Origin of the sequence: Flavobacterium sp. MEB061 (assembly GCF_000834715.1) — a bacterium.
Classification (GTDB): Bacteria; Bacteroidota; Bacteroidia; order Flavobacteriales; family Flavobacteriaceae; genus Flavobacterium; species Flavobacterium pectinovorum.
On the sequence record NZ_JXQR01000040.1, the window covers coordinates 115,343 to 346,028 of the forward strand.

Annotated in this window: 232 protein-coding genes, 2 tRNA genes and 1 pseudogene (2 of these 235 cut by a window edge); 177 read left to right on the forward strand and 58 right to left on the reverse strand. The window is 32.4% G+C overall.

Annotated elements, in window-relative coordinates; genetic code table 11:
* Together RT99_RS16165 and RT99_RS16170 are read left to right on the forward strand one after the other, a co-directional pair.
* Nucleotides 1–709, forward strand: partial view of a DUF5694 domain-containing protein gene (locus tag RT99_RS16165; RefSeq protein ID WP_042565796.1) — the 3' portion only. The gene continues 110 nt to the left of window position 1, outside the view; 709 of the gene's 819 nt are visible here — the last part of the coding sequence; its start codon lies beyond the left edge, outside the window; it ends in the stop codon at nt 707–709.
* Between the two features lie 41 nt (nt 710–750).
* Complete coding sequence (locus RT99_RS16170) at nt 751–1,458, forward strand: DUF6090 family protein (RefSeq protein WP_042565797.1); 708 nt, start codon at nt 751–753, stop codon at nt 1,456–1,458.
* A 168-nt stretch (nt 1,459–1,626) separates the two neighbouring features.
* On the opposite strand, the gene RT99_RS16175 is transcribed toward RT99_RS16170, so the two are convergent.
* The 3 genes from RT99_RS16175 to RT99_RS16190 all read right to left on the reverse strand — a co-directional run bounded on the left by RT99_RS16175 (nt 1,627) and on the right by RT99_RS16190 (nt 4,304).
* Complete coding sequence (locus RT99_RS16175) at nt 1,627–2,541, reverse strand: AraC family transcriptional regulator (protein WP_042565798.1); 915 nt, start codon at nt 2,539–2,541, stop codon at nt 1,627–1,629.
* 43 nt (nt 2,542–2,584) lie between these two features.
* Nucleotides 2,585–3,484 (reverse strand): SDR family oxidoreductase, encoded by a 900-nt coding sequence (locus RT99_RS16180; protein ID WP_042565799.1) that lies wholly within the window; start codon nt 3,482–3,484, stop codon nt 2,585–2,587.
* A gap of 412 nt (nt 3,485–3,896) precedes the next feature.
* Nucleotides 3,897–4,304, reverse strand: coding sequence for a helix-turn-helix domain-containing protein (locus tag RT99_RS16190; protein ID WP_042565801.1), 408 nt, complete (start codon nt 4,302–4,304; stop codon nt 3,897–3,899).
* Nucleotides 4,305–4,639: 335 nt separating this feature from the next.
* Between RT99_RS16190 and RT99_RS16195 the strand changes: the two genes are divergently transcribed.
* Nucleotides 4,640–5,257, forward strand: coding sequence for a hypothetical protein (locus tag RT99_RS16195; RefSeq protein WP_042565802.1), 618 nt, complete (start codon nt 4,640–4,642; stop codon nt 5,255–5,257).
* Nucleotides 5,258–5,422: 165 nt separating this feature from the next.
* A complete protein-coding gene (locus RT99_RS16200) occupies nt 5,423–6,187 on the forward strand; it encodes a hypothetical protein (RefSeq protein WP_042565803.1) in 765 nt (254 codons plus the stop codon).
* 242 nt (nt 6,188–6,429) lie between these two features.
* Here the strand turns inward: RT99_RS16200 and RT99_RS16205 are convergent.
* Both RT99_RS16205 and RT99_RS16210 read right to left on the reverse strand, forming a co-directional pair.
* Nucleotides 6,430–6,507, reverse strand: a tRNA-Val gene (locus tag RT99_RS16205).
* Nucleotides 6,508–6,685: 178 nt separating this feature from the next.
* Nucleotides 6,686–7,912 (reverse strand): folylpolyglutamate synthase/dihydrofolate synthase family protein, encoded by a 1,227-nt coding sequence (locus RT99_RS16210; protein ID WP_042565804.1) that lies wholly within the window; start codon nt 7,910–7,912, stop codon nt 6,686–6,688.
* A gap of 130 nt (nt 7,913–8,042) precedes the next feature.
* Here RT99_RS16210 and RT99_RS16215 point away from each other — a divergent pair, with 130 nt between their 5' ends.
* Genes RT99_RS16215 through RT99_RS24765 form a run of 3 tightly spaced genes read left to right on the forward strand, consistent with a single transcriptional unit; the run spans nt 8,043 to nt 9,911 of the window.
* A complete protein-coding gene (locus tag RT99_RS16215; RefSeq protein WP_042565805.1) occupies nt 8,043–8,738 on the forward strand; it encodes a MotA/TolQ/ExbB proton channel family protein in 696 nt (231 codons plus the stop codon).
* Nucleotides 8,739–8,741: 3 nt separating this feature from the next.
* Nucleotides 8,742–9,137 (forward strand): biopolymer transporter ExbD, encoded by a 396-nt coding sequence (locus tag RT99_RS16220; RefSeq protein ID WP_042565806.1) that lies wholly within the window; start codon nt 8,742–8,744, stop codon nt 9,135–9,137.
* 45 nt (nt 9,138–9,182) lie between these two features.
* Nucleotides 9,183–9,911: a hypothetical protein gene (locus RT99_RS24765; protein ID WP_052483704.1), complete on the forward strand. Its 729-nt coding sequence runs from the start codon at nt 9,183–9,185 to the stop codon at nt 9,909–9,911.
* A 106-nt stretch (nt 9,912–10,017) separates the two neighbouring features.
* Here the strand turns inward: RT99_RS24765 and RT99_RS16230 are convergent, their stop codons facing one another.
* The 3 genes from RT99_RS16230 to RT99_RS16240 form a co-directional block, all read right to left on the reverse strand.
* Nucleotides 10,018–10,920, reverse strand: coding sequence for a hypothetical protein (locus tag RT99_RS16230; RefSeq protein ID WP_042565807.1), 903 nt, complete (start codon nt 10,918–10,920; stop codon nt 10,018–10,020).
* A gap of 424 nt (nt 10,921–11,344) precedes the next feature.
* Nucleotides 11,345–12,571 carry a Glu/Leu/Phe/Val dehydrogenase dimerization domain-containing protein gene (locus RT99_RS16235; RefSeq protein ID WP_042565808.1) on the reverse strand — a complete coding sequence of 409 codons (1,227 nt, stop codon included), beginning with the start codon at nt 12,569–12,571 and terminating at the stop codon, nt 11,345–11,347.
* A 146-nt stretch (nt 12,572–12,717) separates the two neighbouring features.
* Complete coding sequence (locus tag RT99_RS16240) at nt 12,718–13,293, reverse strand: chalcone isomerase family protein (RefSeq protein ID WP_042565809.1); 576 nt, start codon at nt 13,291–13,293, stop codon at nt 12,718–12,720.
* Nucleotides 13,294–13,757: 464 nt separating this feature from the next.
* On the opposite strand from RT99_RS16240, the gene RT99_RS16245 reads away from it, so the two are divergent.
* The 13 genes from RT99_RS16245 (at nt 13,758) to RT99_RS16305 (ending at nt 22,854) form a co-directional block, all read left to right on the forward strand.
* A complete protein-coding gene (locus tag RT99_RS16245; protein ID WP_042565810.1) occupies nt 13,758–14,900 on the forward strand; it encodes an acyl-CoA dehydrogenase family protein in 1,143 nt (380 codons plus the stop codon).
* A 98-nt stretch (nt 14,901–14,998) separates the two neighbouring features.
* Nucleotides 14,999–15,676 carry a Crp/Fnr family transcriptional regulator gene (locus tag RT99_RS16250; protein ID WP_042565811.1) on the forward strand — a complete coding sequence of 226 codons (678 nt, stop codon included), beginning with the start codon at nt 14,999–15,001 and terminating at the stop codon, nt 15,674–15,676.
* An 88-nt stretch (nt 15,677–15,764) separates the two neighbouring features.
* Nucleotides 15,765–16,361 carry a peroxiredoxin-like family protein gene (locus RT99_RS16255; RefSeq protein ID WP_042565812.1) on the forward strand — a complete coding sequence of 199 codons (597 nt, stop codon included), beginning with the start codon at nt 15,765–15,767 and terminating at the stop codon, nt 16,359–16,361.
* A gap of 6 nt (nt 16,362–16,367) precedes the next feature.
* A complete protein-coding gene (locus RT99_RS16260) occupies nt 16,368–16,829 on the forward strand; it encodes a YHS domain-containing (seleno)protein (RefSeq protein WP_042565813.1) in 462 nt (153 codons plus the stop codon).
* A gap of 5 nt (nt 16,830–16,834) precedes the next feature.
* Nucleotides 16,835–17,221, forward strand: a complete 387-nt coding sequence (locus RT99_RS16265) for a DoxX family membrane protein (RefSeq protein WP_042565814.1) — start codon at nt 16,835–16,837, stop codon at nt 17,219–17,221.
* Between the two features lie 2 nt (nt 17,222–17,223).
* On the forward strand, nt 17,224–17,712 hold the full coding sequence (locus tag RT99_RS16270; protein WP_042565815.1) for a hypothetical protein: 489 nt from the start codon (nt 17,224–17,226) through the stop codon (nt 17,710–17,712).
* Nucleotides 17,700–18,410, forward strand: a complete 711-nt coding sequence (locus tag RT99_RS16275; protein ID WP_042565816.1) for an NRDE family protein — start codon at nt 17,700–17,702, stop codon at nt 18,408–18,410. Before RT99_RS16270 ends, RT99_RS16275 begins: the two co-directional genes overlap by 13 nt.
* Nucleotides 18,411–18,419: 9 nt before the next feature.
* Entirely contained in the window at nt 18,420–19,454 is a 1,035-nt protein-coding gene (locus RT99_RS16280) for a D-alanine--D-alanine ligase (RefSeq protein WP_042565817.1), read from the forward strand.
* Between the two features lie 3 nt (nt 19,455–19,457).
* A complete protein-coding gene (locus RT99_RS16285; RefSeq protein WP_042565818.1) occupies nt 19,458–20,114 on the forward strand; it encodes a hypothetical protein in 657 nt (218 codons plus the stop codon).
* Nucleotides 20,115–20,139: 25 nt separating this feature from the next.
* Complete coding sequence (locus RT99_RS16290) at nt 20,140–21,111, forward strand: M20/M25/M40 family metallo-hydrolase (protein ID WP_042565819.1); 972 nt, start codon at nt 20,140–20,142, stop codon at nt 21,109–21,111.
* A gap of 37 nt (nt 21,112–21,148) precedes the next feature.
* On the forward strand, nt 21,149–21,826 hold the full coding sequence (locus RT99_RS16295) for an SDR family oxidoreductase (protein WP_042565820.1): 678 nt from the start codon (nt 21,149–21,151) through the stop codon (nt 21,824–21,826).
* 27 nt (nt 21,827–21,853) lie between these two features.
* Entirely contained in the window at nt 21,854–22,222 is a 369-nt protein-coding gene (locus tag RT99_RS16300) for a four helix bundle protein (protein WP_042565821.1), read from the forward strand.
* A 26-nt stretch (nt 22,223–22,248) separates the two neighbouring features.
* Complete coding sequence (locus tag RT99_RS16305; protein WP_042565822.1) at nt 22,249–22,854, forward strand: SprT-like domain-containing protein; 606 nt, start codon at nt 22,249–22,251, stop codon at nt 22,852–22,854.
* A 118-nt stretch (nt 22,855–22,972) separates the two neighbouring features.
* Here the strand turns inward: RT99_RS16305 and RT99_RS16310 are convergent, their stop codons facing one another.
* From RT99_RS16310 to gcvP, 6 genes are all read right to left on the reverse strand, one after another.
* On the reverse strand, nt 22,973–23,737 hold the full coding sequence (locus RT99_RS16310) for an ABC transporter ATP-binding protein (RefSeq protein ID WP_042565823.1): 765 nt from the start codon (nt 23,735–23,737) through the stop codon (nt 22,973–22,975).
* Complete coding sequence (locus tag RT99_RS16315; RefSeq protein WP_042565824.1) at nt 23,734–24,483, reverse strand: ABC transporter permease; 750 nt, start codon at nt 24,481–24,483, stop codon at nt 23,734–23,736. Before RT99_RS16315 ends, RT99_RS16310 begins: the two co-directional genes overlap by 4 nt.
* An 81-nt stretch (nt 24,484–24,564) precedes the next feature.
* Entirely contained in the window at nt 24,565–25,413 is an 849-nt protein-coding gene (locus RT99_RS16320) for a glycosyltransferase family 2 protein (RefSeq protein WP_042565825.1), read from the reverse strand.
* A gap of 148 nt (nt 25,414–25,561) precedes the next feature.
* The gene (locus tag RT99_RS16325) at nt 25,562–26,089 is read right to left on the reverse strand and encodes a methyltransferase (RefSeq protein WP_042565826.1); all 528 of its coding nucleotides are present in this window, start codon (nt 26,087–26,089) and stop codon (nt 25,562–25,564) included.
* Between the two features lie 315 nt (nt 26,090–26,404).
* Nucleotides 26,405–27,466 (reverse strand): 3-oxoacyl-ACP synthase III family protein, encoded by a 1,062-nt coding sequence (locus RT99_RS16330; RefSeq protein WP_042565827.1) that lies wholly within the window; start codon nt 27,464–27,466, stop codon nt 26,405–26,407.
* 406 nt (nt 27,467–27,872) lie between these two features.
* Complete coding sequence (gene gcvP / locus RT99_RS16335; protein WP_042565828.1) at nt 27,873–30,722, reverse strand: aminomethyl-transferring glycine dehydrogenase; 2,850 nt, start codon at nt 30,720–30,722, stop codon at nt 27,873–27,875.
* A gap of 217 nt (nt 30,723–30,939) precedes the next feature.
* On the opposite strand from gcvP, the gene RT99_RS16340 reads away from it, so the two are divergent.
* Nucleotides 30,940–31,746 (forward strand): hypothetical protein, encoded by an 807-nt coding sequence (locus RT99_RS16340; protein WP_042565829.1) that lies wholly within the window; start codon nt 30,940–30,942, stop codon nt 31,744–31,746.
* Nucleotides 31,747–32,021: 275 nt separating this feature from the next.
* Here RT99_RS16340 and RT99_RS16345 read toward each other — a convergent pair whose 3' ends face one another.
* The 7 genes and pseudogenes from RT99_RS16345 to RT99_RS16375 form a co-directional block, all read right to left on the reverse strand.
* The gene (locus RT99_RS16345; RefSeq protein ID WP_042565830.1) at nt 32,022–32,471 is read right to left on the reverse strand and encodes an SRPBCC family protein; all 450 of its coding nucleotides are present in this window, start codon (nt 32,469–32,471) and stop codon (nt 32,022–32,024) included.
* Nucleotides 32,472–32,672: 201 nt separating this feature from the next.
* Nucleotides 32,673–33,584, reverse strand: coding sequence for a TIGR01777 family oxidoreductase (locus tag RT99_RS16350; RefSeq protein ID WP_042566041.1), 912 nt, complete (start codon nt 33,582–33,584; stop codon nt 32,673–32,675).
* Nucleotides 33,585–33,706: 122 nt separating this feature from the next.
* A complete protein-coding gene (locus RT99_RS16355) occupies nt 33,707–34,093 on the reverse strand; it encodes a hypothetical protein (protein ID WP_042565831.1) in 387 nt (128 codons plus the stop codon).
* 19 nt (nt 34,094–34,112) lie between these two features.
* The gene (locus RT99_RS16360; RefSeq protein WP_042565832.1) at nt 34,113–34,460 is read right to left on the reverse strand and encodes a hypothetical protein; all 348 of its coding nucleotides are present in this window, start codon (nt 34,458–34,460) and stop codon (nt 34,113–34,115) included.
* An 18-nt stretch (nt 34,461–34,478) separates the two neighbouring features.
* Nucleotides 34,479–35,594 (reverse strand): annotated as a pseudogene (locus RT99_RS16365) (YqjF family protein).
* The gene (locus tag RT99_RS16370) at nt 35,591–35,929 is read right to left on the reverse strand and encodes a hypothetical protein (RefSeq protein WP_042565833.1); all 339 of its coding nucleotides are present in this window, start codon (nt 35,927–35,929) and stop codon (nt 35,591–35,593) included. Before RT99_RS16370 ends, RT99_RS16365 begins: the two are co-directional and overlap by 4 nt.
* Nucleotides 35,930–35,984: 55 nt before the next feature.
* Nucleotides 35,985–36,491, reverse strand: coding sequence for a GbsR/MarR family transcriptional regulator (locus RT99_RS16375; protein ID WP_042565834.1), 507 nt, complete (start codon nt 36,489–36,491; stop codon nt 35,985–35,987).
* A gap of 332 nt (nt 36,492–36,823) precedes the next feature.
* Here RT99_RS16375 and RT99_RS16380 point away from each other — a divergent pair, with 332 nt between their 5' ends.
* The 14 genes from RT99_RS16380 (at nt 36,824) to RT99_RS16430 (ending at nt 50,051) form a co-directional block, all read left to right on the forward strand.
* The gene (locus RT99_RS16380; RefSeq protein WP_052483705.1) at nt 36,824–38,686 is read left to right on the forward strand and encodes a tyrosinase family protein; all 1,863 of its coding nucleotides are present in this window, start codon (nt 36,824–36,826) and stop codon (nt 38,684–38,686) included.
* A 14-nt stretch (nt 38,687–38,700) separates the two neighbouring features.
* Nucleotides 38,701–39,450 carry a DUF2182 domain-containing protein gene (locus RT99_RS24770; protein ID WP_052483706.1) on the forward strand — a complete coding sequence of 250 codons (750 nt, stop codon included), beginning with the start codon at nt 38,701–38,703 and terminating at the stop codon, nt 39,448–39,450.
* Nucleotides 39,451–39,966: 516 nt separating this feature from the next.
* Nucleotides 39,967–40,623, forward strand: a complete 657-nt coding sequence (locus tag RT99_RS16390) for a hypothetical protein (RefSeq protein ID WP_042565835.1) — start codon at nt 39,967–39,969, stop codon at nt 40,621–40,623.
* A gap of 36 nt (nt 40,624–40,659) precedes the next feature.
* A complete protein-coding gene (locus RT99_RS25025) occupies nt 40,660–40,836 on the forward strand; it encodes a DUF1843 domain-containing protein (protein ID WP_073395694.1) in 177 nt (58 codons plus the stop codon).
* A 74-nt stretch (nt 40,837–40,910) separates the two neighbouring features.
* Nucleotides 40,911–41,087 (forward strand): DUF1843 domain-containing protein, encoded by a 177-nt coding sequence (locus tag RT99_RS25030; RefSeq protein WP_073395697.1) that lies wholly within the window; start codon nt 40,911–40,913, stop codon nt 41,085–41,087.
* 83 nt (nt 41,088–41,170) lie between these two features.
* Nucleotides 41,171–41,341 carry a DUF1843 domain-containing protein gene (locus RT99_RS25035; protein ID WP_073395700.1) on the forward strand — a complete coding sequence of 57 codons (171 nt, stop codon included), beginning with the start codon at nt 41,171–41,173 and terminating at the stop codon, nt 41,339–41,341.
* 78 nt (nt 41,342–41,419) lie between these two features.
* On the forward strand, nt 41,420–42,850 hold the full coding sequence (locus tag RT99_RS16395; protein WP_042565836.1) for a radical SAM/SPASM domain-containing protein: 1,431 nt from the start codon (nt 41,420–41,422) through the stop codon (nt 42,848–42,850).
* Nucleotides 42,851–42,852: 2 nt separating this feature from the next.
* On the forward strand, nt 42,853–43,425 hold the full coding sequence (locus tag RT99_RS24775) for a hypothetical protein (RefSeq protein WP_052483707.1): 573 nt from the start codon (nt 42,853–42,855) through the stop codon (nt 43,423–43,425).
* A 63-nt stretch (nt 43,426–43,488) separates the two neighbouring features.
* Complete coding sequence (locus tag RT99_RS16405) at nt 43,489–44,301, forward strand: hypothetical protein (protein WP_042565837.1); 813 nt, start codon at nt 43,489–43,491, stop codon at nt 44,299–44,301.
* 38 nt (nt 44,302–44,339) lie between these two features.
* Complete coding sequence (locus RT99_RS16410; RefSeq protein ID WP_042565838.1) at nt 44,340–45,557, forward strand: hypothetical protein; 1,218 nt, start codon at nt 44,340–44,342, stop codon at nt 45,555–45,557.
* 6 nt (nt 45,558–45,563) lie between these two features.
* Nucleotides 45,564–46,475 carry a glycosyltransferase family 2 protein gene (locus RT99_RS16415; RefSeq protein WP_042565839.1) on the forward strand — a complete coding sequence of 304 codons (912 nt, stop codon included), beginning with the start codon at nt 45,564–45,566 and terminating at the stop codon, nt 46,473–46,475.
* 11 nt (nt 46,476–46,486) lie between these two features.
* Nucleotides 46,487–47,683, forward strand: coding sequence for a hypothetical protein (locus tag RT99_RS16420; RefSeq protein ID WP_042565840.1), 1,197 nt, complete (start codon nt 46,487–46,489; stop codon nt 47,681–47,683).
* Nucleotides 47,684–48,002: 319 nt separating this feature from the next.
* A complete protein-coding gene (locus RT99_RS16425) occupies nt 48,003–48,416 on the forward strand; it encodes a DUF1842 domain-containing protein (RefSeq protein ID WP_042565841.1) in 414 nt (137 codons plus the stop codon).
* A gap of 153 nt (nt 48,417–48,569) precedes the next feature.
* A complete protein-coding gene (locus RT99_RS16430; RefSeq protein WP_052483708.1) occupies nt 48,570–50,051 on the forward strand; it encodes a hypothetical protein in 1,482 nt (493 codons plus the stop codon).
* Nucleotides 50,052–50,105: 54 nt separating this feature from the next.
* Here the strand turns inward: RT99_RS16430 and RT99_RS16435 are convergent, their stop codons facing one another.
* The gene (locus tag RT99_RS16435; RefSeq protein WP_042565842.1) at nt 50,106–50,765 is read right to left on the reverse strand and encodes a vancomycin high temperature exclusion protein; all 660 of its coding nucleotides are present in this window, start codon (nt 50,763–50,765) and stop codon (nt 50,106–50,108) included.
* Between the two features lie 144 nt (nt 50,766–50,909).
* Nucleotides 50,910–52,937, reverse strand: coding sequence for a M3 family metallopeptidase (locus tag RT99_RS16440; RefSeq protein ID WP_042565843.1), 2,028 nt, complete (start codon nt 52,935–52,937; stop codon nt 50,910–50,912).
* A gap of 220 nt (nt 52,938–53,157) precedes the next feature.
* Here RT99_RS16440 and RT99_RS16445 point away from each other — a divergent pair, with 220 nt between their 5' ends.
* Nucleotides 53,158–53,826, forward strand: a complete 669-nt coding sequence (locus tag RT99_RS16445; protein ID WP_042565844.1) for a hypothetical protein — start codon at nt 53,158–53,160, stop codon at nt 53,824–53,826.
* 179 nt (nt 53,827–54,005) lie between these two features.
* Here RT99_RS16445 and purE read toward each other — a convergent pair whose 3' ends face one another.
* From purE to RT99_RS16465, 4 genes are all read right to left on the reverse strand, one after another.
* Nucleotides 54,006–54,491, reverse strand: a complete 486-nt coding sequence (gene purE, locus RT99_RS16450; protein WP_039117314.1) for a 5-(carboxyamino)imidazole ribonucleotide mutase — start codon at nt 54,489–54,491, stop codon at nt 54,006–54,008.
* 79 nt (nt 54,492–54,570) lie between these two features.
* Nucleotides 54,571–55,161 carry a hypothetical protein gene (locus RT99_RS16455; RefSeq protein ID WP_042565845.1) on the reverse strand — a complete coding sequence of 197 codons (591 nt, stop codon included), beginning with the start codon at nt 55,159–55,161 and terminating at the stop codon, nt 54,571–54,573.
* 3 nt (nt 55,162–55,164) lie between these two features.
* On the reverse strand, nt 55,165–56,487 hold the full coding sequence (locus RT99_RS16460) for an ATP-binding protein (RefSeq protein WP_042565846.1): 1,323 nt from the start codon (nt 56,485–56,487) through the stop codon (nt 55,165–55,167).
* 73 nt (nt 56,488–56,560) lie between these two features.
* Nucleotides 56,561–57,715 (reverse strand): 5-(carboxyamino)imidazole ribonucleotide synthase, encoded by a 1,155-nt coding sequence (locus RT99_RS16465; RefSeq protein WP_042565847.1) that lies wholly within the window; start codon nt 57,713–57,715, stop codon nt 56,561–56,563.
* A 210-nt stretch (nt 57,716–57,925) separates the two neighbouring features.
* Here RT99_RS16465 and RT99_RS16470 point away from each other — a divergent pair, with 210 nt between their 5' ends.
* The 4 genes from RT99_RS16470 (at nt 57,926) to RT99_RS16485 (ending at nt 65,111) form a co-directional block, all read left to right on the forward strand.
* A complete protein-coding gene (locus RT99_RS16470) occupies nt 57,926–58,984 on the forward strand; it encodes an AraC family transcriptional regulator (protein ID WP_042565848.1) in 1,059 nt (352 codons plus the stop codon).
* A 16-nt stretch (nt 58,985–59,000) separates the two neighbouring features.
* Nucleotides 59,001–60,062: an AraC family transcriptional regulator gene (locus RT99_RS16475; protein ID WP_042565849.1), complete on the forward strand. Its 1,062-nt coding sequence runs from the start codon at nt 59,001–59,003 to the stop codon at nt 60,060–60,062.
* Between the two features lie 508 nt (nt 60,063–60,570).
* Nucleotides 60,571–64,170 carry a T9SS C-terminal target domain-containing protein gene (locus tag RT99_RS16480; protein WP_042565850.1) on the forward strand — a complete coding sequence of 1,200 codons (3,600 nt, stop codon included), beginning with the start codon at nt 60,571–60,573 and terminating at the stop codon, nt 64,168–64,170.
* Nucleotides 64,171–64,193: 23 nt separating this feature from the next.
* Nucleotides 64,194–65,111, forward strand: coding sequence for a type IX secretion system membrane protein PorP/SprF (locus RT99_RS16485; RefSeq protein WP_082036975.1), 918 nt, complete (start codon nt 64,194–64,196; stop codon nt 65,109–65,111).
* A 62-nt stretch (nt 65,112–65,173) separates the two neighbouring features.
* On the opposite strand, the gene RT99_RS16490 is transcribed toward RT99_RS16485, so the two are convergent.
* The 3 genes from RT99_RS16490 to RT99_RS16500 all read right to left on the reverse strand — a co-directional run bounded on the left by RT99_RS16490 (nt 65,174) and on the right by RT99_RS16500 (nt 69,295).
* Nucleotides 65,174–65,725, reverse strand: coding sequence for a hypothetical protein (locus tag RT99_RS16490; RefSeq protein ID WP_042566046.1), 552 nt, complete (start codon nt 65,723–65,725; stop codon nt 65,174–65,176).
* Nucleotides 65,726–65,755: 30 nt separating this feature from the next.
* Entirely contained in the window at nt 65,756–67,843 is a 2,088-nt protein-coding gene (locus tag RT99_RS16495) for a TonB-dependent receptor (protein ID WP_042565852.1), read from the reverse strand.
* A gap of 180 nt (nt 67,844–68,023) precedes the next feature.
* Nucleotides 68,024–69,295, reverse strand: a complete 1,272-nt coding sequence (locus RT99_RS16500) for a sorbosone dehydrogenase family protein (RefSeq protein WP_042565853.1) — start codon at nt 69,293–69,295, stop codon at nt 68,024–68,026.
* Between the two features lie 186 nt (nt 69,296–69,481).
* On the opposite strand from RT99_RS16500, the gene hpt reads away from it, so the two are divergent.
* From hpt to obgE, 4 genes are all read left to right on the forward strand, one after another.
* Nucleotides 69,482–70,012, forward strand: coding sequence for a hypoxanthine phosphoribosyltransferase (gene hpt, locus RT99_RS16505; protein WP_042565854.1), 531 nt, complete (start codon nt 69,482–69,484; stop codon nt 70,010–70,012).
* A 76-nt stretch (nt 70,013–70,088) separates the two neighbouring features.
* On the forward strand, nt 70,089–70,661 hold the full coding sequence (locus RT99_RS16510; protein ID WP_042565855.1) for an adenylate kinase: 573 nt from the start codon (nt 70,089–70,091) through the stop codon (nt 70,659–70,661).
* Nucleotides 70,662–70,886: 225 nt separating this feature from the next.
* Nucleotides 70,887–72,161: a hemolysin family protein gene (locus RT99_RS16515; protein ID WP_073395744.1), complete on the forward strand. Its 1,275-nt coding sequence runs from the start codon at nt 70,887–70,889 to the stop codon at nt 72,159–72,161.
* A 96-nt stretch (nt 72,162–72,257) separates the two neighbouring features.
* Nucleotides 72,258–73,259, forward strand: coding sequence for a GTPase ObgE (obgE, locus tag RT99_RS16520; protein WP_042565857.1), 1,002 nt, complete (start codon nt 72,258–72,260; stop codon nt 73,257–73,259).
* Nucleotides 73,260–73,366: 107 nt separating this feature from the next.
* On the opposite strand, the gene RT99_RS16525 is transcribed toward obgE, so the two are convergent.
* Complete coding sequence (locus RT99_RS16525; RefSeq protein WP_042565858.1) at nt 73,367–73,897, reverse strand: outer membrane beta-barrel protein; 531 nt, start codon at nt 73,895–73,897, stop codon at nt 73,367–73,369.
* A 312-nt stretch (nt 73,898–74,209) separates the two neighbouring features.
* On the opposite strand from RT99_RS16525, the gene RT99_RS16530 reads away from it, so the two are divergent.
* From RT99_RS16530 to RT99_RS16560, 7 genes are all read left to right on the forward strand, one after another.
* The gene (locus tag RT99_RS16530; RefSeq protein WP_042565859.1) at nt 74,210–76,354 is read left to right on the forward strand and encodes a S46 family peptidase; all 2,145 of its coding nucleotides are present in this window, start codon (nt 74,210–74,212) and stop codon (nt 76,352–76,354) included.
* A 115-nt stretch (nt 76,355–76,469) separates the two neighbouring features.
* On the forward strand, nt 76,470–77,156 hold the full coding sequence (locus RT99_RS16535) for a lipopolysaccharide assembly protein LapB (protein ID WP_042565860.1): 687 nt from the start codon (nt 76,470–76,472) through the stop codon (nt 77,154–77,156).
* A gap of 79 nt (nt 77,157–77,235) precedes the next feature.
* The gene (murC, locus tag RT99_RS16540) at nt 77,236–78,591 is read left to right on the forward strand and encodes a UDP-N-acetylmuramate--L-alanine ligase (protein WP_042565861.1); all 1,356 of its coding nucleotides are present in this window, start codon (nt 77,236–77,238) and stop codon (nt 78,589–78,591) included.
* A gap of 131 nt (nt 78,592–78,722) precedes the next feature.
* Complete coding sequence (locus RT99_RS16545; RefSeq protein ID WP_042565862.1) at nt 78,723–79,184, forward strand: GNAT family N-acetyltransferase; 462 nt, start codon at nt 78,723–78,725, stop codon at nt 79,182–79,184.
* A gap of 4 nt (nt 79,185–79,188) precedes the next feature.
* Nucleotides 79,189–79,881 carry a DNA repair protein RadC gene (gene radC / locus RT99_RS16550; RefSeq protein WP_042565863.1) on the forward strand — a complete coding sequence of 231 codons (693 nt, stop codon included), beginning with the start codon at nt 79,189–79,191 and terminating at the stop codon, nt 79,879–79,881.
* 3 nt (nt 79,882–79,884) lie between these two features.
* Nucleotides 79,885–80,571, forward strand: coding sequence for a YjjG family noncanonical pyrimidine nucleotidase (locus RT99_RS16555; RefSeq protein ID WP_042565864.1), 687 nt, complete (start codon nt 79,885–79,887; stop codon nt 80,569–80,571).
* Between the two features lie 2 nt (nt 80,572–80,573).
* Nucleotides 80,574–81,314, forward strand: a complete 741-nt coding sequence (locus tag RT99_RS16560; protein ID WP_042565865.1) for a hypothetical protein — start codon at nt 80,574–80,576, stop codon at nt 81,312–81,314.
* 15 nt (nt 81,315–81,329) lie between these two features.
* On the opposite strand, the gene RT99_RS16565 is transcribed toward RT99_RS16560, so the two are convergent.
* Nucleotides 81,330–82,607 (reverse strand): replication-associated recombination protein A, encoded by a 1,278-nt coding sequence (locus RT99_RS16565; RefSeq protein WP_042565866.1) that lies wholly within the window; start codon nt 82,605–82,607, stop codon nt 81,330–81,332.
* 142 nt (nt 82,608–82,749) lie between these two features.
* On the opposite strand from RT99_RS16565, the gene RT99_RS16570 reads away from it, so the two are divergent.
* On the forward strand, nt 82,750–83,514 hold the full coding sequence (locus RT99_RS16570) for a rhomboid family intramembrane serine protease (protein WP_042565867.1): 765 nt from the start codon (nt 82,750–82,752) through the stop codon (nt 83,512–83,514).
* Nucleotides 83,515–83,582: 68 nt separating this feature from the next.
* Nucleotides 83,583–84,092, forward strand: a complete 510-nt coding sequence (locus RT99_RS16575) for a hypothetical protein (RefSeq protein WP_042565868.1) — start codon at nt 83,583–83,585, stop codon at nt 84,090–84,092.
* 2 nt (nt 84,093–84,094) lie between these two features.
* Here the strand turns inward: RT99_RS16575 and RT99_RS16580 are convergent, their stop codons facing one another.
* The 6 genes from RT99_RS16580 to RT99_RS16605 form a co-directional block, all read right to left on the reverse strand.
* A complete protein-coding gene (locus RT99_RS16580) occupies nt 84,095–84,898 on the reverse strand; it encodes a DUF2490 domain-containing protein (protein WP_042565869.1) in 804 nt (267 codons plus the stop codon).
* 52 nt (nt 84,899–84,950) lie between these two features.
* On the reverse strand, nt 84,951–85,685 hold the full coding sequence (gene rlmB / locus RT99_RS16585; protein ID WP_042565870.1) for a 23S rRNA (guanosine(2251)-2'-O)-methyltransferase RlmB: 735 nt from the start codon (nt 85,683–85,685) through the stop codon (nt 84,951–84,953).
* An 86-nt stretch (nt 85,686–85,771) separates the two neighbouring features.
* The gene (locus tag RT99_RS16590) at nt 85,772–86,974 is read right to left on the reverse strand and encodes a hypothetical protein (protein ID WP_042565871.1); all 1,203 of its coding nucleotides are present in this window, start codon (nt 86,972–86,974) and stop codon (nt 85,772–85,774) included.
* Between the two features lie 17 nt (nt 86,975–86,991).
* Nucleotides 86,992–88,449, reverse strand: coding sequence for a SusD/RagB family nutrient-binding outer membrane lipoprotein (locus tag RT99_RS16595; RefSeq protein WP_042565872.1), 1,458 nt, complete (start codon nt 88,447–88,449; stop codon nt 86,992–86,994).
* Nucleotides 88,450–88,452: 3 nt separating this feature from the next.
* Nucleotides 88,453–91,707, reverse strand: coding sequence for a SusC/RagA family TonB-linked outer membrane protein (locus RT99_RS16600; RefSeq protein ID WP_042565873.1), 3,255 nt, complete (start codon nt 91,705–91,707; stop codon nt 88,453–88,455).
* An 84-nt stretch (nt 91,708–91,791) separates the two neighbouring features.
* Complete coding sequence (locus tag RT99_RS16605) at nt 91,792–93,510, reverse strand: membrane protein (protein ID WP_042565874.1); 1,719 nt, start codon at nt 93,508–93,510, stop codon at nt 91,792–91,794.
* A 168-nt stretch (nt 93,511–93,678) separates the two neighbouring features.
* Here RT99_RS16605 and rpsL point away from each other — a divergent pair, with 168 nt between their 5' ends.
* From rpsL to ctlX, 37 genes are all read left to right on the forward strand, one after another.
* Nucleotides 93,679–94,062, forward strand: a complete 384-nt coding sequence (gene rpsL / locus RT99_RS16610) for a 30S ribosomal protein S12 (protein ID WP_007136570.1) — start codon at nt 93,679–93,681, stop codon at nt 94,060–94,062.
* Between the two features lie 22 nt (nt 94,063–94,084).
* Complete coding sequence (rpsG, locus tag RT99_RS16615) at nt 94,085–94,561, forward strand: 30S ribosomal protein S7 (RefSeq protein WP_007803600.1); 477 nt, start codon at nt 94,085–94,087, stop codon at nt 94,559–94,561.
* 10 nt (nt 94,562–94,571) lie between these two features.
* On the forward strand, nt 94,572–96,728 hold the full coding sequence (gene fusA, locus RT99_RS16620; RefSeq protein WP_042565875.1) for an elongation factor G: 2,157 nt from the start codon (nt 94,572–94,574) through the stop codon (nt 96,726–96,728).
* 11 nt (nt 96,729–96,739) lie between these two features.
* Nucleotides 96,740–97,045 carry a 30S ribosomal protein S10 gene (gene rpsJ, locus RT99_RS16625; protein WP_007803605.1) on the forward strand — a complete coding sequence of 102 codons (306 nt, stop codon included), beginning with the start codon at nt 96,740–96,742 and terminating at the stop codon, nt 97,043–97,045.
* A 403-nt stretch (nt 97,046–97,448) separates the two neighbouring features.
* A complete protein-coding gene (gene rplC / locus RT99_RS16630) occupies nt 97,449–98,066 on the forward strand; it encodes a 50S ribosomal protein L3 (protein WP_007803612.1) in 618 nt (205 codons plus the stop codon).
* Nucleotides 98,066–98,695 carry a 50S ribosomal protein L4 gene (gene rplD / locus RT99_RS16635; protein ID WP_042565876.1) on the forward strand — a complete coding sequence of 210 codons (630 nt, stop codon included), beginning with the start codon at nt 98,066–98,068 and terminating at the stop codon, nt 98,693–98,695. The genes rplC and rplD overlap by 1 nt, the downstream gene beginning before the upstream one ends.
* Nucleotides 98,696–98,702: 7 nt before the next feature.
* Nucleotides 98,703–98,993, forward strand: coding sequence for a 50S ribosomal protein L23 (gene rplW, locus RT99_RS16640; protein ID WP_007803621.1), 291 nt, complete (start codon nt 98,703–98,705; stop codon nt 98,991–98,993).
* Nucleotides 98,994–99,002: 9 nt separating this feature from the next.
* Nucleotides 99,003–99,827 (forward strand): 50S ribosomal protein L2, encoded by an 825-nt coding sequence (gene rplB, locus RT99_RS16645; protein WP_007803623.1) that lies wholly within the window; start codon nt 99,003–99,005, stop codon nt 99,825–99,827.
* Between the two features lie 6 nt (nt 99,828–99,833).
* Nucleotides 99,834–100,112, forward strand: a complete 279-nt coding sequence (rpsS, locus tag RT99_RS16650; RefSeq protein ID WP_012022488.1) for a 30S ribosomal protein S19 — start codon at nt 99,834–99,836, stop codon at nt 100,110–100,112.
* Nucleotides 100,113–100,118: 6 nt separating this feature from the next.
* On the forward strand, nt 100,119–100,532 hold the full coding sequence (gene rplV, locus RT99_RS16655) for a 50S ribosomal protein L22 (RefSeq protein WP_007803631.1): 414 nt from the start codon (nt 100,119–100,121) through the stop codon (nt 100,530–100,532).
* Nucleotides 100,533–100,537: 5 nt separating this feature from the next.
* Nucleotides 100,538–101,299, forward strand: a complete 762-nt coding sequence (gene rpsC / locus RT99_RS16660; protein WP_007803635.1) for a 30S ribosomal protein S3 — start codon at nt 100,538–100,540, stop codon at nt 101,297–101,299.
* A gap of 19 nt (nt 101,300–101,318) precedes the next feature.
* Nucleotides 101,319–101,744: a 50S ribosomal protein L16 gene (rplP, locus tag RT99_RS16665; RefSeq protein WP_007803637.1), complete on the forward strand. Its 426-nt coding sequence runs from the start codon at nt 101,319–101,321 to the stop codon at nt 101,742–101,744.
* Nucleotides 101,745–101,757: 13 nt separating this feature from the next.
* Nucleotides 101,758–101,949 (forward strand): 50S ribosomal protein L29, encoded by a 192-nt coding sequence (gene rpmC, locus RT99_RS16670; protein ID WP_007803639.1) that lies wholly within the window; start codon nt 101,758–101,760, stop codon nt 101,947–101,949.
* 17 nt (nt 101,950–101,966) lie between these two features.
* Entirely contained in the window at nt 101,967–102,227 is a 261-nt protein-coding gene (gene rpsQ, locus RT99_RS16675) for a 30S ribosomal protein S17 (protein WP_007803646.1), read from the forward strand.
* A gap of 2 nt (nt 102,228–102,229) precedes the next feature.
* The gene (gene rplN, locus RT99_RS16680) at nt 102,230–102,598 is read left to right on the forward strand and encodes a 50S ribosomal protein L14 (protein ID WP_007803649.1); all 369 of its coding nucleotides are present in this window, start codon (nt 102,230–102,232) and stop codon (nt 102,596–102,598) included.
* 11 nt (nt 102,599–102,609) lie between these two features.
* A complete protein-coding gene (gene rplX, locus RT99_RS16685; protein WP_007803650.1) occupies nt 102,610–102,924 on the forward strand; it encodes a 50S ribosomal protein L24 in 315 nt (104 codons plus the stop codon).
* A 2-nt stretch (nt 102,925–102,926) separates the two neighbouring features.
* On the forward strand, nt 102,927–103,478 hold the full coding sequence (gene rplE / locus RT99_RS16690; RefSeq protein WP_007803652.1) for a 50S ribosomal protein L5: 552 nt from the start codon (nt 102,927–102,929) through the stop codon (nt 103,476–103,478).
* A gap of 3 nt (nt 103,479–103,481) precedes the next feature.
* Nucleotides 103,482–103,751 carry a 30S ribosomal protein S14 gene (gene rpsN / locus RT99_RS16695; protein WP_007803655.1) on the forward strand — a complete coding sequence of 90 codons (270 nt, stop codon included), beginning with the start codon at nt 103,482–103,484 and terminating at the stop codon, nt 103,749–103,751.
* A gap of 104 nt (nt 103,752–103,855) precedes the next feature.
* The gene (rpsH, locus tag RT99_RS16700; RefSeq protein WP_007803657.1) at nt 103,856–104,254 is read left to right on the forward strand and encodes a 30S ribosomal protein S8; all 399 of its coding nucleotides are present in this window, start codon (nt 103,856–103,858) and stop codon (nt 104,252–104,254) included.
* Nucleotides 104,255–104,272: 18 nt separating this feature from the next.
* The gene (rplF, locus tag RT99_RS16705; protein ID WP_042565877.1) at nt 104,273–104,815 is read left to right on the forward strand and encodes a 50S ribosomal protein L6; all 543 of its coding nucleotides are present in this window, start codon (nt 104,273–104,275) and stop codon (nt 104,813–104,815) included.
* A gap of 11 nt (nt 104,816–104,826) precedes the next feature.
* Nucleotides 104,827–105,177, forward strand: coding sequence for a 50S ribosomal protein L18 (gene rplR, locus RT99_RS16710; RefSeq protein ID WP_042565878.1), 351 nt, complete (start codon nt 104,827–104,829; stop codon nt 105,175–105,177).
* A gap of 3 nt (nt 105,178–105,180) precedes the next feature.
* Complete coding sequence (gene rpsE, locus RT99_RS16715) at nt 105,181–105,705, forward strand: 30S ribosomal protein S5 (protein WP_085950926.1); 525 nt, start codon at nt 105,181–105,183, stop codon at nt 105,703–105,705.
* Nucleotides 105,706–105,717: 12 nt separating this feature from the next.
* Nucleotides 105,718–105,900, forward strand: coding sequence for a 50S ribosomal protein L30 (rpmD, locus tag RT99_RS16720; protein ID WP_017495010.1), 183 nt, complete (start codon nt 105,718–105,720; stop codon nt 105,898–105,900).
* Nucleotides 105,901–105,911: 11 nt separating this feature from the next.
* Entirely contained in the window at nt 105,912–106,364 is a 453-nt protein-coding gene (rplO, locus tag RT99_RS16725; RefSeq protein WP_017495009.1) for a 50S ribosomal protein L15, read from the forward strand.
* Between the two features lie 13 nt (nt 106,365–106,377).
* Nucleotides 106,378–107,724, forward strand: coding sequence for a preprotein translocase subunit SecY (gene secY, locus RT99_RS16730; RefSeq protein ID WP_042565879.1), 1,347 nt, complete (start codon nt 106,378–106,380; stop codon nt 107,722–107,724).
* Nucleotides 107,725–107,731: 7 nt separating this feature from the next.
* Nucleotides 107,732–107,947, forward strand: a complete 216-nt coding sequence (gene infA, locus RT99_RS16735) for a translation initiation factor IF-1 (RefSeq protein ID WP_007136545.1) — start codon at nt 107,732–107,734, stop codon at nt 107,945–107,947.
* Nucleotides 107,948–107,959: 12 nt separating this feature from the next.
* On the forward strand, nt 107,960–108,076 hold the full coding sequence (gene ykgO, locus RT99_RS25040) for a type B 50S ribosomal protein L36 (protein WP_072945378.1): 117 nt from the start codon (nt 107,960–107,962) through the stop codon (nt 108,074–108,076).
* Nucleotides 108,077–108,078: 2 nt separating this feature from the next.
* Complete coding sequence (gene rpsM, locus RT99_RS16740; protein ID WP_007803675.1) at nt 108,079–108,453, forward strand: 30S ribosomal protein S13; 375 nt, start codon at nt 108,079–108,081, stop codon at nt 108,451–108,453.
* An 8-nt stretch (nt 108,454–108,461) separates the two neighbouring features.
* Nucleotides 108,462–108,845 carry a 30S ribosomal protein S11 gene (rpsK, locus tag RT99_RS16745; protein ID WP_007803677.1) on the forward strand — a complete coding sequence of 128 codons (384 nt, stop codon included), beginning with the start codon at nt 108,462–108,464 and terminating at the stop codon, nt 108,843–108,845.
* Nucleotides 108,846–108,940: 95 nt separating this feature from the next.
* Nucleotides 108,941–109,546 (forward strand): 30S ribosomal protein S4, encoded by a 606-nt coding sequence (gene rpsD / locus RT99_RS16750; RefSeq protein WP_026982953.1) that lies wholly within the window; start codon nt 108,941–108,943, stop codon nt 109,544–109,546.
* A gap of 21 nt (nt 109,547–109,567) precedes the next feature.
* A complete protein-coding gene (locus RT99_RS16755; protein ID WP_026109818.1) occupies nt 109,568–110,560 on the forward strand; it encodes a DNA-directed RNA polymerase subunit alpha in 993 nt (330 codons plus the stop codon).
* A gap of 36 nt (nt 110,561–110,596) precedes the next feature.
* On the forward strand, nt 110,597–111,088 hold the full coding sequence (gene rplQ, locus RT99_RS16760) for a 50S ribosomal protein L17 (RefSeq protein ID WP_042565880.1): 492 nt from the start codon (nt 110,597–110,599) through the stop codon (nt 111,086–111,088).
* Nucleotides 111,089–111,335: 247 nt separating this feature from the next.
* Entirely contained in the window at nt 111,336–112,454 is a 1,119-nt protein-coding gene (carA, locus tag RT99_RS16765) for a glutamine-hydrolyzing carbamoyl-phosphate synthase small subunit (RefSeq protein ID WP_042565881.1), read from the forward strand.
* A 103-nt stretch (nt 112,455–112,557) separates the two neighbouring features.
* Entirely contained in the window at nt 112,558–113,850 is a 1,293-nt protein-coding gene (gene eno, locus RT99_RS16770; RefSeq protein WP_042565882.1) for a phosphopyruvate hydratase, read from the forward strand.
* A 155-nt stretch (nt 113,851–114,005) separates the two neighbouring features.
* Nucleotides 114,006–115,283 carry a citrate synthase gene (locus RT99_RS16775; protein ID WP_042565883.1) on the forward strand — a complete coding sequence of 426 codons (1,278 nt, stop codon included), beginning with the start codon at nt 114,006–114,008 and terminating at the stop codon, nt 115,281–115,283.
* A 64-nt stretch (nt 115,284–115,347) separates the two neighbouring features.
* Complete coding sequence (locus tag RT99_RS16780; RefSeq protein WP_042565884.1) at nt 115,348–116,262, forward strand: dimethylarginine dimethylaminohydrolase family protein; 915 nt, start codon at nt 115,348–115,350, stop codon at nt 116,260–116,262.
* A 75-nt stretch (nt 116,263–116,337) separates the two neighbouring features.
* Entirely contained in the window at nt 116,338–117,273 is a 936-nt protein-coding gene (ctlX, locus tag RT99_RS16785) for a citrulline utilization hydrolase CtlX (RefSeq protein ID WP_042565885.1), read from the forward strand.
* 81 nt (nt 117,274–117,354) lie between these two features.
* Here the strand turns inward: ctlX and RT99_RS16790 are convergent, their stop codons facing one another.
* Nucleotides 117,355–117,984 carry a MarC family NAAT transporter gene (locus RT99_RS16790; protein ID WP_042565886.1) on the reverse strand — a complete coding sequence of 210 codons (630 nt, stop codon included), beginning with the start codon at nt 117,982–117,984 and terminating at the stop codon, nt 117,355–117,357.
* Between the two features lie 153 nt (nt 117,985–118,137).
* On the opposite strand from RT99_RS16790, the gene RT99_RS16795 reads away from it, so the two are divergent.
* From RT99_RS16795 to RT99_RS17120, 65 genes are all read left to right on the forward strand, one after another.
* A complete protein-coding gene (locus tag RT99_RS16795; RefSeq protein WP_042565887.1) occupies nt 118,138–118,503 on the forward strand; it encodes a CoA-binding protein in 366 nt (121 codons plus the stop codon).
* Between the two features lie 176 nt (nt 118,504–118,679).
* Nucleotides 118,680–119,300 (forward strand): recombination mediator RecR, encoded by a 621-nt coding sequence (recR, locus tag RT99_RS16800; RefSeq protein ID WP_042565888.1) that lies wholly within the window; start codon nt 118,680–118,682, stop codon nt 119,298–119,300.
* A gap of 71 nt (nt 119,301–119,371) precedes the next feature.
* A complete protein-coding gene (locus RT99_RS16805; RefSeq protein ID WP_042565889.1) occupies nt 119,372–120,166 on the forward strand; it encodes a polysaccharide biosynthesis/export family protein in 795 nt (264 codons plus the stop codon).
* A gap of 14 nt (nt 120,167–120,180) precedes the next feature.
* A complete protein-coding gene (locus RT99_RS16810) occupies nt 120,181–122,622 on the forward strand; it encodes a polysaccharide biosynthesis tyrosine autokinase (RefSeq protein WP_042565890.1) in 2,442 nt (813 codons plus the stop codon).
* Between the two features lie 9 nt (nt 122,623–122,631).
* Complete coding sequence (locus RT99_RS16815) at nt 122,632–123,615, forward strand: SDR family oxidoreductase (protein ID WP_042565891.1); 984 nt, start codon at nt 122,632–122,634, stop codon at nt 123,613–123,615.
* 26 nt (nt 123,616–123,641) lie between these two features.
* Nucleotides 123,642–125,033, forward strand: coding sequence for a UDP-glucose 6-dehydrogenase (locus RT99_RS16820; protein ID WP_042565892.1), 1,392 nt, complete (start codon nt 123,642–123,644; stop codon nt 125,031–125,033).
* Nucleotides 125,034–125,106: 73 nt separating this feature from the next.
* On the forward strand, nt 125,107–125,571 hold the full coding sequence (locus tag RT99_RS16825; RefSeq protein WP_042565893.1) for a UpxY family transcription antiterminator: 465 nt from the start codon (nt 125,107–125,109) through the stop codon (nt 125,569–125,571).
* Nucleotides 125,572–125,873: 302 nt separating this feature from the next.
* The gene (locus tag RT99_RS16835; protein WP_042565895.1) at nt 125,874–127,157 is read left to right on the forward strand and encodes a nucleotide sugar dehydrogenase; all 1,284 of its coding nucleotides are present in this window, start codon (nt 125,874–125,876) and stop codon (nt 127,155–127,157) included.
* Nucleotides 127,158–127,188: 31 nt separating this feature from the next.
* Entirely contained in the window at nt 127,189–128,196 is a 1,008-nt protein-coding gene (locus RT99_RS16840) for a mannose-1-phosphate guanylyltransferase (protein ID WP_042565896.1), read from the forward strand.
* A gap of 13 nt (nt 128,197–128,209) precedes the next feature.
* Nucleotides 128,210–129,256: a dTDP-glucose 4,6-dehydratase gene (gene rfbB, locus RT99_RS16845; RefSeq protein WP_042565897.1), complete on the forward strand. Its 1,047-nt coding sequence runs from the start codon at nt 128,210–128,212 to the stop codon at nt 129,254–129,256.
* A gap of 51 nt (nt 129,257–129,307) precedes the next feature.
* A complete protein-coding gene (locus RT99_RS16850) occupies nt 129,308–131,827 on the forward strand; it encodes an SLBB domain-containing protein (protein ID WP_042565898.1) in 2,520 nt (839 codons plus the stop codon).
* An 8-nt stretch (nt 131,828–131,835) separates the two neighbouring features.
* Nucleotides 131,836–132,909, forward strand: a complete 1,074-nt coding sequence (locus tag RT99_RS16855) for a Wzz/FepE/Etk N-terminal domain-containing protein (RefSeq protein ID WP_042565899.1) — start codon at nt 131,836–131,838, stop codon at nt 132,907–132,909.
* Nucleotides 132,910–132,985: 76 nt separating this feature from the next.
* Nucleotides 132,986–134,416 (forward strand): lipopolysaccharide biosynthesis protein, encoded by a 1,431-nt coding sequence (locus tag RT99_RS16860; protein ID WP_042565900.1) that lies wholly within the window; start codon nt 132,986–132,988, stop codon nt 134,414–134,416.
* Complete coding sequence (locus tag RT99_RS16865) at nt 134,416–135,498, forward strand: DegT/DnrJ/EryC1/StrS aminotransferase family protein (RefSeq protein ID WP_042565901.1); 1,083 nt, start codon at nt 134,416–134,418, stop codon at nt 135,496–135,498. The genes RT99_RS16860 and RT99_RS16865 overlap by 1 nt, the downstream gene beginning before the upstream one ends.
* Nucleotides 135,499–135,501: 3 nt before the next feature.
* Nucleotides 135,502–136,134: an acetyltransferase gene (locus tag RT99_RS16870; protein WP_042565902.1), complete on the forward strand. Its 633-nt coding sequence runs from the start codon at nt 135,502–135,504 to the stop codon at nt 136,132–136,134.
* Between the two features lie 18 nt (nt 136,135–136,152).
* Complete coding sequence (locus tag RT99_RS24780) at nt 136,153–137,145, forward strand: glycosyltransferase (RefSeq protein ID WP_165587211.1); 993 nt, start codon at nt 136,153–136,155, stop codon at nt 137,143–137,145.
* 2 nt (nt 137,146–137,147) lie between these two features.
* Nucleotides 137,148–137,729 (forward strand): DapH/DapD/GlmU-related protein, encoded by a 582-nt coding sequence (locus tag RT99_RS25860; protein WP_052483710.1) that lies wholly within the window; start codon nt 137,148–137,150, stop codon nt 137,727–137,729.
* A 15-nt stretch (nt 137,730–137,744) separates the two neighbouring features.
* Nucleotides 137,745–138,695: a glycosyltransferase family 8 protein gene (locus RT99_RS16885; RefSeq protein ID WP_042565903.1), complete on the forward strand. Its 951-nt coding sequence runs from the start codon at nt 137,745–137,747 to the stop codon at nt 138,693–138,695.
* A 215-nt stretch (nt 138,696–138,910) separates the two neighbouring features.
* Nucleotides 138,911–139,510 (forward strand): DapH/DapD/GlmU-related protein, encoded by a 600-nt coding sequence (locus RT99_RS16890; protein WP_052483711.1) that lies wholly within the window; start codon nt 138,911–138,913, stop codon nt 139,508–139,510.
* Between the two features lie 19 nt (nt 139,511–139,529).
* Nucleotides 139,530–140,321, forward strand: a complete 792-nt coding sequence (locus tag RT99_RS16895; RefSeq protein WP_052483712.1) for a glycosyltransferase family 2 protein — start codon at nt 139,530–139,532, stop codon at nt 140,319–140,321.
* A 2-nt stretch (nt 140,322–140,323) separates the two neighbouring features.
* Entirely contained in the window at nt 140,324–141,532 is a 1,209-nt protein-coding gene (locus RT99_RS16900; protein WP_042565904.1) for an EpsG family protein, read from the forward strand.
* Nucleotides 141,516–142,604: a glycosyltransferase family 4 protein gene (locus RT99_RS16905; RefSeq protein ID WP_042565905.1), complete on the forward strand. Its 1,089-nt coding sequence runs from the start codon at nt 141,516–141,518 to the stop codon at nt 142,602–142,604. Before RT99_RS16900 ends, RT99_RS16905 begins: the two co-directional genes overlap by 17 nt.
* A 14-nt stretch (nt 142,605–142,618) precedes the next feature.
* The gene (locus RT99_RS16910) at nt 142,619–143,329 is read left to right on the forward strand and encodes a glycosyltransferase family 2 protein (protein WP_207384897.1); all 711 of its coding nucleotides are present in this window, start codon (nt 142,619–142,621) and stop codon (nt 143,327–143,329) included.
* Entirely contained in the window at nt 143,314–144,072 is a 759-nt protein-coding gene (locus tag RT99_RS16915) for a glycosyltransferase family 2 protein (RefSeq protein ID WP_042565907.1), read from the forward strand. Before RT99_RS16910 ends, RT99_RS16915 begins: the two co-directional genes overlap by 16 nt.
* On the forward strand, nt 144,069–145,196 hold the full coding sequence (gene glf / locus RT99_RS16920; protein WP_042565908.1) for a UDP-galactopyranose mutase: 1,128 nt from the start codon (nt 144,069–144,071) through the stop codon (nt 145,194–145,196). The genes RT99_RS16915 and glf overlap by 4 nt, the downstream gene beginning before the upstream one ends.
* The gene (locus tag RT99_RS16925; protein ID WP_207384898.1) at nt 145,196–146,089 is read left to right on the forward strand and encodes an NAD-dependent epimerase/dehydratase family protein; all 894 of its coding nucleotides are present in this window, start codon (nt 145,196–145,198) and stop codon (nt 146,087–146,089) included. Before glf ends, RT99_RS16925 begins: the two co-directional genes overlap by 1 nt.
* A 6-nt stretch (nt 146,090–146,095) precedes the next feature.
* A complete protein-coding gene (gene gmd / locus RT99_RS16930) occupies nt 146,096–147,214 on the forward strand; it encodes a GDP-mannose 4,6-dehydratase (RefSeq protein WP_042565910.1) in 1,119 nt (372 codons plus the stop codon).
* Between the two features lie 46 nt (nt 147,215–147,260).
* On the forward strand, nt 147,261–148,193 hold the full coding sequence (locus RT99_RS16935) for a GDP-L-fucose synthase (RefSeq protein ID WP_042565911.1): 933 nt from the start codon (nt 147,261–147,263) through the stop codon (nt 148,191–148,193).
* 10 nt (nt 148,194–148,203) lie between these two features.
* A complete protein-coding gene (locus tag RT99_RS16940; RefSeq protein WP_042565912.1) occupies nt 148,204–149,169 on the forward strand; it encodes a glycosyltransferase family 4 protein in 966 nt (321 codons plus the stop codon).
* Nucleotides 149,166–149,594, forward strand: coding sequence for a WxcM-like domain-containing protein (locus RT99_RS16945; protein ID WP_042565913.1), 429 nt, complete (start codon nt 149,166–149,168; stop codon nt 149,592–149,594). The genes RT99_RS16940 and RT99_RS16945 overlap by 4 nt, the downstream gene beginning before the upstream one ends.
* On the forward strand, nt 149,584–150,726 hold the full coding sequence (locus RT99_RS16950; protein WP_042565914.1) for a DegT/DnrJ/EryC1/StrS aminotransferase family protein: 1,143 nt from the start codon (nt 149,584–149,586) through the stop codon (nt 150,724–150,726). The genes RT99_RS16945 and RT99_RS16950 overlap by 11 nt, the downstream gene beginning before the upstream one ends.
* Nucleotides 150,727–150,752: 26 nt before the next feature.
* Nucleotides 150,753–151,301 (forward strand): dTDP-4-dehydrorhamnose 3,5-epimerase, encoded by a 549-nt coding sequence (gene rfbC, locus RT99_RS16955; protein ID WP_042565915.1) that lies wholly within the window; start codon nt 150,753–150,755, stop codon nt 151,299–151,301.
* On the forward strand, nt 151,301–152,146 hold the full coding sequence (gene rfbD, locus RT99_RS16960; RefSeq protein ID WP_042565916.1) for a dTDP-4-dehydrorhamnose reductase: 846 nt from the start codon (nt 151,301–151,303) through the stop codon (nt 152,144–152,146). The genes rfbC and rfbD overlap by 1 nt, the downstream gene beginning before the upstream one ends.
* Before the next feature lie 71 nt (nt 152,147–152,217).
* A complete protein-coding gene (gene rfbA, locus RT99_RS16965; protein ID WP_042565917.1) occupies nt 152,218–153,102 on the forward strand; it encodes a glucose-1-phosphate thymidylyltransferase RfbA in 885 nt (294 codons plus the stop codon).
* 86 nt (nt 153,103–153,188) lie between these two features.
* On the forward strand, nt 153,189–155,156 hold the full coding sequence (locus RT99_RS16970) for a nucleoside-diphosphate sugar epimerase/dehydratase (RefSeq protein WP_042565918.1): 1,968 nt from the start codon (nt 153,189–153,191) through the stop codon (nt 155,154–155,156).
* A 218-nt stretch (nt 155,157–155,374) separates the two neighbouring features.
* Nucleotides 155,375–156,241: an ABC transporter permease gene (locus tag RT99_RS16975; RefSeq protein WP_042565919.1), complete on the forward strand. Its 867-nt coding sequence runs from the start codon at nt 155,375–155,377 to the stop codon at nt 156,239–156,241.
* A 57-nt stretch (nt 156,242–156,298) separates the two neighbouring features.
* Nucleotides 156,299–157,582 (forward strand): ABC transporter ATP-binding protein, encoded by a 1,284-nt coding sequence (locus tag RT99_RS16980; protein WP_042565920.1) that lies wholly within the window; start codon nt 156,299–156,301, stop codon nt 157,580–157,582.
* Nucleotides 157,583–157,587: 5 nt separating this feature from the next.
* The gene (locus RT99_RS16985; protein WP_042565921.1) at nt 157,588–159,012 is read left to right on the forward strand and encodes a hypothetical protein; all 1,425 of its coding nucleotides are present in this window, start codon (nt 157,588–157,590) and stop codon (nt 159,010–159,012) included.
* A 6-nt stretch (nt 159,013–159,018) separates the two neighbouring features.
* Nucleotides 159,019–159,711 (forward strand): CatB-related O-acetyltransferase, encoded by a 693-nt coding sequence (locus RT99_RS25865; RefSeq protein WP_052483713.1) that lies wholly within the window; start codon nt 159,019–159,021, stop codon nt 159,709–159,711.
* Nucleotide 159,712: 1 nt separating this feature from the next.
* Nucleotides 159,713–160,498 (forward strand): glycosyltransferase family 2 protein, encoded by a 786-nt coding sequence (locus tag RT99_RS16995; RefSeq protein WP_042565922.1) that lies wholly within the window; start codon nt 159,713–159,715, stop codon nt 160,496–160,498.
* On the forward strand, nt 160,488–161,423 hold the full coding sequence (locus RT99_RS17000; RefSeq protein WP_052483714.1) for a glycosyltransferase family 2 protein: 936 nt from the start codon (nt 160,488–160,490) through the stop codon (nt 161,421–161,423). The genes RT99_RS16995 and RT99_RS17000 overlap by 11 nt, the downstream gene beginning before the upstream one ends.
* Nucleotides 161,416–162,255 carry a glycosyltransferase family A protein gene (locus RT99_RS17005; RefSeq protein ID WP_042565923.1) on the forward strand — a complete coding sequence of 280 codons (840 nt, stop codon included), beginning with the start codon at nt 161,416–161,418 and terminating at the stop codon, nt 162,253–162,255. Before RT99_RS17000 ends, RT99_RS17005 begins: the two co-directional genes overlap by 8 nt.
* A 3-nt stretch (nt 162,256–162,258) precedes the next feature.
* A complete protein-coding gene (locus RT99_RS17010; protein ID WP_042565924.1) occupies nt 162,259–163,149 on the forward strand; it encodes a glycosyltransferase family A protein in 891 nt (296 codons plus the stop codon).
* A gap of 6 nt (nt 163,150–163,155) precedes the next feature.
* On the forward strand, nt 163,156–164,310 hold the full coding sequence (locus tag RT99_RS17015; protein WP_042565925.1) for a glycosyltransferase family 4 protein: 1,155 nt from the start codon (nt 163,156–163,158) through the stop codon (nt 164,308–164,310).
* Complete coding sequence (locus tag RT99_RS17020; RefSeq protein ID WP_052483715.1) at nt 164,310–165,338, forward strand: glycosyltransferase family A protein; 1,029 nt, start codon at nt 164,310–164,312, stop codon at nt 165,336–165,338. The genes RT99_RS17015 and RT99_RS17020 overlap by 1 nt, the downstream gene beginning before the upstream one ends.
* Complete coding sequence (locus tag RT99_RS17025; RefSeq protein WP_042565926.1) at nt 165,335–166,408, forward strand: glycosyltransferase family 2 protein; 1,074 nt, start codon at nt 165,335–165,337, stop codon at nt 166,406–166,408. Before RT99_RS17020 ends, RT99_RS17025 begins: the two co-directional genes overlap by 4 nt.
* Entirely contained in the window at nt 166,408–167,553 is a 1,146-nt protein-coding gene (locus tag RT99_RS17030) for a glycosyltransferase family 4 protein (RefSeq protein ID WP_042565927.1), read from the forward strand. The genes RT99_RS17025 and RT99_RS17030 overlap by 1 nt, the downstream gene beginning before the upstream one ends.
* A 5-nt stretch (nt 167,554–167,558) precedes the next feature.
* Complete coding sequence (locus RT99_RS17035; protein ID WP_042565928.1) at nt 167,559–169,046, forward strand: hypothetical protein; 1,488 nt, start codon at nt 167,559–167,561, stop codon at nt 169,044–169,046.
* 34 nt (nt 169,047–169,080) lie between these two features.
* Nucleotides 169,081–170,121 carry an acyltransferase gene (locus RT99_RS17040; RefSeq protein WP_042565929.1) on the forward strand — a complete coding sequence of 347 codons (1,041 nt, stop codon included), beginning with the start codon at nt 169,081–169,083 and terminating at the stop codon, nt 170,119–170,121.
* Between the two features lie 107 nt (nt 170,122–170,228).
* Nucleotides 170,229–171,395, forward strand: a complete 1,167-nt coding sequence (locus RT99_RS17045) for an acylneuraminate cytidylyltransferase (RefSeq protein ID WP_042565930.1) — start codon at nt 170,229–170,231, stop codon at nt 171,393–171,395.
* Nucleotides 171,382–172,257: an N-acetylneuraminate synthase family protein gene (locus RT99_RS17050; protein WP_042565931.1), complete on the forward strand. Its 876-nt coding sequence runs from the start codon at nt 171,382–171,384 to the stop codon at nt 172,255–172,257. Before RT99_RS17045 ends, RT99_RS17050 begins: the two co-directional genes overlap by 14 nt.
* Nucleotides 172,258–172,262: 5 nt before the next feature.
* Nucleotides 172,263–173,084 (forward strand): polysaccharide pyruvyl transferase family protein, encoded by an 822-nt coding sequence (locus RT99_RS17055; RefSeq protein WP_042565932.1) that lies wholly within the window; start codon nt 172,263–172,265, stop codon nt 173,082–173,084.
* A 48-nt stretch (nt 173,085–173,132) separates the two neighbouring features.
* Nucleotides 173,133–174,530, forward strand: a complete 1,398-nt coding sequence (locus RT99_RS17060) for a UDP-glycosyltransferase (protein WP_042565933.1) — start codon at nt 173,133–173,135, stop codon at nt 174,528–174,530.
* A gap of 1 nt (nt 174,531) precedes the next feature.
* Nucleotides 174,532–175,965, forward strand: a complete 1,434-nt coding sequence (locus RT99_RS17065) for an MBOAT family protein (RefSeq protein ID WP_042565934.1) — start codon at nt 174,532–174,534, stop codon at nt 175,963–175,965.
* On the forward strand, nt 175,965–176,846 hold the full coding sequence (locus tag RT99_RS17070; protein ID WP_042565935.1) for a hypothetical protein: 882 nt from the start codon (nt 175,965–175,967) through the stop codon (nt 176,844–176,846). The genes RT99_RS17065 and RT99_RS17070 overlap by 1 nt, the downstream gene beginning before the upstream one ends.
* A gap of 6 nt (nt 176,847–176,852) precedes the next feature.
* Nucleotides 176,853–177,734: a hypothetical protein gene (locus tag RT99_RS17075; RefSeq protein ID WP_042565936.1), complete on the forward strand. Its 882-nt coding sequence runs from the start codon at nt 176,853–176,855 to the stop codon at nt 177,732–177,734.
* A gap of 24 nt (nt 177,735–177,758) precedes the next feature.
* Entirely contained in the window at nt 177,759–179,069 is a 1,311-nt protein-coding gene (locus RT99_RS17080; RefSeq protein WP_042565937.1) for an alpha-1,2-fucosyltransferase, read from the forward strand.
* Nucleotide 179,070: 1 nt separating this feature from the next.
* A complete protein-coding gene (locus RT99_RS17085) occupies nt 179,071–180,243 on the forward strand; it encodes a glycosyltransferase family 4 protein (protein ID WP_042565938.1) in 1,173 nt (390 codons plus the stop codon).
* Nucleotides 180,243–181,787: a glycosyltransferase family 2 protein gene (locus tag RT99_RS17090; RefSeq protein ID WP_042565939.1), complete on the forward strand. Its 1,545-nt coding sequence runs from the start codon at nt 180,243–180,245 to the stop codon at nt 181,785–181,787. Before RT99_RS17085 ends, RT99_RS17090 begins: the two co-directional genes overlap by 1 nt.
* Nucleotides 181,784–182,785, forward strand: coding sequence for a glycosyltransferase family 2 protein (locus RT99_RS17095; protein ID WP_042565940.1), 1,002 nt, complete (start codon nt 181,784–181,786; stop codon nt 182,783–182,785). The genes RT99_RS17090 and RT99_RS17095 overlap by 4 nt, the downstream gene beginning before the upstream one ends.
* On the forward strand, nt 182,782–183,765 hold the full coding sequence (locus RT99_RS17100) for a glycosyltransferase (protein ID WP_042565941.1): 984 nt from the start codon (nt 182,782–182,784) through the stop codon (nt 183,763–183,765). Before RT99_RS17095 ends, RT99_RS17100 begins: the two co-directional genes overlap by 4 nt.
* Nucleotides 183,766–183,767: 2 nt before the next feature.
* Nucleotides 183,768–184,886 (forward strand): glycosyltransferase family 4 protein, encoded by a 1,119-nt coding sequence (locus RT99_RS17105; RefSeq protein WP_042565942.1) that lies wholly within the window; start codon nt 183,768–183,770, stop codon nt 184,884–184,886.
* A complete protein-coding gene (locus RT99_RS17110; RefSeq protein ID WP_042565943.1) occupies nt 184,883–185,971 on the forward strand; it encodes a glycosyltransferase in 1,089 nt (362 codons plus the stop codon). Before RT99_RS17105 ends, RT99_RS17110 begins: the two co-directional genes overlap by 4 nt.
* Nucleotides 185,972–185,989: 18 nt before the next feature.
* A complete protein-coding gene (locus tag RT99_RS17115) occupies nt 185,990–187,330 on the forward strand; it encodes an O-antigen ligase (RefSeq protein ID WP_042565944.1) in 1,341 nt (446 codons plus the stop codon).
* Between the two features lie 71 nt (nt 187,331–187,401).
* Nucleotides 187,402–188,796: an exopolysaccharide biosynthesis polyprenyl glycosylphosphotransferase gene (locus RT99_RS17120; protein ID WP_042565945.1), complete on the forward strand. Its 1,395-nt coding sequence runs from the start codon at nt 187,402–187,404 to the stop codon at nt 188,794–188,796.
* Here RT99_RS17120 and RT99_RS17125 read toward each other — a convergent pair whose 3' ends face one another.
* Together RT99_RS17125 and RT99_RS17130 are read right to left on the reverse strand one after the other, a co-directional pair.
* Nucleotides 188,797–189,933, reverse strand: coding sequence for a DUF4105 domain-containing protein (locus RT99_RS17125; RefSeq protein WP_042565946.1), 1,137 nt, complete (start codon nt 189,931–189,933; stop codon nt 188,797–188,799).
* Between the two features lie 36 nt (nt 189,934–189,969).
* Nucleotides 189,970–191,034 carry a PorV/PorQ family protein gene (locus RT99_RS17130; protein WP_256365476.1) on the reverse strand — a complete coding sequence of 355 codons (1,065 nt, stop codon included), beginning with the start codon at nt 191,032–191,034 and terminating at the stop codon, nt 189,970–189,972.
* Nucleotides 191,035–191,291: 257 nt separating this feature from the next.
* Here RT99_RS17130 and RT99_RS17135 point away from each other — a divergent pair, with 257 nt between their 5' ends.
* Together RT99_RS17135 and RT99_RS17140 are read left to right on the forward strand one after the other, a co-directional pair.
* A complete protein-coding gene (locus RT99_RS17135; RefSeq protein ID WP_042565947.1) occupies nt 191,292–192,002 on the forward strand; it encodes a phosphatidylcholine/phosphatidylserine synthase in 711 nt (236 codons plus the stop codon).
* 9 nt (nt 192,003–192,011) lie between these two features.
* Nucleotides 192,012–192,869 carry a glycoside hydrolase family 25 protein gene (locus RT99_RS17140; protein WP_042565948.1) on the forward strand — a complete coding sequence of 286 codons (858 nt, stop codon included), beginning with the start codon at nt 192,012–192,014 and terminating at the stop codon, nt 192,867–192,869.
* A gap of 45 nt (nt 192,870–192,914) precedes the next feature.
* Here the strand turns inward: RT99_RS17140 and RT99_RS17145 are convergent, their stop codons facing one another.
* From RT99_RS17145 to RT99_RS17165, 5 genes are all read right to left on the reverse strand, one after another.
* Complete coding sequence (locus tag RT99_RS17145; RefSeq protein ID WP_042565949.1) at nt 192,915–193,136, reverse strand: DUF5808 domain-containing protein; 222 nt, start codon at nt 193,134–193,136, stop codon at nt 192,915–192,917.
* Nucleotides 193,137–193,215: 79 nt separating this feature from the next.
* Nucleotides 193,216–193,956 (reverse strand): LPS export ABC transporter ATP-binding protein, encoded by a 741-nt coding sequence (gene lptB / locus RT99_RS17150; protein ID WP_029272155.1) that lies wholly within the window; start codon nt 193,954–193,956, stop codon nt 193,216–193,218.
* Between the two features lie 197 nt (nt 193,957–194,153).
* A complete protein-coding gene (locus RT99_RS17155; protein ID WP_007803834.1) occupies nt 194,154–194,507 on the reverse strand; it encodes a carboxymuconolactone decarboxylase family protein in 354 nt (117 codons plus the stop codon).
* Nucleotides 194,500–195,315 carry a twin-arginine translocase subunit TatC gene (gene tatC / locus RT99_RS17160; RefSeq protein WP_042565950.1) on the reverse strand — a complete coding sequence of 272 codons (816 nt, stop codon included), beginning with the start codon at nt 195,313–195,315 and terminating at the stop codon, nt 194,500–194,502. The genes RT99_RS17155 and tatC overlap by 8 nt, the downstream gene beginning before the upstream one ends.
* Nucleotides 195,315–196,280: an SIS domain-containing protein gene (locus tag RT99_RS17165; RefSeq protein WP_042565951.1), complete on the reverse strand. Its 966-nt coding sequence runs from the start codon at nt 196,278–196,280 to the stop codon at nt 195,315–195,317. The genes tatC and RT99_RS17165 overlap by 1 nt, the downstream gene beginning before the upstream one ends.
* Before the next feature lie 87 nt (nt 196,281–196,367).
* Between RT99_RS17165 and recQ the strand changes: the two genes are divergently transcribed.
* Complete coding sequence (gene recQ / locus RT99_RS17170; protein WP_042565952.1) at nt 196,368–198,563, forward strand: DNA helicase RecQ; 2,196 nt, start codon at nt 196,368–196,370, stop codon at nt 198,561–198,563.
* Between the two features lie 138 nt (nt 198,564–198,701).
* Here recQ and RT99_RS17175 read toward each other — a convergent pair whose 3' ends face one another.
* Nucleotides 198,702–198,941: a hypothetical protein gene (locus RT99_RS17175; protein WP_042565953.1), complete on the reverse strand. Its 240-nt coding sequence runs from the start codon at nt 198,939–198,941 to the stop codon at nt 198,702–198,704.
* Between the two features lie 120 nt (nt 198,942–199,061).
* On the opposite strand from RT99_RS17175, the gene RT99_RS17180 reads away from it, so the two are divergent.
* The 4 genes from RT99_RS17180 to RT99_RS17195 are packed head-to-tail and all read left to right on the forward strand — an operon-like array spanning nt 199,062 to nt 202,257.
* Entirely contained in the window at nt 199,062–199,313 is a 252-nt protein-coding gene (locus tag RT99_RS17180; RefSeq protein WP_042565954.1) for a hypothetical protein, read from the forward strand.
* Nucleotides 199,310–199,576: a type II toxin-antitoxin system RelE/ParE family toxin gene (locus RT99_RS17185; RefSeq protein ID WP_042565955.1), complete on the forward strand. Its 267-nt coding sequence runs from the start codon at nt 199,310–199,312 to the stop codon at nt 199,574–199,576. The genes RT99_RS17180 and RT99_RS17185 overlap by 4 nt, the downstream gene beginning before the upstream one ends.
* 20 nt (nt 199,577–199,596) lie before the next feature.
* The gene (locus tag RT99_RS17190) at nt 199,597–201,156 is read left to right on the forward strand and encodes an NAD(P)/FAD-dependent oxidoreductase (protein WP_042565956.1); all 1,560 of its coding nucleotides are present in this window, start codon (nt 199,597–199,599) and stop codon (nt 201,154–201,156) included.
* Nucleotides 201,157–201,165: 9 nt separating this feature from the next.
* Nucleotides 201,166–202,257, forward strand: a complete 1,092-nt coding sequence (locus RT99_RS17195; protein WP_042565957.1) for a hypothetical protein — start codon at nt 201,166–201,168, stop codon at nt 202,255–202,257.
* A 96-nt stretch (nt 202,258–202,353) separates the two neighbouring features.
* Here the strand turns inward: RT99_RS17195 and RT99_RS17200 are convergent, their stop codons facing one another.
* Both RT99_RS17200 and RT99_RS17205 read right to left on the reverse strand, forming a co-directional pair.
* Nucleotides 202,354–203,313, reverse strand: a complete 960-nt coding sequence (locus tag RT99_RS17200) for a quinone oxidoreductase (RefSeq protein WP_042565958.1) — start codon at nt 203,311–203,313, stop codon at nt 202,354–202,356.
* Between the two features lie 261 nt (nt 203,314–203,574).
* A complete protein-coding gene (locus RT99_RS17205; protein ID WP_042566055.1) occupies nt 203,575–204,981 on the reverse strand; it encodes an aminopeptidase P N-terminal domain-containing protein in 1,407 nt (468 codons plus the stop codon).
* Nucleotides 204,982–205,244: 263 nt separating this feature from the next.
* Between RT99_RS17205 and RT99_RS17210 the strand changes: the two genes are divergently transcribed.
* Complete coding sequence (locus RT99_RS17210; protein ID WP_042566056.1) at nt 205,245–205,679, forward strand: META domain-containing protein; 435 nt, start codon at nt 205,245–205,247, stop codon at nt 205,677–205,679.
* A gap of 62 nt (nt 205,680–205,741) precedes the next feature.
* Here RT99_RS17210 and msrA read toward each other — a convergent pair whose 3' ends face one another.
* Together msrA and msrB are read right to left on the reverse strand one after the other, a co-directional pair.
* A complete protein-coding gene (gene msrA, locus RT99_RS17215; protein WP_042565959.1) occupies nt 205,742–206,356 on the reverse strand; it encodes a peptide-methionine (S)-S-oxide reductase MsrA in 615 nt (204 codons plus the stop codon).
* An 8-nt stretch (nt 206,357–206,364) separates the two neighbouring features.
* Nucleotides 206,365–206,925 (reverse strand): peptide-methionine (R)-S-oxide reductase MsrB, encoded by a 561-nt coding sequence (gene msrB, locus RT99_RS17220; protein ID WP_042565960.1) that lies wholly within the window; start codon nt 206,923–206,925, stop codon nt 206,365–206,367.
* A 295-nt stretch (nt 206,926–207,220) separates the two neighbouring features.
* Between msrB and idi the strand changes: the two genes are divergently transcribed.
* From idi to RT99_RS17255, 7 genes are all read left to right on the forward strand, one after another.
* Nucleotides 207,221–207,748, forward strand: coding sequence for an isopentenyl-diphosphate Delta-isomerase (idi, locus tag RT99_RS17225; RefSeq protein ID WP_042565961.1), 528 nt, complete (start codon nt 207,221–207,223; stop codon nt 207,746–207,748).
* Between the two features lie 19 nt (nt 207,749–207,767).
* On the forward strand, nt 207,768–208,178 hold the full coding sequence (locus RT99_RS17230; protein ID WP_042565962.1) for a 6-carboxytetrahydropterin synthase: 411 nt from the start codon (nt 207,768–207,770) through the stop codon (nt 208,176–208,178).
* Nucleotides 208,179–208,181: 3 nt separating this feature from the next.
* Nucleotides 208,182–208,640: a peroxiredoxin gene (locus RT99_RS17235; RefSeq protein ID WP_042565963.1), complete on the forward strand. Its 459-nt coding sequence runs from the start codon at nt 208,182–208,184 to the stop codon at nt 208,638–208,640.
* Nucleotides 208,641–208,696: 56 nt separating this feature from the next.
* On the forward strand, nt 208,697–209,665 hold the full coding sequence (locus RT99_RS17240; RefSeq protein ID WP_042565964.1) for a type I phosphomannose isomerase catalytic subunit: 969 nt from the start codon (nt 208,697–208,699) through the stop codon (nt 209,663–209,665).
* A 57-nt stretch (nt 209,666–209,722) separates the two neighbouring features.
* Complete coding sequence (locus tag RT99_RS17245) at nt 209,723–209,989, forward strand: hypothetical protein (protein ID WP_026982865.1); 267 nt, start codon at nt 209,723–209,725, stop codon at nt 209,987–209,989.
* Between the two features lie 78 nt (nt 209,990–210,067).
* Nucleotides 210,068–210,141, forward strand: a tRNA-Thr gene (locus RT99_RS17250).
* A gap of 112 nt (nt 210,142–210,253) precedes the next feature.
* Nucleotides 210,254–210,604 (forward strand): hypothetical protein, encoded by a 351-nt coding sequence (locus RT99_RS17255; RefSeq protein WP_131494925.1) that lies wholly within the window; start codon nt 210,254–210,256, stop codon nt 210,602–210,604.
* A gap of 31 nt (nt 210,605–210,635) precedes the next feature.
* Here RT99_RS17255 and RT99_RS17260 read toward each other — a convergent pair whose 3' ends face one another.
* The 6 genes from RT99_RS17260 to htpG form a co-directional block, all read right to left on the reverse strand.
* Nucleotides 210,636–211,895: a hydroxymethylglutaryl-CoA reductase gene (locus RT99_RS17260; protein WP_042565966.1), complete on the reverse strand. Its 1,260-nt coding sequence runs from the start codon at nt 211,893–211,895 to the stop codon at nt 210,636–210,638.
* Between the two features lie 229 nt (nt 211,896–212,124).
* Nucleotides 212,125–212,841, reverse strand: coding sequence for a DUF4369 domain-containing protein (locus RT99_RS17265; protein WP_042565967.1), 717 nt, complete (start codon nt 212,839–212,841; stop codon nt 212,125–212,127).
* 133 nt (nt 212,842–212,974) lie between these two features.
* Nucleotides 212,975–213,796: a hypothetical protein gene (locus tag RT99_RS17270; RefSeq protein WP_042565968.1), complete on the reverse strand. Its 822-nt coding sequence runs from the start codon at nt 213,794–213,796 to the stop codon at nt 212,975–212,977.
* Between the two features lie 119 nt (nt 213,797–213,915).
* On the reverse strand, nt 213,916–215,166 hold the full coding sequence (locus tag RT99_RS17275; protein WP_042565969.1) for a hypothetical protein: 1,251 nt from the start codon (nt 215,164–215,166) through the stop codon (nt 213,916–213,918).
* An 86-nt stretch (nt 215,167–215,252) separates the two neighbouring features.
* Nucleotides 215,253–216,518, reverse strand: coding sequence for a patatin-like phospholipase family protein (locus tag RT99_RS17280; RefSeq protein ID WP_042565970.1), 1,266 nt, complete (start codon nt 216,516–216,518; stop codon nt 215,253–215,255).
* A gap of 210 nt (nt 216,519–216,728) precedes the next feature.
* Entirely contained in the window at nt 216,729–218,612 is a 1,884-nt protein-coding gene (gene htpG / locus RT99_RS17285; protein ID WP_042565971.1) for a molecular chaperone HtpG, read from the reverse strand.
* 201 nt (nt 218,613–218,813) lie between these two features.
* Here htpG and RT99_RS17290 point away from each other — a divergent pair, with 201 nt between their 5' ends.
* From RT99_RS17290 to RT99_RS17310, 5 genes are all read left to right on the forward strand, one after another.
* Nucleotides 218,814–219,314: a lipocalin family protein gene (locus tag RT99_RS17290; RefSeq protein ID WP_042566057.1), complete on the forward strand. Its 501-nt coding sequence runs from the start codon at nt 218,814–218,816 to the stop codon at nt 219,312–219,314.
* Between the two features lie 18 nt (nt 219,315–219,332).
* A complete protein-coding gene (locus tag RT99_RS17295) occupies nt 219,333–220,028 on the forward strand; it encodes an OmpA family protein (protein ID WP_042565972.1) in 696 nt (231 codons plus the stop codon).
* A 102-nt stretch (nt 220,029–220,130) separates the two neighbouring features.
* Nucleotides 220,131–221,081 carry an ABC transporter ATP-binding protein gene (locus RT99_RS17300; protein ID WP_042565973.1) on the forward strand — a complete coding sequence of 317 codons (951 nt, stop codon included), beginning with the start codon at nt 220,131–220,133 and terminating at the stop codon, nt 221,079–221,081.
* Nucleotides 221,082–221,299: 218 nt separating this feature from the next.
* Complete coding sequence (locus tag RT99_RS17305) at nt 221,300–222,307, forward strand: 3-oxoacyl-ACP synthase III family protein (RefSeq protein WP_042565974.1); 1,008 nt, start codon at nt 221,300–221,302, stop codon at nt 222,305–222,307.
* 121 nt (nt 222,308–222,428) lie between these two features.
* On the forward strand, nt 222,429–223,100 hold the full coding sequence (locus RT99_RS17310; protein WP_042565975.1) for a copper homeostasis protein CutC: 672 nt from the start codon (nt 222,429–222,431) through the stop codon (nt 223,098–223,100).
* Nucleotides 223,101–223,193: 93 nt separating this feature from the next.
* Here the strand turns inward: RT99_RS17310 and RT99_RS17315 are convergent, their stop codons facing one another.
* Nucleotides 223,194–225,608 carry a TonB-dependent receptor domain-containing protein gene (locus RT99_RS17315; protein ID WP_042565976.1) on the reverse strand — a complete coding sequence of 805 codons (2,415 nt, stop codon included), beginning with the start codon at nt 225,606–225,608 and terminating at the stop codon, nt 223,194–223,196.
* Between the two features lie 313 nt (nt 225,609–225,921).
* Here RT99_RS17315 and argS point away from each other — a divergent pair, with 313 nt between their 5' ends.
* Both argS and RT99_RS17325 read left to right on the forward strand, forming a co-directional pair.
* The gene (gene argS, locus RT99_RS17320) at nt 225,922–227,700 is read left to right on the forward strand and encodes an arginine--tRNA ligase (RefSeq protein WP_042565977.1); all 1,779 of its coding nucleotides are present in this window, start codon (nt 225,922–225,924) and stop codon (nt 227,698–227,700) included.
* Between the two features lie 439 nt (nt 227,701–228,139).
* Nucleotides 228,140–230,686, forward strand: the 5' portion of a protein-coding gene (locus RT99_RS17325; RefSeq protein ID WP_052483716.1) for a SusC/RagA family TonB-linked outer membrane protein. It continues 639 nt past the right edge of the window; only the first 2,547 of its 3,186 coding nucleotides appear in the window; it begins with the start codon at nt 228,140–228,142; its stop codon lies beyond the right edge, outside the window.

Consider the following 230,686-nt stretch of genomic DNA (forward strand, 5'->3'; position numbering starts at 1 on the left):
TCACTTCGAAACGCCTCATTTAGATGCACATGAATTAAAAACAGATGATTTTTTAGCTCCTAAAAGACAGCAGGAACTGGAAGAATTGACTGGAATTTTAAAACAAACAAATGCTGATAAAGTGATGATAGAAAAGCCACTTAAGGAGCAAAAACAAATTGATAGTTTGTATAAGGCGTATTTACAAAATAAGTATAAGTTAACCGTTTCTGAGCGAGAGCAAATAGGTTTTCGATTAGCTAAAAAATTAAATTTAAAAGAGATAAATTGTGTAGATATTTTTTATGGAATGAAACATGACAGTTTACTTTCTGTAACTGCTAAAGAAAAAAATCAGTTGTATTTATTAAAAGAATTAGGTACAACTGCAAATAACTTAAAACTTGAATTCGATAATATAGTAAAACGAAATTCAATAACCGAAGTACTAAAATATATAAACAAAAAAGAGCTTTTGCAGAAAAATTTATCATTGTACTTAAAATATATTGCAAAAGTAGGAGCGGGAGAAAATTATATTGGTGCAGAAGCAGTTTCTGATTGGTATTTGAGAAATTTAGCGGTTTATGCTAATGTAATAACTCAAATAAATGCAAATGATAAATACGTTATACTAATATTTGGACAAGGACATATTCCTATATTAAAACACTTACTACAAAATAATGACGACTTTGAAGTTATTGAAGTAAATAGCGTACTAAAATAAACTGCCACGAATAGATAGAGTTAAAATTACAAAACCAAAATATGCAAGAAGAAATAACCAAACATTCAGAAAAAATTTATAAAACTGTGAAAAATTCAGAACACACATTGGGAGAGAAAGTAAAAGAAATCATTATAGAAATATGCATAATCGTTTTTGCAGTAACACTTTCAATAGGGTTGCACAGCTGGAGTGAACACAGGCATCAACAAGAAGAGGTATGTGTGTTTCTAGTTAATTTAAAGAATGATTTAAAGATTGACATACAAAACATCGACAATGAAAAGAAAGCCTACCAAAAGTCAAACATAGCCTATGAAAAAATTTTAGCATTAACACCTCTTCAACTTGACAGTATTTACAAGTCTAAAAATAAGGTTAATTTTCCAATTCATTCACATGGTCATACAATGAATATTGGTAATTATGAAGGTTTTAAATCAAGTGGTAAAATTGGCTACATTGAAGACGAAAAATTAAAACAGAAAATGTTAACTTATTACCAAATATTTGTACCGGCACAAGACGAAGTTGATAAAATGTACAATGATTTTCTGTTTAAGTGTTTTGATAAAATGATAGAAAATGCAGATAAACCAGAAGAAAAATTATATTCTGACCCAAAATTTAAAAAGACAATCGAATTTCTTGTCAAACTAGGTAAGAATAACATAAGGGTTTATAATGAAAACACAAAACCACTAGCAGTTGAACTTATTAAAGATATTGAAAAAGAGTTGAATAAATAAAAACGGCACACACCGTCCGTGGTTTTGCCTGCTGGCGCGAGCGTACCCCCTCGTGAACACGAAGAGAATTTACAAGAACAAAAAACTCCTTAATTTCTTAAGGAGTTTTTTGTTCTTGTAAATAAAACTTACTGAAATAAAGAAGACTTAAAAATAACTTTCGAAATTTTAATTAAACGACTTCCTGAATTCCAAGGGCGAAATATCAGTTTTAGCCTTAAATAATTTACTGAAAGACTGAGAATGTTCAAATCCCAATTCATAAGCAATTTCACTTACAGAAAGTTCTGTTGTGGAAAGTTTTTCCTTGGCTTTTTCAATCAGCTTTTCGTGGATGTGTTGCTGAGTTGTTTTTCCGGTCAAAGTTTTCAAAAGACCTCGCATATAATGAGGCGACATATTGAATTCATCAGCGAGATATTGAACGCTAGGCAATCCTTTTGTTTTGAAATCATCTCTTTCGTAATAATCATTAAGCAGGATTTCTAATTTTTCTAAAAATTGATAATGCGCTTTGTGGCGAGTAATAAACTGTCGCTGATAAAATCTTTCAGAATAATTCAAAAGCGTTTCCAGCTGAGAAATAATAATGTTCTGACTGAATTTGTCAATGTTGGTTTGATATTCCTGCTTGATATTATCAGTGATTTGCTGGATTTTTATTTCCTCATCTTCAGATAAAAATAATGCTTCATTAACAGAATAATCAAAGAATTCATATTTCTTGATTGCGCTTGCCATTGGCGTATTCCAAAGAAAATCCGGATGAATCATCATCATCCAACCAGACGGATTTTTGCCGTGTTCTTCCCGGACGATGCTCAGAATCTGATTTGGAGCCATACAAAACATCACGCCTTCATCAAAATCATAATCCTGCTGCCCGTATCTATATTTATGATTCATATCTCTTTTGACAGAAATCATATAAAAATCAAATATCAAACTCTGCTTTCCACTTTCCAAAGCCACCGCCATATCTTCAAAATTTATCACACTAATGAGCGGATGTTTCGGCTTTGGCAAACCACGCAAAGTATGGAATTGAGAGATTGTTTTTATTCTTATCGGCGAATCATACATCGTTTTAGTATTTAATCAAATTTAGTGAATATAAAGGTACAGACTATTCTATCTCAGAGAAATAAACATTTTGCAAATCTTCCATCAAAGTTGGGTGTTGAGGATTCCAGCCTAATGCCGCCTTAGTTTCTTCGCTTGAAGTAGGATTATTAAGCTTTGCAAAATGTGCAAACCAGCCGAAATGTTCTGCTGCTTCATCGTTTGTTAGCGAAACAACCTGAATCTGCAATTTTTCAGCAATAAAAGCTGCAATGTCTTTAAACGGAATTCCCTGTTCTGCAACTGCGTGATATCTTGTTCCGCTTACGAAAGGTTTTTCCAAAGCTAATCGGTACAATTTTGCTGCATCTAATCTGTGAACAGCAGGCCATAAATTACTGCCACCATTAATAATCGCAGCTTTTCTTTTTTCTTTTGCAATATTAATCGAGGTTGGAACAAAACCAATTATATCTCCCTTACCGTGAACAGATGGAGAGAGTCTTACAACGGCAACTTTCACGCCTTTTGCGGCTGCGGCATCAGCTGCATTTTCTGTTGCAATTCTGGGATGTGGATTGTTTGCGGAAAGATCTTTTTCAGTTGTGATTCCGTCTTTTGAAAAAAGTGCCGTTCCTGAAGTAATGAGAAAAGGTTTGTCTGTTCCCAATAAAGCTTCACCTATTGTTTCAATCACTTTTCCATCAAGTGTACACATTTCCTCAAATCTTGTAAAATCGTGAACAAATCCTAAGTGAACCACTGCATCTGAAGCGATAGTTCCTGATTTCAAACTTTCAAAATCGTTTAAATCTCCGCGGTGTGCTTCTGCACCGGCTGCAATCAATTTGTTTGCTGATTCTTCCGAACGAGCCAATCCCAAAACCTGGTGTCCATTGGCTAATAATTCCTGTACTACGGCAGTTCCTATAAAACCTGTAGCGCCTGTAACAAATACTTTCATTTTGATATAATTTAATGAAGCAAAGTTCAGGTTTCGTTTATGTACTCTTGTAGCCGAAAAGTATTTTCTTGTAGCCGAAAAATTTAATTAAATGACTTCTTGGATTCCAAAGGCGAAATGTTGGTTTTGGTTTTAATATATAAGATTAGATGTTTTGCAAAAAAAACGCTTGTAAACATGGTATTCAATGGCAACTTATGCTGTCAAGAAAGTATTATCGAACGCCTACATTGATGGAGATTTTCTCATAATGCCAGAAAATGGAGGAAAAAGGATATCTTATATATCAAAAAAGATGGATAATCTTTCGCCTGCTGGTGTGAGTGTCTCGCTCGTTAACGCAAAATCTACAAAAAACAAGACATAACAAAAACTCCTTAATTTCTTAAGGAGTTTTTGTTTTTTGAAAAGTTTATTTTCCTTTTATTATTTTTTCGAGATATTCAACTTTATCTTTTTCTGCCTGAACCAAACGTTCGTAAAGTTTAATTTGCTCTTCATGAGCTTGTATTAATTTATCTAAAGGATTAAAAGTACAACCATAGTTAATGGCAGAAGAATTGTCTACATTATAAGTATTGCCAATAATATTTAAAACAGCTTCTTCTGAAAAATTTTTAATCGCTTCTACAGTTACACCTAGTGCTTTTGCAATTTCTGCAAGTTTTCCATCATCTATTGTTTCGCTATTTTCAATAGCAGATATAGTCTGTTGATTTGTTCCTAAAGCTTGTGCCAAAGCTTCTTGTTTCATGTCTCGAAGTTCACGAATACGGCTAATTTTTCGCCCTATGTGATTTGGTTTTATTGCTGTGCTCATAGTTCAAAGATATTTAAAATTTCTCAGAAATTTCCTCTTTGGTAAAAAACAGGTTTGAAATTGTTCGATACAATATTATAAAAGGCTCCTCAATTTCTTAAGGAGTTTTGTGGTGAACATTACGAACCTTTTTACTAATCATTTTTGCAAGATTTGCAGAAATTCAATAAGAAGATAATGATTTTATTTGTCTTAAAAAGTTGATAAATTGTAGATAAAATATTTCTTATATTAGCCTAAAAAAAAGCATAGATAGCTCAAAGCCAAGTTTAAAAGTTGTGTTAACGTTATTTTGATGTTTTACTAACATTTATAAAAAAACCAAAAAAATCATTATGAAATACTACTTGCAATTAGAAACGGATAACAAATACTTTCGCTTGCAAAAAGATGAAACTTGGAGACTTTTAGAAAATATTAAAATAGAAGAATCTGATTTTCTTACTTCGGAAGAAAATGATATTATTAAAATTCAAAAAGTGAATTCAACAATAAATTTAGATGGGAACGACTGGAAGTTAAATCCAACTTCTTCAACTCTTTTTGCTGATGATTCAGTTGATTATGAAGTTTATACAAAACGGGAAATAAAACCATCAATTCCAACAAAAGAGCAACTTATTGATGTAATTGCAAATGGAGATGATAAAAAAAATAACACTATAATTTTAAAAACAAATGGAATTTATGAGATTCGTGAAATTCAAAATATAGATTTGACAATTAAATATCCAACAATAGTCGTTAGAAATGAAACTTTTATAGCGGGTAATGGTTATGTTGGAAAAGAAGCATCGCAAGACGAAAGCTTTGTAAATGATATTTATACTGAAAGTTTAGAATACTGGCTTATTCATTTAGAAAAAGGAAAAACTAATATGTTTTCTGATGGTATGATGCTGCATAGAAAGTTGGATGAAGTTATAGCTGAAATAAGGACTTTAAATATATAAATTGCTGGTAACAGCTGCTACAACGGATTTTGGCAATTTGATTAATGGAAAAAGTTGGTTTTTTATTTGGGATGACTTGTCAAATATAAATATAGGATTTAGTTTAGTCCCAATCCCGTTCTTAGTAGTAGGACGTTAATAAACATTGCAAAGAACAGACAACTAATGGAAAAAATTACGGCATTTTATGAATCAACGCTTGGTATAGATTTAAAAAATTTAACGCATCCTATTTCCCAGTTAATATCTTTAACGAAAAAGACAACTGGAATTGAGGAAAAACAAATTAAGCAGAAGTTAAGAATGATTGGCTTAGCTTTACTGGACATTAAAGATTATGACCAAAATATTTATAATTTTTATATAAAGAAAACAGTAAAAAACGCAGATTTTTCCCTTAACGGTTGGCTTTTTGAAATTATACAATGTGCGAATTTAATTAAAACATCTAACGAGAATGAAATGCAATTTAAATTTGGAGATTCTAATGAAAAGGAGCCAGATTTTATAATTGATGGTTGTGGAATTGAATCAACATCAATAAGATTCCCAGAAGAATCTCAAAAGAATAACGCAGACTCTAAACTTCTTAGCAAATTCCGAGAAAAAAATGGAAAAGATTATGCAAACGGTAATTCTGTGCTTTTAATTGAAATTACCCAGACCGTTCATTTTGCCAATCAGGGTAATCATCAACCTAACACGAATTTCAATAATATTCTAAAAATTATTAGTGACGAAAGTAAATTTGGAATTGTTTTATGCTATGTTGAATATACGGTTCCACATGAAGGAAATTTACATTTTAAAGGCACTGTCTATCCTGCTTATGGTAAAGATTGTACAGAAAATGTAAAAACTTTATTTCAGAAAATTACCAAGGGAGAGTTTAATACTTTCGATGGAACGCAAAGAATATCAAAGTACTAGCGACGTTTATTAACATCTGTTTGAGAAGACTTACTCGAAAAAAAAGAAATGTATTTTGAAGATATGAAGAACTTCCAGTTCCACTAATAACTGATGATGAAAATAAAGAATTATTATTAATAAAGAATTATAATTATTAGAATTTATAATGTTACATATGCTGGCGCGATCGCCCCGCCCGTGAATAAGAAAATCTATAATAAAACCATAAAAAAAACTCCTTAATTTCTTAAGGAGTTTCTTGGTGGGCGATGAGGGGTTCGAACCCCCGACCCCCTCGGTGTAAACGAGGTGCTCTGAACCAGCTGAGCTAATCGCCCTATTTTACTAGGTTGCTATCGTTTGTGATTGCGAGTGCAAATATACGCTAGTTTTTGAGTTCTGCAAAGAAAATAGAATAAAAAAGAAAACTTTTTTTTAAATTCATTATATCTTGCTGTTTATGAATTTGTTATTAAAATGATTTTTTTAAACTTTTTTCTGCAAATTTCCTTTTCCTTAGTTCAAAGGCAATTCAGCAACAACAAAAGTGCTTCCTCCAACATAAATAAAATCATTTTCCGAGGCATTTTTCTTTGCTTCCGCGAAAGCGAGCTCAACCGATTCGTATTTTTCTCCAAACAAATTATACTTTTTGGCTGCATCCTGGAGAATTTCAGTACTTAATCCTCTAGACGAATTGGGTCTGCAGAAATAATATTGCGCTTTCTGAGGAAAAAGCGGTAAGATAGAATCAAGGTCCTTATCATTTACAACTCCCAAAACAATATGCAGGTTCTCAAAAGTTTCTTTCTGAATCTGATTCATTACAACCGCCAAACCATGTTTATTGTGCGCCGTATCGCAGATTATTTTTGGGTTTTCTCCCAACTGCTGCCATCTTCCTTGTAAACCGGTATTTTTTACGGTATTTAACAAACCGCTTTTTAGATTATCAATCGAAACTTTAAAATCGGTTTGTGAGTTTAAAACAACAACAACCTGCTGAACCGTTTTTTTATTGTGAAACTGATAATCGCCCAATAAATCAGAAGGAAAAACTCCTGAAATTAAATCAGCAGCAAAATAAATTGGCGCATCGTTTTCTTTTGCTTTGGCTAAAAATACAGCTTCCGTTTCCTCTGTATATTCTCCAATTACAACAGGAACATTCGGTTTAATAATTCCAGCCTTTTCTCCGGCAATTTCCGTAGTGGTATTTCCCAAAAACTGCATATGATCCAGATCGATATTGGTAATAACCGAAACTAATGGCGTAATAATATTTGTAGCGTCCAGTCTTCCGCCCAGACCAACTTCTATAATCGCAATATCTGTTTTTTCTGCAGCAAAATAATCAAATGCCAAACCAACAGACATTTCGAAAAAACTCATATCATTTGCTTCAAAAAAGTCTTTGTGTTTGGCTACGAATTCAATAACAAAATCTTCTGAAATATCGTTTCCGTTGATTTTTATTCTTTCTCTAAAATCTTTTAAATGTGGTGAAGTGTACAATCCAACTTTATATCCCGCTTCCTGCAAAACCGAAGCCAGCATGTGCGACGTAGAACCTTTACCGTTTGTTCCGGCAACATGAATACACTTTAATTGATTTTGTGGATTATCAAGATGCGCCGCAAGCAACTTAATGTTGGTTAAATCTTCTTTGTACGCCGAAGCACCCTGAAGTTGATACATGGGCAATTGGTTAAACATCCAATTTGTTGTTTCCTGATAGTTCATTATATTTGGATAAAATAGTTGTCGATTGAAATAATTTCCGGTTTTTTTAGTTTAATATTACAGTGAAATTATCTTTAATGCAAAATTGAAATATTTTTTAGAATTAATTATTAAAAACAAGAATTAAAATATGTTTAGCTTCATTCAATTACAAGCAGATACTATTGCAAACGCTGCATCTAACGTAGTTATCGAAAAAATTGCACCAAATACCGAAATCTCTGTTTTAGGATTTATCTTAAAAGGAGGTTTTTTCTTAATACCAATTGCCATTTTACTTTTTTACACGATTTATGTCATTTTTGAACGTTATATGTATATCAGCAAAGCATCGAAAATTGATGCAAGATTAATGCAGGATGTTGCCGATAAATTAAATGCAGGAAACATAGAATTAGCGAGAACAATTGTAGAAAGAAGCAATACAGCTGCAGGAAATATTTTAAAAGAAGGAGTTTTAGTAATTGGAAGACCAATTGCCGAAATCGAATCAAACATGGACCGTGCAGCCGATATCGAAATTGGTGAAATGGAAAGACATTTAGGTCACTTGGGACTTATCGCCGGTATTGCACCAACGCTAGGTTTCATCGGAACTATTTCTGGGGTTATCAAGATTTTCTACAGTATTTCTGTAACTGAAAATATTAGTATCGGAAACATTTCCGGAGGTTTATACGAAAAAATGATCAGTTCAGGTTCCGGATTAATTGTGGGTATTATTGCTTATAGCGCTTACCACTTATTGAACGGAAAAATTGATGATTTTGCCCTAAAAATTCAGAAACAAATATTAGAATTTGTCAATATAATTCAAAGAGCATAAAGTATGTCTATTAAAAGAAAAAGAAGATTTCATGCCGAAGTGGCGACTTCCTCACTTAGTGATATTATGTTTTTCTTGCTGTTGTTTTTCTTAATTATATCAACGCTTGCAAATCCTAATGTTATTAAAATGACATTGCCAAAAGCGAAATCAAATGAAAAAACCAATAAACAATTAATCAGTTTATCGGTTACAGAAGATAAAAAATTCTACATCGACAAACAGCCAGTTGCATTCGAAGAACTGGAAACGAGTTTGATGGCAAAAATAGGAGCAGACAAACAACAAACCGTTGTAGTAAGAATTCCGTTTAATTTGCAAGTTCAGGATTTAGTAGATGTATTGCAAATAGGAGTGAAGAACAATTTGAAGTTTGTAATTGCTACGAGTCCAAAGTAAGTCTGGTTTATAAAATAATTTTTAAGTTAAAAATTTAATATTAAAATGAAGAAATTAGGATTCTTAATCGCAATACTTTTAGTAGGTTGTTCAACGAGTATTTCAACTAAAATAACAAATAAAAATTTTCAGAAATTAGAAGAAAACAATCAAGTAATTGTACTTGATAAAGAGGATGAATTGCCGAATGACTCTGAATTAATTGGAGATGTAAAAATTGGAGATTCAGGATTTACTACCGATTGTGGATATGATAAAGTTATAGCAGATGTAACAAAAGAAGCTAAAAGTGCCGGCGCCAATATTGTAAAAATTATTGAACTAAAAAAACCTAGCATATTTGGCAGTACCTGCTATAGAATTAAGGCAAAATTATATCGAAATTTAAATGCTGAATCATTATCTACAGTTGCCCAAAACAGAAATCTAAAAAATAAGTCAAGACTTCCGGAAAATAGTGATTATGCTATGATTTATTTTTATCGACCTACAGGAGGAACAGGTGCAATGCTAGGTTATAAAATTAAAGATGCCAATGATTCTATTGTTGGAAGGTTGAGAAATGGAGAAAAATTTGCATTTAAAACAAAGAAATTTGGAGAACAGACTTTTTATGGAGCTCTAGAAACTAAAGAAGAGGTAAAAATAAATGTTGAGAAAGGCAAGGAATATTTTATAAGATGCGCTGTTACTATGGGTGTTGCTCTAGGAAGACCGGAAATTACCCGTATTGAAAATTATGTAGCTATGAAAGAATATGACTCAATGAAATAAAAAGATTATTTTAGATATTAATATAAAAAAGGCTTTATGATAAAATTTCATAAAGCCTTTTTTTTTATGTTAACTATAATTCGTGAAAATTAGTGCAATTCGTGTTTTAATTTAAGCTAAAATTATAAACAATCTTACCAACCTGTTTTGCTGCTGCGTTATCATCAGGCGACCATTTTGTATTCATTGCAGCAATTTTAGCTTGTTCTAATAAACAGCTTGCTGTATTGGTTGTTCCTTTTATTCCTGCCGTTGCACTTATTGTTTTTCCGTTTTGATCGACTGTAACTTCAACCACCACTTTTCCTTCTTCGTTACACGTATATTTTGGTGCAGGTTTAGATAATGCTTTTCTAGTTCCTAATTGATATCCAGAACCACCACCAGAACCTCCGCCGCTTCCGGCTCCGTAACCGCTTCCGGTACCAATACCATTTCCGGTTCCGTTTCCTCCGCCGGTTCCGCCACCAGAACCTCCAGTGCCGTAGTAGCCGTTAGAACCCAAACTTCCGTTTGCTTTTCCTTTATTTCCTGCTGCTTTATCGTCTCCGTCTCCGCCTTTGTTTGATCCTTTTAAAATACTTGATAAAGCATCGTTTGTAGAATTAGAAACTTTTGGTTTTTGAGGTACAGGTTTTGTTTCCGGTTTTTCAACAGGAACAGGTTTTTTAGGTTTTTCCTTTACGGGAATAACGACATCATTATCGTCATCTGCTGTGTTTTCCTGAGTAATAATGGCTTCTTCAGGAGTTGCTTTTGCAGGCGTTGCTTTCGCTTCATTTTTAACGTCAAGAACTTCACTTTTATAATTGGCTCCTGATCCTACATCGCTGTCTCCAAAGTTTATAGTCACGCCGCCACCGCCACCGCCTTCTGCAAGCGCTGCGTTGTTCTCCGGATTGTATGGAGGCCAAAAACGTATAAAAAACAGCAATAGTATTATTACCGCATATATCGCCGTGGTGAGTAATAATGATTTCTTTTTATCTGAAGAATCTGTGGAACTCATTTTGATTCTGAATTTTTGTAATGTATTTAATAAAAACGTTTAAAAGTACTAAAAATTGTTTACAATCAGAGGCTGAGCCGGATTTTATGGGCTGAGGTTTTTTTGCACGCAGATTTGGCAGATTTGAGCAGATTTTAAATTATTGTTGATTGAAAAATAAATATAGATCTGTGTAAATCTGCTTTAAATCTGCTTTAAATCTGCTTTAAATCTGCTTGAAATCTTTGAGCTAAATTTTACCGCAGAGTTTGCAAAGTTTTTTCGCAAAGTTCATGAAGTTTAGTTTAAGTTGATTCTCAAGGGAAGTTCGCAAAGCTTTAACGTTTTTCTTAGCGTTCCTTGCGTAAACCTTCGTGCTTTGCCGTTAAATAAAAAAAGCGAGCTAAAAACAAATTTAGCCCGCTTAGAAATAAAGTATAAAAAATTATACTAATTGTTTCAATGCAATCTCAAAAGCCGTTGCACTAATATTTGTTTTTGAAGGATTTAAAGCATGAGCCTTAACAATCGCATTTTTTATAATTTCCGAAGTATCATTAAAGATAGCCTCATCTGTCATTTGCACTTTTTTCTCCATGAAATAAGCAAAAACCCTTGCCATTCCGCAGTTTGAAATGAAATCAGGAATCAAGCTTACTTTACGGTCTACGTCTTCCATAATTGAACCGAAGAAAATTTCTTTGTCGGCAAAAGGAACATTCGCTCCACATGAAATAACTTCTAATCCGTTTGCCATTAAACTATCAATTTGAGATTGAGCGACTAATCTTGAAGCAGCACAAGGTGTGAAAATTTCAGCACCAATAGTCCATATTTTTGAGTTGATTTCCTCAAACGGAATCATATTGTCGGCAACTAATTTGTTTCCGTCTTTGTTTAAAAATAAAGTTCTGATTTCTTCAAAAGAAAAACCTTCTTCTTTAATTAATCCTCCGTCGCGATCAATAATTCCGATAACTTTTGCGCCCATTTCGGCTAAATAAAAAGCTGCTGCAGAACCTACATTTCCAAAGCCCTGAACAATTGCTTTTTTACCTTTAATTTCTCCGCCATAAGTAGCGTAGAAATGACGAACAGCTTCGGCAACACCGTAACCTGTAATCATATCTGCAACCGTATATTTTCGGGTTACATCCGGTGAAAATTTAGGATTTTCGATTACCTTAATTACCCCTTGACGTAATTGACCAATTCTATTAATTTTATCAGCTTCTGTTGGTTTAAAATGTCCGTTAAAAACACCTTCCTGCGGATGCCAAACACCACATTCTTCTGTCATCGGGATTACTTCGTGAATTTCATCCACGTTCAAATCTCCACCAGTTCCGTAGTAACTTTTTAATAAAGGCGAAACCGCTTTGTACCAACGTTGTAAAACACCTTTTTTACGAGGATCGTTCGGGTCAAAATTAATTCCGGATTTAGCACCGCCAATTGCAGGACCTGAAACCGAGAATTTTACTTCCATGGTTTTGGCCAGTGATAAAACTTCGTTCATATCCAGGCCTTTTCTCATTCTTGTTCCACCTCCCGCGGCTCCTCCACGAAGTGAATTAATTACTGTCCAACCTTCGGCTTCTGTTTCAGAATCTTTCCAGTTAAAAACAATTTCAGGTTCCTTATTTTCAAATTGCTGTAATAAATCTTTCATTTTGTTAAGATATGTTTATTTTGCGTAAAAGTATAAAATAGAATAATGCGAATAATGTATTTCAAGGCAATTTTATTCAACAAAATGAAAAAGCCGAAAACGTAATAGTTTTCGGCTTTGAAATTTATATAATTCAGGTAATTAAATTATTGCCCCAATAAATGTTTTTTTAATGTATCGTCAACCGGTTTGTCAGATAACCAGATTCCGAATAATGCTTTTTTGAAATCAAACCCAGGAATTTTTCCTTTTACAACATCATTTTTAATTACGTTGATCGTTTGATCAAAAGGATTGTATGCCAAAACAAAAACATCTTTTTCTGTAATTACATCACTTAATAATTTTTTAAAATCTTCAATTCTCGGTTTTAATTCCTCAAAATTGCTTCCGGCAGATTTTTCAAAACCTGCATTCATTGCTTTTGTTAGTTTGTTTGAAGAAACCATTGATGAGGTAATTTCAATTCGAATCGCCATTTCAGTATCGCTGTCAATAATAAATTTTGGATCCTGGCTTAATTGAGATAAATACAAAGCCTGAACATAAACTTCTAACCACATTTTAGATCTTCCGCCCGCGCCATTAAGCTGTAAAGTTTTGTTTTGAAATTCAATTTTTCTAGGTACAGTAACACCGTTTACCTCAAGGTGCGTTTGTGCAGAAACTGTTGAAAACTGAAGGCTTAAAATGAATGCAAATAATAGTAAAATCTTTTTCATACTCTATCGATAGTTTATTTTTTTTAGGCAAAATTAATGTTAATTTTCCGATTTTTTAACATATTGAAATTATTTTTTTTGATCTAGTTTATTCATAATCAAATTAGTAAGACTTGTTTTACGTACATATACGTGGTTTTATGGCTTTTGGTTTTTTTGCGTCCTGAATTATTTAAACCTTTATAAATAGTACTTTTTTATCGATAACTTAATTCTTAAATTTTGAAGAAAATGTTGCAAATTTCACGTTATAGAGACTAAAATTCAATATAATCACGAAAACGTTATCGTGATTCTTGCTAATATCTTAAAATTATATGCACGCATTGTTAATTCGACTTTAAAAATTATCTTTGGAAGCCTTTATTCAGGTGAAGAAAAAGCAATTCAAAAACACAAAAAAACCACTAGCCGAACTACTATTTTTAATTTTGGTTTAGCAAAAACAAAAAATAAACGACACTATGGATTTCAATCTTACCGAAGAACATTTAATGATTCAACAAGCTGCGAGAGATTTTGCCCAAAACGAATTGTTGGCGGGAGTTATCGAACGCGATGAAAAACAAATTTTTCCAACAGAACAAGTAAAAAAAATGGGACAACTGGGATTCATGGGAATGATGGTTGATCCTAAATACGGCGGAAGCGGTTTAGATACAATTTCGTACGTAATTGCAATGGAAGAAATTTCAAAAGTTGATGCTTCGGCTTCTGTAGTAATGTCTGTTAATAACTCATTAGTTTGCTGGGGTTTACAAGAATTTGGAACCGAAGAACAAAAACAAAAATATTTACCGGGATTAGCTTCAGGTGAAATACACGGAGCTTTCTGTTTAAGCGAGCCGGAAGCGGGTAGTGATGCCACTTCGCAAAAAACAACTGCTATTGATATGGGCGACCATTATTTGGTAAACGGAACAAAAAACTGGATTACGAACGGTAACACGGCATCTGTTTATTTAGTAATTGCCCAAACACATGCTGAGAAAAAACACAAAGGAATCAATGCGTTGATTATGACCAAAGATATGCCCGGTTTTTCTGTTGGTCCAAAAGAACAAAAAATGGGAATTCGTGGTTCTGATACACACTCTTTAATGTTTAATGATGTAAAAGTTCCAAAAGAAAATAGAATTGGCGAAGATGGTTTCGGATTTAAATTTGCAATGAAAACCCTTGCCGGAGGACGTATCGGAATTGCTTCTCAGGCTCTAGGGATTGCTTCTGGAGCTTATGAATTGGCTTTGAAATATTCAAAAGAAAGAAAAGCTTTTGGAACAGAAATTTGCAACCATCAGGCAATTGCTTTTAAATTGGCAGACATGGCGGTAAATATCGAAGCGGCGCGTCATTTATGTATGAAAGCGGCCTGGGATAAAGACCAGCACAAAAACTATGATGTAAGTGGTGCGATGGCAAAATTATTTGCTTCGCAGGTTGCAATGGATACGGCTGTTGAGGCTGTTCAGATTCATGGTGGGAATGGCTATGTAAAAGAATATCACGTTGAACGTTTTATGCGTGACGCAAAAATTACACAGATTTACGAAGGAACTTCTGAAATTCAGAAAATTGTAATTTCAAGATCGGTTATTGCGGGATAAATTTCCTTCAAAATATATTATAAACCCTTTCAGGCTTTGGCTTCGAAAGGGTTTTTTGTTTGCTTTTTAATTTTGCTACATTTACAAAAAGTATTTTTATGTACGAAGATTTAAAATATTGGTATTTGCGTGATCACAAATTGTTTAGAACTTTAAGTTTTTCTCAAATCAAACAATTGTGCATTATTACAGGTTTTAAAAAAGCATCAAAAGGCGAGATTATTTATTTTTCCTCTTCGGATGTTCCGCGCATATTTTTATTGAAAAAAGGAAATATAAAAATTGTGGCTATTGACGAAGATGGCAATGAAACCATCAAAGATATTATCCAAAAAGGCGATTTGTTTGGCGAATTGACTCTGGAAACGGATGATAAAGTCGAAGAATATGCCAAAGTACTTTCTGACGACGTTTCTATTTGCAGTTTTTTGATGTCAGACTTTGAAGATTTATTGCTTCGAAATCCCTCATTGGCACTTTCATATACCAAATTTGTTGGTTTAAAAATGAAGCGTATCAAAAATAGCTATGCTAATTTAATTTCTAAAGATGCCAAAACCAGAATGTACCAATTTCTAAAAGACTGGGCCGAGAAAGAAGGCGTTCGAAAAGGAAATATGGTGGCCATCGAAAATTATCTAACCCAAACAGATATCGCGCAAATTATTTGTACTTCAAGACAAACGGCGACTCAATTATTAAATGAAATGGAAAATAATCAGCTTTTGCATTATAGCAGAAGCGAGATTGTGATTCAGGATATTACCAAATTATAATTATTTTAGGCTAACTGTAAATTAGCCGACATTTTGTTTTTTCATAGTAAAGTAGTTTTACATCATCAATAATGATAAATGTAAAACTATGAAAAAACTACTCTTTATGCTTTTGGCAACAATAAGTTTCGTTGCTAATGCTCAAACCGCAGTGCCTAAAACTGCGAATGATATTGCTCCGCTGTTAATAGGAGAGAAAATTCCGGATATTACTTTAAAGACAGCTAAAAATGCAGCTGTTCAGCTTTCGGATTTATTTAAAAACAAAAAGACCGTTTTAGTTTTTTATCGCGGCGGTTGGTGTCCGTATTGCAATATGCATCTTTCTGCTTTGGCTGAAGCCGAAAAACAAATTCTTGATTTAGGATATCAAATTATTGCAATAAGTCCTGATACTCCCGAAAACTTAAAAATTACAGCAGAAAAAGATAAAGTAAAATATACGTTGCTTTCTGACTCAAAAGGAGATTTGATAAAAACGGCAGGAATTGCTTTTGAAGCTCCTGAAAACTATAAATCAACAATTAACGTATATTCTAATGGAGTGAATACGAGTTTTTTACCTGTTCCTTCTGTTTTTGTTGTAAATACTGATAGTGACATTTTATTCGAATATATTTCACCAGATTTTAAACATCGGATTTCATCTGAATTATTGATTTCTGTATTAAAAAACTTAAAATAAATAAAGATGAAAAAGTTAGTATTATTCGTATTACTATTTGTTTCGGTTTTTTCATTTGCTCAAAACGATTCGAAACGTACAGCTCAATATAATGTAGAAAATAAAGTTGCAATTCAGGGTTATGATCCGGTTGCTTATTTTAATCAGGGAAAAGCGGTGAAAGGCAAAAAAGAAATTTTAGCATCATATCAGGGAGTGATTTATAAATTTTCATCAAACGAAAACAAAGATGCTTTTTTAAAAAGTCCTTCAAAATATGAACCTCAATATGGCGGTTGGTGTGCTTATGCAATGGGAAGTTCCGGAGAAAAAGTCGAAATAAATCCGGAAACTTTTAAGATTATAGACGGAAAACTCTATTTATTTTATAACGCTTATTTTAATAATACATTGAAAAGCTGGAATAAAGACGAGAGTGATTTAAAATCGAAAGCTGATAATAACTGGAAGAAGTTTTATAAAGGATAGAAATCATGAAAAGAAAAAAAATAGTTTGGCTTTTAAGAATTGTGTCAGCTAGTATCTTATTACAGACATTGTTTTTTAAATTCAGCGGAGCTCAGGAAAGTATTTATATTTTCTCAAAATTAGGAATGGAACCTTACGGCAGAATTGGTTCCGGAATTGTCGAACTGGTTGCTGCTACTTTAATATTAATTCCCAAAACAACCTGGATGGGCGCTTTATTAGCCTGCGGAATTATGAGTGGTGCTATTCTTTCGCATTTATTTGTTTTAGGAATAGCGGTTGAAAACGATGGAGGATTACTTTTTGTATTGGCATTGATCGTTTTATTGAGTTGCATAGAATTAATTAATCTGAGTAGAAATAATTTTTTTAACCTTTTAAAAGCGAAATAATTATGTTGATAAAATCGATACATCGCAGTTTAGATGAGCTAATTAATTTATTAGGTCAGCTATCAGATCATGATTATTCAAAACCATGTGAAGCTTTAAGTAATTCAAGTATTGGAGAGCACACCAGACATATTCTTGAGATGTTTCAATGTCTTGATAAAAGCTATGATTCAGGAGTTTTAAATTATGATCAAAGAGAAAGAAATATACAAATTCAAACCGAGACAGATTACGCAAAACAATGCATTTTTGAAATAAAAAGAAGTTTGAAAAGCGAAAATAAAATACTTTATCTGGAGCAGTTTATTGATGGACTTACCATGCGAATTCAGACCAATTATTATAGGGAATTATTATACAATCTGGAACATTGCATTCACCATCAGGCTTTGATAAAAGTGGCGGTTTTGCAATATAAAAATGTTATGGTACACGAAAATTTTGGAGTTGCACGCTCTACAATAGAATATAGAAAACAATGTGTACAGTAAGTTTTGTAAATAATAATGGAGTTGTAATGATTACTTCGAACCGTGATGAACAAGTTGTTCGGCCAGGTGCAATCGCACCAAAAAATTACAATCAAAACGGTAAGAATGTTATATATCCCAAAGACCCAAAAGCGGGAGGAACCTGGTTTGCTGTCGATGCGGATAAGACGGTTTTAGTGCTTTTAAATGGAGGTTTGGAAAAACATGAAGCGGCTTTCTCCTATAGAAAAAGCCGCGGATTAATTGCTTTGGATATGATGTACAGTAAGTCTCCCAAAGATTTTTGGACTCAGATTAACCTTGAAAATATCGAACCATTTACATTGGTTTTGTATCAGGAAGAAAAATTATATGAACTTATCTGGAACGGTTTTGGAAAAAGGATGACGAAGTTAGACCAAAATAAAAATCATATTTGGTCGTCGGTTACTTTGTATTCAGGTGAAATCAGGAAAAAACGATTTGATTGGTTCGCGCAGTTTTTAAAAGATAAAAGTGAAATTTCGGCTCAGGATATGTTCGATTTTCATCGAAATACACAAGATGATGATGCCGAAAATGGTTTAGTAATCAACAGACAGAATGTTTTAAAAACATTGAGTATTACACAAGTTACAATAGAACAAAACAAAGGGATTATGAGGCATTATGATTTGATTAATGCAGAAGATTTTTCAACAACATTTATTAGTATTTAATAAAGTATCATGAAGCTATTTTTTCATAAAATCACCAATTGGGAATATTGGCCATTTCAGGTTTTGTACATTCCTATTTATTTTCTTTGGGCTTATTATGCCATCAAAGCAAGATCTATTTTTTTCTTTAATGCCTCAAATCCGAAAATTAAAAATGGAGGATTTATGATGGAAAGCAAAAAACAGATTTACGATTTATTGCCCAAAAAATATTATCCTAAAACTATATTGATTAAGGAAAATACAGATTTGAAAAAGATAATAGAAACCGTTGTCGAGAAAGGAATCTATTTTCCATTAATCGCAAAACCGGATATTGGTTTGCGAGGTTCTGGTGTAAAAAAAATAAAAACAGTTTCTGAATTAAAAAACTACGCAGAAAAAGCAAATTTCGATTTTTTATTACAGGATTTGATTCCGTTTAAAAATGAAGTTGGTGTTTTTTACGTGCGCCATCCACATCAAAAGAAAGGGAAAATTACGGGAATAGTTTCAAAAGAATTCTTAATTGTAAAAGGCGACGGCGTTTCATCAATTGAAGATTTAATTCATAAAACACCACGGTTTAAATTTCAGTTTGAAACTTTAAAAGAACAATATGGAGATCAATTGAAACGAGTTTTAAGAAAGGATGAAAGTATAAACTTAGTTCCGTTTGGTAATCATGCGCGTGGCGCTAAATTTTTGGATGGAAGTGATTTAATTACGCCAAAATTAACCGCAATGATAGATCATATTGCGACTCAAATTCCGGAATTTTATTTCGGGCGTTTTGATATTATGTACAACACTTTTGAAGAATTAGAAAGAGGAGAAAACTTTTTAATTGTAGAACTTAATGGCGCCGCGAGCGAACCAACACATATTTACGATCCTAAACATTCGGTTTGGTTTGCCTGGAAAGAACTCGCCAGACATATTACCTATATGTATGAAATAAGCGTTGTGAATCATAAAATGGGCGTTCCGTATTTAGATTATAAAGTAGGTATGCGGGAATATAAACTGCATCTTGCCCAGAATAATAAGATCATAAATTTTTAAAAAATGAAAAGATTAAAAAATATCTGTGTTGGTTTTCTGGTGAGTTTCATCGGTTCAATTCCGCTTGGATATTTAAATCTCGCCGGATTAGAGATTTACTCAAAATCGGGACTTCATAATTTAGTTTTATTTTTATTCGGAGTTGTTTTCGTTGAAACTTTTGTGATTTATTTTACGCTGCTTTTTGCCAGACAATTGGTTAACAATAAAAAATTAATAAAAATTATTGATTTTTTTGCTGTTGGATTTATGTTTGTTCTGGCTTACTTATTTTATTCAAATTCCAATCAAACAACATCTGCAAATAATCATATAAATCAATTTTTGATGTATTCACCATTTGTAATTGGCGTAATTTTAAATTGTTTTAATTTTCTACAACTGCCATTCTGGACGAGTTGGAATCTATATTTAATTAATGGAAAGTATATTGCAACCGAAAAACAGCTAAAATATTATTATATTGCAGGAACTTTAATTGGTGTTTTTTTAGGAATGTTGAGTTTGATAGTAACATTACAAACCTTATTTCAACAAGCAAACCAATTTTCAAAGTATGTAATGCCTGTTTTTATTCCGTTGTTTTTCATTCTATTGGGGAGTATTCAGGTATTTAAAGTGTATAAAAAATATTTTAAATCATCTGCTTTAGGGATTTAGGCTCTAAAGCTAAAACTCTTCATCCATGAAAAAACTATACTTTCTTCTTCCATTTGTTTTGTTGGCATGTAAATCGAATACAACAGTAGGCGATAAATCTTCAAAAGAAGCATCCAAACCAATTGAAATAACATACAAGGTTCAGGAAACTGAGGTTTCGGATTTCTTAAGATATCTTTCTTCAGATGAATTAGAAGGCCGCGAAACCGGAACCAGAGGAATAGAAAAAGCAGCAGTATTTTTGGAAGATTTCTTAAAAAAGAATAACGTAAAACCTTATTTTAAAACCTATCGCGATACACTTACCAATTTTAAATCGCCGGCTTTTAATATCGTTGGGGTTATTGAAGGAACAGATCCTGAACTTAAAAAGGAATTTGTGGTTTTAAGTGCACACTACGATCACATTGGTTTAGAGAAAAAGAAACAAGATGATGTTGTAAATAATGGAGCAAATGATGATGCTTCGGGCGTAACGGCTGTGGCTCAAATGGCAAAATATTTTACAGAAACAAAATCGAATAAGCGAAGTATTTTGGTTGTGTTTTTTGCCGGAGAAGAAAAAGGATTGCTTGGGTCTAAAAGTTTGGTTCAGAAATTAAAGGCTCAGGATTTTAATTTATATGCACAATTGAATATCGAAATGATTGGTGTACCTATGAAACGAGATTATTTGGCATACATAACTGGTTTTGATAAGTCAAACATGGCAGAGAAAATAAACCAATATACAGGAAAAAATACAATTGGTTTTTTACCAAAAGAAGCAGAGTATAAATTGTTTTACAGATCCGACAATTTCTCTTTTTATGAAGCATTTAAAAAACCATGTCAGTCGATAAGTACTTTTGATTTTGAAAATTTCGAATTCTATCATCATGTTTCAGATGAATTTAAACTAATGGATATTCCACATATGACCGCTTTTATTCAGGAATTTTTACCCGCTGTAACGAAAATGGCAGATACTCCAACAGAGGAAATTACAATGAAATAATAATTACTCTTTTTGTTGGATTGCTTATTTTTGCCACATGAAAAATATTATTGTTACCGGAACGAGTAGGGGAATTGGTTATGAACTTGCTTTGCAGTTTGCCAATGCAGGCCATCAGGTTTTGGCTATCTCGAGAAATACACCTCAGGCACTTTTACAACATCAAAATATAACTTGTCTTTCGGTTGATTTGGCAAACGAATTGGCTTTGGCTGTTGTTGAAGATTTTCTTTCTTCAACATGGAAAAAAGTTGATGCCGTTGTACATAACGCAGGAGCGTTGTTATTGAAGCCTTTCGCAGAAACGACTCAGGCTGATTTTGAAAGCATTTACAAAGTGAATGTTTTTGGAGTGGCAAATCTTACCAGAATTTGCTTGCCTTATCTTCAAAGCGGAAGCCACGTTGTAACCATAAGTTCAATTGGCGGCGTTAGAGGAAGTCTTAAATTTGCCGGATTGGCAGCTTATAGTTCAAGCAAAGGGGCCGTAATTACTTTAACCGAATTATTAGCAGAAGAATATAAAGAAAAAGGAATTTCGTTTAATGTTCTGGCTTTAGGTTCAGTTCAGACAGAAATGTTAAATGAAGCTTTCCCAGGTTATCAGGCGCCAATTTCGGCCGAAGGAATGGCCACTTATATTTATGATTTTACCTTAAATGGAAATAAATATTTTAATGGGAAGGTTTTGGAGGTTTCTTCGACGAATCCTTAATTAATTATGAGTTATAAGTTATGAATTATGAGTGAGAGTATTGTGAAGGTTAAGAGTTTTGAATTAGCTATTAGAGGAGTTAATTTTTACAAATGGTTAGTTGCGGAGAAGAAGGAGTTTGTGATGAGTAAACAATTTTTACGTTCAATTACATCAGTTGGGGCAAATGTTCGGGAAGCCATTAATGCACAAAGTAAAGCTGATTTTATTCATAAATTATCAATTTCTCAAAAAGAGTGTGATGAATCAATGTATTGGTTAGAAATATTAATTGGTACAAATTATATTTCTCAAATAGAATTTGAGTCAATGCATAATCAATGTGGCGAAGTGCTAAAAATCATCAAAAGCATAATAATTACATCAAAGAAAAATAACAAGTTAGTAAACTCATAACTCATACTTTATAATTCATAATTATTTTGAACGAAACCTTAGCTAAATACATTCCGGAGCATGCTGTAAAGCCTGCATTTGATTTGATTGTTGCCAATCAGGTTCATCTGAAAATCGTAAATGAGCGACAAACGCGTCATGGTGATTACAGGCGCGGTCATACGGGCAAGCATGAAATTACGGTAAATGCAAGTTTAAATAAATATCGTTTTTTAATAACGTTAATTCACGAGATTGCACATTTGGTTGCTTTTGAAAAGTTTGGAAGAAATATTAAACCGCACGGGGATGAATGGAAATTTACTTTTCAAAGATTAATGGTTCCCTTTATTCGTCCGGAGATTTTCCCGGGGCAATTATTGCCGTTGTTAGCGCGTCATTTTAAGAATCCTACAGCAAGTAGTGATACAGATACGACTTTGTCTCTGGCTTTAAAACAATACGACAAGGAAAACGATAAAAACTATGTTTTTGAGATTCCGTATGGAAGTGTTTTCAGAATTAAAAACGGAAAAATATTCAAGAAACTTGCCGTGAGAACAAAACGTTTTGAATGCATCGAAATAAGCTCAGGAAGAACCTATCTTTTTAATCCAAATGCTGAGGTTGAACTTTTACCAGGAAATCATTAACTGAAAGTAAATTCCAATAAAAAAAACCAAAAAAATAAATCCCAAATTCCAACGTGCTTAGTTTTGGAATTTGGGATTTTTTTTTTGGAATTTCCTGTATATTGGAATTTGAAAAAGTTTATCCTTCTCTTAAATACGCTTCTCTTACTTTTTTAAACAGGTTTGAAGAGTAAACAAACTTCACAATATCTTTATTGTCTGTTCTAAAGATTTCTTCTTTGGTTCCCTGCCACGCTTTTAAACCTTTTTTAAGGAATACGATGTTCTCACCAATTTCCATAACCGAGTTCATATCGTGCGTATTAATTACGGTCGTAATGTTATATTCTTTAGTGATTTCCTGAATCAGATTATCAATCAAAGTTGAAGTATTTGGATCTAAACCAGAGTTTGGTTCATCACAAAACAAATATTTCGGATTGTTTACAATAGCTCGGGCAATAGCCACACGTTTTTGCATTCCTCCGGAAATCTCTGAAGGTAATTTTCTATGAGCATCAACTAGATTAACTCTTTCCAAAACAAAATCAACACGCTCTTTGATTTTTGCTCTATTATCGTTGGTAAACATTTTTAGAGGAAAAGCAACATTCTCTTCAACAGTCATCGAATCAAATAAGGCACTTCCCTGAAAAACCATTCCAATTTCAGTTCTTAATTCTCTTTTTTCATCCGGATCTAAATCAGCATAAACTCGTCCGTCAAACTCAATAGTTCCAGAATCAGGAGTATGAATTCCTAATAAACTTTTTAATAATACTGTTTTTCCGGATCCACTTTGTCCAATAATTAAGTTGGTTTTTCCAGTTTCAAAAACTGTCGAAACCCCTTTTAGAACTTTGCTATCTCCAAATGATTTTTCTAAATTTTTTACTTCTATCATGATCCTAGTAACAATTGTGTTAGTATATAATTAAAAAGAATGATACAAACCGACGTCCAAACGAATGAAACTGTACTGGCTTTACCAACTTCTAGTGCTCCACCTTTCATATAATAACCATGAAAAGATGGGATTGTTGCCAATAACATTGCGAAAATTAGCGTTTTGATAAAGGCATAAACAATATGAAACGGAATAAATTCCATTTGTGCACCATCAATAAAAGCGGCACTTGTTGTAAAACCTCCGTAAACTCCGGCAAGCCATCCTCCAAAAATTCCCAAAAACATACTGATACCAATAACAAATGGATACAATAGCAAAGCAATAATTTTAGGGAAAACTAAATAGTTTAATGAATTTACACCCATTACTTCTAAAGCATCGATTTGCTCTGTAACGCGCATTGTACCAATACTCGAGGTGATGAATGAACCCATTTTTCCGGCCATAATAACCGAAATAAAAGTAGGGGCAAACTCTAAAATTACAGATTGACGTGTAGCAAAACCAATTAAATATTTTGGAATTAACGGATTTGTTAAGTTTAGTGCGGTCTGAATGGCAACAACTCCTCCTACGAAGAAAGAGATAAAACAAACGATACCTAGTGAGTCGATAATCAAATCATCGATTTCTTTGAAAATTAAATTTCTCATAACAGACCATTTTGTCTGTTTATTAAAAATTTCTTTTAGCATTAAAAAATATCTTCCTATCTGAGATAAGTAACGAATTAGCATCATAAGTTTTACAAATATTGGCTAAGGTAAAAATAAGTTATGAGTTTTGGGTTATGAGTTACCGATTTTCGGTTGTTTTTCGAATCAAATTAACTTTTGTTTCATTTTCTCAAAACGATATTTTCTTATAAATTTAGCCTGTTCGGGTGTAACTAATAAAGGTGTTTTTGCTTTTTTTGCTTTCCAGAATCCTGTGATATAATCGAAAAACAAGAATGGTTTTTTCTTCATCATCGCCAGTTTTGCCGAAGCAATTGCGGTAATCCAAAAACCGTATCCTAAGGTGTAAAAAGCTTCGCCTTGTTTATAACGTGCTGTTTTATTGTAGTTTGCGCCAGTAGGTTTTAAATGTTTTACATGTAAAGAAGCATCTGTAACTATTTTCCAATTATAGTATTTACATAGTAATTCGTCTACTGTGTCCCAGCCCATAGCGGGTTTTAAACCTCCAATTTGCTGGAAAGTTTCTTTTCTGTAGGCTTTTAATGCGCCGCGAATATGATCTTTATCTGTCAGGTTTTCTAAAGCCCAATCGCCATTTTTTTCAATATAACAGAATCCGCCCACCATTCCGATTTTTGGATCAGATTGAAAATGATTGATAATTGTCTCGAAATAATTGGAAGGAAAAATTAAATCGCCGTCTATTTTTACAATAATATCATATTCTGAATCCAATGTTTCAAAACCTTTCTGAAAAGCCTGAATCACTTTGCTTCCCGGCATGTGAATCGCATCCGAAGTTTTATTAACCACAGAAATAAACGGATTTTCTTTTGAAAAACCCAACACGATTTCTTCTGTTTTATCTGTTGAATTGTCGTTTACAACCACAATTTTGGAAGGCAAAACAGTTTGCGAAACCAAAGATTGTAAGGTCAGACCAATTAAATCCTGTTCGTTGTGCGCGGGAATAACGATGTAATACTTCATTTTAAATTCCAATTTTTTTTATCCCGAAGCCTCGGGACCAAATTCCAACAATTAAAAATAAATTCCAATCTTTTTTAAATTCCAAATTCCAACTTTTACCGCTACGGTCTAAATTGGAATTTGGAATTTATTTTTTGGGATTTAAATATTACGATTTTACTTTCTCGGCAACAACAATATAATATCTCGGAGTGAAATATCTTAAAAGTGGTCTAAAACCAAACTTTTTTACCGGATGTGTAAATTTTTGTCGATCGGTTATTTTCCAGCCAGTTTTTTCTAAAAGCCAGTCTAATTGCCAGTCTTCAAATTCATGATAATGTCTGTCCCACATGTCTGTTTTTGAACGATATGCCGGTGAAAACCATAAACGTAACGGAATCGAAATTAGCAATTTGTCACATTTTACGTTTTCTAAAATCGTGTACGGATTTAATAAATGTTCGAAAATTTCAAATGCCGTAAAAACAGTATATTCTTCTGTTTGCAAAGCCGTTTGATCGTTATCTAAATCTTCACCTTTTGTGTTTTTTACGGTATAACCATTTTCCTCCATTATTTTAGAGAACGGATTGGGTACGCCAAAATCAAAAATGGTTTCTGATGTCTTGACATGTTTTTGTAAAAATTCTAAAGTAAGTTTGAATCTTTTATTGGGAAACGTTTTTTCGTACATTTTTTATTTTTTATCGGCAAAGGCGCAAATATACAAAGTTATCTTCTTTTTTGTATTTTTTAATTAGAATGAAAATCAAAAGTCCGCATTTAAAATATGTTTTCAAATGCGGACTATAACTTTATACTTTATGTGATTTACTAATAGCTTCGTAGAAACGTAATCTTTATAGATAATTAGGTAATGGATTTTTAGAGCTCCATGGGAGCGATATGTTTTCCACTTGCCAAAATATCGCTCCGATGGAGCTTTTCCCAAAATGAATTATTTGTTCTATAAATGTGACGTCCCACTGGGACTTATTATATAACTTAATTAATATCGGTAAACAAAGGCATTAACGTTCATTCCGGCTCCAACGGAAGCAAAAATGACAACATCGCCTTTATTAATTTCGTGATTTTCTAATTTTCCTTGTATCAAAAGATCATACAAAGTTGGTACGGTTGCTACGCTTGAGTTTCCTAAATCATGAATACTCATTGGCATAATATCTTTAGGTGCAGTTTTGTCGTACAGTTTATAAAAACGATCGACAATAGCTTCGTCCATTTTTTCATTTGCCTGATGTATCAGGATTTTTTTTACCTCATCGATTCCAATTCCGCTTTTGTCTAAACAGCTTTTCATTGCGCAAGGAACCTGAATTAATGCAAACTCGTAGATTTTACGACCGTACATTTTAATGTATTTTATATCCGGATCTAAATCTGGATTATATGATTTTCCGAAGTAAAGGAAATTAGCTTCATCATTAGCATAAGTAGCACTTTCGTAAGATAGTAAACCAGTTTCGTCATCTTCAGAAGCCTCTAAAATAGAAGCACCGGCACCATCAGAATAAATCATAGAATCGCGATCGTGATCGTCTACAACTCTTGATAAAGTTTCAGCTCCAATGACCAAAACTCTTTTTGCCATTCCGGATTTAATAAATGCATTGGCTTGCAAAACACCTTCGATCCAGCCTGGGCATCCAAAAAGAATGTCATAAGCCACACATTTAGGGTTTTTTATATCCAGTTTGTTTTTTACACGAGTGGCCAAACTTGGTAAAATATCAGTTTGATGTGTACCTGTTTTTACGTCGCCAAAATTATGGGCAAAAATGATGTAATCTAAAGTTTCACGATCGATATTGGCATTTTCAAGCGCTCTTTCAGCAGCAAAAAAAGCTAAATCAGATGAAGTATGATGATCTTCGGCATAGCGGCGGTTTTCAATTCCGGTAATACCTTTAAATTTTTTAATTACAACTTCATTCGGGTATCCAAAAGGAGTTCCGTCTTCATTTAAAAAAATATGTTTATCAAAGTCAGTATTCTTAACTTCTTTATTAGGAATGTAACTTCCTATACCAATTATTTTTATTTTCATTATTCCTTAATTATCCGATAAATTTATTGCTAAATTATAAATAAATTTATGATAACTATCATAAAAAATACTATGCATGCATATAATTATGAAATAGTAATTTTTTTTATGGATATATTGTTTATTTTCTAATGATTTTGTGATTTTATCGAGATTTCAAACGTTTGCGAATTGTTTGCGAACTTATTTTTATTTCGTAGAATTCTTAAAGTCATTTTGATTTTGTTATAAATGAAACGGAAGATTTTAAAAGTGTTAAAATAGAAAACTAATAAAGTTTCAAGTTTCAGGTTTCAAGTTATTTGAAGCTGAAATCTGAAACTTGAAACAAAAAATAAACCCGACAGGTTTTAAAAACCTGTCGGGTTGGATAAATAAATGTATTATTTAAAGAAAAACTTATTTCTTAGTTTTCCATATAAGCTTCAATAGGAGCACAGCTGCAAATTAAGTTTCTGTCACCGTAAGCATCGTCTACACGACGAACAGATGGCCAGAATTTATTTTCAGCAATATACTCTAATGGGTAAGCTGCGTTTTCTCTAGAGTAAGGGAAACTCCAGTTGTCAGCAGTTAACATTGCCAATGTGTGAGGTGCATTTTTCAATACATTGTTTTTATCATCGGCTGTTGAAGCTTCAATCTCTTTTCTGATTGAAATAAGAGCATCACAAAAACGATCTAATTCTGCTAAATCTTCAGATTCAGTTGGTTCGATCATTAAAGTTCCAGCTACCGGGAAAGAAACCGTAGGAGCGTGGAAACCGTAATCCATTAAACGTTTTGCGATATCACCAACTTCGATTCCGTTTTCTTTAAACGAACGACAATCTAAAATCATTTCGTGAGCTGCTCTTCCACATTCTCCTGTATAAAGAATTGGGTAGTGTCCTTCGAAACGGGCTTTCATGTAGTTAGCATTTAAAATAGCATGTTCTGTAGCGCTTTTTAATCCTTCGGCACCCATCATTGTGATGTAACCGTAAGAAATTAAACAAACTAAAGCTGATCCGTAAGGTGCAGATGAAATTGCTGTAATAGCTTGTTCGCCACCAACTTTTAAGATTGGGTTTGTTGGTAAAAAAGGTACTAATTTTTCGTTCACACAAATTGGTCCAACTCCAGGTCCACCTCCACCGTGAGGAATAGCGAATGTTTTGTGTAAGTTTAAATGACAAACGTCAGCACCAATTGTAGCAGGATTTGTTAATCCAACTTGCGCGTTCATGTTTGCACCATCCATATATACTAATCCGCCATTGTCGTGGATTAGTTTCGTGATTTCAATAATTGAAGATTCGAAAACTCCGTGAGTAGAAGGATACGTTACCATTAAACAAGATAAATCATCCTTGTGTTCAATCGCTTTTTCTCTTAAATCTTCTACATCAATGTTTCCTTCTGGAGTAGTTTTAGTAACGATAATTTTCATTCCGGCCATCGCTGCAGAAGCAGGATTTGTTCCGTGAGCAGAGGAAGGAATTAAACATACATTACGGTGACTTTCGTTTCTTGATAAATGGTAAGCACGAATAGCCATTAAACCAGCATATTCTCCCTGAGCTCCTGAGTTAGGCTGTAATGTTGTTCCGGCAAAACCGGTAATTACATTTAATTGCTCCTCCAATTTTTTAAGCATTGTGATATAACCTTCTGCTTGTTCAACTGGTGCAAATGGGTGAATGCTGTTCCAGTTTGGCATCGATAAAGGCAACATTTCTGAAGCTGCGTTTAGTTTCATCGTACAAGAACCTAATGAAATCATCGAATGATTCAACGATAAATCTTTACGCTCTAATTTTTTGATGTAACGCATGATCTGACTTTCTGAATGATGATTGTTGAATACATCATGCGTTAAGAAAGAAGATGTTCTTTCTAATGAAGCCGGTAATTGACTTGAAGCAGTTAATTCAGAAACAGTAAAAGTTTCTTTTCCTAAAGCTTCAGCAAAAATCGCAATAATTTGATTAATGTCAGCAACTGAAGTTGTTTCGTTGAATGAGATCGAAATGGTATCTGCATCAACATAGTAGAAGTTTACTTCATTTTTCTCAGCAATCGCTTTTACTTTTTGAGCATCAGCTTTTACTAAAATAGTATCAAAGTAAGCTGTATTAGTTTGGTAAACGCCTAATTTATTTAAAGCTTCAGCAGCAGTAACTGCCGATGCGTGAACTTTACCTGCAATATATTGTAAACCTTTTGGTCCGTGGTAAACAGCATACATTCCGGCCATAACCGCTAATAAAACCTGAGCTGTACAAATATTTGAAGTTGCTTTTTCACGTTTAATGTGCTGCTCACGAGTTCCTAATGCCATACGTAAAGCGCGATTTCCATTAACATCAATAGAAACTCCAATAATACGACCTGGCATAGATCGTTTGTATTCGTCTTTAGTTGCAAAAAAAGCAGCGTGTGGACCACCATAACCCATTGGTACACCAAAACGTTGTGTAGTTCCAACCACAACTGCAGCTCCCATTTCTCCCGGAGAAGTTAAAGCAGCTAGTGATAAAATATCTGCAGCAAAGGCAACTTTGATTTCATTTTCTTTTGCTTTAGCAACAAAAGCACTATAATCGTTTACCTGACCATATTTACCCGGATATTGTAAAATGGCTCCAAAGAACTCATTCGAAAAATCAAAGTTTTCGTGGTTTCCAACAACTAATTCAATTCCAATAGGAGTTGAACGTGTTTGAAGTATTGATAAAGTTTGTGGTAAAATTTCTTCAGAAACGAAAAATTTGTTTGTATTGTTTTTCTTTTGGTCACGTGTACGAACGTCAAATAACAAAGCCATAGCTTCGGCAGCTGCAGTTCCTTCATCTAATAAAGATGCGTTTGCAATTTCCATTCCTGTTAATTCAATAACCGTAGTCTGGAAATTTAAAATAGCTTCTAGACGACCTTGAGCAATTTCTGCCTGGTAAGGTGTGTAAGCCGTATACCATCCTGGATTTTCGAAGATATTTCTTTGAATTGGCGCAGGAACTATCGTTGGGTGATAACCCAAACCAATATACGATTTGAATACCTTATTTTTCTTTCCTAATTCCTGAATGTGATTTGCGAATTCGTACTCCGTCATTGCAGGATCTAAATTCAAAGGCGCTTTTAAACGAATGTCATCCGGAAGAGTTTCATAAACAAGTTGTTCAATCGATTCCACTCCAATAGTCTTTAACATGTGTTGAAGATCTGTTTCTCTTGGGCCAATGTGTCTTAAAGCAAAAGCATCTGTTCTCATTTGTAGCTATCTATTTTTTAAGGGCAATGCAATTAACAAAGCGTAAACTTCAATTTAAGCAGTGTACACAAGGTTTATTACATTTTATAGTAAATGTGTTGTTTTTTGTGGCGCAAAATTAAGTATTATTAATAATTTAATAGGTATTTTTAACTTCAATTTTTATGAAATTTCTAACTAAAGAGTTGATTTGTTAATAATTGATTAGATTTAAGGAATGAAAGTGTTGAAACAAATATTTGATTTTTACCTCCATAGTAGTATTCATGTGGCTTTGTCGTGTTATGCATTAGTTCATATAACATTTTATTTCTTTCATATTCAATATGATGAACAAATGGCTTTGTTCGTTTTTTTTGGAACAATTGTGGGGTATAATTTTGTTAAATATGATGCGTTGGTTCGGGTGAAAAAAAAACCAATCGGAAATCAGTTAAAAATTATAGCAGTTTTGAGTTTTGTTTCTCTGATTTTAGTTGGCTATTATTTTTTTCAGTTAAAAAGAATTACCCAAATAGTCTCCTTTGGAATATTTGCTATAACTGCACTCTACACACTTCCGTTTTTTCCAAATCGTAAAAATGCCAGAAACTGGGCCGGAGTAAAAATTTACATTGTGGCGCTTTGTTGGGTAGGAGCAACGCTGGTTTTACCTTATATAAATGCCGAAATTCCTTTTACAGGCAACTTTTTTATCAAATGCATTCAGCGTTTTGTCTTAGTTTTTGTGCTGATTCTGGTTTTCGAGATTTTAGATTTAGCCAATGATGATCCGCATTTGCAAACCGTTCCGCAGACAATTGGCGTTAAGCGTACAAAAATTTTAGGCTTTTCATTATTAGTTCCGTTTTGGGTTTTAGGAATATTGAGTTTTACACTTCATGATCTTATTATCAATCTTGTAATGGTTCTTACTTTGATGTTGTTTATTCTATTCGCCAATACAAATCGATCAAAATATTATACTTCTTTTTGGGTCGAAAGCGTACCCATTTTTTGGTGGCTGATGATAGTGTTTTTGTAAATAAAAAAACCGATGCGTTCAACATCGGATTCTAAATAATAATATTTTGGGCGTGTCCCTCCGGGTCGGGCTATCCGCTGCAAGTCCTCGCACTTCCTTCGTCAGGCTGTGGGCTTTCCACTTCTATCCCTCACGCAAACCGTAAAGCGAGAAAATTCATTTTTTAAAGAAAATTTTAGATGATTTATTTGAATTGCCTCCAGCTTTAGCTGGAGGTAAAAATGACAGAATAAAAGTGGCTTTAGCCAAATATTATATTCTTTATTTAAATTATGCTATTTTTCAGAAACATCTTTTAGAACTTTATTTCTTTCCAAAAGAAACTGCGTCATATGTTTTTCGAGAAATAAAATATCAAATAATTCTCCAAAAATTCCAAAAGGTGTTTCATATTCCAATTTATCTTTCATAATTGTAAAACCATTTATTTCTTCAAAAAAATGCTGATGTTTGAAAGATTTGAATTTGCCTCTTTCCATTTCATCGACAAAATAATCGTGCAAATTCATTTTGGTAATCCGGCTTTTGTGTGTGAGATAAAATCCAAAATGTTTGCCGCGCCAGGTTACCGTTTCATTTAAATTGATTAATCCTGAAGTTATTCCGGCAATTGCTTTTTCACTTGTTTTACTCGCAGATTTCTGATGAATATCGATATTTCGTGAAGCATCAAAAACAATTTGTTTTGGTGCTTTTATTTTTGTTGTGAGGTTTATTGTTGTCATAATTAATCAGCTTATTTCAAGTCCCAGCGGGACGTTTATATTTATAGAACCATGAAAAAAAGGTTTTAGAACCCCAGCGGGGTGGAATGTTTAGGAATAATCAGAAAGCAATATATCGCTCCGCTGGAGCTTAAAAGAACGACGTATTTTTATGTTTTCTATAAATATTACGCTCTGCTGGAGCTATCAGAAAATAATAAATTATTTGCGTAACAAATCTTCAAAAGCTTCATCAATATCTCCAAACTTAAATTTAAAACCATTATCCAAAAGTCGTTTCGGAATGACATTTCTGCTTTTCAAAACCAACTCCGGCTGAGTACGAATAATGAATGAGCCAATTTCTAACAAAAAAGTATTCAACTGAATTCCGAAAGGAAAACCAACTGCTTTTCTAAGTTTCTGCATAAAATCAGCATTACGAACTGGTTCCGGAGAGACAACATTCACAATTCCGATCATTTCTTTTTGAATAATAAAATCAATTGCATTGGCAAAATCTTCTTCATGAATCCAACTCACAAACTGATTTCCTTTTCCTTGTTTGCCTCCAAAACCTGTTTTTGCCAAAGTCTTTAACGGAATAAATGCACCACCTTTTTTACCCAAAACAATCGAAGTTCGCAAAGCCGTTTTTAAAGTATTTGGCGTTTCGATTTTAAAAAATGCTTTTTCCCAGGAAAGGGCAACATTTATAGAAAAATCATTTCCAATTTCGCCATCAACCTCATCCATTTGTTTATCTAATGAAAAACGATAAATAGTAGAAGTTGATGAATTCAGCCAATGCTTCGGTGGATTTGTGCAATTCAAAACCGCTTTGTTTAAAATTCTTGTGCTTTGAATCCGTGACCATAAAATCTCTTTTTTATTTTCTTTCGTATAACGGCAATCAACCGATTTTCCTGCGAGATTAATTAGAACGGTTGCATTTTCGAGTTCGTTTTCCCAGCCGGAAAAACTCTTTGCGTTCCAGTTTACATATTTAATTCCGTCAATTGTTTTAGATTTTCCTCTGGTCAGAATTACAATTTCATCAAATTTATCTTTGAATTTATGGATTAAAACCTGTCCTAAAAAACCTGTTCCGGCTGCGATTATAAGTTTGTTCATTTTGAGTATGTTTTTTTTGCCACGAATTGCACGAATTACACTAATTTTTAAAATGTGCAATTTTAGTGCTAAAAGTTAATTTGTGAAAATTCGTGAAATTCGTGGCGAACTTTTAATGATAATTACGCTTTAAAAACCAATCTTTCTTCTTGTTGCGCTTCTTTGGCTTTTCTTTTTCCTCTAAAGAAGAAATACAAATTGAAGAACAACATTACTCCCAAATAAATAGAAAATCCGCCAATTTTGTAGCTCAATCTTTCGATTAATTCCTGATAACTGTTGTTGCTTAATTGCATTTCCAGAATCATTAAGGCAAAACCAATATTTAAAAGATAAAATCCGGTTTCAAAAAGTTTGTTGGTGGCTTCGGCAATATCTTCACGGCCTTTAAAAATGTCCAGCATAAATATTTTTCCGTTTTTAAAAAGAGTTTTAGAAACATAATAAGTAAGAAATAAAGCGATTGGTAAATAAAGTCCGTAACCGATTAAGATTTTTGTAGTTTCCATGATATTTAAATTTAAGGTATTATTTAATTAATTTATGAATGTACTTGGTTAGAATAATGATATTGAGATAATGCAATATCGAAATGATGAAAATGATAATTGCTGTTTTTGTTCCGATGGTTTCAATTAATTGTGTCGAATATGAAATTTTTTGCCAGGAAATAAGCGTCATTGCGCAATAACCAATGTTTAAAAGATAATATCCCAAAAGCAAAACCTGATTGATTTTCTGGCAGATATCCGCATGATTCGGGATGAGTTCTGCGACATAAATGTTTCCGTTTCTGTAACAGATTTTACCAACTCTTAGAATAATGAAAATCGTAATGCCGAGATAGATAAAATATCCAATGATGTTGAGATTCATGACGATTATTTTTTTGGGTTAATATTCATAATTTAAGCCGCGTTGTGTCAAAAGGTATGCAATTTCCAATTTGCGTTTGTTTTTTACTTCAATGGCAGATCCTTTTGCAAGAAAAACGGAAGTTGGAATTGCAGTTTCTAAAAACTCAAAGTCATGACCATAATTTTCCTGAAAATCAATATCAATTTTATGATTTAGAACTTTAAATTGTTCCCATCCAGGATGTTGAACTTCATACTCGAAAGTAGTTTCATCATCAATTTTTGTATATCCAAAATAATGTTCGGTTATAAATTTAGCTTCAGAACCGATTTCAATTTCTATTGGATTCTTTTCCGTTTCTAATTGAATTGTACTCCATTGTTCCTTATTTTTCCATTGATAGATAAAAGTTTGCGTATTATCATCTTCAACAATTTCATGTTTCATTTTCTAAGTTTCATAATGTTCCTGATACAAAGTATTTGCAATGAATGTAATCGCTTTTTTTGGAACAATTTCTTTGATGAAAACTACGCCGCGTTTCCATTCGCCGTTTTCAAAACGTTTTACGTAAAATCTTAAATTGACTTCTTCAAAATTGACATGAAACGGAATTTTTACGCCCAGAACTTTTGTGTTTTTAAACATAAACCCAACCAGACTTACATAACATTTGTTGTTCCAGATATCTATTTCAGTTCCTGCAGGAATATATTTTTCTAAGATTTCAGCATCTACCTCATAATTCAAAAGAGCTAAGTTTTTCCATTCTGCTTTTAGAAATGAATCAGAAGTAATATTGGCTGTCAAAAAGTAGAAGTAAGTTGCTATTACCATTGGAAACAGAAAAAAACTAATAAGATTTCCGAAATCATTTCCTAATGCAGAATTGGTAAGGATCATAAAAAAATCAATCAAAACCAAAATCCAGTAAAGTCGAATTTTTCTCTTTTTTTCTTTGCTGAGCTCCTTCATTTTTACGAGTAAAATAATTCCTATTGTTACTTGTACAATCCCTAATACGATTTGAAAGAGCATTCCAAAATAGACTAGAAGATAAAGTCCAAGAGTTGTGAAATAAAATATTTTGTTGATTTTATGTAATGTGGTAAATGTCATGATATATTTATTTTTGAATTTTAAGAAATTCATTTGCTGGTTTTTTTATAGATTATTACTGAAAGGTAAATGGCAAGAAGCAGAGGAAGACAAAATAATACATCGCCAATGTTGTTGATATAATAAATATTTAGATTAAAGAGATAGATGTAAAAAAACAAGATAACTCCAGCAATATAAATTTGAAGATAGGTATTACGAGGTTCGGAAAATATCATTTTTACTGCCAAAATCACTTGAATGAACCCTGTTATACTAGTTGAAACCAAGGCGTTAATAAAAGCTTCATCTTTAGCAATAGGATAAGTTAGCAATATCAAAAATGGAAGTCCAATTGCAAACGTATTGAGTAATTTTATAGTTTTCATAGTTATTGAGTATTTTAAACTTTCAGAAAAAAATGAAAGTTTTAATTAAATTTTTTTACTTCATGATTTTTAGAACCAAACGTCCCAACCAGTTTTCGTTGAACTCTGTTATTTTATCTAACATATTATCTGCTTTTAAAACAAAATCGTATAATTTAGAAGTTTGATCAACAAAATGTTTTTCTTCTGCAGAGGACTCTTTTGCTTCAATTGTCGAAACTTCTTTTAAAATTTTAAGAGCAGGTTTAATTTCCCTTTTGCTTCTTTCTCTTGAAATTTTTACCGCTAATTCGTCTAAATCTTTTTCGGCAGTAAAAAACTCTCTTCTTTCTCCGGCTTTGTATTCTTTATAAACAATTCCCCAATCCATTAAAGCTCTTAGGTTCATGCTGGCGTTTCCGCGCGAAATTTGCAATTCCTCCATAATGTCTTCCATCGAAACAGCTTCATTCGAGACCATTAATAAAGCATGAATCTGTGCCATGGTTTTATTAATACCCCATTGAGAACCCAATGCTCCCCAGGTTTGTACGAACTTATTTTTTGCTTCTTTGAATTCCATAGATCAAATGTAAGTAAAAGTTTTTAAACTTTCAAAAATAAATGAAAGTTATTTTTAAAAGTATATTATTTTTTAAGAATAGTCTTATGTATTGTTTTTTGTGTTTTATGACAAAGAATCTTCTTTCTGTAACATTTTCCTAATTAAATCTGTAGTTCTAAAATAGCTTTGGGTATAAATTTTTAAAATTATTTTTTAATATCCTCATTATTAATAAATAATCAAGTCGTGGAGCAGAACCCACTTAAAAAACGAACTGTTTCGCTCAGTAAAATGCGAAGGTGTCATCTGAAAAGCCTTATGAGTAAGACAAATAATTAAATCATTAAGATATGAATTCATTTATTGGAAAATGGGTAGATCAACAAAATGTGTTAATCACAATTACCGGATCTAAAACTAGCATTAGTGTAGCTTACGGCAACGGACGCGGCCCTTTTCAAGGTACTCTAAACGCTTCTAATCCATCAGTAATTACCGTAAACTTTACGGATGATGGAGGAAATAAAACAGGTACGCTGTCAAATAACAATTCTGATATAAATTGGGATAATGGGACAACTTGGAAACAATTAGTTTATTTAAGAAAAAATGCATGGGATGACAACAACGGTGGTCAATTTATAGATAAGTCGGGCAATTATACCGACCTTTATTGGTATGCAAAAGCTGTTAAGGTAATGCAATCCCGCCCAATAAGCGACCCTACCAGCTGGTGGTTCTATGCTGCAATCCATGGTGAATTACTATTGCCAGGATCTTTATATCCAAAGCCATACCAATATCTAAACTGGAAGAATGTTAACTACATAGGAGCAGCTGCAAATTTAAGTGTGGTTCCATCCAATGCATTAACAACTGTTTTTTGGGATCAGTGTCAGCATGGTACCTGGTTTTTCCCTCCTTGGCACAGAGGTTATTTGGTAGCATTAGAAAATATTCTTCGTACCATTATATCTCAATTAAATGGCCCTTCGGACTGGGCATTGCCCTATTGGAATTATCTAAACCAATCTACAGTCTATATTGAATCTCATATCCCTCCGGCATTTACACTTACTGTTTTACCGGATAACACACCAAATCCTTTGTACGTACCTGAGCGTTATGGATCTAATGTACAAGTAGGTAATGGAGAGAATTCAGCAAATGATCAATGCCAATGGGATACCATTTACAGTGAAGGGGCTGCTCCTGCACAAATTGGAGCAGGTGATTTAAATGGCTATTTTTATGGTGGCGGAGAAACCGGATTTTCACATAGTGGTTCAGAAACAGGAGATCTTGAGCAGAATCCTCATAATTTCGTTCATGGTATGGTAGGTGGACAAAATGCTGCGGGACAAATAGGTTTGATGGGTGTGCCGGCAACAGCTGGGCTCGACCCTATATTTTTCTTGCATCATTCTAATATTGACCGTATGTGGGATGCCTGGAATGTAACAGGACAGAATAACAATCCTTCGGATGTAAATTGGCTGGCCGGACCAACTGCAAATGGCAATTCACAATTTGCTATGCCTTTGGATGCACAGGGTACTGCCTGGTATTACACACCTGCAGATGTTCAAACGACAAATAATTTGAAGTATAACGGATCTTATTATTCTTACACATATAGCGATCTCTCTTTAACTTCTTATGACACAATTCAACCGGGTTTTTTGAAAGAGAACTTATCTCTTAGATTAAATAAACTGAGTGCGATAAATTTAGAAACAGGAATTAAGATGGCTAGTAAACAAAATAATGAATTAGTTGGAGCAAGTAGTGGTTCAATTACATTAAAGGATAAAGAAACTAAAGCTACTGTTCAATTGGATAAAACGGCATGGAAATCAGTAAAGAATAGTCTTTTAAAAGCTTCTGTCTCTAATATCCCCGATGAGGTATATCTTCAGTTAGAAGGTGTAAAAGGAGGTGCTGACTCCAATTTTCTTTCAGTTTATGTAAATAATACATTTATTAAGTCTGTTTCTCTTTTTGGACTCCTTGGTGCATCTCTTAAAAATACGGCTCATGGCGGTGCAGGACTTACTTTTAAATTCAATATCACAAGTATTGTTGATGAATTACATCTGGAGAGTGCTATTGATATTAATTCACTAGATGTTCAAATAAAGAGTAAAGATGCCCCTCTCGATGGTGATGAAATCACAGTAGAGCGAATAGGCATTTACCGTTCAGGGCAATAAGTCAAAAAAGACATATGAAACTTTCACAAAATAAGCGTATTGCAATTAATTTAGTATTTATCAGCATTTTTGTCTGGACATTACTTTTGGTAAACCCAGGTCATATTATGGCAATGAAATACTGTCATGTATTTGCTTCATGTCCCTCTGCAACATCATTCCAGATGTTGCTAGAGATGAAGCTTTTTTCTGCGCAATTAATTGGTTGGGGGCTTATGGTGGTTGCAATGATGCTTCCTAAATTAATTCTGCCCATTCAGTTTATTTACCAGCAGAGCTTCAAACGCTATCGTTTCTTGTGTTCTTTATTATTTGTGTTTGGCTATATATTAGTATGGATGGTTGTTGGTGTTTTTATGATAGAAATAATAATGGGAGTTAACCTTTTACTACCCATGTCCTATATGCCTGCATTTGGATTATTTGTTATTGCATTAGTATGGGAGATTTCGCCAATAAAGCAGCGTTTTTTAAACCTCGGTCATGATCATCGAATTCTGTCAGCCTTTGGATGGAAGGCCTTTAGGGATTCATTATTTTTTGGACTTACCCACGGTGTTTGGTGCATTGGTTCTGGATGGGCATTGATGCTATTTCCTATGCTTTTACCCAAAGGGCACAATTTAGCGATGCTAGTTGTAACTTTTATTATGATTAGTGAGCACCTGGAATATCCAAGATTCCCTAAATGGCTCTTGATTCCTCGTATGAAATTATTAAGAATCATTGTCGTGCAAACAAGAATCAGATTGATGATCTTTTGATTTTATAGAGCCTAAACCCAGAATCCACATTATTACTTCAATTAGACTTTTCTTCAAGAACTAATACTCCTTTTTATATTAAAATTAGAAGTATTAGTTCATGGGGACTATTCTATTGGTATTCACTGAACTCCGTTTTGTGTATTTTTTTTACGCTGATAATGAGTGTGTTATGGAAAAAAATGACTCATGTTAATTTTTAAGGCTCCCATACATAATAATCCCTCTCTTATATCATTTTTTTATTCCGGACTTTACTTCTGAGGTAATTTTACTACAGAAAATAAAAAATAACACCATTTGTTTTTAGGATTTGTTTCTAATTGATTTCTCATAAGACTGCCTTAATAAGTTGATATGATTTATAAAAGTTTGTTAGATGAGAAAGACAAATTATAAGGAAACAACAAAATTTAGAAAGTGGAGCAGAAACCACTTAAAAAACGAACTGTTTCGCACAGTAAAATGCGAAGGCGGATCTGAAAAGCCAAATGAGTAGGACTAAAACTAATTGTTATGCAACCAATACCTGTAAAAGTTAAAAATGTTAATGTATATCCTTATGTCGAATGGCATGGAGGAGGAGTTGGACCTGTAATTCTTCCGGTTATCGAAGGAGCCAGCGGAACTTATGCTGTTGGAACACTTATTATGTCTGTATTCTATAATCTTGACCTTAATGTCACCGAAAAACCTAAGCTGGGCATTCACCAAAGATATGTAGCAATGGGCGAAACAGAAGACGGAACTCCTTTTACGACTCCGTGGATGTATTGCACAAACGCAAGTAATCAGCCGGAATTTGGAAGAACTATTACACTTAATCAGCCAAACTCTGAAGCAAATAGTGTAGGAAGTGTGCCTCCTTATATTACACTTGGTCCGCTTACGGATATTACAGTAAGTCAGTTATTTCCACCGCCGGCAATTGGGCAAATATTGCTTATTGAAAGTGGTTCCGGAAATGTTATTGCAACAAGAACCGGTACACCTCACGAAATGGGAGTTGAAGTAAAAGGCGGTAAACGTTTCGGAAACTTATCGGCAGGAGCAAAAAACATCATTATTACCGGAAAAAACCAGGACGGAAAAACAGTAACGATGGGTGATTTAACTTGTTTAGATCCAAATGAACCGGCAATTTTCTTACGTCAGTTTGGACCTTTTAATTAAAACAATAATCAAATATTAATCATAAAAATAAAAATTATGGGAGTAATGATGCCATATGGCGCCGCCATTAGAGAAGCTTTGGCTTCGAACGATTTAACAAAGATGGAAGCTATTGCAGAGCAAGCAAAACAAACAATAAAACAACAAGGAGATCTTACTGCAGCGTACTTAGAATTGATTGAAGCAATTGCTGCACTAAAAACTAAAAAATAGTTGTGTTGTCTTGTAGAAATAAAGGTGTATCCGAAAAACCTAAAAGAGTAGGAATAATTTAAAACACAAATATCATGGGATTTATACCAATGTACGGAGTGGCGATTCGGGATGCTATCGCTTCAAACGATTTATCTAAAATGGAAGCTATTGCAGAACAGGCCAAGCAAACCGTAAAAGAACAAGGTGACTTAAGTGCTGCTTTGGTAGAATTGCTGGATGCAATTGATGCTTTAAAAAATAAAAGATAAAAAAATAACGAGCTGTCTTGTTAAGTAAAACAAGGGTGGATCCGAAAAACCTTAAGAGTAGGAATAACTTAAATCAAATTATTATGGGAGTAACAATGCTTTACGCAGCAGGAATCAGAGAAGCGATTGCTTCAAATGATTTAGAAAAAATGAAAGCAGTAGCTGAACAGGCGAAACAAACTGTAAGAGAACAAGGAGACTTAAGCTCAGCATTAATTGAATTGTTAGAAGCAATTGAATCGCTAAGAAAGTAATCTAAAAAAGACGGTTTATTAAGATATGCTTTTTAAACCGTTTTTTTAAATAATGACCAAACCCTAAACAAAATTAAGATGGATACTATTAAGACTTCAACACGATACAGAGTAAGAGACGATTATAAAACTGCCACGCCGGTGCATGTAGTATGGGAAATTACTTTAGCCTGTAATTTGAAATGCTCGCATTGCGGATCAAGAGCTGGAAAAGTAAGGCCTGGTGAATTAACGACAGAACAATGTTTCGGAGTTATTGATAGTCTTAAACGTCTTGGTACAAGAGAAATTACAATAATTGGCGGCGAGGCTTTTTTAAGAAAAGACTGGCTGGAAATAATTGAAAGAATAAGCCAAAGCGGCATTGAATGTTCGATGCAGTCGGGAGCATACAATTTAAATGAAGAAAGAATTATTGATGCCAAAAAAGCAGGAATCAGAAACATTGGTGTTTCTATTGATGGATTACCGGATACGCATAATAAAATCAGAGGAAGAAGAGATTCATTCGAACATGTAATTCATTGTCTTCAGCTGTTAAAAAAGCACAATATTCCATCAAGCGTAAATACCGTGATTACAAAAACCAATAAAAATGAGCTGAATGAATTATTGGAGGTTCTGATTGAGAATGGTGTTAGAAATTGGCAAATACAATTGGCCGTTGCCATGGGAAATGCCGTTGATAATTCAGAAGAATTGATTTTACAGCCTTATGAATTAAATGATTTTTACGAAAATCTTATTGTAATCTATAGAAAAGCATTAGCCAATAATGTTTTAATACAAGCAGGAAATAACATTGGATATTTTGGTCCATACGAACATATTTGGAGACAAGGCAATGAAAAATATTATACAGGCTGTTCAGCAGGACATACCGGAATTGGCATTGAAGCCGATGGTAAAATAAAAGGCTGCCCGTCATTACCTACAAACGCATATACAGGAGGAAATGTAAAAGACATGGATCTCGAAGACATCTGGAAATACAGCGAAGAAATGGTTTTTTCCAGATATAGAAATAAAGAAGAATTATGGGGAGGCTGTAAAGGCTGTTATTATGAGTCTTCTTGTTTGGCGGGCTGCACCTGGACTAGTCATGTGTTGTTTGGCAAAAGAGGAAACAACCCGTTTTGTCATTACCGTGCTTTAGAATTAAAAAAGAAAGGTCTTAGAGAACGTATCAGAAAAACACAAGAAGCGCCCGGACTTTCTTTCGATCAGGGACTTTTTGAAATTATTGTTGAAAATGAAAAAGGAGAAATTGTAGAAATACAATCTCCTAACGATACTCCATTGCTTCCGGTTTCAAACAATACAGACAGAGTTCCCAGAATTCCCAAAGCACTAAAATTATGCAATGGCTGTGATAATTATGTGTATGAAGAAGAAACTACCTGCACTTTTTGTAATGCCGATGTTCAGAAAGTAAATGATGAATATGCCATTAAAATGGAAAGAGCAAAACGATCGCTGGAGAAACTCGAATTATTAATGATGAAATAATTATGGAATTACTTAAAAAAATCCAATCAGAAATTGACCAGTATTCGAATACTATTGAAGACAATTTAAGTTTGCCGGATATTACCATTAAATACGGTCTTAATTCATACAGATACGGATCATCCAGTTTTTTGGATGATCTTTTTGATCCCATTCAAATAACTCATGAAACGGTTTTTTATGATTTGGGTTCTGGTTACGGAAATATCATTTTATACGGAGCTGTAAAATATCCGGAAGCAAAATTTATAGGAATTGAAATTCTGGAAGAACGAAATCAGGTTTGTATGGATTTAATAGAAAAAGAACAAATACCAAATGTTGCCGCAATTACAGGCGATATTTTAAAAACAGATATTTCTGATGGTACTGTTTTTTACCTCTATAATCCTCTTTTTAATTTTCAATACAAAACATTATTAGATAAGCTATATCAGATTTCATTAAACAAAAATATAGTTGTAATCGCTGAGTCCCGATGCAATTTTTTTGATGAAGCCCACTGGTTAGAACAATACCATCTTAAGGATATTGATGTGATTAGAAAAATCAAATATTATCGCTCTAAACCTTGAGATCAGACTAATAAATATCAAAAGGAAAATAAAATAGTAACCAATTTAAAACCCAAAATAATCATGACCAATTTAAGTTCCATCATTCTTCCTGTTCTTCAGGGAATGGAAGAATCCCATTTAAAAGACCAATTGTTGAAATTCCTGCCAAATCAGGAAGAATTATTTTCAAAAATTGAAAAAAGTTTTAATCAGCTTACTTCAAAAGTGCAGGATAAGGAAAGATTACAGCGCTTTTTTCATAGTTGGAGCCAGACCAATAACAGTGCCATGACCGTTGCAGGAATTAGCAACCGTATGACAATGCTGGTTCATAAAAGCCAACCCATTGCAGACGAAAAAGCGTTATTGCACTCCATCACAAGTTTAAATAGAATTGTAGATGAGGATTTGGCAGTTGTGGGCAGAATTCTGCATTCTCAAATGTTTTATACCATGGCAACGACTATTTGTACAGATGATGACTGGCTTTCGCGTAAATATTTAAACCAAAGCGCTTGTGATTTTAAAGCATGGAAAGATCAAAATTCATTACGAAATAAAGATATTATGATCGCATTATTGACCACTTTGATTCATGAAATTTATACGCATGGCGAAGTAGAATTAATACTTCCAAAATTTCAATCATGGCTGTTAAACGATTACGGTTTTTCTGAAGAAGAATGTGATAAAACATTGGCATGGATAAGTGTTCATTGTGGTCCAACTGAAAAAAATCATTTCTTTTTTGCCGTTAGTTCAATATTTCATTATGCCAAAGCAATGAATGTTAATCTCGAAGCGTATGATTTAGAAGTAATTATTAAAGATTATTTGGCTAAAAAATCGGCTGTGATGGAAGATCTTTTAGAAGTTGAAGAATTGAGTTTTTAAAAATAAAATTATTACCAGAAAGAAATTCCCAAGTCATTATGTCGAAAATTAAGTTGCAGCAAAACCAAGCCGAAAAACAAGAAAAATGGAATGAGTTATTTTCAGGATATTTTCAGAAAGAGACAGGATTAAATGGCGATTATTTTGCCAATTCTTCTGTAACGCTATCTTCAGAATATAGCGAGGAAATGAATCAATTGTGTTCTATTTTGAATAAAGCTTGTACGGCAATTGTTCTGAATTATTTTGAAGACGAAAGAATTCGGAAATACTATCAGCTTGATGATGACCTGGAAACTTTATTGAAAAAAAGTAATAATGCAGCATACAATCAGGGTTTTTATCGCCCTGATTTTTTATATGACAAAAACGATCAGCCCAAAATTTGTGAGATAGGCGCCCGATATCCTTTAAACGGCTGGATGATTAGTTATTATTTGCAATTAATAAAAAATTCAACAACTGCCAATAAAGATAAAACAGAAAATAATTTAGAAAATCTTATTGACGATTTATACAATCAATTTGTTCCTCATCAAAAAATAGCTCTCCTTCATGATGATGAAAAAGGAACAGAGATTTTTTATCTGCAAAAGGAATTGGCAAAACTAAAAATCGAATTAATATCTGCAAAACCTCAGGATTTAATTCTTTCAAATGATTTAATATATGTAAACGGTGAACCGGTTTCGCAATTTATATTAGAAATGGATCGGGAAGAATTAAAAAAAATAAAACCAGAAGTGCTGGATAAGCTTATAAGCGGAAAGTCTTATTTCAATGATATTCGAACTTTAATTTTAATTCACGACAAAAGAGTTTTGGCTGTCATGTACGATGCTCAAATTATGAATGATTATTTAAGCAAAGAAGATTATGATTTTTTGCAAAAGTATCTCATTCCGAGTTTTGTGATTACAGAACCTTTCGGCTGCGACATTTTTATAAATGGCGAAGAGAATTTGATTTTAAAATTAAACAGCGGCGGAAGAGGCATTGGTGCGTATGTTAAAAAGGATTGTACAACTCAGGAATGGGAAAAAATTATTAGAGAAAACTGGAATAAATACCTGATTCAGCATTTTGTTGACCAGCAAGAGTTTACCGATGTCGAAAATAATCGTCAGATTCATTTAGTAGGGATGTTATTGTGTAAAAATGATAAAAATTATGGATCCGGTTTATTTCGTGGTTCAGACGAAACGGTGGTAAATGTGCATCAGGGGCGAGCTTTGATTTATCCAATTTTAGACTAATAAATCATGAAACATACAGTTATTATACCGCTTTATAACAAGGAGGAATATATATGGGATACAATTCGTTCACTGGCTTTTCAGGAAAAAAAAGCATCTCAAATTATTATAATTGATGATTGCAGTACAGATGAAAGCCTTTTTTATCTGGAAGATGCAATATCGTTTTTTGCACCACAATTTTTACAGACAGATATTCAAATTATTGAACTAAAAGAAAATAAAGGTCCCGGTAATGCAAGAAATATTGGGATAGAACTGGCAACTGGAGAACTTATTAGTTTTCTGGACGCAGACGATTGTTATACTTTTTCGTGTTTAAGCGAGGTTGATTCCATTATGCAAAACGAAAATATAGATGTTTTAATACTCGGTATTCTATTGTTTCCATCTGAATATTATCTGCCAAAAATTAAATCGTTCGAGACAGAATTGGTTGCTCTTTCAGATGAATTGTTTTTGATTCCCAATGTATTGCATACCATTAGTTCGCCGGATTTTATTATGGGAGTTGGCAGCAATGTTGTTATTCGCAAAAAATATCTGAAACACATTCGCTATGAGACTAATGTTTCCTTAAATGAGGGCATTGATTTTTGGTATCGTGTTTTAAAAAGTAATAAAAACGCAATGGTTGGATTACTGAATAAAGCGTGTATTGAAGTAAGAGAAGTGAAAGGAAGTTTATCCCGCCAGAATTATACGAATTGGAAACAATTAGAAATTCCGGTTTCTGTAAAACGATATCAAAAAAGTGCTAATCTATACGATCAGCAATTAATGGGAATGTTGTCTCAACGATGGTTGGAGCACGCAATGGAACGATTGCCTTCGTTGCGGCAAAAAGCTCTATTTGTTTTGCATCATTTCAGGACTTTAATTAGAAACCGCTATTATTTCAAAAGAAGAAATAAATAAATCCATCAACTATGTATTCAGCTTGTATTTCTCCAGAAATAGATAATTCAGTATTGCAGGAATATTTTGAATTAGCCAGAAAGAATCCTTTATACATCGAATTTTATAAAGGAAATGATCTGGCAACCGAAACGCCAATGCTCAGCAAAAAAGAGTTGATGCCGATTTTAGATACCAATTTTAAACTTCAGGAAGAAAAAACAGGTGTTTATTTGGTTCGCTCGGGCGGAAGTACGCAAAAGCCTTTGGTTTTTCCGGTTGATATACAGGAAAATCAAAAGCAACGCCTCGCCTTGGCAGAAGAACTAACCAGGAACAATTTCTTTACTTCTAAAACGATCGCTTTGAATATTTTTGGTTATTCAGATATGTACCGCACAGCCGCCATAATGGATGATATTTTAGAAAAATGCCAGGCGACAACATTAGCGTTAAGTTCACATGCAAGTTATACTGATATGGAACAGGCGGCTCATTATTTTAAACCTGATTTTATAATGGGAACGCCATCAAAATTATTATGTTTTGCACAATTTTTAGAAGCGAACAATAAAAAATTAGCGATAGAAAACTTATTTTATGCAGGCGAATTTTTAAGGCCGAATGTTCAAAAGCTTTTACAAAAAGTATTCGGTTTTCGACAAATATATTCGATGTACGGTTCTGCCGAAACCGGAATTTGGGCGTGGTCAGATTTTACTAAAAATCCATCCTTGTTTTCAGTTATTAAAGGCATTATTGTCGAAATTATCAATCCTGATCAGGACGGATATGGTACAATTGCTGTTACGAATACTTTCCGAAAAAGATTTCCGGTTTTTAGATATGCAATTGGCGATTTAGGGAGATGGGTTGAGGTAAACGGAAAATTATTTTTAGAATTAAAATCCAGGGAAACGAAATCTTTTATCGTTTGTGAACAACACTTTGATTTAGACGAATTGCTTTCTGTTACTACTGAAGCAGATGCTTTTCAAATTCAATTATCTACCAATGAAAGTTTTAAGGAAGTTGTTAGGCTTTTAATCGTAAAACATATCTCTACAGATAAAAGAGTGGGGTATATTCAGAAAAAAGTTTCAGAATTAAAAAAACTGCTACACTACGATAAAAGATCTATGGAAGTAGAAGTTCTGCTTGTTAGCTTTTCAGAATTGTACACAGACCCCAATACAACTAAAACCCCAATGTTGTTGGATTTAAGATAAACGATCTTTTTCTGAAAGTTTCATTTTATAAGTTTTCAAATTTTTTCATTCCACATATTATTCACTTCATGGATAAAAAAACCTGTCTCATGACATTTTTTTATTCGTGATTTCATCTGCATTGTAATTTTAATCATGAAAATAAAAATGACAGTAGAAATACATAACTGTGCAGATAATTTTTGAACCAGAAAAATGGGTTTGTTACAAAAATATACTTTGAAAAATAAAATGAAAGTGGAGCAGAAACCACTAAAATAAACGAGGCGGTTTCTGAAAAGCCTTACGAGTAAGAAAAAAACACCAAAAAACTATCACCATGGAAAATTTATTAGAAGGAGCTTATTTAGCAGAAGGCACAATCGGAAATGTTGGAATGCCAGGCGCTCCAATTGCAACATTTAGTTTAGTAGTAGTACCATCACAACATACAGTATCAGGTACAGTAGTTATCACACAGGCTGTAAACGGTCCTGATAGTCATATCGTTGTTTCTGTAAAAGGAAAAATATATGCAACAGGATTTGGACAATTTACTCAGGTAGTTAGTTTACACGGACAATATGTTCAATCTTTCCCACCTCCGGCACTTGGTGCTTTCTTAGCTGATTTTGATGCTCATTTTGCTATCGATAACGCATGGAACGGAACTGGAGGATTTTCATATTTCAAACACCAAATTGAAAATGTACCTGTGACAGCAGCAAAAAAATTACAAGAAGAATTGGCATAAAAAACTAATTCTCTCTGAAAATAATTCTGATTAAAAGGCTCGTCTGTTTTAGGCGGCCTTTTTTGTTAAGTATTTTCTTTTGGAAAATCTAAAAAAAAATATCTATTTCATCTACAATTATTCTGTCCTCAATAATTAATCACCAAAAACAAAATGAAAAGAAAACCGATTATAATTAGTTTATTAGTTGTTTTCATAATAGCAGCGGTTACATTGTTTTTTTTCAATAAGGAAAAAATAATGGAAAAGCTTGGAGTTTCTTCAGGCTATACAGCTTCAGCAACTAATCCATGTGATTGTGAAACCAGCTGGTTTCCGCACGAGCAAACCCCGGCACCGTCAGAAGGCGATGGAAGTCCGTTTGATAATGCATCTACAACAAATTGTGATTTTCATCAATGGTCGTGGCAAAAGTTTTTATGGGTTACAAAACCACTACCAAGCGGAAATCCGTTCTTTTTAGACTCTCTGGATTTAGTAAGTCCGCAAATGGAAGATGTTGTACCGCAGTTGGGTATGAAACTAACGCTGAGTTCTATCAACCAGGCAGGATCTCACGGTGTTTTGCGTTCTAATCCTAAATTTAATAATGCTGCAGATACAGTATATTATTCCATTCACGTTAATGCGCTGCTAAAAGACAAAGCAGTTACAATGGCGTCGTTAATCAACAGTAAAAAGTTACCTGTTTCTAACTCAGAGACATTTCCTGTTGGGGCTTTAGAATTAAAAGTTTCGTGGATTAATATAGATGCAATTGCAAAAACGCAGCAGCAAAATTATTTTACAACTAAAGCCGCTGTTCTAAACAGCAACGGACAATATGTTGAAAAAACCATGGCCTTATTAGGCATGCACGTGGTAGGAGTTGTAAAAAATCATCCTGAATTTATTTGGGCAACTTTTGAACATCAGGATATGGCGCCTGTTTACGATAAAAAAACTAATTCGGTAACTTCTGCAAATGAAAAGTTACTTTACGAAAAAGGAACAACTACAGGTTTAGAGGGTATAACATGGATTAAAAAAGGAACTTCACCCGTAGTTCCTAATAAAGCATTTATCCTTTATGAATATGGAGTGCCAAGGGATTTAAAAACCGGAAATTTTATGGCGACAAGCCAAAAAGAACCTGATAATTTTAATAACATAGACAATATTAATAAGTGTGTTGCGGCGAATTTGAAAGATGTTTTTAGAAATTATTTCTACAATGGTTCGATCTGGTTAAATTTTGATGGTGTTTCTCCTGAAAATCAAGTAAAAGCAATTGTAACAAGAGATATTTCAAGTGCGCTTCCCGATTCACTGGCAAGAGGTTCGGTTAATTTGTCAAACATTACGATGGAAACCTACACGCAGGCTTCTCAAAAAGATATACATGCTATCAATAATAGTAATTTGGTAAATTGCCTTTCTTGCCATAAATCTGCAAACTTTGATACAACCAGACCAGGCAAATCTCCTTTGTTTTTAAGCCATTTATTTGGCGATTATTTATTGTTTACCAAACCACCAACAAATGTTAGTGCTAAAAACGCAAATAATTTAAGCAACTCAAGAGCGAAACGTATTGAAGAAATCGAAGCATTGAAAATAAAACAGTTTGAAGAATTTATTAATTCTAAAAAATAAAAGGCTTACTAATTCAAAAAAAATCCGAAGTAATTTTTACTTCGGATTTTTTGTTTATCGTTTATCTTCTTTAGAATAATTTGAAGGTCCATTGATGTTAATTTGATTTCCTAAAAAACGCGGTTCCCGATTTCTCAAAATATCAAAAAAAGATTTAAAAACAGAAAGATATTCTCTAAAAGTAACATATTTGTATCCCAAATATTCTCCCTTATTGGCAGAGTAGCCAACCGATTTTATTCCGAGTTTTTGTCCGATATAAATGGCACGGTTTAAATGATATTCCTGAGAAATTAATGTTGCTTTTTTAATTTTAAAAATATGTTTTGCCCGGTACATTGTCGAATAAGTATCGAAACCTGCATAATCGATGAATATTTTTGTTGTGTCAACGCCATGTGAAAAACAGTAATTTTTCATGACAGTTAACTCATCATATTCTTGACGTCCATTATCTCCCGAAAGCAAAATTTTATTAATTCTTTTTGCTTTATACAATAAAATTCCGGCGTCAAGTCGGTCTTTTAAATATTTGCTTGGCTGATTTCCGTTTATTCCTGCACCAAAAATAATTCCGACATCATTTTTCGGGAATCTTTTCAGTGAATAAGAAATGTGTTTTTTAGTCGAAGATTTCACATATATATTTACAGCTATAATCGAAATTAATCCAAGAATAAAAAGATAAAGAATTGGTTTTAGATATTTTTTCAAAATACAGTTTTTGTAAGATTAAATTTAAAAAAAAAACACGAATATAAGTGAATTTATAGATAAAAAATTCCATCAAAAATAAATAAAAAAAGCCGAAGCAAATCTTCGGCCTTAATCTAAAATCTAAAATCAGAAATCTAAAATTTACAATAACCCTGCTCTTTTTAATAAAGCTTCCGGTTTTGGTTCCTGACCTCTAAAACGTTTGTATAAAGTCATTGGGTGTTCTGTGCCTCCTTTAGAAAGTACATTTTCTTTGAATTTCGTAGCAACCTCAGCATTGAAAATTCCTTTTTCCTGAAAATATTCAAAAGCATCTGCATCCAGAACTTCTGCCCATTTGTAGCTGTAATATCCAGAAGAATATCCGCCTTGAAAAATATGTGAAAAAGCCGTACTCATTGCATTTTCTTTTACATCAGGATACAATTGCGTATTGGCAAATTGTTCTGTTTCAAAAGATTTTAAATCGGTTATGCTTGTTGGATCTTGCCCGTGCCATGCCATATCTAATAATCCAAAACTCAACTGACGCAAAGTTGCCATTCCTTCCTGAAAACTGGCACTTTCCTTGATTTTCTGCACATATTCAATCGGAATAATTTCTCCGGTTTCATAATGATTGGCAAACAAAGCCAAAGCTTCCGGCTCGTAACACCAGTTTTCCATAATCTGACTTGGTAATTCTACAAAATCCCAGTAAACAGAAGTTCCTGATAAACTCGGATAGGTTGTGTTTGCCAGCATTCCGTGTAAACCGTGACCAAATTCGTGAAATAAAGTTGTCACTTCATTAAATGTCAATAAAGATGGTTTTGTTTCTGTAGGTTTTGTAAAATTACAAACGTTAGAAATATGCGGTCTTTCGTTTACGCCGTCTTTTATGGATTGAGATTTGAATGAAGTCATCCACGCACCGTTTCTTTTTCCTTTTCTTGGGAAGAAATCGGCATAGAAAACCGAAACTAAATTGTTTTCAGCATCTGTTACTTCATAAGTCGTAACTTCTTCGTGGTATTTATCAATGTCAAAAACTTCTGTAAAAGTTAATCCGTATAATTTTTGGGCAACTGTAAAAGCGCCGTCTAAAACTTTTTCTAACTGAAAATAAGGCTTTAGTTTTTCATCATCTAAATTAAAAAGCTGTTGTTTTAATTTTTCAGAATAATAAGCGCCGTCCCATTTTTCAAGTTGTTCAATTCCGTCCAGTTCTTTTGCAAAAGCAGTTAATTCGGCAAATTCTTTTTGTGCAGCAGGTTTTGCTTTTGCCAGTAAATCATTTAAGAAAGAGAAAACTTTTTCAGGGCTTTGCGCCATTCTTTCTTCTAAAACAAAATGTGCGTGCGTTTTATATCCTAATAAATTGGCTCTTTCAAAACGTAATTTTGCAATTTTCAAAACATTTTCCTGATTGTCGAATTCATTATTCTGAAAAGATCTTGCCCCAAAAGCAATCGCCATTTTTTTACGCAATTCGCGATTATCCGCATAAGTCAAAAACGGAACGTAACTTGGGTGATCCAGCGTAAAAATCCAGCCTTCTTTTCCTTTTTCTTTCGCCAATAATCTTGCTGCTTCAATTGTTCCTTCCGGTAATCCGGCTAAATCATTTTCGTTGGTTAAATGCAATTCGAAAGCATTGGTTTCTGCCAAAACATTCTCGCCAAATTGCAAACTCAATTTTGATAATTCTTTATCGATTTCTCTTAATTGATCTTTTTTGTCTTCCGGTAAATTGGCTCCGTTTCTGGAAAAGCTTTTGTATTTTTTGTCTAAAAGCGTAGTTTGTTCCGGATTTAAATTCAGGCTTTCTTTTTGATCGTAAACGGTTTTTATTTTTGCAAATAAAGCAGCGTTTAGCGTAATGTCATTTCCGAATTCTGATAACAAAGGGGAAACTTCCTGAGCGATTTTCTGCATTTCGTCATTCGTTTCTGCCGAATTCAAATTGAAGAAAACACTTGAAAGGCGATCTAAAATATCGCCTGCAAAATCCATTGCGACAACAGTGTTTTCAAAAGTTGGGGCATCTGTATTGTTTACGATAGCATCGATTTCGGCTTTAGCCAAAGCAATTCCTTCGTTGAAAGCCGGAACATAATCTTCGATTTTAATTTGCGAAAAAGGTGCTGTGTTATGTTTGGTATTAAATTTTGAAAGTAAAACGTTCATTATGATGTAATTATTTTTATTAATTGAAGTCAATATTTTTGAATTCCAAAGATAGCAATTTATAAAAATCTAATCATCTATACAAAATGAATTGGCAGCATAAAATCCTCTTAAATTGTGTTATAGATATGTTATTTATTACTGCATGCGGTTTTAAAAGCGTAAATTGAAAAAATCGATTAGAATTATAAAATGCTGATCATAATTAAAATAAAAAACGATGAACTATCAAATTGCAATAAAGAATATAGATACAGTTAATGAAGTAGAAGGATATTGGTCTGATCAGGATTTTGTTCAGTTATTAGAAAAATTCAATTATCCGGATGGCGCAACAGCCGAAAAAAGTAGTTTGCCGGAATTATTAGAAATGGCTATTTCAGATTATGAGCCAAATGAAGCTGCGGCAATAGTGCTGGATTATAAATTGGGAGATCAATTGAGCGAAGGGCAGATTGAGCAAATATCAAATAATATGTTGATCGATAAAGTTTGTGAAGAATATCCGGAAATACACATGCAAGGAATTTTGTTTCATATCAATCAATTGCTTTTTAAAGCATACAACGGAAAATTTCCAAATGCAAAAGCTTCAATTGTTCATTTTTCAATAACGCCAGCGGATGGTGAAGCACAAAAACTGACTCCCGAAAACGTACTGAAATTATTGAATAATGGATTGTCTGACAGAAATCTTATTAAGAGATTGTTTGAAAATCAAATATCTCAAAATATTCCGTTTCCTGAAGCTGAAGCTATTGTATGGGAATTGACAACAGAAGATAATGTAAATTATAATCTGGTTACTTCAGAAAACTGGATAAATAAAGAAGATATAACTGAATATGAATTTGAGTCTGTTCTGGAGGATATTGAAGAAGAAGCATAATTAAAAAAGATTTTAAAAACACAAAGGCTTCCGTAATGGGAAGCCTTTGTGTTGAAATATCCATATTGTATTTTATCCTGCAAGGTTTTCAAAACCTTGTAGGTATTTTTGAAGTTTTAAATTCGATTTCTATAATTAAACCTACAAGGTTTTGAAAACCTTGCAGGAACCGTAACTTCTTATTTCTTTAAACCTTCTGCTGCTTTATTAACAGCTGCTTTCAATTCTTCTTTGTATGCAATAATAGTATCAAGCACTTTTTTATCGTGACTTCCAATAATTTGTGCTGCTAGAATTCCGGCATTTTTTGCTCCGTTTAGTGCAACAGTTGCAACAGGAACGCCACCTGGCATTTGCAGAATAGATAAAACTGAATCCCAGCCATCAATAGAATTGCTTGATTTTACCGGAACTCCAATTACAGGAAGCGGCGACATTGAAGCAACCATTCCTGGTAAATGTGCTGCACCTCCGGCTCCGGCAATAATTACCGAAATTCCGCGCGTATGTGCATTTTTACTGAAATCAAATAATTTTTCCGGCGTTCTGTGTGCCGAAACGATATCTACTTCAACTTCAATATTAAATTGTTTTAATATGTCGATGGCATCCTGCATGACTGGCATGTCTGAGATACTTCCCATTATGATGGCTACTTTGCTCATGTGGTTTTTGTTTGTTTTGTTTCAAGTTTCAAATTTCAGGTTTTTTACCGTGACTTAAAACTGTTTGATATTGTCTTTATTATAATTCAGGAATCATGTTCCAAATGTCTATTTTGAATTCTTCTTGAATCGCTCTTAAATAACAAATTGAATTAATTTCATTATCAATTTTGTCTTGAAAATATTTTTTTATTTCTATATCAGTTTGAAGCTTTCGATCATTTATAGATTCTCTTCTTCGCTTAATGTAGTTTTTTCTGTCTTCAACTCTTTTTTGATTATTTAAGTCTAATAAAATGATTAGATTGTTTGCTTCATCGTCATTAGGTCTTGCAAAATATTCGCCTTCATCATAGATAATTCTACTTTCAAAATCATCGGCGTATGGCATCAATATTGGCTCAATCCAACTATTAGTTTTTCTTTGATTTGGAAGGTGTTTGACTTTGTACCAATTATAATAATTGTCTTCTAGTTGATCTTTTAAATTTGGATTAAAATGCTCAGTGTCATTTGCATCATCAAATCCAATATAATGTTCTGTATAAGCACAAAATCCTTTTTGTTCTTTTAAAAGAAGAGAACCTAATTTAGAATTATCTCCCTTAGATTTATAAATGATCTTATCAGAAATAATTAGAGAAAGCGGAGATTTTAAAACTCTTTTCATTCATTAAAAATTATACTTATCTCCAATAGATTCAATTTCATCTTGAAGTTTTTGTTTTATTTCTTCATTTTTTTCAAACAGCAATTGTCTTCTTTTTTCAAGATATTCATTATATACTTTTTTGCCATATTTGTTTATATAATCAATTTCAAAATCATTATAAAGCATGTCATTTGGATCATCTCCAATAGGTGATTTACCAGATTTGACCTGTACTTTTCCTTCTTTGTCAAAATGTAAAATGAATCGTTCTTCTGGCTCAAACGAAGCAGCAATAAAAGGAGAGTGTGTCGCAACAATAAATTGAGCTTCTGGGGCGAGATTTTTATAATAATCCATTAAATCCATTTGCATATCAGGATATAGGGATCTTTCAGGTTCATCAATTAAAATTATTGAATCTTTTGTGTTTAATTTATAAAGAGGCAAAAATGACAGTAAAAGACCTTTAGTACCCGTACTGGCACTTTCAATTGGAATACTTACATTTGTTTTTTTGTTTTTAATTGGTATTGGATACAAAGTATTGACTATATCAATCTCTAGGGATAATTTTTTTAAAATAGGATTGAATTTTTCTGCAAATAATTCTACTTTATTTGGATTATCTATTTGCCATTTTTGAATCTCAGAACCTAAATTTGATAAATCTACAGATCCATCTTTAATGTGAATTAATTCAGAGATTCTTTGTGTGAAATTTTTACGATATTCTAAAATTTCACTTAAAAGATATAGCCAAATGTTAGGATTAACATTATCATTAAAAACTAAGTTTCGATTGCTAAAAGATCTTTTGTCTAATAAATTTTCTATATTAACTTCAGTGTTTTTACGATATGCTTCAATTAAATCAATAGGATTTTTTGTAAAAATATCAATATTCGCTTCTGATATTAAATTGGCTTTAAAATACAATAAGTTTAGTTCTTCTTTAAATGGAATTAATTCTTCAATTTCTTTTTCAGAAAAATTCTTTTTTGTGTGAAGTTGATAAAATATTGCGTCTTGATTAGTTTTTTCTATTTCAAAAATTTGATTAACAATATCAGTAGCGAAAGTAATTACTCCTCTTGATTCATTAAAATTTAGTGTTTTATGTTCTGGAATTTCTTCAAATCTAACGGCTTTTTGAAGTCTATAAGATTCTTGATAAATTAACTCTAATAAACCAGTCTTACCCGTAGCGCTTTGCCCAATAAAACATATCTTCTCTAAAGGTTTTCCTCTTTTTTCTTCAATGTGAAAATCCTCAGGATAAGTAAAATCAAAATCTAGATTTTCTAAATGTCTAAACTGATTGATATGTAATTTTGAAATTTTCATTTATTGAATTTTTACAAAGCTAATTAAAAAATGATTGCTATTATAGACTGTAAACTGCGACCGAGACTGAAAACTATATACTAATAACTTTAATCGTATTCTTAACTTTCTCTGCAATTTTTCTTGCTTCGGTCATATCTTCATTTACGATGGTAACGTGACCCATTTTTCTGAAAGGTCTTGTTTGTTTTTTGCCGTAAATATGTGGTGTAACGCCATTCCATCCTAAAATAGTCTCGATGTTTTCGTAAACAACGTCTCCGGAGAAACCTTCGGCGCCTACTAAATTAACCATAACTCCGGCCACTTTGCTGTCTGTATTTCCTAACGGAAGATCTAATATAGCACGCAAATGATTTTCGAATTGTGAGGTGTAACTCGCTTCAATAGAATAATGACCTGAATTGTGCGGGCGGGGAGCCACTTCGTTTACCAGAATTTCATCTTCGTTGGTTTGAAACATTTCTACGGCCAAAAGCCCAACGTGATTGAATTTCTCTGAAACATTCAAAGCAATTGCTCTTGCTTTTTCGGCTACTTTTTCATCAATTCTTGCCGGACAAATTACATATTCTACCTGATTGGCTTCCGGGTGAAATTCCATTTCTACAACGGGATACGTTTTTATTTCTCCCGATGGATTTCGAACTACAATCACCGCCAATTCATTCTTGAACGGAACCATAGTTTCTGCAATACATTCTACATTTGGAAGATCATCCAGATCAGAAATTTGGCGAATTACTTTTACGCCATTTCCATCATAACCAAATTCGGTACATTTCCATACAAACGGAATTGTGATTTCGTTATTTCCTATCGATTTTTGAAGTTGTTCCGGAGAATCAAATCGTAAAAAAGCTGCGGTTGGGATATTACTTTCGGTATAAAAAGCTTTTTGAATGCCTTTATTCTGAATACCTTTTAATGTTTTTGGAGACGGATATACTTTTACGCCTTCATTTTCTAATTGTGTTAAAGCTTCAAGATTAACCAATTCAATTTCAAAAGTAAGAACATCAACTTGTTTTCCAAAATTGTAAACTGTTTCATAATCCATCAAATCGCCTTTAAAGAATTTGTTACAGGCAATTTTACTCGGCGCTTCGTCGCTCGGATCTAAAACATAAGTTTGTATATCAAATTTTCTGGTGTCAGACAATAACATTTTACCCAATTGTCCGCCGCCTAATATTCCTAATTTAAAATCAGAAGAAAAATAATTCATTTTGTAGTGTGTTTGTGCAAAGATAATTGATAAAATAGAAATGCCAATTTATTGTGTATGGAATTGCTGTTTTTTAAAATTTCAAAAGCAAAAAATAATTTGTTAAAATAATGTATTTTTTTTTAAAGAAGTGGTTTAAATATTTTGTTTTATATGCCTGAATTCCTTAGGTTTGATCTGATTTTCAACCATTATCCATTTCGTAATATAATGACCACAAATAATTGGGCGAACCATATTCAGAAATATCTTTTTTTATTAAAAGATGATTTTTTTGAATTGCCTTATCTGTCTAATTCGCCTCAGGTAATGTTAGACAGCCTTATCAAATTACCTATTGTTAAGCATTCACCTGCCAAACAGCTAATTGTTACAGAGAATGCTTTTTGGAAAGGTACAATGCGCTACCGCACCATCGAAGACGGTTTCTGGATTCTGGAAACCAACCTTACGATGAACGAAAATATCCTTGCCAAAGCAACTTATACGCAGGATCATATTAAAGATTATTATATTTTGTCTTTTTCGGTTTTTGAGTATCGATTTCCGGTTCCCGGTTCAGAGGATATAGTCCTGCTAAGTACCTGCTGGACTTTTTACAAACCCGATACCGAAGTGGCTACTTATTTTTATAAAGGTACAAAAGGCAAGTTTTTTAATATTGCCATGAATAAGGAGTGGGTTGACAAGCATATAAAATCTGATAAATTTTGCGAAAAAGGGATTCTTGAAAATTTCTTCAACGGACAAAAGGGATTTTATACCTGGCTGGATATTGCTCCAAAAGCACATTCAATATCCAAAAAACTTTCAAATATTTTAGAAGACGAAGCTAATATTCATCAAAATACGCCTGAATTGCGCAAACATTGTATGAAGTTAATTACCGAGTTTTTTAGCAATGCTTTTGAAGACAGCAGGATTGAAGATAATATTTCGTTGTGCAATCTGGATTATTTTAATGTAGCTAAAGCCGAAAAAATGATTCTGCACAATTTGCAATCGGCTTTTTTAGGAATTGATAAAATTGCTTTTGAAGTCAACACATCGCCAACAAAATTAAAAGCCAATTTTAAAACCGTTTTCGGATTTTCGATGCTGCAATATCACAAAGAAAAAAACATGCTTTTGGCGAAACAATTGCTTCAGCATTCACAAATCGAAATTCAGATAATTGCGATAATTACAGGTTTTGAAAGCGCAAGTAAATTTACAGCGGCATTTAAAAAACGTTTTAACGAATTGCCTTCTATTTTTAGGGAAAATTAAAATTTGAGTTACAAATATGAACGTAGGAAAATGGGTTAAATTTATAAAAGACAACATAAACTTTTATAGAGATGGTTTTTTTGAGTTGCCTTATTTGTCTAATTCTCCTCAGGTAATTATAAAAAGTATAGTCAACTCTCCATCGGTAAAACATGTTGAGGAAGAGCAGGCTGTATACAGAAATAATCCTTTTTCACAAGGCGTGATGCGATACCGCGAAATTGAAGAAGGTTTGTGGGTTATTGTAACGAGTATTACTTTTAAGAAAAATGTAATGCTGAAAGCGATTTATGATGAAGATTATCCTATTGATTATTATACTCTAACATTTTCGGTTTTTGATAGTGAAGTAAAACTACAAAACACATTTGCAGATAAAACGCCTTTTTCGAGCAAATATTGGGGATTCAAAAAACCAGGAACGCCAGTTGGAGCCTATTTTTACAAAGGTTCTGAATGTGAATTTAATTTGTTTGCGTTTAGTAAAGACTGGGCCGAACGCAATTTTTCTTTTGAAACACTTTCTGAAGATAATCACATTAAAAAATTCCTGAATTCAGATAGCGGATTTATTACCTACCAAAACATTGTTCCGAATGCAGAACAATTGTCTAAAGAAATTTTGGTTATTTTAGAAGACAATAAGCAGGATATTTTAAGCAAGGTACTTTTAAAAACCCAGGCTTTTCAACTGATTTCTACTTTTTTTAAGAATGCTTCTTTAGATCAGAGAATTGGAAGTTATACGCTTCAGGAAACTCCTGATTATAGAAAAATAGCAAAAGCCGAAAAAATGCTTTTGGAGACCATAGTAAATCCGTTTTTGGGCGTAGAATATATAGCAGAAAAAGTGGGTATGTCGCCTACAAAACTCAAGTTGACTTTTAAATTGGTTCATGGTGTTTCGATGATGCAATATCACAAAGAAAAGAAATTATTGCTCGCCATGCAGATGATTGAAAACACCGATATGCAGATAAAAAATATTGCTTTGGCGACGGGTTATAAAAGTTCCAGCAAGTTTACGGCAAATTTTAAAAAGCGTTTTGGAAAAATGCCTTCAGAAATAAGGCTTTAAGCGCTGTAAAATTCTTTCTTTTTTATGTTTTTTCTTTGGTAAAGAATATTTTTCTATAATTTATTTTATTTCTATTTAAATTGTATTTAATTGATTTGTAGTGTTTTAGTTTTTGCAAAGAAATCCAATACTTACAGTTATTTTTTATCAAATTGAGTTGGTCGTTTCGGGCTATTGATGTGTCCGAATGGGCTATTTGAGCGGTTTTATTTCAATATATTTTTGTTGGATAATTTTAACCTAACCAATATGATAATAAAATTACGCTTCAATGCGAATAGGCTTCGCAACTTTCAAAAAACTTCTTATTTCGACTTTGCATATTAAATAATGCAAGCTGTTATTTCAGGTAGTTTTTAAATTTTCCTTTTATAAATAATTTGTCTTCGCGACAAGTAAAGTTCCATTGTTCTTAGCAATTGGAACAGGAAATTTATTGTCTTTTCTGAAATAACAAAATATAGAGATTAACAAAAACCAAACTCAAAAACAAAAATCATATTTGAATATGAAAAAACAAATTTTATTAATTATAATAGTCACATTGCTGCAGACGTTTACATCGTTTGCCCAGACTCAGGTTTATAGTGTTGGCGCAGGAGATGTAACCCCTGGGTCTGGCGCTTCATGTGGAAACATAAGATATACTTATCAGGGAACTTCTCCTTTACAATTAAGATGGACTTCAACAGGTACAGGCAGACCTGTAAGTGTTAGTGTAAGTTTAAATTATGCGGTAAATTGTGCTGGTATTCCCACAAATGATAAGGTCAGATTTAATAATTCGTATCAGGAAGCACAACCTACACCAGGTCCTTATAGTTGTAGTTGCTCTCCTTCTGTAGCATCGCCTACTACATGGAACTTAAATCCTTCAGATTATAATGTTGGGGGATTAAATGTTTTAGATATAGAGGCTATGTCATCTTCTGAAGGTATCAATCTTCTTCCGGGATATTCGGGTGTTTATGCCAGAATAACAGTTAATTATGCAGCATCAACGACAAATCAGGAAATAAACGTTCAAGGTAACACAACTTCTATTGTAAATGGAGATAGCACACCAAAAGCTGTTGATAATACAGAATATGGAGTTGTTAACACAGGCAGTACGGTAGATCATAATTTTACAATTAAGAATCAGGGAGTAAATGATTTGAATTTGGCAAGTACACCGATTACCATTAGCGGCAGCAGTAATTTTTCTATTTTGTCTCAGCCAGCTTCGAATATTATTGCTAGTGGTAGTTCACAAACATTTACTGTACGATTTGTCTCTAGTACCTCAAGTTGTGGTGGCGGAGATAAAAATGCAGTTGTTAGTATCGCAAGCGATGATGCAGATGAAAATCCTTATACTTTTGCAGTACATGCAACAGAGGGTGTAGATACTACAAATCCCGTTGCAATTGCAAAAAACATTACAGTTCAATTAGATGCAACTGGAAGTGTTACCGTAAATGCAGATCAATTGGATGATAATAGTACAGATAATTGCGGAATTAACAATTATAAAATTGCACCTGGAATTTTAGGTACTGTTTGTAATGTTGTTGGCGAAGAGAACTATTTAGTACTTACTGCACCGGCAGGAAGTATTTTTAAAAATATTGTATTTGCCAGCTTTGGAAATTCTACAGGAACTTGTGGAAATTTTGTTTTAGGTTCTTGTAATGCAGCTAATAGCTTAAGCGTCGTATCATCGGCTTTACTTGGGCAAAACAGTGCAACTATTTATTCAAGTAATTCTACATTTGGAGACCCTTGTAACGGAACACAAAAAAGATTAGCTGTTGAAGCTGCTTATGGACCTTCAAGTTCATCTGGAACAGCATCAATAACTTATTCTTGTGCAGATCTTGGTGATCATGATGTTGTTTTATACGTTACAGATAATAATGGAAATGTTTCTTCTGTAAATGCAACTATAACAGTTGAAGATACAGTTTTGCCAACTATTACATGTGCTGCTATTGCTTCTTCTTATAATAATGATGCAGGTGTTTGTAGTTATACAGTATCAGATGCTAGTTTAGACCCTGTTGCAGCAGACAATTGTTCAGTAACAGTTTCAAATGATTTTAATAATTCAGCTACATTAAACGGAGCAACTTTTCCTCTTGGAACAACAACTGTAATCTGGACAGCAACTGATGCTGCCGGAAATACTGCAACTTGTACGTATGATATTGTTGTAGTTGATGCAGAAAAACCAACAATTACATGTGCTGTCCCTGCGACTTCTTATAATAATGATTTAGGTGTTTGTAGTTTTACAGTAGTAGACAATAGTTTAGATCCTGTTGCTACAGATAATTGTAGTACAGTATCAGTTTTAAATGATTTTAATAATTCAGCTACACTAAACGGAGCAGTATTTCCGGTTGGAACAACAACTGTAATCTGGACGGCAACAGATGCTGCCGGAAATACAGAGACTTGTAATCATGATATTGTTGTAGTTGATGCTGAGGCACCAGTTGTTTCAACAAAAAACATTACTGTTCAGCTTGATGCAACAGGAAATGTTACAATTGTTGCTGCAGATGTTGACAATGGTTCTGCAGATCTTTGTGGAGCAGTAACTTTAAGTATTACTCCAGATACATTTACTTGTGCTAATATTGGTGATAATACAGTTACTTTAACAGTGACAGATGCAAGTGGAAATCCTTCTACAGCAAATGCAATAGTAAATGTTGAAGATAAAGTGGCACCAATTGTTGCTGCAAAAAACATCACAGTTCAGCTTGATGCTGCAGGAAATGCAACTATTCAGGCCTCAGATATTGATGATAGTTCAACTGATAACTGCGGAATTGATACTATAGAATTAGACATAACTTCATTTACTTGTGCCAATATTGGAGCAAATACGGTTCAGTTAAAAGTAACAGATATTCATGGAAATTCAGACACTAAAGATGCTATTGTAACTGTTGAGGATAAAATTGCACCAGTTGTTTCAGCAAAAAATATCACTGTTCAACTTGATGCAACAGGAAATGCTACAATAACAGGAAATGATGTTGATAATGGATCTGCAGATTTTTGTGGAGGAACATTAACATATTCAGTTTCACCAAATACTTTTAATTGTACAAATGTTGGAGCCAATACAGTGACTTTAACCGTTACAGATGCCAGCGGAAATTTTGATACAGCAACTGCAACAGTAACAATTGAAGATAAAACAGCACCAATTGTTTTAACAAAAAACATCACAATTCAGTTTGATGCTTTAGGAAATGCTTCGATCGCAGCGGCAGATGTTGATAATGGTTCAATAACCGTTTGTGGCGGATCGCTAACTTTAGCAGTTTCTCCATCATCATTTACTTGTGCCAATGCCGGAGCCAATACAGTAACACTTACTGCAACGGGTACAAACGGAGAAATTTCTTCTGAAACCGCAATAGTAACCGTACTTGAAAACGTTGCACCAATAGTTCAAACTCAGGATATAACGGTTGAACTTGACGAGGCAGGAAATGTTTCGGTTACGGCCAATCAGGTTAACAACGGAAGTTCAGACAATTGTGGTATCGGTACCATGACTCTTAGTAAAACTTCTTTTGATTGTACCAATGTTGGAGCCAATACGGTTGTTTTAACGGTAGTAGATAAAAGTGGAAACACAGCAACTGCAACTGCGAAAGTGACTGTTGTAAACAAATTTGGAGATAATGACAATGACGGAATTTTAGACAATTGCGATCCTGATGATGACAATGACGGAGTTTTAGATGCAAAAGACAATTGTCCAATTACAGCAAATCCATATCAGGAAGATCGTAACAATAATGGTATTGGAGATACTTGCGATAAAGATCAAATGAATATTTCTGAAGCCTTTACTCCAAACGGAGACGGAATAAACGATACTTGGGTTGTTTCTAATATAGAAAATTATCCAGCGTCTGTAGTTCGTGTTTTCAATCGTTGGGGAGCTGAAGTATTTACTGCAAGAAATTACCAAAATAATTGGGACGGACAAGCGAAAGGTCAGTCAAGCACTTTACCTGCAGCAAGTTCTTATTATTATCAAATCGATTTAGATGGTAATGGGACAATTGACAGACAAGGTTGGATATACATTAACAGGTAATTGTAAAAATTAAAATTTTAGAAATGAAAATAATTAAAAATATATCGGCAGGAGCATTACTACTTTTTAGTAGTATGCTTTTTGCCCAACAGGAAACCATACTTACAACATACCGTTACCACATGAATTTGGTAAACCCGGCTTATGTAGGTGTAGACAACGAAACTGCTTTGGCAACTACATTTCGTAAACAATGGACAGGAATTGAAAACGCTCCCGAAACACAAGCTTTATCTTTTGGTACACCGGTTGGAGGTAACATAGGATTAGGAGTTTCTATGGTTTACGATAAGACATTCGTTGAAAAACAAACCCAATTAGGAATTGACCTTTCATACAAAATGCAGGTTGGTGAGCTTACTGATTTGTATTTCGGAATAAAAGCCGGTGGAAATTTTTACAATGTCAATGCTGCTGGTCTTGAAACATATTCAAATCAGTCAGATCCTGCTTTGGCAAACATCAATCAGTTTAATCCAAACGTTGGTGTTGGAGCTTTATTAAAAAGCGACAAATATTTCGTATCCCTTTCTGTCCCAAGAATTTTGAATACTGAACGAGCAAAAAACAAAGATGGTTACACGGCTGTTGCTACAGACAGACCACATGTTTATTTAAGCAGTGGTTATAATTTCGATCTTGAAACAACAACACTTTTAATTTTAAAACCATCTTTTATGATGCGTTATGTTAATGGTGCGCCGCTTTCTGTAGATCTAAATTTGATGCTTCAAATTGAAGAATTTTTAGAAATTGGAGGAAGTTACAGAGTAGACAATGCTTACGCAGCAATGGCCGGTATAACAATTAGTAAGCATTTGACATTCGGTTATGCTTATGAAACAAATACAGGTAAAGTTATGGCAAGTGCCAAAAACTCAAATGAATTTTTCTTGAGGTTTAAATTTAATAACTCAAAAAAATCAAATTCAGAATATTAGAAATAAGGGCAGCTATCACAGCTGCCCTTATTTATTTTACAAATATCCAGATTACTTCAATGCTATTTTATTTTCTTCAAAACTTCTTTGGCAACGGCTTTATATGCTGCCGAATGATTTGAAAAATCTTTATTCAGAATAATTTTCAGTTCCGGATGAATCCACTCGTAATGATTTCCCAAAACATATAAAGTTCTTATAGAATAGGCTTTTGTAGCTACTTTTACATCATTTATCAGCCAGTCGAAAGAAGCTTCGATGCAATTTTGCAGATTTTCTTCAGAAAGGAGAATGCAGTTTTCGGCTTTTTTATAATGAGATTTTATTAAAAGCTGGATCACTTTTGCAATCGGTCTAATGGCGCTTTCTTCTTTCAAATGTTTCAGATTCGAACAGAAAAAATCTACATGAGGCTGCATCCAAAGTAATTCTTCGTAACAAACAAATTCTAAAACCCAACAAGCTCTGTGATGATTTTTATCCGAAGTTAAAAAACAGGCAGCAACCAGCTCATCAAATAAAGAATGGTTTTCTAAAATTTCACCTGAAAGCAGCGATCGGCTTGCTCTGCAAGGACTAACATAGTCGAGTTTTTTTTGCAATTCAGAAGACATTTTTTTTAATTTTCGATTTGAAATAAACATCTAAAATAAGTAATTTAATGAAACACTGCCGTAATAATTTACAGGCAAACCAGGATAATAATATCTGGGCGCTGTATTGCCATTTGCAACCGCATTTGGTAAAATTAACGAAGCATATTTTTTATTAGTTACATTATTTATTCCCGCAGCAATATGAGAAGTTAGATTTTGCAGAATCTCAAATCGATATCCCGTTTTCAGATTAATAATAGTATATGAATCTGAAAAAGCTGAATTAGCATCGTTCATCGGAACTTCGTCTACAAACTGATAATCGGCATTAAAATAAATTCCCAAACGGGTATTAAAACTCAAACCTGCATTTATTTTATTGGCAGGAACTCCGGTTAGTTTATTTCCCGAAAAATCATTTCCGTTATCAATAAATTCTTTAAACTCATAATTTCCAATAGACGCTCCCAAATAAGAATTAAGCCCAAAAAAACGATTAATTTGCCAATTATGATTTAGCGTAACTTCAATTCCTTCATGAAAAGTTTTTCCGGCATTTGCACCTACATATTGATCGTCGCCAACTCTTTTTGCAACCAATAGGTCTTTAATTTCCATTCGGTAAACAGCAATTTCGGTATAAAGTTTTTTGTTGAAAAAATAGAACTTTCCCCCAATTTCAAAATTATAACCGTTTTCAGGTTTTATATCCGGATTAATTGTGCCTTCGCTGGTAAGGGTTTCTTCGGTAGCCGGAAGAGAAAATCCCCGACTTGCAGAAAAATAAATCGTTTGTTCTTTATTTGGTTTGAAAAGAAAAGACAATTGCGGAGAGAAAATACCTTCATAACTATATTTCTGATTTGAGTTTTCGGTATAATTTGTAAGTTCAAATTGTGTTTTGTTATAATTGATTCCCGCCTGAATTTCAAAATGTTCAGAAAGTGCCCCTTTAAGCTGCGAGAATATATTATAAAAGTGCCTTTTTTGATCGGTTTCTGTAAGCTGATTTCCCTGCAGACTTCCCTGACCATTATTTTGCTGGTATAAATTTTCGAAAGTATTTCCGCTATACGTATCCGTAAAATATTCAGCTCCGGCGATGAAATCAATTCTGGTTTCCTTAATTTTAAAATTACCGGAAAATTGCGTTCTCGCTCCGGTTGCAAAAGTATATTGACGTAAAATATCAAAAGGTCTCGGCTCATTACTGTCTTTATAATTGATAAAAACAGAAGTTGAATTATTTAGGTTGTCACCAATTTTGAAATCATAGTCTAATCCGCCCAAAGTCGATTTGTATTCCTTAAATCCTTTTGAAGCCACCCAGGTTGGAGCGCCAGATTCGGGATTGTTTTCAAAAGCATCTTTGTTAATCGAACTCGGAATAAAAGCTTTTAAATATGTATAATTGGTAAAATAAGTCAGTTTGTTGTTTTGTTTTCGAAACAATTCACCTGCAAGCGTAATTCCTTCGCGGTTGTACGCACTGTTTTCGCGCCAGCCATCTGTTTTTAAATTATGATAACTGATGTTTAAACTGCCTTCATTTTCGTTTAAACTATAATTCAAACTATTTTTTAATAAACCGTAAGAACCGAAGACTGAACTCATACCGGCACTTTGCCCTTTTGATTTGGAAAGCTGAGGTGAAATTAAAATCGCACCGCCTAAACCTGCGCCGTAAATACTCGAAAGCGGACCTTTTATAATTTCGATCTGGTTGAGGTTTTCAAGATCAATATCATCAATTACCGTTTCGCTGTTCCCAGAAGTTAACGGAATACTGCCGTAAAATGCCCTGATTTTGTTGGTTCCATAAGTAGTTCGCGCACCAATTCCGCGAATCGAAATTCGGCTTGTGGTAAAATTCGACGATTGCATAAAAACGCCGGGAATTGTATTAATTACCGTTGTAATATCTGTGGTGTTATTTTGCAAAAGCTGACTTTTCGATAAAATCCCGATCGAAGCCGGAGCATCCAAAATATTGGTATTTATATGAAGCGGACTAATAACCACTTCCTCCAGTTTTTCTGTTTTAAGAGAATCAATAGTTTTGCCTTTTTCTTGTGCGAAAGTGTTTAGAGAAACAAAAATCGCAATAAGAAAAAGGCAATATTTTTTTAAGATCATAAAGTTTTTTTAATTAAAAATTGAGAATTAAAAATTAAAAAATAATTCTGGATACAATACCTTTCTTTAAAGATAGAATCTATGTGTTTAATATTCACAAGCAATTGGAATTTTGAATTTCAAGTTTTGGAATTTAATTTTTCAAGTTTTGGAATTTGGAATTTAAAAAAAATTGGAATTTTACTTAGCAGTAACCTTCCAAACTGTATTTCCGCTATCGTCATTTACCAAAAGCGATCCGTCATTCATAACCGTAACTGCAACCGGACGCCCGTAAACTTCAGCCTTTTCATCATTTGAAATAAAACCGGTTAAAAAATCTTCCGGTTTTCCAGACGGTTTTCCATTTGCAAAAGGAACAAAAAGAACTTTATAACCCGATATTTTCGAACGATTCCATGAACCATGCTGACCCACAAAAGCGCCGTTTTTATATTTTGCCGGAAAAGCACTTTTATTATAAAAAGCCAATCCTAAAGATGCTGTATGAGAACCAACCGGAACATCGGGAACAATTGCTTTTGCAGCAAGATCTTTACCTTGTCCTTTCATTCTTGGATCTAAAATATTACCAAAATATGAATACGGCCAGCCGTAAAAACCATCTTTTTTTACACTTGTGATATAATCCGGAACTAAATCATCCCCCAATTCATCTCGCTCGTTAACCGCTGTCCAAAGTTCCTTGTTTGCCGGGTTCCAATCCATACCAACAGGGTTTCTAAGTCCCGATGCGTAGATTTTTTCGCCCGTTCCGTCAGGATTAATTTCCAGAATACAAGCGCGACGAATTTCTTTATCGATTCCGTTTTCTGCTACATTACTTCCAGATCCAACAGAAACGTAAATTTTTGTTCCGTCGGCGTTGGCAAGTAAATTTCTTGTCCAGTGATTGTTGTAACCTCCGGCAGGAAGTTCAAGAATTTTTACACCTTTTGTTTCTAATTTTAACGGATTGTTTTTATATGGATATTGATACAAACCATCCGTATTCGCGATATAGAAAAAGTCTTTTAAAACCAACATTCCAAAAGGTTTATTTAAGCCATCTATAAAAACTTCACGGGTTTCAAATTTGCCGTCTTTATCTTTGTCCCGTAAAACTGTAATTTGATTTTTACTGCTTCTTGTTCCGCTTTCTACAACAAAAATATCATTGTTTGGTGCAATATAAGTCCAACGGGGGTTTTCAAAACCATCAGCAAATTTTGTGACTGTAAAACCTTCCGGTGCGGTAGGCATTTTACCTTCCGGCCAGCTTATTACTTTACTATTTTTTGTTTTAGATTCAGTAGCATAAGGAGGTGGTAAAGTAATTTCTCCCACTGCCGTTTTTACAACATTTCCGGGTTGTTTTGCCAGAGCTTCTTTTTCTTCTTTTTTTACCTGACCGTTGCAAGCTGTCATTAAAATTAATAATGATATAGAAAATAATTGTGTCGCCGTTTTCATTACGCTCTCTAGTTAAATGTTTATACTGTAACAATTTAATAAATTTAAAAATAATGTTAAATTTAATTTTGTAAACATTAACTGATATTTAACATTAACAAAAAAATAAATCAACCGCTTATTTTGATACTAAGATTTTGTTTCTAATTCTGTATCTTTGTCCATTGTTTTAAAACAGTAAAAATAATGATACAACTTCACGATAAACAATTTGTTCCGTTTATTTCGGCTAAAGAAATTGATTTTGCCTTAACCAAAATAGTAGCTCAGGTTGAAGATGATTTTGGAGACGATACGCCAATTTTTATCGGCGTTTTAAATGGCGCTTTTATGGTTGTTGCCGATTTTCTGAAAAAATACAAAAGTCCCTGCGAGGTTTCATTTATAAAAATGGCATCTTATGAAGGAACAGAAAGTACCAATGAAGTAAAAGAATTAATTGGTATCAATCAGGATTTATCGGGCAGATCGGTTGTTATTATTGAAGATATTATTGATACAGGAAATACTATCGAAGAATTAAAACATCTTTTTAAAGCGCAAAATGTAAAACATTTTAAAGTAGCTACTTTATTTTTTAAACCGGAGGCGTATAAAAAAGATATTAAGATTGATTACGTTGGAATCAGAATTCCAAATAAATTCATTGTAGGTTACGGTTTAGACTACGATGGTTTAGGGCGTAATTTATCTGAAGTTTACAAATTAGCAGAATAAATTTAAACAAAACACAACTATATATTCATTTTAAACTTCTTGAATTACAGTCAGGAAGTCAAGAAACACTAACATTATGATTAACATCGTTTTATTTGGAAAGCCAGGAGCAGGAAAAGGGACTCAGGCAGAATTTTTAAAAGAAAAATATAAATTAACACATCTTTCAACTGGAGATATATTTCGTTTTAATTTAAAAAATGATACCGAATTAGGAAAAAAAGCCAGAGTTTTTATGGATAACGGCGAATTGGTTCCTTGCGAAGTTACCACAGCAATGTTAATCGATGAAGTAAAAAAGCACCCTGATACTGAAGGGTTTTTATTTGATGGTTATCCAAGAACATTAGATCAGGCAGAAGCTTTAGATAAATTTTTACCAACAATTGGTTCAAGTGTTACGGCAACAATTGCATTAGAAGCCGATGACGAAATTTTAGTAGCACGTTTACTGGAAAGAGGAAAAACAAGTGGCAGAGCAGATGATCAGGACGAAGAGAAAATTCGTGTGAGATATCAGGAATACAATGAAAAAACAGCACCATTAATTGGTTATTATAAAGAACAAGGTAAGTTTCATGCCGTAAATGGTATCGGAACTATCGAAGAAATCACAGAGCGATTAACGTCAGTTATAGATAATTTGTAGAAGCTTTTTCCGGCTGTACGTTACATCCCGAAGCTTCGGGACGCTAAAAAAACTATTTTTCTAACCACAAAACAAGCTTCTCCCGACGCTTCGGAAGTCAGCTGTTTTCTGGCAAGAAAAATTAGTTTTTTTAGCTCCGGGCTTTTCTCTTTCATCTGGGCTATAAAATACATTGAGGTTACAAATTACAATTAACGAACTATTATATAACGAATAAACCACAAATTGGAAATACTAATAATATTTTTTCTAATACTATTAAACGGAGTTTTCTCCATGTCAGAAATTGCACTGATTTCGGCTAGAAAAAACAGATTGGAAACGGCCGCAAAAAAAGGAAATAAAAGTGCCAGAACAGCTTTGGATTTAGCCAACTCTCCAAATAAGTTTTTATCAACCGTACAAATCGGAATTACCTTAATTGGTATTTTAACAGGTATTTATAGTGGAGATAAAATCACAGTAGATGTTGAAACTTTTGTAAACGGATTCGAAGTTTTAAAGCCTTACGCACACTCAGTTGCAGTAGGAATTGTAGTTGTGGTTTTAACTTTTTTCTCTTTGGTTTTAGGAGAATTACTTCCAAAACGTATCGGATTAAATTATCCGGAATCGATTGCAAAAATGGTAGCAATGCCAATGAAAGTAATTTCGATTATTACAGCGCCATTTATTTGGTTGTTAACATCTTCAACAGATTTTTTATTGAATGTTTTTCAGATAAAACCAACTGCTGACGGAAAAGTTACTGAAGAAGAAATTAAGGCCATTATTAAAGAAGGAACTGAAGTTGGAGAAGTTCAGGAAATTGAACAAGATATTGTAGAACGTGTTTTTCATATTGGTGACAGAAAAGTAAACTCGTTAATGACACACCGTAAATCGGTTGATATGTTGCCATTAAATGCAGAAAGAGCCAAAATTAAAGAATTGGTTTTAATGGATTTGCACACTGTTTACCCGGTTTATAGCGATAACTACGATGATATTGTGGGTATCGTAACACTAAAAAATATATTTGCCAATATCGAAAGCGATCATTTTGATTTGTCGGCAATCATGACAGATCCTCCATATTTAATGGAGCAGACAACGGCTTATAAAGCGTTGGAAAATTTTAAAAGAACAGGTGTTCATTACGCTTTGGTTTCAGATGAATATGGAGTTTTTCAGGGAATAATTACCCTGAATGATATTCTTGAAGCATTAGTAGGTGATGCCTCTGAGTTTTATAAAGATGAGTTTCAGTTAATCGAAAGAGAAGATGGTTCCTGGTTGGTTGACGGACATTATTCGCTTCATGATTTTCTAACGTATTTTGAGTTAGATGAACTAACAAACGATTATGAAGTAAATACGGTAAGCGGAATGATTATGACCGAGCTTTCACATATTCCAAAAGAAGGCGAAAAATTAATCTGGCAAAAGTTTGTACTTGAAGTATTGGATATGGACGGTGTAAAGATTGATAAAGTGCTGGTAAAAGCGCTTAAAGAGTAAAAGAAAATTTGTTTCAAGTTTCAGGTTTCAAGTTTGTTGACATTCTGTTGATTAACCTGAAACCTGAAACTTGAAACTATATATAAACAAGGAAAAATGACAGAAGGAAATTTTGTAGATTACGTTAAGATATATGTTTCTTCCGGAAAGGGAGGAAAAGGATCTACACATTTACATAGAGAGAAATTTATTGAAAAAGGAGGCCCTGACGGAGGTGATGGTGGTCGCGGTGGACACGTATATTTGGTTGGAAATAAAGGTTTGTGGACATTATTTCACTTAAAATTTGCTCGTCATATTAAAGCCGGTCACGGTGGAGATGGAGGAGGAGACCGTAGTACGGGCGCAGATGGAGAAGATAAATTTATTGAAGTGCCTTTGGGAACTGTTGTAAAAGACAAGGAAACCGGAGAAACTTTATTCGAAATTACGGAAGACGGAGAAAAAAGAATTCTTTCAAAAGGAGGAAAAGGAGGACTAGGAAACTGGCATTTTAGAAGTTCAACAAATCAAACTCCAAGATATGCACAGCCAGGTTTACCGGGTGTAGAAATGGATGTAATTCTGGAACTTAAAGTTTTGGCAGATGTTGGTTTAGTAGGTTTCCCAAATGCTGGAAAATCAACTTTATTGTCTGTATTAACTTCAGCAAAACCAAAAATTGCCGATTATCCTTTTACAACCTTAAAACCAAATTTAGGAATTGTTGCTTACAGAGATTTTCAGTCGTTTGTAATTGCCGATATCCCAGGTATTATTGAAGGTGCTGCCGAAGGAAAAGGTTTAGGACATTATTTCCTGCGCCATATTGAGCGTAATTCTACATTATTGTTTTTAGTTCCTGTTGATACACCGGATATTAAAGGAGAATATGATATTTTGGTTAATGAGTTAACCAAATATAATCCTGAAATGCTTGATAAGGAACGCTTGTTGGTAATATCAAAATGCGATATGCTGGATGACGAGTTAAAAGCAGAATTAAAAGAAGAATTGGATGTTGCTTTTAAAGATGTTCCGTATATGTTTATTTCCTCTGTTGCCCAGCAAGGTTTGACAGATTTAAAAGATAAACTTTGGAAAATGCTAAATGAGTAAAATCTTTATTTAAAATAAAATAAAAAACCCGACAGTTAATAGCTTGTCGGGTTTTTGCTTTTAGCGAATAACAAAAGCATCTCGGGTTTTATCTTTTAATTTAAAGATTATAGTCCGAAATTTTTAGATACACCAATGTTAAATGTTTTTCCAAAATCAAAACCTACACGTTCTTGTCTTGGATCATTTTTACCATCAATGTTATCATAGTTAACACCTCCGATAGAGAAGTTTAAACCAAATCCTCTTTTCATATTAATAAACAAAGCAGGAGTAAGATTTACATACATTCCTTTTGCATTATTTACAGATGCATTTTGGTAACCTGCACCTAAATCAGCATAAACCGAAAATAATTCAGAAAGTGGAGTAGCATAACGTACAAAACCTCCAATTTTATATTTCTCTGCGCTGTCTGATCCTGTGTTTTTAAAAGTTTTGATTGAACCTTCAACTCCTGCAGTCCATTTATCTGCAAATTGATATCCAATTTTTGGAGAAAATTCAAAATTTTCTGATTTGTTGTCTCCTAGTTTTTCTGAAGAAAACCCAACATTCCCACCTAATAACATTGATCCTTTTTGTGCATTAGAAATAGTAACTACTAATAAGGCTAATGCCAGTAAAAATTTTTTCATTTTTGTATTTGTTTTAAATTTAAAGCAAATTTAGACAAACATAATTGTAAGAAATAATTTATATTATTTATTTTTAATTGAAAGTTAATTTTTACAAATTATTTTGCTTCTTAATAATTTTTTTTTGTTTTCTTTTAGATTTTAATAATTTACTTGATTTTTGATCTTCAAAATTAATTTAAATTTTATCTTTTGTAAATTGTGAATTTCGCAATCCTAGGATAGAATATATTTAATATGTTTTGTATTTAGATGCTTATTTTGTGTATTGTTGCGAAAATGCGCTATATTCGCATACTTAAACAAAATAACATGAAAAAAATAGTTTTATTCTTGACCATGTGCTTAATGGCTTTTCCTGTAAGAGCTGATGAAGGAATGTGGTTTTTGATGTTTATCGAAAGGTTAAACCATAGAGATATGGAAAAAATGGGCTTGCAATTAACGTCCGAAGAAATTTACAGTATCAATCATCATAGTTTAAAAGATGCTATTGTTCAGTTTAACGGAGGTTGTACTGCCGAAATTGTATCTAAAGATGGACTGGTTTTAACAAATCACCACTGCGGATATAATGCAATTGCTGAGCTTTCTACAGCAGAACAAAATTATCTAAAAGATGGTTTTTGGGCAAAAGAGAGAAGTGCCGAGATGAAACCAAAATCATTATACGTTCGTTTCTTTGTTCGTATGGATGATGTTTCTAAAAGAATCTTATCAAAAGTAAATGATACGATGACTGAAACAGAAAGAAACAAAATTATTCAACAAGAAATTGCTTTGATTGAAAAAGAGAATAATGAAGGTGGAAAATACACTGTTTCTGTTCGTCCTTTCTTTCAGGGAAATGAATATTACTATTTTGTTTACCAGGATTATACAGATGTTCGTTTAGTGGGGACACCGCCTGAAAGTGTTGGTAAATTTGGTGGAGATACGGATAACTGGGAATGGCCGCGTCAAACAGGAGATTTCTCTATGTTTAGAGTTTATGCTGATAAAGACGGAAATCCGGCAACATATTCTAAAGAGAATGTGCCTTTAAAACCAAAACATTTTTTACCTGTAAGTATTAAAGGTGTAAAAGAAAATGATTTTGCTATGATTCTTGGATATCCGGGAAGAACAAACCGTTGGATGCCGGCTGGAGGAATTGAACAAAATATTAAGTATGCTTATCCTGCTTGGGTTGAAGGTGCAAAAACCGGAATGGACCAAATGAAAAAGTATATGGATAAAGATGCTACAGTACGTTTGCAATATGCATCTAAGTATGCTTCAACAGCTAATTACTGGAAAAACCGTCAGGGTATGATTGATGCTTTGACAAAAGCAGGAACGGTAGATGCTAAAACTGCACAGGAAGATAAATTCTACGAATGGGCAACTAAACCGGCAAATAGTGAAAAATATGAAAATGTAATTCCAACAATCAATGATTATTACAGAGAGACTAATTTAAAAGCACGTCATGATAATTATTTGATGCAGCTTTTACGTACTTCTGCTTACGCAGCTGGTCCTGCAAATTTAGGAAATGCATTGATTGCTTATTATAACGAAAATGATGCTAAAAAAGCAGAAATGTTACCAAAAATCAATACGATGATTGATAATATTTACGGTGAATTTTATGCGCCTCTTGAAAAAGATATATTAACAGCGCAGTTAAATTTATATGCTTCTAAAGCTGCTGAATATGGTTTAGCTACACAAATTGCTAAAATGAAATCAGAGAATAATGGTGATTTTACTGCAGATGTAGCAAAGGCAACTGAAATAAGTTATTTTACAACTAAAGAGAAAGTATTGGCATTTATGGCTAATCCGAAACCATTAGCAATTGTACATGATCCTTTGTATATTATTTCTAACGATTTGTTGACAAAATACCGTTCTAAAACAGACGATCAGGCAAAAGCTGATGATGGTTTTGCAATTGCTTACCGCGAATTGGTTGAAGGTTTAAGAGCATCAAAATTAAATACGATTCAATATCCGGATGCAAACTCAACCTTGAGACTTACTTACGGAAAAGTTCGCGCATTGCCTGCTGATACTCGTAATGATGCTACAATAAACAATTATACTACCATGGAAAGTATGGTGAAAAAGTATAAAGCAGGAGATCAGGAATTTGATTTACCAGCACGTTTGTTAGAATTGAATAAAGCAAAAGATTACGGTCAATATGCTGATAAAGCAGGATATATGCCAGTAAACTTTTTAACAGATAATGATATTACAGGAGGAAACTCTGGTTCTCCGGTTCTTAACGGAAAAGGAGAGTTAATAGGAATTGCTTTTGATGGTAACATCGAAGCTATGGCCGGTGATGTTATTTTTGATCCTAAATTACAAAGAACAATCAATGTGGATATTCGTTATGTACTTTGGATTATTGACAAATATGCAGGTGCTAAAAATATTATTGATGAAATGACGATTGTAAAATAATCGAATTTAATAACATTTAAAAATCCGTCTTGTTTTTTACAGGACGGATTTTTTTTGAATATTAATTTGCAATTAAAACTAAATGATGCACGTTATATTTCCTTATTTTTGAGACATGAAAAAACTGCTATTCCTTTTTTTGTTTGTACCGCTTATACTTTGGTCACAAACTAATTTTGAAAAAGGAGAGAAATTATTTCACTCAAAAAAGTATGATGAGGCTCAGGTTATTTTTGAAGAGATTTTAAAAACGAAGCCCTCGGATATAAAAACACTTGAATATTTAGGCGAAATTGAAGCGCATCATAAGGCCTGGGAAAGTGGCGCTGTTTATTTTAAAAAACTAAAAGAACTTAAGCCTACTACAGCAGATTATTTTTATAAATACGGCGGCTGTCTGGCCATGCGGGCCATGGAAGTGAACAGGATTAAAGCTTTGGGAATGGTGGGTGATATGAAAGAAGCATTTGAAAAAGCGATTGCTTTAGATCCAAAACATATTCCGGCCAGATGGGCATTAATCGAAATATATTTGCAATTGCCGGGAATTTTTGGCGGAAGTGAATCAAAAGCGATTTCATACTCCAATCAGTTAGCACAATTATCGCCGGTTGATGGTTATTTGTCGAGAGGAAGAATAGATGTTTATTTTAAAAGATATACGGCAGCCGAAAAAAACTTTATAAAAGCTCATGAAATTGGTAAATCAAAAAACACGTTTCAAAAATTATATAATTTATATTTGAATAAATTAAATGACCCTAAAAAAGCCAGGGAATTAAAACAAAAATTTGAACCGTAATAAGCAAATATTAAATACTGAATTCTGAAATATAATTGGAATTTGGTCCCGATGCTTCGGGATAAAAATTGGAATTTAAATGAGAACACATTTTATCGCTATAGGCGGAAGTGCCATGCACAATTTAGCATTAGCATTGCATAACAAAGGATATAAGGTAACAGGTAGTGATGATGCTATTTTTGAACCATCTAAATCAAGATTAGAAAAGAAAGGAATTTTACCTGCTGAAATGGGTTGGTTTTCTGAAAAAATAACATCAGATATCGATGCTGTAATTTTAGGAATGCATGCTAAAGCTGATAATCCTGAATTGTTAAAAGCTCAGGAATTAGGATTGAAAATTTATTCTTATCCTGAATTTTTGTATGAGCAATCTAAAAATAAAACACGTGTTGTAATTGGCGGTTCTCACGGGAAAACAACGATTACCTCAATGATTTTGCATGTAATGCATTATCATAATATCGAAGTGGATTATATGGTTGGTGCACAATTAGAAGGTTTTGATACAATGGTTCATCTTACCGAAGAAAATGATTTTATGGTTTTGGAAGGTGATGAGTATTTATCTTCTCCAATAGACAGACGTCCGAAATTTCATTTATATCAGCCAAATATTGCTTTGATTTCAGGTATTGCCTGGGATCATATTAATGTTTTTCCAACGTATGAAAATTATGTAGAACAGTTTGAAATTTTCATTGGCAAAATTACAAATGGAGGAATTTTAGTGTACAATGAAAATGATCCTGAAGTAAAACGAGTTTCAGAGGCAGCTACAAATCCAATTCGTAAACTACCTTATAATACGCCCGAATATACAGTTAGCGATGGTGTAACTTTGCTTAAAACTCCGGAAGGTGATATGCCAATTGAGGTTTTTGGAGCGCACAATTTAAACAATTTAGCCGGAGCAAAATGGATTTGCCAAAATATGGGTGTCGATGAAGCAGATTTTTATGAGGCAATTGCAAGTTTTAAAGGAGCATCAAAACGACTTGAAAAAATTGCAGAAGGCAAAGGAAAAGTCGCTTATAAAGATTTTGCCCATTCGCCAAGTAAAGTGGCAGCAACAACAAAAGCTGTAAAAGAGCAATATCCGAACAGGACTTTAGTAGCGTGTTTAGAATTGCACACTTATAGCAGTTTAAATGCTGAGTTTTTAAAAGAATACGAAGGAGCGCTTGAATATGCTGATGTAGCTGTAGTATTCTATTCCCCGGATGCAGTAAAAATTAAGCAATTAGAAGAAGTAACCTACGAACAAATTGCAACTTCTTTTAATAGAAAAGATTTAATTATTTACACAAATCCTGTGGAATTTAAAGAATATCTATTCAATTTAAATCTTGAAAACTCTGCTTTATTATTGATGAGTTCAGGTAATTATGGTGGATTGAACTTTGACGAAGTGAAAGCATTAATTGAATAAACGTAATGGATTTATATTAAAAGAGAAATCACTGCAAATGCAAAAAGCTATGATTTCTCTTTTTTATTTCTTTAAACTTTATTGAGTGATTTTTCTTATTTTTTATATATTAGCCTTTTAAGATTTTATAAATGAATTCAACTATAAAAGTTGTAAAAACAACTAGCGAAAATCCTGATTTTTTATTTTTGATCGAAACATTCGATACTTTTTTGTGGGAACGTTATCCGGAATTAAAGAAGGAATATTGGGGAAATAATATAATTGAATTTAATTCCAATGTTTTTATTATTTATTTAGATGATGAGCCTGTCGCTTGTGGCTGTTTTAAGAAATATAATAAAAATGCAGTCGAATTAAAAAGAATGTTTGTTTCGCCCAAAGCCAGAGGTTTGGGGTTGGCGCAAATGATAATCGGAGAGTTAGAAGTTGAAGCGAAAAATCAAGGTTTTGAAATCATGATTTTAGAAACCTTATATAAACAGATTGAAGCTATTAATTTGTATCAAAAAGTAGGATTTGAGATAGTAGATAACTACGAGCCTTATGTAGGTTTAACGAATAGTATTTGCATGAGCAAATCCATAATTTAATCTTATGGAAGCAACTCATTTTCCAATTACAAATTGGTCAGAAGATGATCGTCCGCGTGAAAAATTGATGCTTAAAGGTAAAGAAGTTTTAAGTAATGCTGAATTAATTGCCATTTTGATTGGTTCAGGAAGCCGAAATGAATCTGCAGTTGCATTAAGCAAAAGGATTTTGGCAAGTGTAGACAATCTTAATATGTTGGGAAAAATGTCAATTTCTCAATTAATGAATTTTAAGGGAATAGGAGAGGCAAAAGCAATTACTATTGTTTCGGCTTTAGAATTAGGAAGGAGGCAAAGGAGTGAAGATGCGTTACAATTCAAAAATAAGATAACATCCAGTAAAGTCGTTTTTGAAATCATGCAGCCCATTATTGGTGAACTTCCTCATGAAGAATTTTGGGTGCTTTTTCTGAATAATTCGAATAAGGTAATTTCAAAATCGCAATTAAGCAAAGGAGGAATTACAGGAACTATTGTAGATGTACGATTGGTGTTTAAATTAGCACTTGAAAGTGGCGCTACAGGCCTGATTTTGTGCCATAATCATCCCTCTGGAAATCTTAATCCGAGTGATGCTGATAAAGAAATTACAATGAAATTAAAATTAGCAGGTGATAGTTTAGATGTTAAAGTTTTAGACCATTTGATTATTACTGAAACAAAATATTATAGTTTTGTAGATGAAGGAATCTTTTAAATTATGAATACGCATATAACTGACATTTTTTTTGATTTAGATCATACACTTTGGGATTTTGATAAGAATTCTGAATTAGCTTTTGATCGAATTTTTAAGGAGCGATTTCCAAATGTAAAAATCGCGGATTTTATCGAAAAGTATATGCCAATAAATCAGGCTTGCTGGAAATTGTATCAACATGATAAAATTACACATCAGGAATTACGTTATAATAGATTGAAATTTTCTTTTGATGCCTTAAATATTGAAATATTAGACGAAGATATAGATCAAATTGCAAATGATTATATTGAGACTCTTACAGATAACAATCATTTATTTGACGGAGCAATTGAAGTTTTGGAATATCTAAAACCTAAATACAAATTGCACATCATTACAAATGGTTTTGCAAATGTTCAGGATAAAAAAATCAATAATGCTTTATTATCAGGCTATTTCATGACAATTACAAATTCTGAATTAGCTGGTGTTAAAAAGCCAAATAGTATTATCTTTGATTATGCAGTTAATGTAGCTCAGGCTTCAAAAGAAAATTGTATTATGATTGGTGACTGTCTGGATGCAGATGTTAACGGAGCACTAAATGCGGGGCTCGATGCTATTTTTTTTAATGATAAAAAAATAGAAGCTCCCCAAAATATTAAACAAATAAATCATTTATTAGAACTAAAAAAATATTTATAACTATGAAAATTAAATTTTTGCTGGTTACTCTTTTAATTTCTGTTGTTGGATTCTCACAATCAGTTAACGATTATAAAGCTGTAATTGTGCCATTGAAATATGATTTCCTTAGAACAGAAAATCAATATAGATTGTCAACAATGACTAAGTCTAATTTGCTTAAAGCCGGTTTTCCTGCTTATTATACAAACGAGGATGTTCCTGCTGAATATGGTGATCGCTGTCAGCTTTTATATATTGATGTAAAAAAAGACAATGGTTTTTTAGTAACAAAGCTTTACTTAGAATTTAAAGATTGTTACGGAAAAGTAATTTATACTTCTGAAATTGGGAAAAGCAAGGAAAAAGAATATGAGGTAGCTTACAAAGAAAGTCTTGATCAGGCTTTTTTATCTGTAAATAAATTACATTATAAATATAGCGGTAAAACAATTACAAGTTCTTCTAAAGGGACTCCTGCGGTAGCTTCGGTTCCAGTGGAAACTGTTGCTGTTGCAACAACGCCTGTAGCAGATACTTCTGATCCGAATTTGCTTTACGCACAACCAACAGAAAATGGTTATCAATTAATTGATAAAACACCAAAAGTGGTTATGAAGCTGCTAAAAACATCCAGACCAGATTCTTTTATTGCTATAAAAGATGGGGTGCAGGGAACATTAAATGCAAAAGATAATCAATGGTATTTTGAGTTTTATCAAAATGACAAATTAGTTTCTGAAAAAATATCAGTTAAGTTTTAAAATATAAAATTTGGTTTAATAACCATATTTATCTTTCCAGCGGTTCTTTAAAAATTCGCGGTTGCTATTCTCTCTTGAATTGCTTCCCGGATTGTAAAGAACCGTTTCTTTTATAGCATCTGGCAAAAATTCCTGTTCGGCAAAATTGTTGGCATAATCATGTGAATATTTATAATCTTCACCATATCCTAATTCTTTCATTAATTTTGTTGGAGCGTTTCGCAAGTGAATCGGAACAGGTAAATCTCCGGTTTGTTTTACTAACTGTTGTGCATTACCGATTGCCATGTATGAAGCATTACTTTTTGGAGAAGTTGCTAGGTAAATTGCGCATTGACTTAATATAATTCGGCTTTCAGGATATCCAATAGTAGAAACTGCCTGAAAAGTATTATTCGCCATTATAAAAGCGGTCGGATTTGCGTTTCCAATATCTTCACTGGATAAAATGAGCATTCTTCTGGCGATAAATTTAACATCCTCGCCACCTTCAATCATTCGTGCTAACCAATATACTGCTCCGTTTGGGTCGCTTCCGCGAATTGATTTTATAAATGCAGAAACAATGTCATAGTGCTGTTCTCCGGTTTTGTCATACAAAACGGTATTTTGCTGAACCAATTCAAAAACACGATCATTTGTTATAATAATTTCTTCACTTGCAGCTGCATTAACTACAAGCTCGAAGATATTTAATAGTTTACGACCGTCACCACCAGAAAGACGAAGAAGGGCTTCGGTTTCTTTTAAAATGATGTTTTTTGAGGCTAATTCTACATCTGCTTTCATGGCACGATGCAATAGTGCTTCTAAGTCTTGTTTTGTAAAAGCATTTAGAATATAAACCTGACAACGTGATAATAATGCGGGAATTACTTCAAAACTTGGATTTTCTGTGGTAGCACCAATAAGAGTTATCCAGCCTTTTTCGACTGCTGCCAAAAGTGAATCTTGTTGAGATTTGCTAAATCTGTGAATCTCATCGATAAATAAAATAGGGTTCTTAGCAGTAAATAGTCCACCGCTTTGTTTTGCTTTTTCGATTACATCGCGAATGTCTTTTACGCCAGAATTTATTGCGCTCAAAATATAAAACGGACGTTTTGATTCCTGAGCGATAATTTGTGCTAAAGTCGTTTTTCCTGTCCCAGGTGGTCCCCAAAATATTAAAGAGGGAATAATTCCTTTTGAAATTTGCTGCGTCAATGATCCGTTTGGTCCAACCAAATGACTCTGACTAATATAATCTTCTAATTTCTGTGGGCGAATACGCTCTGCTAAAGGTGCTTCCATTTTGTAAAATTACTATTTTCAATTTAAATTTTATAGTTTTAAAGGGTTACAAATCATAACAAAGGCTAGCTGACAAATTATCAGTAAATTGTATTTGGATAGTTTTTTGATGTTACAGCTTAAAACCAATTGTTTGATATATATGAAAGACAATCATTTTAACTTTTCTACTGCCGTTGTTGGATTGCCTGTTTTGTTTGTGCTTTTCTTATGGATTATTTATTGGATTCAGATTAGGTTTGATTTTGATTTTTATCAGTATGGAATTTATCCTCGTGATGTTTTAGGTTTACAAGGCATTTTGTTTAGTCCTTTTATCCATGAAAACTTAGGCCATTTATATAATAACTCAATTCCGCTTTTTGTATTACTTGCAGCTTTGCAATTTTTTTATCCAAAACAATCTTTTCCGGTAATTGCTTATGGGATTTTGTTTTCAGGTTTAATTACCTGGATTATTGGCCGAACCAATTATCATATTGGCGCCAGCGGATTAATTTATGTTTTGGTCACTTTTATTTTTTTTAAAGGAATTCAAACAAAATATTACAGATTAGTTGCTCTTTCTTTTGCAGTAGTATTGCTTTATGGCGGAATGATTTGGTATGTTTTCCCGGATGTTGATGCGTCTATTTCATGGGAAGGACACTTGGCTGGTTTTATTACAGGATTTGTGCTAACATTATTTTATAAAGCCCCCGAATATACAAAGCCGATTGTTTATGATTGGCAAAAACCAGATTTTAACCCGGAAGATGATCCTTTCATGAAGCATTTTGATGAAAATGGAAATTTTGTTAATACTGAAAAGATTGAAGAAGAATCTGAAATTATTTCTACCTATTTTAATTCAGATGTTTTAGTTAACTATACTGTAACTAGAACAGAATCAGATGATAAAAATTAAATAGAAATGTCTGGTTTAAATTAAATGATTATTTTTGTTCAGATGATTTTAATTTTATTTGCCAGATTATGAAAAAGATAAATTTTGCAATAGTTTTTTTAGTCGTTCTGATTAGTACAAAAATGATTGCGCAATGCGATGTAAAAAATAGGGTATTGGCTGATGGAACAATGTTGTATTATTTTGAACCTTCAGTATTTTACTTTACTAAATCAAAATCATTAAAAATTAATATCGTAACTGATAAAGAACATTATTTTATTGCTTTGCAACCAACACCTTTTCCTCCTAAGAAAGAAGGTAAAAAAATTAAAAAAGATTTAATTATTCATCTGGCAGATAATAAACCGTACAAGGTTGCGCATTATGATACGCAATACAGGGAAAATGACTCAATAATGCAGGTTCTGTATTTGATAGATGACAAAGATATAGAGGCTTTTTCTAAGCTGGAGGCCTTGGTGGCAGAAATTAATATGGAAGGAACAGAATTTGTGAGAAGCTATAAATTTAAATTACATAAGAATGCTATAATAGAACAATTGAATTGCTTCCTTAAGAAAGAAGGGGAGAAGTAGCGCTAATCTTCATTTGAATTGGATTCGTTTTTATGTAATAATTTTTTATTTAGCTTTTTAAAAAGATTATTAAAAGTAAGTGTTAGTGATGCTGCATTTACAATCTGATTTTCATCATCTCTCGGAAGATAATCATTTGCATACGCCAATTCTATTTGTATATCATCTGTAAATAAATATCCCGCACCTAAAATCAGTCTGTTACGATCAAAAAAACTAAGACCTGTAACTTTAGTTCCGGATTTAAAGAATAACTCATCAGAAGCAACAGCATAAATAACACCTTCCCGAAGAATCTTACTATTGATGGGTTGAATGTATTTTATCTGTTGGCGGTATCTGAGGACATTTTCATAATCGTCATCTCCATTTTTCATATGACGAAGTTCTATTCTCATTCTCGTGCTTAGCGTATATCCTGTTTTGTGGAAATAGTATATTCCTTGTAGAGCAAATCTCCATTCAGGAGATTTAAATTGCCCTATTTCCGGTACATCTTTGTTATCGTAATAAGCCAAAAATGTTGAAAGTTTCCAACGTGGAGACAGATAATAGTGTCCCCATCCTCTAAAAGATCGTTGAATGTTATTTTGAAAGATATTGGATGATGTTTCTGTACTGCTATATGAGCTTCCTAAATTTATTTCAGTAGACCATTTGTTATTTATAGTTCTGTTGAATTGAATTTCATTCCACGACTGGCCATAAGTTTTTGTTTGAGAGTAACCAATGCTCATGATCAAAAATGTTGCAATAGTGCAGCAAAGTTTTTTTATTGATATGTTCTGAGCAGATTTGGAAGACATCAAGTAATAGTTTTTAAATATTTATTTTGGCATCTTAAATTCTAAATCAATTTTAACTTCTTTGACGTACAGTTTCGTATAAAAATGCTCCACAAGCAACTGATACATTTAGTGATCCAATTGTGCCAAACATTGGCAGCTTTGCTTTTTCATCAACAATTTTTAATACAGAAGGATTTATACCTCTGTCTTCTGATCCCATAATAATTGCTAATGGCTCATTCAAAGATAAATCATAGATGTTTTGATCTGTTTTTTCAGTGGCTGCTATAGTTTTGATTCCGGAACCTTGTAAATAGAATATGGCATCTTTAATATGTTCAACTTTACAAATCGGAACATTGAAAACCGCACCCGCAGAGGTTTTAACTGTGTCTCCGTTTACAGGAGCAGAACCTGCTTTTTGAACAATGATTCCATTTACACCAGTACATTCAGCAGTTCTGATGATAGCACCGAAATTACGCGCATCAGAAATTTGATCTAATATTAAAAACAATGGTTTTGCACCAGATTCGATAGTCGATTCCACAAGATGCTCTAAATCAATAAAACCTATTGGTGAGATTGTTGCAACAGCCCCTTGATGGTTATTTGGAGTTAACCTGTTTAATTTTTCTACAGGAACATAGGAGAAATTAATGTTAGCGCGTTTCATCACTTTCATTAAATCTTTCATTAATTCGCCAGAAATTTCTTTTTGGATGAATACTTTGTCTACTTCTTTTCCTGCCTGAATTGCTTCTATAATGGCTCTGATTCCAAATATTTGATGTTCTTTTTCCATGAAGCAAATATAGGTATAATGTTTATATAAAAAAAAACCACCAGCATGTGCTGGTGGTTTTATATTTAAGTTGTAGTAAAACAATATTAGATAGGATCTTCTACTGATAATACTCCTTCTTTATAAGAGAATGATAATTTTTGACTTGTGGTTCCTTGAACTTTGTCAGTAATATGCAAGATACCAGTGTATTCTACATCATCTCTAGTGATTTTGTAAATAACTACGTCACCAAATACTAAATTAGTTAAAGATGAAACTTTAGCACCTGCATTATATGCTGCTTCAGCAGTGAATAAATCAGCTGTTTCATAATCTAAAGTAGTTTTTACGAAAGTAATATCGCTTACTGCTTCGAAACCAAATGAGCTTACAAATTTAATATCAGCTGTACTATCAGCTCCGTCACCATTTAATCCAGTTGAGAAATTAAATCTGCTTGTAGCATCCGCATTAGAAACAGCACCAGCATGATCTCCATCAAAAGTTTGATTAACAAAAGTAACTGTAGTAGATATAACATCAGTTTGAGTTCCTGCAGTTACAGTAAATCTATAAGTTATTTTATCACCAACAGCTATTCCACCATATGTAGAGTAAGGTATTGCTGCAATATCAAGATCTTGGTGAGTAATTGGCAAGGTTCCAGGTAATGCAGAAAAAGCACCATCATTTTTAGACCATTCACCTACTATACTGGTAACAGTTGTAGTTCCTTTTTTTACTGGTGCAAAAGTAATAATTACTGGTGTTGGATCTAAGTATTTTATTGTTGATACACCGCTTGTTGCATTAGTTACAGGATCACCATCAGCATTATAAATTTGCCAAACAATTCCTTTTGCAACTGTAAGAGTAAATGTTGCTCTTGTTGTTGAACCATCAGAATATGTTGTTAATATTGCTAAAGGGAAAGCGCCTGTTTTACCAGTTAAAGTAGTTGTAGTTCCTGAAGTTACAGGAAATACATCAAAACTTCCTAATGTAGAAGTGTTAAATGTTGCTTTTCCATCTGCAATAGTTGCATCTGAAACTTTGTCACCAAATATGATTGGATCTGAAGTTGTTTTAGCAGCATTTTTGTAGATTTCAACTTTAGTTGCAGTTACACCTTCTTTTGTAAAAACGTTAAAAGGTAAATTGTAATTGTTGTCTAAGCGGCTAATGCTTGACGTTGTTGGTACTACATTACCTCCCACAGATGTGTAATCTATATCATCATCTGATGAACAAGATGCGAAAGCCGCAATTAATGCGAATGTAGCAATTTGTTTTATATATCTTTTCATATTTATTTTATTAAGTATTAGTTTTTATCCCAGAAGATTTTGGTAGTAACTGCATTGTTACCCAATTTAGCAACAGCAGCTTCTAAACTAGCAGCATTAAGCGTTTGCTCTCTGTTAGGATATGAGTAGCGTTTTGGAACTGAAGTGATATCACCATAAGTTACAGCTGGTACTTGCAAAGCTGGATAATCCAATCTTCTGTAATTAGTCCATGCTTCAAAACCTCTATTGAAGAAAGAAATCCAAGATTGTTCTCCAATTTTTTGTTTCCAAGGAGTAGCTGCAGAATAAGCCACATCAGTTCTTGCTAAGTAAGCCGCAATATCAGCAGATGCGACACCCCAGTCTTGTAATGAAGCTGTTACAGCTCTATTGTAATGAATTTCTGCAGTTTCGCCTACAGCGATACCTCTTTCAACAGCCTCAGCTAATAAAAACTCAACTTCTGAATAAGTAAATAATACTCCAGGGTAAGTTGGATCTTGTATTGTAGTAGTAAGGTGAGAGAAGTTATCATAAACATTTAGTGCACCATAAACTCCACCTTTATAAGCGCCTGAACCAGCAGGGTACTCTGTGAAATACTTAGGTCTTCTAGGGTCATTAAGTGCATTTAATCTGTTTACAAATGTATCTGCAGGTAAAAAGTCATAACGTCCAGATGCAACTAAATCAACATATAATGGGTTAGCATTTGGTTGAGTTTCGGCATAAGTCATGTAAGTTCCTTGTGCGCTAGAAGAGATTACTCCATCAGCAACAGCAGCCAAAGCCTCAGTAGAAGCATATGCATGATCAACATCATCCATGTTAATTGCCATTCTTAAACGTAATGAATTAGCAAATTTTGCCCATAATGACACATCTCCTTTGTAAATTAAATCAGCATTCCCAAAGCTACCAGCATCTGTATCTAATGCATGTGATGCAGCAGTTAATTTTACAATAAGATCTTTGTAAATTGTTTGAGCATCATCGTATTTAGGTTGTGGAAAAGCAACAATATCTAAAGCTTCAGTATATGGAACGTCTCCAAAAGTATCAACTAAAACACCATATGAATAGGCAGTTAAGATATCAATGATCGCAATTTTATTGTTAATTACAGCTAACTCATCTGCTGTAGCGCCAGCTTGCTGATCAACTAAAATGTTTTTTGCTTCTTTAAAATCTCTTAATACATCACGGTAATATGTAGTCCAGTGAGTATCTGGAATAGTACGTCCTGTAAGGTCGTATTGACTTTCTTGAGGGTACTGAACTTCCGTCCATTGTTGAGCAAATAATCTAAAAACATTAAAGTTAACAGAGGTACTTGTTACCTGGTCTACCATTGCATGTTCTGCATTGGTAAATAAGTAATTAGCTTCGGTATAAGTTGGACGTTTAGTGTCCGTGTTTAATCCTGTAATGTCATCACTGCATGATGCAAACAAAGATAAAAGCGGTATTAGTATAAGAAGTCTATTTTTCATAGCTTAGAATTTTATTGTTAAGTTGCAACCAATGTTTCTAGTGGTTGGTAAAGATCCGATAGATAAACCTGAAGATCCAATGTTAGATCCCAATCCACTTTCCGGGTCAGCTTCTGGAAGATCTTTGTCGATTATCCATAAGTTAGATCCAACTAGTGAGATTTTTGCATCAACTAATTTTATTTTTTGTACTAATGAAGATGGTAAAGTATAAGTAATTTGTACTTCTCTTAATTTGATAAAACCAGCATCATAAACGTATTGGCTTCTTGGACCGTTAGAATATGCATTAGTAATAGCACCACCTGTAGAATAAGCAGTTCTAGTAGTGTTTGGAGTTCCATCAGCGTAAACACCTGGAAGAATTACACCACCACCATTAACTAAAGTATTTCTTTTAGGAAGACCTAAATCGTTGTTACCTACAGTAGACTCAGATAAACCTGTTCCTACACCGTACCATTGATCTGTAGAGAAAATATCTCCTCCTTTTTTCATGTCAATTAAGAAACTGAAAGAAAGACTTTTGTATGTGAATTTATTACGAAGACCACCTATCCAATCAGGGTTAATATCTCCAATAATGTTGTTTGTAGATGTATTGATTACATATCTTCCTGTTGCTGGGTTGATCACTTTTTGACCATCAGCAGTGTAAGTGTAATCTGTTCCTTTTAAGATTCCAAAAGGTTGTCCAACTACAGCATTTAATGTTACACCTCCAGGGTATGAACCACCAACTTGTAAGTTAGATACACCATCAGCTAATGCTGTTACAGTATTGTCATTTTTAGACCAGTTTACAGTAATATCCCAAGCAAAGTTATTTGTTTTGATTGGAGTAGCATTAAATTGAACCTCGATACCTTTGTTTTCAATTGTAGCAGCATTTACGTAACGAGTTGAGTTACCAGTAGCTGTAGAATAAGGTACAGGAATAGCCTCACCATCATTCACGTTTTTGTATAAACTCACGTCAAATCCAACTCTTTTGTTTAAGAATTGCATCTCAAGACCAATCTCTTGTGTTTTAGTTTTAATTGGCTCTAAGTCTGGATTGTTTTTTGTAATGTTTACAGAGTATTGTTGTTGTCCATTGAAAGAGTTGATTTTTTCATATGTATCAACTAAAGCCAATGTTGGAGTTCCAAGTGGGCTTTCAGAGTAACCTCCTCTTAATTTACCAAATGTTAACCAGCTAGCATTAATGTTTTTAGTGAAAACCCAGCTACCTGAAACAGAGTTACTGAATAATGAGTTGTTTCCTTCTGGTAATTGAGAGAAAGCATCTCTTCTTGATGTAGCATCAACGAAAAATTGATCCATAAATCCAACAGAAGCAGAAACGAAGTAACTGTTTACTCCAGTTTTAGTTTCTCTTTCATAAGGGTAAGGGCTTGCAGAAACTGAATTGTCTAAGCTGTAAAGTCCTGGTATGATAAGTCCACCTTCAGTTGAAGCAGTAATTTGATTGAAATAGTTTCTTCTTACAGTTCCACCGGCAACTCCAGTTAAGTTCCAGTTTTCACCGAAGTTCTTTTTGAAGTTCAATAACAAATCATAGTTTTGCTCAGAGTAGTTACCATTATAACGTTGGTAACCTGAAGTTTCATTAAATGCGTTGATACCGAAAGTTTTAGCAACTGAACCAACAGCTAATCTTTCTTCACGAATTTCAGAATATGAATCTGTAGAGATTTTTGCAGTTGCAGAAACCCATTCAGCAATTTTATAAGTAAAGTTAGCATAACCTACGAAACGGTTTCTGCTATCATTTTGATAGTTTTTGTAACGGTCAAAATAAGGGTTGTTCCAGTATGCAGGGAAACCATTAGAAGCAGAAAGTCTGTTCCATGTAATGTTTTGTCCACCTGAAGCATTGTAGGCTTGCTCTAATTGTTTCAAGTCTACGTTTGTTTGCCACCATTGACGGAAACCAGATACTAAGTTGTCGCTATATCCAGTCATGTTTCTACCTGTAGTAGCCTGATTAGAGAAGTTAGCAAAAGTACTAAGAGATAATCTGTCAGTAAATTGGTGATTTAATTTTAAACTGAAGTTGTTTTTCTTTAATTCACTATTTGGTAAAATACCTGTTTGATTAGTATTTGAATAGTTGAAAACTAAATTAGTTTTTTCGTTAGCATCTTCAAATGAGATACTGTTTACTAATGATAAAGAATTTTTAAAGAATGCGTTTGGATCGTTTTTAGCGCCTGTCCATGGAGTTGCTTTACCGTAGTTATTGTTTCCAGGATAGTTTGAAAAAGCATCCCATTGGTAAACGTTTAAGCTTGGATCAAAAGCGTCTCCTACAGAAGCATCGTCTCCCATAGCAACTACAGTTTCAGGAATACCGTCTCCGTCTAAATCTTGCTGTCCGAAAGAACCTCCGTAACCACCACCATATTGTTTTTGGTATTTAACGAAAGTATCTTTGTCTGGTGAACCAGAAACTACTTCAGAAGAAACAGTGATTCCAAGACCTTTTTTAGCTCTACCTTTTTTAGTAGTAATCATTAATACCCCGTTACCAGCTAAGTATCCGTATAATGCAGATGCAGCAGCACCTTTCAATACGTTCACACTTTCGATATCTTCTGGGTTAATATCCATACCATTATTTCCGTAGTCATAACCTTGAGCTCCTCTAGATTGAGCTGTAGTACCGTCATTAGTATTGTTTGCATTGTTAATTGGCATACCATCAATAACGATAAGCATCTCATTACTTTGGTTGATAGCTTTAACACCACGAGAGATAGCACTTGTAGATCCACCAAAGTTGGTGTTTCTTCTAACGTTAACACCCGCAACTTTACCAGAAAGCTCATTTAAGAAGTTTCCACTTGAAGTTCCAGATTTTAAATCCCCACCTTTTAATTCCTGAGTTGCATAACCAAGAGATTTTTTCTCTCTTTTAACACCTAAAGCTGTTGTTACTACAACACCTTCAAGTTCTTGTGCATCTCCTGCTAATTTTACATTAACGCTTGATGAACTTGCAGCTACTTCTTGAGTTTTCATCCCGATGTAGCTAAATACCAAAATTTGGCTTGTTGATGCTTTGATAGAATATTTACCATCAAAATCAGTTTGCGTTCCGGATTTTGTTCCTTTCACTAATACACTTACACCTGGCAAAGGCATACCTGCATTATCAGTAACAATTCCTGAAACAGCTCTTTCTTGCGCAAAAGTTAGTTGCGCCACTAGTACTAATAAAAGCACTAAGAATCCATTGAACTTTAGTTTCATTTTTAAATATTTTGAATTAGTATCGCAAAACTCTTAATAATTTGTTAACTTTCCTAATAAATAAAAATCTTTTTTTGTTAAACATTAAAATTTAACATTATAACATATGTTTATGATAGTGTTATATAATTGTAGTTCACTTGCGTTTTCTGCTCCATTTGTAAGAGTAATTTTTAATAAACCATTTGCCGTTTGTATTCCGGTTCCAATTCCAATTCCTATTAATTTTTTTACTTTATTTTGATTTGTATTAGTTGTGAGGTCTTGATATAGACCATAATCAATAATAGAATTAACATATAGACTTTTTGAGGGAATATATCTGTATTCTGTAAGAATTAAAGCGTTGAAATTTGCTTGCAAACTATTTTCTAAAAAACCTCGAATTGAATTCATTCCTCCAAAACGAAATAATTCGTTTGAAATGTAATTTTTACTGTTAAGATAAAAATTTTGTGAATTTATGTTAATGAAATTCTTTTCGTTTAGTTCAAAATTGTATGATAAGTTTATGTTTGTGTAAAATTGTTTGCTTGATTCAGCGGTTTCCGGATTGTTGTTTGTGTCTCTTTTTCCATATCCAAAAATGAGATTTAGAACTGCTTTTTTGGGAAATAAGTTGTTAGTTATGTCTGTTTTTTTATAATCGAAAGAAGTAGTGATATATGAATTTTTATAGTCGCTAATTGTCGTGTTGTTTGTGTTTTGAATATCGCTTGATTCTGTTGATTGATAGCCAACATATATTCTGGAATTGTAATTTATAAAGTATCCTAAATCAATAGCAGTTTTTGTATTTTGAAAAGTACTGTCTTGCTTAAAGATGTTTAATTGAGCTTTGATTCCAAGTGAAGAATTAAATATGTATGGGATTTCTAATTTTGTATTGAATGTTTTTTGTTGGTTGCCATCACTTTTCCAGTACAATGAGAACTCTTCTCCTGAATGAAGTATGTTTTGTAAAGTAATATCAACATAACCATTGAGATTTAGCTTTTTGTTTTCGTCATTCGAAAAACCGATATAGCCATCAAATGTGTTTGCTTTTCTTTTTTGAATATATGCGTAGATTTTGGTTGAGTCCTGAGTGAATAGAATTTCAGGATATTTTGTCTGAGTTATGAATTCAAAATTATTTATTTCATTGTAAAGTTCTTTTACCGTTTCCTGATTAAAAGTCCTGTTGATGTATTTTTTATTAAGTTGTTTTAGATGACCTTTGGGAAAAATATCCTTACCTGTGTTATTTGCATAATTTAGAATAATGGAATTTAGTTCGCGTTTTTTTTCGGATTTAAAATTTAAGTCAGCATAAATTATTAAATTCTTTCTTCGAATATTTTCAAGATTAATTTTTGTTAGTGCATAACCGGCTTTTTCTGCATCATTTATTTTTTGATTGAGGTAGTTTTCTACTTCTTCGTAAGGAAGAATTATGGTGTCGTTTCCTGTTTTTTGAAAATTAAAAAACGAATTATTTATACCTATATATATATGCATCTCTTTTATTCGTTTTTTTAGTTCAATAATTGAGGTGTAAGAGCTGTCATTTATGTTTTTGGTTTCTAGTGTTTTATTGTCAAGAAAACCTTTTTTCGCGAGCTTTTCTGAGGTGTTTTTTATCTCGTTTAATAAGGATTTTAAATTTGGATGTTTTGCAGAATAGTTTAATGAATCTATAATTTTATTTTCAACTGTATTTGTGCCGTTTATTTTTAAATTAAAGTTTTGTGCATAACCTGAGATGCTTATAAGGCAAAAAATAAATATTTGGAATAACTGTTTCAAGGGCAATTGTTTCATTTATTAAAAGTATTGCAAATATCTATTATTTGTTTGTAAAAGTTTAAGCTTAAATAATGTTATTGAAAATTAATGAATTAACGTTTGTATAGTGAAAATTATTTTATACATTTGCAACCCCGTAAAAAGCGGGAATTTAATATACATAATAAATTTTTAGTATTAATTATGCCAACAATTCAACAATTAGTAAGAACAGGAAGAACTCAGATAACTAAGAAGAGTAAATCGGTTGCTTTAGATTCTTGTCCTCAAAGAAGAGGGGTTTGTACGCGTGTTTACACTACTACACCAAAAAAACCAAACTCTGCAATGCGTAAAGTTGCGCGTGTACGTTTGACAAATGGTAATGAGGTAAATGCTTACATCCCTGGAGAAGGACACAATTTACAAGAGCACTCGATAGTATTAGTTAGAGGCGGAAGGGTAAAAGATTTACCAGGTGTTAGATATCATATCGTTCGTGGAGCGCTTGACACGTCAGGAGTTGCAGGAAGAACGCAAAGAAGATCTAAGTACGGTGCTAAACGCCCAAAAGAAGCAAAAAAGTAATTTAAACTTTTAAGAAAAAGACATGAGAAAAAGAGCGGCAAAGAAAAGACCACTTTTACCAGATCCGAGGTTTAACGACCAATTGGTAACACGTTTTGTGAATAACTTAATGTGGGACGGTAAGAAATCTACAGCTTTCAAAGTATTTTATGATGCAATTGACATCATTGAGTCTAAAAAGCAAGATTCAGAAAAATCTTCATTAGAAATTTGGAAAGATGCTTTAACAAACGTTATGCCTCACGTAGAAGTACGTAGTCGTAGAGTAGGTGGAGCTACATTTCAAATTCCAATGCAAATTAGACCAGACAGAAAAATTTCTATGGCAATGAAGTGGTTGATACTTTATTCTAGAAGAAGAAATGAAAAATCTATGGCACAACGTTTAGCGTCAGAATGTTTAGCTGCTGCTAAAGAAGAAGGTGCTGCGGTTAAGAAAAGAATGGATACTCACAAGATGGCAGAGGCTAATAAAGCTTTCTCTCACTTTAGATTTTAATTCGTAAGAAATGGCTAGAGATTTAAAATATACAAGAAATATCGGAATTGCTGCTCATATTGATGCTGGTAAAACAACAACAACTGAGCGTATTCTTTTTTATACTGGAAAGTCACATAAAATTGGTGAAGTACATGATGGTGCTGCAACAATGGACTGGATGGCACAAGAGCAAGAAAGAGGTATTACAATTACTTCTGCTGCTACAACTTGTGAGTGGAATTTTCCAACTGAGCAAGGTAAAATTTTACCAAACTCATTGCCTTATCATTTTAATATTATTGATACTCCTGGACACGTTGATTTTACTGTAGAGGTAAATCGTTCTTTGCGTGTTCTTGATGGATTGGTTTTCTTGTTTAGTGCTGTTGATGGTGTTGAGCCACAATCAGAAACTAACTGGAGACTTGCAGATCAATATAGAGTTCCACGTATGGGATTCGTTAATAAAATGGACCGTCAAGGATCTAACTTTTTGGCAGTTTGTCAACAAGTTCGTGATATGTTAAAGTCAAATGCTGTTGCGATCACTTTGCCAATTGGTGAAGAAAATGATTTTAAAGGTGTTGTGGATTTAGTAAAAAACCAAGCTATCATTTGGCATGATGCAACTCAAGGGGCGACTTTTGATATTGTTGAAATTCCTGCTGATATGGTTGCTGAAGTTAAAGAGTACAGAGATATTCTTATTGAAGCAGTTGCTGACTATGATGAAAACTTGCTTGATAAGTATATGGAGAATCCAGATTCTATCACGGAGGAAGAAATCAACAACGCTCTTAGAGCTGCAACTATGGACATGGCTATCATTCCTATGATTGCTGGTTCTTCTTTTAAAAACAAAGGAGTTCAATTCATGTTGGATGCGGTATGTAAATACTTGCCTTCTCCGATGGATAAAGAAGGTATCGAAGGTATTCATCCTGATGATGCTGAATTGTTAGAAGAAGATCAAACTAAAATCTTGCGTAAGCCAGATGTAAAAGAGCCATTTGCTGCTTTGGCATTTAAAATTGCTACTGACCCATTCGTAGGTCGTTTAGCTTTCTTCCGTGCTTATTCTGGTCGTTTAGATGCAGGTTCTTATGTTTTGAACACGCGTTCAGGAAATAAAGAAAGAATTTCTCGTATTTACCAAATGCACGCTAACAAACAAAATCCAATCGAATATATTGAGGCTGGAGATATTGGAGCTGCTGTTGGATTTAAAGATATTAAAACTGGAGATACATTGTGTGATGAAAAACACCCAATCATTCTTGAGTCTATGAAATTCCCTGCGCCGGTAATTGGTATTGCAATTGAGCCTAAAACTAAAGCTGACGTTGATAAAATGGGTATGGCTTTGGCTAAATTAGCTGAAGAAGATCCAACATTTACTGTTAGAACGGATGAGGCTTCAGGGCAAACTATTATCTCTGGTATGGGTGAGCTTCACTTAGATATCTTGGTAGATCGTATGAAACGTGAATTTAAAGTTGAAGTTAACCAAGGTGAGCCTCAAGTTGAATATAAAGAAGCGTTTACAAGAACTGCTACACATAGAGAAACTTATAAGAAACAATCAGGAGGTCGTGGTAAATTCGGTGATATCGTATTTACACTTGAGCCAGCTGACGAAGTTGATGGTAAGGTTCCTGTAGGATTGCAGTTTATTAATGCAGTAAAAGGTGGTAACGTTCCTAAGGAATATATCCCTTCTGTAGAAAAAGGTTTCCGTGAAGCTATGAAAACTGGTCCATTGGCAGGTTATCAAGTGGATAGTTTAAAAGTAACTTTGACGGATGGATCTTTCCACCCTGTCGATTCTGATGCTCTTTCTTTTGAATTAGCTGCTAGAATGGGTTATAGAGAAGTGGCTAAAGCTGCTGGTGCGATTATTTTGGAGCCAATCATGAAAATGGAGGTTATTACTCCTGAAGAAAACATGGGAGATATCGTAGGTGATATCAACCGTCGTAGAGGTCAGGTTAATGATATGGGTGACAGAAACGGTGCTAAGACTATTAAAGCTGATGTGCCTTTATCAGAAATGTTTGGATATGTAACAACATTAAGAACATTGTCTTCTGGTAGAGCAACTTCAACAATGGAGTTTTCTCACTATGCAGAAACACCTTCTAATATTTCAGAAGCTGTAATTAAAAAAGCAAAAGGTAACGCTTAATTCTTAAGAAAATGAGTCAAAAAATCAGAATAAAACTAAAATCTTACGATCACATGTTGGTAGATAAGTCTGCTGAAAAGATCGTAAAAACAGTAAAAACTACTGGAGCAGTTGTAACAGGTCCAATTCCGTTGCCAACTCACAAAAAACTTTTCACTGTGTTACGTTCTCCGCACGTTAACAAAAAAGCGAGAGAGCAATTTGAAGTAATGTCATACAAGAGATTGATTGATATTTATTCATCTTCATCTAAAACTATTGATGCATTAATGAAGCTTGAATTGCCAAGTGGAGTTGAAGTAGAAATAAAAGTATAATTTTTTTATTATATTTTACATAAAAAAAGCGAGACAGAAATGTCTCGCTTTTTTTGTGGACAAAAGTTTTCATGGTTAATTTTTTCGAGATATTTATTTTGGTGAATTATTTCTGTTTTTGTTGAAATGTCTTGAATTTAGGGTGTTGCCGATGTTTTTTCTTTAGTTGATTAAGTAATTATTAAGCTAAATGTTGTTGTGGGTTAAAAAGATAAAATTTGTTTTTTAAATGAAATAAAATATAGGTGACGGACAGATTGATGCTTTGATTTTGATTATGAGCTATTTAATTTTTATAACCGTTTGGTATATTCAATTTTAATGTATACTTTTGCACTCCCTGTTTGGAAATTTCTGTTATTTCCAAATTGAAGGGAATTTTAGTAATTAATAATTAATATTTATGTCTGGGTTAATTGGTAAAAAAATCGGCATGACTAGTATTTTCGACGAAAACGGGAAAAACATTCCTTGTACAGTAATCGAGGCTGGGCCGTGTGTTGTTACCCAAGTCAGAACCAAAGGTGTTGACGGGTACGAAGCGTTGCAACTTGGTTTCGATGACAAAAACGAGAAACATTCCACTAAAGCGGCTTTAGGTCACTTTAAAAAAGCTGGAACTGTTGCTAAGAAAAAAGTCGTTGAATTTCAAGATTTTGCAACTGAACAAAAATTAGGAGATCTTATTGATGTTTCTATTTTTGCTGAAGGAGAATTTGTAGATGTACAAGGTGTATCTAAAGGTAAGGGTTTTCAAGGGGTTGTTAAACGTCACGGATTTGGTGGTGTTGGACAAGCAACTCACGGTCAACACAACCGTTTAAGAGCGCCAGGTTCTGTGGGAGCTTCTTCTTATCCATCTAGAGTATTCAAAGGAATGCGTATGGCTGGAAGAATGGGAGGAGACAATGTAAAAGTTCAAAACCTTAGAGTTTTAAAAGTAGTTGCTGAAAAGAATCTACTTGTTATTAAAGGATGTGTTCCTGGACATAAAAACTCTTATGTAATCATTCAGAAGTAATGGAAGTAAAAGTATTAGATTTCAACGGAAAAGATACTGGAAGAAAAGTTCAACTTTCTGATTCAGTATTCGCAATTGAACCAAACAATCACGCTGTATATCTTGATGTTAAGCAATATCTTGCTAATCAAAGACAAGGAACTCACAAAGCTAAAGAAAGAGCTGAAGTGACTGGAAGTACACGTAAGATTAAAAAACAAAAAGGAACTGGTACAGCTCGTGCGGGAAGTATCAAAAATCCATTGTTTAAAGGTGGTGGAACAATTTTCGGACCAAGACCAAGAAGTTATTCATTCAAATTGAATAAAAGCTTGAAAAGATTGGCAAGAAAATCAGCTTTCTCAATCAAAGCAAAAGAGTCAAATATTATCGTTCTTGAGGACTTTAGTTTTGAAACTCCAAACACTAAAAATTTCATTAACGTTTTGAAAGCTTTAGGGTTAGATAACAAAAAATCTCTATTTGTGTTGGGAGAGTCAAATAAAAATGTATATTTGTCGTCACGCAATTTAAAGGCTTCTAATGTCGTAACTAGCTCAGAATTAAGCACTTACGCTATTTTAAACACTAATAATTTAGTGCTTTTAGAAGGTTCTTTGGAGTTAATCGAAGAAAATTTAAGTAAATAATAGGAATATGAGCATCATAATTAGACCTATAGTAACGGAAAAAGTAACCAAAGAAAGTGAAGTTTTAAACCGCTTCGGATTCGTTGTTGACAAAAAAGCAAACAAAGTTCAAATTAAGAAAGCTATTGAAGCTGCTTATGGAGTAACTATCGTTTCAGTTAACACGATGAACGTAAGACCGGATAGAACTACAAAATACACTAAAAGTGGTTTAATCAGTGGAAAGACAAATGCAATTAAAAAAGCGATTGTTCAAGTACAAGAAGGAGAAACAATTGATTTTTACAACAATATCTAAGATAGAAAAATGTCAGTAAGAAAATTAAAACCTATTACCCCAGGTCAGCGATTTAGAGTTGTGAATGGTTATGACGCCATTACAACTGATAAGCCGGAACGCTCTTTGATAGCGCCGATAAAAAACTCTGGAGGTAGAAATAGTCAAGGAAAGATGACCATGCGTTATACGGGTGGTGGTCACAAGCAGAGATATCGTATTATTGATTTCAAAAGAACTAAAGACGGAATTCCGGCTACAGTGAAATCAATCGAATACGATCCAAATCGTACTGCATTTATCGCTTTATTAGCTTATGCTGATGGAGAGAAAACATATGTTATTGCACAAAACGGATTGAAAGTTGGTCAGAAATTAGTTTCTGGTCCAGAGTCTCAACCTGAAATTGGTAATACATTGCCTTTAAGTAGAATTCCTTTAGGAACTGTTATCTCTTGTATTGAGTTACGTCCAGGTCAAGGTGCGGTAATCGCTCGTTCAGCTGGTACATTTGCTCAATTAATGGCAAGAGATGGAAAATATGCTACAATTAAAATGCCATCTGGTGAAACAAGATTAATCTTGTTAACTTGTTCGGCTACAATTGGAGCTGTTTCTAATTCAGACCACCAATTAGTTGTATCTGGTAAAGCAGGTAGAACAAGATGGTTAGGAAGAAGACCTAGAACAAGACCTGTTGCAATGAACCCTGTTGATCACCCAATGGGTGGTGGAGAAGGACGTTCTTCTGGTGGACATCCACGTTCAAGAAATGGAATACCAGCAAAAGGTTATAGAACTCGTTCTAAGAAAAACCCGAGTAACAAGTATATCGTAGAACGTAGAAAGAAATAATAAGATATGGCACGTTCATTAAAAAAAGGACCTTTCGTTCATTATAAGTTAGACAAGAAAGTTCAGGAAAACGTAGAAAGTGGTAAAAATAGTGTAGTAAAGACTTGGTCTAGAGCTTCTATGATTACTCCAGATTTCGTTGGACAAACTATCGCAGTTCATAACGGTCGTCAATTTGTACCAGTTTACGTAACAGAAAACATGGTAGGTCACAAATTAGGAGAGTTTTCACCAACTAGATCTTTTAGAGGTCATGCTGGAGCAAAAAATAAAGGTAAAAAATAAGAAGCAATGGGAGTTCGTAAAAGAGAAACAGCAGATGCGAGAAAAGAGGCTAATAAGTCTATTGCTTTCGCAAAATTGAATAACTGCCCTACTTCACCTAGAAAAATGCGCTTAGTAGCGGACTTGGTAAGAGGTCAGAAGGTAGAAAGAGCACTTAACATCTTAAGATTCAGTTCTAAAGAAGCTTCAAGAAAATTAGAGAAACTATTATTATCTGCAATCAACAACTGGGAGCAAAAAAATAGTGAAGGTAATTTAGAAGAAGCTGGATTATTTGTTAAAGAGATCAGAGTAGATGGTGGAATGATGTTGAAAAGACTTCGTCCAGCTCCGCAAGGTCGTGCACACAGAATAAGAAAACGTTCTAATCACGTAACAATCGTGCTTGGAGCTATCAATAACACACAAAGCAATTCTTAAGCAGCATGGGACAAAAGACAAATCCAATTGGAAATAGACTTGGTATCATCAGAGGGTGGGACTCAAACTGGTATGGTGGAAATGATTACGGTGATAAACTTGCCGAAGATCACAAAATCAGAAAGTATATCCACGCTCGTTTATCAAAAGCTAGTGTATCAAAAGTAATCATCGAGAGAACTTTGAAACTTGTAACCGTTACTATCACTACTGCAAGACCTGGTATCATTATCGGAAAAGGCGGACAAGAGGTAGACAAGTTAAAAGAAGAACTTAAGAAAGTTACTGACAAAGAGGTTCAAATCAACATCTTTGAAATTAAAAGACCTGAATTAGATGCTTATCTTGTGGCGACAAGCATCGCTCGTCAAATCGAAAGCCGTATTTCTTACAGACGTGCAATCAAAATGGCTATTGCTGCTTCTATGCGTATGAACGCTGAAGGTATCAAAGTTTTGATTTCTGGTCGTTTGAATGGTGCTGAGATGGCACGTTCAGAAGGTTTCAAAGAAGGTAGAATTCCTCTATCAACTTTCAGAGCTGATATTGACTATGCTTTGGCTGAAGCTCATACTACTTATGGTAGAATGGGTATCAAAGTATGGATCATGAAAGGTGAAGTTTATGGAAAGAGAGATCTTTCTCCACTTGCAGGAATGGATAAAAAACAATCTGGAACTGGTGGTGGTAAAGGTGGTGATTCTCCTAGAGGAGACAGAAAGCCCTTTAATAAAGGTGGTAAACCAGACGCTCGTAAAAGAAAGTAAATTTTTAAACTAAAGAAAAATGTTACAGCCTAAAAGAACAAAATACCGTAAGGTACAGAAAGGTAAAATGAAAGGTAACTCTCAAAGAGGGCATGAACTTTCTAATGGAATGTTTGGTATTAAATCTGTACATGAAGATGGAATGTTCTTAACGTCTCGTCAAATCGAAGCTGCACGTATTGCTGCAACTCGTTTCATGAAGAGAGAAGGACAATTATGGATCAAAATATTTCCAGACAAACCAATTACTAAGAAGCCTCTTGAGGTACGTATGGGTAAAGGTAAAGGTGCCGTTGAATATTGGGCTGCCGTTGTTAAACCCGGAAGAATTATGTTTGAAGTTGGAGGAGTTCCTTTATCAGTTGCAAAAGAGGCTTTACGTCTTGCAGCTCAAAAGCTTCCAGTAAAAACTAAATTCGTCGTTGCTAGAGATTTCGAAGCATAATTAAATTTATATTATGAAACAATCAGAAATAAAAGATCTTTCTGCAGCGGAGTTGCAAGAAAAACTTAGTCAAACTAAGAAAATATATGCTGACCTAAAAATGGCTCACGCTATTTCTCCAATTGAGAATCCACTTCAAATTAGAAGTGTAAGAAGAACAGTTGCAAGATTGGCTACAGAGTTAACTAAAAGAGAGTTACAATAATTGTATTCTGCTGAAAGATGGAAGAAAAAAGAAATTTAAGAAAAGAAAGAATAGGTGTTGTTACTTCAAATAAAATGGATAAGTCTATTGTTATTGCTGAAGTAAGAAAAGTAAAACACCCATTATACGGTAAGTTCGTGTTGAAAACAAAGAAATACGTTGCACACGACGAAACAAACGACTGTAACATTGGAGATACTGTAAGAATTAGCGAAACGCGTCCTTTAAGTAAAACAAAATGTTGGAGATTAGTTGAAATCTTAGAAAGAGCTAAATAATTATGGTACAACAGGAATCAAGACTAAAAGTAGCAGATAACACGGGAGCAAAAGAAGTTTTAACTATCCGTGTTTTAGGAGGTACCAAAAGAAGGTATGCCTCTGTTGGTGACAAGATTGTAGTATCTATTAAAGATGCAACTCCTAACGGTAACGTTAAAAAAGGAGCTGTTTCAACTGCAGTTGTTGTACGTACCAAAAAAGAAGTGAGAAGAGCTGATGGTTCTTATATCCGTTTCGATGATAATGCTTGTGTTCTTTTGAACGCTGCAGGGGAAATGAGAGGAACACGTGTTTTTGGTCCGGTAGCAAGAGAACTTCGTGAAAAACAATTCATGAAAATTGTATCATTAGCACCAGAAGTGCTTTAATTCGTTTTAAGATGATAAAGCTAAAAATAAAATCAGGAGATATCGTAAGAGTTATTGCTGGAGACCATAAAGGTGCTGAAGGTAAAGTTTTACGTGTTTACCGTGAGAAAAATAAAGCGATAGTTGAAGGTGTAAACATGGTTTCGAAACATACAAAACCAAGTGCTAAAAACCCTCAAGGTGGTATCGTTAAGAAAGAAGCTTCTATACAAATATCTAACATTTCACTAATTGATCCTAAAACTAAGGAAACAACTAGAGTTGGTATTAGAGTAGAAGGAGATAAGAAAGTAAGATTTTCAAAAAAATCTAATCAAGTACTATAGTAATGGCATATACACCTAGACTAAAAGAAGAATATAAGAGTAGAGTAATCTCTGCTCTTAAAGAGGAATTCGGATATACAAACGTGATGCAAGTTCCAAAACTTGAAAAAATCGTTTTGAGCCGTGGAGTTGGTGCAGCTGTATCTGATAAAAAACTTATTGACTATGCGGTTGATGAGTTAACAAAGATCACTGGACAAAAAGCAGTATCTACAATTTCAAAGAAAGACGTTGCGTCTTTTAAATTGAGAAAAGGGATGCCTATTGGAGCAAAAGTTACTTTACGTGGTGAAAGAATGTATGAGTTTTTAGATAGACTTGTTACTTCTGCTTTACCACGCGTTAGAGATTTTAGTGGTATCAAAGCTACTGGTTTCGACGGAAGAGGTAATTACAATCTTGGAGTTTTAGAGCAAATCATTTTCCCAGAAATTGATATTGACAAAGTAAACAAAATTTCAGGAATGGATATTACATTTGTTACTACTGCAAAAACAGACAAGGAAGCAAAGTCATTATTGGCTGAATTAGGATTACCTTTTAAAAAGAATTAAGACATGGCTAAAGAATCAATGAAAGCCCGTGAGGTTAAGAGAGAAAAAACGGTAGCAAAGTATGCTGAGAAAAGAAAAGCTTTGAAAGAAGCTGGAGATTTTGAAGGTTTACAAAAATTGCCTAAAAATGCTTCGCCAGTTCGTTTGCACAATCGTTGTAAGTTAACAGGTAGACCAAGAGGTTATATCCGTCAATTCGGTATTTCACGTGTAACTTTCCGTGAGATGGCTAATAATGGGTTAATTCCTGGAGTTAAAAAAGCGTCTTGGTAATCTCGCAATAAGTTAGTACTTTTGCAAACCAAAAAATAATTTTAATTGATTAAAGGTTCGGGAGATGGGTATCTCCCGAAAACCATAATCGCAATCAAATACATATGTATACAGATCCTATTGCAGATTATTTGACTAGAGTTCGTAACGCTGTGGCTGCAAACCACAAAGTTGTTGAAATTCCAGCTTCTAATCTAAAAAAAGAAATAACTAAGATCTTATTTGATCAAGGTTATATCTTGAGTTACAAATTTGAGGACAACACTGTTCAGGGTTCAATCAAAATCGCTTTGAAGTATGATAAAGATACTAAAGAGCCTGTAATTAAAGATATCCAAAGAATTAGTAAACCTGGTTTACGTAAATACGCAGGTGCTGCCAAATTACCAAGAATCCTTAACGGATTAGGAATTGCGATTGTTTCTACATCAAAAGGTTTGATGACTGGAAAACAAGCTAAGCAATTAAATGTAGGTGGTGAAGTAATTTGTTACGTATACTAATTTTAAAGACTAAATAAGATGTCAAGAATAGGTAAAAGCCCAATTGTAATCGCTGCTGGAGTAACTGTTGAAGTTAAAGACGGTATCGTTACGGTAAAAGGAAAAAAAGGTCAACTAACTCAGGAGTTTTCGGACATTACTGTAAAAGTTGAAGGCGATCAAGTACTATTAGAAAGATCGTCTGATCATAAAGACCAAAGAGCAAAACACGGATTATACAGATCATTAATCAATAATATGATAATTGGTGTATCTGAAGGTTTTACAAAAGAACTTGAATTAGTTGGAGTTGGATATAGAGCTTCAAACCAAGGTCAAAAGTTAGATTTAGCTCTTGGATATTCTCACAATATTGTTTTGGAAATTGCTCCGGAAGTTGCATTAGAAACAATATCTGAAAAAGGTAAAAACCCTATCGTAAAATTAACATCATTTGATAAACAACTTTTAGGACAGGTTGCTGCGAAAATCAGAGGTTTCCGTAAGCCTGAGCCGTACAAAGGAAAAGGTGTTAAATTTGTGGGTGAAGTATTAAGAAGAAAAGCAGGTAAATCAGCTTAAAAAATAAGATTATGTCATTAACAAAATCTGATAGAAGACAGAGAATTAGATTCAGAATTAGAAAATCGATTAGTGGTACTGCTACTAACCCAAGACTATCTGTATTTAGAAGTAACAAAGAAATTTACGCTCAACTTATTGATGACGTAAATGGAGTTACTTTATTAGCTGCATCTTCAAGAGAAAAAGAAATAGGAAAAGGTACTAACGTTGAAATCGCTGCTGCTGTTGGAAAATTAGTTGCAGAGAAAGCGTTAAAAGCTGGGATTGATACAATCACTTTTGATAGAGGTGGTTATTTATATCACGGTCGTATTAAATCATTAGCAGAAGGCGCAAGAGCGGCTGGACTTAAATTCTAATATATTATGTCTAAATACAAAAATGTAGAATTGGTAAAACCAAGTGGTCTTGAACTTAAAGATCGTCTGGTAAGTGTTAATCGTGTTACTAAAGTTACAAAGGGTGGTAGAGCTTTCGGTTTTTCTGCTATTGTAGTTGTAGGTGATGAAAACGGAGTAGTTGGTCACGGATTAGGAAAATCTAAAGACGTTTCTGAAGCAATTGCGAAAGCAGTAGAAGATGCTAAGAAAAATTTAGTAAAAATTCCTTTGAATGGACAATCTGTTCCTCACGAACAAAAAGGTAAATTTGGTGGTGCACGTGTATTCTTAATTCCTGCTTCTCATGGTACAGGAGTTATTGCTGGTGGAGCTGTTCGTTCAGTTCTTGAATCAGTAGGTATTCACGATGTATTATCTAAATCTCAAGGATCATCAAATCCTCATAACGTAGTGAAAGCAACTTTTGATGCTTTATTACAAATGAGAAGCGCTCATACTGTTGCAAAACAAAGAGGTGTTTCTTTAGAAAAAGTTTTTAAAGGTTAATTCAAGGAAATTATGGCTAAATTATTAGTAAAACAAGTAAGAAGCAAAATCAACTGTCCTCTTTCTCAAAAAAGAGGTTTGGAAGCTTTAGGTCTACGTAAAATGGGACAAGTTGTAGAGCATGATTCAAACCCTGCTATCCTTGGGATGATAAACAAAGTTAAACACTTAGTTTCTGTCGAAGAAGCTAAATAACAAATACTGTTATGAATTTAAGTAACTTACAACCAGCTGAAGGGTCAACACACAATCAAAATAAAAGATTAGGTAGAGGAGAAGGTTCTGGAAAAGGTGGTACTTCTGCAAGAGGTCACAAAGGAGCAAAATCTCGTTCTGGTTATTCTAAAAAGATTGGTTTTGAGGGAGGGCAAATGCCACTTCAAAGACGTGTGCCTAAGTTTGGTTTCACAAACATCAATCGTAAAGAATACGAAGGTGTTAATTTAGATACGCTTCAATTATTAGTAGACAATGGTGTGATTACTGATTCTGTTTCAATGACAGATTTCGTAGCAAATCGTCTTGCTACCAAAAATGAAATCGTTAAGATTTTAGGTAGAGGAGAATTGAAAGCAAAATTAAAAGTAACTGCCCACAAATTTACTGCTACTGCTAAAGCTGCTATTGAAGCTGCTGGAGGAGAAGCTGTAACTATATAACTTATCTATTAAGATGAAGAAATTTATTGAATCAATAAGTAATGTTTGGAAAATCGAAGAACTGAAAAACAGAATCCTAATTACATTAGGATTGCTTTTAGTATATCGTTTTGGTGCACACGTTACGCTTCCTGGAATTGACGCAACTCAATTAACAGGTTTAGCGGGACAAACTAAAAATGGTTTAGGATCTATCCTAGACATGTTTACAGGAGGTGCTTTCTCTAAAGCTTCAGTTTTTGCTTTAGGTATTATGCCTTATATTTCTGCATCTATTGTTGTTCAGTTGATGGGAATTGCTATTCCTTATTTACAAAAACTTCAAAACGATGGAGAGAGTGGTAGAAAAAAGATTAATCAAATCACTCGTTGGTTGACTATAGCTATTACACTGGTTCAAGGTCCAACTTATATCTATAATTTGTACAGAACATTGCCTGGTAGTGCATTCTTACTAGGCTTTAATTCGCCTGAATTTTTGTTCTCGTCTGTTATCATCTTAGTCACTGGTACAATTTTTGCTATGTGGCTTGGTGAGAAAATTACAGATAAAGGTATTGGAAATGGAATTTCATTATTGATTATGGTTGGTATTTTAGCTCGCTTACCGCAAGCTTTTATTCAAGAATTTACAACCAGAGTTACCAATAACAATGGAGGTCCAATGTTGTTAGTTATTGAAATTATTGTGTGGTTATTAGTAATTATTGCTTGTGTATTGCTTACAATGGCAGTACGTAGAATTCCAGTTCAGTATGCTCGTCGTACAACAACTGGAGATTATGAGCAAGATTTAGCAGGTGGTAATAGACAATGGATTCCCCTTAAGCTTAATGCTTCAGGAGTTATGCCAATCATTTTTGCTCAGGCAATTATGTTTATACCTGCAGCTGTAGCTGGATTGTCTAAATCAGACACATCACAATCTATTGTTGGAGCATTTAGTAATATCTTTGGATTTTGGTATAATTTTGTTTTTGCAACTTTAATTATTGTATTTACATTTTTCTATACTGCGATCACGGTTCCTACTAACAAAATGGCCGATGATTTAAAAAGAAGCGGTGGTTTTATTCCTGGAGTTCGTCCTGGAGCTGAAACCTCAGACTTCCTTGATAAAGTGATGTCTTTAATAACTTTCCCAGGATCTTTATTCCTTGCTTTGATTGCTGTGTTCCCAGCCATTGTTGTAAGTATTATGGATGTACAACAATCTTGGGCAATGTTTTTTGGAGGTACCTCATTAATAATTATGGTTGGAGTTGCAATAGATACTATTCAACAAATCAATTCATACTTGTTAAACAAACATTATGATGGTTTAATGAAGACTGGTAAAAATAGAAAAGCGGTAGCTTAATATATTTATGGCAAAACAATCAGCAATAGAACAAGACGGATCAATCATTGAAGCATTATCAAATGCGATGTTCCGTGTAGAGTTAGAAAATGGACATATCGTAATTGCTCATATTTCTGGTAAAATGCGTATGCATTACATCAAGTTATTACCTGGTGATAAAGTGAAACTAGAAATGAGTCCTTATGATTTGTCAAAAGCAAGAATTACTTATCGATATTAAAGGATATTCACTATGAAAGTTAGAGCATCAGTAAAAAAGAGAAGTCCCGAGTGCATCATTGTGCGTAGAAAAGGGAGATTGTACGTAATAAACAAAAAGAATCCTAGATTTAAACAAAGACAAGGATAATTATGGCAAGAATAGCAGGGGTAGATATCCCAAAAAATAAAAGAGGTGTTATAGCACTTACCTATATCTTTGGATTAGGAAGAAGTAGAGCTATTGAGATTTTAGAAAAAGCTCAAGTTAGCCAAGACAAAAAAGTTCAAGATTGGAATGATGATGAGATCGGAGCGATTCGTGATGCTGTTTCATTTTACAAAATTGAAGGAGAATTACGTTCTGAAGTTTCTTTGAACATCAAACGTTTAATGGATATTGGTTGTTATAGAGGTATCCGTCATAGATCTGGTCTTCCTTTAAGAGGACAAAGAACTAAAAACAACTCTAGAACAAGAAAAGGTAAAAGAAAAACTGTTGCTAACAAGAAAAAAGCAACTAAATAATAAGTAATATGGCTAAAGCAACTGCAAAAAAACGTAAAGTTATCGTTGAATCAACGGGTGAAGCTCATATTTCTGCCACTTTCAACAACATTATCATTTCTTTGACTAATAAGAAAGGTGAAGTTATTTCTTGGTCTTCAGCTGGTAAGATGGGTTTCAGAGGTTCTAAAAAGAACACTCCGTACGCAGCTCAAATGGCAGCAGAAGATTGTAGTAAAGTAGCTCTTGAGGCAGGACTTAAAAAAGTAAAAGTTTATGTAAAAGGACCAGGAAACGGACGTGAGTCTGCTATTCGTTCTATTCATAACGGTGGAATTGAAGTTACAGAGATTATCGATGTTACTCCAATGCCTCACAACGGATGTCGTCCTCCAAAAAGACGTAGAGTTTAATTTTATTTATTCATAGTATAAACAAGGTAGAATATAGATTATCGAAGGATTTGACCTGAATTCATAATCTCTACCTTAAATTTAATTTTTTAGAAATGGCAAGATATACTGGTCCAAAAACTAGAATTGCTCGTAAATTTGGCGAAGCAATCTTCGGAGATGATAAATCTTTCGAAAAAAGAAATTACCCACCTGGACAACACGGGATGGCTAAAAAAAGAGGTAAAAAATCTGAGTATGCTGTTCAGTTAATGGAAAAGCAAAAAGCTAAATATTCTTATGGAATTTTAGAAAAACAATTCAGAAATTTATTTAAAAAAGCATCAGCAACTAAAGGTGTTACTGGTGAAGTTCTTTTACAATTATGTGAGGCAAGATTAGATAACGTTGTTTTTAGAATGGGTATTGCTCCTTCTAGAAGAGGTGCTAGACAATTAGTTTCTCACAGACACGTTACTGTAAATGGTGAGGTTGTAAATATCGCTTCTTATCACCTTAAACCAGGTGATAAAGTTGCAGTTCGTGAAAAATCTAAGTCTTTAGAAGCTATCGAACGTTCTTTATCAAATTCAAGTCATGTTTATGAATGGATTACTTGGAACAATGATCTTAAAGAAGGAACTTTTGTTTCTGTACCTGCAAGACTTCAAATCCCAGAAAACATTAAAGAACAATTAATCGTAGAGTTGTACAACAAATAATAATTGACTTAGTCGAAATTTATGGCAATATTTAATTTTCAAAAGCCCGATAAAGTTATCATGATCGATTCAACCGATTTTGAAGGTAAATTCGAATTTAGACCTTTAGAACCTGGTTATGGATTGACAGTTGGTAATGCACTTAGAAGAGTTTTGCTTTCAGCATTAGAAGGTTATGCAATTACATCTGTTCGTATCGAAGGTGTAGATCATGAGTTTTCTACTATTTCAGGTGTTGTTGAAGATGTTACCGAAATTATCCTTAATCTAAAACAAGTACGTTTCAAACGTCAAATTGAAGATATCGATAATGAAGCAGTTACAATTTCTGTTTCTGGTAAAGATCAATTAACAGCAGGTGATTTTCAAAAATTTATCTCAGGTTTTCAAGTTTTGAATCCAGACCTTGTTATCTGTAATTTAGATTCTAAAATCAAATTGAACTTCGATTTAACAATCGAAAAAGGTAGAGGATATGTACCTGCTGAGGAGAACAAAAAACAGAACGCTGCAATTGGAACCATTTTTACAGATTCTATTTTTACTCCGGTAAAAAATGTAAAATATGCAATTGAAAACTTCCGTGTAGAACAAAAAACAGATTATGAAAAATTAGTTTTTGAAATTAAAACTGATGGCTCTATTAATCCAAAAGATGCTCTTACTGAAGCTGCTAAAGTTTTAATTCACCACTTCATGTTATTTTCTGACGAAAGAATTACACTCGAGGCTGACGAAATTGCACAAACAGAATCGTATGATGAAGAGTCATTGCATATGAGACAATTGCTTAAAACTAAGCTTGTTGATATGGATTTATCTGTGAGAGCATTAAATTGCTTGAAAGCGGCTGAAGTTGATACACTTGGTGATTTAGTATCGTTCAATAAAAATGACCTAATGAAATTCCGTAATTTTGGTAAAAAATCTTTAACTGAGCTAGATGAACTTGTAGCTGTTAAAAATTTAACTTTTGGAATGGATTTAGCAAAATACAAACTAGATAAAGAATAATTCAATCCGCCACGGCGGATTAAATTTAAAATAGCAATGAGACACGGAAAAAAATTCAATCACTTAAGCAGACAGACTGGACATAGAAAAGCTATGTTGGCTAATATGGCTTGTTCTCTTATTGAGCACAAACGTATTAACACTACTGTTGCTAAGGCTAAAGCGCTTAAACAATTCGTTGAGCCTTTAATCACAAAATCAAAAGAAGATACGACTCACAATCGTCGTATTGTTTTTGCTTACTTACGTAGTAAATATGCTGTAACTGACTTGTTCAGAGACGTAGCTGCTAAAGTTGGTGACCGTCCAGGTGGATACACTCGTATCATTAAAGTTGGAAATCGTTTGGGAGATAATGCTGATATGGCAATGATCGAACTTGTAGATTTCAATGAACTTTACAATGGAGGTAAAAAAGAAGTTAAAAAAGCTAAAAGCCGTCGTGGTGGTAAAGCAAAAAAAGCTGAGGAAACTACTTCTGAAGCTCCTGCTGCTGAGTCAGAATCGACTACTGAAGCTTCTGAATAATTATGAAAGTAATGATTCTATAGAAATCAAGGATAAGCTAATTTTTAGTTTATCCTTTTTTTTTGATTTTTTTTAAAATGAGAAATTTAACTTATTTCAATTCGAAGGTTTTATTTTTATGAATGAATTTTTTAAAAAATCTTGGAGACACTCTTTTAAAGAAGTAAATTTGCAAAACTTATAATTACAAATGAAATGAGCCTGGCAAGTTTCATGTACAATTAAAAAAAACAACACAAATTAAAGAATGAAATACACGACACGACAAAGCGCCATTTTATTACTAAGCGACGGAACTATTTTTCACGGAAAATCTATCGGAATTAGCGGTAAAACTTTTGGTGAAGTTTGTTTTAATACTGGAATGACCGGATATCAGGAGATTTTTACTGATCCTTCTTATTTTGGTCAGATATTAGTGGCTACAAATGCACACATTGGAAACTATGGTGTTAATGATCAGGAAATAGAATCTGACAGCGTTAAGATTGCCGGTTTAGTTTGTAAAAACTTTAGCTTTAATTATTCAAGAGAAGATGCATCTGGAAGTTTGGAAGATTATTTCACTAAACAAAACCTGATTTGTATTTCTGATGTTGATACGAGAGCTCTTGTGAGTTATATTCGTGATAACGGAGCAATGAATGCTGTTATTTGTACAGATGGAACTTCGGTAGAAGAATTGAAAAAAGAATTGGCAAATGTGCCAAACATGGAAGGTTTAGAGTTGGCGTCAAAAGTTTCAACTACTGAGCCTTATTTTTTTGGAGATGAAAATGCTACTTATAAAATTTCAGCTTTAGATCTTGGAATTAAAAAAAATATCTTGAGAAACCTTGCGAAAAGAGATTGTTATATCAAAGTGTTTCCTTATGATTCAACTTATAAGGATTTAACTGAATTTAATCCTGATGGTTATTTCTTATCAAATGGTCCTGGAGATCCAGACCCATTATTTGGCGCTATACAAGTGGCAAAAGAAATTATAGCGGATGATAAACCTTTGTTTGGAATTTGCTTAGGTCACCAGATTATAGCTTTGGCAAATGGTGTTAAGACCTATAAGATGTTTGGAGGTCACCGCGGAATTAATCATCCGGTAAAAAATATTATTACAGGAAAAGGAGAAATAACTTCTCAGAATCACGGTTTCGCTGTAAAAAGAGAAGCTTTAGACGGTCATCCAGAATTAGAAATTACGCATGTACATTTAAATGATGATACAGTTGCCGGAATGAGAATGAAAAATAAGAATTGTTTTTCAGTACAATATCATCCTGAAGCAAGTCCAGGACCACACGATTCATCTTATTTATTTGATCAGTTCGTTGAGAATATAAAACTGGCTACCGCTAAAACGATGTAGTTAATAAATAAAGGTGTTTAATAGTAAGAATGCGTTTTTACTATTAAAAAATTTTATAATTTCGGAAAAAAATATATAATTTATTAATAAAAAAACAGAAATAATGAGTATTATAATTAAAGTTCACGCAAGACAAATTTTTGATTCCAGAGGTAATCCTACTATTGAGGTTGATGTAGTAACTGAGAATGGAGTTTTAGGAAGAGCAGCAGTTCCATCTGGAGCTTCAACTGGAGAACACGAAGCTGTTGAATTACGTGACGGAGGAAAAGCGTTCTTAGGAAAAGGAGTTTTAAATGCAGTGAATAATGTTAATACTGTTATTGCTGAGGAATTAGTTGGAACTTCTGTTTTTGAACAAAACACAATTGATCAATTAATGATTGATTTAGACGGAACTCCAAATAAATCTAAATTAGGAGCTAATGCTATTTTAGGAGTTTCTTTAGCTGCTGCAAAAGCTGCTGCAAATGAATTAGGTTTGCCATTATACAGATATGTAGGTGGAGTTTCTGCTAATACATTACCTGTTCCAATGATGAATATCATCAATGGTGGTTCTCACTCTGATGCTCCGATTGCTTTTCAAGAGTTTATGATTTTTCCTGTAAAGGCAACTTCATTTACACATGCAATGCAAATGGGAACTGAAATCTTCCATAGCTTGAAAAAGGTATTGCACGATAGAGGATTAAGCACTGCAGTTGGTGACGAAGGTGGTTTTGCGCCAAACTTAGCAGGAGGTACTGAAGATGCTTTAGATACAATCAAATTAGCAGTTGAAAAAGCAGGATATACTTTTGGAGACGAAATTATGATTGCTCTTGACTGTGCTGCTTCTGAGTTTTATGTAAACGGTAAATATGACTATACTAAATTTGAAGGTGAAACTGGAAAAATCAGAACTTCTGAAGAACAAGCTGATTATTTAGCTGAACTTGCTGCTAAATATCCAATTATTTCTATCGAAGATGGTATGTATGAAGATGACTGGAATGGATGGAAATATTTAACTGAAAAAATTGGACATAAAGTTCAATTGGTAGGAGATGATTTATTCGTTACTAATGTTGAGCGTTTGTCAACAGGTATTGAAAAAGGAATTGCAAATTCAATTTTAGTAAAAGTTAATCAAATTGGTACTTTAACTGAAACTATTGCTGCAGTAAATATGGCTAAAAATGCTGGTTATACTTCTGTAATGTCTCACCGTTCTGGAGAAACAGAAGATAATACAATTGCTGATTTAGCGGTAGCTTTAAACTGTGGTCAAATTAAAACAGGTTCTGCTTCTCGTTCTGATCGTATGGCAAAATACAATCAATTATTAAGAATTGAAGAAGAGTTAGGAGCAACAGCTTATTTCCCTGGATTAAACGCTTTCAAGATTAAATAATTGTAAGGTTATATATAGATTTAAACCATCCATTTCTTAATGGGTGGTTTTTTTTTGGAGTTTTAACAAATTCATAGCAGTATTCTTTTTTTAATTAGTCTTAAATTCCTTAGATTTGATAAATTATTATTTTAAAGATTTATTTCCGATATATTATGTCAAAAATAGCTACATTAGAAGTAGATGGTCAAAAAATTGAACTTCCGGTAATCACAGGAAGCGAAAATGAATCAGCTATCGATATTAACAAATTACGTGATTTAACTGGTATTATTACTATAGACCCGGGATATAAAAATTCTGGATCTTGTAAAAGTGAGATCACATTCTTAGACGGAGAATTAGGAATTTTGCGTTACAGAGGATATTCAATCGAAGATTTAGCTGAGAAAGCTAGCTTTTTGGAAGTATCATATCTTTTAATTTTTGGTGAATTGCCAACAGCTCAGGAATTAGAGCAGTTTGAAAATGGTATTAAAAAACATACTTTGGTAAACGAAGAGATGAAAAATATCATTGATGGTTTTCCAAAAACAGCACATCCAATGGGTGTACTATCTGCTTTGACAAGTGCTTTAACGGCATTTAATCCAAAAGCAGTGAATGTTGACAATGAAAAAGAAATGTACGAAGCCATTTGTAAAACAATGGGTAAATTTCTTGTAATTGCTACATGGACCTACAGAAAATCTATGGGTTATCCTTTAAATTATTATGACAACACTACAGGTTATGTAGATAACTTTATGCAATTAATGTTTAAATTGCCTACAGGACCTTATTCTGCTAATCCGGTTATTGTTGATGCATTAGATAAATTATTTATTCTTCATGCAGATCACGAACAAAACTGTTCTACTTCTACAGTAAGAATGGTAGGTTCATCTCATGCTGGTCTGTTTGCCTCAATTTCTGCAGGAGTTTCTGCTCTTTGGGGACCTCTTCACGGAGGTGCAAATCAGGCTGTACTTGAAATGCTTGAAGAGATTAATAAAGATGGTGGTGATACAGATAAGTTTTTAGCGAAAGCAAAAGATAAAAATGATCCATTCCGTTTAATGGGATTTGGTCATAGAGTTTACAAAAACTTTGATCCAAGAGCTAAAATTATTAAAAAAGCGGCTAAAGAAGTATTAGAAACTTTAGGAGTTGAAGATCCTATTTTAGAAATTGCTAAAAAATTAGAATCAGCTGCTCTTGAAGATGATTATTTCAAGTCAAGAAATTTATATCCTAATGTTGACTTCTACTCTGGAATTATTTACAGAGCACTAGGAATTCCAACAGATATGTTTACAGTAATGTTTGCTATTGGTAGATTACCAGGCTGGATCGCACAATGGAAAGAAATGCGTGAAAACAAAGAGCCAATTGGAAGACCAAGACAAATTTATACTGGACATCCTTTGAGAGACTTTAAGTCTAACAAATAAAAAACTTTAAAGCTTCACTTAACTGTGAAGCTTTTTTTATATTTGCTCAAAATATAATACTATTATGTTGCAATTAAATGTAAAGAACGAAACGTCAAGATTACGTGCTGTAGTTTTGGGTTCTGCCGTTCATAATGGGCCAACTCCATCTTTGGAAGAAGCCTACGATCCTAAATCATTGGAACATATTAAAGCAGGAACATATCCAATTGAAAAGGACATGGTTGCTGAAATGGATGCTTTTAATGCTGTTTTTCAAAAATATGATGTAAAAGTTTATCGTCCGGAAATGATTGAGAATTATAATCAAATTTTTGCCAGAGATATAGGTTTTGTTATTGACGACACTTTTGTGAAATCGAATATTTTGCCAGATCGAGAACGTGAATTAGATGCAATTCAATATGTAATTGATCAAATGGATGCAACTAAAGTGGTTCGCCCACCGGAGGAAGTACATATTGAAGGCGGAGATGTTATGCTTTGGAATAATCATATTTTTATTGGAACATATAAAGGCAGTGATTATAAGGATTACATCACAGCAAGAACAAATATGCATGGTGTTAATTTTATCAAGGAATTATTCCCGAATAAAATTGTCAAAGAATTTGATTTGGTTAAATCGAAGTTAGAAGCTCGGGATAATGCTTTGCATCTTGATTGTTGCTTTCAGCCAGTTGGAAAAAATAAAGGGATCATTTATAAAAGAGGTTTTCGTGAGGAAGCTGATTATTTATATTTAGTAAATCTTTTTGGGAAAGAAAATTTATTTCACATTGAGAGAAACGAAATGTATAATATGTTTTCAAACGTATTTTCAATTGATGAAAATGTTGTAGTTTCAGAGAAGAATTTTACTCGTTTGAACAATTGGCTTCGTGCAAATGGTTTTACAGTTGAAGAAATTCCGTATGCCGAAATTGCAAAACAAGAAGGATTGTTGAGATGTTCAACGTTACCATTAATTAGAGATTAAAAAAATAGTTTTAAGTTTTATGTTTCCGGTTCCAGCAACTTGAAACTTTAAAACCTGAAGCAAAAAATATAGATTATGAAACAAACTACAAATGCAATCGTAATGATTCGGCCGGTTGCTTTTAGAATGAATGAGCAAACGGCTGTAAATAATTATTACCAAAAAGTGTTAGACGGACTTTTACCAAGTACTGTAAATGCAAAAGCCCAGCAGGAATTTGATACTTTCGTTGAGAAGTTAAGAGCAGTTGGAGTTGATGTGACAGTTATTGAAGATACTTTGGATACAGATACTCCGGATAGTATTTTTCCAAATAATTGGGTTTCATTCCATGAAAATGGAGACGTAGCGTTATATCCGATGTTTGCCGAAAATCGTCGCCATGAACGTCGTGAAGATATTTTAGATACTCTCGAAGAAAAAGGTTTTGAGATTTCTAATATAATGGATTATACATCTGCAGAAGAAGATGGTTTTTTTCTAGAAGGAACAGGAAGTTTGCTTTTGGATAGAGCTAATGCAAAAGCATATTGTGCGTTATCTCCTCGAGCTGATGAGGAATTGTTTATAGAATTCTGTGAAGATTTTGATTATGCTCCGGTTATTTTTGAAGCATTTCAGACTGTTGATGGAGAGCGTAAATTAATTTATCACACTAATGTAATGATGTGTTTGGGTGAAACTTTTGCTGTTATTTGTGCAGATTGTATTGATGACAAAAAAGAACGCAAAATGGTGCTGGATAATTTAAAAACTGATAAAAAAGAAATTATTTTAATTACTGAAGCTCAGGTAAATAATTTTGCCGGAAATATGCTTGAAGTTCGAGGAGCAAATGATAAAAAATATATTGTCATGAGCGCATCGGCACATCAGAGTTTAACTCCAAAACAAATTGCACAATTAGAAAATCATGCCGAAATTTTAAGTTCAAGTTTAGATACAATTGAGGCTTGTGGCGGTGGAAGTGCAAGATGCATGATGGCTGAAGTGTTTTTGCCAAGAAATTAAAAAAAAATAATTTTAGAGCATACAAAAGGGATAAAACTTACGTTCTATCCCTTTTGTTTTTTAATATAAATATAGAATGAATTACATCAAATTTCCTTTAATGATATTTACGATTGAGCTTACTATATATTGAATCCCGATAGAAATTACAATAAAACCAACAATTCTTGATATTGCTACAATTCCTGAAGCTCCTAATATACGGGCTAAGTAATGTGCGCTTTTAAGTATGGCAAAAATGGCAACGGCAATCGCAAAAATGGCTAAACTAGAAATAATGATTTCATTCATTTTATGGTGTTCCTGATAAAAAGCAATTAATAATGACATCGATCCAGGGCCAGCTAACATTGGTATTGCTAATGGAGTAAGCGCAATATCGTTTCGATGGTGTGCTTCATTTTCAATTTTTTTGTTGATGCCTCGTTTTTTGTTGAATTTCCCTGAAAGTAAAGAAAAGCCCGAATTCACAATTACGATTCCGCCGGCAATTCTAAGAGCGTCAATGCTGATTCCGAAAAAGGTTAAAACATATTGACCTATAAAATAAGAAACCATTAAAATTATAAAAACATTTATCGCCGTCCAAAGTGAAATTCTTGAACGTTCTTTCTGAGAGTCATCCTGTGTAAGTCCAACAAAAATAGGAACAGTACCAATTGGGTTTAAAACCGAAAAAAGAGCAGCAAATAAGTAAATAAATAAATCCATAGAGTTTTGGTTAACGAAGTAAAAATAGTCAAATTTTAATATTACAGAACAATTTGATGTAAGGTTATTCGTTTTTTATTGCTTTAATTCGTAAATTAATAACTTAAAATTAGCTCATTCTTTTTGACTACTTTTGTAAAATATTTTAAAATGATGAAAAATAAGAAAACTTTAGTTCTGGGGGCTACTACAAAACCAGATCGATACGCATATAGAGCTATAAATATGTTGGTTCAAAAAGGACATACTGTTTTAGCAATTGGTCAAAATACCGGTGAAGTAGCCGGTGTAAAAATTCAAACCAAAGCCATTCCGGTTAAAAATATAGACACAGTAACTTTGTATTTAAATCCTACGCGTCAGCGTGATTATTACAATTACATAATCGAAGCTCAGCCAAAAAGAGTTGTTTTTAATCCAGGAACTGAAAATCCTGAATTATATCAGTTGCTTGAGTTGAATGATATTAAGGGAGAAGTTGCTTGTACTTTGGTTTTATTAGCTACAAATCAATATTAATTTTCCGGATTGTCCAGTTTAGTTCAAATCCTTTTTTATTCTGTTCAATAATAAAAAAGGATTTGATTTATAATTTAAGTAAAAAAAACTCTTAGTAGTATATTTGCTCTTTAAAACACAGTGAATTTAGTTGTCCCCAAGTCTACTAAACCATTAAAAGTATTACTTTTGTCGTTATGGAATTTTCATCAAAGTTAATAGAAAAAGCGGTTAACGAAATGTCGCAATTACCAGGTATTGGTAAGCGTACGGCATTACGATTGGTTTTGCATTTGCTAAAGCAACCAAAGGAGCAAACTGGTTTTTTATCTCAGGCATTGCTTAATATGCGTGAGGATATTAAGTTTTGTAGAAGCTGTCATAATATTTCTGATACAACAGTTTGCGAAATCTGTGCTAATTCAGCCAGAAACCATCAGACGATTTGTGTCGTAGAAGATATTAGAGATGTGATGGCAATCGAAAATACAGGACAATATAAAGGAATTTATCACGTACTCGGAGGAAAAATTTCTCCAATTGAAGGTGTTGGGCCTGGGCAATTAAATATTTCAAGTTTAGTAGAAAAAGTGAAAGCCGGAAAAGTAATTGAAATTATTTTTGCGCTAAGTTCTACTATGGAAGGCGATACAACTAATTTTTATATCTATAAACAAATTGCAGAATCTGAAATTGTGATTTCGACAATTGCAAGAGGAATATCTGTTGGAGACGAATTAGAATATGCTGATGAAATTACACTTGGAAGAAGTATTTTACACAGAGTACCATTCGAAAAAACTTTTAAAAACAACTAAATAAAACCAAACAAAAGTTAGATTTCCTGAAGATTAAAGGAAAAGCTATATTTGCGACTAAATTTTAAATAATGACAAGAAAAGGCTTTTATATATTGCTGTTAATTAGCACACTTTTTACGTCTTGTATTCCAATAAAAGATTTGGTGTATTTACAAGATAAAAATACTTCAGCAGAACAAAATACAATTGCTGCAGTCGAATCTAAACCTTATAGATTGCAAGTTAATGATATTATTAGTATCGATATAAAAGCAATTGATCCTAAACTTGTTACTATTTTTAATTCAACCGAATCGGCTTCAGGAACTACAGCAAAATCAGAATCATCACTATATTTCAATGGTTTTACGGTAGATGATCATGGGAATATCCGTATGCCAATTTTGGGTGAAATAAATGTAATTGGATTTACAATCGAGGAAGTAAGAGTTAAAATTGAAAAAAAGTTACTTGAAGAATATTTTAAAAGTGATGCGAATATTTTTGTGACTGTCAAATTAGCGGGTTTTCGATATACGATTAATGGAGAAGTAGGAAGTACTGGAACTAAAACACTATTTCAGCAACATGTAAATATTATGGAAGCTATTGCAAACGCTGGAGACATTACGACTGTTGGAAATAGAAGAGCGGTAACAGTAATTCGTCAAACACCAACGGGAGTTCAAATGAACGACCTTGATCTTACAGATGTAAATGTGATGAAATCTCCATATTATTATCTACAGCCTAATGATTACATTTATGTAAAACCACTAAGACAAAAAACATGGGGAACAGGACAAACCGGAATACAATCAATTGGTACAATTATAACCTTGTTGTCATTAGCAACGACGGTTTATTTGATTCTGAAAAATTAAACTAAATTCAAAAAATGTTAGATATAAAAGATTTTTCGATTTTTGAAAATCATTCAAATTTTGATTTTAAAGGGTTTTTATTGAAAATTGCCAGTTATTGGAAATGGTTTCTCGCTAGTTTAATAATTGCATTTACAATTGCATATCAGGTAAATATTCGAAAAGAGAAAATTTACGCAATGCAAACGATGATTTCTATTAAAGAAGAGAGTAATCCTTTTTTTACTTCAAATACTAGTTTGGTCTTTAACTGGGGAGGAATATCTGATCAGGTAAATGGGATTTCGACTATATTGCAATCAAGATCACATAATGAATTAGTTGTAAGTAAGTTGCAATTTTATATTGATTATTTGAAACAAGGAAAATATAATTTGACCGATGCATACGGAGCAGTTCCTTTTTATCTAAATATTGATAAATCAAAAGGTCAGCTTGCAAATACTTTAATTGGTATTAAGTTTTTAAGTGAAAATGTATATGAAATTCGAATTCCGTTTGAAAATTCTTCAGTTTCAGTAGTAGACTACACGACCAATACTTATTCGAATACAAATGTACAGCCTGCAGAATTTGTAAAAAGGTATAAAGTGGGAGAACAGGTTACATTGCCTTTTTTAAATTGGAAGTTACAAATCAATGATAATCCCGGTTTTTATAAAGGAAATGAATACTTTGTAAGATTCAATGATTTTAATGGCACAGTATCAAAATACAGAGGTATAAATATTGATTCTGACGATAAAGGAGGTTCTATATTGACTTTAAGTATGCAGGGTACAAACAAAGCCCGAATGGTAGAATATCTAAATGCTACCGTAAGAATGTTGATAAAAATTCAGCTTGACGGAAAAAATCAATTTGCAAACAATACAATACGATTTATAGATAGCACGCTTGTGGCCATGGAAGGGCAATTGAAGCAAACCGGAAATGAATTAAAAACCTTCAGAAAAGATAAGAATGTTTATGATATAGAAGCCGGAGGTGCAAAGTTCTCAGATCAAATAATGAATTTTGATGTAGAGAGAGATCAAATTTCCAGAAAAATAGCATATTATAATTCATTAAAAACTTATTTGAATAACAGTGTCGATTATTCCAGGCTTCCGGCCCCGTCAGTTGCTGGAATTGAAGATCCAAATATTGTTGCCAATGTGTCAAAAATAATAGCACTTTCTACTCAAAGATCAGAGATGGCTTATGCAGTAAAAAGCGATAAGATTTTTAAAGATTTTGATAACCAAATGCGTGCTGTTAAAGATGTTTTATTAGAAAATATAGGTACAGCAAAATCTTCATTGTTGTACGATTTATCTATGGTGAATGCCAAAATTGGACAGGCAGAAAGTACAGTTAAAAAGTTACCGGAAGAACAGCAGGAATTATTGAAGATTAAAAGAAAATATGATTTAAATGATAATATTTATACTGAATTTCTTCAAAAGCGCAATGAAGCAGAAATTGTAAAAGCTTCCAATTTATCAGATATACATTTTATTGATCCAGCCAAAGATATTGGAGGTGGTTTAATTGGACCCAAAACTTCTGTAAATTATGTATTGGCTTTATTTTTGGGGATCTTAATTCCTTTGCTATTCGTTTTTGGAATTTTCTTCATTAATAATTCAATTCAAAATACTGAAGACATTAATAAATTGACTCAGATTCCACTTATTGGAGTAATTGGAGTAAATAAGGATAATGTTAATTTAGCAGTATTTGATAAGCCAAAATCTGCACTTTCTGAGTCTTTTAGAGCTATTCGTTCTTCATTGCAATTTTTGTACAAAAAACAGCAGGTAAGTGGTTCAAAAACGTTAATGATCACTTCATCTATAAGTGGAGAAGGAAAAACATTTTGCTCTATAAATATTGCTACTATTTTCGCTTTAAGCGAAAAGAAAACTGTTATTATTGGTTTAGATTTGAGAAAACCCAGATTAGCTGATGAGTTTAATTTGAGTAATCAGACAGGAGTTGTAAATTATTTAATTAAACAAAAAACGTTGAGTGAAATTATTAATCCAACAGAAATTCCTAATCTTGATGTTATACTTTCCGGCCCTATTCCACCTAACCCGTCTGAACTTATTATAAGTGAAGCTATGAAAGAGTTGATAGAAGAGCTAAAACAAAAATATGATTATATTATTTTAGACACTCCGCCGGTTGGTCTTGTTTCCGATGCTTTAGAATTGGTTCAGTATGCAGATGTAACATTGTATATTGTTAGACAAAATTATACTAAAAAAGATATGATCACGTTGTTGAATACTAGAGTAAAAAGAGGAGAGCTAAATAATACAAGTATTGTTTTGAATGGATATGAGAATAAAGCAAAATATGGAACTGCTTACGGGTACGGTTATGGAGTATATTCTAATGGTTATCACGAAGAAGAAGTAAAGCCAGGTTTTATAAAGTCTCTTTCTAATAAATTCAATAAAAAATAAATTCAATAAATGGAAGCATCAACTCAATATAAAATTTTGATTACGGGTGGAGCGGGTTTTATTGGTTCAAATTTATGTGAGTATTTTCTAAAATCAGGTCATAAAGTAATTTGTTTAGATAATTTTTCGACAGGTCACCGTCATAATTTAAAAGATATTTTAAATCATCCTGATTTTAAATTGATTGAAGGAGATATACGAAATATAGAAGATTGTGTTTTGTCTGTAAAAGATGTTGATTACGTTTTGCATCAGGCAGCTTTAGGTTCTGTGCCAAGGTCTATAAATGATCCTATAACTACAAATGATGTTAATGTTTCAGGATTTCTTAATATGTTGGTCGCTTCACGCGATGCAAAAATTAAACGTTTTATTTATGCGGCAAGTTCCTCAACTTATGGGGATTCTCAAGGATTACCAAAAGTAGAAGATGTTATAGGGAAGCCTTTATCGCCATACGCAATTACGAAATATGTAAATGAATTATATGCGGAGATTTTTAGTAAAACGTATGGTTTAGAAACTATTGGATTACGTTATTTTAATGTTTTTGGAAGAAAACAGGATCCAAATGGTGCTTATGCTGCAGTAATTCCTAAATTTGTAATGCAATTCATGCATTATGAAAGTCCGGTAATTAATGGCGATGGAAATTATTCTCGCGATTTTACGTATATTGATAATGTAATTCAGATGAATGAATTAGCTATGACAAGTCAAAATCCGGAAGCTATAAACACTGTTTATAATACAGCATATGGTGATCGAAATACATTAAATGATCTGGTTGGGTATTTAAAAAAATATTTAGCTGAATTTGATTCAAAAATAGCAGATGTTGAAGTTGTTTATGGAGTAAACAGAGTGGGGGATATTCCACATTCATTAGCAAGTATCGATAAAGCAAAAAATATATTAGGTTACAATCCAAAATATTCGCTGCAGGATGGGTTAAAAGAAGCAGTAAATTGGTATTGGAATAATTTGAAATAAATCAAGGATAACATAATAAGAAATAAATGAAAATCACAAAAATTTGTTGTATTGGAGCTGGTTATGTTGGAGGGCCAACAATGGCAGTAATTGCGCAAAAATGCCCTCATATTCAAGTGACTGTTGTTGATTTGAATGAACAAAGAATTAAAGATTGGAATGATCCAAATACAGAAAATATACCTATTTACGAACCTGGACTTTCAGAAATTGTAGCTGAAGCTAGAGGAAGAAATCTTTTTTTCTCCACAGAAGTTGAAAAAGCAATCGATGAAGCTGAAGTTATCTTTATTTCAGTAAATACGCCAACCAAAACTTATGGAAAAGGAAAAGGAATGGCTGCGGATCTTAAATATATTGAATTATGTGCAAGGCAAATTGCAAAAGTTGCCAAGCAAAATAAGATTGTTGTAGAGAAATCTACTTTGCCAGTTCGAACTGCCGAGGCGATAAAAAGTATTCTGGATAATACTGGAAATAGAGTTCAATTTCAGATTCTATCAAATCCTGAATTTTTAGCCGAAGGAACAGCTGTTTCAGATTTATTAAATCCAGACAGAATTTTAATCGGTGGAGATACAACACCTGAAGGCGAAGCTGCGATTAATTCTTTAGTTGACGTTTACGCTAATTGGGTAAGTAGAGATAAAATATTGACTACAAATGTATGGTCATCAGAGTTGTCAAAACTGACAGCAAATGCTTTTTTAGCTCAACGTATTTCTTCAATAAATGCAATGTCTGAACTATGTGAAAAAACCGGAGCAGATGTAAGCGAGGTTGCCAGAGCAATTGGAATGGATAGTAGAATCGGTCCTAAGTTTTTAAAAGCATCAGTGGGATTTGGAGGTTCATGTTTTCAAAAAGATATTCTTAATCTGGTTTATATCGCTAAATCTTATGGATTACATGAGGTTGCAGATTATTGGGAACAAGTAATTATTATGAATGATCATCAAAAAAGAAGATTTTCAAATAAAATTGTTCAGACGCTATACAACACCGTTGCAGATAAAAAAATTACTTTTTTAGGTTGGGCTTTCAAAAAAGACACCAATGATACACGTGAGTCTGCGGCTATATATGTAGCAGACGATTTGATCAATGAACAAGCGAAAATTTCAGTTTATGATCCGAAAGTTTCAAGAAATAAAATGCTAAATGATTTAAATTATTTAGAAACAAGATCAGTTGAAGAAAACAACTCAGCAGTTTTAACGTTTGATGATGCTTATAATGCTTGCAATGGATCACATGCAATTGCAATTCTTACTGAATGGGATGAATTTGCAGCTTATGATTGGAAGAAAATTTACGATTCAATGCATAAACCGGCTTTTGTTTTTGATGGAAGAAATATATTAAATGGTAAAGAATTAGAAGCAATTGGGTTTATTTATAATGGAATAGGTTCTTAATTGAAGATTAAAGTTAATCTGAAATTTAAATAGTAATAATAATAAGAGCTGGATTTTCAATATAGAAAAAATTATGAATTGGTATGTTATTTATACTAAACCCAAATGGGAGAAAAAGGTTGCAGAAAGACTACTTGAAATTGGAATTGAATCTTACTGTCCTGTCATTACTCAAATAAAGCAATGGTCAGACAGAAAAAAGAAAGTTGAAGTGCCGCTTTTTAATTCTTATGTATTTGTTAAGTTGTTGGAAAGTGAGCGAAATTCTGTTTTTCAAATTTCGGGTGTAGTTCGATATTTGTTTTGGTTAGGAAAACCTGCAATTGTAAGAGATGAAGAGATTAATATTATAAAGAAAAGTTTATCATCTCCTAATTTAAGTGATGTTTCAGTAACTTCAATTCAGGTTGGTGATCGTATAACGTTAGAAACAGGAGCTTTTAGTAATCAGGATGCGATAGTAAAAGAAGTTTCTAATACGCATTATATTTTAGTTTTGGAATCTTTAGGATGTGTTCTAAAAATAAAATATAAATAATTTTAGGATACAATCAGCATCAAATAATAAGAATAAGAGAGCAAAAATCACTTTTTGTGTGATATTTGCTCTCTTTTTTCTTGTAAAAAAAAACGTTGGCATCTGATTTGTAAAGATTTGAAAAGCCGTTATTTTTTTTATTCTGTTTCTTTTGTAGTTCTGTAAGAAACTCATTGAATAAATTGAGTGAATGTGTTATATTTGCCAAAAAATGATTCTAGAGTATCTGTGTCCAATATTTGTGACTCAGAGTAGCGAAGCTATGAGTTGTAATGATCAAAATTGATAAAAGATAAGAAAAAATGGATGAAAACATAAAAATTGCCATTATAGGTTTGGGTTATGTTGGTCTTCCTTTAGCGAGACTATTTGCTACTAAATATCCAGTTGTGGGTTTTGATATAAATGAATCAAGAGTAGCTACTTTAAAATCAGGTACCGATACAACTTTAGAAGTGGATGATGAGACTTTACAAAAGGTCTTAGTTGCTAATCCTAATAATGAAAATGGATTGTATTGCACAACTACTTTAAGTGATATTGCAGATTGTAATTATTTTATAATAACAGTTCCAACGCCAGTTGATAAAAATAATCGTCCAGATTTAACTCCCTTATATAAATCTAGTGAATCTGTTGGAAAAGTCTTAAAAAAGAATGATATTGTGATTTATGAATCTACTGTATATCCAGGAGTTACAGAGGAACAATGCATACCAGTTTTAGAAAGAGTTTCAGGTTTAGAATTTAATGTTGATTTCTTTGCCGGATATTCACCAGAAAGAATAAACCCGGGAGATAAGGAACATACTGTTGAGAAAATCTTAAAAGTAACGTCTGGATCAACAAAAGAAATTGGTTTAAAAGTTGATGCTCTTTACAAATCTGTCATTACAGCAGGTACACATTTAGCACCAAGTATAAAAGTTGCCGAAGCCGCAAAAGTTATTGAAAACTCACAAAGAGATATTAACATTGCTTTTGTAAATGAACTGGCTAAGATATTTAATTTGATGAATATTGATACGCAGGAAGTACTAACAGCTGCAGCGACTAAATGGAATTTTTTGCCCTTTAAACCTGGTCTGGTTGGAGGACATTGCATTGGTGTAGATCCTTATTATTTAGCACAAAGAGCGCAAGAATTTGGATATCATCCTGAAATAATTTTAGCAGGACGACGTTTGAATGATAGTATGGGCGAATACGTAGCATCGCAAGTGGTTAAATTAATGATTAAAAAGGGGATTTCAGTTAATGGAGCAAATCTTTTGATGCTTGGAATTACTTTTAAGGAAAATTGCCCTGATGTTAGAAATACCAAAATTGTAGATGTAGTAAAATCATTAAAAGAATATGGTATATCAGTTACAATATATGACCCATTAGCAAATATACAAGAAGTTAAAAAAGAATATAAATTGACGACAATAGATTCATTACCAGCAGAAAAATTTGATGCTATTGTCTTAGGTGTTGCCCATGCTGAGTTTTTAGAATTAAACTTTTCAGAGTTACAAAAATCAAATAGTTTATTATATGACGTAAAAGGAGTTTTAGGTACTATAGCCGATAATAGATTATAGAACTGAAATTCTTTTTTATACTAAAAGAAAAATGGAGAAAAATAATTCAATTATACATGTAATTTTGACGGGTGGGGTTGGTAGTAGATTATGGCCACTTTCCCGTAAGAGTCAACCTAAACAATATCTTGAGATATTTGAGAATAAATCATTATTTGAGATGACGGTTGACAGGAATAGTCATTTAGCAAGTAAGGTAATGGTTGTAGGTAATGTAGACAATCATCATTTAAGTGGTAAGGTTATGAATAAAACCAATACTGCTTATGTGAATATTGTTGAAGCTACTCCAAGAAATACAGCTGCGGCTATTGCTTTTGCTGCATTTGCATCAAATCCGGATGATATATTAATTGTAACGCCTTCTGACCATATTATTGATCGAATGGAGAATTACAATCAAGCAATTGATGAAGCAATTTCAAAAGCACAAGATGGTTATATAGTAACATTTGGAATTATTCCAACCAAGCCTGAAACGGGATATGGTTATATTGAATCAAAAGGAGATAAAGTTTTATCATTTAGAGAAAAACCTAACGAAACGACTGCAAAGGAGTTTATTGCAAAAGGAAATTTTTTATGGAATAGTGGAATGTTCTGTTTTAAGGCCGGAGTTCTTTTAGAAGAGTTAAAGCAATTTCAACCTGAAGTTTATGAGAAATCAAAAGCTGTTTGGGAAGCAAGTAAAGACGGTTTTTTAGATTTAAATTTATCTTTAGAAATACCATCAATAAGTATCGACTATGCTGTAATGGAGCGTAGTAAAAAAATAAAAGTAGTTCCAGCATCATTTTCATGGTCAGATTTAGGATCTTTTGAATCAGTTTACGATTATTTAGTTTCAAAAGGACATCATATTGATAAAAATGGAAATATGGTTATTGGAAGTGGAAAGCACACTACTTTCTTAGGGTTAAAAAACACTATTTTTGTTTATACAGATACAGCAAATTTAATTCTGCAAAAAGAAAATTCACAAGATGTTAAAGATATCTACAGCGAATTAGAGAAAATAAATTCTGATCTGCTAAATTAATTATGGAATGCAAATGAAAAAAATTCTTATAACAGGTGGTGCTGGTTTTATTGGTTCTCACGTGGTTCGTCGCTTTGTAAATAAATATCCTGAATATCAAATTTTCAATTTAGATGCTTTAACTTATGCAGGAAATCTTGAGAATATTAAAGATATTGAAAACCATGCAAACTATACTTTTGTAAAAGGAGATATTGTAGATGAATCTTTTATAAATAAACTTTTTTCAGAACATAATTTTGATGGAGTCTTGCATTTAGCCGCTGAATCTCATGTTGACCGTTCCATTGAAGATCCATTAGCATTTGTTAAAACAAATGTTATTGGAACTATGAATTTATTAAATGCTGCCAAAAATCAATGGAAAGATAGTTTTGCAGGTAAACGTTTCTATCATATTAGTACTGATGAAGTTTATGGATCACTGGGTGCAGAAGGTCTATTTACCGAAACGACTTCGTATGACCCTAATTCTCCATATTCAGCTTCAAAAGCAAGTTCAGATCATTTTGTTAGAGCTTACGGAGAAACTTATGGTCTGCCATATGTTTTAACGAATTGTTCTAATAATTATGGATCGTATCATTTTCCTGAAAAGTTGATTCCACTTTTCATAAATAATATAATTAATAACAAACCATTACCAGTTTACGGAGATGGGAATTATACTCGTGATTGGCTTTTCGTAGAAGATCATGCTATTGCAATTGATTTAGTTTTTCACGAAGGAAAAAATCATGAAACATATAATATAGGAGGATTTAATGAATGGAAAAATATTGATTTAGTAAAATTATTATGCCAGATCATGGACCAAAAATTAGGAAGAATTGAAGGGACTTCTCAAGAGTTAATTACTTATGTAAAAGACAGACCGGGCCATGATTTACGATACGCAATTGATGCTTCTAAAATTAATAAAGAATTAGGGTGGAAACCATCTGTAACTTTTGAAGAAGGATTAGAAAGAACTATTAATTGGTATTTGAATAATGAAGAATGGTTACAGAATGTAACTTCAGGTCTTTATAAAGATTATTATAAAAAACAATATTCATAAATTCAAAAAACGATTTCTTTCAACCAATCTAAAGGTTAAATTATAATTTATATGAAAAAGTTAATATACGTTCTTACATTATTTTTTATTTTACTGATGTCTTTTAATGCAAATGCTCAGGACATTATAAAATCTAAAGATTTAAGTACTGTAAAAGTAGATTATTTGTCAGATGATGAAATCGCTAGAATAATTTCTCAATTAAAAAGCAATAGTGCGACAATTGATGATGTTGAATCAATGGCCTTATCAAAAGGAATGAGCCAAAATGAATTCGATAAATTAAGAACCCGAGTGAAAGAATATGAGAAGAAAAATTTAAGCGACAAGGATAAAAAAGACAAGAATAAAAAAGATAAAGACAAAAAAGACAAGGATAAATTAAAAGATACAGACGAAGATTCAGAGTTTGGAAGAAAACAAGAAAAGATAAAAAATGAAAAAATAAAAGATTCCTTAAATGCTTTGATTTTTGGATCTGAATTATTTGACAATCCAACTTTAAGTTTTGAGCCAGATCTAAAAATGGCCACGCCAGTGAATTATGTTCTCGGACCAGGTGATAAATTGGAAGTTAGTGTCTATGGTGTTCAACAATTTGATGATACTGTTCCTGTAAACTTTGAAGGTAAAATTACAATTCAAAATGTTGGTCAAATTGCAGTAGCAGGAATGTCAATTGAAGCTGCTACGCAAAAAATAAGAGCCGCAATTGCAAGAGTGTACAGTACCGTTAGATCTGGGCAGTCTCAAGTTAGTGTAAGTTTAAGTGATATTAGAACTATTAAAGTGACAATTGTTGGAGGGAAACAACCTGGAAATTATTCTATTTCATCTCTTGCCTCTGTTTACAATGCATTGCATCTGGCAGGTGGACCAGGTAAAAATGGTAGCTATAGAAATATAGAATTAATCCGAAACAACAAAGTTTATAAAAATGTTGATATTTATAAGTTTATAGTTAAAGGAGATCAATCGGATAATGTAAATTTAAGAGATAACGATGTAATTAGAATTCCTGCCTATACTGAAAGAGTAGTAGTTGAAGGAGAAGTAAAAAGGCCGGGAATTTTCGAGATGAAAAAAGGGGAAACATTTTCTGATTTACTAAATTTCGCTTCTGGATTTAATGAATTCGCTTACACAGCATCAGTAAATGTTTTGCAAAAAACAGGTAAAGAGTTTAAAGTTCATGACATAAATGAAAGTGAATTTAGTTCTTATTTGCCTAAATCAGGAGATGTCTTTAAAGTTACAAAAATCTTAAACCGATTTGAAAATCGTATTAAAATTGAAGGAGCAGTTTTTAGACCGGATTATTATTCATATAGTGAAGGAATGAGAATTTCAGATCTTATTACAAGAGCTGAAGGGATTAAAGAAGATGCTTATACGAAACGAGCAAGAATTATTCGATTAAAAACAGATTTAACTACAGAAATTGTAAATGTTGATTTAAGTGCCGCCTTGTCAGGGGATTTAAATTCTGACATTGAGCTAAAAAGAGAAGATATTGTTACAGTTTATTCCATACTTGATTTTAGAGAAGAATATAAAATTACTATAGATGGAGAAGTAAAAAACCCAGGAGAATATGAATATTTTGATAATTTAACCTTAAACGACCTAGTTGTACAAGTTGGTGGATTAACAGGTTCAGCTTCAAAAAGAGTAGAGATTGCAAGAATGGTAAAATCTGATGCAATTGACGACAGCGATCCAAAACGTATCGAACTAGTAGAACTTGAAATCACTGCTGACAATAATGAACAAATTAAAAATTTTGTTTTAAAACCTTTTGATGTTATTAATATCAGAAGAATGGCAGTTTATGAAAAGCCTGAAATGGTTAAAGTTAGTGGGGCAGTAACTTATCCAGGTAAGTATGTACTCGCTAATAAAAGGGAAACAGTTTACAATGTTGTAATGAGAGCTGGAGGATTAACATCAATTGCTAATTTAGATGGTATGAAAATTAAAAGACCAATTAAGGAAGAGCAGATCGAGCAGTTAGAAACTGTAAATCTTAATCTTGATAAAAAACAAATTGCAGAAGATGGAAAAGAACTGAAAGAATCAAATTTAAAAGAAAAGGATACGCTAAGTTCTAAATTATCTAAAAAACTTAGGGATGAATTAAAATTTGCGACGATTCCTGTCAACTGGGAAAAAATTGTAAAAGATAAAAATCATTATTCGAATGTTACCTTGTTTCCTGGTGATGAAATTGAAGTAGCAATATATAATGAGGGAGTGAAAGTAACAGGAAATGTATTACTAACTTCTGAAATTCCGTATAGAAGTGGAAAAGGATTTAGATATTATATCGATGCTGTTGGAGGTGTTGATTATAAAGGTTGGAAGAAAAAAGCATATATTATTTATCCAAATGGAAAGGCCTCTGTGACCGGTTCCTTTTTATTTTTTAGATCATATCCAAAAGTTACTCCGGATTCTCAAATAGTAGTGCCGGAAAAACCAGAAATGAAAAAGATGAGTGCTGGAGAATGGGCCGGTATTGGAAGTGCTCTTGCGAGTATAGCTTTATTAATTGTTACAGCTTTTAAATAAGAATTTTGATGGATAATATACCTGTTCAAAACGATGAAATATCGTTGAAAGAATTATTAATTAAAGTAAAAGAATGGCATTCTTACCTTTTATCGCAATGGAAAATTATTTTTTTAGCAGGAATAATTGGGGCTGCTTTGGGATTAACTTACTCTTTTATAAAAAAGCCAATTTATACCGCAACCTTATCATTTGTAGTGGAAGATGAGAAATCTGGTGGAGGGGGTTTAGGAAGTGCATTAGGATTAGCGAGCTCTTTTGGTTTAGACTTAGGAGGTAGTGGCGGTGGAATTTTTACTGGTTCTAATTTGACAGAACTTTTTAAGTCTAGATCGATGGTCGAAAAGACGTTATTATCTCCTGTTAATTTAAATGGAAAAAAAGTGTCATTGGCAGAAATGTATATTGAAAATAATAAATGGAGAGAGGATTGGAATAATGAACCTAAATTATCAAAAATTAAGTTTTTACCAGATGCAGATAGGCAACATTTCACTAGAATCCAAGACAGTATTATGGGAGTAATGTATAGTAATTTATCTAAGTCTGGATTATCAGTTGCTCAAAAAGATAAGAAAGTTTCCATTATTACTATTGATGTGGCATCAACTAACGAATTATTTGCAAAATATTTTTGTGAAGCTTTAGCTAAACAGGTTTCGGACTTTTATGTAGAAACTAAAAGTAAGAAAGCTAGAATGAACATGGCTGTTTTAGAACGTCAAGTTGATTCAATTAGAAGAGAACTTAATGGTGCAATAACAGGAGTTGCAGTCGCTAATGATAATACTTTTAATTTAAATCCGGCATTAAATGTTCGTCGTACTCCCTCGGCGAGAAGACAAGTTGACGTTCAGGCTAATACAGCTATACTAACAGAATTAGTCAAGCAGAGTGAGTTGGCAAAAGTCACTTTGCGTAAAGAAACACCTTTAATTCAAGTAATTGATAGACCTATTTTACCATTGGGTAAAGAACGTTTTGGGAAGTCGAAAGGATTGTTAATTGGAGGATTTTTAGCAGGGTTTCTAATAATTTTGGTATTGATTGTAAGAAGACTTTTAATACAATTATGGGATTAATAGATTTGCTAATGGCTAAAGAGGTCAATATTAAGTTTCAAATTGTAAATTTCTGTATGACCTCTAAACTTTATTTATGTCATTAAAAGGGCACGCTCTAAGTGGTTTTGTATGGTCTTTCTTGCAGCAATTTTCAGTCCAACTGATTACTTTTTCAGTTCAATTGATTTTAGCGAGAATATTACAGCCATCAGAATTTGGACTGATAGGTATGTTAACTGTTTTTATAGGTATTGGAACTGCATTGTTTGAGGGAGGTATGACGAGTTCGTTGATAAGGGTCTCAACAGTAGATACTAAAGATTATTCTACAGTTTTTTTCTTTAATTTAGGAGTTAGTGTATTGATATATTTACTTTTTTTTCTTACGGCACCCTATATAGCGTTGTTTTACAGACAACCAATGCTTACGCATATAGCAAGAGTTTATGGGCTTTCGTTTGTTTTTTTGGCTTTTGGTACGGTTCAAAATACCATTTTGATAAAGGAAATGAAATTCAAAAAACAAACGATGATTACTTTTCCTGCTTTATTAATTGGAAGTGTTGTAGGAGTTATTTTGGCTAATAATGAGTACGGGGTTTGGTCATTAGTCTACTCTATGCTGATTACAAATTTATTGACTGCTGTTTTTCTATGGTTTTCTTCTGATTGGCGGCCACAATTTATATTTGATATAGATAAATTTAAATTACATTTTCATTTTGGATACAAAATGACACTTTCTTCACTTTTAGATACCATCTTTACAAATATTTATCAAATAATAATAGGGAGATTTTATAATCCAATTTTGGTAGGCTATTATACAAGAGCCAATTCGTTAATGATGTTGCCTGTTGCGAATGTTTCGGGGGCGTTAAATAAAGTTGTTTTCCCTTTGTTTTCTAAAGTACAGGATGATATACCTGCTTTACGAGCAGCATATAAAAAAATTATGTTGGTTGTGTTATTCGTTATTACACCAATAATTGTATTGATGGCTTTATTGGCAAATCAATTAGTGGTTTTTTTGTTCACTGAAAAGTGGTTGCCTATAGTTCCAATTTTTCAAATAATTTGTTTTTCAGGAATTTTATATCCTTTGCATATGTATAATTTGTTGATTCTTCAAGTTAAAGGAAGAAGTGATTTATTTTTAAAGTTAGAGGTTATTAAGAAAGTAATATTGGTTATAATAATTGTAATTTCTATTTTTTATGGTTTTACTTCTTTATTACTTGGATATGTTATTGCCTCAATAATTGCACTTTTTATTAATACCTATTATGCAGGTTCGATGATCGATTATTCAATGAAACAACAATTGTTGGATATACTACCTATATTTGTCATTTCCATCTGTATGGGGATAGTAGTTGTTTTAGTTAATAGCAATTTGATAGTTTATAATAACATATCGAGGCTTATAATTAGTAGTAGTGCAGGCCTAATAATATATATCTTTTTGGCACTTATATTTAAATTTCAAAGTATAAGTGACGTTCGAAACATAATTAGAAAATAATGATACCAGTTACCAAACCTTTTTTACCTCCACAAAAAGAATATCAACAATTACTTGATGGAATTTGGAAGCGCCAGTGGTTGACAAATATGGGACCATTGGCAAGTGAGCTTGAGATGAAACTTAAAGAGTATCTCAAAGTAAATCATTTGTTGTATGTAACCAATGGAACTGTTGCTTTACAAATGGCTATTAAAGCTTTAAACATTACAGGTGAAATTATTACGACACCTTTTTCCTTTGTAGCAACCACTTCCACTATTGTTTGGGAGGGCTGTACGCCTATTTTTGTTGATATAGATGAGGAAAGTTTAAATATTAATGTGACTCAAATAGAGGCTGCTATCACTGAGAGGACTCAAGCTATATTGGCAACCCATGTATATGGGAATCCTTGTGATGTACAGGCGATTGATAAAATTGCCAAAAAGCACGGTCTGAAAGTAATTTATGATGGAGCTCATGCTTTTGGTGTGCAGGTAGATGGGAAATCAATATTTGAATATGGTGATATTTCAACCTGTTCTTTGCATGCGACGAAGCTTTATCATTCCATTGAAGGTGGTTTAATTATTACTAAAGATGCAGAGTTGTTGAAAAAACTGGCCTATATCCGTAATTTCGGAATCTCAGGTTTTGATTCTTTTGCTGAATTGGGTATAAACGGAAAAAATTCGGAGTTTCATGCAGCCATGGGATTGGTAAATCTGAAGTATATACAAGAAATATTTGAGAAGAGAAAAGAGTTAACAATGCATTATAATACAAAATTAAAGGGATTGAAAGCCTATCGTCCTCTTTGGCATAGTGAGTCAAGCGAAAATTATCCTTATTATCCTATAGTGATAGAAAGCGAGGAATTGCTACTGAATATAAAAAAGTTTTTGGATGGTCATGAGATTTTTACCCGTCGTTATTTTTATCCATCTTTGGCCAATACCTTACCTTATTTGGAACCCCAAGATTTGGAGGTGACAGATGCTGTTTCCAAACGAGTTTTGTGTCTTCCTTTATATTTTGATTTGACGTTGGAAGAAGTTGATTTGATTTGTCGTTTAATATTAAGAGTTCAAAATAATTAGTTTATGTTAATAATTGGGGCAAAAGGTTTTGCAAAGGAGGTTCTAGAAATATTTTGCCAAAATAACTGTTCAAAAAACATCGCTTTTTATGATGATATTAATACTGATATTGGGAATTTTTTATACGATAAATTTCCAATATTTAAAAACGAAAATCAAGTTAAGGATTTCTTTGCAAAATTTGGAAATGAATTTACTATAGGTATTGGAAATCCATTTTTAAGATATAAAATGTTTCAAAAATTCTCGAACTTAGGGGGTGTATTTTCGAATAGTATTAGTTGCCATTCTCAGATTGGTAGTTATGATGTAGAAATTGGAATAGGAACTAATATTTTGCCAAATGCAGTAATTTCTAATTCAGTAAAAATTGGAATGGGTTGTATTGTTTATTACAATGTAATTATTACTCATGACTGTAAGGTTGGTAACTTTGTGGAGTTATCTCCAAATGCTATTTTATTGGGACGTACAGATGTTGGAGATTTTTCTCACATAGGTGCTAATGCAACAATATTACCAGATATTAAAATCGGAAAAAATGTAATTGTTGGGGCAGGAGCTGTTGTTTCGAAAGATTTGCCGGACAATTGTCTAGCTGTGGGTATCCCCGCTAAAATTATTAAACAAAATTAGAGCCCTTTAATGACTAAAATGGGAAAACCTTTAGTTTCGGTAACAATGATTACCTATGGTCACGAAAAATTCATTGAAGAAGCTATTAATGGAGTTTTAATGCAAGAATGTAATTTTTGTGTTGAGCTTATAATTGTGAATGACTGTTCTCCTGACAGTACAGATGATATTATTCAAAATATTATAAAAAAACACCCTAGAGGAAATTGGATAAAGTATATAAGTCATAAAAAAAATATAGGTATGATGCCTAATTTTGTTTTTGCACTTAATGAAGCTAAAAGTAAGTATATTGCGCTATGTGAAGGGGATGACTATTGGACAGATTCTCTGAAATTACAAAAGCAGGTTGATTTTTTATGTAAAAATGAGGATTATGGGTTGATATATACTAATGCAAATATATTTAATCAAATGGAAAACAAATTTACAGGGACATTTAGTTTTATTAATAATGAGGCCCCAAAATCTGGTGATTTTTTTCCATCAATCTTATTAAAAAATTACGTACAGACACTCACTGTTTTAGTCAAAAATGAATATTTGATAGCCGCAATTCAAACTATTGGTGACTCGATAAATGAATTCAATATGGGGGATTACCCACTTTGGATAGAAATTAGTCGAATTACTAAATTTAAATATCTTGACGAGGTAATGGCTGTCTATAGAGTCACACCAAATTCAGCTTCTTCTTATTCCAATTTGGAAAAAAGATATGATTTTCTTCAGTCGACGTTTGACATGCAATTTTATTTCTGCAAGAAATATAGTCTCTTTGAAATCTATGAAAAAATACAAACTAATTACTCTGGATTTCTCTGTAATAAAGTTTTCGATCTAAATATCAAATACATTGATAAGAATATTCTCAACTCTTTTAAACCTGTATCAATTCGAGATAGAATTATTAAGCTTTCATTGAGTTTTAGATGGGTATATAAAATTTCAAAGGTTTTATTAAAACTAAATTCACTTTTAAAAAAGAATGTTAATATAATTAAAATTTGAAAATGCTTTTAAAAATTCTTAAGACTTTATATTGTCAATTTGTATATTTTATATTTCGGGATCCTGAACTTTTTGCTTTCACTATACTCAATCACCAAGCATACATCCATAGAAAGGCAATTATTCGCTTGAAAAATAGAAAATCTTTATTAATTGGCAAGCAGGTTTACATAGGTGCATTTTCAATTTTAGTAGTATTAGACGATATTTCCCCAAATGCGCATAAAGGTTCTTTTTTATCAATTGGAGCAAATTCTTATATAGGTGAAGGAAATAACATAAGGGCAGCCGGGGGGCAAATACGTATTGGTTCAAATTGTTTCATTTCCCAACAGGTATCAATTCTTGCTTCAAATCATAATATAAAAAAGGATCAGCCGATTGCATATCAAGGGTGGTCTAAAAGAAATAACTATATCGTAATTAATGATGATGTTTGGATTGGAGCAAATTCTGTTATTTTACCAGGAGTGACTATTGGTACTGGGGCAGTGATTGGAGCTGGTAGTATAGTTACCAAAGATGTACCAGAATATTCTATAGTTGCAGGTAACCCCGCTAAAATCCTAAAATTTAGAAATTAATTCAAATAATTGAAAATGAATATAGTTATAGCAACTGATGATAATTTCGTGCAACATTGTGTTTCAACTCTTAATTCTCTTCTAATTAATAATAAAATTGAAATACATATTTATTTACTTTCGGAAGGATTAACTGAAGAAAATTTGGTAATTATTGAGAATCTTGTCAAAGACAAAGGAAGCTTTTTGCACTATATATTAGTAGATAAAAAGCTAGTCAGAAATTTGCCAATGCCTCAAATGGATTATCTATCTCACATTAGCATAGCCACCTACTATCGGTTATTAATACCAATACTTCTACCTAAATCTGTCACAAAAGTAATTTACCTTGATTGTGATGTAGTAATTCGTAAATCTATTTATGAATTATGGGAAACTAATATTGAGGATAATGCAATTGCTGCTGTTTATCAAATGGTTAGTTGGACAATAAAAGATATAAAAAGATTGAAATATCCTCCTGAATATGGTTATTTTAATGCAGGAATTTTACTTATTAATGTTAAGTATTGGAGGGAAAATTTAATAACAGATAAACTTCTAAATTACATTAAATTAAACTACAATCAGATAATTTATCACGATCAAGATGCGCTGAATGCAGTACTTTATGATAAATGTATTAAATTGCCTTGCAAATGGAATTTACTTTCGATTTTTTTTAAAAAAGATACAATTAACATTACTGATATAGATGATGGACAAATTATTAATGATTATGCAGATTATAAAAATGAACTTGTTTCTGAACCTTATGATCCTACAATCATTCATTTTGTTTCGAAACCTAAACCTTGGGATGCAAAATGTACACATCCATTTAGAAAGGAATACTATAAATATCTTCGAAATACACCATGGGAAAATTTCAAAGAGCCTAAACCAATAATATCCTTTTTGTTTAGGATTTCTAGGAGGATTAAATATTTTATTTTATGTCGTAAATACCCCGATATAATATAGCATAAGAGTTTTTTAAATATTATTTATTCTTGCTGGTAGATTACGCTATTTGTTAGTAAATAAAATAGAGTAAGTTATTTTGTCTAAGGAGTATGAAGATGGAATATCTCTAACTGGACGAGGTATTATTAAGGAGTTATTTAGCGTCGTACAAATAGTCAGTCAGCATAAACGTTTATATTAAGAATTATAATTTTAATTAATACATATAGATATTGAAAAGTGTTATACTAAAATCGTATCATTTTTATAAAACTGTTTTTTCTTCTCATACATCGGTAAAACTTTTTGTTTATCGATTACTGTATCCTCAAGTTAAGTGGGGTAAAAATATCCGTTTAAATGGTAGTCCTATATTTAGACTCTCTGGAGATGTAGAATTTGGAAATGATTTAATTTTTACAAGTCATACAAGATATAATATGGTTGGGATTTGTAAACCGTGTTCTATATGTGTGTTATCAAATGCCTCTTTGAAAATTGGGAATAATTCAGGGTTTAGTGGTGTTTCAATTTATAGCGCCAATTCAATATCAATTGGGGCGTATTGCAACTTTGGAGGAAATACTTCAATATGGGATACAGATTTTCATCCCATAGATTTTAATATGCGAAAGGATGATAACGCAAGTGTTTTAACCAATCCTATTGTGATAGGAGACAATGTATTTGTAGGCGCAAACACAATCATTCTCAAAGGGGTGTCAATTGGTGACCGATCAATTATTGGTGCTGGTTCTGTTGTGACAAAAAATGTACCCGCTGATCAAATTTGGGCAGGGAACCCAGCTAAATTTATTCGTAATCTATCTTAGATAATAAATATAATATTTAATGAAAAATCCTTTAATTTCAATTATTACTGTTTCATATAATAGTGAAAAGTATATTGAAGAAACAATAAAAAGTGTTCTTTCTCAAACCTATAAAAACATTGAATATATTATTATTGATGGGGGTTCTACAGATGGCACAGTGGCTATCATTGAAAAATACAGTAGCAAAATTTCTTATTGGATTTCCGAAAGTGATAAAGGTATATATGATGCAATGAATAAAGGAATAAAAGCCGCAACAGGAGATTGGGTTAATTTTATGAATTGTGGGGATTGGTTCTTCAATAACACAACAATAGAATTAGTTTTTAAGGATCGAAAAATAGATGATTATGATGTTATCTATGGTAATACTGAAATGCGACGAGAAAATTATGAGCATAATAAAATTCATGTTCCTAGCGATAAGAATAATTTTTGGAAAAAATTAGTTGTACACCAAAGTATATTTTCTAGATTAAAAATTAATCAAAAATATCCTTTTGATCTTGGTTTTAAAGTATCTGCAGATTTTGATTTTATTTATAAAATATTCTTCTTTAAACATAGTGTTTTATATTTAAATATAATTATTTCAAGTTTTGATATGATTGGTTATTCACACCATCATAGATATATTGGATTTTCTGAAGATCGTCATATAGCTTTGAAATATAAGGGTGACTTTAAGATAAGTTTAAAAGTATATATGCATTATTTAAAGGTTACCTTTATTGGTAAGTTAATTGATCTTTTAAAAAAATATAGTCCCGTTTTTTACTCGAGGTTAAAAAAAAGCTTAGGTAATTAATTATGATTCCATATTATATTTTTTTTATTTTTTTTGGCTTTGGAGCATTGTTAGATAATCTAAAGCAAGATGATGATAGGCTTCAATCTCTAAGATGGAATGTGTTTTTTATAGGTTTTTTTTTAATTCTTTTTTTTGTTGGCTTTCGTTATAAACTTGGAAGTGATTGGCTTTCATATCTAACAATGTATAATGAAGCAGTTCCTTTGAATATTTTGTTTCAAGCTGATAACCTATCTTTTGCTTCAGATTTTACAGAGCCGGGATTCAAAATTATTATGTCATTGTCAAAAGAGATAGGAATTAATTATGCCTTTTTTGTTTTTCTATTGACATTGTTTAATACTATTTCTTTGTTTTATTTTTTATATAAAAATAAGATAAGAAATAAGCTTATTTTTTTAGCTCTTATTCTGATATTAACTACATTTTACGAATTTGATATTTTAAGACAATCCTTAGCCTTTCATATAGTATTGTTCTCATTAGTTGGTGATAAGATCAAGTTTTGGAAATTAATAAGTTTTACTTTGCTTGCTATGACTTTTCATTACACAGCAATAATATTTGTAGTTTTTTATTTTTTTCAAAAGCTAAATATTACTCGTAAAGGTGTATTAATGTTATCACTAATATATTTTATTTCTCTTTTTGTTTCAATTCCTTTACTAACAACTGTTTTAAAATTTTTAGAACCAATAGTTGATGGAAATACTGGGGCAATAATATCAAAGGCTATTGTAGTGGTACAAAATTTTGGTTTTCAGAGAGGTATTAGCCTTACGAGTATTTTGAACCTTACTTTTTTAATTTTACTCGCAATAAGAATTAAGACTATGAAATTCTCCTCTTCGGAAAAATTACTTATTAAAGCCTTTTTGTTTTACATAATTATTAATATTCTATTTAAAGAAATTCAGGAAGTAACCGACAGGTTTTCATATTATTTTAATATAGGAATAGCTTTTATGTTTTGTCTTTTAAATGACTTTGTTTTAATAAGAGAAAGAAAGATGATATTAATGTTTGTTCCTTTGCTATTTATTATAATGCGTTTGTCTCTGCATTTTAGTGATATTGGTATTCGATATGGGCAAACTCCTTATAGAAATTATTTATTTATAGAAAAATCAGATGAACAAGAAATTCTTTTAAGATATGATAAGATGCAAAGTTTCAAAAGTGATGAGATAGATGGGAAAAAGGATTAAGGTTAATTTTATTTTACCAGGCCGCGGTATCTATCCCGTAGGAGGGTTTCGCATAGTTTATGAGTACGCAAATAGATTAACAGAGTTAGGAGCTGATGTTAAAATTTTACACACCGCTTGCTTATATAAATCCCATTCTTTTTTTATTGGAATTGTGCGGTATGTTTATTATTTGATTTTTTTTAAATTACATAAAAAATGGTTTCAATTGAATCCACAAATTGTTAATAAATGGATTTTTACACCAAAATCTTTATTTGTTCCGGATAGTGATTTTGTTATTGCGACTTCTTGGGAAACAGCAGAGTATGTCGTTGAATTATCTGAGAATAAAGGAGTGAAAATTTATTTAATTCAAGGAAATGAGGCAGATTTTATTTTTGCAAAAAAAAATAAATTTGAATATCGTGTTTTTAAAACATGGGATTTTCCAATGAAAAAAATTGTTATTAGTACGTGGCTACAAAAAAAAATAATTGAATCTGGTAATGTTTCAGAGTTGATTTTTAATGGTTTGAATTTTGATGAATTTTTCATTGAGAAAAATATTTGTGATAGAGATCCGCTAACATTGATGATGCTGTATCATGATTCCCCTAGTAAGGGTTGTAACGAAGGATTAGAAGCTATTAGAAAAATCAAAATTCAGAAGCCATTGCTCAAGGTTGTTTTGTTTGGTGTGCCTAATCGTCCAGAGAATCTAGAAAGGTGGATAGAATATTATAAAATGCCTTCTAGAAGTCAGCTAAGGGAATTGTATAACAATTCATCTGTATTTATATCTCCTTCTCATTCAGAGGGTTGGGGTTTGCCGGTGGCAGAGGCAATGCAGTGCGGTTGCGCTGTTTTAACCAGTAATATTGATGGATTTAAAGATTTTGTAAAAAATAAAGAAACGGGTTTATGTTTTGAAGTTCAAAATGTTGAGGATTTAATACAAAAGTTAGATTATTTATTAGAAAATGATAATATTAGGGTTTCATTAGCTAATGCTGGAAATCTTTATGTTCGAAAATTTGATTGGAAAGTTTCAACAGTTAAGATGTATAATTTTTTAAGTAGCTTAAAATAATGAATTCAATATGCATGACAACTTACAATGGAGATCTTTTCTTGAAAGAACAAGTGGACTCTATTTTGAATCAAATAAGACCAGACGATGAATTAATTATATCAGACGATTCTTCGACAGATGGTACTGTTGAGATTTTGAAAGGAATTAAGGATTTAAGAATTAAGTTGCTACTTAATAATACTTTTAGAGATCCTATAATGAATTTTCAAAATTGCCTTAAGGAAGCTTCGGGAGAATTTATTTTTCTATCCGATCAGGACGATATTTGGATAGATGGAAAATATGAAAAAATGCTAAATCTTCTGGGGGATTATGATTTAGTTATAAGTGATTCAAAAATTGTAGATGAGGATTTAAACTTGATAGAGCCTTCATTCTTTAAGTTTTTTGGATCAGGAAAAGGAATTCTAAAAAATGTTATGAAGAGTTCGTATTATGGTTCATGTATGGCATTTCGAAAAAGTTTATTAGAGAAAAGTTTGCCGTTTCCCAATACCAAGGAAATAGGACATGATTTATGGATTGGTCTAGTTGGGGAAATGACAGGAAGAGTGCTTTTTTATGATGAGCAATTGATATTATATAGAAGACATAGATTAGCTTTTACTGTTACGGGGATGAGTAAGAGTAAAAGAAGTATTTTGAAGAAAATTAAAGGAAGAATAATAATGTTTCGAGAAATAACTCGATTTTTAATTAAATATAGATGGAAAAAGGATTAGTGTCAATTATCACTCCAATGTATAATGGGGAACGTTTTGTTGGAGATACTATACATTCAGTTTTAAATCAGACATACTCTAATTGGGAAATTATTGTTATAGATGATGGATCAAAAGATAAGGGACCAGAAAAAGTAAAGAAATTTGCTGCTCAAGATAATCGAATAAATATTTTTAGTCAAGCCAATGGAGGTTCAGCAGCAGCTAGAAATAATGGTATTAGAAGAGCTAAAGGGCAGTATATTGCATTGTTAGACGCTGATGATACATGGAATCCTGATTTTTTAGAAAAACAGATTAATTTAATGAATGAAAAGAAAGCACTTTTGGTATATTCTTCTCATACTAGAATCGACGAACATTCAAAGGAAATATTGACGCCTTTTATTGTTCCGGAAAAAATAAATTACAATGATCTTTTAAAATCTTGTTATATATCTTGTTTGACAGGATTATATGATACTTCTGTCTACGGAAAGGTATATTTAAGAGAGGACATGAAAAGTCTGCGCGATGATTATGTGTATTGGTTAGAAATAATGAAGAAAGTAAAGGTAGCGTATGGTAACAAAGAGATTATAGCAAATTATAGAATTCTTAATTCTTCTGCCAGCCGGAAAAAGAATAAAGTTATTATTCCTCATTTTAAAGTTTTATATAAAGTAGAAAAATTAGGTTTAGTTAGAAGTTTATATTATTTAGGCAATTGGGCATTTATTAGTTATTTTAAATATAGAAAATGAAAAAGGAATATGATTTCTTAATTGTTGGAGCAGGACTTTATGGAGCTATTTTTGCTCATGAAGCGACCAAAAGAGGTAAAAGTTGTTTGGTTATTGATAAACGGGATCACATTGCTGGTAATATTTTTTGTGAAAACATCGAAGGTATTAATGTTCATAAATATGGTGCACATATTTTTCACACAAGTAATAAGATAATTTGGGATTATGTTAATTCCTTTGTTGAATTTAATAGATATACAAATTCACCGATAGCAAATTATAAAGGAGAATTATATAACCTTCCTTTTAATATGAATACCTTTTATCAATTGTGGAAAGTTAAAACACCTAAGGAAGCAAAAGCAAAAATAGATGAACAAGTTGCTTTAACTGGTATAAAGGAACCACAAAATTTAGAAGAGCAGGCATTGTCATTAGTAGGTTCTGATATTTATTATAAATTGATAAAAGATTATACTGAGAAACAATGGGGGCGAAAAGCTACTGAACTTCCTGCTTTCATAATTAAACGTTTGCCGGTTAGATTTACTTATGACAATAATTATTTTAATGATAAATATCAAGGTATTCCAATAGGTGGTTATACTAAAATTATTGAGAAGATGCTTACTGGAATTGATGTAAGAACCAATGTGAATTATTTTGAGGATAGAGAAAATCTTAATAGTTTGGCTGACTCAATTGTTTATACGGGTATGATTGATGAATATTTTGATTACAAATTTGGAACTTTGGAATATAGAAGTTTAAAGTTTGTAAATGAAGTGCATGAATGTGAAAATTATCAAGGAAATGCGGTCGTAAATTATACAGATTCGGAAACGCCTTATACAAGAATAATAGAACATAAACATTTTGAATTTGGGACACAAGAAAAAACGGTTATAACAAAAGAATATTCGCAAGAATGGACCAAAAAAGATGAACCATATTATCCTGTTAATGATGAAAAAAATGAGCAATTATTTAAAAAATACAAAGATTTAGCAAAAAATGAATCAAATGTAATTTTTGGTGGAAGATTAGCTGACTATAAATATTATGACATGCATCACGTTGTTGGTATTGCATTAAAAAAAGTTGGAGAAATATTTAAAGATAAAACTTTAGAAGATCTATAATGGAAATAATTATTACTGGCGCATCTGGATTTGTCGGAAGCAATCTAATTTATAGTTTAAAGGATGAAAATAAGATTAACTTAATGAAAGTTAGGTATTCCCCAAATCAGACATTTCATTTTGCGGGAGATTCGGTCATTCATTTAGCAGGTAAAGCACATGATTTAAAAAAAGTATCACAACCGTTAGATTACTATGAGGCAAATTTTGAGTTAACGAAACAATTATTTGATTCTTTCTTAATTTCGGAATGTTCCACTTTCATATTTATGAGTACAGTAAAAGCAGTTGCGGATGAAGTTAAAGGTGTTTTGACTGAAGAGTTTGAGCCTAATCCTAAAACACATTATGGCATTGCAAAACTTCAGGCAGAAGAATATATTTTAAGCAAAAAAATACCAGAGAATAAAAGAGTTTATATACTAAGACCTTGTATGATTCATGGGCCGGGAAATAAAGGAAATCTCAATTTATTATACAAATTAGTTACAAAAGGAATACCGTGGCCGTTAGGTGCATTTGAAAATAAACGTTCGTATTTAAGTATTGAAAACCTTTGTTTTGTGATCAAGAATTTGTTAGAAAATAAGCAAATACCTTCAGGAATTTATCATTTGGCAGATGATAGGTCCTTGTCAACAAATGACTTAATTGAATTGTTAGGGACAAGCTTAGGAAAGAAAAATTTAATTTTGAATATTCATTGTTCTTTTATAAAATCACTGGCGAGAATTGGAGATTACACAAGATTACCATTAAATTCCGAACGTCTTCAAAAATTAACTGAAAATTATATAGTAAGTAATAAAAAAATAGTCAATGCCTTGGGTAAATCATTACCAGTAACAGCTGAAATTGGATTGATGAGGACTTTTGAGTCATTTAAAAAATAAAATAAAATGAAAATTGCACTTATAACAGGAATTACAGGACAGGATGGTTCTTACTTGGCAGAATTATTATTAGAGAAAGGTTATATTGTTCATGGAGTTAAAAGAAGAGCTTCTTCTTTTAATACGCAACGTATTGACCATATTTATCAGGATCAACACGAAGCTCATGTGAATTTTAAGTTGCATTATGGAGATTTGACTGATTCAACTAATATCATTAGAATCATTCAAGAAGTACAGCCTGATGAAATTTATAATTTAGGAGCGATGAGTCATGTAAAAGTTTCTTTTGATTCACCGGAATATGTTGCAAATGTTGATGGTATTGGTACATTAAGAATTTTAGAGGCAGTTCGTATTTTAGGTTTGGAAAAGAAAACACGTATTTATCAGGCGTCAACATCTGAATTGTACGGTGGTTTGGCAGAGAATAAAAACGAAAGAGGATTTTATGATGAGTATTCTTCTTTTTATCCTCGTTCACCGTATGGTGTAGCAAAGATTTATGGTTTCTGGATTACTAAAAATTATAGAGAAGCTTATAATATGTTTGCATGTAATGGTATTTTATTTAATCATGAATCACCACGTAGGGGAGAAACATTTGTGACTCGTAAAATTACGATGGCTACAGCTGCTATTGCCTTAGGAGAGCAAGATTGTTTGTATTTAGGAAATTTAGATGCCCAACGTGATTGGGGACATGCTAAAGATTATGTAGAAGCAATGTGGCGTATACTGCAACAAGATGTTGCAGAAGATTATGTTATTGCAATGGGAGAAACTACTTATGTACGTGATTTTGTTAAGATGTCTTTTGCAGAAGTAGGAATCAATATCGAATTTAGAGGAGAGGGAGTAGATGAAAAAGGATATGTTGCTTCTTGTAGTAATCCCGCTTATCAAATCGAATTGGGTAAACAAATAATTGCTGTTGACCAACAATATTTCCGCCCTACAGAAGTGGATTTGCTTATTGGAGATCCTACTAAATCAAAAACTCAATTAGGTTGGGTACCTAAGTATGATTTAGCCGGATTAGTAAAAGAAATGATGGCATCTGACCTTCAATATGTTTTAAAAGAAAAGATGTTAAAAGAAGTAAGATCTAGTATTGTTTGTTGATTTGCATAAATCAGAATAATTTTATTTTTGAATATAAATAAGAATAATGAATTTAAATGATAAAATTTATATAGCTGGACACCGCGGAATGGTAGGTTCAGCTATTTTACGTCAATTAAAAGCCAAAGGTTTTGCGAATTTTATTTTGAAAACTTCTTCAGAACTTGATCTTAGAAATCAGCAGACAGTTGCTGACTTTTTTGAAGGAGAAAAACCAGATTATGTTTTTTTAGCCGCAGCAAAAGTCGGTGGTATTATTGCTAATAATACTTATCGAGGAGATTTTATCTATGAAAATTTGATGATTCAAAGCAATGTCATCCATCAATCATATGTAAACAATGTAAAGAAATTAATGTTTTTAGGTTCTTCTTGCATTTATCCAAAATTAGCTCCTCAACCATTAAAAGAAGAGTATATGCTAACAGGGGAATTGGAGCCGACGAATGAACCCTATGCTATTGCAAAAATAGCTGGTATAAAAATGTGCGATGCTTATAGAGATCAGTTTGGCTGTAATTTTATTTCAGTTATGCCTACTAATTTATATGGGCCAAATGATAATTATGATCTAAAGAATTCTCATGTATTGCCAGCGATGTTACGAAAGTTCATCACAGCTAAACATAATGGTGATGCTTTAGTAACGATTTGGGGAACAGGAAGTCCTAAAAGAGAATTTTTACATGCAGATGATCTTGCTGAAGCCTGTCTGTTTTTAATGGAAAACTATAACGAGGAAGGTTTAGTTAATATTGGTATTGGTGAAGATATTTCAATTTTAGATTTAGCAATTTTAGTTAAAAAAATAGTTGGTTTTGAAGGCGATATTTTGACAGATGTAACTAAACCCGATGGTACTCCACGTAAATTAATGGATGTTTCGAAATTAAGCAGTTTTGGTTGGAAAGCTAAAACTACTCTTGAAGAAGGTATTCAAAAAGTTTACGATGAAATAAAGGATACAAACTGGAAATAATTCATTAATAATGGAATATACAATACTTGGAATTCTTTTAATGATTTTAATGCTGTTATACTTCAAAGTAGCAGATAAGTTTAACATCATTGATAAACCCAATCAAAGAAGCTCACATAGCGAAATTACCTTAAGAGGTGGAGGAATTATTTTTTGGTTCTCTGCCTTGCTTTATTTTGCACAGCATTTTCAGAATAATTCCTTTTTCTTTACTGGAATTACGCTGGTTAGTTTAGTTAGTTTTTGGGATGACATTCAAAACCTTTCTAATAAAATTAGAATTTCTATTCATTTTATTTCGATCACCTTAATTTTTTATGATTTAGGATTATTTAATCTCGTTCCTGTGTGTGGAGTAATAATAGCGTACGTTTTAGCTATAGGACTAATTAATGCCTACAATTTTATGGATGGAATTAATGGTATTACTGGTTTATATACATTAGTTGTAATGGGATCATTGTTATATGTAAATACAACGATTCAACTTTTTACTGATGGTAATTTTATAAAATATGCAATGATTGCAAGTTTAGTTTTCTTGTTTTTTAATTACAGGAAAAAGGCTAAATGTTTTGCTGGAGATGTAGGTAGTATTGCAATCGCTTTTTGGATAATTTATTTAGTATTAAAACTCATTCTGATAACAAATTCGGTCATCTGGCTTTTATTTTTAGCTATTTATGGGGTTGATGCTATTTGCACTATATTACATCGATTGTATTTAAAACAAAATATTTTCGAAGCTCATCGTTTACATCTTTATCAGGTATTAAGTAACGAATATAAAATTCAGCATAGGTTGGTTTCACTATATTATGCACTGACACAAATAGTAATTTCTGTTTTGGTTATCTATTTTTATCAAAAAGTACAAGACTTAATTTTATTTGTATTTATAATTACGCCTTTGCTTTTAGTATATACTTTAAAATTTTATTTATTAAATAAAAATAATTTGAAAGTTAATATATGATTCCTAAAATAATTCAGGGCGGAAATTTTTCAGATCATCGGGGAACTATTTCATTTGTAAATGATTTTAGTTTTAAAGATATCGAGAGGTTTTATATTATTAGTAATTCAGATGAAAATCCAATTCGCGCTTGGCAAGGCCATAAGTTAGATGCTAAGAATTTCTATTGCTTAAGCGGATCTTTTAAAATTCATTTTGTAAAAATTGATAATTGGGAAAATCCTTCAAAAGATTTAGTTATAGAAACAATATTTGTTTCTGATTCAGAAAGTAAAATTGTTCATATACCGGCTGGTTATGCAAACGCAATAGAATCTTTAGAATCTAATGCAAAATTAATGTCATTTTCAACCTTACCTTTGTCAAATGTCAGAGATGATGATGTCCGTTATGATTCAGATTATTGGAAAATAAATGGAAAATAAACGAATTTATTTATCACTGTCACAACAAAGTGGTTTTGAGCAAGAATATATTCAAAAGGCACTAGAAACAAATTGGCTTACTTCTGGCGGGCCAAATGTTGATGATTTTGAAAATAAATTGCAAAATTATTTTTCCGATGGATCATTCATTACAGCTTTAAACTCAGGAACCTCTGCCATACATTTGGCTTTAATTTTATTAGGAGTAAAAGCGGGAGATGAGGTTATTTGTCAGACTTTGACGTTTTCGGCATCAGCCAATCCTATTTTGTATCAGGGAGCAATTCCTGTTTTTGTCGATAGTGAACCTGATACTTGGAATATTAGCCCGGAATTTCTTGAAATTGCTATAAAAGATAGAATCAAGAAAGGAAAGAAACCCAAAGCAATAATTACTGTTCATTTATATGGAAATCCGTATAAAGTTGAAGAAATACATGCTATTGCAGACCGATATAACATTCCTATAATTGAAGATAGTGCGGAAGCACTTGGAAGCTCTTATAAAGGTGAAAAATGTGGAACTTTTGGGGCATTTGGGATTCTTTCATTTAATGGAAATAAAATTATTACAACTTCAAGTGGAGGCGCATTAATTTCAAATTCAAAAGAATCAAAGGAAAAAGCGATTTTTTACGCAACTCAGTCAAAAGATGTTGCTGTGCATTATCAGCATAGTGAAATTGGCTATAATTATAGAATGAGCAATGTTTGTGCAGGTATTGGATTGGGACAAATTAAAGTACTTGACAATAATATTTCAACAAGAAGAGCAACCCATTTTTTTTATAATGATCTTTTTGATAGTATTAAAAATGTAACTCTTTTCGAAGTATTAAATGAAGATTATTTTTCAAACTATTGGTTAAATGCGATTTTGGTTGAGCCAATTTTGGAGAAAAATATAAATAGCGAAACTTTAAGATTGGCTTTTGAAAAAGCAAATATTGAAACCCGGCCACTTTGGAAACCAATGCACCTACAACCTGTTTTTATGAAATATCCTTATTACGGTAATAAAATTGCTGAGGGCTTATTTTCAAGAGGTCTTTGCCTGCCTTCCGGGTCAAATTTATCAAAAGAGGATAAAATTAGAATTGAAGAAGTTATCAAAACCTTTTTTGATTATTAAATAGAAATAAGAATTACATTTTTAATATGAAAATTGAAGAAACATCGATAAAAGATTTAGTTGTTATAGAACCAACCGTTTTTGGTGATGAAAGAGGTTATTTTTTTGAATCGTATAGCAAAACTAAATTTGAAGATTTAGGAATTAATATTGAATTTGTTCAGGACAATCAGTCCTTTTCAAAAAAAGGTACTTTAAGAGGTTTGCATTATCAAAATCCACCTTTTGCACAAACAAAATTGGTTCGTGTTTTAGAAGGTGAAATAATTGATGTCGCAGTAGATTTAAGAAAAGATTCTCCTACTTACGGAAAAGCTTTTAGTGTTTTATTATCAGCAGAAAACAAAAAACAATTACTAGTTCCTCAAGGATTTGCACACGGTTTTTCGGTTATTAGCGAAACAGCTTCTGTAATGTATAAATGTGATCAATTTTATAATAAACCATCTGAAGGTGGAATTAAATACGATGATCCATCGCTTAATATCGATTGGGGTATGAATTTAGAAGATGCAATAGTTTCTGAAAAAGACCAGATACTTCCTTTTATCGAAAATTGTAATAGTTTATTTTAATGAAAAAAATTCTTGTAACAGGAGCAAATGGACAATTAGGATCTGAACTCAATGTTTTATCCATGAATTATCCAAATTATCAATGGATATTTGCAGACAGAACGAAAGTCACACTAGATAACCTCGAACTTTTGAATACACAATTAGAGAGTATTCAACCTAATATAATTTTAAATTGTGGTGCTTATACAGCGGTTGATAAAGCAGAGACTGAAAAAGAATTAGCATTTACAATTAATAATTTAGCTGTTGAATTAATAGCCAAATATGCTTCGGAGAATAATATAAAATTAATCCATATTTCAACAGATTATGTTTTTGATGGATCTTCAGCTATTGCATTAAATGAAGAAGCAACCACCAACCCCATAAATGTTTATGGAGAAAGTAAGTTGGCTGGTGAAATAGCATGTTTAAATAATTGCCCTGATTCAATTATTATTAGAACTTCTTGGGTGTATAGTAAGTTTGGCAATAATTTTGTTAAGACAATGCAAAGATTAATGCAGGACAGAGAATCAATTAATGTCGTTAATGACCAAATTGGTTCGCCAACTTATGCTGCAGATTTGGCTCAGGCGATGATTGATATCTTGGAATCTTCAAACTGGGTTCCGGGTATTTACAATTATTCAAACGAAGGAGAAATAAGTTGGTACGAGTTTGCGTTGAGCATAAAAGAATTTGGAGGTTATAACTGTAATGTTGGTGGAATTCCATCATCTTCATATCCAACTCCTGCAAAAAGACCCGAGTTTTCATTGTTAGATAAGAAAAAAATTAAAGCTATTTATAATTTTAATATTCCCAATTATAAAGATAGCTTAAGAAAAATGTTTATATAGATTAAAGATGATTAATTTTAATGTTTTAGCATTGGAAGAAAGTCTAATCCAAAATGTAAAATAAAAGATATATGAAAGGAATTATATTGGCCGGAGGTTCAGGCACGCGTTTACATCCTTTAACATTAGCAATGAGCAAACAAATGATGCCTGTTTATGATAAACCAATGATTTATTATCCCTTATCAACGTTGATGATGTCTGGGATCAATGAAATATTAATTATTTCTACTCCACATGATTTGCCAAATTTTAAAAAATTATTAGGGGATGGTTCTAGTTTGGGCTGTAAATTTAGTTATGCAGAACAAGCAATTCCTAATGGGCTAGCTCAGGCTTTTGTAATTGGAGAAGAATTTATCGGTAAAGATGATGTAGCGTTAATACTTGGTGATAATATATTTTTTGGTTCCAACATGCAGGAACTATTAAAGTCAAATACAAAACCAAATGGAGGAGTAGTTTTTGCTTATCATGTTTCGGATCCTGAGCGCTATGGAGTGGTTGAATTTGATGAGAATTATAAAGCGATTTCTATCGAAGAAAAACCAGAAGAACCAAAATCCAGTTATGCAGTTCCGGGATTATATTTTTATGATAATTCAGTTGTTGAAATTGCTAAAAATATTAAGCCAAGCGCCAGAGGTGAGTATGAAATTACCGATGTAAATAAAGTTTATTTAGAAAGAGAAGCTTTAAAAGTTGGTATTTTGAGCAGAGGGACGGCATGGTTAGACACGGGAACTTTTAATAGTTTAATGCAAGCAGGACAATTTGTTCAGGTTCTTGAAGAAAGACAAGGATTAAAAGTAGGCTGTATCGAAGAAATTGCATGGAGACAGGGCTTTATAAATGATACTCAGTTAGAGGAACTTGCATTGCCTTTAGTGAAATCTGGATACGGATCTTATTTAATTGATTTTTTAAAACAAAAGAAAAAAGTTGTTAAAGTTTAATTTCTGTTAGAGAAACAATTTTTTGAAACCTTTAATTTGTACTTTTGTATGTAATACGAAGTTTACAAAATTAAACAGAACCCAAATTGAATACAGAAGAGCAAGCTAAAATAAGGACTTTGTTTCATAATTTCCTATCACCGAGAAATTTAAGGGCAAATATTAATAACCTGAGCTATTTACCCAGGTGGATTATTATTGCTATAGATGTAATGGTGCTGGTTTTTTCGTTCACATTTACATACATGTTGTTTGAAGGAACAGCGTTAGGATATATTGTTACATCACATCATTTCTATTTTGTTGGGAGTTTAATTTTTGTAAATATATTTTTCTTCTGGTTGTTTAGAACCTATTCGGGAATTATTAGACATTCCTCTTATATAGATGCTATTAAGCTGCTGTTTTCTCAAATGTCAGTTTTGGTGTTCTTTCTTTTTTTTAATCTGGTTTTCGAATTATACGCAGGACATAAAGCTTTTTTAAATACCGCTCTCTTTATTAATTTAGTTCTGTCTTTTTGCGGATTGTTTTTATATCGTGTAATTGTAAAACAGACTTTTGAATTATATTTTTCAGAGAAAACGAGTACTAAATTAATTAGAACAGTTATTTATGGCACAGATGCTAATGCTATTTCGGTAGCGAATGCATTAAAGTTTGAAACGCCTTCTCGTTTTAAAATAGTTGGTTTTGTTGATAAGAACAATCAAAATGCATCCAAGAGAATGTTGGATTTGCCAATTTTGATTTTAAGAAAAAAATTACCAGCCTTAATGCGTTCCGTTGCTGCAGAAGGTGTAATTATAGCTGATAAAAGTTTAACTAAAGATGAACAGTTAATTATTGTTGATCAATGTTTAGAATTTAATTATAGAGTTTATACAGTTCCTTTGATTTCTGACTGGGAAAATCAAAAAGAAATTTCTCAAAAGGTAAAAAATATTCAGATTGAAGATTTATTAGAAAGAAAGCCGATAGTCCTGGATAGTAAATCAATTTCAAAGCAATTAAAAGACAAAACAATTCTTATCACAGGTGCAGCCGGATCAATAGGAAGCGAGATAGTAAGACAAGTGCTTGGATTTAATCCTAAAAAAGTAATTATTTTAGATCATGCTGAAACTCCACTTCATAATTTATGTTTGGAAACTTTGGGGATGAATTCTGAAACAAAAATTATTGCTGTAATTGCGGATGTAAGAAGTAAGAAAGCATTGGAAAAAGTTTTTAAAACTCATAGCCCGCATGTTGTTTTTCATGCTGCTGCTTATAAACATGTGCCATTGATGGAAGAAAATCCTTCACAGGCAATATTAACAAATATTAAAGGGACTAAGAATTTAGCTGATTTAGCATGTAAGTACTTTGTGAAGAAGTTTGTGATGGTTTCAACAGATAAAGCTGTTAATCCCAGCAATGTGATGGGGGCCAGCAAACGAATTGCTGAAAAATATGTACAATCTCTATTTTTGAAAAACCAAAATGAGAATGTAGAAGGTGCAACAAAATTTATTACTACTCGTTTTGGAAATGTTCTGGGATCAAATGGATCAGTTGTTCCTTTGTTTACCAAACAAATTGCAGAAGGTGGACCAGTAACAATTACACATCAGGATATCATACGATATTTTATGACAATTCCGGAAGCTTGTCAATTAGTTTTAGAAGCCGGAGCAATGGGTAACGGAGGCGAAATTTATATTTTTGATATGGGTAAACCAGTCAAAATAATAGATTTGGCGAAGAAAATGATTAAGCTGGCAGGTTTTATTCCTGATAAGGAAATAAAAATAAAAATTGTTGGTTTACGACCAGGTGAAAAATTATACGAAGAATTATTAAACGATACATCTAAGACTTTACCGACTTATCATAATAAAATCATGATTGCACAGGAGATACAGGATGAATATGAAAACCTGCATACTGAAGTCGATGAACTTATAGGAATTGCTGATTTTTATGATAATGATGACATTGTATCTAAAATGAAAAAAATAGTTCCGGAATTTAAAAGTATGAATTCAGCTTTCGAAGTTTTAGACAAATAATTTGCTTAGTACATACGAGAAATTCTAAATCAAATATTTAAAAAGGTGTTTTAATAAAACGCCTTTTTTGCTTTTTATACATTTTGTAGTTAAGTAAAAATCTTGTTAATTTTATTGAGCTGAATCGATTTTTAATTATAATTTTTAAGGGACTAAAAAAAACTTTTTTATAATTTTTAAATGCCTATTATTGCACTCCAAATTGTAATCAAAATAAAATGAAAAATAATAATGTTTCAAATGATTGGCTCTTTGAAATAACACCAAAAAACAAATTTTTCTCACTCAATCTTAAAGAGGTTTGGCAATATCGTGATTTACTTTTCTTATTTGTAAAACGTGATGTAATTACAGTATACAAACAAACCGTTTTAGGACCGCTTTGGTACTTAATTCAGCCTTTATTCACTTCGGTAACTTTTACTATAATTTTTAATAATGTCGCTGGTATAAATACGGGTACAGTACCTCCTTTTTTATTCAATTTAGCCGGGATTACCGTATGGAATTATTTTACAGCCTGCCTTAACGGAACTTCTGATACTTTCAAGTCTAATGCGGGAATATTCGGAAAAGTTTATTTTCCAAGAATTATAACTCCTTTATCAGTTGTAATTTCTAATTTAATCAAATTCGGAATTCAATTTCTTATTTTTATAGCTTTCTATTGTTATTACTACCTCATAGGAACTGACCTGAGTTTAAATGGTCTTGTTTTATTTTTCCCTGTTCTGATCATCATTATGGGAATTCTTGGGTTAGGATTAGGAATGCTAATATCATCAATGGTTACAAAATATAGAGATTTCAGTTATCTAGTTGGTTTTGGAATACAGTTATTGATGTATTTATCTGCAGTAATGTACCCAATGGAATTGATAAAAGATAAATTACCAAAATACGGATGGCTTGTTGAATATAATCCTTTAGCATATATCATTGAAACCGCTCGCTATATGCTTTTAGATGTTGGTGAAATTTCAATTCCGGGATTACTTTATACTTTGGTGCTTACAATTGCAGTATTTTTTATTGGTCTTTTAGTTTTTAATAAAACTGAAAAGAGCTTTATAGATACAGTTTAAAGCTAGTTTTTGATTAGGACAATAAATTTAAAATTTACAATTAATAATATATTATAATTGGAAAAAGATATTATTTTAAAAGCAGAAAATATCTCTAAACAATATCGTTTAGGACAAGTAGGAACAGGTACATTAAGTCATGACTTAAACAGATGGTGGCATCAGGTTAGAGGAAAAGAAAATCCATATTTAAAAATTGGAGACACTAACGACCGTTCGACAAAAGGAGAATCCGACTATGTATGGGCTTTGCAGGATATTAATTTTGAAGTTGAGCGAGGAGATGTTTTAGGGATTATAGGGAAGAATGGTGCCGGAAAATCAACTCTTTTAAAGATATTGTCAAAAGTCACGGCTCCAACCACGGGAAGTATAAAATCTCGCGGTCGTATTGCTTCGCTCCTTGAAGTAGGAACTGGTTTTCATGGTGAAATGACTGGACGTGAAAATATCTATTTGAATGGCGCTATTTTAGGAATGACCAAAAAGGAAATCACTTCAAAAATAGATGAAATTATCGAATTCTCTGGTTGTGAACGTTATATAGATACTCCTGTAAAAAGATATAGTAGCGGTATGACAGTTCGTTTGGCATTTGCCGTAGCAGCATTTTTAGAACCTGAAATTTTAGTTATAGATGAAGTTTTAGCAGTGGGTGATGCTGAATTTCAGAAAAAGGCTATTGGTAAAATGCAGGACATTTCCAGAGGTGAAGGGAGGACCGTATTATTTGTTAGTCACAATATGGCTGCTGTAAAAAGTTTATGCACAAAGGGCATTGTCATGGAACATGGGAAAGTAGTTTTTAAAGGAGGAATTGATGATAGTTTAAAAAAGTACCAAACTTTAACGCAAAAAATAAGCACTAAACTTTTAGATTTTAATAGAAAAGGAACAGGAGAATATAGAGTTTCAGGTCTAAATCTGATTTCAAATGGTGACAAGAAGAACACCTTTTTTCTTGGAGAAAAGATTACAATTAATTTATTGTTAAAACAGCTTAAACAAAACAGCTTAAAAAATATAAGAATTGTTATTGGAATATATAATTTCATGGATGAAGGATATTTAAGATTTGATTCCAATTTGTTAAATTTTGCTATTTCCCTTGATAAAGACGAAGCAGAAATCTCTTGTGAATTGGAGGAATCTTTAAATATTAAACCTGATAATTATTATTTAAATATAGCAGTTTTCAACGACAATGTTTTAATCGATTATTTAACGAACGCTTTTGAGTTTACTATAGAAAACGCAGATTATTTTAATACTGGTAAAAATTTACAAGATTCAGAATTATCAAGAGTATATTATAAACATAAGTGGTCACAGTTAAAATAAATAAAATGGATAATATTCAATACTCTCATAAGTCAATGATAGATGATTTTGGCAGAGTTTTTTTTTATAATAATAGAGTTTTCAGACAGATATCAAAAGAAAAAGAAAGCATTTGTTTGGAATTGCTTAACTCAGATATGTTTAAAGAGTTAATCAAAAGAGAGCTAATACCTCAAACCTTTGTATCAGACGAATTCCCGGAAAGCAAACAACTTATTTTAGAACATGAACGGTTAGTTGAAAGTTTACAACATGAATGGACATTTCAAATGTTTAAGGATGCTGCTTTAATGGTGTTGGAAATTAATGATATTTGCAATAAATATGGTTATGAATTAAAGGATGCACATACCCTAAATGTCTTATTTAATAACAATAAACCTGTTTTTGTAGATATTGGAAGTATAGATGTGATTAGATCTAAAAATCACTGGATTGCTTACGAAGAATTTTTAAATTCGTTTTTTATCCCGTTATTATTTTGGAGTAAAAATGAACTTTTGATTGTTAGAAAATTATTAGAGAGTAATTTTCATAGAATGTTCACAATTCCTTCTCAAAATATAGAAGAATCGGGATTGTATAAATTGCTATTAGTCGATAGATACATTTTTTCTTTTAGAAAAAATATATTGTTTTCATCAAAAAGAAATATTTCTATTATCAGCTTTTTTGTAAAAGCTGCAAACAAGCTATTAAAAATTATTTTTAATAAGAAAAATAAGCTTTTTAGATATGATCTAAAAGTAAATAGACTAACGGATAACTTTCCAAAAAAGGAAATAAAGAACAATATAGATTTACTTTCAAAATCTATCATAGATAGTCAATGGAAAGGTTATCATGGTAAATTTTACAATGAGATTGAAAATGTTAATTACTCCTATAGATTTAAAAGATTATTAGAAATTATCAATGAATTGAAAGACATCGAAACAGTAATCGATTTAGCAGGTAATGAGGGTTATTTTTCTTTTTTGTTGTCTAAGGAAATGGATTTAAAAAGAATTGTTTTAGTTGATTATGACGAAAATGCTATAAATGAGGCATATTTAAATAGTAAGAAGTTAAATATTAATAATGTCACGCCTCTTTTATTAAATTTCATGTTTACACCTGATTTATTAGGAACTTCTAAAAGACTAAAGTCTGATTTGGCAGTTTCTTTGGCTGTAACGCATCATTTAATATTAACTGGTAAATTTTCTTTAGCTGCAATTTTTGAAAGACTTATTATGTTTTCAAATAAATATGTGATAGTAGAATTTATGCCTTTAGGGTTATGGAGTATTGAAACAAAAATAAAACAAGAATTGCCTGAATGGTACACTATTGAATGGTTTAGAGATGAATTTATAAAGTCTTTTAGTTTGCTAATTGAAGAACAATTAGAAGAAAACAGAATTGTTTTTGTGGGGAAAATTAAATAGAGGTAAATGAAAAAAGTAATTAAAAATAAAATTATTTCCTTTTTAGATTTTGTTATAAAAAAAACTATAATAGCTGTCTATGGAGTTAATTCAAATATTTATAAATTACTCTTTAATAATATAGATTTAAAAGAAAAAGAACAGATTCACAATAGTATTTTAGATAAGAATGTTAAGTTATATACACCTTACAAGCTTGTGAATTCAAATGTTGGAGAATACACATATATTGCAGAGAATGTGATTCTTAATAATACTACAATTGGCAAATTTTGTTCAATAGGCCCAAATTTACTTTCTGGCTGGGGAATACATCCAACTAACGGCTTATCAACACATCCAATGTTTTACTCAACACAAAAACAAAATGGTATTACATTAAGTGAAGTTGATAAAATTGAAGAGACGAAAAATATTACTATTGGTAACGATGTTTTTATAGGAATGAATGTCACTATCCTCGATGGTGTAAAAATTGGTGACGGTGCTGTTATAGGTGCCGGAGCATTAGTTTCTAAAGATATTCCTGCATACGCAATAGCTGTAGGTAATCCTATTAGAATCATTAAATATAGATTTGATGATGCTAAGATTGATCAACTTTTAAAAATTAAATGGTGGGATTTTGAAAAAACAGATCTGAGTTTAGTGGAGAAATACTTTTTTGAAGTAGATGAGTTTTTAAATAAATTTATTTGAAATGGCACTAATATCAATTATAACTATTAACTATAATAACCTTGAAGGTCTAAAAAAGACAATTGAAAGTGTTATCAATCAGACCTGGCAGGATTTTGAGTATATAATTATCGATGGAGGATCGACCGATGGTAGTGCAGTATACATTGAAAGTAAAAAGAATAAAATTGATTATTGGATAAGCGAGAATGATTCAGGTATTTATAATGCTATGAATAAAGGAATTAAGATTGCTAGTGGAAAATATATTTCATTTATGAATAGTGGGGACTGCTTTCTTTCATTAAATTCATTGAAGTTATGTAGTGATATAATTATTAACAATAAAGCAGATGTTTTTTATGGTCAAATTAAAATCGATGATATATTAAAAGAAAAAACGGTAATTTATCCATCTAAATTACGATTATCTTATTTGCAATATATGGTAATCAATCATCAAGCTTGCTTCTTTTTATTGGAGACATTGCAAAATTTTCATGGATATAATGAAGAGTATAAATTAGCAGCTGATTATCATTATTATTTAAAATTATACATAAATGGAAAAACATTTTTTCCTATACTATTCCCTATTGTTAAATATGACCTAACAGGTATTAGTAGTTTGCGAATGGAAGAATATAAAATTGAAATGAAGAAAGTTTGGGATAATACGATTCCTCATTATTTATTTGAGACAGAAAATAATTATTTTAGTTTGCTAACCACAATTAAAAATAGTAAGATATTAAGGTTAGCTTTTAAACTAAGAGATTATAAGATAAAATTATTTAATGGAAGATAAAGCATTAATTTCAGTAATAATGCCAGCATATAATGCTGAAAGTTACATTATGGATGCAATAAACTCGGTTATTTATCAAACATATAATAATTGGGAATTAATTATAATTAATGATGGTTCAAATGACAAAACTGAAGAAATTGTAAAAGAAGCATCATTAAAGGACAAAAGAATAAAATATATATATCAGAAAAATGGTAGACAAGGAAAAGCTAGGAATTTTGGTATTTCAAAATCAAATGGAATATATCTTGCATTTCTTGATGCAGATGATATATGGCTACCTGAAAAATTAGATGTTCAGATTTTAGAGATACAAAAAAGAAGTGCAGACTTAGTTTTTGCAGATTCTTATTTTTTTAATGATAATGAAGTATTTGATATTTCTAAAAAAATGAACATTCCTACCTCAGTTTTTTATGATAAAACTTCTTTAAAATTATTTTTAAAGGAAAATAGAATTCCAATCTTGACCGTCTTAGTAAAAAAAGAAAAGGTAATTAATGTTGGAGGGTTTTCTGAAATTTTAGATATTCAGAACGTAGAAGATTATCATCTGTGGCTAAAATTACTTATGTCTAATTGTGTGTTTTATTCTTCAGACCATATATTAGCAAAATATAGAGTTCATGAAAGTTCAGCAACATCAGCTGATAAATTAGCTTTAAACAAAATCCCAAATGCTTTTTTTGATTTGTTACAACTTTTTCCAAATTATAAAAAAGATATTGAAGAGGAATTAAAATTAAGGTTTAAACTTATTTATAAAAGAAATCTTTTTACAAAATCAGAAATGGCTATTTGGATTAAAAGGAACACAAAATATTTATCAAAGTCTAAAATAAGTTTTATTTATTTATTTTTAAATCTCATGTTACCAACAAAGATTACTAAGAGATCTTTAATTTATTTATTGAATGTATAAGATTTCCATAATAGTTCCCTGTTATAATCAGGCTCAATATCTGGACGAAGCGCTCAATTCAGTGCTGAATCAAACCTATGAGAATTGGGAATGTATTATAGTAAATGATGGAAGTAGCGATAATATCAATGAAATTGCACAGAAATGGTTAGATAAGGATTTCCGTTTTAAATATGTAAGTAAAATTAACGGCGGACTAAGTAGTGCGAGAAATGCAGGGATAACTGTCGCCGAAGGAGAATTTATTTTGCCTTTAGATGCAGATGATAAAATTGGAAACGATTATTTAAGATTAGCGTTATACGAATTTCAAAAGGATTCTTCATTAAAAGTAGTTTACTGTAAAGCAGAAAAATTTGGTGATGAGGTTGGAGATTGGATATTGAAGCCATTTTCATTATATAATCTAAGTAAAAAAAGTATGATTTTTTGTACTGCATTATATAAAAAAAAGGAATGGGAATTGATGGGAGGATATGATACAAATATGATTTACGGACTTGAAGATTGGGAATTTTGGATTTCAATATTAAAGAATGGCGGAAATGTAAAACGTCTTGATTATCATGGGTTTTATTATAGAATAAAATCCAGTTCAATGATAAAAAGCCTGGACTCTGATAAAGAAAAGTATTTGCATAATTACCTAAACATCAAGCACGCTGATTTTTTTGTAAACCAATTAGGCTCATCTATAGAACTAAATAATGATTTAGAACAAACCAGAAACGATTATAGGCGAAAACTTAAAAGCAAGAAATTCGTTATTGATGTCTTTTGTAATACTTTTTTTGGTTTTACAATTTTTAATAATAAGAATGATTTATATTAAATAATGTTAGTCTCAATAATAATTCCCGTTCATAAAACTATAGATTACTTTAAAAGTTGTGTAGAAAGTGCGCTATCGCAATCATATAGCGATAGTGAAGTGCTTATAGCTTGCAATGGAGAATTGGAAATCGAAGCTTGCAAAGATTTTTTAAATATAAATGATCCAAGACTTATTTATTTAAAAACAAAGCCCGGTCGACACAATGCGAGAAATGAAGCTTTATTAGTGGCGAAAGGAAAGTATATTCAATTTTTAGACTATGACGATTTGTTATTTTTAGAAAAAATTGAAACCCAAGTTTCACTGTTGGAAAATGCAAACAGTAAAGAAGCAATTTCTATTACAAAATGGAAAAAGTTTAAAAATGAATTAAATGAAAGTTATAATTTTCCATATAATAACATATTTGAAGAAGAGAAAATTGATGCCCGAAAATTAATTCGAAAATTATCAGTTAATGGCGGTTTTATTGCCACGGTATCGTGGTTAATTCCTAAAGTTTCAATTGGCAATATCCAATGGATAGACAGTCCGAATGATGATGCTGTTTTTTTATCAGGCATATTGAAAGAAAATCCTGAAATAATAATGGTTTCTGAAACTTATGCAGGATATAGAATTCATGATGAAAATACAAGTTCTTTGTTTAAAAAATCAGAATTAGATAAACTTTTAATGAGTTGGGAATTGATTTACCAGAACTTGAACGCACTAAATATATTCGAGGTAAATCTTTATTTGTATAAAGCATATCTAAATCTAATTCGTTATTCTAAAGTTGTAAACAGATATCGAATTTTGTTTATACTTTATAAAACAACAATTTTTGGATTTAAATCTAAACTTGGCTTTAACTTGGTTTTAGATCTAAAAAGAATGTTACTTAAATAAGAGAAATTGAAATCAAAAATACTTATAATAGGCCCAATTACGGATTTTGGAGGAAGAGAGTTAGAAGTAGGCTTTGTTTCTAATGTATTGTCATCAAAATATCAAGTTGAGGTATGTTCTACTGTGACTATTTCAAAAAATACTCAGGTTTTAGATTTTAGTAAAAGTCTTTCCGCTTTTTCTTTAAAAAGTAAAGTATTTAAAAACTTCGGGATAATTAGATTTCTGGCGTTTATTAGTTATTTAAAGAACAATTGTAAAGGATCAGTTTCAGATTATGCCAATAACGAATGGGCAAAAAAGCATTATAGTTATGATGGTAAAGCTTTAGAGGTTTTAAATACCCTGATCCCTAAATATAATTTGGTTGTTTTTTTTGGTCAGTTATCATCGAATTATGTAAAAGAAGTTATAGAAATTTGTCATCATAATAAAATCAAATTTGTTTTTAGAACAACAGGTAAAATTTTAAATTATCAGAATTATGATTATTTAAATTATGTTGATTTGTTTATTCATCATTCTGTAAACAATGCAAATGGTCTTAAAATAAATACCCATAACTATACAGTAATTGATCAATGTGCTTTTAATGAAGAAGAATTGCTGAAAATTCCGGTAGTAAAAAATAAAGTGAAAACATTTTTGACCATCGCACGTTTAGAAAAAGAAAAAAACATTGATATCGTTATAAAAGCTTTTTTAAAGGTTTCTGACAATGATAAATTAATTATTATTGGTGAAGGATCTGAATATAATAATCTGAAAAAACTAGCGAAAAACAATGACAATGTTGTTTTTACAGGATTTATACTGAATCATAAAACAGCTGATTTTTTTAAACAGGCAGATTGTATTATTATTTCGCATTACGATTTTGAAACTGGTCCTTTGACAGGTATTGAAGCTATGGCAAGCGCAAGATTAATTTTGTCAGCAAAAACCGGTGCCATGGAGGAGCGATTCAAAGGAATTAATATCTCCTGGTTTAATAATACAGTAGAAGATTTATCTGAAGAAATGATGAAAATCAAAAGTATTGATGCAGATCAGGCTGAAAAATTATCAATTGAAATTAGAGACAGATACACTTCACGTTTTTCAAAAAAAAATATTAATGCAAGATACTTAGAAGAAATAGAAAAAGTAATGACCGTATAATGAGAAAAGGAAAAAATATTTCAAAAGATATTTTATTACCGGTTTCGGATTCAAATCACCGAATAATAATTCCTTTGTATATACCAAATGAAGAAGATTATTATAAAGATGCTTTTACCATCTTTACCTATTGTCTGACTTCAATTCATAAAACTTCAATTTCAAATATAAAAATATCTGTAATAAGCAATGGTTCTTGCAGTAGCGTAAATGCTAAATTATTTCAGTTACAAGAAGAAAAGTACATTGATGAACTAATAATTGAAAAAGAAAGTATTGGCAAAGTAAACAGTATTTTAAAAGCATTGCGTACAGCCGAAGAACGTTTGGTTACAATTACAGATGCCGATGTTTTATTTGATAATGATTGGGAAAAAGAAGTTTTAGATGTTTTTAATGCTTTTCCCAAAGCGGGATCGGTAAGTCCTGTTCCTGTTTTTAGAACCCATTTTAGATTAACATACAATATCTGGTTTGATAATTTATTTTCATCACGATTAAAATTTCGTCCGGTAAAAGATCCGGAAAGCATGACATTGTTTGCTAATAGCATAGGATGGCCATGGCTTGGTCTCAAGTATAAAGATGTTATTGCAACTTTAAAAAGTAAAGAAGAAACTATTGCAGTTTTAGGAAGCTCTCATTTTGTATGTACCTATAAAAGAGAAGTTTTTTCTAAAATGCCTAAAGATAATACGATCTATAAATTAGGTGGTGATAGTGAGCATTTGTACACAGATCTCCCGGTTCTCAAATTAGGAGGATATCGTTTGGCGACTTATGGTAATTATGCGTACCATTTAGGAAATGTTTTAGAAGACTGGATGACTGAAAAGCATACTGGGTTAAAAGAAGAAGTCAAAAAAACTCAAAATATTGAAACCTTAAAAGTATTAAGTGACAGACCATTTTATTATTTTTTTACTGAAAAAGTTTTTAAAAAGTTTCTTAGATATCCAGTGCTTTGCAGATATATCTTAAAAAGAAAAGGGCTTTCAGAAAAACAATTAAATGATTTACTACAATGATAACAATAGTTCTAACCAATCGTAACCGTGATTTACAGACTGTAAAGAATTGTTTTGATTCTCTCGCAGAGCAATCAAATGACGATTTCGAATTGTTTTTTGTAGATTATGGATCAGACCAAAATTATGTCGATGATTTAAAACAATTGATCGCAAAATATCCTAAAATCAAATCTATAATTTCTCCGGTTTCCGGGCAGTTATGGAATAAATGCAGAGCCATAAATATTGTATTGAAAAAATGCAATACACCTTATTTTTTTGTTGGAGATATCGACATGCTTTTTCACCCTGATTTTATAAATAAATTGCATGAACTTAAAAATAAAGATAAAGCAACCTACTTTCAAGTTGGTTTTTTAAGTCAAAAAGAAACTGCACTTCAAAGAGATTTTCATAATGCAACGGTAGATTTTACTTCAAGAAAAGAAGCTACCGGAATGACCTTGTATCCAACTCAATTGTTAAAAGAAATAAATGGTTACAATGAGTTTTATCATGGCTGGGGCGCCGAAGATACTGATGTTCATATTCGACTACATAATCTTGGAATTGAAATTGATTTTTTTGAAAAAGAGATTCTGTTAAAACACCAATGGCATCCAAAAACATACCGAACTAATTTAAGCACAGATTCCTATCATTTTGAATTGGAAAGAATAAACCACTCCTATATTCAGACTTCTCAAACCAGCAAACAGACAAAAGCAAATATTAAGCAGCAGTGGGGAGTTTTACCGGAAGAAAAAGAATATTCTAAATTATCAGATCAGCCGGATTTTACAATTGAGATCGAACCAGAAACGTCAAAAGTAAATGCATTATTAGCACAATTTGATAATTTTGAGAATAAAGTCGTTTCAATAATAGTCAATGACACATCTGACAGCAATAAGAGAAAACAATTTGCAAAAAGAATTTTAGGAAAAAAGTATCTGAAATTTTTACCGATGAAAAGTGTAAATAATATGATTTTACAGGAAATTGTAATGCATTACAGGAATGTGCCATACCAATATTCATTCGACCAAAATAAAAATCTAATTACCCTTAAAATTTATTTTCGATAATGAAGATACTCATGGTTTCAATTCCATCACTCCATTTTTTTAGATGGACAAGTCAGCTTCAGGATTCTGGACATGAAGTATATTGGTTTGACATTACCGGAATGAGTGAAAAGTCTGAAAGGCTAAATTGGGTATCTCAAAAAGTAGGCTGGAAATTAAAATGGAATTACCCCGGAAGATTGTTTGTAAAGAAAAAATTTCCAAAAGTCTATCAGTTTCTTCAGCATTTTAATGAATACAAAACGGCATCGGTTTTTGAACAATATTTAAATGAAATTAAGCCCGATGTTGTTCATAGTTTTGCTTTATATCTGTCATGTACTCCCATTATTTCTGTAATGGAAAAAAAATCAAATCAAAAATGGATATATTCTTCCTGGGGAAGTGATTTGTTTTATTTTCAAAATGATAAAAAGTATCTAAAAGATATCAAACGGGTTTTGCCAAGAGTCAATTACTTGTTTACAGATTGCAAAAGAGATTATGAAATAGCAAAAAAATATGGTTTTTCGGGTGATTTTCTTGGTGTTTTTCCTGGCGGAGGCGGATTTGATTTGGCTCATATGGAACAATTTAAATTGCCTCTCGGCCAACGAAATGTTATTCTGCTAAAAGGTTTTCAAGGAAGATCGGGTAGGGCAATTTCAGTTTTAAAAGCAATGGAATTCCTTAAAAACGAACTTTCTGATTATTCGATAGTTGTTTTTGGTTCGGATAAAGAAACTTTAGATTATGCCAAAAAGTCTATACTAAAAGATTGGTCAAATTTTCAAATAATAGGAAAAATTTCGCATCAGGAAGTGATAGAGCTTATGGGGAAATCTAAAATCTACATTGGGAATAGTAATTCAGACGGAATTCCGAATACTTTACTCGAAGCCATTTGCATGGAAGTTTATCCCATTCAGTCAAATCCGGGTGGCGCAACCGCCGAAGTTATAAATCATGGTGTGAATGGTTTGCTAATCGAAAATTGCGAAGATGTTTCTGAAATTAAATCGAGGATTCTGGATGCTATTTATCGCCTGCCTTCGGAAGATTACCTGAAAAATGATCTGTTACAATTAGAATACAACTATTTAAAAGAAAAAGTAAAAGACAGATATAATAGCTTAAGCGTTACATCAATAGAAATTAAAAATTAATTTAAGTGCAAAAAAGTATTTCAACTCAAGAAGATATTAAACAATTAATTATTGATATTGAGCAAAAATGGCCTGTAGATTTATGGAATATTAACGGCATTGATATTTGGCCTTATGTTAGAATTAAGATATATATAGATTTCTTGGTTCAAATGAATAAATCAAACGGATCAACAGAAAGCAACAAACAGACTGAGAGAAAAAAATCTAATTTCTTAGTCCGTATTTTTTTAATGATTCTAAAAATAACGGGTGCTTTCGTGAGATTAGTTGCGTTTTTTTTAAGGTTGAGAAACAAAAAGATTTTATTTTTTGGCTCACATATTCATAGGGTTTTAAATGATGATGCTTATTTTAATAGATTTTATGATTCAATGATTGAGCATCATAAATTGGAAGATGAGGTTTATATGGTCGAGTATCAAAAAACCTATGACAAGATGTACAATCCAAATGCTGTCATAGAATTGAAAAAGCATTTGAATGATTTTACTTTATTATCCAAGTTGTTTTCTGGTTTCAGGAAAAATAAAAATACCGTACATTTAGAGGGATATGAGGAGTTTCACTTATGGCTGTCATCACATTTTTTTGAATTGAAAAGAGTAAGGATTTCAGAGAAGGAATTAATTAACTGGACCAATAAAATAAAATCGCTTAAACCATTTTATAGATTATTCTATAAAATAGTAAAACCGTCTAAAATAGTTTTTCTTGGATATTATGGATTGGATGATTTAACAGCAGCCTTGTTAGTTGGGAATGATTTGAAAATTACAACAATAGATTTTCAGCACGGGCCACAAACTAATATTCATATGGCTTATACAAGCTGGACAAAAGTGCCAAAAGAGGGTTTCAATATAATGCCTGTTGAATTTTGGAACTGGGATTCAAGATCAAAAAGCAATATTGAAGAATGGGCATCTACAACACAAAATGTTAAGTCAATATTGGTGGGGCAGCCCTTTGTTTCGTATTATCTAAACAAATACAAAACAATAGAGAAAAGTGATGAAAAACAAATTTTTTATAGCTTACAAACCACTCCATTTTCTATTGAGGATATGATTACGCCTAAAATTATATCATTAATAAAAAAAACAGAATTGAAATGGATTTTCAGATTGCATCCAAGAACTAACATAAGTCTCCAGGAGCTAAATGATTTTTTAATTTTAAATAATATTAATGATAAAGCCGTAGCTCAGGATGCATTTCAAACTCCTTTGCCAGAATCACTTGTTCGTTCTTTCTTGCATGTTACAAATTATTCCGGTTGTTTAATTGAAGCTTATTTAATGGGAATCCCGTCATTGTTAATTCATAATATGGGGAAAGAAATGTTTAATTTATATATTGATGATAAAAAAGTGTTTTTTATAGATCAAAAGGAATCAAATTTCGAATCAGATTTTTCTATTCTTATTGAAAATATAGGACGAAATAGCACGGTGAATACAGCGTTAGAAGTTTATAATCCCTTAGCATAATTTAATTGTTAGGATGTTAAATTAATATTAAATTTTGAATACAAAAGAAAATTTTTTGTGGATTTCTAACCTGCGTGTTATTGCTGTTATAGCAGTTATTTTTGTACATACAGCATCGCCGTTAGTAATGAAATTTGGCGTGTTGTCAAATGAATTATGGAACTATGCTAATTTTTATGATGCGATATTTCGCTTTTGTGTTCCTGTATTTGTTATGATATCAGGAGCATTATTGCTGAATAAGCAATATGAATTGAGAACTTTTTTTATTAAACGCTTTATAAGGATTGGTTTGCCTTTCTTGTTCTGGAGTGTTTGTTATGTTTTATATTCAATTTTTATAAAAACAGATGATTACAAAAAGCTGCATTTGTTTGGGATCATTAAAAAACTAATTAGATCTGTTTATTTTGGAAGCGCTTATCATCTTTGGTACGTATACATGCTTTTCGGATTACTATTAATTATCCCAATTTTGAATGTCTGGATTAGCAGAGCCAAAAAAAATGAAATTCATTATTTTTTGTTGCTATGGTTCATAACGCTGCTATTTAAGAATTTTGGTTTTGAAAATTACAAACCTGCAATAGATTTTTCTTATTTTTCGGGATATGTTGGCTATTTGGTATTAGGATATTATTTGTCTGTAATAGAAATTAAGAATATAAAAAAATGGAAAATAATAGCAATATTGGTTTTTATTTTAGGTTCGCTTATTACCTTTTTTAGCACCTATTGGTTTTCTGTTTCAAAAGGCAAAATCGATACTTCATTATATGATTTTTTTAGTTTTAATGTCCTTCTTGCCTCAATAGGAATTTTTCTGTTTTTTAGATTATCTGATTTTTTAAATAACAAAACCAATGTTGTTTTGGTTCAAATTAGCAATTTGAGCTATGGTATTTACTTAATCCACGTTTTGGTTTTATCAATATTAGATAGTTTTGGCATAAACGCATCATTTATTAATCCAGTAATAGGAACTCCAATCACAGTTTTCTTATGCCTTAGTATTTCAACCCTTATTATAAAAATAATAAATACAAATAAGGCTGGATCTTACATTTCAGGCTAATCCTCTTTCTTATTTAAATGAAACTTTAATAAACATAAACTTTATTATTACAAAGTGCCTTTTTTTAACTTTTAAAATTACTTTTGAGGCATTAAAAAGTATTACTTATGAAAAAAACAGCCATTATTCCACTTCGTAAAAATTCTAAGGGAATTCCAGGAAAAAACAAGAAAAAAATGTTAGGACGCCCGCTTTTTTCATGGGTTCTGACAGAAGCAATTTTTTCGGAATTGGATGAAGTTTACATTTTTACAGATGATCAGGAAATAATCGATTATATAAATAAAGAATACCATTGGTCGCCAAAAGTAAAAGCGCTTTTGCGTAATGACGAAAATGCGTCTGATACAGCCTCGACAGAAAGTGTGATGCTGGAGTTTGCCGAGATTATTAAATACGATTTTGATATTCTGTGCTTATTACAGGCAACTTCTCCAATGACAAAGGCAGTAGATATAAATGCCACGTTAAATGAAATTATCGATAATAAAAAACAATCTGCATTAACGGTTGTAAATACGCATCGTTTTATATGGAATTCTGATGGGACATCTCAAAATTATGACGTTTTTAAAAGACCGAGACGTCAGGATTTTGATGGCTTGTTAATCGAAAACGGTGCAGTTTATACCACAACAAAAGGAGCTTTTTTAAATTCCAAAAACAGAATAAGCGGTTCGATTGGTTTGGTAAAAATGCCAGAAGAATCTCTTGTTGAAATAGATAGTACATCTGATTGGCATATCGTTGAGAATTTATTGGCAGAACGCCAGAAGAAAAGCAAAACACACCAAAAAATTGAATATTTAATACTCGACGTCGATGGTGTTTTTACTGACGGAAGTGTTTATTATAATGCTGATGGAGAAATGGCCAAAAGATTTGATATGCGAGATGGAATGGGATTGGAAATTATCAGGCAAAACCAGATTCAGGTCATTGCAATAACATCCGAAAATTCTGATTTAGTTGCGCAGCGCATGAAAAAATTGCAGATAAACGACACATTTTTGGGGGTAAAGGATAAATTTTCGTTTTTAACACATTTTCTTTTAGATAGAAATAGTAGTTTTGGCGCCGTTGCGTACGTAGGAGATGATGTAAATGATTTGGCAAATATTTGTAGTGTTGGATGGTCTTTTGCACCGGCAAACGCAACCATTACCGTAAAAGCAAATGCTGATTATATTTTAACCCATGCATCTGCATCCGGAGCAATAAGAGAAACTTGTGAAATTTTAATAAAATATAATAAACGTTATGAAGGAATATAAAAAACCTTATGTGATTGCCGAAATAGGATGTAATCATAAAGGCGAAATGTCAATAGCAAAAGAATTAATTAAAATTGCTAAGATTTTTGGAAATGCAGACGCAGTTAAATTTCAAAAACGAAATAATAAAGAACTTTTAACAGAAGAACAATACCACGCTCCCCATCCAAATGCATTAAACTCTTATGGAGATACTTATGGTGCGCACCGTGAATTTTTAGAATTTGATGTTAACCAACACCGCGAATTAAAAGAATATTGCGAAGAAATTGGTATCGTTTATTCAACATCAGTTTGGGATACAACTTCAGCAAAAGAAATTACATCATTAAATCCGGAATTCATTAAAATTCCTTCTGCATGCAACAACAACTTTGATATGTTAGGTTGGTTATGCGAAAATTATTCTGGCGAAATTCATATTTCTACAGGTATGACTACTAAAGATGAGACTGATATTTTAGTAAACTATTTTACTGAAAAAGGAAGAAACAAAGATTTAGTATTATACAATTGTACTTCAGGATATCCAGTTCCATTTGAAGATGTTTGTTTGTTGGATATCAATTTGTTAAAACAAAAATACGCAGATAAGGTAAAACATATTGGTTTTTCTGGTCACCACTTAGGAATTGCTGTTGATATTGCGGCTTATACTTTGGGCGCAAACATTATAGAAAGACATTATACTATCGACAGAACATGGAAAGGAACTGACCATGCAGCATCTTTAGAACCAATGGGTTTACGCAAATTATCTCGTGATTTAGATGCTGTTTATCAGGCATTAACTTTTAAATCGACTGATATATTGCCAATTGAGCAAGTTCAAAGAGATAAATTAAAGAACAAAAAAGTCTAAGACGAATGCTTTTTTCAAACAGAATTAGAGTTTTTTGGTGGAACGAAAAAATTATCCAGGGTAAGTCTAAAGAAAACTATGGAGATGTTTTGGGTAGATACCTTGTTGAAAAAATCTCTAATAAAAAAGTTGTTTTTGCATGGCCTAAAAAATTCTCTGTTTTAGATTGGTTTTCACCAATTTATGTAACGATAGGAAGTATTTTAACCAATGTAAATCATAAATGTATTGTTTGGGGCAGCGGAATTATCAGTAAAGATTCTAAAATAAAAAATGCTGTTTTTTTAGCTGTTCGCGGGCCTCAAACTCGAAAACATTTGTTAAGTCTTGGATATAAAGTTCCCGAAATATATGGAGATCCGGCTTTACTCTTGCCGGATTATTTTAATCCTGAAGTTACTAAAAAGTACGAGTACGGTATCGTACCGCATTACAATGATTATAAAATAGTTCAAAGCTGGTTTCAGGGACAAAATCATATCAAAATTATAGATATGATGACCAATGATATCGAGTCTAAAACTATTGAATTTTTAGAATGTAAAAAAGTGGTTTCGTCTTCTTTGCACGGAATCATTATAGCACATACATATGGTATTCCGGCAGTTTGGCAGCCGTTTTCGGATGGTGTTTTTGGTGATGATATAAAATATCAGGATTATTTTGAGTCGGTACAAATACCTTCTTATAATCCGGCAATAAGAAGTAACGAATACTCAGAAATAGAATTGGAAAAATTATTTGCTGAGAATGTTAGTTTGCCGAATAAAGAAGTTATAGAGTCACTGAAAAAAGGTTTAATGGCAGTTTGTCCTTTTAAGAATTAGTTTAATAATAGAAAATATTATTTTAAAATACCACTTAGTGTTTAGGTTATGAGTAAAAAAGTATTTGTTTTTTTTCCGGATGGTGTAGGACTACGCAATTTTGCTTTTACAAAATTTAAAGAAATAGGAGAAGAAAAAGGGTATGAAATCGTTTATTGGAATAATACTGTTTTCTCTTTAAAAGAGGAGTTAGGATATGATGAGGTTAAAATCGAAAATCATACAACGCATCCTTTAACGCCTGTTTATTCCAGAATAAGAAAACATATTGAATTAAATGTTTCTCAAAAAAAATTCAATGATAAAGTCTACGAAACCTATAAATTTCCATTTAGTTACAAAGGTCTGAAAAACACTTTAAAAACCTTATACACTAAATTGCTGATTGGTTTTAATTCTTCAGAAAAAGGAATTGTAAGGATCAGAAAGCGTATCAATGCCCTGGAGCGTTCCACTACAAAATATCAATATTGTAAAGCACAATTACAAGAACATAAACCTGATTTAGTTTTTTGCACCACACAAAGAGCAACACAATCTATTAGTGCTTTATTAGCAGCCAAAGATCTGGGTATTCCCGTAGTGTCTTTTGTTTATTCATGGGATAATGTGCCAAAAGCAATGCAGGTTGTCGAAGCTGATTTTTATTTTGTGTGGAGTGATTTAATGAAAGAAGAAGTCCTGAAATATTATCCTTTTGTAAAAGAATCTCAGGTTTTTGTAACGGGTACGCCTCAGTTTGAACCTCATTACGATCAAAATTTATTTAAAAGCAGAGAAGAGTTTTTTAATGAAAACAATTTAGATACTTCTAAAAGATATATTTGTTTCTCTGGCGATGACGAAACGACTTCTCCGCTAGATCAATATTATCTGGAAGATCTGGCAAAAGCAGTACGAAATTTAAATGCTAAAGGCGAAAATGCGGCTATTATTTATCGTAAATGCCCCGTAGATGTCAGCACAAGATATGACGCAGTTATTGATACTAACAAAGATGTAATAACTGTACTTGACCCATTATGGAAACCTGCAGGTAAAAATTGGAACGAAATTTTACCAACCAAAGAAGATTTAGGATTATTACATAACGTTTGTGCACATTCAGAGTTCGTTACAAATGTATGCTCTTCTACCGTTTTTGATTTTGTTGCACATGATAAACCTTGTATTTACTTCAATTATGAGCAGCCACAACTAAAAAAAGGAATCAGAGATATCGGTCAGAATTATAAATATGTTCATTTTAGAAGCATGCCTTCTCAGGAAGCGGCAGTATTTTGCACAGATAAGACAACTTTGGAAGATCAGGTAAAACAAATTTTAGATAAAAAATTATCGAATGTCTCAGATGGCAAAAAATGGTACGAAATTGTAGTGGGAAAAAATCCAACACAAGCATCTTTGGCGATTTGGGATACAATCAATCAATGTATAAATAAATAATATGTTTTTCAATTCTATAGCATTTGCTATTTTTCTGCCAATTGTATTTTTTCTGTATTGGTTCGTTTTTAATAAAACAAAAAGCACTCAAAACGCTTTACTAATTATAGCGAGTTATTATTTTTATTCTTGTTGGGATTGGAGATTTCTGTTTCTATTAGTTTTCTCTACGTTTCTGGATTATTATACCGGAATCCAGATTGAAAAAGGTAAATCTGAAAAAAGCCGAAAATTTTGGTTTTGGCTTAGTATTATAGTCAATTTAGGATTCTTAGGAATATTTAAATACTATAACTTTTTTGCCTCTTCTTTCTCTGATTTATTAAATTCAGCAGGAATAAAAGCGAGCCCAATTTTATTAAATGTGATTCTTCCTGTCGGAATTTCATTTTATACATTTCACGGTTTATCATACGTCATTGATATTTATTACAAACGAATAAAAGCAGAATATAACTTTGTCGATTATTCCTTATTTGTAAGTTACTTTCCACTTTTAGTTGCCGGACCAATTGAGAGAGCAACCCATTTATTGCCACAGGTAAAAGTTAAAAGAGAATTTAATTTTGAAACGGCAAAAGAGGGTGTTTGTCAAATTATATGGGGATTAGTAAAAAAAGTGGTCATTGCAGATACTTGTGCAACTTATGCCAATGCCATTTTTGATCATTATACATCAATGAACTCGTTTTCATTAATTATGGGAGCCATCTATTTTGCATTCCAGATTTATGGCGATTTTTCAGGTTATTCGGATATTGCGTTAGGAGTTTCAAAACTCTTTGGTTTAGACTTATTGCGAAACTTCAATTATCCTTATTTCTCAAGAGATATTGCTGAGTTTTGGAGACGCTGGCATATTTCACTTTCGTCCTGGTTTCGCGATTATTTATATATTCCTTTAGGAGGAAGCAAAGGAGGATTATGGATGAAAATCAGAAATACCTTTATCATTTTTGTAGTGTCCGGATTTTGGCATGGAGCCAACTGGACATATGTTGTATGGGGCTTTATAAACGCCGTTTACTTTCTGCCTTTACTTTTGTCAAATAGTAATAGAAATAATATGGATGCCATTGTATTGAAGTGGAATTTTGATTCTGCAAAAGTAATAATGAGCATTTTGTACACGTTTTTATTAACCTGTATAGCCTGGGTCTTTTTTAGAGCAAGAACAATAACAGATGCAGTTTCATATCTAAAACGTATTGTTACAGACAGGCATTTTGGTTCTCAATATTTGGAAAATGAACGTTATAATTATGAATTATTACTATTAATTAGCGTTTTTGTTTTGGTTGAATGGAATAATCGTAACAAAGTTGAACCTCTTTCGGGTAAAAAAAGTTTACTGAAATTGAGCCTTGCTATTGCGGCAATACTTGCATTCGGAACTTATTCAGATTATAAAGAATTCATATATTTTCAATTCTAATGAAGAATTTTTTAATTTATATAGCCAAGATTATTTTTGTAACAATCTTACTGGCTATTGTTTTAGACGGACTTTACAGTGCGATGTTCATACAATGTAAAAACCGAGGAAAGATAGATCAGATTTATAATTCAGAAGGAAGGAAATATGATGTAGTGATTTTGGGTTCATCAAGAGCAAACAATCATTTTGTGGCTCCAATGTTTGAAGAAAAAGGATTAAAAACCTTTAATTACGGCATGAGTGGTTCACATTTATTTGAAACGGCCCTAATGCTAAAACTGATGATAGAAAGAAAATATCAAATTAAGAATGTTATTCTTGAAGCTGATTTAAACCTTTCCGGCAGTGAGCAATCTGAAGGAATCGCTTCAAGATTTTTGCCTTATATTCATAATTCAAATGTTATTAAAGAGCATTTTCAAACACAAGAACATTTTAATGAATTGTATTATATTCCGTTTTACAGATATATTAAATATGAAATAAGAATAGGATTTAGAGAAATGTTTTTTAATGCAATTCATAAAAAAACAATTCATTTAAATAATTTGGGATATAATCCTCTGGATGGAGTTGAGAATGGTAATATGAAAAACAATATTGTCAAATTAAACCCACTGCCGCATAACAAATACTATGAAGAAATCAAAAGTATCTGCAAAGCAAACAACATAAACCTGATTGTTGTAATGACGCCAATGTGTGAAAACGTAAAGGGCATGAATTATTTTGAAAAGGTAAAAAAAGCATATCCTGAAATCCATAATTATGAAAATGCAGTAGTCGAGAATAAATATTTTTCGTCTTGCGGACACATGAATGATACAGGAGCCAGAATGTTTACTGCCAGAATTTTAAAAGATTTTTTTAATAAATAGTAATTTATGAAACGGTTTTTAATTTTTACAGGTAAAATAATTCTTATTACAATTTTGATTTCAGTTGTATTAGACGGAATTTATACAGCAATTTTTATGCGATCTAAGGATCGTGGAAAAATTGAAACCGTTTTTAATTCAAAGGCTGAAAACTATGATGTGGTTATTTTAGGTTCATCAAGAGCAAATAATCATTTTATACCACAAATGTTTCAGGATAAAGGCCTAAAAACGTTTAATTATGGAATGAGCGCCGCGCATTTATTTGAAGCTTCCCTGATGTTAAAATTAATGGTGGAAAGAAAATGGAAAATTAAAAATGTTATTGTTGAAGCAGATCTTAATCTTGCAATTGGTCATAGGTCTAAACCAATTTCATCAAAGTTTTTGCCTTACATTCATAATTCAACTGTAATAAGAGATCATTTTAAAGATGAGGAAAGCTTTAATGAAATGTATTATCTGCCATTTTATAGATATATAAAATACGATTCTAAAATAGGTTTTAGAGAGGCGTTTTTTACGCTCATTCATAAAAAAACTAACGCTTTAGAAAATCTTGGTTTTTATCCGTTGCAAAAAAATAAAAATGGTAATATGAAAAACAATATTGTCAAATTAAATCCTTTGCCTCACAATAAATCTTACGAAGAAATTAAAAGTATATGTAAAGCTAATAACATTAATCTGATTGCTGTAATGACTCCTATGTGCGAAAATGTTAAGGGGATGGATTATTTTGATAAAGTAAAAAAAGCATATCCTGAAATTCATAATTATGAAAATGCAGTAACGGATGATAAATATTTTTCGTCTTGCGGCCATATGAGTGATGAGGGAGCCAAAATCTTTACAGCCAGAATTCTAAAAGATTTTTTTAATAAATAACTTAAGTAAAAAGATCTTTTTAAGATGATAACATACTCTAAAATAGGAAAGAAAGGAAATTTGGGAAATCAGCTTTTTCAAATTGCATCTACTATTGGTTTGAGTGTTGCAAATAAGCAGCAATATGCTTTTTTAGATTGGAAATATCAGCAGTATTTTAAAAATAAATTACCACTTTTAACATCTGATTTTTCAAACTTTATAAATGCTGAAGAGAAGGAATATAATTTTCATGAATGGGATATAAGAGATGGAGATTATGATCTTTCCGGTTGGCTTCAAACTGAAAAATATTTTGATAAAGGATTAACCAAACATCATTTTGAGTTCTCTGATTCTTTAACTAATCATATTAAAAAAAAATATGAAAGTGCTTTTACGAAACGAACCATTTTGCTTTCAATAAGAAGAGGCGATTTCGTAAATCATCCGGATTATTTTCAATTGCCAATTAACTACTATTTGAATAGTTTAGCTCAATTTTTTCCAAATTGGCAATCCTGCAATTTGATCATTTTAAGTGATGATATTAAATATTGTAAGTTTCATTTTTCTTTTTTAGAAAACGCCTTTTTTGGAGAAGATTTAAATGGCATAGAACAGCTTTGCCTAGGTTCATTGTGCGATGATTTTATAATAAGTAATTCTACTTTTTCGTGGTGGACAGCCTGGCTGGGGGAAAAACGAGACTCCAAAATAATAAGACCATTAAAGAATTTTGATGGCGCAAAAAGTCAGGAACTTAATGATAAAGATTTTTTCCCGGAAAGGTGGATAAAATACAATCATACAGAAGAGAGAATTAAACTTGAAGATGTAGTTTTTGATATCAAAAGCAAAAAAAACACTCAAGAAGTTGCAGCATATATTTCGACTTATTTTGATGTGGAAATGAATCTAAACCAGAGTGAAACTGAATCCTCCAAAAACACTTATGTTTTAAAGAAAGATTATTTTTTACCTCCTTTGGTAATTTATTCGTCTTATTTAAAATTGAAAGAAGATTCAAATACTTTAGTTGTCAATAACGTAGTTAGATCCTTTAAAGTTTCTAAGCCATTAAACTATAAAGATTTTCTTTTACAAAAAGACTTCGGTTTGTTTTCGACTATTTTTTCATTTTCGAAAACTAAAGAAAACTTAAAGACTCAAAATCCTGACATTTATTTAAAAAGAAATAACAATACAGTTTTTGAGCCAAAAGAATCGATATTATATTTTTCAGCAGGACAATTTTGTGCAATCGGAGCGTATGGTTATAGTTTAAAAAAGTTAGCGAAAAGAAAAGAAATAGAATTAAAAAGAACTATAAAAAAAATACTTTCAATAAAATAATATGGCAGCAAAGCTACATGTCGCATACATTGTGTCTCATTATCCTCATAAAGCTTTTGGCCACGATGGCGGATTAGGAACCAGCGTTTACAACTTAGTTGAAAAACTTAGAATGAGCGATGTTCAGGTTTCTGTTTTTGTATACGGACAAAAAAATGAGTTTGTTCTGGAAGAAAATAATGTAACGATTTATAGTCTTACTGATAGTAAAGTGAAATTTCTTAAATTTTATTTTAACAGAAAAAAGATAGAAAAGTTTATCAATAATAAAATTCAGGAAAAGGATATCAATATTATTGAAGCTCCGGATTGGACAGGAATTACGGCTTTTATGAATTTTAGAATTCCACTGATAATTCGTTTTCACGGAAGTGATGCTTACTTTTGCCATCTCGAAAACAGAAAACAAAAGCCTAAAAATTTCTGGTTTGAAAAATTAGCCATAAATGGAGCAAAAGCTTTTATTGCGCCAACAAGCTTTGCCGGTGAAGTATCAAAAGAACTATTTAAAATAAAAAACAAAGAGATAAAAACGATTCATTACGGATTAGAATTAAAAAAATTCAAAAACGATTCTCCTTTAATTTATGAAAAAGGGATTATTCTCTATGTAGGCACATTAATTAGAAAAAAAGGAGTTTTAGAATTACCCGAAATTTTTAATAAAGTGCGAAAAGAATTTCCGGAAGCTAAACTGGTATTAATTGGCAGCGATGCTTCTGATATAAAAACAAAGTCAGGTTCTACTTGGCAATTAATGCAAAGTCAGTTTAAAGCTGATGATTTAGAACATGTAAATTATTTAGGTAAAATTCCATATAACGAAGTTCAGAACCATATTAGAAAAGCAAATATTTGTGTTTTTCCAACTTTTGCAGAAACTTTAGGAATGGTTACCATAGAATCAATGGCCATGCAAAAAGCCGTTGTTAATAGCAATATTGGCTGGGCACAAGAACTTATTATTGATGAAGAAAGTGGTTTTTTAGTACATCCGGAAAATCATAATTTATACGCCGAAAGAATTATCCAGCTGTTAAAAGATGACACATATTGTTTAAAAATTGGTCAACAAGCCTTAACAAGAGTCGAAACCAAATTTGATATTAATAAGGTAGTGCTTGAGAATATAGCTTTTTATGAAAAAATAATCGATCAAAACAGAAAGCACTAATGATTGTTATTTATCATCAATACAATAAAGTTGTAGCAATAGAACGTGAAGGAAAAAGTATTGCTTTTTCTCAAGCTAGTATTGTTAAAACGCTCTTTGAGGTTGCTTCACAATATCCGGGCGACTTACTAATTTGGTGTCATATTGATTTTAAATCAAACCTTAATTTTTCTAAGATTCAGGATATATTTCACCATTCAAAAATAATGGCGTCTTATAATCCTTTTCAGGATTCGTATTTGCCAGCGGCGATTGGTTATGTTGAAGAATCACCGTTTATAAAAGTCAATAAAAAAGTAGCATATCCAACCTGGCAAATGAGCAGTTGCATTGGGGGTATTCACGCTTCAGTTTTAACAGCATTACAAGGTAATTTTTATACAATCAAAGATTTTGATTATTTCTTGCATTCAATAGCAAAATTACTAATGTCAAAAGGCTTATTGTGTTATTCTGAGCCTGATTTACTGATAACTTTTTCAGAGATAATTCAGAAACAAAAAAACAGCATATTTCTATTATTTCGATTTGTAAAACAACATTATAAAACGAGTTGGATTTTTTTGCTTTTCCTGAATTTTTTGTTGTACGAGAAAAAAATAAAGTTCCTGCCGCTTATTTTTAGTTTCTTTTATTCCAGAATAAAAATAAATGAAAATTTGCTGAATGATATCAAAATTCAATCTGCCAGAAAAGTAATTGAGACGGGAAATATAGACGTTATAATACCGACCATTGGGAGGGAAAAATACCTCAAAGATGTATTGACAGATTTGTCTTTGCAAACACATTTGCCAAAAAACATTATAATTGTCGAGCAAAACCCAGAACCCGAAAGTGTATCAGAACTCGATTATCTTATCAGTCAATCGTGGCCATTTTATATAAAACACATTTTTACGCATCAGCCTGGCGCTTGTAACGCAAGGAATTTGGCTATAGCCGAAATAAAAAATGAGTGGGTTTTTATGGCAGATGATGATATACGACTGGAAAAAAACTTTTTAGAACTTTGTTTTTCTTTTATAGAAAATTTTGGTGCAGAACAAGTTACGTTTGGATGTTATGCTCCGGGATATCCTCAGAATAAAAAAATAAACCAAAAATTTCAATGGCCAAATTTTGGTTCCGGTTGCAGTATTGTAAAATCAAAAAATATAAAAGACATACTTTATAACATTGGTTTTGAATTTGGGTATGGTGAAGATACCGATTTTGGAATGCAGCTAAGAAATTCAGGTTTTGATATCCTTTATGCCCCAAATCCGGAAATTCTTCATCTTAAAGCTCCCATTGGAGGTTTTAGAACAAAACCGGTTTTAGCCTGGCAAAAAGATGTAATTCAGCCTAAGCCATCTCCAACAGTGATGTTGTACAAAATATTAAATCTGAGTAAGCAGCAAATTAATGGATATAGAACAGTGTTGTTTTTTAAGTTTTATAAAGCACAAGCCATTAAAAATCCATTTTTATACTTCTCTACTTTCAATAAACAGTGGAAGCAAAGTGTATATTGGGCTAATGAATTAAATAATAAAAAATGAAATTTTCGTTAATTATTTGCACATATATGCGTCCAGAGCCGTTGCTTAATTTATTGCATTCGGTTCAGAATCAAATCCTGTATCCTGATGAAATAGTAATTGTTGATGGTTCTGTAAACGAAGAAACACAGGAGGCTTTAAATAATAAAGAATTTCAGAATCTTAAATATTTCTTAGTTTCTGATGCACACAGAGGGCTTACAAAACAACGAAATTTCGGAATTTCTAAAGTGGCAGAAGATTCAGAAATTGTTTGTTTTTTAGACGATGATACTGTTTTAGAACCTGATTATTTTGCAGAAATAATAAAAACGTTTCAAACAAATAATGATGTTTCAGGAGTTGGTGGAGTAGCTATTAATGAATACAAATGGAAACTTCAGGAAGTAAATGTTTTATATAATAAAAACAAATTTTATTTGTTTGAAGGTTACTATTATAAAGAAGGTCTGCGTAATGTGATGAGAAATTATCTTGGTCTTGCCTCAAATTTAGGACCCGGAAAAATGCCGAATTATTCACATGGCAGAACATGCGGGTTTCCAATGACAGGAAAAACGTATGAAGTAGATTTGCTGATTGGCATGTCGATGTCTTTCAGGAAAAGTGTTTTTGATAAGATTAATTTTTCAAGATTTTTTGAAGGTTACGGTTTATACGAAGATGCAGATTTTAGTTTAAGAGCTTTGCAATTTGGTAAAAATGTAATTAATACAAAAGCACATTTGTCACATTTTCATGCCGAATCAGGAAGACCAAATAAATATAAATATGGTATAATGGTAGTAAGAAACGGCTGGTATGTTTGGAGAATAAAAAATCCAACACCCGGTTTTAATGATCGTTTTAAATGGAATGCCATTATAATATTATTAACTGTCATTAGATTGAGTAATGTAATTACAGAAACAAAGAAAAAAGAAGCGTTTACAGAAGCAATGGGTAGAATCGTTGGCTGGTGGAGTTTGCTGTTTAATAAACCAAAATTTACGAAATGAAACCTAAAGTTTATATTTACGGTCTGTGTGATGTTTTTTATGACGGATACTATATTAAAGGTTTAAGCGAAGTATTTGGAAAAGTACAATATAGCATTTCAAAGTTTCCACGATTCACGCAGGGAACTTTTGCCTTTATAATTGAAGATGGTAATGGGGCTGTTAAAAACGTAATAATAGATTCTAAAGATTCATCCCAAATTGATGAAAAAGCTTTGGATTGGTGTTCTGTTTATGGTAAAGTAAACTATAATATCGAAAATTTAGAGAATATCAACAAGGATAAAATTATAGCAATTGGTCCAAGCTTTGGTATTAAAATTTGGAATTTCGTAGAAACAATTTATTATTTAATTTTAAATTTTAGCAGGTTTAGAGATTCAATTCCTTATAAGCGTGGTTTTATTGCCAATTATTGGCGGCAGTATAAAAGATTTACTTTAAAAAAATATAAAAATGATTCGTCTTCAGATAATTATGTTTTTTTTATGAATAGTATTTGGAAACAAGAACCTGAAACAAATAATAATCGTGCATTGTTTATAAAGTCCTGCAAAGACAATACAAAAGTATCTTTTGAAGGCGGATTTGCTGCTCGAAAAGATGGCAATAATTTAGGATTAGATGATTTAGTTTACTCCCAGCGTATTTCTTTAAAAATTTACCTTCAAAAAATTAAAAAGTCTGCATTTGTGTTTAATACACCTGCCGTACTTTCATGTCACGGTTGGAAATTGGCCGAATTCTTAGCCTTAGGAAAAGCAATAATTACAACACATCATTACAATAAATTACCGGCAGAATTGCTAGCTAATAAGCACGTACTTTATGTCAATAATAGTGATGATATAAAAGAAGCAATTAATAAATTAACAACAGATGTTGATTTAAAAAGAAAGTTAGAACTTGAAAGTAGAGAATATTTTGATAAATATTTGGCTCCGGAAAAAGTTATTACAAGATTGTTAGAAAAGATATAAAAATGAAATTTATAATAATAACACACGTCATACATATTCAGGACAACAATCAGTATTTGGGCTATGGTCCTTATATTTCTGAAATGAATATATGGCTAAAATATGTTGATGAAGTAAAAATTGTTGGATCATTAATAAAAAAAACTCCAACAGTAATTGATATAGCATACAAGCACCAAAAAATTGATTTTGTCAGCGTTCCAAGTTTTAGTTTTACTAGTTTAAAAAATAATTTAATTTCAATTTTTAAATTACCGATAATTTTTTGGAGAATATTCGGAGCAATGAAAGATGCAGATCATATTCATTTGCGTTGTCCGGGAAATATTGGTTTAGTGGGATGTATTGCACAAATATTTTTTCCAAATAAAATAAAAACGGCCAAATATGCCGGAAATTGGGATCCAAAAAGTAAGCAGCCCTGGACATACAAACTGCAAAAATGGATTTTGAGCAACACTTTTCTAACTCGAAACATGCAGGTTTTGGTTTATGGTAATTGGGAAAACCAATCCAAAAACATAAAGCCCTTTTTTACCGCGACATATTCAGAATCTGAGAAAGAGACTTTTCAAAAAACAGGATTTGAGGAAACTATAGAATTTGTTTTTGTTGGAAGTTTGGTTGCGGGTAAAAATCCGATATACGCCGTAAAATTAGTAGAACAACTAATTAAAAAAGGACACAACCTGGTTTTGAATTTGTACGGAGAAGGAATTGAAAGGAGTGTTCTGGAACAATATATTCAGGAAAACAAACTCGAAAAAAATATTATCCTGCATGGTAATCAGGATAAGGAAACAATAAAAAAAGCTTATAAAAAGAGCCATTTTGTGCTGTTACCTTCTAAAAGCGAAGGCTGGCCAAAAGCAGTTGCAGAAGCTATGTTTTGGGGATGTGTTCCTGTTGCCACAAAAGTTTCATGCGTTCCTTTTATGCTTGATAATGGGAACAGAGGTGTTTTGTTAGACATGGATCTGGATAAAGATGTGGCTGATATGGAAGAGATACTTGCAAATGAGACAGCCTTTTTTAATAAAAGTAGATCAGCTACAGAATGGTCGCAAAAATATACAACTGATGTTTTCGAATCTGAAATTAATAAGCTTTTAGGAAAATGAGAATTGTACAAATTATAGATTCCCTAGAAGCTGGTGGAGCTGAAAGAATGGCGGTAAATTACGCAAATGCTTTAGCTAAAAAAATATCATTTTCAGGTTTAATAGCCACAAGAAAAGAAGGAACATTAAGAAGTCAAATCGATTCGAAGGTTTCTTACTTGTTTTTAGAAAAGAAAAAAGCTATTGATTTTCAGTCTGTTTTTCGTTTAAGAAGTTATATTAAAAAGAATAAGATTGATGTTATTCAGGCACATAGTTCTTCTTTTTTTACAGCTGTTTTAGTAAAATTAACGTATCCCAAAATAAAAATTATTTGGCACGATCACTATGGTATTTCACAGGATTTGTCTTCCAGGAAAAAAACAGGTTTAAAGTTGGGGTCATTCTTTTTTTTGGGTATTATTTCTGTGAATTCAGCTTTAAAAGAATGGGCAATAAATAGTTTATCGTGTTCTAATGTTATTTATTTTCCAAATTTTATTGAAGATTCTTTTAATTCAAACGAAGAGTTGGTTTTAAAAGGTGTTGAAGGAAAAAGAATTATTTGTGTAGCCAATTTACGTCCCCAAAAAAATCATAATTTAATAGTAGATACTGCGAATTTATTTAAAGATAAATTCCCTGACTGGAGTTTTCATTTATTTGGTAAAGATTTTAAAGATGCATATTCCGAGGATTTAAATAAAAAAATTATTGATTTAAAACTTGAAAATACCATTTATTTTTACGGAACAACGAATAATGTAAGTTCGGCATTAAAACAATGTCAGATTGGTGTTTTAGCATCATTATCAGAAGGACTTCCATTAGCTGTTTTAGAATATGGATTACATAAATTACCAGTTGTTGCAACAAATGTTGGCGAAATTTCGAAGGTAATTAGTAATGAAAAAGAAGGTTTAGTTGTAGAATCCAATGATTTGAACCAATTTGCAGATTGTATTCAAAAATTGATAAATAATGAAACCTATCGAATAGATATGGGAATGAATTTAAATAGAAAAATACTTTTAAATTACAGTCAGGAAGTAATTCTTAAAGATTATGTTTTATGGTTGCATTCTTTGACTAATTTTGGCATTTAATATAGTATTTAAAAATAGATGAAGAAAACCTCACTATCATATGGTTATATAATTTTGATCCATGCATTAATTGCTTTAGCAGTTTTTGCACTTCCTTTTTTATCAAAAATTTATGCCATTGTAGTACCCGTAGTTGGTTTTTTAATTGTTGTCAAAAAGCAAAATAAAAACAATGAAGTTCTTGTAGTCGCAGCCTATATGGTTGGAGTGGAGGTTTTTTTGCGAATGACAGGAGGGAATTTTAATAATGAATTTATTAAATTTAATATTATTGGTTTTATGCTTTTGGGAATGATTTATAGTAATTTTTCAACAAAGGCCTTTGTCTTTTGGTTTTTTTTAATACTCTTAATTCCGGGTATATTGATGGCAGTAGCAGTAGCTAATTTTAATACAGACATCAGAAAAGCATTGGTTTTTAATTTATCTGGCCCTGTTTGCTTAGCCATTTGTGCTGTTTATATGTTTAAACGAAATGTTTTGTTTTCAGATCTGCAAAATATAGTCATGGCAATGGGGTTTCCAATATTTACAACTGCAATTTACTTATTTCTATACAACCCAAGTGTGAAAGATGTAGTGACGGGAACACAATCTAATTTTGCAACTTCTGGGGGATTTGGTCCTAATCAGGTTTCTACAGTTTTGGGATTAGGAATATTTATCTTTTTTGCACAGCTGCTTTTATTTTCAAAATCAAAAAAACTAATGTTTTTAAATGGGGCTTTGTTACTGTTAATTAGCTTTAGAGCCATAGTTACTTTTTCGAGAGGTGGTGTAATTACTGCGGTTGTTATGATTATGTGTTTATTGTTCTTGTTGTACTATTTTTCAAGTCCAAGAGGCAAAAGTAAATTTACAACAGTCTTCATCGTAACGATTTTAATGGGAATTGGACTCTGGAGCTACAGTTATTTGCAAACTGGCGGGTTGATAGAGAAACGTTACGCAAATAAAGACGCCAAAGGGCGAACCAAAAAAGATCGTTTGGGAGGAAGAGAAGAAATCATAGATACAGAATTGAAACTTTTTGTAGATAATCCTATTCTTGGGGTAGGAGCAGGAATGGGAAAACAAGCGCGAGAGGAATCTTTTGGTATGGAAGCTGCCTCTCATAATGAAATTTCACGTATGTTAAGCGAGCATGGGTTATTTGGTGTTATGGGGCTTTTTATATTATTTGTTACACCATTTATTCTTTACTTCGATAACAAACAGCATTTATATTTTCTTTCCTTTTATGTTTTTTGGCTTCTTACTATAAACCACGCAGCCATGCGTACGGCAGCCCCAGCTTTCGTTTATGCTTTGACATTATTATCGGTCAAAGTAAAGATTCCTGAAAAACCTGAAAATTAGGTAGTTTATATTCTTTTTTTTATAATACATTTGTTCTACGTTTTAGCCCCAAACCAAAACCAAATAAACCAATGTTTACAAAAAATAAAATTCATTTCGAGATATCGGAAAGAAAAGTGTTGCTACATGCTTTCGATGCTTTTTTTGTCCTGTTTACGCTATATCTCTTAAATCTGCTTTTTGATTTTCAGTATTTCCAATTTTCAATTACAAATTATTACAGAGAGATTGTTCTAATATCCTATATACACATTTTCGGCTCCATTTTCGAGATGTATAACCTGCAGGTTGCAAGTAATCAGTTTCAAATTCTTAAAAGTACTGTTTTTACCGCAACAACTACTGTGTCAGTTTATCTGTTAACACCTGTTTTATCTCCGGAATTACCCAAAAGCAGAATTGCAATTGTAATATTTTATTTTGCTGTTTTGTTTGCCTTATTAGCATGGAGATACATATATGTTTTTTTTCTGGCTTCTCATCGTTTTGTTCAAAATGTAGTTTTGATATGTGATAAGAACCAGGTTGAAGAACTGGTTTTAGGACTCGAAAATGTTGATCCGCATTATAAAATAATTGGTTTTGTAAATTCAGATTCAGATTGTGAAAAAGATTTAGATTTTCATTATGTAAAAGAGATTAAAAAGGAAAATCTGGAAGATTTTGTAATCAACCACAATGTTGCCGAGATTGTCATTGCTTCTCAAAAAACAGACGGAATTACAGCCGATTTATACCAGCAATTACTCCATTTGCTGCAATCAGGAAATATTATTCGGGAGTATACGCAAGTATACGAAAGTAAAACACAGCGTATCCCGGTTCAGTATATTGCCAGAGATTTTTACCGTTTTTTCCCTTTTAGCCGTAGCAATAATAATAAATTGTACCTGTTGCTGGCACGAGTGCTTGAGTTCTTTTTCTCGTCTGTAGGTTTGTTGATATGCATGGTTTTGATACCATTTATATCTTTTGCAAATCTTTTAGGAAACAAAGGAAAGTTATTTTACACACAAGAGCGAGTAGGGAAGAATGGTGATGTTTTTAAAATCTACAAATTTAGAACCATGGTCGAAAACTCTGAAGCAAACGGTGCCGTTTTTGCAACTGCTTCAGATAAGCGTATTACACCATTTGGCAAGTTTATGCGTAAATCGCGGATTGACGAATTACCACAGTTTTTTAATGTTTTAAGAGGCGACATGGCAGTAATTGGACCAAGACCCGAACGTCCGTTTTTTGTTACTGAAATAGCACAGATAATGCCGTTTTATGAAACAAGACACGTCATAAAACCAGGACTTACAGGCTGGGCACAGGTAAATTACTCTTATGGAGAATCAATAGAAGAGAGTTTGATAAAATTACAATATGATTTATATTACATCAAACACCGAAGTATATTTCTGGATTTAAGCATCACCTTTAAAACAATTACAACAATTGTTTTTTATCGCGGACAATAATTAGATAATGATAGGAATACGTTTTTTGTTTCGTATTGCTACTCTTACCAAAACAAAACCACTTGTAATTATCATTGGTAAAACAATTATAAAATGAGCTTTATTGATCATAAAGATGCTATAGATTACTAAGAAAATCAAATGTAAAACCGCAAATCGATAGGTCCATTTTTTGTTTTTGGCAATGGAGAGAAAAATCAAAATAAGCAAAAGCGGACTAAATAAAAGAACATTGTAGTTCATTGATAATTCCAGGTGGAAAGAATAGAAACCAACACAAACAAAAAAGATTCCCATTAAAGATAAAACTAAAAGATAAATTTTGTCTACAGTTTTATTGTGCGCTAAAACTATAAAAGCCAAAATGATGAGGTAAGAATAAATATTGTTCCACCATGAAGTCGGCGTTTCTTTTTCGAAAAAAATAAGTGTTTTGCTTTTGGAAACTAAAGGTTTATTTTGAAAACTTACTTTCTCTAAACTGTTCTTTAATTCAAATGGCAAAAATATTCTCGTTCCTAGTTGATCTACTTTTGTTCCGAAAATAATGCTTGTGCCTAATTTTTCGTAAAAATGACCATCAAAATAAGGGTATAAAATAGATCTGTAAGTAATGTCTGTGTCGCCTTTTTTCACAATTACATTTTCATTCAAAGTGTTATTGATAATATCGACAACCATCGAAGTGCAATTTTTATCAATAAATTTATAGGTGTAATAGCGGTCTTCAGAAAGCAAAGTGGCATTTAATTTATCAAAAAGCTTTTGTTTTAAATCCTGCGAAATAAGCAATTCCTGCTCAAAAACACTTCTTTTTTCAATATTATATTCCTCCATAAATTCAGAGAAAGAGTGTGTGATTACAAAGTATTGTAAGTCTCCCTTGGTGAATTTTGCAACGAAATTTGGAGTTCTAAAATCAAAAGCGCCATAATTATAAACAACATCAAGATTATTTGCCGGATCAGAAACCCTAATCGCCGTATGTCCGAAATAGGAATAGGTTTCGTTTCCTAAACCACAAGTAAGAACGCTAATTCTTGCATCTTTTGATAGAGGTACACTTTGGCCAAAACCAATACTGAAACTTAGTAATACTAATAAATTAAAAAGTGTTTTAAAATTGACTTTTTTCATGATTAAAAATTTTAAGAAGTTTGATGGTTTTTAATTTTATCTAAAGATACCTAAATCTACTTTCAAAGAAAAAATATTCGAATACAAAGCAGTACTTTGGTTTCCTAAGTCAGTCAGAGCATAATCAACCTGAATGCCTTTGTATTTAAATCCCAAACCAATATTGGGTTGGAAATTTATTTTTTCAGTATTATCCAATTGTGTAACATTTTGGAAATTTCCGGCTCCGGCTCTTAAAAAAACAAGCTCAGTATATCCAAATTCAAAACCTACTGCCGGATCAATGCTTACTACTTTTGATGATATAATATCGTTTGTTTGTTCAAAACGCATATTCAAATTTGTAGCAACCAAAAGACTGTAATCGTTATGAAATTCTATCTTTTTTGAAACTCCTAATTGTGCTTTTGGTAAGGTGATTTCAGTACTTTCAGGGAGTTCAGTATTTTGTCCCGGAATTGCATTGGCAATTTTTTCGTATTCTTCTTCATCAATATTCCAAACATTATAAGTCGTTGTAATATCACGAAGCATTAAACCAAATTTCCAATCGTTTTTTTCAAACTGCAAACCAAAATCAAAGCCAAATCCCCATGAATTGGCAAATTTTCCAATAACACGTCGAATTATTTTTGCATTTACGCCATATTGAAAACCTTCAACAGGCAATTTTCTTGCGTATGAAAAAGTAAAACCATAATCGGCGGTCGAAAACAAGCTAATTCTGTTATAATCAATATTTCCCTGGCTGTCAATTAATTCTGTTGTGTCCATTATATCATCAACACCAAAACGAATCATCGAAATTCCCCAGGCACTTCTGTCATCAATCGGGCTTGCATATCCTATATAATCATATTGTGCAATATTAGCAAAGTAATTGGCGTGCATTAATGAAATCTGATGATCTTCAAGATGTGTCAAACCTGCCGGATTCCAATATACTGAATTTACGTCTTCTGTAGAAGCAACTACAGCGCTCGACATTCCTAATGCTGCGGCGTCAACACCAATGTTCATAAACTCATTCGAATATTTTCGAACAGTTTGTGCATATTGTGTAAAACTCCAAAATAATAAAAGCCCAAAAAGTTTCTTCAACGGATTTTTTTTTGCAAACCGAAGTCTGTTTTAATTTTCATCAAAAATATAATATTTTACTCATCTAATTTCTTCCTTTTAATAAATATTGCAAAACGGATAGTCTGAAATAAAAAACTCTTGCAAATTAATTTAAATGAAATTGCAATCAAGTAAATTGTTCGTTTTAATTTAATTTAAATTTTTTACACTAATGATGTAAATTTTGTCACATATTATGCGAAATTTGCGCTAACCATAATCAAATTTTATAAAACATGAATATCAAAAAACACATTCCAAACCTAATTACATTAATTAATCTATTTTGTGGTTGCATCGCAGTTGTTTTCATTTCAGAAGCTAATTACGAAATGGCTTTTTACATGGTTTGTTTAGGAATCTTTTTTGATTTTTTTGATGGCTTTTTTGCCAGATTATTTAAAGTTTCAAGTCCGCTTGGATTACAGTTAGATTCTTTGGCAGATATGGTAACCAGCGGAGTCGCTCCGGGTTATGTAATGTACAGTTTGTTTACAAACAGCGCACATGAATTAGGAACAAATCCCGCGATTCCTTTTTTAGGATTTATTGTGACTTTGGGATCTTGCTATCGATTGGCCAATTTCAATATAGATACCCGTCAAACCGATTCGTTTATAGGTTTACCAACTCCTGCAAATGCACTTTTTATTTTAAGCCTGCCTTTGGTTTTAAAATTTTCAGATTCATTGTTGATGTTAGAGATTTTAACGAACCAATGGGTTTTACTGGTAATTACTTTATGCAGTGCTTATATTTTAAATGCAGAAATTCCGTTGTTTGCATTAAAAGTTAAAAAGTTCAATCTGAAAGATAATGCACTTCAAATAGTGTTTTTATTAGTTTCTTTAGCTTTGGTAGTATTGCTTCAATATATCGCAATTCCGTTAATCATCATTTTTTATGTGCTGTTATCGGTTGTGAATAATATGTTTTTGAAAAAGTAGTTTATTTGAATGGCAAGAAAAACCACTACACGAAGAAATTCTTATTCTAAAGCAAAACCTAAAAGATCTGTTTTTGGCAGTGCCATTCGCTTTATTTTTTATTCTTGCTTAGTGCTGATTTTTTTAGGTACGATTTATCATTATCGTGCAGGATTAGCTTTTTATCTTGGTTTTAAATCAGGGAAAGTTTTAGAAGAAGATGAGGTAGACAAACACCTTTCTGATGTTAGAAATATTCAGGTTTTAGAAAATCACAAAGGAAAAGTGATTGGTATTGACGTATCTGAATTTCAGGGAAAAGTGGATTGGGAAGAAGTTGAAATTTTAGAAGAAAAATATCCTGTGAGTTTTGTTTTTATTCGCGCAACTGCCGGAAACGATAGGGTAGACAGGCAATTTACCCAAAATTGGGAAGGAGCCAAAGAAAATAAAATCATGCGTGGCGCTTATCATTATTATCGTCCAAACGAAAATTCTATAGAACAAGCGAACCTTTTTATTAAAACGGTAAAATTGCAAAAAGGTGATTTACCACCCGTTTTAGATATCGAAAAACTACCAAAAAATCAATCTTTGGATAGTTTGAAAAAAGGCTTAAAACGCTGGCTGACTAAAGTAGAAGCACATTATCAGGTTCGTCCCATAATTTATACAGGCGAACGTTATTACAGTGATTTTTTAAAAGAAGAATTCGGCGAATATTTATTTTGGATAGCAAACTATAATTTCTACAGAGAAAAAATTGAAGACGATTGGCTTTTTTGGCAATTTACAGAGAAAGCATCTTTGCCAGGAATAAACCATCGTGTTGATGTGAATATCTACAATGGCGATTTAGAGCAATTGCAGTTTATAACAGTTGAGTAGAATCCAGTTTTCAGTTTTAATATTTAAATCTGGAAGTTTTGAATCTTATTTTGATAAAAGAGCAATCGGAATTAAAGATAAAAGCGCTATCAAAATTAAAACAGAGTAAGGATTAGCAAAATTTACCGTGTAACCCATCCATTGAATTCTTTTTGGGGGAAGTAATCGTTTATCCTTCGGATTATAATAAAAGCATCCCAAATACCAATTATTTGAGTCTTTGTGCCAATTGTCGTAGTCTTCCTGAGTTGGTTCTTCTGACTTCATGTAGAATTAATATAAGATGTAAAAGAAAAATGGTAAAAAGTCTTGATATTTAACTTTTTACCATTCACATATAACTTTATTAAAATTCAAGTTTCTTTTTACGAAGTTCGAAATTTTGTCCAAGATAAACACGGCGAACCATTTCATCTTCTACTAACTCTTCCGGAACTCCGGCTTTCAAAATTCCACCTTCAAACATTAAGTAGGTTTTATCGGTAATAGCTAAGGTTTCCTGAACGTTGTGATCGGTAATTAAAATCCCGATATTTTTATTTTTCAACTGAGCTACAATTCTCTGAATATCTTCAACCGCAACAGGGTCAACTCCGGCGAAAGGCTCATCCAATAAAATAAATTTTGGATCTGTTGCCAGGGCGCGCGCAATTTCAGTACGACGACGTTCTCCTCCCGAAAGTAAATCACCTCGGTTGGTGCGAATATGTTCTAAGCTGAATTCTTCAATCAAGCTTTCCATTTTGGCAATTTGTTCTTCTTTAGAAAGTTTAGTCAATTGCAAAACACTCAGAATGTTGTCTTCAATACTTAATTTTCTAAAAACAGAAGCTTCCTGTGCCAGATAACCAATTCCTTGCTGAGCACGTTTGTACATCGGATAATCAGTAATATTTAAATCATCAAGGTAAATATTTCCCTGATTTGGTTTTACCAATCCCACAATCATATAAAAAGAAGTTGTTTTTCCGGCACCATTCGGACCCAAAAGCCCAACGATTTCTCCCTGATTTACTTCAACAGAAATCCCTTTTACAACACTTCGCCCTTTATAGGTTTTGATTAAATTATCGGCTCTTAGCTTCATTATTTTAATTATATAATTAGATAATTTGAAAATGAGATAATTGAAAAACTAACTCACATTCAATTTTAAAATTTATTAGAAGAAACAAATTAAAAGTAAAATAATCAATCAGATAAATGAATTAACAAAATATTGCGCTTTCACAATCAGATAATTACAATTTAAGCAATTATCTAATTATCTAATTGACCCATTTTCTAATTTGCAGCTTCTTCTTCCAAAGCTTCCCAAAATTCGTAAGCTCTTCTTAAATGTGGAATTACAATTGTTCCTCCAACCAAAGTTGCGATTCCCATAGCTTCCATCATTTCTTCTTTTGTAACGCCTTCTTTATGACTTGTTTCCAAGTGATATTTTACACAATCATCACAACGTAAAACTGCCGATGCAACCAATCCTAAAAGCTCTTTTGTTTTTACATCAAGAGCGCCCGGGGCGTATGCGTTAGTGTCAAGGTTAAATATTCGCTTTACAATTTTGTTATTGTCAGCTAATAATTTTTCGTTCATTTTAGAACGATAGTCGTTAAATTCTTGTATGATATCAGACATTTTCTTTTAATTTATTTTTATAAACAACTCTTGAAATCAGGATACTCACTTCGTAAATAATCAACATTGGAATTGCTACAATTGTTTGACTTACAACATCGGGTGGTGTTACGATTGCCGCAATAATTAAAATAAGTATTACCGCATATTTCCAATATTTTCTTAAAAAAACAGGAGTTACAAGTCCTAATTTAGTTAGGAAATAAATGATGATAGGCAATTCAAAAAACAATCCGCTGGCAAGAATACTTGTTTTTACCATTCCCATGTAAGATTCAAGGGTAAATTGATTTTTTACAACATCACTAATGGAAAAAGTAGCAACGAAATTTACCGACATCGGAATTACGATATAATACCCGAACAATACTCCTAAGAAAAAAAGTAATGAAGAAGTGAAAATGAATACTTTAGCATTTTTTCTTTCTTTCTCATAAAGGGCAGGGCTAATAAATTTCCAAAGTTCCCATAAAATATAAGGAAAACTCAAGATGAAACCTGCCAAAAGACACATCCATACAAAAATGTTTACCTGGCCTTCCATTTCCGTATTTTGAATAATGAAATTTAGCTCGGTAATACAAATGCTATCAGCAAAACCTAATTGATGAGATAGATCACAAAACCAGACGTAAGTAAAAAAGGTGGGTCTGATTGGACCTAAAATAATTTGGTCAAACAAATAATCACTTATAAAATAAGTAACAAATGCCATAATACATATTGCAATTGTACTTCTTACTAATAACCATCTTAGTTCTTCAAGATGGTCTAAAAATGACATCTCGCCAAGGTTCTTTTTTGCCATTATACGATTCCTTCTTTTAAAATGTCATGTAAATGTAGTACTCCTTTGTACTCACCATTATCTGCAACGATTAACTGTGTTATTGAAAAATCTTCCAAAATATTTAAGGCGTCAACAGCCATAGTTTCAGATGATACTAATTTAGGGTTTTTTGACATAATATCCTTTGCAGTTAAGTCAGCTATAGTATCTACGTCATTTAGCATTCTTCGGATGTCTCCGTCAGTGATAATTCCAATTATTTTATCGTCTTCGATTACTGCTGTAACACCTAATCTTTTTTCAGAGATCTCAAAAATAACTTTTTTAACTGAGGTATCTGGCGTAACCATTGGTTTTAACGAGTGTTCGATCATATCTTTTACGCGAAGCAATAATTTTTTTCCTAAAGCTCCGCCCGGATGATAAACTGCAAAATCTTCAGGTTTAAAATCGCGCATTTCCATTAAACAAACCGCAAGAGCATCACCCATAACAAGTTGTGCAGTTGTGCTGTTTGTTGGTGCCAAGTTTATCGGACATGCTTCCATGTCTACTGTTGTGTTTAAAACATAATCAGAACCTTTGGCCAATGCTGAAGTTATATTTCCTGTAATAGCAATTAAGATATTCCCAAAACGTTTCAATAACGGAACCAAAACTTTTATTTCAGGGCTGTTTCCGCTTTTTGAAATGCAAATAATAATGTCTTCTTTCTGAATCATTCCCAAATCGCCATGAATGGCTTCTGAGGCATGAAGGAACATAGAAGGTGTTCCGGTTGAGTTAAAAGTAGCAACCATTTTTTGTGCGATAATTGCGCTTTTTCCGATACCAGTAACGATCAATCTGCCTTTGGTTTCGTAAATGCGTTGGGTTGCTTCGAAGAAATTTTCGTCAAGAAAATCAATTAGCTTTGTAATTGCTTCACTTTCAGAGAGTATTGTTTTTTTGGCGATTGCCAATATATTTTCTTTTGTGATCAAAACAGAATATTTAAAATTTGTATGTATAAAAGAAAGTTGTATCTTTATGTGTTGCAAATTTATACAAAATATCCATTAATATAAAGAATGAATTCAAACGAAATTGAAATACACAAGGAATTAAAGAAGTATTTCGGCTTTAGCCAATTTAAAGGCTTGCAGGAGCAAGTCATTACGAGTATCTTAGGTAAAAAGAATACTTTTGTAATTATGCCAACTGGCGGTGGAAAGTCTCTTTGTTATCAATTACCCGCTTTAATTCAGGATGGAACAGCTATTGTTGTTTCTCCTTTAATTGCTTTGATGAAAAATCAGGTTGATGCCATCAGAAGCCTTTCTTCAGAAAACGGAATAGCGCATGTTTTAAATTCCTCTCTTACCAAAACAGAAATTGCACAAGTTAAAAAAGATATTACATCTGGTTTGACAAAGCTTTTATATGTCGCGCCCGAGTCTTTAACAAAAGAAGAATATGTGGCTTTTTTACAAAGCGTGCCTATTTCATTTGTTGCTATTGATGAAGCACACTGTATTTCAGAATGGGGTCATGATTTTAGGCCGGAGTACAGAAACCTGAAAAATATTATTAAACAATTGGGACAGGTTCCTATTATAGGACTTACCGCAACTGCAACCCCAAAAGTTCAGGAAGATATTCTAAAAAACCTGGATATGTCTGATGCAAGTACTTTTAAAGCATCGTTTAACAGACCAAATTTATACTACGAAGTTCGTACAAAAACTAAAAATATAGAATCGGATATTATTCGATTTATCAAACAACACAAAGGAAAATCAGGAATTATCTATTGTCTTAGCCGTAAAAAGGTAGAGTCAATTGCCGAAGTTTTACAGGTTAACGGAATTAGTGCCGTACCTTATCACGCAGGTTTAGATGCCAAAACCCGAGCGAAACATCAGGATATGTTTTTGATGGAAGATGTAGATGTTGTAGTGGCAACAATCGCTTTCGGAATGGGAATTGATAAACCAGACGTTCGTTTTGTAATTCATCATGATATTCCAAAATCACTCGAAAGTTATTATCAGGAAACTGGTCGTGCCGGTCGTGATGGAGGAGAAGGACATTGTTTGGCTTATTACTCTTATAAGGATGTAGAAAAGCTGGAGAAATTTATGTCAGGAAAGCCGGTTGCAGAACAGGAAATTGGATTTGCTCTCTTGCAGGAAGTTGTGGCTTACGCCGAAACCTCAATGTCACGCCGAAAATTCTTATTGCATTATTTTGGTGAAGAATTTGACAGCGAAACAGGCGAAGGTGCAGACATGGATGACAATGTTCGTAATCCGAAAAATAAAATCGAAGCTAAAGAACAGGTTGTTAAATTGCTGGAAATTGTTCGCGATACGAAACACATTTACAAATCAAAAGAAATCGTCTTTACTTTAATAGGTCGTATAAATGCCGTAATTAAAGCACATAAAACAGATACACAGCCGTTTTTTGGTTCAGGTTCAGATCATGACGAAAAATACTGGATGGCTTTACTTCGACAAGTTTTAGTTACTGGTTATTTATCAAAAGATATTGAAACGTACGGAATCATAAAAATTACTCAGGAAGGATTAGATTATATTAAAAACCCGGTCTCATTCATGATGTCTGAAGATCACGAATATAACGAATCTGAAGATGAAGCAATCGTAACAGCATCAAAATCATCAGGAACCGCTGATGAAGTTTTAATGGGAATGTTGCGTGAACTACGCAAAAAGGTTGCTAAAAAATTAGGAGTTCCTCCGTTTGTTGTTTTTCAGGATCCTTCTCTTGAAGACATGGCTTTAAAATACCCAATTAGTTTAACAGAATTGTACAATATTCATGGTGTTGGTGAAGGAAAAGCCAAAAAATATGGTGGCGATTTCGTAACGCTTATTAATCGTTATGTTGAAGATAATGATATTATTCGCCCAGACGATTTAGTTGTAAAATCTACAGGAGTAAATTCTGCCAATAAATTATATATTATTCAAAACATTGACAGGAAATTATCTTTAAATGATATTGCTTCTGCCAAAGGACTTACGATGGATGCTTTGATTAAAGAGATGGAGCAGATCGTTTATGCCGGTACTAAATTAAATATTAAATATTGGGTCGACGATTTACTTGATGACGATCAGCAGGAAGAAATTCACGATTATTTCATGGAATCAGAATCAGACAAAATCGAAGACGCTCTTAAAGAATTCGATGGCGATTATGATATTGATGAATTAAGATTGATGCGAATTAAGTTTATTAGTGAGGTTGCGAATTAAAAATAAATTCCAATTTTTTAAAACCCAAATTCCAAAACAAAAACAAATAGTAAAATATAAATTCCAAATTCCAATTTCTAGCGATAGTTTGGAATTTGGAATTTTTTTTATTGAAATTTACTTCAAGTTTATTGGAATTTATCCTTCAAAGACTTCCCCACGATGTGGTTTCAAAGCATCTCTTACCTGAATCATATTTTCATCGGTGACAACCATAAAAGCAATTGCCTGCATGTCGTTTATAATTTTAAAACCCGTAATATTTAACGGAAGTTTTTCTATGGCGATATATTCTTTCAAATGAATTTCGTGATGTTCAGCAGTTTTTGCCGAAGCCGGACCACGAAAATCCCAAATTAGTTTTATTTTTCTAGACATTTTTTTTAAAGGTGCAAAGGTTCAGAGTTGCAAAGGTACAAAGTTTGTCTCAAGATATTCATCGTATTTTAAATTGTATATATCGTATATATGATATATTTTTGCTTAAAATTATTTCAAATGAGAAAGTTAATAGATATCGACGAAAAAACGTTAACTAAATTAAAGGTGATTTCAATTTTTGAAAAGACAAGCGTTAAAGGATTAATTGAAAATGCAGTGCAAATGTATGTGAAAAACATGCAATCAAATCAATTTAATAATTTGTCGGAGGAAGAAAAAGAAGATCTTGGTTTAATGATGTTAATGCAGGAAGTCGACAGAAACGATAAAGTTAGCGAAGAGGAAATCTTCAAAATATTAGGTAAATGAAAGTTGAATATTTAAAACAATTTTCTAAAGATTTACTAAAAATTAATGATGAGACTTTAAAGAATAATTTATTTGAGATTATTGTTTTGCTAAAAGAAACTGAAAATTTAAATCTTCTATCTAATGTCAAAAAACTGAAAGGTCATACGGAAGCTTACAGAATTAGGATTGGAAAATATAGATTGGGATTTTTTTTCGATGGTGAAGTGGTAGAACTTGCCCGATTTGCAAAACGCGAAGATATTTATAAATTATTTCCATAAGATTTCAGAACACATACAACATGCCAAAAGAACTTCTATTACAAGTTTCTCCCGATATTGCAGCAAACGAATCGCTGCTTAAAGACTATTTGTCTAAACAAATAAAAGTTTCTCCACAGGAAATTCAGCATATTATCATTTTAAAACGTTCAATTGATGCGCGCCAAAAAGCAATAAAAATCAATTTGAAAGTTACTATATATTTAAAAGGCGAACCTTTTCAGGAAACCAAAATTGAGCTACCTATATATAATGACGTTTCATCGGCACAGGAAGTGATTGTTGTTGGCGCTGGCCCGGCAGGACTTTTTGCAGCTTTGCAATTAATTGAATTAGGTTTAAAGCCAATTGTAATCGAACGCGGAAAAGACGTTCGCGGACGCCGTCGTGACTTAAAAGCAATCAACGTAGATCATTTGGTAAACGAAGATTCGAATTACTGTTTTGGTGAAGGCGGGGCAGGAACCTATTCTGACGGAAAATTATATACGCGTTCTAAAAAACGTGGCGATGTTACCAGAATTTTAGAGCTTTTAGTAGCTTTTGGAGCTTCTGAAGATATTTTGGTAGAAGCCCATCCACACATCGGAACAAATAAATTGCCAAAAATCATTGAAGACATTCGAAACAAGATAATCGAATTTGGAGGTCAGGTTTTGTTTGATACCAGAGTAACTGATATTTTAGTAAAAAATAATGAAGTTGAAGGAATCGTAACTCAAAATGGAGATACTATTCTTGCTAATAAATTAATCTTAGCAACAGGGCATTCGGCGCGTGATATTTTTGAATTATTAGATAAAAAGAAAATATTCATCGAAGCAAAACCTTTTGCTTTGGGAGTTCGTGCAGAGCATTCACAGGAATTAATCGACAGTATCCAATACAGCTGCGATTATCGCGGGGAACATTTGCCTCCGGCACCATATTCGATTGTAAAACAAGTTAACGGGCGCGGAATGTATTCTTTCTGTATGTGTCCGGGTGGTGTAATAGCACCTTGTGCGACAAGTCCGGGCGAAGTAGTTACAAACGGTTGGTCACCCTCAAAAAGAGATCAGGCAACCGCAAATTCAGGAATTGTAATTGAATTAAAATTGGAAGATTTTAAACCTTTTGCAAAATTTGGCGCTTTGGCCGGAATGGAATTCCAAAAAAGTATCGAGCAAAAAGCTTGGCATTTAGCCGGAGAAACTCAAAAAGTTCCGGCACAGCGAATGGTTGATTTTACACAAAATAAAGTTTCAGCAGATATCCCAAAAACATCTTATGTTCCCGGAACTACTTCGGTTGAAATGGGACAGGTTTTTCCCGGATTTTTATCTCAGATTTTACGCGAAGGTTTTAAAGAATTTGGAAAATCAATGAGAGGTTATTTAACCAACGAAGCTATTTTGCACGCTCCGGAGAGCAGAACTTCATCGCCGGTTAGAATTCCCAGAGACCCTTTAACGTATGAGCATTTGCAAATAAAAGGTTTATATCCTTGCGGAGAAGGCGCAGGTTATGCAGGCGGAATTATATCTGCTGCTATCGATGGCGAAAAATGCGCTTTAATGATTGCCGAAACACTAAAATAATATAAGCCTATGAAAAATTTCTTTTCTAATTTGTTTGGTAGAAACAATGATCCAAAATCAATTGTTTCTTTTGATGTTATGGATGCACTTTATTCGCATTTATACTATGTCGAAAGTCAATTTGAGTTTGAAATGAAAAATGTACACAACGCAGTTTCTGTCAATTTGTTTACTTTTCCAACCTCCTTTGATGGTTATGAAGAAACTCAAAAAGAACTTGAAAAAAATGGGTTTAAGAACTCGTATGAAGTTTTAAATGAGCTTTACAAAAAAATAAATATCGATCCAATTACTCCAGATAAGATTGAGCAGGAATTAGAATTTGATTATTTGCATATTCAGTTTTATACCAAACCACCGGAGCGTATCAAAAAAGAAATGAAATATATTTTTCATAATTTTTACATCTTTTTTTGCTGTACAAATAGTTTGGAAACTAATGATTTCAGGATTATGTACAAGTTTGGTCATTTTTTTGATTATATAAAAGGGATTCTGGAAGCTGAATTTATTGATATAAATACACCTAAAAACGACATTCAAGAAATAGGTTTTAATGAGTTTAAGACAATTTTACAGGGAATTTGCCAATATGTAAATATTGAAATTCCGGAAGGTGTAGAACTTCCTTCTCAAGAAAATTTATTAGTTGATGAAGAGGTTACGGCAGAAACTTTTGAAGAATTTATTAATCTTGTTTCAAGAGGAAATGCAGAAGACAAACTGGTTAAAAAACAATCGAAAAAGCTTTTAAAGAATTTTAAAAAAGGACCGGATAATTATCACGAATCGATTGAAGCACACTGGGGGCTTTTTGATAGTGTAGATTGCTGGAACAGCGATTGGAAATTTGATCCGGAAGATGCTGAGTATTTCATTTCAGAAATGATTGGCCAGGATCTTAATTTTGATTATCCGGAAGAAACCTATAGTCATAATTTGTTTCCGTACATTCAATCAGCATTAGAGAAATTAGATTTGGAACTAATGACTTATGATACACATGGCGATAATTATTTGTTTTTTGTGGCAAATAAAAGTGATGTAGGCAGAATTTTAGCATTGTCTGAGTTGACGAAAATTGAGGTTAATCAGTTGTAGAATAAGGCTTAAAAAAAAATAATCGCCACGAATTCACGAATTATTTCAAAACTAATTCGTGAATTTGTGGCGAAAAACTTTATATAAATCTTTAATTTACGGAATCAAAATTATTTTTCCTGTACTTTTTCTGCTTTCAAGATAATCATGCGCCAATTTTCCTTCTGATAATTTGAAAGATGTTGGTGTTGAAAGGGTTATTTTTCCTTCTATAATCCATTGAAATAATTGATTGGCTCTTTTGATTCTTTCTTCTTTTGAATTTAGATAGCTCCATAAATCACCTCCGGTCAAAGTTTTAGAACCATCCATTAACATTCTCGGATCTACAGGTGCCGGATCACCGCCCGCCATTCCGAAGAAAACAACTTGCCCGCATTCTTTTGTGATCTCAAAACTGTCCATTAATGTGCTTCCGATACTATCGTAAACGACATCAACGCCATTTGGGATTATTTTGAAAACATCTGCTTTCCAATCGTTATTATATAGAAAAACATGATCTGCACCTTGTTCAAAAGCAACCTTTGCTTTGTCTGAAGATGAGGTTAAACCAATAACATTGGCGCCTAACAATTTGCTTATTTGAGTTAAAATCTGACCAACTCCACCCGCAACGGCGTGAATTAAAATCGTTTCGCCTTTTGCTGTTTTATGACTGTCGGTTGCTAAATAATGTGCTGTCAAACCTTGTAGTAAAATAGAAGCTGCAGTTTCAAACGAAATGGCTTCAGGCAACGGCAAAACATGATTGGTATTTACGGCAACCAATTCTGCATTTGCAAACGGAACATCGGCGAAAGCCACACGATCGCCAACTTTATATTCCGGATGATTGTTTGCGTTAACGACAATTCCGGCACCTTCGTAACCGGCGATAAAAGGTGGATTTCCTTTTAAATGATAATTTCCTTTTCGTCTGTAAACATCGGCAAAATTTAATCCGATGGCTTTCATTTCGACTAAAATTTCATCGCTTTTTAATTCCGGGCCTGAAATTTCTATATATTCTAAAACATCCGAATCTCCGAAAGTAGAGAAGGTAAGTGCTTTCATTTTTTTATATTTTTAGAAATACAAAGTACGTGAAAAATCAGCTGTAGATATAAAAGCTTGTCTTAAAAGTGAATAAAAAACCTCGCTTCAGATGAAACGAGGTTTTAGTTTTATAGCCACAGATTATAAGATTAAAATGATTTTTTCGCCACGAATTTCACTAATGAGCACGAATTAATTAGTGTAGATTCGTGAAATTCGTGGCAAACTGCCCCAGATTTTAAAATCATTTTAATCTTATAATCTGTGGCAAAAATAAAATTATATTTTAGGGAATTTCATTTCATTGAAAGTGCTTTTTTGAGCTGCCAATTTTTCAATTTCATCCCATTTTCTTGGAGATTCAGCTGATAGATTTTCATATGAATCTTTTTTGATGAGAATATCATCTTCGATACGGACACCAATATTCCACCATTTTTTATCGCATTTACTGTTTGCCGGAATATAAATTCCAGGTTCAACAGTAAGGATCATGTTTTCTTTTAAGCTGCCCATATAATTTCCTTTGTCGTGAACATCTAAACCAAGAAAATGTGAACAGCCATGCGGATAGTAGATTTTTACATCTGCAGGATCAGTAATGATTCCCAGTTTAATTAATCCGGCAGCAATAACTTCTTTCGATTTTTTATTTAAATCCTGAATTGGTGTTCCTTCTTTACAGATTTTAAAAACCTCTTCCTGCGCGTCGTAAACCAATTGATAAATGGCTTTTTGCTCTTCGGTAAATTTTCCGTTTGCCGGAATTGTTCTTGTAACGTCGGCAGAATAACCGTGATACTCAGAACCAACATCCATTAACAACAATTGATTGTCGATTTTTGTGGCGTTATTTTCTCCGTAATGTAAAATACATCCGTTTGCTCCGGCGCCTATAATTGGCGGATAACCTTCGCCTTCAGCACCATAGTGTTTGTGAATGTATGCATGAATTCCGTCAGCTTCGTTTTCGCTCATATCGGGACCAACAGCTTTCATAACTTCGTTGTGGGCAACGCAGGAAAGTTTTACGGTTTTACGCATTAAAACCATTTCTTCCGGCGTTTTTATTTCTCTAAGTGAGTTTGTTATTGTTCTGAAAAGTTCTAATGAAACTTCGTTTTCACTTGTAATTCCTGCTTTAGTTTTAAAAGTGTCTAACAATCCGGCAAGATCAAAACCGCTTTTGTCCCTCCCGATATCCGTTGGAATTTTATCATAAATAATTTTATCAAATTTTTTAAAATCAATAGCGAAATCCTTAAAATCTTTACCGTTATAAACTGTTAAAAAGCCTAATTTAGATTTTGCTCCATCGGTTCCTAGACGTCTTCCTGTCCACATTTCGCGATTGGCATTTTTTTCTCTCACAAAAAGAACTTCGTTGTATTTTTCGCCACTTCCCTGATTTTCTTTAAAAAGCAATAAAACACCATCTGGTTCCTTATAAGCTGTTAGATAAAACAAATCAGGATTTTGATGATAATTGTAATTAACGTCTTTTGAAAAAACTCTTTCGGGATATGAAAAAATAACCGCTACAGAATTTGCAGGCATTAGAGCTCTAAAAGCCTCTCTTCTGCCTTTATGAAATTCTTTGGAAAGATAATCGGTTGGTAAATTTTCCTGAGATTGTACTTGATTGATTGCAATTAAGAAGGCAAAAAGTAAGAGCAGTCGCTTCATTTTTTTGATTTTTTTGATGATGAATTTGTTTTTTATGTGATGCAAATTACAAAAAAAATACAATTACGTAATGGAATTTAAATCTTGTATTAATATTGTTTTTAAGAAAAATATGTAACTTAGAGATGAAAATATGTCAACTTAATGGTTAAAGTTTTTCTATTTAGAACTTAAAATTGGGCATGAATATTGAGAAATGAATGTTAGAGGCTAATTTTAATCTTCAAAAAAAAACAAAATATTTAATTCAAAAAAAACAAATTATGAAAAAACATACCATCGCAATCGTTTCGATTTTAACCTTATTAATTACTTCATGTATGGCATCAAAAGAAAACAAAAGCGCTGCCAGTATTTATGATACAACCTGGGAATTAGAATATATTTCAGGACCAAGAATTGCTTTTGAAGGATTGTATCCGAATAAAAAACCACAAATTACTTTTGATCAGAAAGAAAAAAATGTTTTTGGTAATAACGGGTGTAATGGCTACAGCGCGCCATTTACTCTAAATGGAAATTCTCTGACTTTTGGAGAGCCGGGACCAACTACAATGATGTTTTGTGATGGTGGAGGAGAAGCACAATTTTTGCAGCAGATGAAAAAAATTACAAGTTATTCTATTGATAAGGATGGAAAACTAAATCTAATTCAAGGCGATGTGCCGATGATGAGATTTAAAAAAGCAGCGAAATAATTTAAATTCAAAAATTGACTTAAAAAGAATAGCGAAATGAATTAATTCATTTCGCTATTCTTTTATGCTTTACTCTTTTTTAATTTGTCTTTAAAGACTTTTTCGAATTTTTCTATTTTCGGCTGAATCACCATTTTGCAATACGGCTGATTTTTATTGTTTGCATAATAATTTTGATGATAATCTTCGGCTTTATAAAACTTTGTAAAAGGTTCTACTTTTGTCACAATTGGACTATCGTAAACTTTTGCTTTATTCAGCTCGGCAATAATACTTTGAGCGGCTTTTTTTTGCTCTTCGTTTTTATAAAAAATCACAGATCGATATTGTGTTCCAACATCGGCTCCTTGTCTGTTTAAAGTTGTAGGATCGTGAACGGTAAAGAAAACCTTGAAAATTTCGTTGAGGTCCGTTACACTTTTGTCATACGTAATTTGTACTACTTCGGCGTGACCAGTTGTTCCTGTGCAAACTTCTTCATAAGTTGGGTTAGCTACTTTTCCTCCAGAAAATCCCGAAACTACAGATTTTACCCCGTTTAAATTTTCGTAAACGGCTTCTACACACCAATAACAGCCACCGCCAACGGTAATGGTTTCAAGATTTGAAGCTTTTTTTGTTTGTGCAAATCCGCTAAGGGATAATGCAAAAAGGCAAATTAAAATTGTATTTTTCATTTTAAGTATTATTTATTTTGAGAATCAGGAATAAAATCAAGAGCGATTGAGTTCATGCAATAACGTTTTCCGGTTGGTGCAGGACCATCATCAAATAAATGACCTAAATGTCCTCCGCAACGTCCGCAAAGTGCTTCGATTCTTTCCATTCCGAGTGAATTATCATTTTTATATACGACACTTTTTTTGTTGTCTTGTTCAAAAAAGCTCGGCCATCCGCAGCTGCTTGAAAATTTGGCTCCCGATCTAAAAAGTTTGTTTCCGCAAGAAGCGCAGTAATAAGTTCCTTTTTCATCGGTATTCCAGTATTTTCCTGTAAAAGGTCTTTCTGTATCTGCTTGGCGCATAACGGCATAAACATCTTCCGGAAGTACTTTTTTCCATTCGGCATCACTTACGTTTAGTTTTGTGGTATCTGTATTTGAATAATAAGGATTTCCGGGTTTATCGATTTTATTTTCCATAACAACAGTTTTTGTATTTTGTTTTTTTGATGATTGCCCGCATGCCTGAAAAATAAATAGCGGAAGCAAAAAGCAAAGACTGAAAAATTGAGTTCTTGTTTTCATGTTTTATGAGGCTTTTAATTGTAAATCAAAGATACGACGAGAGTTGGCTTCGAAATGTCGGCTAATTTACAATTGAGTTTTTTTTAAGTATGTTTTAACTTTTTTTTATTTACGTAAAAGCAATCGGTTTAGTTTTTTAGACTTATTTTTAAGGTGTTTTAAAATTAAAATAGATTTATAAAGTTTTGAATATGAAATGCTTGTAAAGAATAGTAGCTCGTTAAACTTTTCACAATCTTTTTTAGGATTTTCAAGCCATTTCTTTTTTCGTATTTTTGTTTGTACAAAACGCGATATGATAGAAGAAAACGTAATATTAGTCAATCAAAACGATGAACAAATTGGCTTAATGCCAAAATTAGAAGCGCATGAAAAAGCACTTTTACACCGTGCATTTTCGGTTTTTATTTTAAATAGTAAAAATGAAATCATGTTGCAGCAGCGTGCGCATCAAAAATACCATTCTCCTTTACTCTGGACGAATACATGTTGCAGTCATCAACGTGAAGGCGAAACAAATATAGAAGCCGGAAGCAGAAGATTGTTTGAGGAAATGGGTTTTAAAGCAGAATTGAAAGAACTTTTTCATTTTATTTATAAAGCACCTTTTGATAATGGTTTGACTGAACACGAACTTGATCATGTTATGATAGGCTATTATAATGACGATCCTGCCATCAATTTAGAGGAAGTCGAAGATTGGAAATGGATGAAAATTGAAGATATTAAAGCAGATATTGAACAAAAGCCTGAAATTTACACTGTATGGTTTAAAATAATTTTTGATGAATTTTATCATTATTTAGAAGACCATAAAATTTAATTATACCAACCAAACCTAAATGAGAGTAACCATATCAAGAAAAGCACATTTTAATGCTGCACATCGATTGCACAGAAAAGATTGGACATTTGAAAAAAACGATGCTGTTTTTGGAAAATGCAATAATGCCAATTTTCATGGTCATAATTATGGTTTAACAGTAAGTGTTACAGGAAAAATTGACCCGGAAACTGGTTTTGTTTTAGATGTGAAAGTATTAGCGGATATTATACTAGAAGAGGTAGAAATTCCGTTTGATCACAAGAACCTGAATCTGGATGTTCCGGAATTTCAGGATTTGAATCCAACAGCAGAAAATATAGCGGTTGTGATATGGAATAAAATTAGAAAAAGAATTCAGCCTGATTTTGACTTAGAAATCGTTTTGAATGAAACGGACCGCAATTTTGTAACTTATAAAGGAGAATAATAAATGTCATTAAAAATAGGAGATATAGTTCCGAATTTTACTGCAAAAGATAGTCATGGTGAACTTTTTGAAAGCCGAAATGTTTTAGGAAGAAAGCCACTTGTGATTTATTTTTACCCAAAAGATAATACGCCGGGTTGTACTACTGAGGCTTGCAGCTTTAGAGATCAATACGAAGATTTTAAAGATTTAGGTGCCGAAGTAATCGGGATAAGCAGTGATAGTGTAAAATCACATCACAAATTTGCCAAAAAACATGAATTGCCATTCATTTTGTTGTCTGATCAGGATAAAAGATTAAGACAGCTTTTTGGAGTAAAGAATAATTTATTTGGTTTGTTGCCGGGAAGAGTTACTTATATTATTGACAGAAATGGGGTTGTAATTTATATTTTTGATAATATGAATGCAGCAAAACACATTCCGAAAGCATTAGAGACCATTAAAGAATTAGTATTATAAATTACAATTAGAACACAACAATAATTAATTAAAATATTTGCCAAAAAAGAAAACTTATGGAACCAAAAATGTACCCTTTACAATTTGAACCAATTTTAAAAGAAAGAATCTGGGGAGGAGAAAAACTAAAAACTATTCTTAACAAACCAATTACTTCTAAAATAACTGGCGAAAGCTGGGAATTATCAACTGTAGAAGGAGACGTGAGTGTTGTGGCGAATGGTGAGTTGAAAGGGAAATCGTTAATGGAACTTATTGACGAATCACCAAATGAAATTCTGGGAACAGAAGTTTACAAACGTTTTGGAAAACAATTTCCGTTGCTTTTTAAATATTTAGATGCAAGAGAAGATCTTTCGATACAAGTTCATCCAAACGATAAATTGGCAAAAGAGCGTCATAATTCTTTTGGTAAAACAGAAATGTGGTATGTAACGCAAGCTGATGCCGATGCAAGAATTATTGTTGGTTTTAAAGAAAATTCCAGTAAAGAGGAATATTTAAAACACTTAAATGATAAAACGTTAGTTTCTATTTTAGATACTGTAAAAGCAAAGCCGGGAGATGTTTTCTTTTTAGAAACAGGGACCGTTCACGCGATTGGTGCAGGTTTGGTTGTAGCCGAAATTCAGCAAACATCTGATATTACGTATCGTTTGTACGATTTTGACCGTAAAGATGCACAGGGAAACACAAGAGAACTTCACGTAGATTTGGCGCTTGATGCTATTAATTATGATAAAGTAGATACACAGAAAAAATACGAGACAAAAACAAATACATCAAATGTTGTAGTTGATTGTCCTTATTTCACCACCAATTTTCTTCCTTTAGAAAATAAATTGGAAGTTTCTAAATCAGGAGCAAGTTTTACTGTTTATATGTGTATTGAAGGAAGTTTTGAAATTGAATACAATGGTTTTAAACAAACTTATATAAAAGGAGACACTATTTTGGTTCCTGCTGAGATTAATGCATTTATTTTGAATGGAAATGCTTCAATTTTAGAAATTTACATTTCATAGCACGTAATAAAAAGATTATATGTACTTTTGCAGTCGCAAATTAAAATTAAAATAAAAATGGCAAACGTTAAGAATTTAAAGAAAGACATCAATTTCGTATTAGGAGATATTATTGAGGCAATTTATTTATTTGAAATGTCTACAACAGGAAATCCTACTCCGGAAACGAATGCTTTGATCGACCAGGCAATCGCTGCTTTTGATACTTTGATCACAAAAGTGAATGCAAAGAACGTTGAAAACAAAAAAGCACACTTCAAACAAATAAATGTTGAATTGGAAGAAACTGCTAATCAATTGATTGCTAAAATCAACGAATTGTAAGCAAAAAAAAGTATAAAAAGTTTGATTTTTTATTTGGAAAAACGAAAAACAGGCTTATCTTTGCACCCGTAATGAGTCGCCAGCGTAGCTCAGTTGGCTAGAGCAGCTGATTTGTAATCAGCAGGTCGTGGGTTCGAGTCCCTCCGCCGGCTCAACATAAAACCATCACTGAAAAGTGATGGTTTTTTTGTTTAAATACTACAAGGGGATTTTTATTTTTTGAAGTTTTCGATAAACTATATTTGAAATAAAATTCCTACATTTGTGCTTTTTTACGCAAAGGATAAACAAATGGGGAATGTTTCGGTTTTTGAGAAAAGTGAATTTAAGATTGATAACTCTGTAAATGAATATGTAAAAGTATTGCCTAAAAAGCGTAATATTCTTGCTATTGTTGGTTTTACAGGTTTCGGAATAATGATTTTTACTGCACTTATTTTAATGTTGCAAGGACCTTTAATAGAAACCCTGACATCATCTACAGAAATTGTTGCACTACCCGGGCTGGTAAACTATTTTGCACTTGTGTTTGCTGCTTTTTGGTTTGTTTGTTTAATTGTGCTGCTTTTATATTTGTATTGCAAGCTTGTGATAAAAGTTGTAAAAGGATTTTAAGGTAGTTTGTTACTTAAATCTACACCTGTTTCTATCTTCCAAGTGTTTGATGCGCAGATGTAAAATGCCCCGATGACATTGCTGATAAAATTGAAATTTCACCTGCCAAGCATACAGCAACTGCTATTTCGGCAAGTTTCCCGCTTTTTCCGGGACCATAGCAATCCATTAATTCAAGACATTCTTTTTGTGTCGGAAACGAAGTTCCACCGCCAACAGTACCTACAATTATGTTAGACATGGTAATTGCACAGTACAAATCGTTATTTTCATCGATCTCCATTCTTGTAATTGCAGTAGCAGCCTCGCCGGTACAGGCAACATCTTGTCCGCATGCTATAAATAAAGCAGCAAGTGCATTAGCAGTCTGTGTTGCAATACCACTTGCGCCAACTTTTAAACACCCAGATGAGCTTATTTTCCATTGTTGGCATAATAGTTCTGCAGTTGTCTTAAGTACAGATTCAATGACATCTCTTTTTAATGTGATTTCGGCAGTGACTTTTTTTCCTCGAACTTTTGTGGTTAATGGAGTTACTTTTTTATCTCCCGATGTATTTCCTTCAATGGTCCAATAAACAGGTTCAATTGGGCAATTACTTAGAATATACTTGCAAATTTTATCTGTACAAATAGTAACCATATTTTGACCTGATGCATCTCCTGAAGTATATTCAAATTTGAGAATTAAAATATTTCCTTCTATGCTTATCCCCAAATCGTTAAGGACTGCATAATTACTGGTTTCGCGGGTTAAAATAGAGAATATTTCTTTGTTTTCTGATACCCAGGCAACAAATTTTGCCAGATCAATTAAATTTTTAAATTTGAATGTCGGTGTTCTTTGTACACCTTCCTGTAATGTAATTGCAGTAATTGTTCCAGATTCTCTGCAAGCTTTTGCGCCTCTGTTATAGGATGCAATTAAAGCTCCTTCGGTAGTGGCAAGAGGAACATAAAACGGGCCTTGAGCAGAACTTCCATTTATTAATAATGGACCAATAATTCCTGTAGGAATCTGGCTCATGCCGATATAATTCTCAATATTGCCTTTTAAGCTTTGATTGTCGTTAAATGTTTTTTCTCCAGACAAATAATCAACATTTGATTTTAAGTGCTGCCGAATAAAATTTAAACGTAATTCTTGTCCGTTTTTTGAGTACGGATCCTGTATAGGAACTTTTTCTAATTCTAAATTAGATTGTGGATGATAGGATTCTAGTTTTTCAATAGCTAATGAATTAATAAAATCATATTTTCCATAACTGATAATAATAAGTGGATTCTTCATAATTTATTGTTTTATGAAGCTAAGTTACTACAAAATAAAAATAAAATAATTATTAATTTTTACTTTTTAACATATAATTATTTAATTATCAGGTATTTATGATTTTTATATTAAAATATTAAAAAAAGGCAATAAAAAAATCCTGTTCTATTAATAAGAACAGGATGAAAAGGTATAAATAAAACAGCTGTTTTTTAGTTAAATTACTGATTTTTAACGTTGTGCAAAATTATTTTTGTTCTTCTTTTTTTATTTCAGCAACAAACTTGGTTAATTTTTTACCGTAAAGTGACTGTGCAACTTTTGGAGTCATTGATTTTTGAATAGTATCAAGAAACTTTACATTGATGTCATAAATTTCTGCCAAAGCAATATAAGGTGCTATTTCGTGATCTTTATGGTTTATTGCAAAGTTTGTGGCGTACAGATATCTTCTTTTGATATTCGACTGTTGTTTTGTATCTATGCTATCAACTGCTTTCTGGTCTTGTCTTTTTATTGCATTAAATTTTGATTCAACCAAAGAAAGGTTTTCGTCATTAAAGCGTGAATTGATTTTTTTGTATTCTTCGTATAATTCCTGATTTTTAGATCCGGTAATTTTAGCTCCGTAAATGAAATTGTCAAGGTTAGTGTCAATATTCATATCGCCTGGTTCAGCAAAGAATAAAATATTATTGTCTAATGAATTGGTTACTCCGCGATCAAGGAATAAATATAGTACTTCTGGTGATTCTAATTTAATATTACTTTCAAAAGACGAGTTTCCGTCTATTTTAATAGAGTCAATTGCAATAAGTGAAGTATCAACAACTCTTTGGATATATAAAGTTCCGTTTTTTAATCCTTTAATATTTCCTGTTAAGTGTAAACCGTCAGTAGATTCTTTTTTGCTGCATGATGCTAAAAGTGCAATCGCAGCAAAGGCAATAATTGATTTTTTCATTGGTTTTTAGATTTTGCTGCAAAATAAAGAAAATAGTTTGAATGTGAAGATGTAGCTGTTTAATTTTTAATAAAAATAAAATCCCAATCTATTTCTAAATTGGGATTTGTTTATTTTTTTAAAAATGAATCTGTTACATAGATAAATTATAGGCAGTTCCATTCTCGTGATAGTAAGTGTATTTATTGTCACATTCGTTGTTTCCGTAATCTACAATTCCATTCAAATAACCTCCCACAACTTGCAATTCTCCTTTTGAAATAAACTCGCAGGAGTATTTTTTAACTAATGTTTCTTTAACGGTCAATGTCAAAGTTCCTCCTTTTTCGGTGGTTACTGTGTGGGTTCCATCAGGTATTTCATAAATATTATCTTCTAATACGTATGGAGTATCAACACCTGCTGTTTGTTTTGTGGTAAACGTTCCTGAATTTAAAAAAACTCTTCCTTGTAAATCCGTAAATTTTCCGTTAGTTACTTTTCTTGTCCATTGTGGTACTGTGGCAATAGTTGTTGTGTTGGTATACTCAATTGTTCCTTCAAGTTTTAAACCTGCAATAGAGTAATTGATTCTTTCGATTGTCATTTTGCTTCCAGTCGTAATAATCGGGCCAGTAAGAGTAATTTTTAGTTTTCCCTTTCTTTCAAGCTGATTGATAGTACAGCCTGTGCCGTAATCTACTGTAAATACTTTTGGATAGGCTGTTCCGTTTGGCATTGCTACTGTAATTGAAGCGCAGGTTATTGGTCCGGTTTCAGTTGTTTTTGCAGTTTCGGCAGAAGCAGTTACTGATAAACCCGTTTTAACATCCATTTCGTTTGCTGCGTCAATTGCAACAGAAGCGCCAACGGCAGATGGATCTGTTTTATTAACAATATCATCACTGCTGGAGCAGGAAACATAAATCAGTGCTGTTGTACAAATAGTTAGGGTTAAAAGAATAATTTTCCTCATAGTGATTTTGGTTTAAGTTAGAAATAAGGGCTATCAAAAATAAGAAAAAAAAGAATTAGCAAAAAAAATCCTGTTGGCTTATTTACAGGATAGTATATAGAGATTTATGTGAAAATATTTTATAAAGGAATTGATTTTTTTTCTAACAAACTAGGTAATATTACTTTCATACAGCTTTGTCCTATTGTGCTGTAATCCCAATAACATTTATGCATTTTAATACTATTTAATGAAAAAAAGGTCACTAAACCGGAACGATCTGATGTGATTTCATAATTGATGTTTTCCGGAGTGAGTGCGATATCTTTTATACCAAATTCAGCTTCACCGCGTTTGTCATCCCTTCTAAAATTGGTTGAGAAAACGTCCAAAATAGAATAAACATTTATCCAATTTAGTTTATCTTTCATTACACTGCATCTTCTTTCGTAAAATATTGGGTAGTAAGCATTAATAAATTCGAATGGATTTCCGATGGTGATAAGAAGTTTCGTTAATTTTTGAATATTATCAGATGGAGGAATTTCTGCAATAGGAAAAAGGGCATCAATGGCAAGTATGCATCCAAAACTATAGGTGTGAAAATGAATTTCAGGATCAGGTTCGTTCTCTGCAATGTATTCAATTAACTGATCCAGATTCCCTAATAATATCTGACTTTGATCTCCATTTGTAATATAACTGTCGACACAGGAAAATTCGGTGGCAAGTGAAGTTAGTATTGTTTTAGATTTTGGTGCAAACAAAAGTACTAATGTAGTTATTGAAAGTATCGTCTTTCCAATAGCACTCAAGGTTTTATGGCTATTAGTAACACAAATTGTTTTTATATTAAAGAAGCGAAGAGCAGCATTAGTTTTTTCTATTAAGGTATCATTATTTGTGCTGTTTAAGATTATTTCAATGCATGCCGGGACTAAAAAAAGGATACATAATGAGATTGTAAATAACATTAGAAAAGCATACAAGGTTTGATATGGTCTGCTAAAGCCATCTCCATTGAATAATCGTAACGTAATCTGAGGGAATTTTTTTAGAATTAACGTAAATAAGAGTAGATTTTTTATAATGATATTATGACGTTCAAATCTATTAGTTAGAATTTGATGGTATTGAAAATCATACATTTTATAAATTAGTTCTCCTTCAATGTTTTTGTTGTCTTTATCCTTTCTGCTTTTTCTGTAAAGATTAACGACTGTACATTCTTTATCTATGGGATAGATTTTTTTTTCGATTTTAAGATAATAAAACGTGCCATCTGTTTTAAAACTTAATTCATTTTTAAGTCTTTCCACATATTTTTCGACTGTTTCGTTGTCAATAGATTGACCGAGACCTGTAATATAAATTCCTATTTTGTTTGACATTGGATTTGTTTTAAGTTTATGAAAACTTCAGGTTTCAGGAAAATTGCAAATCATTTTCAACCAAATTTTGCTATACTGGTTGAAAATTAAACAGTTCTATAGTATTTGCTCTTTGCTTTTCGTATATCTTTATATTTCTCCCAGTCAAATTTGGTTAAGAATTCTGAGGCTTTTTGGGCACCTCGAATGAAGAGATCAATTTTAGCATCTTCAGTCATATTGAAATTAAGCCAATTATGACCGCCCGTATCAATGTATCCTATCAGGTTTCGAAAATCGGGATTTTTTATTAAAAATTCTGAATCGTAACCATATCTTGCTGTGTCAAACATGGAACTAATTATATTGGTTATTTTTTCATTTTTATTAACTTCATTTTTGTCATAACCCAGTTTTACGCCAAAAGTAGGTGAGGCCGGCACAGTTAAATTTTCATGAAAAATATCAATCGGAAAATTTGAAATGATACCGCCATCCATAAAAATAACTTCAGATGGTACAGAAGTTCGTAACCCTGTGGCTTCATTCCATTTTTCCCAGGATTCAACACCTGTTGGAATGTTTTTAATTCTAAACGGACTAAAAAACAGAGGTATTGACATGGAGGCTCTCACAAAATCGGCTGGGTTTTGAACATCAGGATTTGAGTAAAACAAATCAATCATTTTAGGGAACACAATTTTACTTTCGGTAGTAATATCAGCAGTAATTATTGCCATATTACTCCAATGATCCGCTCTGGTGTATTCTTCTCTGTCGCCTTGTTGAACCTTATTTATTAAATACAATTTATTTTGATCTGAAACACCTTTCAAACGTAAAGCCTTTAAATCGGCATAATTTTTTATTCCTTTTTGTGAAAGAAGATTCGAAATCCATTGATAGAAATTATTGCCGGGATTCAATCCAAGATCATCTTTAAAATTATCCACTACCTGACATCCTTTCATTATTAATTTTAAGTTTCCCGAATCACTTAGTAAAGCATCGATAAATTCGCGTGCATCGTGATCTCCATCTACAAAATCATTTAAGTTTTTATTGCATAAACAGTCTAATATCCATTCTGATTTTTCGATATCGCAAGTTCCGGCAGCGGCCATAAGCATGGTGTTAATACTTCCGGCAGAAGTTCCGGCCAAACTTAAAAACCGAATACCCATTTGTTCTAAAACATAAACATAGCCAACTAAAGCAATTCCTAATACGCCACCTCCTTCCTGAACCAGATCAACATATTGGTTGTTATTGAGATCAATAATATCCGAAAATTTTTTACCATTTATTTCCTTTCTCAAATCTCTTAATATTGCTAAGACTTCTCCATTTTCAGTAAATTTTCTCTTATCCATAATATTTTTATTTAAATATTGATAATCAGTAACTTGTGATTTTTTTGAAGAAATAAAATTAGAGAAATAGTTATTTAAAAAATAGAGTATAAACACCCTTTTTTTAGAGGTGAATTATTGTTAAATAATTGATTGTAAGTTTTTTATAAATAAAAAAACCTGCAAGTATATTACTTGCAGGTTTTGTATTTAAAGTAGATTTAAAAAATCTTATTTGATCATTTCAAAACTTCTTTTTACGAAAGCTGTTAAAGCTTCTCCTTTTAGTAAATTTTGAGATAATTTAGCCAAATCTAAAGCTTGTTTTACCAAATGTTCCTGATGTGTTTTGTCTTCAGTATTTAAAATACTTGTGGCCAAATCAGAATTAGTATTTACTACTAAATTATACATTTCAGGCATATTACCCATTCCGAACATTCCGCCGCCGCCAGATTGGCTCATTTCTTTCATTCTACGCATAAATTCAGGTTGCGTAATAATAAACGGAGCTGCCTGGCTGTCCATAGCTTCTAACTGTACAGAATATGCTTTTGGAATATAAGCTTCTAATGAAGTTTTTAGCGTTTCTTTTTCTTCGTCAGATAACTTAGAAATTGTGTTTTCGTCTTTTTTGATCAAATTATCAATATGATCAGAGTCAACACGTACAAAAGTTACATCTTTATTATCACCTTCAATTTTTTGAATTAAGTGTGAGATAATCGGAGAATCTAAAAGTAATACTTCATATCCTTTATCTTTTGCAGTTTGAATATAAGAGTGCTGAGCATCTTTATTTCCTGCATAAAGAACTACCAGTTTTCCGTCTTTGTCGGTTTGGTTTTCTTTTAATTTCTCTTTTAATTCTTCAAGAGTAAAGTAAGTATCATCTACAGTTGGGTATAAAACAAATGCACCCGCTTTTTCGTAGAATTTATCTTCAGAAAGCATTCCGTATTCTAAAACGATTTTAATATCGTTCCATTTCGCTTCAAAATCAGCACGGTTTTCGTTGAATAATGCTTTTAATTTGTCAGCAACTTTACGTGTAATGTAGTTTGAGATTTTCTTAACCGCACCATCCGCTTGTAAGCCAGAACGAGAAACGTTCAAAGGAATATCCGGAGAATCGATAACCCCTTTTAGCATTGTCAAAAATTCAGGTACAATTCCTTCTACATTATCTGTAACGTAAACCTGGTTTTGGTACAATTGAATTTTATCTTTCTGAATTTGCATGTCAGAACCTAACTTAGGGAAATACAAAATTCCGGTTAAGTTAAACGGGTAATCTACATTTAGGTGAATGTTGAATAACGGATCTTCAAATTGCATTGGATACAACTCTCTGTAGAAGTTTTTATAATCTTCGTCAGATAATTCAGTTGGCTGTTTTGTCCATGCCGGGTTTGGATTATTGATGATATTATCTGTTTCAACAGTTTCGTTTACATAATCCTCAGGAGCATCTTCCGGTTTAGGAAGTGTTTCTGTTCTTGTTCCGAATTTAATCGGAATAGGCATAAATTTATTGTACTTATTTAATAAACCGCTGATTTTAGAATCTTCTAAAAATTCTAAAGAATCTTCGGCAACATGTAATATGATTTCAGTTCCGCGTGAAGTTTTGTCAGCTGGCTCTAAAGTAAATTCAGGACTTCCGTCGCATGTCCAATGTGCAGCCGGCTCGTCTTTGTATGATTTTGTAATAATTTCTACTTTTTCAGCAACCATAAAAGCAGAATAGAAACCAAGACCAAAGTGTCCGATAATTCCAGAATCTTTAGCAGAATCTTTGTATTTATCAAGGAACTCTTCGGCTCCTGAAAAAGCAACCTGATTGATGTATTTTTCTACTTCATCAGCAGTCATACCCAAACCCTGGTCGATAATGTGGATCTTTTTACCTTCTTTATCAACTTTGATTTCAATAATAGGATTTCCGTATTCTACTTTAGCTTCACCAATGCTAATTAGGTGTTTTAATTTTAAAGTAGCATCGGTTCCATTTGAAACCAATTCACGTAAGAAAATCTCGTGATCGCTGTATAAGAACTTTTTGATTAAGGGAAAGATGTTTTCTACTGAAACATTAATTTTACCTGTTGTCATATTTTATAAATTTAGTTTAACGTGATGATTTTCATTTCTTCAAATAGAATACCAATTGTTTTTAAGGTGACAAAATGGCGTAAGTGTTAATTTTGAAAGAAAATAATTAGATTTTAAAACCCAACTTATTTCAATGAATTGTATCTTTGTGGTACAATAATTGTTAAATGTGTAAGTATTAACTTAAAAAATATGTACAAAATGAAGAAAATCATTTTCATTTGCATGATCGCCACGATGTTTTTTGCGTGTAAATCATCTTCGTCAACTGCTTCAAATGAGGCAACTACGCTTTCGACTAAACTTGACAGACCCTCTCAGGTAGCGCTTAAAGGAAATTGGGTTCTTACCAATGTTTCTTACCCAGGTTCTGATTATATCAAGGTAAATTCTTTTGATCTTGCAGATTCTAAATGTTTCATTGGTAGTACCTGGAATTTTATTTCAAATAATAATAAAGGTACGATGACATTAAATGCTCCAAGTTGTACTGCATTTACATCTCCAATTGTATGGAGTATTAACAATCAGGGACTTTTTGTTCTTAAAATTGTAGATCCGGGATTAAAAGCAAAAAATGTAAAATCAGGATATTTGCTAAAAGTAGCAGGATTAACTGACAACTCTTTTCAGTTAATAGACAACATTAACGTTGGTGGACAAACTAAAGATGTAACTTACCAATTTCAAAGAGCTAATTAATATTAAAAAGAATAAAAGATGAAAAAGATAACAGTTTTAGGATTGAGTAGTTTACTTGTGTTAGTTAGTTTTTTTGCAAGTTGCGATTCAGTTAAAAATGCAAATAATACCCAAAAAGGTGCAGGAATTGGTGTAGTAGCCGGTGGACTTATTGGTGGTATTTTAGGAAATAATTTAGGAAAAGGCGGTAACGCTGCTTTAGGTGCTGCAATTGGTGCTGCCGTTGGTGGTGGAACTGGAGCTCTTATTGGAAACAAAATGGACAAACAAGCCCGTGAAATTGATCAGGCTTTACCAGGTGCAGATGTAGAAAGAGTAGGAGAAGGAATTCACTTAACTCTTAATGAAAATGCTGTACGTTTTGATACAAATAAATCTACTTTGACTACTCAGGCAAAAGCAAATTTAGATAAATTAGTTCCTGTATTTAATGATTACGGAGATACTGATATTCAAATTTTTGGTTATACTGATAATACAGGTAAACCAGAATATAACCTGACACTTTCTGGACAAAGAGCTGCGTCTGTACAGGCTTATTTGGTTTCAAAAGGTTTAAAATCAAGCCGTTTCAAAACTTCAGGTTTAGGAATTGCAGATCCTATTGCAACAAATGATACTCCGGAAGGAAGATCTCAAAACCGTCGTGTTGAGTTTTCAATTACTGCAAACGACAAGATGGTAAATGATGCCAAAGCAGAAGCTGGAAAATAATTTCCATCACAATATAATTTTAAAAAAGCTGTTTCAATTGAAGCAGCTTTTTTTTGACATTAGAAATTAAACATTGTAAATTTGCTCTCTCAATTATAACTCATGCTCGACATAAAAAATATTTCTTTTTCGTATACAGATAAATCGGTTATTAATAACGTTTCTTTTACCATAGAAAAAGGTCAGAATATTGCTATTATTGGCGAAAGTGGCTGCGGAAAAAGTACGCTGCTTAAACTTATGTATGGTTTATATGATCTTGATGAAGGTGAGATTTTCTATAATGAAAAACCTATTTTAGGCCCAAAATATAATTTAGTTCCAGGAATGCCTTTTATGAAATATCTGGCGCAGGATTTTGATTTGTCCCCGTTTGAAACCGTAGCAGAAAATGTTGGAAAGTTTCTTTCGAATGGTTTTGCAAATATGAAAAAACTTCGTGTTCAGGAATTATTGGAAATGGTTGAAATGGATCAATTCTCTAATGTAAAAGCAAAGTTTTTAAGTGGAGGACAACAGCAAAGGGTAGCATTGGTTCGTGTTTTGGCTTTAGAGCCGGAAGTTATTCTGCTTGATGAACCATTTAGCCAAATAGATGCTTTTCGTAAAAATGCTTTACGAAGAAATTTATTTCGATATTTAAAACAAAAAGGAATTACTGTTATTATTGCAACCCACGATAGTACAGATGCTTTATCGTTTGCTGATGAAGCAATTGTAATGCGAAACGGTGAAGTTGTCATAAAAGACAATCCAACAAAAATTTACGAGAACCCCGAAACTAAATATGTAGCCTCACTTTTTGGAGAGGTAAACGAAATTGCAACTCATTTATTAGTTTCTTACGAAGATGAAACGCATAAAACGCTGGTTTATCCGCACCAATTTAAAATGGTTCCCGAATCTAAATTGCCGGTAAAAATTCGTAGAACTTACTTTAGAGGAAATCATTATTTAATAGAATCGGTTTATAAAAGACAATTAGTATTTTTTGAAAGTGAAATTGATTTACCGCTTGAAGAGAATGTTTTTCTAGCCTTAAATTATTTATAAGAAACAAAGCCATAAACATCAAAATGTGTTTGTGGTTTTTTAATTTATTGCTGTTTTTTATTCCAAAATCTGCTTTTCTTTCAATAAAAAAATAATATCTACTTTATAATTAAACTTAATTAAATTGCTAATAACGAAAAAAATAGTAATTTGTACGCTTATGTTTTAAAGTATACTTAAATTTGCAATCCAAATTTTTAACAAATAATAAAAAGAATATGTATCATTCAAAAATAGCGGGCTTAGGATATTATGTTCCTTCAAATGTTGTCACCAATGATGATTTGTCTAAGTTAATTGATACCAATGATGAATGGATTCAGGAAAGAACCGGAATTCAGGAGCGAAGACATATTATTCGTGGAGAAGATACTACGACTTCAATGGGTGTAAAAGCAGCTAAAATTGCAATAGAACGTTCTGGCGTTGCCAAAGAAGATATTGATTTTGTAGTTTTTGCCACATTAAGCCCTGATTATTATTTTCCTGGCCCCGGAGTTTTAGTGCAACGTGATTTAGGATTAAGAACTGTAGGAGCATTAGATGTTAGAAACCAATGTTCGGGTTTTGTGTATGCGATTTCAGTTGCAGATCAATATATTAAAACCGGAATGTATAAAAACATTTTGGTAATTGGTTCAGAGGTTCATTCAACAGGACTGGATATGACAACCCGCGGACGTGGTGTTTCGGTAATTTTTGGAGATGGAGCAGGAGCAGCCGTTTTAAGCCGTGAAGAAGATTTAACAAAAGGAATTTTATCTACACACTTGCATTCAGAAGGACAACATGCCGAAGAATTGGCGTTGCAGGCACCAGGAATGGGAGCACGCTGGGTAACTGATATTTTGGCTGATAATGACCCAAATGACGAAAGTTATTATCCTTACATGAACGGACAATTTGTATTTAAAAATGCTGTAGTTCGTTTTGCTGAGGTAATTAATGAAGGTTTGGAAGCAAATGGCTTACAGGTTTCAGATATTGACATGCTGATTCCGCACCAGGCAAATTTGAGAATTTCTCAGTTTATTCAAAATAAGTTCAAATTATCGGATGATCAGGTGCACAATAATATTCAAAAGTATGGAAATACGACTGCAGCCTCTATTCCGATTGCTTTAACAGAAGCTTGGGAACAAGGAAAAATCAAATCTGGAGATACCGTTGTTTTAGCTGCTTTTGGAAGTGGATTTACGTGGGCAAGTGCTATTATTAAATGGTAGTTTGATTCGTTTTAAATAATATTTAAAAACCTGCTCTGGAATGGAGCAGGTTTTTTTATAATTTAGTATTTTGTTATGGAGTTTTACAGAAATGACAAACTAATTTAGAGTGTTTAATAAAATGAAAAAAAATCAACTAGAAATAGCGTGCTTTAATTATGAATCAGCGTTAATTGCTCAGGAAAACGGCGCAGATCGAATTGAGTTGTGCGAAAACATGCAGCTTGGCGGAACAACTCCAAATTCAATTTTGGTAGTCAAAGTACGCGAAAATCTGAGTATTAAAATGCATGTGATTATAAGACCTCGCGGTGGAAATTTCGTTTATTCTGATGAGGAACTTACAGAGATGAAGCAAGACATTAAGCAGTATAAAAAACTAGGCGTTGATGGTTTTGTTTTTGGAATTTTAAAAGAGGATGGAAGTGTCAACAAAAAGCAAAATAAAGAATTAGTGCACTTAGCGCATCCACTTTCCTGTACTTTTCATCGGGCTTTTGATGTAGTTAAGGATATTGAAAAATCGTTGGAAGATGTAATTGATTGTGGTTTTAAAACAATTTTGACTTCAGGACAGGGAATAAATGTAGAAGAGGGGATTTTTACTTTGGCCAAAATTCAGCAATTAGCAAAAGACAGAATTGAAATCATGCCTGGAGGAGGTTTGCGATCTTCAAATATTGAATTATTGCAGGAACAATTAGAACCTACATTTTATCATTCATCTGCCATTACCGGAAAGACTGAAACCGCCAATCCGGAAGAAATAAAAGAACTGAAGAATTTTTTATAAGGCGATTAATAAAACAAGAAAAGCCTGGAGTTGGCATGCTCCAGGCTTTTCTTTTCTACAAGAACTATTAAAATCTACTAATAAAAGAAGGATTTAAAACATTCCACCACCACCTTTATTAGTGTTGTCTTCTCTTTGTTTACGTTGCAGGTTTTTGATTTTTGCACCTCCAAAGTTGTATGTTAATCCTAAATAAACGGTTTGACTTTCCCATTTAAATTGTCCTGATTGTGGATAAGGATACATAGTGTCAAACGCATATTTCATTGTATTAAATACGTCATTGAAACGTAAACTGATATTCATCTTGTTGTCTAACAATGTATAACGTGAACCAATGTCCATTTTGTACATTTCATGACTATTATTTTGCAATCCGTCAACAGCACCTCTGTAAAAACCGAATAATAAAAAGCTTAAACGTTTATTTACTTTAAAGTTTGAGTTCATACGCCCGTTAAAAGCAGACACAGTAATTTTTCTTTCCAAAGGACTACTTGTTTTTGTCAGAGGATCATATAAAAACACAACACCTTGTTGGTTAATACTTGAGAAATCAATAGATGGCTGTATATCCCACCATTTTGTAATTTTATAATTAAATGAAACCTCAAAACCATAAGCTGTATTATGATCATAATTGGTGAAAGTCATAATCTGTTTTTCCTGGCTAGGATCTGCTTCATCAGGGTATAATATTCTGCTAATCTGATCATTGATACTTCTCACAAAAACGCCCGCAGTAAAACTTCCTTTTTCTAAAGTTTTAGTATAATTTACTTCCACAGAGTTTGTAAACTGAGGTCTTAACTCAGGATTTCCTAATGAAGTTACTAGCGGTGTAGAAAACTCACGAATAGGTTTTGTCTGCTCTAAGCTTGGGCGATCTACACGACGGCTGTAGCTAAATTGAAGTGTATTTTTCTCGTTCAGGTTATAAGTAAAATAAGCTGATGGGTATAAAGTAATGTAGTCATCATCAAATTTTTCAAGACCATGATTTAAATTGGCAGCTACTTTATAACTTTCGAAACGAGCACCTAACTGATAACTGAATTTTTTGTATTTCTGACCAAATGTTACGTATGCAGAATAAATATCAGTATCGTAAGTGTAGTCAGAAACCGGAAGTGCAGCAAGTGGGTTTCCGGTAATATAATCATTTCCTGTTCTTGTAATTCTGGCTTCGGCACCGGCTTCAAGAGTAGTTTTTTCGTTTAAGGGATTTACATAATCAACATTTACAGTGCTTAATTTACGAGTTCCTTTAATATAATCATCATAAATTACGCTATTGACAGTATTGTCAATTTTGGTTGACTGTGTATCAAAAGAAGCATTTTGAGTTTCTTTATTGTCGCTGTAATTTGCTTCAAAATCTAAAGTATGACCTTCTTTTTTAAAGATGTGTTTGAAAGCTAAATTATAAGTTCCCACCCGGTCCGGACCTGTATATTTTGATTTTTGATAAATGTTTGATATGTCAGAATCCGTTACATTATTGTAATCAATATCAGTGTTTACAAAACCTTTTCCATTCGATTTATTTTGATTAGTATAAATTGAAAGCGTATTATGATCGTTGATTAAATAGTCCATTCCAATTTTATACAGGTAAGAATCATTATCATTTACAACATCAATTTTTTGAACGATATCCTGATCTGCTCTTTTTATAAATCCATCATTATAATACGTCCCGAAATTTTGCCCCACATTTCCGAAGAAGTTTACTTTACCTGTTTTATAATTTAAATCTAATGATTGATTGTATTTTGCAGTTTCCCCAAAAGTGATTCCGCCGCTATAACTTCCGTTAAATCCGGTATTGGCATTCTTGTGTAATATGATATTGATAATTCCGGACATTCCTTCCGGATTGTATTTAGCACTTGGGTTTGTAATCAATTCAATTTTTTTGATTGAAGTTGATGGAATTTGTTTTAGCAATTGTGCCGGATCAATATTTGATGGTCTTCCGTCAATTAAAACACGCACATTATCATTTCCACGAAGTGAAAGTTTTCCGTCCTGATCAACATTAACAGAAGGAATATTGTTCATAATGTCTGATGCTGAAGCTCCCGCAGTAGTCAGATCTTTACCAACAGTAATTACTTTTCTATCGATTTTTTGTTCAATTGTTGAGCGTTCACTAACGATGTTCACGCCTTTTAGTTGAGTTGCTTCTTCCTCAAGAGAGATATTTACTGTTGCTGTTTTTTTGTTATCACTTAAAATAACAGAGCCAATATATTTTCTAAATCCAATGTACTGAATTTCGATAGTATAACTTTTTAAAGCTAAGTTTTTAATACTGAAATCTCCATTGTCATCGGTATTAACTCCGGAAACTACTTTTCCGTTATCTTTAATCGAAACTGTAGCATAAGAAATTGGTGTGTTAGTCGATTTTTCGATAATTTTTCCCGAGACTGTTCCTGAATTTTGGGCTTGTGCTGTTGTTATTACCCCTAGTAATACGAACAGAAAGAATTTTAATTTCATAGTTTAGTAAATGATTATTTTGATTGATTGATGATGATTTTTGTTTGTAATTTTCTTTGTATAATTATTTTTGATTTTCTAAGTAAGACTCTTTCCTTAACGATTTGTTACAGGAAAATATTAATTAAAAATTAAAATTTTCGTAGATACTCTATTTTATAAGAGATTAGCGTTTTAATTTTTTGATAATTTTAACAACTAAAACAATTCGTTTTTTGAGAAATTCGAATCGGGATATGTTATTTTATATCTTTTTCGTTTTCTGTAATTGGTGAATAAGCAGTATCTTTGCTCACTTTAAAAATAAGTTTACATGTCATTATCACAAATTCTTACACCTTCTATACAAAAATCAATACAAGCACTATTTGATGTTACTGTTGATAAAATCGAATTTCAAACTACCAGAAAAGAGTTTGAAGGCGATATTACAATGGTAATTTTTCCTTTGTTAAAAATGACTAAAAGCAATCCTGCTGAATTAGGAAATAAAATTGGGAATTATCTGGTTGAAAATGTAACCGAAGTGGCGCGCTTTAACGTTGTGTCTGGCTTTTTGAATATTGTAATTTCTGATAGTTATTATTTGAATTTCTTTAATGAAATCAAAGACAATTTAAAATTTGGATATGTAGCGCCGAATCCGAATGAAAAAGCAATTATGGTGGAATATTCTTCGCCAAATACTAATAAGCCTTTGCATTTAGGTCACGTTCGTAATAATTTATTAGGATATTCTGTTGCTGAGATTATTAAAGCTTCGGGTAAAAAAGTCTATAAAACCCAAATTATCAATGATCGTGGAATTCATATTTGCAAATCTATGCTTGCGTGGGAAAAATTCGGAAACGGAGAAACTCCTGAAAGTTCAAATTTAAAAGGCGATAAGTTAGTTGGTAAATATTATGTTGAATTTGATAAAGCTTATAAAGCCGAAATCAATCAATTAGTACAAGCAGGTAAAACCGAAGAAGAAGCAAAAAAACAAGCGCCAATTATTGTTGAAGCACAAGATATGCTGAAAAAATGGGAAGCTGGTGATGAAAAAGTAATAGATCTTTGGAAAATGATGAACCAATGGGTTTATGATGGTTTTGCTACCACTTATACCAATCTTGGAGTCAATTTTGATAAATATTACTACGAAAGCAATACTTATTTATTAGGAAAAGATGTTGTTCAGGTTGGGCTTGATAAAGGTGTTTTCGAAAAAGATCCGGATGGTTCAGTTTGGATTGATTTAACCGATGAAGGTTTAGATCGTAAAATTGTATTGCGTTCAGATGGAACTGCGGTTTATATGACGCAGGATATTGGAACTGCAATTCAGCGTGTAAAAGACATGCCGGATGTTGGTGGAATGGTTTACACAGTTGGTAATGAACAGGATTATCACTTTAAAGTTTTGTTTTTAATTTTGAAAAAACTTGGCTTTGACTGGGCTTCAAGTTTATATCATTTGTCATACGGAATGGTGGATTTACCATCAGGAAAAATGAAAAGCCGTGAAGGAACTGTTGTAGATGCTGATGATTTGATGCAGGATATGACAGATACAGCCAAACAAATTTCTGAAGGTTTAGGAAAACTGGATAGTTATTCTGCAGAAGAAAAAGCAAAACTATATAAAACGATTGGTCTTGGTGCTTTGAAATATTATATTTTAAAAGTAGATCCAAAAAAACGTATTTTATTTAATCCTGAAGAATCTGTTGATTTTGCCGGAAATACAGGCCCGTTTATACAATATACATACGCGAGAATCCAATCCATTATTCGTAAAGCTGATTTTGATTTTTCAGCTAAAACAGCAATAGAAGAGCTTCATGAAAAAGAAAAAGAATTGGTAAAACAAATTGAACTTTTCCCGGAAGTAATTCAAAATGCGGCGCAAAATCATAGTCCGGCCTTAATTGCAAATTACACGTATGATTTGGTAAAGGAATATAACTCATTCTATCAGTCAGTTCATATTTTAGGCGAAACAGATTTAACAAAAAAAATATTCAGAGTACAGCTTTCTCAAAAAGTGGCTGAGGTAATTAAAGCAGCATTTACTTTGCTAGGAATCGAAGTTCCGGAAAGAATGTAGAAATAAAATAATTTTATTTGAAGCCGATAGTTGAAAAACTATCGGCTTTTTTATGCTTAATAATTTAAAGTGTTATTTGTAAAATACTGTTAATTAGTAGATTAATTTTGTAAATCTATTTTTTTTGTAGTAATTTTATTATATGACTAAATAGTTCTATGATAGGGAACTTATTTTTTATTTTTATCTATTTTGAATTAGTAAGCTTTTAGTAAAAATAAAAGGTGAAACCGTCTGAAATAGGGATTTTAGACGGTTTTTTTATTTTTTTGAAACATCGAATATTCATAAATTCTTCCCGTAAAATTTTGTTAACACAAATTGATTCTCCTAATTAAATAAGTAAATTCATCTTTTTAATTTGTTAAACGCTGCTAAAATATTGTTAAAATTGTTATTTTTTAATAATTTGCATGAATAACCTTAAACAATATTAATGATGAAACAACAATTAAAAGGATTTATAGTATTTCTTTTAATGCTATCTCAATTAGCATTTTCACAAGAAAGAACTGTTTCGGGAACCGTTTCTGATAATGCAGGTATGCCAATTCCGGGTGTTACCGTATCAGTTAAGGGAACAAATAATGCAACACAAACTGATTTTGATGGTAAGTACTCCATAAAGGCTTCACCAGATCAAATTTTGTTATTTACCTACATCGGTATGAAAGCAAATGAAGAACCTGCATCATCTACTACAGTGAATGCAAAACTACTTGGAGACGCTATGGAACTCGAAGGCGTGGTTGTAGTAGCTTTCGGAACTCAAAAAAAATCTGAGATTACCGGTGCGGTTACTAAAATTGATGCCGCAGCTTTAGAAAATACTCAGGCCTCAAATGCAATTCAATCTTTAACCGGTAAAGTTTCGGGTGTGCAAATTAGTGCAAACTCAGGACAACCCGGAGATCCGCCTCAAGTACGTTTTAGAGGTATCGGATCAATTTCTTCCTCAAATACGCCATTGTATGTTGTAGATGGTTTTCCGTACAACGGAGATATAAATGCTATAGCCACTCAGGATATTGAATCTATCAGTTTCCTGAAAGATGCTTCATCAAACGCATTATACGGTAGCAGAGGAGCAAACGGAGTTATTATTGTTACAACAAAAAAAGGAAAAAAAGGGAAATTAAAAGTTACTTACGAAACTAAAATAGGGGTTAACTCAAGAGCTGTTCCTGAATATGATATGATTACTGATCCGGGAGATTATTATAAAACAGTCTATAACCGCATCAGAAATGGTTTAATTTACGACGGTGAAACAGCTGCCGATGCATCAACAATCGCAGCACAAACCTTAATCAGCGGAGATACCTATTCATTAGGCTATAATAATTACAATGTGCCAAGTGATCAGGTAATTAATCCTGCCACAGGACAATTTAATCCTAATGCCAGATTATTATATCACGATGACTGGGCTAAAGAATTATTTAGAGATGCAACAAGAACAGAACATTTTTTAAGTTTATCATCCAGTACAGATAATCTTAGTTCCTATTTATCTGTGGGGTATCTTAAAGATGAAGGATATACAATTAATTCAAATTTTAAACGCGCAACCGTTAGAGCAAATGTCGATTACAATGTTACCAGTAAAATAAAAGTGGGAACAAATTTAAACTTTGCCAATACAGATCAAAATGCACCAATATCTCAGGTGGGATCTGCTACTTATAGCAACCTATTTAGCTGGGCAAGAAATATTGCGCCAATTTATCCTGTTTGGGAAAGAGACGCCAGCGGAAATTTTGTAAATGACCAGGATGGTAATAGGGCTTATGATTTTAATGATTCAGGAGATCGTCCGTATGGAGCAAATCTTAATCCTTATGCCACAACATTATTAAATACAAATTTAAACGAAGAGAATAAATTTGGAGCAAGAGGATATGTTTCGATCGATTTTTTTAAAGATTTTAATTTTAGATATAATCTTGGATATGATTTATTGTCCGGATATTATTTAAATATCACTACTGGAGAAGGAGGAGATGATGAAGGTGTGAATGGTCGAAATTCTACCGCAACATCAAACGATTACACCATTACAAACCAGCAGCTTTTATCCTGGAAAAAAACATTCGGAAGTCATTCACTGGATATCCTTGTCGGACATGAATCATCTGATTACAAATCAAAAATGTTGGCGGGTCAAAAATCCGGAGCGGTTATTCCAAATTTACCTATTTTAAGCAACGGAACAAAATATGTATACGTAGATGGATATAACGATTTGTATAATGTTGAAGGTTATTTTTCAAGGTTAAACTATAATTACAAAGAAAAATATTTTATCAATGCCAGTTTTAGACGAGACGGATCGTCTGTATTTGCACCAGAAAACAGATGGGGTAATTTCTATGGTTTTGGAGCTGCCTGGTCGATAATGAAGGAATCTTTCTTCCCTAAGTCAAAAGTGATTACAAACTTAAGAATAAAAGGTAGTTATGGTGAACAAGGAAATGATAATATATTTTATCCGGGAACATCACAAATAAGCCATCGTTCTTATTTTGGAAGTGCACGAAATTACTATGCTTACCAAACCCAGTATGAAATTGTACCAGACGCTGATGGAAATGCAAGTGTTCTAACAGTATATCAGGGAAATAGGGATATTAAATGGGAGAAATCTGCCAATATGAATGTTGGTTTTGAAATTGAATTATTCAACAGAGTGAATATAGAAGCTGAATATTTTGAAAGAAAGGTGAGTGATTTAATTTATAATAAACCAAATTCGCCTTCAACAGGGGTTTCATTTGTTACTGAGAATGTCGGTGACATGAATAATAAAGGTGTAGAGGTTAATATAGGAATTGATGCCATTAAAACAGAAGATATTGACTTTAATATTTGGGTTAACGGAACTCATTATAAAAATGAAGTGACATCATTGCCAAGTCCATTTACAAACGGAATTTTTCGTTTTGAAGAGGGGGCTCCGGCTTACGCATTTTATTTGAGAGAATTT

Bases quoted from the DNA above. Each gene is read 5' to 3' on its own strand.
- RT99_RS16565 (WP_042565866.1), bottom strand. From the start codon at position 82,607: ATGGAAGCACCTTTAGCAGAGCGTATTCGCCCACAGAAATTAGAAGAT.
- rpsJ (WP_007803605.1), top strand. From the start codon at position 96,740: ATGAGTCAAAAAATCAGAATAAAACTAAAATCTTACGATCACATGTTG.
- RT99_RS17020 (WP_052483715.1), top strand. From the start codon at position 164,310: ATGAGAAAAGGAAAAAATATTTCAAAAGATATTTTATTACCGGTTTCG.
- RT99_RS17030 (WP_042565927.1), top strand. From the start codon at position 166,408: ATGAAGATACTCATGGTTTCAATTCCATCACTCCATTTTTTTAGATGG.
- rlmB (WP_042565870.1), bottom strand. From the start codon at position 85,685: ATGGAAAAAGAACATCAAATATTTGGAATCAGAGCCATTATAGAAGCA.
- argS (WP_042565977.1), top strand. From the start codon at position 225,922: ATGTCATTATCACAAATTCTTACACCTTCTATACAAAAATCAATACAA.
- RT99_RS17065 (WP_042565934.1), top strand. From the start codon at position 174,532: ATGTTTTTCAATTCTATAGCATTTGCTATTTTTCTGCCAATTGTATTT.
- RT99_RS16315 (WP_042565824.1), bottom strand. From the start codon at position 24,483: ATGATGCTAATTCGTTACTTATCTCAGATAGGAAGATATTTTTTAATG.
- RT99_RS16575 (WP_042565868.1), top strand. From the start codon at position 83,583: ATGAAAAAGATAAATTTTGCAATAGTTTTTTTAGTCGTTCTGATTAGT.
- RT99_RS17110 (WP_042565943.1), top strand. From the start codon at position 184,883: ATGAGAATTGTACAAATTATAGATTCCCTAGAAGCTGGTGGAGCTGAA.
- RT99_RS16985 (WP_042565921.1), top strand. From the start codon at position 157,588: ATGGATAATATTCAATACTCTCATAAGTCAATGATAGATGATTTTGGC.
- msrB (WP_042565960.1), bottom strand. From the start codon at position 206,925: ATGAAAACAAGAACTCAATTTTTCAGTCTTTGCTTTTTGCTTCCGCTA.
- RT99_RS16940 (WP_042565912.1), top strand. From the start codon at position 148,204: ATGGAATATACAATACTTGGAATTCTTTTAATGATTTTAATGCTGTTA.
- RT99_RS17070 (WP_042565935.1), top strand. From the start codon at position 175,965: ATGAAGAATTTTTTAATTTATATAGCCAAGATTATTTTTGTAACAATC.
- rfbA (WP_042565917.1), top strand. From the start codon at position 152,218: ATGAAAGGAATTATATTGGCCGGAGGTTCAGGCACGCGTTTACATCCT.
- htpG (WP_042565971.1), bottom strand. From the start codon at position 218,612: ATGACAACAGGTAAAATTAATGTTTCAGTAGAAAACATCTTTCCCTTA.
- RT99_RS17055 (WP_042565932.1), top strand. From the start codon at position 172,263: ATGCTTTTTTCAAACAGAATTAGAGTTTTTTGGTGGAACGAAAAAATT.
- RT99_RS16360 (WP_042565832.1), bottom strand. From the start codon at position 34,460: ATGAATCTCAACATCATTGGATATTTTATCTATCTCGGCATTACGATT.
- RT99_RS16485 (WP_082036975.1), top strand. From the start codon at position 64,194: ATGAAAATAATTAAAAATATATCGGCAGGAGCATTACTACTTTTTAGT.
- idi (WP_042565961.1), top strand. From the start codon at position 207,221: ATGATAGAAGAAAACGTAATATTAGTCAATCAAAACGATGAACAAATT.
- RT99_RS17025 (WP_042565926.1), top strand. From the start codon at position 165,335: ATGATAACAATAGTTCTAACCAATCGTAACCGTGATTTACAGACTGTA.
- rpsM (WP_007803675.1), top strand. From the start codon at position 108,079: ATGGCAAGAATAGCAGGGGTAGATATCCCAAAAAATAAAAGAGGTGTT.
- rpmD (WP_017495010.1), top strand. From the start codon at position 105,718: ATGGCTAAATTATTAGTAAAACAAGTAAGAAGCAAAATCAACTGTCCT.
- rplB (WP_007803623.1), top strand. From the start codon at position 99,003: ATGTCAGTAAGAAAATTAAAACCTATTACCCCAGGTCAGCGATTTAGA.
- RT99_RS17085 (WP_042565938.1), top strand. From the start codon at position 179,071: ATGGCAGCAAAGCTACATGTCGCATACATTGTGTCTCATTATCCTCAT.
- RT99_RS24775 (WP_052483707.1), top strand. From the start codon at position 42,853: ATGGAATTACTTAAAAAAATCCAATCAGAAATTGACCAGTATTCGAAT.
- rplP (WP_007803637.1), top strand. From the start codon at position 101,319: ATGTTACAGCCTAAAAGAACAAAATACCGTAAGGTACAGAAAGGTAAA.
- rpsG (WP_007803600.1), top strand. From the start codon at position 94,085: ATGAGAAAAAGAGCGGCAAAGAAAAGACCACTTTTACCAGATCCGAGG.
- hpt (WP_042565854.1), top strand. From the start codon at position 69,482: ATGATACAACTTCACGATAAACAATTTGTTCCGTTTATTTCGGCTAAA.
- RT99_RS17080 (WP_042565937.1), top strand. From the start codon at position 177,759: ATGATAACATACTCTAAAATAGGAAAGAAAGGAAATTTGGGAAATCAG.
- glf (WP_042565908.1), top strand. From the start codon at position 144,069: ATGAAAAAGGAATATGATTTCTTAATTGTTGGAGCAGGACTTTATGGA.
- RT99_RS16180 (WP_042565799.1), bottom strand. From the start codon at position 3,484: ATGAAAGTATTTGTTACAGGCGCTACAGGTTTTATAGGAACTGCCGTA.
- RT99_RS25030 (WP_073395697.1), top strand. From the start codon at position 40,911: ATGGGATTTATACCAATGTACGGAGTGGCGATTCGGGATGCTATCGCT.
- lptB (WP_029272155.1), bottom strand. From the start codon at position 193,956: ATGAAGCTAAGAGCCGATAATTTAATCAAAACCTATAAAGGGCGAAGT.
- rplW (WP_007803621.1), top strand. From the start codon at position 98,703: ATGAGCATCATAATTAGACCTATAGTAACGGAAAAAGTAACCAAAGAA.
- RT99_RS16855 (WP_042565899.1), top strand. From the start codon at position 131,836: ATGGATAATATACCTGTTCAAAACGATGAAATATCGTTGAAAGAATTA.
- RT99_RS16340 (WP_042565829.1), top strand. From the start codon at position 30,940: ATGAAAGTGTTGAAACAAATATTTGATTTTTACCTCCATAGTAGTATT.
- RT99_RS16210 (WP_042565804.1), bottom strand. From the start codon at position 7,912: ATGAACTATCAGGAAACAACAAATTGGATGTTTAACCAATTGCCCATG.
- RT99_RS16350 (WP_042566041.1), bottom strand. From the start codon at position 33,584: ATGAACAAACTTATAATCGCAGCCGGAACAGGTTTTTTAGGACAGGTT.
- RT99_RS16405 (WP_042565837.1), top strand. From the start codon at position 43,489: ATGACCAATTTAAGTTCCATCATTCTTCCTGTTCTTCAGGGAATGGAA.
- RT99_RS16560 (WP_042565865.1), top strand. From the start codon at position 80,574: ATGAAAATTAAATTTTTGCTGGTTACTCTTTTAATTTCTGTTGTTGGA.
- RT99_RS16220 (WP_042565806.1), top strand. From the start codon at position 8,742: ATGTCTATTAAAAGAAAAAGAAGATTTCATGCCGAAGTGGCGACTTCC.
- RT99_RS16865 (WP_042565901.1), top strand. From the start codon at position 134,416: ATGATACCAGTTACCAAACCTTTTTTACCTCCACAAAAAGAATATCAA.
- rplQ (WP_042565880.1), top strand. From the start codon at position 110,597: ATGAGACACGGAAAAAAATTCAATCACTTAAGCAGACAGACTGGACAT.
- RT99_RS16895 (WP_052483712.1), top strand. From the start codon at position 139,530: ATGAAAAATCCTTTAATTTCAATTATTACTGTTTCATATAATAGTGAA.
- RT99_RS17235 (WP_042565963.1), top strand. From the start codon at position 208,182: ATGTCATTAAAAATAGGAGATATAGTTCCGAATTTTACTGCAAAAGAT.
- RT99_RS16460 (WP_042565846.1), bottom strand. From the start codon at position 56,487: ATGAAAATTTCAAAATTACATATCAATCAGTTTAGACATTTAGAAAAT.
- RT99_RS16410 (WP_042565838.1), top strand. From the start codon at position 44,340: ATGTCGAAAATTAAGTTGCAGCAAAACCAAGCCGAAAAACAAGAAAAA.
- RT99_RS17260 (WP_042565966.1), bottom strand. From the start codon at position 211,895: ATGAAGAATCCACTTATTATTATCAGTTATGGAAAATATGATTTTATT.
- RT99_RS17295 (WP_042565972.1), top strand. From the start codon at position 219,333: ATGAAAAAGATAACAGTTTTAGGATTGAGTAGTTTACTTGTGTTAGTT.
- RT99_RS16455 (WP_042565845.1), bottom strand. From the start codon at position 55,161: ATGAAAAGAGTTTTAAAATCTCCGCTTTCTCTAATTATTTCTGATAAG.
- recQ (WP_042565952.1), top strand. From the start codon at position 196,368: ATGAATTCAAACGAAATTGAAATACACAAGGAATTAAAGAAGTATTTC.
- RT99_RS16790 (WP_042565886.1), bottom strand. From the start codon at position 117,984: ATGGATTTATTTATTTACTTATTTGCTGCTCTTTTTTCGGTTTTAAAC.
- RT99_RS16355 (WP_042565831.1), bottom strand. From the start codon at position 34,093: ATGGAAACTACAAAAATCTTAATCGGTTACGGACTTTATTTACCAATC.
- RT99_RS16255 (WP_042565812.1), top strand. From the start codon at position 15,765: ATGAAAAAACTACTCTTTATGCTTTTGGCAACAATAAGTTTCGTTGCT.
- RT99_RS16320 (WP_042565825.1), bottom strand. From the start codon at position 25,413: ATGAAGTATTACATCGTTATTCCCGCGCACAACGAACAGGATTTAATT.
- RT99_RS17300 (WP_042565973.1), top strand. From the start codon at position 220,131: ATGCTCGACATAAAAAATATTTCTTTTTCGTATACAGATAAATCGGTT.
- RT99_RS25025 (WP_073395694.1), top strand. From the start codon at position 40,660: ATGGGAGTAATGATGCCATATGGCGCCGCCATTAGAGAAGCTTTGGCT.
- RT99_RS16905 (WP_042565905.1), top strand. From the start codon at position 141,516: ATGGGAAAAAGGATTAAGGTTAATTTTATTTTACCAGGCCGCGGTATC.
- RT99_RS16820 (WP_042565892.1), top strand. From the start codon at position 123,642: ATGAAAATCACAAAAATTTGTTGTATTGGAGCTGGTTATGTTGGAGGG.
- rpsN (WP_007803655.1), top strand. From the start codon at position 103,482: ATGGCTAAAGAATCAATGAAAGCCCGTGAGGTTAAGAGAGAAAAAACG.
- rplN (WP_007803649.1), top strand. From the start codon at position 102,230: ATGGTACAACAGGAATCAAGACTAAAAGTAGCAGATAACACGGGAGCA.
- RT99_RS16795 (WP_042565887.1), top strand. From the start codon at position 118,138: ATGAAAAATAAGAAAACTTTAGTTCTGGGGGCTACTACAAAACCAGAT.
- secY (WP_042565879.1), top strand. From the start codon at position 106,378: ATGAAGAAATTTATTGAATCAATAAGTAATGTTTGGAAAATCGAAGAA.
- recR (WP_042565888.1), top strand. From the start codon at position 118,680: ATGGAATTTTCATCAAAGTTAATAGAAAAAGCGGTTAACGAAATGTCG.
- ctlX (WP_042565885.1), top strand. From the start codon at position 116,338: ATGAAACAAACTACAAATGCAATCGTAATGATTCGGCCGGTTGCTTTT.
- RT99_RS16465 (WP_042565847.1), bottom strand. From the start codon at position 57,715: ATGAATTATTTTTCTTCTGATTTTAAATTAGGAATATTAGGCGGCGGA.
- RT99_RS16310 (WP_042565823.1), bottom strand. From the start codon at position 23,737: ATGATAGAAGTAAAAAATTTAGAAAAATCATTTGGAGATAGCAAAGTT.
- RT99_RS17010 (WP_042565924.1), top strand. From the start codon at position 162,259: ATGTTAGTCTCAATAATAATTCCCGTTCATAAAACTATAGATTACTTT.
- infA (WP_007136545.1), top strand. From the start codon at position 107,732: ATGGCAAAACAATCAGCAATAGAACAAGACGGATCAATCATTGAAGCA.
- murC (WP_042565861.1), top strand. From the start codon at position 77,236: ATGAGAACACATTTTATCGCTATAGGCGGAAGTGCCATGCACAATTTA.
- RT99_RS17120 (WP_042565945.1), top strand. From the start codon at position 187,402: ATGTTTACAAAAAATAAAATTCATTTCGAGATATCGGAAAGAAAAGTG.
- RT99_RS16280 (WP_042565817.1), top strand. From the start codon at position 18,420: ATGAAGCTATTTTTTCATAAAATCACCAATTGGGAATATTGGCCATTT.
- RT99_RS17095 (WP_042565940.1), top strand. From the start codon at position 181,784: ATGAAATTTTCGTTAATTATTTGCACATATATGCGTCCAGAGCCGTTG.
- RT99_RS24770 (WP_052483706.1), top strand. From the start codon at position 38,701: ATGAAACTTTCACAAAATAAGCGTATTGCAATTAATTTAGTATTTATC.
- RT99_RS16415 (WP_042565839.1), top strand. From the start codon at position 45,564: ATGAAACATACAGTTATTATACCGCTTTATAACAAGGAGGAATATATA.
- RT99_RS16260 (WP_042565813.1), top strand. From the start codon at position 16,368: ATGAAAAAGTTAGTATTATTCGTATTACTATTTGTTTCGGTTTTTTCA.
- RT99_RS17005 (WP_042565923.1), top strand. From the start codon at position 161,416: ATGTATAAGATTTCCATAATAGTTCCCTGTTATAATCAGGCTCAATAT.
- RT99_RS16285 (WP_042565818.1), top strand. From the start codon at position 19,458: ATGAAAAGATTAAAAAATATCTGTGTTGGTTTTCTGGTGAGTTTCATC.
- RT99_RS16330 (WP_042565827.1), bottom strand. From the start codon at position 27,466: ATGAAAATAAAAATAATTGGTATAGGAAGTTACATTCCTAATAAAGAA.
- RT99_RS16535 (WP_042565860.1), top strand. From the start codon at position 76,470: ATGAAAAAACTGCTATTCCTTTTTTTGTTTGTACCGCTTATACTTTGG.
- RT99_RS16375 (WP_042565834.1), bottom strand. From the start codon at position 36,491: ATGGAATTCAAAGAAGCAAAAAATAAGTTCGTACAAACCTGGGGAGCA.
- carA (WP_042565881.1), top strand. From the start codon at position 111,336: ATGAAATACACGACACGACAAAGCGCCATTTTATTACTAAGCGACGGA.
- RT99_RS17075 (WP_042565936.1), top strand. From the start codon at position 176,853: ATGAAACGGTTTTTAATTTTTACAGGTAAAATAATTCTTATTACAATT.
- RT99_RS17000 (WP_052483714.1), top strand. From the start codon at position 160,488: ATGGAAGATAAAGCATTAATTTCAGTAATAATGCCAGCATATAATGCT.
- tatC (WP_042565950.1), bottom strand. From the start codon at position 195,315: ATGGCAAAAAAGAACCTTGGCGAGATGTCATTTTTAGACCATCTTGAA.
- rpsQ (WP_007803646.1), top strand. From the start codon at position 101,967: ATGGAAGAAAAAAGAAATTTAAGAAAAGAAAGAATAGGTGTTGTTACT.
- RT99_RS16600 (WP_042565873.1), bottom strand. From the start codon at position 91,707: ATGAAACTAAAGTTCAATGGATTCTTAGTGCTTTTATTAGTACTAGTG.
- rpsS (WP_012022488.1), top strand. From the start codon at position 99,834: ATGGCACGTTCATTAAAAAAAGGACCTTTCGTTCATTATAAGTTAGAC.
- RT99_RS16390 (WP_042565835.1), top strand. From the start codon at position 39,967: ATGCAACCAATACCTGTAAAAGTTAAAAATGTTAATGTATATCCTTAT.
- RT99_RS16805 (WP_042565889.1), top strand. From the start codon at position 119,372: ATGACAAGAAAAGGCTTTTATATATTGCTGTTAATTAGCACACTTTTT.
- RT99_RS16420 (WP_042565840.1), top strand. From the start codon at position 46,487: ATGTATTCAGCTTGTATTTCTCCAGAAATAGATAATTCAGTATTGCAG.
- RT99_RS16235 (WP_042565808.1), bottom strand. From the start codon at position 12,571: ATGAAAGATTTATTACAGCAATTTGAAAATAAGGAACCTGAAATTGTT.
- rplF (WP_042565877.1), top strand. From the start codon at position 104,273: ATGTCAAGAATAGGTAAAAGCCCAATTGTAATCGCTGCTGGAGTAACT.
- rpsK (WP_007803677.1), top strand. From the start codon at position 108,462: ATGGCTAAAGCAACTGCAAAAAAACGTAAAGTTATCGTTGAATCAACG.
- RT99_RS17155 (WP_007803834.1), bottom strand. From the start codon at position 194,507: ATGTCTGATATCATACAAGAATTTAACGACTATCGTTCTAAAATGAAC.
- rplO (WP_017495009.1), top strand. From the start codon at position 105,912: ATGAATTTAAGTAACTTACAACCAGCTGAAGGGTCAACACACAATCAA.
- RT99_RS17115 (WP_042565944.1), top strand. From the start codon at position 185,990: ATGAAGAAAACCTCACTATCATATGGTTATATAATTTTGATCCATGCA.
- RT99_RS16835 (WP_042565895.1), top strand. From the start codon at position 125,874: ATGGATGAAAACATAAAAATTGCCATTATAGGTTTGGGTTATGTTGGT.
- purE (WP_039117314.1), bottom strand. From the start codon at position 54,491: ATGAGCAAAGTAGCCATCATAATGGGAAGTATCTCAGACATGCCAGTC.
- RT99_RS16440 (WP_042565843.1), bottom strand. From the start codon at position 52,937: ATGAACGTTTTACTTTCAAAATTTAATACCAAACATAACACAGCACCT.
- RT99_RS16495 (WP_042565852.1), bottom strand. From the start codon at position 67,843: ATGATCTTAAAAAAATATTGCCTTTTTCTTATTGCGATTTTTGTTTCT.
- RT99_RS17200 (WP_042565958.1), bottom strand. From the start codon at position 203,313: ATGAAAGCACTTACCTTCTCTACTTTCGGAGATTCGGATGTTTTAGAA.
- rplR (WP_042565878.1), top strand. From the start codon at position 104,827: ATGTCATTAACAAAATCTGATAGAAGACAGAGAATTAGATTCAGAATT.
- RT99_RS16325 (WP_042565826.1), bottom strand. From the start codon at position 26,089: ATGTACGAAAAAACGTTTCCCAATAAAAGATTCAAACTTACTTTAGAA.
- RT99_RS25860 (WP_052483710.1), top strand. From the start codon at position 137,148: ATGCTTTTAAAAATTCTTAAGACTTTATATTGTCAATTTGTATATTTT.
- RT99_RS16925 (WP_207384898.1), top strand. From the start codon at position 145,196: ATGGAAATAATTATTACTGGCGCATCTGGATTTGTCGGAAGCAATCTA.
- RT99_RS16975 (WP_042565919.1), top strand. From the start codon at position 155,375: ATGAAAAATAATAATGTTTCAAATGATTGGCTCTTTGAAATAACACCA.
- RT99_RS16370 (WP_042565833.1), bottom strand. From the start codon at position 35,929: ATGAAAACTATAAAATTACTCAATACGTTTGCAATTGGACTTCCATTT.
- RT99_RS16290 (WP_042565819.1), top strand. From the start codon at position 20,140: ATGAAAAAACTATACTTTCTTCTTCCATTTGTTTTGTTGGCATGTAAA.
- gmd (WP_042565910.1), top strand. From the start codon at position 146,096: ATGAAAATTGCACTTATAACAGGAATTACAGGACAGGATGGTTCTTAC.
- RT99_RS16270 (WP_042565815.1), top strand. From the start codon at position 17,224: ATGTTGATAAAATCGATACATCGCAGTTTAGATGAGCTAATTAATTTA.
- ykgO (WP_072945378.1), top strand. From the start codon at position 107,960: ATGAAAGTTAGAGCATCAGTAAAAAAGAGAAGTCCCGAGTGCATCATT.
- RT99_RS17050 (WP_042565931.1), top strand. From the start codon at position 171,382: ATGAAGGAATATAAAAAACCTTATGTGATTGCCGAAATAGGATGTAAT.
- rpsD (WP_026982953.1), top strand. From the start codon at position 108,941: ATGGCAAGATATACTGGTCCAAAAACTAGAATTGCTCGTAAATTTGGC.
- RT99_RS16545 (WP_042565862.1), top strand. From the start codon at position 78,723: ATGAATTCAACTATAAAAGTTGTAAAAACAACTAGCGAAAATCCTGAT.
- RT99_RS17310 (WP_042565975.1), top strand. From the start codon at position 222,429: ATGAAAAAAAATCAACTAGAAATAGCGTGCTTTAATTATGAATCAGCG.
- RT99_RS16345 (WP_042565830.1), bottom strand. From the start codon at position 32,471: ATGACAACAATAAACCTCACAACAAAAATAAAAGCACCAAAACAAATT.
- rplC (WP_007803612.1), top strand. From the start codon at position 97,449: ATGTCTGGGTTAATTGGTAAAAAAATCGGCATGACTAGTATTTTCGAC.
- RT99_RS17270 (WP_042565968.1), bottom strand. From the start codon at position 213,796: ATGAGGAAAATTATTCTTTTAACCCTAACTATTTGTACAACAGCACTG.
- RT99_RS16380 (WP_052483705.1), top strand. From the start codon at position 36,824: ATGAATTCATTTATTGGAAAATGGGTAGATCAACAAAATGTGTTAATC.
- RT99_RS16775 (WP_042565883.1), top strand. From the start codon at position 114,006: ATGTCAAAAATAGCTACATTAGAAGTAGATGGTCAAAAAATTGAACTT.
- gcvP (WP_042565828.1), bottom strand. From the start codon at position 30,722: ATGAGAACAGATGCTTTTGCTTTAAGACACATTGGCCCAAGAGAAACA.
- RT99_RS17190 (WP_042565956.1), top strand. From the start codon at position 199,597: ATGCCAAAAGAACTTCTATTACAAGTTTCTCCCGATATTGCAGCAAAC.
- RT99_RS17315 (WP_042565976.1), bottom strand. From the start codon at position 225,608: ATGAAATTAAAATTCTTTCTGTTCGTATTACTAGGGGTAATAACAACA.
- RT99_RS17045 (WP_042565930.1), top strand. From the start codon at position 170,229: ATGAAAAAAACAGCCATTATTCCACTTCGTAAAAATTCTAAGGGAATT.
- rpsL (WP_007136570.1), top strand. From the start codon at position 93,679: ATGCCAACAATTCAACAATTAGTAAGAACAGGAAGAACTCAGATAACT.
- RT99_RS16870 (WP_042565902.1), top strand. From the start codon at position 135,502: ATGTTAATAATTGGGGCAAAAGGTTTTGCAAAGGAGGTTCTAGAAATA.
- RT99_RS16755 (WP_026109818.1), top strand. From the start codon at position 109,568: ATGGCAATATTTAATTTTCAAAAGCCCGATAAAGTTATCATGATCGAT.
- RT99_RS16580 (WP_042565869.1), bottom strand. From the start codon at position 84,898: ATGTCTTCCAAATCTGCTCAGAACATATCAATAAAAAAACTTTGCTGC.
- RT99_RS16825 (WP_042565893.1), top strand. From the start codon at position 125,107: ATGAATTGGTATGTTATTTATACTAAACCCAAATGGGAGAAAAAGGTT.
- RT99_RS16250 (WP_042565811.1), top strand. From the start codon at position 14,999: ATGTACGAAGATTTAAAATATTGGTATTTGCGTGATCACAAATTGTTT.
- RT99_RS16430 (WP_052483708.1), top strand. From the start codon at position 48,570: ATGAAAAGAAAACCGATTATAATTAGTTTATTAGTTGTTTTCATAATA.
- RT99_RS16300 (WP_042565821.1), top strand. From the start codon at position 21,854: ATGAGTGAGAGTATTGTGAAGGTTAAGAGTTTTGAATTAGCTATTAGA.
- RT99_RS16275 (WP_042565816.1), top strand. From the start codon at position 17,700: ATGTGTACAGTAAGTTTTGTAAATAATAATGGAGTTGTAATGATTACT.
- rplE (WP_007803652.1), top strand. From the start codon at position 102,927: ATGGCATATACACCTAGACTAAAAGAAGAATATAAGAGTAGAGTAATC.
- RT99_RS16395 (WP_042565836.1), top strand. From the start codon at position 41,420: ATGGATACTATTAAGACTTCAACACGATACAGAGTAAGAGACGATTAT.
- RT99_RS17240 (WP_042565964.1), top strand. From the start codon at position 208,697: ATGGAACCAAAAATGTACCCTTTACAATTTGAACCAATTTTAAAAGAA.
- RT99_RS16475 (WP_042565849.1), top strand. From the start codon at position 59,001: ATGAACGTAGGAAAATGGGTTAAATTTATAAAAGACAACATAAACTTT.
- RT99_RS17210 (WP_042566056.1), top strand. From the start codon at position 205,245: ATGAAAAAACATACCATCGCAATCGTTTCGATTTTAACCTTATTAATT.
- RT99_RS17060 (WP_042565933.1), top strand. From the start codon at position 173,133: ATGAGTAAAAAAGTATTTGTTTTTTTTCCGGATGGTGTAGGACTACGC.
- RT99_RS17290 (WP_042566057.1), top strand. From the start codon at position 218,814: ATGAAGAAAATCATTTTCATTTGCATGATCGCCACGATGTTTTTTGCG.
- RT99_RS16850 (WP_042565898.1), top strand. From the start codon at position 129,308: ATGAAAAAGTTAATATACGTTCTTACATTATTTTTTATTTTACTGATG.
- RT99_RS16525 (WP_042565858.1), bottom strand. From the start codon at position 73,897: ATGAAAAAATTTTTACTGGCATTAGCCTTATTAGTAGTTACTATTTCT.
- msrA (WP_042565959.1), bottom strand. From the start codon at position 206,356: ATGAAAAATACAATTTTAATTTGCCTTTTTGCATTATCCCTTAGCGGA.
- RT99_RS17175 (WP_042565953.1), bottom strand. From the start codon at position 198,941: ATGTCTAGAAAAATAAAACTAATTTGGGATTTTCGTGGTCCGGCTTCG.
- RT99_RS16490 (WP_042566046.1), bottom strand. From the start codon at position 65,725: ATGTCTTCTGAATTGCAAAAAAAACTCGACTATGTTAGTCCTTGCAGA.
- RT99_RS25865 (WP_052483713.1), top strand. From the start codon at position 159,019: ATGAAAAAAGTAATTAAAAATAAAATTATTTCCTTTTTAGATTTTGTT.
- RT99_RS16555 (WP_042565864.1), top strand. From the start codon at position 79,885: ATGAATACGCATATAACTGACATTTTTTTTGATTTAGATCATACACTT.
- rplV (WP_007803631.1), top strand. From the start codon at position 100,119: ATGGGAGTTCGTAAAAGAGAAACAGCAGATGCGAGAAAAGAGGCTAAT.
- RT99_RS16245 (WP_042565810.1), top strand. From the start codon at position 13,758: ATGGATTTCAATCTTACCGAAGAACATTTAATGATTCAACAAGCTGCG.
- RT99_RS17245 (WP_026982865.1), top strand. From the start codon at position 209,723: ATGGCAAACGTTAAGAATTTAAAGAAAGACATCAATTTCGTATTAGGA.
- RT99_RS16860 (WP_042565900.1), top strand. From the start codon at position 132,986: ATGTCATTAAAAGGGCACGCTCTAAGTGGTTTTGTATGGTCTTTCTTG.
- RT99_RS24765 (WP_052483704.1), top strand. From the start codon at position 9,183: ATGAAGAAATTAGGATTCTTAATCGCAATACTTTTAGTAGGTTGTTCA.
- RT99_RS17125 (WP_042565946.1), bottom strand. From the start codon at position 189,933: ATGAAAAAAGTCAATTTTAAAACACTTTTTAATTTATTAGTATTACTA.
- RT99_RS16900 (WP_042565904.1), top strand. From the start codon at position 140,324: ATGATTCCATATTATATTTTTTTTATTTTTTTTGGCTTTGGAGCATTG.
- obgE (WP_042565857.1), top strand. From the start codon at position 72,258: ATGACAGAAGGAAATTTTGTAGATTACGTTAAGATATATGTTTCTTCC.
- RT99_RS17135 (WP_042565947.1), top strand. From the start codon at position 191,292: ATGAATATCAAAAAACACATTCCAAACCTAATTACATTAATTAATCTA.
- rfbC (WP_042565915.1), top strand. From the start codon at position 150,753: ATGAAAATTGAAGAAACATCGATAAAAGATTTAGTTGTTATAGAACCA.
- RT99_RS16445 (WP_042565844.1), top strand. From the start codon at position 53,158: ATGAACTATCAAATTGCAATAAAGAATATAGATACAGTTAATGAAGTA.
- RT99_RS17195 (WP_042565957.1), top strand. From the start codon at position 201,166: ATGAAAAATTTCTTTTCTAATTTGTTTGGTAGAAACAATGATCCAAAA.
- RT99_RS16950 (WP_042565914.1), top strand. From the start codon at position 149,584: ATGGAAAATAAACGAATTTATTTATCACTGTCACAACAAAGTGGTTTT.
- RT99_RS16265 (WP_042565814.1), top strand. From the start codon at position 16,835: ATGAAAAGAAAAAAAATAGTTTGGCTTTTAAGAATTGTGTCAGCTAGT.
- rplX (WP_007803650.1), top strand. From the start codon at position 102,610: ATGATAAAGCTAAAAATAAAATCAGGAGATATCGTAAGAGTTATTGCT.
- rpsC (WP_007803635.1), top strand. From the start codon at position 100,538: ATGGGACAAAAGACAAATCCAATTGGAAATAGACTTGGTATCATCAGA.
- RT99_RS16840 (WP_042565896.1), top strand. From the start codon at position 127,189: ATGGAGAAAAATAATTCAATTATACATGTAATTTTGACGGGTGGGGTT.
- RT99_RS16190 (WP_042565801.1), bottom strand. From the start codon at position 4,304: ATGAGCACAGCAATAAAACCAAATCACATAGGGCGAAAAATTAGCCGT.
- RT99_RS16295 (WP_042565820.1), top strand. From the start codon at position 21,149: ATGAAAAATATTATTGTTACCGGAACGAGTAGGGGAATTGGTTATGAA.
- RT99_RS16470 (WP_042565848.1), top strand. From the start codon at position 57,926: ATGACCACAAATAATTGGGCGAACCATATTCAGAAATATCTTTTTTTA.
- rplD (WP_042565876.1), top strand. From the start codon at position 98,066: ATGGAAGTAAAAGTATTAGATTTCAACGGAAAAGATACTGGAAGAAAA.
- RT99_RS17090 (WP_042565939.1), top strand. From the start codon at position 180,243: ATGATTGTTATTTATCATCAATACAATAAAGTTGTAGCAATAGAACGT.
- RT99_RS16530 (WP_042565859.1), top strand. From the start codon at position 74,210: ATGAAAAAAATAGTTTTATTCTTGACCATGTGCTTAATGGCTTTTCCT.
- RT99_RS16175 (WP_042565798.1), bottom strand. From the start codon at position 2,541: ATGTATGATTCGCCGATAAGAATAAAAACAATCTCTCAATTCCATACT.
- RT99_RS17140 (WP_042565948.1), top strand. From the start codon at position 192,012: ATGGCAAGAAAAACCACTACACGAAGAAATTCTTATTCTAAAGCAAAA.
- rfbB (WP_042565897.1), top strand. From the start codon at position 128,210: ATGAAAAAAATTCTTATAACAGGTGGTGCTGGTTTTATTGGTTCTCAC.
- RT99_RS17230 (WP_042565962.1), top strand. From the start codon at position 207,768: ATGAGAGTAACCATATCAAGAAAAGCACATTTTAATGCTGCACATCGA.
- RT99_RS17180 (WP_042565954.1), top strand. From the start codon at position 199,062: ATGAGAAAGTTAATAGATATCGACGAAAAAACGTTAACTAAATTAAAG.
- RT99_RS16780 (WP_042565884.1), top strand. From the start codon at position 115,348: ATGTTGCAATTAAATGTAAAGAACGAAACGTCAAGATTACGTGCTGTA.
- rpmC (WP_007803639.1), top strand. From the start codon at position 101,758: ATGAAACAATCAGAAATAAAAGATCTTTCTGCAGCGGAGTTGCAAGAA.
- RT99_RS16815 (WP_042565891.1), top strand. From the start codon at position 122,632: ATGGAAGCATCAACTCAATATAAAATTTTGATTACGGGTGGAGCGGGT.
- rfbD (WP_042565916.1), top strand. From the start codon at position 151,301: ATGAAAAAAATTCTTGTAACAGGAGCAAATGGACAATTAGGATCTGAA.
- RT99_RS17105 (WP_042565942.1), top strand. From the start codon at position 183,768: ATGAAATTTATAATAATAACACACGTCATACATATTCAGGACAACAAT.
- RT99_RS25035 (WP_073395700.1), top strand. From the start codon at position 41,171: ATGGGAGTAACAATGCTTTACGCAGCAGGAATCAGAGAAGCGATTGCT.
- RT99_RS16230 (WP_042565807.1), bottom strand. From the start codon at position 10,920: ATGAGTTCCACAGATTCTTCAGATAAAAAGAAATCATTATTACTCACC.
- RT99_RS17305 (WP_042565974.1), top strand. From the start codon at position 221,300: ATGTATCATTCAAAAATAGCGGGCTTAGGATATTATGTTCCTTCAAAT.
- RT99_RS16200 (WP_042565803.1), top strand. From the start codon at position 5,423: ATGGAAAAAATTACGGCATTTTATGAATCAACGCTTGGTATAGATTTA.
- RT99_RS16480 (WP_042565850.1), top strand. From the start codon at position 60,571: ATGAAAAAACAAATTTTATTAATTATAATAGTCACATTGCTGCAGACG.
- eno (WP_042565882.1), top strand. From the start codon at position 112,558: ATGAGTATTATAATTAAAGTTCACGCAAGACAAATTTTTGATTCCAGA.
- RT99_RS16935 (WP_042565911.1), top strand. From the start codon at position 147,261: ATGAATTTAAATGATAAAATTTATATAGCTGGACACCGCGGAATGGTA.
- RT99_RS16595 (WP_042565872.1), bottom strand. From the start codon at position 88,449: ATGAAAAATAGACTTCTTATACTAATACCGCTTTTATCTTTGTTTGCA.
- RT99_RS17145 (WP_042565949.1), bottom strand. From the start codon at position 193,136: ATGAAGTCAGAAGAACCAACTCAGGAAGACTACGACAATTGGCACAAA.
- RT99_RS24780 (WP_165587211.1), top strand. From the start codon at position 136,153: ATGGGAAAACCTTTAGTTTCGGTAACAATGATTACCTATGGTCACGAA.
- RT99_RS16240 (WP_042565809.1), bottom strand. From the start codon at position 13,293: ATGAAAAAGATTTTACTATTATTTGCATTCATTTTAAGCCTTCAGTTT.
- RT99_RS16910 (WP_207384897.1), top strand. From the start codon at position 142,619: ATGACAACTTACAATGGAGATCTTTTCTTGAAAGAACAAGTGGACTCT.
- RT99_RS16170 (WP_042565797.1), top strand. From the start codon at position 751: ATGCAAGAAGAAATAACCAAACATTCAGAAAAAATTTATAAAACTGTG.
- RT99_RS16590 (WP_042565871.1), bottom strand. From the start codon at position 86,974: ATGAAAAGATATATAAAACAAATTGCTACATTCGCATTAATTGCGGCT.
- fusA (WP_042565875.1), top strand. From the start codon at position 94,572: ATGGCTAGAGATTTAAAATATACAAGAAATATCGGAATTGCTGCTCAT.
- RT99_RS16425 (WP_042565841.1), top strand. From the start codon at position 48,003: ATGGAAAATTTATTAGAAGGAGCTTATTTAGCAGAAGGCACAATCGGA.
- RT99_RS16500 (WP_042565853.1), bottom strand. From the start codon at position 69,295: ATGAAAACGGCGACACAATTATTTTCTATATCATTATTAATTTTAATG.
- RT99_RS16215 (WP_042565805.1), top strand. From the start codon at position 8,043: ATGTTTAGCTTCATTCAATTACAAGCAGATACTATTGCAAACGCTGCA.
- RT99_RS16195 (WP_042565802.1), top strand. From the start codon at position 4,640: ATGAAATACTACTTGCAATTAGAAACGGATAACAAATACTTTCGCTTG.
- RT99_RS16570 (WP_042565867.1), top strand. From the start codon at position 82,750: ATGAAAGACAATCATTTTAACTTTTCTACTGCCGTTGTTGGATTGCCT.
- RT99_RS17265 (WP_042565967.1), bottom strand. From the start codon at position 212,841: ATGAAAAAATCAATTATTGCCTTTGCTGCGATTGCACTTTTAGCATCA.
- RT99_RS17185 (WP_042565955.1), top strand. From the start codon at position 199,310: ATGAAAGTTGAATATTTAAAACAATTTTCTAAAGATTTACTAAAAATT.
- RT99_RS16945 (WP_042565913.1), top strand. From the start codon at position 149,166: ATGATTCCTAAAATAATTCAGGGCGGAAATTTTTCAGATCATCGGGGA.
- RT99_RS17280 (WP_042565970.1), bottom strand. From the start codon at position 216,518: ATGGATAAGAGAAAATTTACTGAAAATGGAGAAGTCTTAGCAATATTA.
- RT99_RS16510 (WP_042565855.1), top strand. From the start codon at position 70,089: ATGATTAACATCGTTTTATTTGGAAAGCCAGGAGCAGGAAAAGGGACT.
- RT99_RS16885 (WP_042565903.1), top strand. From the start codon at position 137,745: ATGAATATAGTTATAGCAACTGATGATAATTTCGTGCAACATTGTGTT.
- RT99_RS16605 (WP_042565874.1), bottom strand. From the start codon at position 93,510: ATGAAACAATTGCCCTTGAAACAGTTATTCCAAATATTTATTTTTTGC.
- RT99_RS17205 (WP_042566055.1), bottom strand. From the start codon at position 204,981: ATGAAGCGACTGCTCTTACTTTTTGCCTTCTTAATTGCAATCAATCAA.
- RT99_RS17100 (WP_042565941.1), top strand. From the start codon at position 182,782: ATGAAACCTAAAGTTTATATTTACGGTCTGTGTGATGTTTTTTATGAC.
- radC (WP_042565863.1), top strand. From the start codon at position 79,189: ATGGAAGCAACTCATTTTCCAATTACAAATTGGTCAGAAGATGATCGT.
- RT99_RS16915 (WP_042565907.1), top strand. From the start codon at position 143,314: ATGGAAAAAGGATTAGTGTCAATTATCACTCCAATGTATAATGGGGAA.
- rpsH (WP_007803657.1), top strand. From the start codon at position 103,856: ATGTATACAGATCCTATTGCAGATTATTTGACTAGAGTTCGTAACGCT.
- RT99_RS17275 (WP_042565969.1), bottom strand. From the start codon at position 215,166: ATGTCAAACAAAATAGGAATTTATATTACAGGTCTCGGTCAATCTATT.
- RT99_RS16810 (WP_042565890.1), top strand. From the start codon at position 120,181: ATGTTAGATATAAAAGATTTTTCGATTTTTGAAAATCATTCAAATTTT.
- RT99_RS16995 (WP_042565922.1), top strand. From the start codon at position 159,713: ATGGCACTAATATCAATTATAACTATTAACTATAATAACCTTGAAGGT.